This window comes from Brachybacterium sp. P6-10-X1 (assembly GCF_001969445.1).
Taxonomy (GTDB): Bacteria; Actinomycetota; Actinomycetes; order Actinomycetales; family Dermabacteraceae; genus Brachybacterium.
In genome coordinates this window covers 571,566-800,993 of record NZ_CP017297.1, presented here as the reverse complement: position 1 = coordinate 800,993, position 229,428 = coordinate 571,566, and the positions used below count along the sequence as shown (strand labels likewise).

Annotated in this window: 209 protein-coding genes, 1 tRNA gene and 1 pseudogene (2 of these 211 running past the window's edge); 130 read left to right on the top strand and 81 right to left on the bottom strand. The window is 68.9% G+C overall.

What is annotated here, in order from left to right; genetic code table 11:
• The 17 genes from BH708_RS03590 to BH708_RS03510 form a co-directional block, all read left to right on the top strand.
• Positions 1 to 456: the 3' end of a site-2 protease family protein gene (locus BH708_RS03590; RefSeq protein WP_076806694.1), read on the top strand. The gene continues 660 nt to the left of window position 1, outside the view; 456 of the gene's 1,116 nt are visible here — the last part of the coding sequence; the start codon falls outside the window, past its left edge; it ends in the stop codon at positions 454 to 456.
• 52 nt (positions 457 to 508) lie between these two features.
• Positions 509 to 1,543, top strand: a complete 1,035-nt coding sequence (locus tag BH708_RS03585) for a tRNA (adenine-N1)-methyltransferase (RefSeq protein WP_076806692.1) — start codon at positions 509 to 511, stop codon at positions 1,541 to 1,543.
• Between the two features lie 43 nt (positions 1,544 to 1,586).
• Positions 1,587 to 3,146: a proteasome ATPase gene (gene arc, locus BH708_RS03580; RefSeq protein ID WP_076810739.1), complete on the top strand. Its 1,560-nt coding sequence runs from the start codon at positions 1,587 to 1,589 to the stop codon at positions 3,144 to 3,146.
• The gene (gene dop, locus BH708_RS03575) at positions 3,143 to 4,831 is read left to right on the top strand and encodes a depupylase/deamidase Dop (RefSeq protein ID WP_076806690.1); all 1,689 of its coding nucleotides are present in this window, start codon (positions 3,143 to 3,145) and stop codon (positions 4,829 to 4,831) included. Before arc ends, dop begins: the two co-directional genes overlap by 4 nt.
• Before the next feature lie 10 nt (positions 4,832 to 4,841).
• On the top strand, positions 4,842 to 5,030 hold the full coding sequence (locus BH708_RS03570; protein ID WP_076806688.1) for a ubiquitin-like protein Pup: 189 nt from the start codon (positions 4,842 to 4,844) through the stop codon (positions 5,028 to 5,030).
• Between the two features lie 4 nt (positions 5,031 to 5,034).
• Positions 5,035 to 6,432, top strand: a complete 1,398-nt coding sequence (gene pafA / locus BH708_RS03565; RefSeq protein WP_076806686.1) for a Pup--protein ligase — start codon at positions 5,035 to 5,037, stop codon at positions 6,430 to 6,432.
• Positions 6,433 to 6,543: 111 nt separating this feature from the next.
• Positions 6,544 to 7,512 (top strand): FKBP-type peptidyl-prolyl cis-trans isomerase, encoded by a 969-nt coding sequence (locus BH708_RS03560; protein WP_076806685.1) that lies wholly within the window; start codon positions 6,544 to 6,546, stop codon positions 7,510 to 7,512.
• Positions 7,513 to 7,557: 45 nt separating this feature from the next.
• The gene (locus BH708_RS03555; RefSeq protein ID WP_076806683.1) at positions 7,558 to 7,938 is read left to right on the top strand and encodes an FKBP-type peptidyl-prolyl cis-trans isomerase; all 381 of its coding nucleotides are present in this window, start codon (positions 7,558 to 7,560) and stop codon (positions 7,936 to 7,938) included.
• Positions 7,908 to 10,130 carry a primosomal protein N' gene (locus tag BH708_RS03550; RefSeq protein ID WP_253705463.1) on the top strand — a complete coding sequence of 741 codons (2,223 nt, stop codon included), beginning with the start codon at positions 7,908 to 7,910 and terminating at the stop codon, positions 10,128 to 10,130. The genes BH708_RS03555 and BH708_RS03550 overlap by 31 nt, the downstream gene beginning before the upstream one ends.
• A 132-nt stretch (positions 10,131 to 10,262) precedes the next feature.
• Complete coding sequence (locus BH708_RS03545) at positions 10,263 to 11,873, top strand: DASS family sodium-coupled anion symporter (RefSeq protein ID WP_076806682.1); 1,611 nt, start codon at positions 10,263 to 10,265, stop codon at positions 11,871 to 11,873.
• 48 nt (positions 11,874 to 11,921) lie between these two features.
• Positions 11,922 to 12,866, top strand: coding sequence for a methionyl-tRNA formyltransferase (fmt, locus tag BH708_RS03540; protein ID WP_076806680.1), 945 nt, complete (start codon positions 11,922 to 11,924; stop codon positions 12,864 to 12,866).
• Complete coding sequence (locus BH708_RS03535) at positions 12,863 to 14,437, top strand: RsmB/NOP family class I SAM-dependent RNA methyltransferase (RefSeq protein WP_076806678.1); 1,575 nt, start codon at positions 12,863 to 12,865, stop codon at positions 14,435 to 14,437. Before fmt ends, BH708_RS03535 begins: the two co-directional genes overlap by 4 nt.
• Positions 14,434 to 15,120 carry a ribulose-phosphate 3-epimerase gene (gene rpe / locus BH708_RS03530; RefSeq protein ID WP_076806677.1) on the top strand — a complete coding sequence of 229 codons (687 nt, stop codon included), beginning with the start codon at positions 14,434 to 14,436 and terminating at the stop codon, positions 15,118 to 15,120. Before BH708_RS03535 ends, rpe begins: the two co-directional genes overlap by 4 nt.
• An 18-nt stretch (positions 15,121 to 15,138) precedes the next feature.
• The gene (gene pnuC, locus BH708_RS03525; protein WP_076806675.1) at positions 15,139 to 15,849 is read left to right on the top strand and encodes a nicotinamide riboside transporter PnuC; all 711 of its coding nucleotides are present in this window, start codon (positions 15,139 to 15,141) and stop codon (positions 15,847 to 15,849) included.
• A gap of 75 nt (positions 15,850 to 15,924) precedes the next feature.
• Positions 15,925 to 16,188 (top strand): phosphoribosyl-ATP diphosphatase, encoded by a 264-nt coding sequence (locus tag BH708_RS03520; RefSeq protein WP_076806673.1) that lies wholly within the window; start codon positions 15,925 to 15,927, stop codon positions 16,186 to 16,188.
• 101 nt (positions 16,189 to 16,289) lie between these two features.
• Entirely contained in the window at positions 16,290 to 17,147 is an 858-nt protein-coding gene (gene hisG / locus BH708_RS03515) for an ATP phosphoribosyltransferase (protein ID WP_076806672.1), read from the top strand.
• 6 nt (positions 17,148 to 17,153) lie between these two features.
• On the top strand, positions 17,154 to 17,633 hold the full coding sequence (locus BH708_RS03510) for a PH domain-containing protein (protein ID WP_076806670.1): 480 nt from the start codon (positions 17,154 to 17,156) through the stop codon (positions 17,631 to 17,633).
• Between the two features lie 30 nt (positions 17,634 to 17,663).
• Here BH708_RS03510 and BH708_RS03505 read toward each other — a convergent pair whose 3' ends face one another.
• Positions 17,664 to 18,779, bottom strand: coding sequence for a DUF3866 family protein (locus tag BH708_RS03505; protein ID WP_076806668.1), 1,116 nt, complete (start codon positions 18,777 to 18,779; stop codon positions 17,664 to 17,666).
• A gap of 49 nt (positions 18,780 to 18,828) precedes the next feature.
• Here BH708_RS03505 and BH708_RS03500 point away from each other — a divergent pair, with 49 nt between their 5' ends.
• From BH708_RS03500 to BH708_RS03460, 9 genes are all read left to right on the top strand, one after another.
• Complete coding sequence (locus BH708_RS03500) at positions 18,829 to 20,841, top strand: WYL domain-containing protein (protein ID WP_253705462.1); 2,013 nt, start codon at positions 18,829 to 18,831, stop codon at positions 20,839 to 20,841.
• Positions 20,842 to 20,970: 129 nt separating this feature from the next.
• A complete protein-coding gene (gene tatA / locus BH708_RS03495) occupies positions 20,971 to 21,351 on the top strand; it encodes a Sec-independent protein translocase subunit TatA (protein ID WP_076806665.1) in 381 nt (126 codons plus the stop codon).
• Between the two features lie 146 nt (positions 21,352 to 21,497).
• Positions 21,498 to 22,304 (top strand): twin-arginine translocase subunit TatC, encoded by an 807-nt coding sequence (gene tatC, locus BH708_RS03490; RefSeq protein ID WP_076806663.1) that lies wholly within the window; start codon positions 21,498 to 21,500, stop codon positions 22,302 to 22,304.
• Positions 22,301 to 23,242: a diacylglycerol kinase family protein gene (locus BH708_RS03485; RefSeq protein WP_076806661.1), complete on the top strand. Its 942-nt coding sequence runs from the start codon at positions 22,301 to 22,303 to the stop codon at positions 23,240 to 23,242. The genes tatC and BH708_RS03485 overlap by 4 nt, the downstream gene beginning before the upstream one ends.
• Positions 23,239 to 26,109, top strand: a complete 2,871-nt coding sequence (locus tag BH708_RS03480; protein ID WP_076806659.1) for an RNA helicase — start codon at positions 23,239 to 23,241, stop codon at positions 26,107 to 26,109. The genes BH708_RS03485 and BH708_RS03480 overlap by 4 nt, the downstream gene beginning before the upstream one ends.
• 35 nt (positions 26,110 to 26,144) lie before the next feature.
• A complete protein-coding gene (locus BH708_RS03475; protein ID WP_253705461.1) occupies positions 26,145 to 26,915 on the top strand; it encodes an amidohydrolase family protein in 771 nt (256 codons plus the stop codon).
• Positions 26,912 to 28,558 (top strand): apolipoprotein N-acyltransferase, encoded by a 1,647-nt coding sequence (gene lnt / locus BH708_RS03470; RefSeq protein WP_076806657.1) that lies wholly within the window; start codon positions 26,912 to 26,914, stop codon positions 28,556 to 28,558. Before BH708_RS03475 ends, lnt begins: the two co-directional genes overlap by 4 nt.
• A complete protein-coding gene (locus tag BH708_RS03465) occupies positions 28,555 to 29,310 on the top strand; it encodes a polyprenol monophosphomannose synthase (protein WP_076806655.1) in 756 nt (251 codons plus the stop codon). Before lnt ends, BH708_RS03465 begins: the two co-directional genes overlap by 4 nt.
• A gap of 9 nt (positions 29,311 to 29,319) precedes the next feature.
• Entirely contained in the window at positions 29,320 to 29,883 is a 564-nt protein-coding gene (locus BH708_RS03460) for an FxsA family protein (RefSeq protein WP_076806653.1), read from the top strand.
• Between the two features lie 108 nt (positions 29,884 to 29,991).
• Here the strand turns inward: BH708_RS03460 and BH708_RS03455 are convergent, their stop codons facing one another.
• From BH708_RS03455 to BH708_RS20085, 5 genes are all read right to left on the bottom strand, one after another.
• Complete coding sequence (locus BH708_RS03455) at positions 29,992 to 30,342, bottom strand: RNA polymerase-binding protein RbpA (RefSeq protein WP_076806651.1); 351 nt, start codon at positions 30,340 to 30,342, stop codon at positions 29,992 to 29,994.
• A gap of 105 nt (positions 30,343 to 30,447) precedes the next feature.
• Positions 30,448 to 31,260, bottom strand: coding sequence for a glycerophosphodiester phosphodiesterase family protein (locus BH708_RS03450; protein WP_076806650.1), 813 nt, complete (start codon positions 31,258 to 31,260; stop codon positions 30,448 to 30,450).
• Complete coding sequence (locus tag BH708_RS03445) at positions 31,232 to 32,137, bottom strand: SURF1 family protein (RefSeq protein ID WP_076806647.1); 906 nt, start codon at positions 32,135 to 32,137, stop codon at positions 31,232 to 31,234. Before BH708_RS03445 ends, BH708_RS03450 begins: the two co-directional genes overlap by 29 nt.
• Positions 32,134 to 32,400 carry a hypothetical protein gene (locus BH708_RS20240; RefSeq protein WP_253705460.1) on the bottom strand — a complete coding sequence of 89 codons (267 nt, stop codon included), beginning with the start codon at positions 32,398 to 32,400 and terminating at the stop codon, positions 32,134 to 32,136. Before BH708_RS20240 ends, BH708_RS03445 begins: the two co-directional genes overlap by 4 nt.
• A 242-nt stretch (positions 32,401 to 32,642) precedes the next feature.
• Positions 32,643 to 34,265 carry a hypothetical protein gene (locus BH708_RS20085; RefSeq protein ID WP_076806644.1) on the bottom strand — a complete coding sequence of 541 codons (1,623 nt, stop codon included), beginning with the start codon at positions 34,263 to 34,265 and terminating at the stop codon, positions 32,643 to 32,645.
• Between the two features lie 152 nt (positions 34,266 to 34,417).
• Here BH708_RS20085 and BH708_RS03430 point away from each other — a divergent pair, with 152 nt between their 5' ends.
• Both BH708_RS03430 and BH708_RS03425 read left to right on the top strand, forming a co-directional pair.
• The gene (locus BH708_RS03430; protein ID WP_076806642.1) at positions 34,418 to 35,143 is read left to right on the top strand and encodes a beta-ketoacyl-ACP reductase; all 726 of its coding nucleotides are present in this window, start codon (positions 34,418 to 34,420) and stop codon (positions 35,141 to 35,143) included.
• Positions 35,144 to 35,196: 53 nt separating this feature from the next.
• The gene (locus BH708_RS03425; RefSeq protein WP_076806640.1) at positions 35,197 to 35,724 is read left to right on the top strand and encodes a histidine phosphatase family protein; all 528 of its coding nucleotides are present in this window, start codon (positions 35,197 to 35,199) and stop codon (positions 35,722 to 35,724) included.
• Positions 35,725 to 35,740: 16 nt separating this feature from the next.
• On the opposite strand, the gene serB is transcribed toward BH708_RS03425, so the two are convergent.
• Together serB and glgC are read right to left on the bottom strand one after the other, a co-directional pair.
• Positions 35,741 to 36,412 (bottom strand): phosphoserine phosphatase SerB, encoded by a 672-nt coding sequence (serB, locus tag BH708_RS03420; RefSeq protein WP_076806638.1) that lies wholly within the window; start codon positions 36,410 to 36,412, stop codon positions 35,741 to 35,743.
• Positions 36,409 to 37,653, bottom strand: coding sequence for a glucose-1-phosphate adenylyltransferase (glgC, locus tag BH708_RS03415; protein WP_076806637.1), 1,245 nt, complete (start codon positions 37,651 to 37,653; stop codon positions 36,409 to 36,411). Before glgC ends, serB begins: the two co-directional genes overlap by 4 nt.
• A 79-nt stretch (positions 37,654 to 37,732) precedes the next feature.
• Between glgC and glgA the strand changes: the two genes are divergently transcribed.
• Positions 37,733 to 38,926: a glycogen synthase gene (gene glgA, locus BH708_RS03410; RefSeq protein ID WP_076806635.1), complete on the top strand. Its 1,194-nt coding sequence runs from the start codon at positions 37,733 to 37,735 to the stop codon at positions 38,924 to 38,926.
• A gap of 27 nt (positions 38,927 to 38,953) precedes the next feature.
• On the opposite strand, the gene BH708_RS03405 is transcribed toward glgA, so the two are convergent.
• A complete protein-coding gene (locus BH708_RS03405; protein WP_076806633.1) occupies positions 38,954 to 39,736 on the bottom strand; it encodes a hypothetical protein in 783 nt (260 codons plus the stop codon).
• The gene (locus BH708_RS03400; RefSeq protein ID WP_076806631.1) at positions 39,733 to 41,229 is read right to left on the bottom strand and encodes an RNB domain-containing ribonuclease; all 1,497 of its coding nucleotides are present in this window, start codon (positions 41,227 to 41,229) and stop codon (positions 39,733 to 39,735) included. The genes BH708_RS03405 and BH708_RS03400 overlap by 4 nt, the downstream gene beginning before the upstream one ends.
• Before the next feature lie 89 nt (positions 41,230 to 41,318).
• Between BH708_RS03400 and BH708_RS03395 the strand changes: the two genes are divergently transcribed.
• A complete protein-coding gene (locus BH708_RS03395) occupies positions 41,319 to 42,113 on the top strand; it encodes an ABC transporter ATP-binding protein (protein ID WP_076806629.1) in 795 nt (264 codons plus the stop codon).
• Between the two features lie 94 nt (positions 42,114 to 42,207).
• A complete protein-coding gene (locus tag BH708_RS03390) occupies positions 42,208 to 42,987 on the top strand; it encodes an RNA methyltransferase (RefSeq protein ID WP_083713850.1) in 780 nt (259 codons plus the stop codon).
• Here the strand turns inward: BH708_RS03390 and BH708_RS03385 are convergent.
• From BH708_RS03385 to BH708_RS03375, 3 genes are all read right to left on the bottom strand, one after another.
• Positions 42,959 to 43,705 carry a bifunctional 2-polyprenyl-6-hydroxyphenol methylase/3-demethylubiquinol 3-O-methyltransferase UbiG gene (locus BH708_RS03385; protein ID WP_076806627.1) on the bottom strand — a complete coding sequence of 249 codons (747 nt, stop codon included), beginning with the start codon at positions 43,703 to 43,705 and terminating at the stop codon, positions 42,959 to 42,961. The two genes, BH708_RS03390 and BH708_RS03385, sit on opposite strands and share 29 nt — an antisense overlap.
• 23 nt (positions 43,706 to 43,728) lie before the next feature.
• Positions 43,729 to 44,760 (bottom strand): NAD(P)-dependent alcohol dehydrogenase, encoded by a 1,032-nt coding sequence (locus BH708_RS03380; protein ID WP_076806626.1) that lies wholly within the window; start codon positions 44,758 to 44,760, stop codon positions 43,729 to 43,731.
• Between the two features lie 130 nt (positions 44,761 to 44,890).
• Entirely contained in the window at positions 44,891 to 46,789 is a 1,899-nt protein-coding gene (locus tag BH708_RS03375; RefSeq protein ID WP_157235719.1) for an HNH endonuclease, read from the bottom strand.
• A 932-nt stretch (positions 46,790 to 47,721) separates the two neighbouring features.
• Here BH708_RS03375 and BH708_RS03370 point away from each other — a divergent pair.
• The 3 genes from BH708_RS03370 to BH708_RS03360 are packed head-to-tail and all read left to right on the top strand — an operon-like array spanning position 47,722 to position 53,852.
• Positions 47,722 to 48,672 (top strand): hypothetical protein, encoded by a 951-nt coding sequence (locus tag BH708_RS03370; RefSeq protein WP_253705459.1) that lies wholly within the window; start codon positions 47,722 to 47,724, stop codon positions 48,670 to 48,672.
• A complete protein-coding gene (locus BH708_RS03365; RefSeq protein ID WP_076806622.1) occupies positions 48,669 to 50,411 on the top strand; it encodes a DNA polymerase Y family protein in 1,743 nt (580 codons plus the stop codon). The genes BH708_RS03370 and BH708_RS03365 overlap by 4 nt, the downstream gene beginning before the upstream one ends.
• Positions 50,412 to 50,423: 12 nt before the next feature.
• Positions 50,424 to 53,852, top strand: coding sequence for an error-prone DNA polymerase (locus BH708_RS03360; RefSeq protein WP_076806621.1), 3,429 nt, complete (start codon positions 50,424 to 50,426; stop codon positions 53,850 to 53,852).
• 35 nt (positions 53,853 to 53,887) lie between these two features.
• On the opposite strand, the gene BH708_RS03355 is transcribed toward BH708_RS03360, so the two are convergent.
• A complete protein-coding gene (locus tag BH708_RS03355; protein WP_076806619.1) occupies positions 53,888 to 56,689 on the bottom strand; it encodes a YhgE/Pip domain-containing protein in 2,802 nt (933 codons plus the stop codon).
• On the bottom strand, positions 56,686 to 59,451 hold the full coding sequence (locus tag BH708_RS03350; protein WP_076806617.1) for an MMPL family transporter: 2,766 nt from the start codon (positions 59,449 to 59,451) through the stop codon (positions 56,686 to 56,688). Before BH708_RS03350 ends, BH708_RS03355 begins: the two co-directional genes overlap by 4 nt.
• A gap of 154 nt (positions 59,452 to 59,605) precedes the next feature.
• Here BH708_RS03350 and BH708_RS03345 point away from each other — a divergent pair, with 154 nt between their 5' ends.
• The 6 genes from BH708_RS03345 (at position 59,606) to BH708_RS03320 (ending at position 65,197) form a co-directional block, all read left to right on the top strand.
• Complete coding sequence (locus BH708_RS03345) at positions 59,606 to 60,277, top strand: TetR/AcrR family transcriptional regulator (RefSeq protein ID WP_076806615.1); 672 nt, start codon at positions 59,606 to 59,608, stop codon at positions 60,275 to 60,277.
• Positions 60,278 to 60,526: 249 nt separating this feature from the next.
• A complete protein-coding gene (locus BH708_RS03340) occupies positions 60,527 to 61,327 on the top strand; it encodes a GH25 family lysozyme (protein WP_083713246.1) in 801 nt (266 codons plus the stop codon).
• Positions 61,328 to 61,414: 87 nt separating this feature from the next.
• The gene (locus BH708_RS03335; protein WP_076810726.1) at positions 61,415 to 62,191 is read left to right on the top strand and encodes a queuosine precursor transporter; all 777 of its coding nucleotides are present in this window, start codon (positions 61,415 to 61,417) and stop codon (positions 62,189 to 62,191) included.
• Between the two features lie 166 nt (positions 62,192 to 62,357).
• A complete protein-coding gene (locus tag BH708_RS03330; protein ID WP_076806613.1) occupies positions 62,358 to 63,731 on the top strand; it encodes a multidrug effflux MFS transporter in 1,374 nt (457 codons plus the stop codon).
• A 27-nt stretch (positions 63,732 to 63,758) separates the two neighbouring features.
• The gene (locus BH708_RS03325; RefSeq protein ID WP_076806611.1) at positions 63,759 to 64,289 is read left to right on the top strand and encodes a putative immunity protein; all 531 of its coding nucleotides are present in this window, start codon (positions 63,759 to 63,761) and stop codon (positions 64,287 to 64,289) included.
• A gap of 518 nt (positions 64,290 to 64,807) precedes the next feature.
• On the top strand, positions 64,808 to 65,197 hold the full coding sequence (locus BH708_RS03320; protein WP_076806609.1) for a VOC family protein: 390 nt from the start codon (positions 64,808 to 64,810) through the stop codon (positions 65,195 to 65,197).
• A 48-nt stretch (positions 65,198 to 65,245) separates the two neighbouring features.
• Here BH708_RS03320 and BH708_RS03315 read toward each other — a convergent pair whose 3' ends face one another.
• Positions 65,246 to 65,815, bottom strand: a complete 570-nt coding sequence (locus BH708_RS03315) for a hypothetical protein (RefSeq protein WP_076806607.1) — start codon at positions 65,813 to 65,815, stop codon at positions 65,246 to 65,248.
• 53 nt (positions 65,816 to 65,868) lie between these two features.
• Positions 65,869 to 66,489, bottom strand: coding sequence for an HAD family hydrolase (locus BH708_RS03310; RefSeq protein WP_076806605.1), 621 nt, complete (start codon positions 66,487 to 66,489; stop codon positions 65,869 to 65,871).
• A gap of 77 nt (positions 66,490 to 66,566) precedes the next feature.
• On the opposite strand from BH708_RS03310, the gene BH708_RS03305 reads away from it, so the two are divergent.
• Both BH708_RS03305 and BH708_RS03300 read left to right on the top strand, forming a co-directional pair.
• A complete protein-coding gene (locus BH708_RS03305) occupies positions 66,567 to 67,370 on the top strand; it encodes a TSUP family transporter (RefSeq protein WP_172805733.1) in 804 nt (267 codons plus the stop codon).
• 99 nt (positions 67,371 to 67,469) lie between these two features.
• On the top strand, positions 67,470 to 68,432 hold the full coding sequence (locus tag BH708_RS03300) for a PAC2 family protein (protein WP_076806602.1): 963 nt from the start codon (positions 67,470 to 67,472) through the stop codon (positions 68,430 to 68,432).
• A 31-nt stretch (positions 68,433 to 68,463) separates the two neighbouring features.
• On the opposite strand, the gene BH708_RS03295 is transcribed toward BH708_RS03300, so the two are convergent.
• Positions 68,464 to 69,261, bottom strand: a complete 798-nt coding sequence (locus BH708_RS03295; protein ID WP_076806600.1) for a transglutaminase family protein — start codon at positions 69,259 to 69,261, stop codon at positions 68,464 to 68,466.
• 154 nt (positions 69,262 to 69,415) lie between these two features.
• Between BH708_RS03295 and BH708_RS03290 the strand changes: the two genes are divergently transcribed.
• The 5 genes from BH708_RS03290 (at position 69,416) to BH708_RS03270 (ending at position 74,169) form a co-directional block, all read left to right on the top strand.
• Positions 69,416 to 70,165: a sugar phosphate isomerase/epimerase gene (locus BH708_RS03290; RefSeq protein WP_076806599.1), complete on the top strand. Its 750-nt coding sequence runs from the start codon at positions 69,416 to 69,418 to the stop codon at positions 70,163 to 70,165.
• Positions 70,162 to 71,271 (top strand): Gfo/Idh/MocA family protein, encoded by a 1,110-nt coding sequence (locus BH708_RS03285; RefSeq protein WP_076806598.1) that lies wholly within the window; start codon positions 70,162 to 70,164, stop codon positions 71,269 to 71,271. The genes BH708_RS03290 and BH708_RS03285 overlap by 4 nt, the downstream gene beginning before the upstream one ends.
• A gap of 71 nt (positions 71,272 to 71,342) precedes the next feature.
• A complete protein-coding gene (locus tag BH708_RS03280) occupies positions 71,343 to 72,500 on the top strand; it encodes a Gfo/Idh/MocA family protein (RefSeq protein WP_076806596.1) in 1,158 nt (385 codons plus the stop codon).
• Positions 72,501 to 72,536: 36 nt separating this feature from the next.
• Positions 72,537 to 73,538 carry a sugar phosphate isomerase/epimerase gene (locus BH708_RS03275; protein ID WP_076806594.1) on the top strand — a complete coding sequence of 334 codons (1,002 nt, stop codon included), beginning with the start codon at positions 72,537 to 72,539 and terminating at the stop codon, positions 73,536 to 73,538.
• 7 nt (positions 73,539 to 73,545) lie between these two features.
• Positions 73,546 to 74,169, top strand: a complete 624-nt coding sequence (locus tag BH708_RS03270) for a TIGR03085 family metal-binding protein (RefSeq protein WP_076806592.1) — start codon at positions 73,546 to 73,548, stop codon at positions 74,167 to 74,169.
• A 29-nt stretch (positions 74,170 to 74,198) separates the two neighbouring features.
• Here the strand turns inward: BH708_RS03270 and BH708_RS03265 are convergent, their stop codons facing one another.
• A complete protein-coding gene (locus tag BH708_RS03265; protein ID WP_076806590.1) occupies positions 74,199 to 75,215 on the bottom strand; it encodes a methyltransferase domain-containing protein in 1,017 nt (338 codons plus the stop codon).
• 95 nt (positions 75,216 to 75,310) lie between these two features.
• Between BH708_RS03265 and BH708_RS03260 the strand changes: the two genes are divergently transcribed.
• A complete protein-coding gene (locus BH708_RS03260; protein ID WP_076806589.1) occupies positions 75,311 to 76,102 on the top strand; it encodes a ParA family protein in 792 nt (263 codons plus the stop codon).
• A 106-nt stretch (positions 76,103 to 76,208) separates the two neighbouring features.
• Here BH708_RS03260 and BH708_RS03255 read toward each other — a convergent pair whose 3' ends face one another.
• The 6 genes from BH708_RS03255 to BH708_RS03230 all read right to left on the bottom strand — a co-directional run bounded on the left by BH708_RS03255 (position 76,209) and on the right by BH708_RS03230 (position 80,251).
• Complete coding sequence (locus tag BH708_RS03255; RefSeq protein WP_076806588.1) at positions 76,209 to 76,793, bottom strand: MerR family transcriptional regulator; 585 nt, start codon at positions 76,791 to 76,793, stop codon at positions 76,209 to 76,211.
• Positions 76,794 to 76,989: 196 nt separating this feature from the next.
• Positions 76,990 to 77,619 (bottom strand): MerR family transcriptional regulator, encoded by a 630-nt coding sequence (locus tag BH708_RS03250; protein ID WP_253705458.1) that lies wholly within the window; start codon positions 77,617 to 77,619, stop codon positions 76,990 to 76,992.
• Positions 77,620 to 77,686: 67 nt separating this feature from the next.
• On the bottom strand, positions 77,687 to 78,130 hold the full coding sequence (locus tag BH708_RS03245; protein ID WP_076806584.1) for an FHA domain-containing protein: 444 nt from the start codon (positions 78,128 to 78,130) through the stop codon (positions 77,687 to 77,689).
• Between the two features lie 125 nt (positions 78,131 to 78,255).
• Positions 78,256 to 79,008, bottom strand: coding sequence for a DUF881 domain-containing protein (locus tag BH708_RS03240; protein WP_076806582.1), 753 nt, complete (start codon positions 79,006 to 79,008; stop codon positions 78,256 to 78,258).
• Positions 79,005 to 79,337 carry a small basic family protein gene (locus BH708_RS03235; protein WP_076806580.1) on the bottom strand — a complete coding sequence of 111 codons (333 nt, stop codon included), beginning with the start codon at positions 79,335 to 79,337 and terminating at the stop codon, positions 79,005 to 79,007. The genes BH708_RS03240 and BH708_RS03235 overlap by 4 nt, the downstream gene beginning before the upstream one ends.
• Positions 79,334 to 80,251, bottom strand: a complete 918-nt coding sequence (locus tag BH708_RS03230) for a DUF881 domain-containing protein (protein WP_076806578.1) — start codon at positions 80,249 to 80,251, stop codon at positions 79,334 to 79,336. The genes BH708_RS03235 and BH708_RS03230 overlap by 4 nt, the downstream gene beginning before the upstream one ends.
• 210 nt (positions 80,252 to 80,461) lie before the next feature.
• Between BH708_RS03230 and BH708_RS03225 the strand changes: the two genes are divergently transcribed.
• The 12 genes from BH708_RS03225 to BH708_RS03165 all read left to right on the top strand — a co-directional run bounded on the left by BH708_RS03225 (position 80,462) and on the right by BH708_RS03165 (position 92,329).
• Positions 80,462 to 80,535, top strand: a tRNA-Pro gene (locus BH708_RS03225).
• 1,202 nt (positions 80,536 to 81,737) lie between these two features.
• On the top strand, positions 81,738 to 82,772 hold the full coding sequence (locus BH708_RS03220) for a LacI family DNA-binding transcriptional regulator (RefSeq protein WP_076806576.1): 1,035 nt from the start codon (positions 81,738 to 81,740) through the stop codon (positions 82,770 to 82,772).
• 32 nt (positions 82,773 to 82,804) lie between these two features.
• Positions 82,805 to 84,109 carry an extracellular solute-binding protein gene (locus tag BH708_RS03215; protein ID WP_076806574.1) on the top strand — a complete coding sequence of 435 codons (1,305 nt, stop codon included), beginning with the start codon at positions 82,805 to 82,807 and terminating at the stop codon, positions 84,107 to 84,109.
• Positions 84,106 to 85,098 (top strand): carbohydrate ABC transporter permease, encoded by a 993-nt coding sequence (locus BH708_RS03210; protein WP_083713244.1) that lies wholly within the window; start codon positions 84,106 to 84,108, stop codon positions 85,096 to 85,098. The genes BH708_RS03215 and BH708_RS03210 overlap by 4 nt, the downstream gene beginning before the upstream one ends.
• Position 85,099: 1 nt before the next feature.
• The gene (locus BH708_RS03205; protein WP_076806571.1) at positions 85,100 to 85,936 is read left to right on the top strand and encodes a carbohydrate ABC transporter permease; all 837 of its coding nucleotides are present in this window, start codon (positions 85,100 to 85,102) and stop codon (positions 85,934 to 85,936) included.
• Positions 85,937 to 86,026: 90 nt separating this feature from the next.
• A complete protein-coding gene (locus BH708_RS03200; RefSeq protein WP_083713242.1) occupies positions 86,027 to 87,019 on the top strand; it encodes a glycoside hydrolase family 130 protein in 993 nt (330 codons plus the stop codon).
• 151 nt (positions 87,020 to 87,170) lie between these two features.
• Complete coding sequence (locus BH708_RS03195) at positions 87,171 to 87,566, top strand: hypothetical protein (RefSeq protein ID WP_076806568.1); 396 nt, start codon at positions 87,171 to 87,173, stop codon at positions 87,564 to 87,566.
• A gap of 71 nt (positions 87,567 to 87,637) precedes the next feature.
• On the top strand, positions 87,638 to 88,363 hold the full coding sequence (locus tag BH708_RS03190) for an SOS response-associated peptidase (RefSeq protein WP_253705457.1): 726 nt from the start codon (positions 87,638 to 87,640) through the stop codon (positions 88,361 to 88,363).
• Entirely contained in the window at positions 88,360 to 89,577 is a 1,218-nt protein-coding gene (locus BH708_RS03185; RefSeq protein WP_157235716.1) for an AAA family ATPase, read from the top strand. Before BH708_RS03190 ends, BH708_RS03185 begins: the two co-directional genes overlap by 4 nt.
• 215 nt (positions 89,578 to 89,792) lie before the next feature.
• The gene (locus BH708_RS03180; RefSeq protein ID WP_076806565.1) at positions 89,793 to 90,227 is read left to right on the top strand and encodes a hypothetical protein; all 435 of its coding nucleotides are present in this window, start codon (positions 89,793 to 89,795) and stop codon (positions 90,225 to 90,227) included.
• Between the two features lie 19 nt (positions 90,228 to 90,246).
• Positions 90,247 to 90,477 (top strand): hypothetical protein, encoded by a 231-nt coding sequence (locus BH708_RS03175; RefSeq protein ID WP_076806563.1) that lies wholly within the window; start codon positions 90,247 to 90,249, stop codon positions 90,475 to 90,477.
• A 532-nt stretch (positions 90,478 to 91,009) separates the two neighbouring features.
• Positions 91,010 to 92,329, top strand: a complete 1,320-nt coding sequence (locus BH708_RS03165; RefSeq protein WP_076806559.1) for a J domain-containing protein — start codon at positions 91,010 to 91,012, stop codon at positions 92,327 to 92,329.
• 441 nt (positions 92,330 to 92,770) lie between these two features.
• On the opposite strand, the gene BH708_RS03155 is transcribed toward BH708_RS03165, so the two are convergent.
• The 3 genes from BH708_RS03155 to BH708_RS03145 form a co-directional block, all read right to left on the bottom strand.
• Positions 92,771 to 93,025: a hypothetical protein gene (locus BH708_RS03155; RefSeq protein ID WP_076806556.1), complete on the bottom strand. Its 255-nt coding sequence runs from the start codon at positions 93,023 to 93,025 to the stop codon at positions 92,771 to 92,773.
• A 126-nt stretch (positions 93,026 to 93,151) separates the two neighbouring features.
• Complete coding sequence (locus BH708_RS03150) at positions 93,152 to 94,063, bottom strand: hypothetical protein (RefSeq protein WP_157235713.1); 912 nt, start codon at positions 94,061 to 94,063, stop codon at positions 93,152 to 93,154.
• Positions 94,064 to 94,172: 109 nt separating this feature from the next.
• Positions 94,173 to 95,398, bottom strand: a protein-coding gene (locus BH708_RS03145) for an IS3 family transposase (protein WP_245353966.1) whose coding sequence is annotated in 2 segments (ribosomal slippage) — positions 94,173 to 95,113 and positions 95,113 to 95,398 — 1,227 coding nt in all. Because the reading frame shifts where the segments join, the coding sequence is not laid out codon by codon here.
• A gap of 482 nt (positions 95,399 to 95,880) precedes the next feature.
• On the opposite strand from BH708_RS03145, the gene BH708_RS03135 reads away from it, so the two are divergent.
• The 3 genes from BH708_RS03135 to BH708_RS03125 all read left to right on the top strand — a co-directional run bounded on the left by BH708_RS03135 (position 95,881) and on the right by BH708_RS03125 (position 98,806).
• On the top strand, positions 95,881 to 96,351 hold the full coding sequence (locus BH708_RS03135) for a helix-turn-helix domain-containing protein (RefSeq protein WP_076806551.1): 471 nt from the start codon (positions 95,881 to 95,883) through the stop codon (positions 96,349 to 96,351).
• Between the two features lie 199 nt (positions 96,352 to 96,550).
• Positions 96,551 to 97,255, top strand: a complete 705-nt coding sequence (locus tag BH708_RS03130) for an alpha/beta hydrolase fold domain-containing protein (protein ID WP_172805732.1) — start codon at positions 96,551 to 96,553, stop codon at positions 97,253 to 97,255.
• A gap of 501 nt (positions 97,256 to 97,756) precedes the next feature.
• Complete coding sequence (locus BH708_RS03125) at positions 97,757 to 98,806, top strand: DUF6545 domain-containing protein (protein WP_076806547.1); 1,050 nt, start codon at positions 97,757 to 97,759, stop codon at positions 98,804 to 98,806.
• Positions 98,807 to 99,109: 303 nt separating this feature from the next.
• Here BH708_RS03125 and BH708_RS03120 read toward each other — a convergent pair whose 3' ends face one another.
• From BH708_RS03120 to BH708_RS03095, 6 genes are all read right to left on the bottom strand, one after another.
• A complete protein-coding gene (locus BH708_RS03120) occupies positions 99,110 to 99,397 on the bottom strand; it encodes a hypothetical protein (protein ID WP_076806545.1) in 288 nt (95 codons plus the stop codon).
• Positions 99,394 to 100,827: a DapH/DapD/GlmU-related protein gene (locus BH708_RS03115; RefSeq protein WP_076806543.1), complete on the bottom strand. Its 1,434-nt coding sequence runs from the start codon at positions 100,825 to 100,827 to the stop codon at positions 99,394 to 99,396. The genes BH708_RS03120 and BH708_RS03115 overlap by 4 nt, the downstream gene beginning before the upstream one ends.
• A 74-nt stretch (positions 100,828 to 100,901) precedes the next feature.
• Positions 100,902 to 101,411 (bottom strand): hypothetical protein, encoded by a 510-nt coding sequence (locus BH708_RS03110; protein WP_076806541.1) that lies wholly within the window; start codon positions 101,409 to 101,411, stop codon positions 100,902 to 100,904.
• Positions 101,412 to 101,480: 69 nt separating this feature from the next.
• A complete protein-coding gene (locus BH708_RS03105) occupies positions 101,481 to 102,059 on the bottom strand; it encodes a hypothetical protein (RefSeq protein ID WP_076806540.1) in 579 nt (192 codons plus the stop codon).
• Positions 102,060 to 102,108: 49 nt separating this feature from the next.
• Positions 102,109 to 102,876 (bottom strand): HNH endonuclease family protein, encoded by a 768-nt coding sequence (locus BH708_RS03100; RefSeq protein WP_076806538.1) that lies wholly within the window; start codon positions 102,874 to 102,876, stop codon positions 102,109 to 102,111.
• A gap of 47 nt (positions 102,877 to 102,923) precedes the next feature.
• Positions 102,924 to 104,081, bottom strand: coding sequence for a hypothetical protein (locus BH708_RS03095; RefSeq protein ID WP_076806536.1), 1,158 nt, complete (start codon positions 104,079 to 104,081; stop codon positions 102,924 to 102,926).
• A gap of 890 nt (positions 104,082 to 104,971) precedes the next feature.
• On the opposite strand from BH708_RS03095, the gene BH708_RS03090 reads away from it, so the two are divergent.
• The 7 genes from BH708_RS03090 (at position 104,972) to BH708_RS03060 (ending at position 111,247) form a co-directional block, all read left to right on the top strand.
• Complete coding sequence (locus tag BH708_RS03090) at positions 104,972 to 105,331, top strand: helix-turn-helix transcriptional regulator (protein ID WP_076806534.1); 360 nt, start codon at positions 104,972 to 104,974, stop codon at positions 105,329 to 105,331.
• 5 nt (positions 105,332 to 105,336) lie between these two features.
• Positions 105,337 to 107,295, top strand: coding sequence for a cation-translocating P-type ATPase (locus tag BH708_RS03085; RefSeq protein WP_253705549.1), 1,959 nt, complete (start codon positions 105,337 to 105,339; stop codon positions 107,293 to 107,295).
• On the top strand, positions 107,292 to 107,939 hold the full coding sequence (locus tag BH708_RS03080) for a thioredoxin domain-containing protein (protein ID WP_076806532.1): 648 nt from the start codon (positions 107,292 to 107,294) through the stop codon (positions 107,937 to 107,939). The genes BH708_RS03085 and BH708_RS03080 overlap by 4 nt, the downstream gene beginning before the upstream one ends.
• Positions 107,920 to 108,555 carry a vitamin K epoxide reductase family protein gene (locus tag BH708_RS03075; RefSeq protein WP_076806530.1) on the top strand — a complete coding sequence of 212 codons (636 nt, stop codon included), beginning with the start codon at positions 107,920 to 107,922 and terminating at the stop codon, positions 108,553 to 108,555. The genes BH708_RS03080 and BH708_RS03075 overlap by 20 nt, the downstream gene beginning before the upstream one ends.
• A 63-nt stretch (positions 108,556 to 108,618) precedes the next feature.
• Positions 108,619 to 109,218, top strand: coding sequence for a TlpA disulfide reductase family protein (locus BH708_RS03070; protein WP_076806528.1), 600 nt, complete (start codon positions 108,619 to 108,621; stop codon positions 109,216 to 109,218).
• Positions 109,215 to 110,057 (top strand): cytochrome c biogenesis CcdA family protein, encoded by an 843-nt coding sequence (locus BH708_RS03065; protein ID WP_076806526.1) that lies wholly within the window; start codon positions 109,215 to 109,217, stop codon positions 110,055 to 110,057. The genes BH708_RS03070 and BH708_RS03065 overlap by 4 nt, the downstream gene beginning before the upstream one ends.
• 362 nt (positions 110,058 to 110,419) lie before the next feature.
• A complete protein-coding gene (locus BH708_RS03060; RefSeq protein ID WP_076806525.1) occupies positions 110,420 to 111,247 on the top strand; it encodes a C40 family peptidase in 828 nt (275 codons plus the stop codon).
• Positions 111,248 to 111,346: 99 nt separating this feature from the next.
• On the opposite strand, the gene BH708_RS03055 is transcribed toward BH708_RS03060, so the two are convergent.
• Together BH708_RS03055 and BH708_RS03050 are read right to left on the bottom strand one after the other, a co-directional pair.
• On the bottom strand, positions 111,347 to 112,279 hold the full coding sequence (locus BH708_RS03055) for a cation diffusion facilitator family transporter (RefSeq protein WP_076806522.1): 933 nt from the start codon (positions 112,277 to 112,279) through the stop codon (positions 111,347 to 111,349).
• Positions 112,279 to 112,653, bottom strand: a complete 375-nt coding sequence (locus BH708_RS03050) for a helix-turn-helix transcriptional regulator (RefSeq protein ID WP_076806520.1) — start codon at positions 112,651 to 112,653, stop codon at positions 112,279 to 112,281. Before BH708_RS03050 ends, BH708_RS03055 begins: the two co-directional genes overlap by 1 nt.
• Before the next feature lie 166 nt (positions 112,654 to 112,819).
• Here BH708_RS03050 and BH708_RS03045 point away from each other — a divergent pair, with 166 nt between their 5' ends.
• Entirely contained in the window at positions 112,820 to 113,473 is a 654-nt protein-coding gene (locus BH708_RS03045; RefSeq protein ID WP_083713238.1) for a copper resistance CopC family protein, read from the top strand.
• Between the two features lie 45 nt (positions 113,474 to 113,518).
• Here BH708_RS03045 and BH708_RS03040 read toward each other — a convergent pair whose 3' ends face one another.
• From BH708_RS03040 to arsB, 6 genes are all read right to left on the bottom strand, one after another.
• Complete coding sequence (locus tag BH708_RS03040; protein ID WP_253705548.1) at positions 113,519 to 115,501, bottom strand: cytochrome c oxidase assembly protein; 1,983 nt, start codon at positions 115,499 to 115,501, stop codon at positions 113,519 to 113,521.
• A gap of 380 nt (positions 115,502 to 115,881) precedes the next feature.
• Positions 115,882 to 116,484 carry a cadmium resistance transporter gene (locus BH708_RS03035; RefSeq protein WP_076806516.1) on the bottom strand — a complete coding sequence of 201 codons (603 nt, stop codon included), beginning with the start codon at positions 116,482 to 116,484 and terminating at the stop codon, positions 115,882 to 115,884.
• Positions 116,481 to 116,840, bottom strand: a complete 360-nt coding sequence (locus tag BH708_RS03030; RefSeq protein ID WP_076806514.1) for a helix-turn-helix transcriptional regulator — start codon at positions 116,838 to 116,840, stop codon at positions 116,481 to 116,483. The genes BH708_RS03035 and BH708_RS03030 overlap by 4 nt, the downstream gene beginning before the upstream one ends.
• Before the next feature lie 362 nt (positions 116,841 to 117,202).
• Positions 117,203 to 118,543, bottom strand: coding sequence for an NAD(P)-binding domain-containing protein (locus BH708_RS03025; protein WP_076806512.1), 1,341 nt, complete (start codon positions 118,541 to 118,543; stop codon positions 117,203 to 117,205).
• A 22-nt stretch (positions 118,544 to 118,565) separates the two neighbouring features.
• Complete coding sequence (locus tag BH708_RS03020) at positions 118,566 to 118,994, bottom strand: low molecular weight phosphatase family protein (RefSeq protein WP_076806510.1); 429 nt, start codon at positions 118,992 to 118,994, stop codon at positions 118,566 to 118,568.
• Positions 118,995 to 119,017: 23 nt separating this feature from the next.
• A complete protein-coding gene (gene arsB, locus BH708_RS03015) occupies positions 119,018 to 120,109 on the bottom strand; it encodes an ACR3 family arsenite efflux transporter (protein ID WP_076806508.1) in 1,092 nt (363 codons plus the stop codon).
• 99 nt (positions 120,110 to 120,208) lie between these two features.
• Between arsB and BH708_RS03010 the strand changes: the two genes are divergently transcribed.
• The 3 genes from BH708_RS03010 to BH708_RS03000 are packed head-to-tail and all read left to right on the top strand — an operon-like array spanning position 120,209 to position 121,701.
• Complete coding sequence (locus BH708_RS03010) at positions 120,209 to 120,574, top strand: helix-turn-helix transcriptional regulator (protein ID WP_076806506.1); 366 nt, start codon at positions 120,209 to 120,211, stop codon at positions 120,572 to 120,574.
• A 27-nt stretch (positions 120,575 to 120,601) separates the two neighbouring features.
• A complete protein-coding gene (locus tag BH708_RS03005; protein WP_076806504.1) occupies positions 120,602 to 121,033 on the top strand; it encodes an arsenate reductase ArsC in 432 nt (143 codons plus the stop codon).
• An 8-nt stretch (positions 121,034 to 121,041) separates the two neighbouring features.
• Positions 121,042 to 121,701, top strand: a complete 660-nt coding sequence (locus tag BH708_RS03000) for an arsenate reductase ArsC (protein ID WP_076806502.1) — start codon at positions 121,042 to 121,044, stop codon at positions 121,699 to 121,701.
• Positions 121,702 to 121,813: 112 nt separating this feature from the next.
• On the opposite strand, the gene merA is transcribed toward BH708_RS03000, so the two are convergent.
• A complete protein-coding gene (gene merA, locus BH708_RS02995) occupies positions 121,814 to 123,259 on the bottom strand; it encodes a mercury(II) reductase (RefSeq protein ID WP_076806500.1) in 1,446 nt (481 codons plus the stop codon).
• A gap of 95 nt (positions 123,260 to 123,354) precedes the next feature.
• Here merA and BH708_RS02990 point away from each other — a divergent pair, with 95 nt between their 5' ends.
• The gene (locus BH708_RS02990) at positions 123,355 to 123,744 is read left to right on the top strand and encodes a heavy metal-responsive transcriptional regulator (protein WP_076806498.1); all 390 of its coding nucleotides are present in this window, start codon (positions 123,355 to 123,357) and stop codon (positions 123,742 to 123,744) included.
• Here BH708_RS02990 and BH708_RS02985 read toward each other — a convergent pair.
• From BH708_RS02985 to BH708_RS02970, 4 genes are all read right to left on the bottom strand, one after another.
• The gene (locus BH708_RS02985) at positions 123,735 to 124,196 is read right to left on the bottom strand and encodes an IS5/IS1182 family transposase (RefSeq protein ID WP_076806496.1); all 462 of its coding nucleotides are present in this window, start codon (positions 124,194 to 124,196) and stop codon (positions 123,735 to 123,737) included. The two genes, BH708_RS02990 and BH708_RS02985, sit on opposite strands and share 10 nt — an antisense overlap.
• A gap of 143 nt (positions 124,197 to 124,339) precedes the next feature.
• Entirely contained in the window at positions 124,340 to 124,504 is a 165-nt protein-coding gene (locus tag BH708_RS19725; protein WP_157235707.1) for a hypothetical protein, read from the bottom strand.
• A gap of 161 nt (positions 124,505 to 124,665) precedes the next feature.
• Positions 124,666 to 124,908: a hypothetical protein gene (locus tag BH708_RS02975; protein ID WP_076806494.1), complete on the bottom strand. Its 243-nt coding sequence runs from the start codon at positions 124,906 to 124,908 to the stop codon at positions 124,666 to 124,668.
• Positions 124,909 to 126,433: 1,525 nt separating this feature from the next.
• Positions 126,434 to 126,679, bottom strand: a complete 246-nt coding sequence (locus BH708_RS02970) for a hypothetical protein (RefSeq protein ID WP_076806493.1) — start codon at positions 126,677 to 126,679, stop codon at positions 126,434 to 126,436.
• Positions 126,680 to 126,911: 232 nt separating this feature from the next.
• On the opposite strand from BH708_RS02970, the gene BH708_RS02965 reads away from it, so the two are divergent.
• Positions 126,912 to 129,428: a hypothetical protein gene (locus BH708_RS02965; RefSeq protein WP_157235704.1), complete on the top strand. Its 2,517-nt coding sequence runs from the start codon at positions 126,912 to 126,914 to the stop codon at positions 129,426 to 129,428.
• 5 nt (positions 129,429 to 129,433) lie between these two features.
• Positions 129,434 to 130,837 (top strand): hypothetical protein, encoded by a 1,404-nt coding sequence (locus BH708_RS02960; RefSeq protein WP_076806491.1) that lies wholly within the window; start codon positions 129,434 to 129,436, stop codon positions 130,835 to 130,837.
• 282 nt (positions 130,838 to 131,119) lie between these two features.
• Here the strand turns inward: BH708_RS02960 and BH708_RS02955 are convergent, their stop codons facing one another.
• From BH708_RS02955 to BH708_RS02915, 9 genes are all read right to left on the bottom strand, one after another.
• Positions 131,120 to 132,541 carry an NADH-quinone oxidoreductase subunit N gene (locus tag BH708_RS02955; RefSeq protein ID WP_172805731.1) on the bottom strand — a complete coding sequence of 474 codons (1,422 nt, stop codon included), beginning with the start codon at positions 132,539 to 132,541 and terminating at the stop codon, positions 131,120 to 131,122.
• A 15-nt stretch (positions 132,542 to 132,556) separates the two neighbouring features.
• Positions 132,557 to 134,053, bottom strand: coding sequence for a NuoM family protein (locus BH708_RS02950; protein ID WP_253705456.1), 1,497 nt, complete (start codon positions 134,051 to 134,053; stop codon positions 132,557 to 132,559).
• A complete protein-coding gene (locus tag BH708_RS02945; RefSeq protein WP_076806487.1) occupies positions 134,050 to 135,882 on the bottom strand; it encodes an NADH-quinone oxidoreductase subunit L in 1,833 nt (610 codons plus the stop codon). The genes BH708_RS02950 and BH708_RS02945 overlap by 4 nt, the downstream gene beginning before the upstream one ends.
• Positions 135,879 to 136,181: an NADH-quinone oxidoreductase subunit K gene (locus BH708_RS02940; protein WP_076806484.1), complete on the bottom strand. Its 303-nt coding sequence runs from the start codon at positions 136,179 to 136,181 to the stop codon at positions 135,879 to 135,881. Before BH708_RS02940 ends, BH708_RS02945 begins: the two co-directional genes overlap by 4 nt.
• Positions 136,178 to 136,741: an NADH-quinone oxidoreductase subunit J gene (locus tag BH708_RS02935; protein ID WP_076806482.1), complete on the bottom strand. Its 564-nt coding sequence runs from the start codon at positions 136,739 to 136,741 to the stop codon at positions 136,178 to 136,180. Before BH708_RS02935 ends, BH708_RS02940 begins: the two co-directional genes overlap by 4 nt.
• Before the next feature lie 3 nt (positions 136,742 to 136,744).
• On the bottom strand, positions 136,745 to 137,677 hold the full coding sequence (locus BH708_RS02930; protein ID WP_076806480.1) for a complex I subunit 1 family protein: 933 nt from the start codon (positions 137,675 to 137,677) through the stop codon (positions 136,745 to 136,747).
• Positions 137,670 to 138,932, bottom strand: a complete 1,263-nt coding sequence (locus BH708_RS20235; RefSeq protein ID WP_157235701.1) for a hypothetical protein — start codon at positions 138,930 to 138,932, stop codon at positions 137,670 to 137,672. The genes BH708_RS02930 and BH708_RS20235 overlap by 8 nt, the downstream gene beginning before the upstream one ends.
• On the bottom strand, positions 138,929 to 139,273 hold the full coding sequence (locus BH708_RS02920; protein ID WP_076806476.1) for an NADH-quinone oxidoreductase subunit A: 345 nt from the start codon (positions 139,271 to 139,273) through the stop codon (positions 138,929 to 138,931). The genes BH708_RS20235 and BH708_RS02920 overlap by 4 nt, the downstream gene beginning before the upstream one ends.
• Before the next feature lie 184 nt (positions 139,274 to 139,457).
• Positions 139,458 to 139,703, bottom strand: coding sequence for a YHS domain-containing protein (locus tag BH708_RS02915; protein WP_076806474.1), 246 nt, complete (start codon positions 139,701 to 139,703; stop codon positions 139,458 to 139,460).
• A 151-nt stretch (positions 139,704 to 139,854) separates the two neighbouring features.
• On the opposite strand from BH708_RS02915, the gene BH708_RS02910 reads away from it, so the two are divergent.
• From BH708_RS02910 to BH708_RS02895, 4 genes are all read left to right on the top strand, one after another.
• Entirely contained in the window at positions 139,855 to 141,129 is a 1,275-nt protein-coding gene (locus tag BH708_RS02910) for an NAD(P)/FAD-dependent oxidoreductase (RefSeq protein ID WP_076806472.1), read from the top strand.
• A gap of 76 nt (positions 141,130 to 141,205) precedes the next feature.
• A complete protein-coding gene (locus BH708_RS02905) occupies positions 141,206 to 141,421 on the top strand; it encodes a heavy-metal-associated domain-containing protein (protein WP_256386308.1) in 216 nt (71 codons plus the stop codon).
• A 226-nt stretch (positions 141,422 to 141,647) separates the two neighbouring features.
• Positions 141,648 to 143,969, top strand: coding sequence for a cation-translocating P-type ATPase (locus BH708_RS02900; protein ID WP_076806470.1), 2,322 nt, complete (start codon positions 141,648 to 141,650; stop codon positions 143,967 to 143,969).
• 89 nt (positions 143,970 to 144,058) lie between these two features.
• A complete protein-coding gene (locus tag BH708_RS02895) occupies positions 144,059 to 144,397 on the top strand; it encodes a metal-sensitive transcriptional regulator (protein WP_076806468.1) in 339 nt (112 codons plus the stop codon).
• A gap of 494 nt (positions 144,398 to 144,891) precedes the next feature.
• Here BH708_RS02895 and BH708_RS19720 read toward each other — a convergent pair whose 3' ends face one another.
• The gene (locus tag BH708_RS19720; protein ID WP_157235698.1) at positions 144,892 to 145,164 is read right to left on the bottom strand and encodes a hypothetical protein; all 273 of its coding nucleotides are present in this window, start codon (positions 145,162 to 145,164) and stop codon (positions 144,892 to 144,894) included.
• Between the two features lie 207 nt (positions 145,165 to 145,371).
• Between BH708_RS19720 and BH708_RS02890 the strand changes: the two genes are divergently transcribed.
• The 4 genes from BH708_RS02890 (at position 145,372) to BH708_RS02870 (ending at position 150,437) form a co-directional block, all read left to right on the top strand.
• Positions 145,372 to 145,767, top strand: a complete 396-nt coding sequence (locus tag BH708_RS02890; RefSeq protein ID WP_076806467.1) for a metalloregulator ArsR/SmtB family transcription factor — start codon at positions 145,372 to 145,374, stop codon at positions 145,765 to 145,767.
• On the top strand, positions 145,764 to 147,677 hold the full coding sequence (locus BH708_RS02885) for a cation-translocating P-type ATPase (protein WP_076806465.1): 1,914 nt from the start codon (positions 145,764 to 145,766) through the stop codon (positions 147,675 to 147,677). The genes BH708_RS02890 and BH708_RS02885 overlap by 4 nt, the downstream gene beginning before the upstream one ends.
• A 356-nt stretch (positions 147,678 to 148,033) precedes the next feature.
• A complete protein-coding gene (locus BH708_RS02875; protein ID WP_076806461.1) occupies positions 148,034 to 149,302 on the top strand; it encodes an MFS transporter in 1,269 nt (422 codons plus the stop codon).
• 301 nt (positions 149,303 to 149,603) lie between these two features.
• Complete coding sequence (locus tag BH708_RS02870) at positions 149,604 to 150,437, top strand: C40 family peptidase (protein ID WP_076806460.1); 834 nt, start codon at positions 149,604 to 149,606, stop codon at positions 150,435 to 150,437.
• A gap of 76 nt (positions 150,438 to 150,513) precedes the next feature.
• Here the strand turns inward: BH708_RS02870 and BH708_RS02865 are convergent, their stop codons facing one another.
• The gene (locus tag BH708_RS02865) at positions 150,514 to 150,924 is read right to left on the bottom strand and encodes a four-helix bundle copper-binding protein (protein WP_076806457.1); all 411 of its coding nucleotides are present in this window, start codon (positions 150,922 to 150,924) and stop codon (positions 150,514 to 150,516) included.
• A gap of 222 nt (positions 150,925 to 151,146) precedes the next feature.
• Here BH708_RS02865 and BH708_RS02860 point away from each other — a divergent pair, with 222 nt between their 5' ends.
• From BH708_RS02860 to BH708_RS02845, 4 genes are read left to right on the top strand one after another with little or no spacing between them, the layout of a single operon-like run.
• On the top strand, positions 151,147 to 151,731 hold the full coding sequence (locus BH708_RS02860; protein WP_076806455.1) for a YdhK family protein: 585 nt from the start codon (positions 151,147 to 151,149) through the stop codon (positions 151,729 to 151,731).
• Positions 151,731 to 152,384, top strand: coding sequence for a CueP family metal-binding protein (locus tag BH708_RS20495; RefSeq protein WP_256386307.1), 654 nt, complete (start codon positions 151,731 to 151,733; stop codon positions 152,382 to 152,384). Before BH708_RS02860 ends, BH708_RS20495 begins: the two co-directional genes overlap by 1 nt.
• 35 nt (positions 152,385 to 152,419) lie before the next feature.
• Positions 152,420 to 153,043, top strand: coding sequence for a TlpA disulfide reductase family protein (locus tag BH708_RS02850; RefSeq protein ID WP_076806452.1), 624 nt, complete (start codon positions 152,420 to 152,422; stop codon positions 153,041 to 153,043).
• Positions 153,043 to 153,810, top strand: coding sequence for a cytochrome c biogenesis CcdA family protein (locus BH708_RS02845; protein ID WP_076806450.1), 768 nt, complete (start codon positions 153,043 to 153,045; stop codon positions 153,808 to 153,810). The genes BH708_RS02850 and BH708_RS02845 overlap by 1 nt, the downstream gene beginning before the upstream one ends.
• 28 nt (positions 153,811 to 153,838) lie before the next feature.
• Here BH708_RS02845 and BH708_RS02840 read toward each other — a convergent pair whose 3' ends face one another.
• Both BH708_RS02840 and BH708_RS02835 read right to left on the bottom strand, forming a co-directional pair.
• A complete protein-coding gene (locus tag BH708_RS02840; protein ID WP_076810711.1) occupies positions 153,839 to 154,915 on the bottom strand; it encodes a cell wall metabolism sensor histidine kinase WalK in 1,077 nt (358 codons plus the stop codon).
• Positions 154,916 to 154,982: 67 nt separating this feature from the next.
• Complete coding sequence (locus tag BH708_RS02835; RefSeq protein WP_076806448.1) at positions 154,983 to 155,696, bottom strand: response regulator transcription factor; 714 nt, start codon at positions 155,694 to 155,696, stop codon at positions 154,983 to 154,985.
• Between the two features lie 165 nt (positions 155,697 to 155,861).
• Here BH708_RS02835 and BH708_RS02830 point away from each other — a divergent pair, with 165 nt between their 5' ends.
• The 9 genes from BH708_RS02830 to BH708_RS02795 all read left to right on the top strand — a co-directional run bounded on the left by BH708_RS02830 (position 155,862) and on the right by BH708_RS02795 (position 168,741).
• Positions 155,862 to 156,098, top strand: coding sequence for an SHOCT domain-containing protein (locus BH708_RS02830; RefSeq protein ID WP_076806447.1), 237 nt, complete (start codon positions 155,862 to 155,864; stop codon positions 156,096 to 156,098).
• 31 nt (positions 156,099 to 156,129) lie between these two features.
• A complete protein-coding gene (locus tag BH708_RS02825) occupies positions 156,130 to 157,644 on the top strand; it encodes a multicopper oxidase family protein (protein ID WP_076806444.1) in 1,515 nt (504 codons plus the stop codon).
• Positions 157,645 to 157,891: 247 nt separating this feature from the next.
• The gene (locus BH708_RS19715; RefSeq protein ID WP_157235695.1) at positions 157,892 to 158,041 is read left to right on the top strand and encodes a hypothetical protein; all 150 of its coding nucleotides are present in this window, start codon (positions 157,892 to 157,894) and stop codon (positions 158,039 to 158,041) included.
• The gene (locus tag BH708_RS02820; RefSeq protein ID WP_076806442.1) at positions 158,038 to 158,589 is read left to right on the top strand and encodes a nuclease-related domain-containing protein; all 552 of its coding nucleotides are present in this window, start codon (positions 158,038 to 158,040) and stop codon (positions 158,587 to 158,589) included. The genes BH708_RS19715 and BH708_RS02820 overlap by 4 nt, the downstream gene beginning before the upstream one ends.
• A 16-nt stretch (positions 158,590 to 158,605) precedes the next feature.
• On the top strand, positions 158,606 to 162,817 hold the full coding sequence (locus BH708_RS02815; protein WP_076806441.1) for an FtsK/SpoIIIE domain-containing protein: 4,212 nt from the start codon (positions 158,606 to 158,608) through the stop codon (positions 162,815 to 162,817).
• Between the two features lie 51 nt (positions 162,818 to 162,868).
• Complete coding sequence (locus tag BH708_RS02810; RefSeq protein ID WP_076806439.1) at positions 162,869 to 164,689, top strand: phage tail tip lysozyme; 1,821 nt, start codon at positions 162,869 to 162,871, stop codon at positions 164,687 to 164,689.
• A 9-nt stretch (positions 164,690 to 164,698) separates the two neighbouring features.
• Positions 164,699 to 165,685 (top strand): hypothetical protein, encoded by a 987-nt coding sequence (locus tag BH708_RS02805; protein WP_076806437.1) that lies wholly within the window; start codon positions 164,699 to 164,701, stop codon positions 165,683 to 165,685.
• A 279-nt stretch (positions 165,686 to 165,964) separates the two neighbouring features.
• Entirely contained in the window at positions 165,965 to 167,236 is a 1,272-nt protein-coding gene (locus BH708_RS02800) for an MFS transporter (RefSeq protein ID WP_172805730.1), read from the top strand.
• Positions 167,233 to 168,741 (top strand): sulfatase-like hydrolase/transferase, encoded by a 1,509-nt coding sequence (locus tag BH708_RS02795; RefSeq protein WP_076806435.1) that lies wholly within the window; start codon positions 167,233 to 167,235, stop codon positions 168,739 to 168,741. The genes BH708_RS02800 and BH708_RS02795 overlap by 4 nt, the downstream gene beginning before the upstream one ends.
• Positions 168,742 to 168,791: 50 nt before the next feature.
• Here the strand turns inward: BH708_RS02795 and BH708_RS02790 are convergent, their stop codons facing one another.
• The 4 genes from BH708_RS02790 to BH708_RS02780 all read right to left on the bottom strand — a co-directional run bounded on the left by BH708_RS02790 (position 168,792) and on the right by BH708_RS02780 (position 175,414).
• Complete coding sequence (locus tag BH708_RS02790; RefSeq protein WP_076806433.1) at positions 168,792 to 169,250, bottom strand: HNH endonuclease; 459 nt, start codon at positions 169,248 to 169,250, stop codon at positions 168,792 to 168,794.
• A gap of 54 nt (positions 169,251 to 169,304) precedes the next feature.
• Complete coding sequence (locus BH708_RS19710) at positions 169,305 to 169,541, bottom strand: hypothetical protein (protein ID WP_157235688.1); 237 nt, start codon at positions 169,539 to 169,541, stop codon at positions 169,305 to 169,307.
• A 101-nt stretch (positions 169,542 to 169,642) separates the two neighbouring features.
• Positions 169,643 to 170,113: a single-stranded DNA-binding protein gene (gene ssb / locus BH708_RS02785; RefSeq protein ID WP_076806432.1), complete on the bottom strand. Its 471-nt coding sequence runs from the start codon at positions 170,111 to 170,113 to the stop codon at positions 169,643 to 169,645.
• Between the two features lie 129 nt (positions 170,114 to 170,242).
• Positions 170,243 to 175,414 carry a PHP domain-containing protein gene (locus BH708_RS02780; RefSeq protein ID WP_076806430.1) on the bottom strand — a complete coding sequence of 1,724 codons (5,172 nt, stop codon included), beginning with the start codon at positions 175,412 to 175,414 and terminating at the stop codon, positions 170,243 to 170,245.
• Between the two features lie 951 nt (positions 175,415 to 176,365).
• Here BH708_RS02780 and BH708_RS02775 point away from each other — a divergent pair.
• Positions 176,366 to 177,280, top strand: coding sequence for a hypothetical protein (locus tag BH708_RS02775; RefSeq protein ID WP_076806428.1), 915 nt, complete (start codon positions 176,366 to 176,368; stop codon positions 177,278 to 177,280).
• Entirely contained in the window at positions 177,277 to 179,007 is a 1,731-nt protein-coding gene (locus BH708_RS02770) for a hypothetical protein (protein ID WP_076806426.1), read from the top strand. Before BH708_RS02775 ends, BH708_RS02770 begins: the two co-directional genes overlap by 4 nt.
• Before the next feature lie 56 nt (positions 179,008 to 179,063).
• Here the strand turns inward: BH708_RS02770 and BH708_RS02765 are convergent, their stop codons facing one another.
• Positions 179,064 to 179,804 (bottom strand): MerR family transcriptional regulator, encoded by a 741-nt coding sequence (locus tag BH708_RS02765; protein ID WP_076806424.1) that lies wholly within the window; start codon positions 179,802 to 179,804, stop codon positions 179,064 to 179,066.
• Between the two features lie 138 nt (positions 179,805 to 179,942).
• On the opposite strand from BH708_RS02765, the gene BH708_RS02760 reads away from it, so the two are divergent.
• From BH708_RS02760 to BH708_RS02750, 3 genes are all read left to right on the top strand, one after another.
• Complete coding sequence (locus BH708_RS02760) at positions 179,943 to 181,838, top strand: S9 family peptidase (protein ID WP_216639496.1); 1,896 nt, start codon at positions 179,943 to 179,945, stop codon at positions 181,836 to 181,838.
• A gap of 41 nt (positions 181,839 to 181,879) precedes the next feature.
• Positions 181,880 to 183,838, top strand: coding sequence for a penicillin acylase family protein (locus BH708_RS02755; protein WP_076806422.1), 1,959 nt, complete (start codon positions 181,880 to 181,882; stop codon positions 183,836 to 183,838).
• 208 nt (positions 183,839 to 184,046) lie between these two features.
• The gene (locus tag BH708_RS02750) at positions 184,047 to 184,964 is read left to right on the top strand and encodes a CPBP family intramembrane glutamic endopeptidase (RefSeq protein ID WP_083713230.1); all 918 of its coding nucleotides are present in this window, start codon (positions 184,047 to 184,049) and stop codon (positions 184,962 to 184,964) included.
• 83 nt (positions 184,965 to 185,047) lie between these two features.
• Here BH708_RS02750 and BH708_RS02745 read toward each other — a convergent pair whose 3' ends face one another.
• Positions 185,048 to 185,695 carry a TetR family transcriptional regulator gene (locus tag BH708_RS02745; RefSeq protein WP_253705454.1) on the bottom strand — a complete coding sequence of 216 codons (648 nt, stop codon included), beginning with the start codon at positions 185,693 to 185,695 and terminating at the stop codon, positions 185,048 to 185,050.
• A 214-nt stretch (positions 185,696 to 185,909) separates the two neighbouring features.
• Between BH708_RS02745 and BH708_RS02740 the strand changes: the two genes are divergently transcribed.
• The 7 genes from BH708_RS02740 to BH708_RS02710 all read left to right on the top strand — a co-directional run bounded on the left by BH708_RS02740 (position 185,910) and on the right by BH708_RS02710 (position 190,729).
• Entirely contained in the window at positions 185,910 to 186,455 is a 546-nt protein-coding gene (locus BH708_RS02740; RefSeq protein ID WP_253705453.1) for a hypothetical protein, read from the top strand.
• A gap of 41 nt (positions 186,456 to 186,496) precedes the next feature.
• On the top strand, positions 186,497 to 187,405 hold the full coding sequence (locus BH708_RS02735; RefSeq protein WP_253705452.1) for a CPBP family intramembrane glutamic endopeptidase: 909 nt from the start codon (positions 186,497 to 186,499) through the stop codon (positions 187,403 to 187,405).
• Between the two features lie 198 nt (positions 187,406 to 187,603).
• Complete coding sequence (locus BH708_RS02730; protein ID WP_076806417.1) at positions 187,604 to 188,203, top strand: hypothetical protein; 600 nt, start codon at positions 187,604 to 187,606, stop codon at positions 188,201 to 188,203.
• A 173-nt stretch (positions 188,204 to 188,376) separates the two neighbouring features.
• On the top strand, positions 188,377 to 188,874 hold the full coding sequence (locus BH708_RS02725) for a hypothetical protein (RefSeq protein WP_076806415.1): 498 nt from the start codon (positions 188,377 to 188,379) through the stop codon (positions 188,872 to 188,874).
• Entirely contained in the window at positions 188,874 to 189,260 is a 387-nt protein-coding gene (locus BH708_RS02720) for an RNA polymerase-binding protein RbpA (RefSeq protein ID WP_157235683.1), read from the top strand. Before BH708_RS02725 ends, BH708_RS02720 begins: the two co-directional genes overlap by 1 nt.
• An 81-nt stretch (positions 189,261 to 189,341) precedes the next feature.
• Entirely contained in the window at positions 189,342 to 190,094 is a 753-nt protein-coding gene (locus tag BH708_RS02715; protein ID WP_083713229.1) for a metal-dependent hydrolase, read from the top strand.
• 89 nt (positions 190,095 to 190,183) lie between these two features.
• Complete coding sequence (locus BH708_RS02710; protein ID WP_076806409.1) at positions 190,184 to 190,729, top strand: hypothetical protein; 546 nt, start codon at positions 190,184 to 190,186, stop codon at positions 190,727 to 190,729.
• A 624-nt stretch (positions 190,730 to 191,353) separates the two neighbouring features.
• Here BH708_RS02710 and BH708_RS02705 read toward each other — a convergent pair.
• A complete protein-coding gene (locus BH708_RS02705; RefSeq protein WP_253705451.1) occupies positions 191,354 to 191,722 on the bottom strand; it encodes a hypothetical protein in 369 nt (122 codons plus the stop codon).
• A 72-nt stretch (positions 191,723 to 191,794) separates the two neighbouring features.
• On the opposite strand from BH708_RS02705, the gene BH708_RS02700 reads away from it, so the two are divergent.
• Positions 191,795 to 192,277: a MarR family winged helix-turn-helix transcriptional regulator gene (locus BH708_RS02700; protein WP_172805729.1), complete on the top strand. Its 483-nt coding sequence runs from the start codon at positions 191,795 to 191,797 to the stop codon at positions 192,275 to 192,277.
• Between the two features lie 133 nt (positions 192,278 to 192,410).
• The gene (locus BH708_RS02695; RefSeq protein ID WP_076806405.1) at positions 192,411 to 192,767 is read left to right on the top strand and encodes a hypothetical protein; all 357 of its coding nucleotides are present in this window, start codon (positions 192,411 to 192,413) and stop codon (positions 192,765 to 192,767) included.
• A gap of 12 nt (positions 192,768 to 192,779) precedes the next feature.
• Here the strand turns inward: BH708_RS02695 and BH708_RS02690 are convergent, their stop codons facing one another.
• The 4 genes from BH708_RS02690 to BH708_RS02670 all read right to left on the bottom strand — a co-directional run bounded on the left by BH708_RS02690 (position 192,780) and on the right by BH708_RS02670 (position 196,762).
• Positions 192,780 to 193,490, bottom strand: coding sequence for an SOS response-associated peptidase (locus tag BH708_RS02690; protein ID WP_076806403.1), 711 nt, complete (start codon positions 193,488 to 193,490; stop codon positions 192,780 to 192,782).
• A gap of 275 nt (positions 193,491 to 193,765) precedes the next feature.
• Positions 193,766 to 194,350, bottom strand: a complete 585-nt coding sequence (locus BH708_RS02685; RefSeq protein ID WP_076806402.1) for a PfkB family carbohydrate kinase — start codon at positions 194,348 to 194,350, stop codon at positions 193,766 to 193,768.
• A gap of 105 nt (positions 194,351 to 194,455) precedes the next feature.
• Positions 194,456 to 195,371 (bottom strand): IS5 family transposase gene (locus BH708_RS19705; RefSeq protein WP_157235681.1). Its coding sequence is split into 2 segments (ribosomal slippage): positions 194,456 to 194,995 and positions 194,997 to 195,371, totalling 915 coding nucleotides; the frame shifts between segments, so codons are not numbered across the junction.
• A 165-nt stretch (positions 195,372 to 195,536) separates the two neighbouring features.
• Positions 195,537 to 196,762 (bottom strand): IS3 family transposase gene (locus BH708_RS02670; protein ID WP_245353966.1). Its coding sequence is split into 2 segments (ribosomal slippage): positions 195,537 to 196,477 and positions 196,477 to 196,762, totalling 1,227 coding nucleotides; the frame shifts between segments, so codons are not numbered across the junction.
• Positions 196,763 to 196,851: 89 nt separating this feature from the next.
• Here BH708_RS02670 and BH708_RS02660 point away from each other — a divergent pair.
• The 3 genes from BH708_RS02660 (at position 196,852) to BH708_RS20230 (ending at position 198,914) form a co-directional block, all read left to right on the top strand.
• Positions 196,852 to 197,892, top strand: coding sequence for an ABC transporter permease (locus BH708_RS02660; protein ID WP_216639495.1), 1,041 nt, complete (start codon positions 196,852 to 196,854; stop codon positions 197,890 to 197,892).
• Positions 197,893 to 197,979: 87 nt separating this feature from the next.
• Entirely contained in the window at positions 197,980 to 198,684 is a 705-nt protein-coding gene (locus BH708_RS02655) for an NADP-dependent oxidoreductase (RefSeq protein ID WP_253705450.1), read from the top strand.
• Positions 198,567 to 198,914 carry a zinc-binding dehydrogenase gene (locus tag BH708_RS20230; protein WP_371329956.1) on the top strand — a complete coding sequence of 116 codons (348 nt, stop codon included), beginning with the start codon at positions 198,567 to 198,569 and terminating at the stop codon, positions 198,912 to 198,914. The genes BH708_RS02655 and BH708_RS20230 overlap by 118 nt, the downstream gene beginning before the upstream one ends.
• A 12-nt stretch (positions 198,915 to 198,926) precedes the next feature.
• Here the strand turns inward: BH708_RS20230 and BH708_RS19700 are convergent, their stop codons facing one another.
• The 7 genes from BH708_RS19700 to BH708_RS02625 all read right to left on the bottom strand — a co-directional run bounded on the left by BH708_RS19700 (position 198,927) and on the right by BH708_RS02625 (position 208,182).
• The gene (locus BH708_RS19700; RefSeq protein ID WP_157235679.1) at positions 198,927 to 199,094 is read right to left on the bottom strand and encodes a hypothetical protein; all 168 of its coding nucleotides are present in this window, start codon (positions 199,092 to 199,094) and stop codon (positions 198,927 to 198,929) included.
• Between the two features lie 28 nt (positions 199,095 to 199,122).
• A complete protein-coding gene (locus BH708_RS02650; protein WP_076806394.1) occupies positions 199,123 to 199,323 on the bottom strand; it encodes a hypothetical protein in 201 nt (66 codons plus the stop codon).
• A 355-nt stretch (positions 199,324 to 199,678) separates the two neighbouring features.
• Entirely contained in the window at positions 199,679 to 202,900 is a 3,222-nt protein-coding gene (locus tag BH708_RS02645; protein WP_253705448.1) for a type I restriction endonuclease subunit R, read from the bottom strand.
• Entirely contained in the window at positions 202,897 to 204,138 is a 1,242-nt protein-coding gene (locus BH708_RS02640) for a restriction endonuclease subunit S (RefSeq protein WP_076806392.1), read from the bottom strand. Before BH708_RS02640 ends, BH708_RS02645 begins: the two co-directional genes overlap by 4 nt.
• The gene (locus BH708_RS02635; RefSeq protein WP_371330004.1) at positions 204,135 to 206,117 is read right to left on the bottom strand and encodes an N-6 DNA methylase; all 1,983 of its coding nucleotides are present in this window, start codon (positions 206,115 to 206,117) and stop codon (positions 204,135 to 204,137) included. The genes BH708_RS02640 and BH708_RS02635 overlap by 4 nt, the downstream gene beginning before the upstream one ends.
• Positions 206,118 to 206,671: 554 nt before the next feature.
• A complete protein-coding gene (locus BH708_RS02630) occupies positions 206,672 to 207,457 on the bottom strand; it encodes an SDR family oxidoreductase (RefSeq protein WP_076806387.1) in 786 nt (261 codons plus the stop codon).
• On the bottom strand, positions 207,454 to 208,182 hold the full coding sequence (locus BH708_RS02625; protein WP_083713224.1) for a TetR/AcrR family transcriptional regulator: 729 nt from the start codon (positions 208,180 to 208,182) through the stop codon (positions 207,454 to 207,456). The genes BH708_RS02630 and BH708_RS02625 overlap by 4 nt, the downstream gene beginning before the upstream one ends.
• Before the next feature lie 184 nt (positions 208,183 to 208,366).
• Between BH708_RS02625 and nrdI the strand changes: the two genes are divergently transcribed.
• Both nrdI and nrdE read left to right on the top strand, forming a co-directional pair.
• Positions 208,367 to 208,837, top strand: coding sequence for a class Ib ribonucleoside-diphosphate reductase assembly flavoprotein NrdI (nrdI, locus tag BH708_RS02620; RefSeq protein WP_076810696.1), 471 nt, complete (start codon positions 208,367 to 208,369; stop codon positions 208,835 to 208,837).
• Positions 208,834 to 210,988: pseudogene (gene nrdE / locus BH708_RS02615) on the top strand (class 1b ribonucleoside-diphosphate reductase subunit alpha). The gene nrdI and the pseudogene nrdE overlap by 4 nt, the downstream one beginning before the upstream one ends.
• An 829-nt stretch (positions 210,989 to 211,817) precedes the next feature.
• On the opposite strand, the gene BH708_RS02610 reads toward nrdE, so the two are convergent.
• A complete protein-coding gene (locus BH708_RS02610; RefSeq protein ID WP_076806383.1) occupies positions 211,818 to 212,141 on the bottom strand; it encodes a four-carbon acid sugar kinase family protein in 324 nt (107 codons plus the stop codon).
• 290 nt (positions 212,142 to 212,431) lie between these two features.
• Between BH708_RS02610 and BH708_RS02605 the strand changes: the two genes are divergently transcribed.
• The 7 genes from BH708_RS02605 to BH708_RS02585 all read left to right on the top strand — a co-directional run bounded on the left by BH708_RS02605 (position 212,432) and on the right by BH708_RS02585 (position 220,832).
• Entirely contained in the window at positions 212,432 to 213,442 is a 1,011-nt protein-coding gene (locus BH708_RS02605; protein WP_083713223.1) for a sugar ABC transporter permease, read from the top strand.
• Between the two features lie 96 nt (positions 213,443 to 213,538).
• Complete coding sequence (locus BH708_RS20225; RefSeq protein ID WP_253705447.1) at positions 213,539 to 213,886, top strand: hypothetical protein; 348 nt, start codon at positions 213,539 to 213,541, stop codon at positions 213,884 to 213,886.
• Between the two features lie 17 nt (positions 213,887 to 213,903).
• Positions 213,904 to 214,389, top strand: a complete 486-nt coding sequence (locus BH708_RS20220) for a carbohydrate ABC transporter permease (protein ID WP_253705446.1) — start codon at positions 213,904 to 213,906, stop codon at positions 214,387 to 214,389.
• A 52-nt stretch (positions 214,390 to 214,441) separates the two neighbouring features.
• Positions 214,442 to 216,073 carry an extracellular solute-binding protein gene (locus BH708_RS02595; protein ID WP_076806381.1) on the top strand — a complete coding sequence of 544 codons (1,632 nt, stop codon included), beginning with the start codon at positions 214,442 to 214,444 and terminating at the stop codon, positions 216,071 to 216,073.
• 284 nt (positions 216,074 to 216,357) lie between these two features.
• Positions 216,358 to 219,204 carry a hypothetical protein gene (locus BH708_RS19695; protein WP_157235677.1) on the top strand — a complete coding sequence of 949 codons (2,847 nt, stop codon included), beginning with the start codon at positions 216,358 to 216,360 and terminating at the stop codon, positions 219,202 to 219,204.
• Positions 219,205 to 219,216: 12 nt separating this feature from the next.
• On the top strand, positions 219,217 to 219,468 hold the full coding sequence (locus BH708_RS19690) for a hypothetical protein (RefSeq protein ID WP_157235675.1): 252 nt from the start codon (positions 219,217 to 219,219) through the stop codon (positions 219,466 to 219,468).
• 101 nt (positions 219,469 to 219,569) lie between these two features.
• Positions 219,570 to 220,832 carry a sulfatase gene (locus BH708_RS02585; protein ID WP_076806376.1) on the top strand — a complete coding sequence of 421 codons (1,263 nt, stop codon included), beginning with the start codon at positions 219,570 to 219,572 and terminating at the stop codon, positions 220,830 to 220,832.
• Between the two features lie 153 nt (positions 220,833 to 220,985).
• Here the strand turns inward: BH708_RS02585 and BH708_RS02580 are convergent, their stop codons facing one another.
• Positions 220,986 to 221,150 (bottom strand): hypothetical protein, encoded by a 165-nt coding sequence (locus BH708_RS02580; protein WP_216639494.1) that lies wholly within the window; start codon positions 221,148 to 221,150, stop codon positions 220,986 to 220,988.
• 641 nt (positions 221,151 to 221,791) lie between these two features.
• Between BH708_RS02580 and BH708_RS02575 the strand changes: the two genes are divergently transcribed.
• The 3 genes from BH708_RS02575 (at position 221,792) to BH708_RS02565 (ending at position 224,887) form a co-directional block, all read left to right on the top strand.
• Entirely contained in the window at positions 221,792 to 222,955 is a 1,164-nt protein-coding gene (locus tag BH708_RS02575) for a hypothetical protein (RefSeq protein ID WP_076806374.1), read from the top strand.
• Positions 222,956 to 223,052: 97 nt separating this feature from the next.
• Positions 223,053 to 224,012 carry a hypothetical protein gene (locus BH708_RS02570; RefSeq protein WP_076806372.1) on the top strand — a complete coding sequence of 320 codons (960 nt, stop codon included), beginning with the start codon at positions 223,053 to 223,055 and terminating at the stop codon, positions 224,010 to 224,012.
• Positions 224,013 to 224,014: 2 nt separating this feature from the next.
• Entirely contained in the window at positions 224,015 to 224,887 is an 873-nt protein-coding gene (locus tag BH708_RS02565; protein WP_076806370.1) for a hypothetical protein, read from the top strand.
• A gap of 110 nt (positions 224,888 to 224,997) precedes the next feature.
• Here the strand turns inward: BH708_RS02565 and BH708_RS02560 are convergent, their stop codons facing one another.
• Complete coding sequence (locus BH708_RS02560; protein ID WP_076806368.1) at positions 224,998 to 225,801, bottom strand: IclR family transcriptional regulator; 804 nt, start codon at positions 225,799 to 225,801, stop codon at positions 224,998 to 225,000.
• 298 nt (positions 225,802 to 226,099) lie between these two features.
• Between BH708_RS02560 and BH708_RS02555 the strand changes: the two genes are divergently transcribed.
• The 3 genes in view from BH708_RS02555 to BH708_RS02545 are tightly spaced (at most 2 nt apart) and all read left to right on the top strand, a layout consistent with a single transcriptional unit that may run on beyond the window.
• Entirely contained in the window at positions 226,100 to 227,098 is a 999-nt protein-coding gene (locus BH708_RS02555; RefSeq protein WP_076806366.1) for a DUF1177 domain-containing protein, read from the top strand.
• A 2-nt stretch (positions 227,099 to 227,100) separates the two neighbouring features.
• Positions 227,101 to 228,483 carry a cytosine permease gene (locus tag BH708_RS02550; RefSeq protein ID WP_076806365.1) on the top strand — a complete coding sequence of 461 codons (1,383 nt, stop codon included), beginning with the start codon at positions 227,101 to 227,103 and terminating at the stop codon, positions 228,481 to 228,483.
• Positions 228,476 to 229,428, top strand: partial view of a M20/M25/M40 family metallo-hydrolase gene (locus tag BH708_RS02545; RefSeq protein WP_076806363.1) — the 5' portion only. 394 nt of this gene lie beyond the right edge of the window; only the first 953 of its 1,347 coding nucleotides appear in the window; its start codon is at positions 228,476 to 228,478; its stop codon lies beyond the right edge, outside the window. The genes BH708_RS02550 and BH708_RS02545 overlap by 8 nt, the downstream gene beginning before the upstream one ends.

Below are 229,428 nucleotides of genomic sequence, written 5' to 3'. Positions count from 1 at the left end.
ATCGCCGGGATGCTCTGGCAGGGCGCTTCCCGGGCGCTGCAGGCCGCCACGCTGCAGCACCGCGTCGAGAGCCTCGACGCCGCGACGCTGGCCCGCCCGATGCACCTGGTCGGCCCGCAGCAGGTCCTCGCGGAGCTCGGCAGCGGGACGGACCTCGACGCCGTGCTGGTGCTCGACCGCACCGCCGCGCGGCCCGGAACGCTCGGCCGTGCCTACCGCATCCACCCTGCCGCGGCGGCCGCCGTCCCGGCCGCGCACCGCGACCGCACCCCCGTCAGCGCCGTCGCCGGCTCCGTGGGGGAGATCGGGATGCTGGAGAGCTCCCTGCGCGGCAATGCGCTGATCTCCGTGATGCTCTCCCATCCCCTGCCCGTCTACCTGGTCCGTGAGAGCGACGGGCGGGCGCGCGGGGTCATCATGAGCGCCGATGTCAACGGACTTCTGCGCGGACGGTGAACACGATGACACCTGATCGCCGACGTCTCACCTCCCGTCATATGCTGGACGCATGACGCAGCAGCCCACGCCTCGAGCTCCCCGCCGCGGCCTGGACCGCACCGGTTCCTTCGATCTCGGCGACAAGGTCCAGCTCGCCGACACCAAGAACCGCCGGCACACCATCACGCTGCGGCCCGGCGGGCAGTTCCACACCCATCGCGGCGTGCTCGAGCACGACCAGCTGATCGGCGCCGAGGACGGCGTGGTCGTCGAGGACTCCCGGGGCACCCGCTATCAGGCGCTGCGGCCGCTGTACGCCGACTACATGCTCTCGATGCCGCGCGGCGCCGCGATCATCTACCCCAAGGACACCGCGCAGATCCTCATGTGGGGAGACATCTTCCCGGGCGCGCGGGTGCTCGAGGCGGGTGTCGGCTCCGGCGGTCTGACCACTGCGCTGCTGCGCGCCGTGGGCGAGGAGGGCAGCGTCCACTCGATCGAGCGCCGCGAGGACTTCGCCGAGGTCGCCCGGGAGAACGTCGAGACCTATTTCGGCGCCCCCCACCCCTCCTGGGATCTCACCGTCGGGGACTTCCAGGACGTCGCCCCGGCTCTGTGCCCGGACGGCCCCGCGGTGGACCGCGTGGTGCTGGACATGCTCGCCCCCTGGGAGTGCATCGACGCCGCCGCCGAGGTGCTCGTCTCCGGCGGGGTCTTCCTCACCTACGTCGCGACCGTCACCCAGCTCTCCCGGACCGCGGAGGCCCTGCGGGACCATGGCGAGTTCACCGAGCCGACCGCCTGGGAATCCTTCGTGCGACCCTGGCACCTCGAGGGCCTGGCTGTGCGTCCCGAGCACCGTATGAACGCCCACACCGGCTTCCTGCTGACCTCCCGGCGGACGGCCCACGGAACGCCTGCCCTGACCCGCGTGACCCGGCCCGCTCCGGGCTCCCGGGTCGAGGAGGAGCTGGCCGATCCCGCCAACGAGGGTTTCGGCGGTGCCTCGACCGAGTGGGGACCGCAGGACGTGGGGGAGCGCGGTGTGGCGCCGCGCAAGCTCAAGCGTGCGCTGCGCGACATCCGACAGGGCCGCGACCGCTGATGCGTCCTGAGGCGAGGGAAGGAGAGCGGGGACACTGATGACGATGAAGACCTATGCGGAGATGACCGCCGAACTGGACAAGATCGCCGCCCACAACGAGCGGCTGACCGGATCGCTGCGTGCCGCGCGCGCCCAGATCGTCGAGCTCAAGAGCGATCTCGAGCGGGTCGGAGACCCTCCGAACTCCTACGCGACCTTCCTGCGCCGCACCGAGGGCACCACGATCGACGTGCTGCACAACGGGCGCAAGCTGCGGGTGGCGACCGCCGCGAGCCTGGACCTGGACGCCCTCGCCCCCGGTGCCGAGCTGCGGTTGAACGAGGCCCTGGCAGCGGTCGAGGCCGTCGCCCCCAGCGACGCCGGCAATGTCGTGCCCGTGGTCGAGTCCCTCGCCGATACGCGTCTGCTGGTGGCCGTCGCCCCGGACGACATCCGGGCGCTGCGCCGCGCCGGAGGACTGGCCGATCAGACGCTGCACCCCGGCGACCACGTCCTGGTCGATCTCAAGGCGCAGCTGGTGCTGGAGCGCATCGACCGCGCCGAGATCACCGACCTGGTCCTCGAGCAGGTCCCCGACGTGTCCTTCGACGAGATCGGCGGCCTCGGCGACCAGATCGAGGCGATCCGCGACGCCGTCGAGCTGCCGTTCCTGCAGCAGGACCTCTACCGCACCTACGGCCTGCGCCCGCCGCAGGGCGTGCTGCTGTACGGCCCGCCCGGCTGCGGCAAGACGATGATCGCCAAGGCCGTCGCCCACGAGCTGGTGCTGCGCAGCGCCGAGGTGCGCGGGGTCAGCGTCGCCGAGGCGCTGGAGAACTCGGCGTTCCTGAACGTCAAGGGCCCCGAGCTGCTGAACAAGTACGTCGGCGAGACCGAGCGCTCGATCCGCCTGGTGTTCGAGCGGGCCCGGGAGAAGGCCGCCGCCGATCATCCCGTGGTGATCTTCTTCGACGAGATGGAGGCCCTGTTCCGCACCCGCGGCACCGGGCTGTCCAGCGACGTGGAGACCACGATCGTGCCCCAGCTGCTGGCCGAGATCGACGGGGTGGAGGGCCTGGACAACGTGATCGTCATCGGCGCCTCCAATCGCGAGGACATGATCGATCCGGCCATCCTGCGCCCGGGCCGGCTCGACGTGAAGATCCGCGTGCGGCGCCCCCACGCCCGCGCGGGACGCGAGATCCTCGGTCTCTACCTCGACGAGACGGTGCCCATGCGCGAGGACCGCACGGGGCTGCTGGACCTCGCCGTCTCGGAGATCTACGACGACGGCCCCTCCTCGGCCTTCGTCCGCCTGGAGTACGCCGACGGCAGCGACGAGACGCTCCACTTCCGCGATTTCGTCTCCGGGGCGACGCTGCGCAACATCACCGACCGCGCCAAGAAGCTCGCCGTCAAGGACCAGCTGCTCAGCGGTCAGGAGGGTCTGACCGCCCAGCACCTGCGCGATGCGATCACCGCCGAGTTCGTGGAGAACGAGGACCTGCCCTCGGCGGCCCATCCCGAGGACTGGGCCCGGGTCTCGGGGGCGCGGGGGCGGCGCATCGACGCCGTCGTCCCGCTGCAGGGCCGCTCCCGCGCCGCCGAGGAGGCCTCCCGATGACCGGACCTCTCGGGCATGTCCCGCACGACCCCCTGACCACCGAGCGCGTGATGGGCATCGAGACCGAGTTCGGGGTGATCCACGCCGATCTCGAGGACCGCTCCCGCGCCGGGGCCGGCAGCGCGATCCTGCTGTCCCATCTCGTGGTCGGCGCCTACGCCCTGCTGGACCCGCGTGAAGGGGCCCGGGGCCGCCGCGTGCGCTGGGACTACGGGGACGAGACGCCGCTGCGCGACGCCCGCGGCTTCGAGCTGCAGCGCGCCGCGGCCCACCCCACCCAGCTGACCGACGAGGTGCGCGACGCGCATGTGCCCAGCGTCGAGCTGGACCAGCCGGTGGCCGGGCCGGAGGTCGCCCCGGAGGGCGATGACACCGAGGTGCTCACCTGGGCGGCGCAGCGCTCCATCGGCAACGCCGTGCTCCGCAACGGGGCCCGCTGGTACGTCGACCACGCTCACCCCGAGTACTCCGCCCCCGAGGTCACCCGGGCTCGCGAGGCCGTGGTCGTCGACCGCGCGGGCGAGGAGATCGCCCGCTCCGCGATGGAGATCCTGCAGGCCGCCGAGGGCATCCCGGACGTGGCCCTGTACAAGAACAACACCGACGGCAAGGGCGCCTCCTACGGCACCCACGAGAACTACCTCGTCGACCGGGCAGTGCCCTTCGAGCGGGTGGCCGCCGCGATGCTCCCCTTCCTGGCCACTCGCCAGGTGCTCGTCGGCGCCGGCCGCGTGGGGCGGGGCACCCGCGGCGAGCACCCCGGCTTCCAGCTCTCCTCCCGCGCGGACTTCATGGAGGCCGAGGTCGGGCTCGAGACGACCCTGAACCGTCCGATCGTCAACACCCGCGACGAACCGCACTCGGACCCCTCCCGCTTCCGCCGCCTGCACCTGATCATCGGCGACGCCAACCTGCTCGAGGAATCCACCTTCCTCAAGCTCGGCACCACGTCGCTGGTGCTCGCTGCCCTGGAGGCCGAGCACCGCAGCGGGGAGCCGATCCTGCCGGACCTGCGCCTGGCCGACCCGGTCGCGGCGGTCCGCACGATCAGCCACGACCCGTCCCTGCAGGCCACGGTGACGCTCGCCGACGGCCGCGAGCTGACGGCCCTGGCGATCCAGCGACTCCTGCTCGCGGCGGTCTCCGCGGCCGCCGACACCGGCGACGACGAGACCGCGCAGGTGCTCGCCACCTGGGGCGAGCTGCTCGACCTGCTGGAGCAGGACCCGATGCTCGCCGCGGATCGCGTCGAATGGGTCGCCAAGCTCCAGCTGCTGGATCGCTACCGCGCCCGCCACGGCCTGGACTGGTCGGATCCGCGCCTGGTCATGGTCGACCTGCAGTACTCGGATCTGCGCCCGGACCGAGGCCTGTTCACGAAGCTGCGCGCCGCCGGTGCCGTGCGCACCCTGATCGACCAGGACGAGGTGGACGCGGCCGTCACCACCGCTCCCACCTCGACGCGGGCCCACCTGCGCGGCGGCCTGATCTCCGCCCATGGCGAGCACGTGCCCTCGGCCGGCTGGGACGCGATCACACTCGCCGGCCGCGAGGACGGGCACCGCCTGCGCCTGGCCGATCCGCGCCTCGGCTCCGCCGCCTGGTGCGCCCTGGCCGGCATCGACCTGTCCGATGATCCCGAGGCGATCCTCGACGCGCTGCGTCGAGCCGTCTCCGAGTCCTGAGGAGGACCTCATGTCCCAGCAGTCCCTGCACGGCCCCGGCCATGACGACGACGACGCGGCCGGCGCCCCCGACGCCACCGGCGGGCAGACCTTCGCCTCCGCCCAGGGCTCCGACGATCTGCTCGACGAGATCGACTCGGTACTCGAGTCCAACGCCGAGACCTTCGTGCGCTCCTTCGTCCAGAAGGGCGGCCAGTGACCCGATGATCCGTCGCGTCGGAGGACTGGAGACCGAGTTCGGCCTGGTGTGCGTCCGGGCCGACGGCACCCGCGCCCTGGAGCCGGAAGCGGCAGCCCGCGAGCTGTTCCGCCCGGTGGTGGCGATGGGCCGCTCCTCGAACGTGTTCCTGCGCAACGCGGCCCGGCTCTACCTCGACGTGGGCTCCCATCCGGAGTACGCCACCGCGGAGTGCGACGACTGGTGGGAGCTGGTCGCCCAGGACCGGGCCGGGGAACGGATCTTCGCGGATCTCGTCGCGCAGGCCGATCAGCGCCTGGCCGCCGACGGGCAGGACGCCCGCATCCACCTGCTCAAGAACAACGTCGACTCCGCGGGCAACGCCTTCGGTTCTCATGAGAACTACCTCGTGGATCGCCGCGGCGAGTTCACCCGCCTGCCCCGGTACCTGCTGCCGTTCCTGGTCACCCGCCAGATCATCACCGGCGCCGGGGGAGTGGTCCGCGACGACGCGGCGCCCGAGGGCCGGTTCGTCTTCTCCCGCCGCAGCGACCACATGTGGGAGGCGGTCTCCTCGGCGACCACCCGCACCCGCCCCATCATCAACACGCGCGACGAGCCGCACGGCGACCCGACCCGCTTCCGCCGCCTGCACGTCATCGTGGGCGACTCCACCATGAGCGAGGTGTCCACCCACCTGCGCTTCGCCACCACGGACCTGGTGCTGCGGGTGATCGAGGCCGGACGGGCCCTGCCCGAGCTCGCCCTGCACGACGACATCGCCGCGATCCGCGCCGTCGCCCGCGACCTCACCGGACGAGCGCCGATCCCCACCGCGAACGGGTCCAGCACCACCGCCGTCGAGGTGCAGCAGCGCTGGCTGGACCTCGCCGCCGAGGTCGCCGAGGACGGCGCCGAGCAGGAGGTGCTGCAGACCTGGCAGCTGGGGATCGACGCGGTCCGCACGGGGGACCGCTCCTGGGCCGGGACCCACCTCGACTGGGCGATCAAGGAGAGGCTGTTCGACCAGGTCGCCACGCGACGCGGCGTGGACCTGGCCGATCCGGGGATCGAACGGCTCGAGCTGGCCTATCACGACATCGATCCCGCCGGGAGCATCTTCCAGGCGCTCCAGCGCCGGGGCCTGGCCCCGTCGGTGCTTCCCCACCAGCGGATCGAGGACGCGCGCGAGCATGCCCCGCGCAGCACCCGCGCCCATCTGCGCGGCCAGGTCGTCACCGCCGCGCAGCAGCACGGCGTCGACCACGTGGTGGACTGGACCACCCTGCGCCTGACCCGCCCCGGGGCCATGCCGGTGCAGGTGCTGGACCCCTTCGCGACCTCGCTGCCGGAGGTCGACGCCCTGCTCGCCGAGATCCGCCGGCACGGCGAGTCCGCAGCGCCCCCGGCCCCGCCCGCCTGAGGCGAGGACGGCCCGTCCGGTGACCGTCCCCACCCTGGGAACGACGCCGCCCCGCCCCCGTACCCTGGTGCCCGCGCCCCGCTCGGGGTCCCTGATCCGAAAGGCCCGCTCTTGATCCGCCGCCGCACGCTGCTGACCACCGCCCTCGCCGCCTCCGCCGTCATCGGTCTGGCCGCCTGCTCCGAGGACGGCTCCGACCCCGAGGCCACCGGTGCCTCCGACGCGGGCGGGGGCTCCGAGAGCGGCGGGCCGCCCGCGCTCTCGGGCGTCACGATCAGCGAGGACCTCGGCGCGGAGCCGACGGTCGAGTTCTCCGCCCCGCTGAGCATCTCCGCGGCCGACGCCGAGGTCGTCGTGCCGGGCGACGGCGCGACCATCGCCGAGGGCGACACCCTGATCTGGCGCAGCCTCTACGTCGACGCGAGCAGCGGCGAGACCCTCCAGTCCTGGTGGCAGGGCGCCCCGGCCGGTGGCCTGCAGGTCACCGCCGACGGCGTCGGCCAGGCGGCCTTCGACGTCTTCACCACCATGACGGTCGGCTCGCGCTTCGCGATGGCCGGCTGGCAGCAGGACCAGTCCGGGCAGGCCCGTTCCCTGATCCAGGTCGCCGACATCGACCGCGTCGTCGAACCCCTGCGCGCCGAGGGCGAGCCCGGCGACCCCTCCGGGGACTTCCCGGCCGTCACCCTGGGTGAGAACGGGGCCCCCGCCCTCGAGGGCGCCCCCGAGGGGGATCCGCCCACCGAGACCACCCGCGAGGAGCTCACCGTCGGCACGGGGGACACCACCCGCGAGGGCGACTACCTGGTCATGCACTACACCGGGTGGAACTGGACCGACGGGAAGCAGTTCGACTCCTCGTGGGAGCGCGGCGCCCCGTTCTCGTTCGTGCAGGGCGGCGGCTCGGTCATCGCCGGGTGGGACCAGAACCTCCTCGACCTCCCCGTGGGCAGCCAGGTGATGCTGGTGGTGCCGCCGGCCGAGGCCTACGGCACCAAGGAGGAGTCCCAGCACGAGCTCGCCGGCCAGACGCTGATCTTCGTCATCGACGTCCTCGACGCCGCCCATCGCACAGACTGACCAGACCGGAACCACCCCCGGACCCCACCGACCGAAGGAGCCCCCATGGACCGCAGCAAGCCCGAGATCGACCACCCCGAGGGCCCCGCGCCCACCGAGCTGACCAGCCGCGACGAGATCGTCGGCGACGGCGAGCAGGCCGGCAGCGGCGACGTGGTCGACGTCCACTACGTCGGCGTCTCCCATTCCACCGGCGAGCAGTTCGACGCCTCCTGGGACCGTGGCGAGCCGCTGCGCTTCCAGCTCGGCGTCGGCCAGGTCATCTCCGGCTGGGACCAGGGCGTCCAGGGCATGAAGGTGGGTGGCCGGCGGCGGTTGGAGATCCCCGCCTCCCTCGCCTACGGCGACATGGGCGCACCGCCCGTCATCGCACCGGGCGAGTCGCTGATCTTCGTGTGCGACCTGGTGGCGGTGCACCAGCGCTGAGCACGTCCGCCACGGCAGCGGCGGGGGAGCCCCAGGAGGAGGAGCAGGCGAGCCTCTTCGCGGCCCCCGCCGCCGCCGTTCCCGAGACCGCCCCGCACGACCCGGGCCGCGATGCGGCGGCCCGGGGCCGAGGCCTGCGCACCACCGCGGGCTTCGACGTGGCCGAGGAGCTGCCGGTGGCGAGCGTGCGCCTGGTCGGGGTGCTCCCGCATCTGGACCGCCCGTTCGAGTACGCCGTGACACCGGAGACCGCCGAGGCCGGCCCCGGGATGCGGGTGCGGGTGCGGTTCTCCGGCCGGGACACCGAAGGCCTCGTCCTCGACCGGCTCGCGGAGCCGACCACCGACCGCGCGCTGGCGCCGCTGCGCCGCCTGGTCTCGACCGACGTGGTGGTGCCCCCGGCGATGATGCGAGTCTGCGAGGACGTCGCCGCCCGCAGCGGCGGCACCGTCGGCGACGTGCTGCGCCTGGCCCTGCCCCCGCGCCACGCCCGGGCCGAGAAGGCCGATCGGGCCGCCGCGGAGAAGGAGCAGGAGAAGGAGCAGGAGCAGGAGACCACCGCCGAGGTGCCGGATGCCGCCGCGGTGGAGGCCGCGCCGGAGCCCCCGGAGTCCCCGGAGCCCTCCGAGCCGGCCCCGCGCCCGGGGGACCGCTACGTCGGCCTGGCCGCCCTGCTCTCCCGCGCCGGCGATCGCTCCGGCCCCGTGCCCCGCGCCGCCCTCACCCTGGATGCCGCCGATCCCTGGACGGTGGTGACCGCCGACGCCCTCGCCGACCTCGCCGACGGCCAGGGCGCCCTGGTCATCGCCCCCGACCAGCGGGACGTGGCCCGGCTGAGCCGGGTGCTGACCGCGCGCGGCCTGGCCCACGAGGTGCTCGCCGGCACCGAAGGCCCCGAGAAGCGGTACCGCACCTTCCGCCGGATCCTGCGCGGAGCGACCCGGATCGTGCTCGGCAACCGCTCGGCCGCCTTCGCCCCGGTCCGCGACCTCGCCCTGGTGATCTGCGTGGACGAGTCCGACGATCTCCTCGAGGAGCCCCGCGCGCCCTACCCCCACGTGCGCACGGTGCTGCAGTGCCGCTCGCGGGAGGAGCGCTGCGCGCTGCTGTTCCTCTCCGCCAGCGACTCGGTGCCGCTGCGGGCCCTGATCGACGCCGGCTACCTCGCCCGGCTGGACCCGCTGCCGGCCCCGGTCACGAGAGTGCGCCCGCACATCGTGGCCATGGACCAGTACCTGCGCGACCGCGAGGGCGCCTCCGGCCGCTCCCGCCTCCCGCAGGAGGCGATGCGGGTGATCCGTCGGGGGCTGGCCCGCGGCCCCGTCCTGGTCCAGGTGCCGCGCTCCGGGTACGTCCCGGCGATCGCGTGCACCTTCTGCGGGACCCGCGCCCAGTGCCCCCGCTGCGCCGCGCAGCTGTCGATCACCGGACGCGGCGGGCACCTGCACTGCCGGGTGTGCGGCCGGCGCGAGGACGGCTACCGCTGCCCCGAGTGCGACCGCACCCGGGTCCGCGCCATGGTCATCGGCTCCACCCGCACCGCCGAGGAGCTCTCCCGCGCCTTCCCCGCCGTGACGCTGCTGGTCTCCGGGGGAGCGCACGGCGCGCTCGAGGACTCCGAGGTGCCCGGCGACGCGATCGTCGTGGCCACCCCCGGGGCCGAGCCCTCGCCCCCGGACCGCTTCGCCGCGGCGCTGCTGCTGGACGCCGACGCGATGCTGGGCCGCGCCGCCTTCGACGCCGATGTCGAAGCGGTCCGGCGCTGGCGCAACGCGATCGCCCTCGTCCGCAGCGCCGAGCAGGGCGGGGAGGTCCTCGTGGTCGGCACCGCGACGCTGCCGGCGATCCGTGACCTCGTCGCGCACCGCTCGAGCGCGTTCCTGGACCGGGTGCTCGAGGACCGCCGCGAGCTCGACCTGCCCCCCTTCGGCCGGATCGCCGAGATCATCGGGGACAAGGAGGCCTGCCGCAGCTTCCTGGAGACCACTGATCTTCCCGACGGGAGCGAGGTCTTCGGCCCCGTGGACCTCGAGGGCGCCGACGCGGCCGGACGCGCCCGGGCCGTGGTGCGGCTGGACCCCCACCGCTCCCGGGAGCTGGCCGACGCGCTGCGCGCCGGGGTCGCCGCCCGCTCCGCCCGCAAGGCCCGCGGATCGCTCCGGGTGCGGCTGGATCCGCCCGACGTGTTCTGACCCGCCCGGCGTGTCCTGATCCGCCCGCCGGGTCGGACACGCCGCCGGTCGTGCCCGATTCCGGCGCCCCGCCCGCGTAGTGTGACCGGGAACACCAGCACTCCACCGCGACGACGCGATGAAGGGACCGCGATGTCTTCGAACTCCTCCTCGGCATCGAGCACCTCCGAGGAACGCCCGGACCTCGCCGAGGGAGAACGAGCCCCCGCCGAGACCGGACGCACCCTCCTGGTCCGTCGGCTGGGTCTGGCGCTCGGCGTCGTCGCCGCCATCGTGATCTACGCGATCATGCCCGCCGACGTGCCCCATGCGGCGCGGCTCACCGCGGCGACGGCCGTGCTGATGGCGGTGTGGTGGATGACCGAGGCGCTGCCGATCCCGGCGACCGCCCTGGTCCCGGTGGTCGTCTTCCCCGTGCTCAATGCGGACGTCGGCTTCGACGAGGTCGGCGCGTCCTACGGCAACCACATCATCTTCCTGTTCATGGGCGGCTTCATGCTGGCCCTGGCCATGCAGCGCTGGAACCTGCACAAGCGCATCGCCCTGGCCATCGTCGGCATGATCGGCACCAGCCCCTCGCTGCTGGTGCTCGGTTTCATGGTGGCCACCGGCTTCGTCTCCATGTGGGTCTCGAACACCGCGACCGCCGTGATGATGCTGCCGATCGGCGTCTCCGTGCTGCTGCTGGTCAACCGGCTCCGCCTCGACGATGCCGCCGCGAAGGGCGAGGAGCCGGGGGAGAGCGTCGACCCCGACCCCGACGGCGGCGACACCTCCACGGCGGTCCGCTCGAACTTCGGCGTCGCCCTCATGCTGGGCATCGCGTACGCCGCCTCCATCGGCTCGCTCGCGACCATCATCGGCACCCCGCCCAATGCCCTGCTCGCCGCTCACATGAGCCAGGACTTCGGGATCACGATCGGTTTCGGGCGGTGGATGATCGTCGGCGCCCCGATCGCCGTGGTCTTCATGGTGATCGCCTGGCTGCTGCTGACCAAGGTTCTGTTCAAGCCCGAGATCTCCGAGATCCCGGGCGGCGCCGAGCTGATCCGCGCCGAGCGGCGCAAGCTCGGCAGGATCTCCTCGGGCGAGGTGCGCGTGCTGGTCGTCTTCGTGCTCGCCGCCCTCAGCTGGGTCTTCGTCCCGCTGATCTGGCGGATCCTGGGGGCCGGGGAGCCGCCCATCGGCGATGCCGGCATCGCCATGGTGGTCGCTCTGGCGCTGTTCCTGCTCCCCGCCGGTGCGGCGCGCGGGGTGCGTCTGCTGGACTGGGATGCGGCGGTCAAGCTGCCCTGGGGCGTGCTGCTGCTCTTCGGCGGCGGTCTCGCCCTCAGCGGTCAGTTCGGCAGCTCGGGGCTGACGGAGTGGATCGGCGAGGTCACCGTGCAGATCGGCGGCCTGCCGGTGGTGCTGGTGGTGGCGGTCTGCGCGGCCGGGGTCCTGTTCCTCACCGAGCTCACCTCGAACACCGCGACCGCGGCGACCTTCCTGCCGGTGGCCACCGCCGTCGCCGCAGGCATCGGGATCGACCCGATGATGCTGGCGGTTCCCGTGGCCATCGCCGCCACCTGCGCCTTCATGCTCCCCGTCGCGACCCCGCCGAACGCCATCGCCTTCGGCTCCGGGTACGTGAGGATCCCGCAGATGGCGCGGGCGGGCATCTGGCTGAATCTCATCGGCATCGTGCTGATCACGGCCACCACGATGACCCTGGCGGTGTGGGTGTTCGGACTCGTGTACTGACGACGCAGGGTCCTGGACCCCCTGGTCGCCCCGTAGACTCGGACCATCATGCGTCTGCTCTTCGCCGGCACCCCCGAGGTCGCCCTCCCCTCCCTGCGCACCCTGCTCGACTCGCACCACGAGGTCGTCGGGGTGCTCACCCGGGCCGACGCCCGGGCGGGCCGCGGCCGCACCCTCACCCCCAGCCCCGTCAAGGCGCTGGCCCGGGAGGCCGGCGTCCCGGTGCTGACCCCTGCCACGCTGCGCGATGAGTCGGTCCAGCAGCAGCTGCGCGACCTGGCCCCCGACGCGGCGCCGGTGGTCGCCTACGGCGGCATGGTCCCGCCCGCCGCCCTGGACATCCCCGTCCACGGCTGGGTCAACCTCCACTTCTCCCTGCTGCCGGCATGGCGCGGCGCCGCCCCCGCCCAGCGCGCCGTGCTGGCCGGCCGGCACGAGACCGGACTGAGCGTGTTCCGCCTCGAGCAGGGCCTGGACACCGGGGACGTCCTCGCCACCGCCCGGACCGACATCGGCGCGTTCGAGACCTCCGGCGAGCTGCTCGAGCGCATGGCCGTCGAGGGCGCCCCGGTGCTGGCCGCGGTGATGGACGCCCTCGAGGACGGGTCGGCGACGGCCACCCCGCAGGACCACGCCGCCGCCACTCACGCCGCGAAGCTCTCGACCGCCGAGGCCGCGATCGACTGGACCCTGCCGGCGGAGCAGGTCAGCGCCCACATCCGCGGGATGAGCCCGGCCCCGGGAGCCTGGACGCTGCTGGACGGGTCCCGCACCAAGATCCTCGGTCTCGAGGCCGCCCCGGAGCACGCCCCGCTGCCGCCGGGCCGGATCGAGGCCACCAAGCGCCAGGTGCTCGTGGGCACCGGCACCGACGTGCTGGCCCTGGCACAGCTCGCCCCGGCCGGGAAGCGGCCCATGCGGGCCGCCGACTGGGCCCGCGGCGCCGGTCTGGAGGCCGACGCCACCTTCACGCAGGACGGAGCACAGGCATGAGCGAACAGCATCGAGGACGCGACGGCCGCCGCGCAGGGGGTCGGCGCGACGGCCGCGACGCGAAGGGGCGCGAGCGCTCCGGCTCCCGGGGCGCGGGCGGCCCCCGCCGCGGCTATTCCGCCTCCCGTCCCTCCGAGCGGGGTCGCCGCGCGACCCCGTCGCGGCAGGTCGCCTTCGAGGGACTGCGCCTGGTGCGCGAGGAGGACTCCTACGCGAACCTGGTCCTGCCGCGCCTGCTGCGCAGCCGCCGGGTCTCCGGCCGCGACGCCGCCTTCACGACCGAGCTGTTCTACGGCTCGCTGCGCGCCCAGGGACGACTGGATGCGATCCTCGCCGCCTGCGTGGACCGTCCGCTGGCAGAGGTCGAGCCCGCACTGGTCGACGTGCTGCGCCTCGGTGCCTACCAGCTGCTGGACATGACGGTCGCCCCGCACGCCGCGACCTCCGAGACGGTGGCCCTGGCCCGTTCCGAGGTCGGTGCGGGCGCCGCCAGCTTCGTCAACGCCGTGCTGCGCCGGGTGGGGGAGAGGACCTTGGGGGAGTGGATCGAGGAGGTCGCCCCCGACCGGGAGGACGACCTCGCGGGGCACCTGGCCGTCGTCCATTCCCATCCCCGCTGGGTGGTGCGCGCCCTGAGCGACGCCCTGGCCGGGCACGGTCGCTCCCGCGAGGAGCTCGACGAGCTGCTGGCCGCCCAGAACGCCGCGCCGCCGGTCTCCCTGGTCATGCGGCCCGGGCTCACCGACCTCGACGAGCTCATCGACCACGGCGCGAGCCAGGGGAACCTGAGCGTCTTCGCCGCCGCCTGGCCCTCCGGCGATCCCGGCGGCCTGGAGCTGGTCCAGCAGGGCCGCGTCGCGGTGCAGGACGAGGGCAGCCAGCTCGCCGCCCTCGCCCTCGCGCTCGGCGCCGACGATCTGGTCCACGCCGAGGACGCGCACTGGCTGGACCTCTGCGCCGGCCCCGGCGGCAAGACCGCCCTGCTGGGCGGGCTGACCGTCGGCCATGACGCCGACCTCCTCGCCGTCGAGCTGCAGGAGCATCGCACCGCGCTGGTCGACGGCGCGGTCGCCGCCCTCCAGGACGCGGGCTGCGAGATCACCACCCGCACCGCCGACGGCACCACGATCGGCGCCGAGCTGCCCGGGCGATTCTCCCGCGTCCTCGCCGACGTCCCCTGCTCCGGGCTCGGCGCGCTGCGCCGGCGGCCCGAAGCCCGCTGGCGCCGCACCCCGGCCGACATCGGCCACCTCGGAGGCCTGCAGCGCGACCTGCTGCGCTCGGCGCTGGCAGCCGCCGCACCGGGCGGCGTGGTCGCCTACGTGACCTGCTCCCCGCACCTCGCCGAGACCCGTCTGGTGGTCGCCGACGTCCTCTCCGAGCGCGACGACGTCACCCAGCTCGACGCCCGCGACGCCGTCCGGGCCGGGATCCTGCCCGCCGCCCGGCCCGGGGTCGACCTCGGTGAGGGCCCGGCCGTGCAGCTGTGGCCGCACATCCACGGCACCGACGCCATGTACATCTCCCTGCTGCGCCTTGCAGACGCCCCGACCGTGGAAGGACCCGCATGAACGCCGCGTACTCGACCGATGGCCACTACATCCACCCCAGCATCCTCAACGCCGATCTCATGGACATCGGCGGCGAGCTGGACAAGATCGCGACGGCGGACAGCGTCCACGTCGACGTGATGGACAACCACTTCGTCCCCAACCTCACGTTCGGACCCAGCATGGTCGAGCAGATCGTCGAACGCAGCGCGATCCCCGTGGACGCGCACCTGATGATCGCGGACGCCGACCGCGAGGCCCCCGCCTACGCCGAGGCCGGGGCCGCCTCGGTCACCTTCCACCTCGAGGCCGCCGCCGCCCCCATCAAGCTCGCCCGGGACCTGCGGCGCAAGAACACCGAGGCGGGCGTCGCCCTGCGGCCGGCCACCCCCGTCGAGCCGCTGCTGGACGTCATCGGGGAGTTCGATCTGCTGCTGCTGATGACGGTGGAGCCGGGCTTCGGCGGGCAGAGCTTCCTGGAGTCCATGCTCCCCAAGATCCGTCGGGCGCGCCGCGCCGTCAGCGACGCGAACCTCGAGGTGTCGATCCAGGTCGACGGCGGTGTCAGCCGCGAGACCGTGGAACGCTGCGCGGAGGCCGGTGCCAACGTGTTCGTGGCCGGCTCGGCGATCTACCGCGCCCAGGACGCCGCCGAGGAGATCTCCGCCCTGCGCGACCTCGCGCGGGGCCACTCCGCGCACTGACGGCGCCGCGACCGCTCCATGGACCTGCTGCACTGGCTCTTCACCGCGAGGATCGACATCGCGGGAGGGCAGTTCATCCTGCTGCGCGAGGTGCTGGGCAACCTCTTCGGGCTGCTCAGCGCCCTCGGCGGCATGCGCCGCAAGGTCTGGGCCTGGCCGATCGGCATCGCCGGCAACCTTCTGCTGCTGACCGTGTTCCTGGGCAGCGTCTTCGGCAACCCCGACTCCGTGGACCTGCTCGGACAGGCCGGCCGCCAGGTCATGTTCGTGCTCACCAGCATCTACGGCTGGGTCCGCTGGCGTCAGGCACAGCACGACGGCGGCACCGCGGTGCAGCCGCGCTGGGCCTCCTGGGGTACCCGCGCCCTGCTCGTCGTCGCTCTCGTCGGCGGCACCGCGGCGCTGACCCCGCTGTTCCGGGCGCTGGGCTCCTACGAGCCGGTCTGGGCCGACGCCTGGATCTTCGTCGGCAGCCTGCTGGCGACCTTCGGCATGGCCAAGGGCTGGGTCGAGTTCTGGCTGATCTGGGTCGCCGTCGACCTCGTGGGCGTGCCGCTCCTGGTCAGCGCCGGCTACTACGCGAGCGCCTTCATGTACGTGTTCTACGGCGCCTTCACCCTGGCGGGCTTCGTCGTCTGGTGGCGGGTGCGGAACCGTCAGGAGCCCGCGGAGGAGGGGGCGGTCTCCGTGGAGACCGCGCACCTGGATCCGACGGTCCGCCGGGAATGATCCGTCGGGCGTGATCCCGCTCCCGGAGGGCGGTCGCCCGCACGGGCGGAGCAGCGGGGCGCGTACCCTGGAGGAGTGAAGGATTTCGAGGCACTGTTCGCCGAGCTCACCGAGAAGGCCCGCGCCCGACCCGAGGGGTCGGGCACCGTCCGCGAACTCGACGCCGGGGTGCATCAGATCGGCAAGAAGATCGTGGAGGAGGCCGCGGAGGTCTGGATGGCCTGCGAGCACGAGTCCCAGGAGGACGCCGCCATGGAGATCAGCCAGCTCCTCTACCACCTGCAGGTGATGATGGTCGCCAAGGGCATCTCCCTCGAGGACGTCTACCGGCAGCTCTGAGCCACCGCCACCTGCTGCCCCCACTCCACCGTCTCCCCATCGAATCGGCCGGCTCCCGTCGGCCCCGTCCCATGCGCCGCCGCGGCGGCCGAGGAGGATCCGTGCTGCGCATCGCCGTCCCCAACAAGGGCGCCCTGTCCGACCCCGCCGCCGACCTGCTGGCCGAGGCCGGCTACCGGCGCCGCGGCATGGCCAAGGAGCTCGTGGTCATCGACCAGGAGAACGACGTGGAGTTCTTCTACCTCCGCCCTCGCGACATCGCGGTGTACGTCGGCTCCGGCACGGTGGACGTCGGCATCACCGGGCAGGACATGCTGATCGACTCGCGCACCCCCGCGCAGGAGATCCTGTCGCTCGGCTTCGCCGGGTCCACCTTCCGCTTCGCCGCCCCGCTCGGGACCCGGTCGGACGTCTCCGACCTGGTCGGCGCCCGCATCGCCACGAGCTACGAGAACCTGGTCGAGGACTACCTCGCAGAGCGCGGCGTGAGCGCCTCCGTGGTCCACCTCGACGGCGCCGTCGAGTCGTCGATCCGCCTGGGCGTGGCCGATGTGATCGCCGACGTGGTCGAGACCGGCACCACCCTGCGCCAGGCCGGCCTCGAGCCCTTCGGCGAGCCGATCATGCAGAGCCAGGCCGTACTCTTCTCGCGCCCCGGGATGGAGCTCGATCACGATGCGGACCACTCCCTGGAGGTCCTCGAGCGCCGCGTCCGCGGCGTGCTGGTGGCCCGCGAGTACGTCATGCTCGACTACGACATCCCCACCGAGCTGCTCGAGAAGGCGGTGGAGATCACCCCGGGCCTGCAGTCGCCGACCGTCTCGCCGCTGCACGGCGGTCGGTGGTCCGCGGTGCGGGCCATGGTCGACCGACGGGCCGCCCACCGGATGATGGACGACCTGTACGACGCGGGAGCGCGCGCCATCCTCGTCACGGCCATCCAGGCCTGCCGCATCTGAGCTGCCATGTCCACGTCGGATCCGCACCCGCCCGGGGGACCGGAGCGCCCCACCATCGTGCTGCGGCCGCGGGTGGTGCGGATCTCCGCCTACGCGACGGGCGTGGTCGTGCTGGCGGGCATGATCGGCGGCGCGGTGATGCTGGAGAGCTTCCACCTCGGGGGCCGGCTGACCCTGGTGGGCGTGGGCGCCCTGATGTTCCTGTTCTGCCACCTCGAGGCCTCGGTGCGCCTGATCGCCCGGTCGCGCGTGCTCGACGTGCGCAACGTGTTCCGCGCGCGCACGGTGGAATGGGCGGAGATCGTGGGGGTCAGCTTCCCGATGGGGGACCCCTGGGCCCATCTGGATCTCGCCGACGGCTCGACCCTCGCGATCAACGCCATCCAGCGCTATGACGGCGAGCGCGCCGTGGCCGCCGCCCATCGTCTCCAGCATCTCGTCCAGGAGCGCGGCGAGGCGCCCGAGTCGGCGTCGCCCACGGACTGACTCGGACCGGCCGGCCCCGTGTCCGCCTGCTCAACGGCGGGCAGCGAGCGTCGCCGCACACCGCCCGGCCAGAGCGGCGTACCGGAAGGCCTCGGGGTCCTCGCCGAGGCTGCGTCCCATGGTCGACAACCGCACGGGGATGTCCTCGAGCGCGTCCCGCAGCCCCTTCGCATCGACCTCGGTGAGCAGATGCTCGGTGCCGCGTGCACGAGCCGGCTCAACAATCGATGTTTTCACCTGTTCCCTCACGGACGCATGAAAAGGGCTGTATCGGGAGTCGTTCCGGGACAGTACGGGCAGGCGCACCGGGGCGAGAGCGGCCTGGCCGTAGGTGGTGGCGGAATGGTGGGAGAGACCGCGGTGACGGTCTCGGGGATCGGCGTTGGAGACCCGCAGCGTCGCCACGGGGGCGCCGCCCAGAGCGGCCGCCGCGTGGACCGATTCGGCGGCCTCGATCCCGGAGAACCCCCAGCCGGTGCCGGTGCCGAGGTTTCCCGGCCCCTGGATCACCACGGCCACGTCGGCATCGACCACGTGCTTGGCCCCGAGCAGCGCCGAGTGGACCGTGACCGCCTCGAGGTCGCCCCCGAAGGACTGTCCTGCGCTGATCACGGAGGTCAGCAGGCCGGTCTCCCGCAGCCGGGCGGTGGTGCGGGAGTACACGGCCGGCAGGGCGGCGCCGTCGGTGTGCACGTAGGCGATGCGGGCGCCGTGGCGCTCGGCGCGGATCCCGGCGACGATCGCGGGCAGCGAGGAGTGCAGGTCCGCGACCACCACGGGCATGCCGTCGACGTCGTGGGCCTCACGGATCACTTCGTAGTGCTCCCCGTCGGGGTCGTCGATCGCGTCGACCATGGTCTGCATCGGCGTGTAGCGGGCCTTGACCATGTGTCCGCTCGGGGCCTCGGTCCCCGGCAGCACGTCCAGGCGCGCCACCAGCAGGGCGTCCCCCCCGGTGCCGAGACCGCGCCGCAGCGCGTTGGTGTTGACCAGCACGCGCTCCCCACGTCCCGGTGCGCCGGTCAGCTCGGTGTAGGCGAGGGCGGAGACCACGTCGCCGTCGGCCTCGAGCTCGACCTCCAGGCGGGCCACGCCTCGCCAGGAGGGCCTCTCGCCGGTGACCGTTCCCCGTTCCCACTGCAGCATGGGACCAGCCTAGGGCCGCAGAGGCCCCGAGGGCCGTTACCCTGGCCGGGTGGCTGCCAAAGGTGTGGAAAGACTGCTCAACGTCATCATGACGATCGGTTCGCGCCGTCGGATCGACCGCGCGAAGCTCTTCGCCGTGATCCCCGATTACGCGAGCGCGGCCTCCGACCAGGCCGCCGAGCGCATGTTCGAGCGGGACAAGGCCGCGATCCTGGAGCTCGGACTGCCGCTGGCCACCGAGCGCGACGTCCTCGACGAGAACACGGTCTACTACCGGATCGACGCGGGCACCTCCGGCGCCGTGCTGGACCTCACCACCGAGGAGTACACGGTGCTGCTGGCCGCGAGCCGGGCCTGGGACGACGCCGCAGCCGGGGGAGCGGCCCGCCGGGTGCGCTCCAAGCTGCTCAGCCTCGGGCACGACGCCGATCCGGACCTGTTGCGTCGCACCCCGCGCGGGGCCGTGGAGTCGCTGCCGGTGCTCTCCCCGCTGCTCGAGGCGGTCACGGCCGCCCGGTCCGTGCGCTTCACCTATCGCGGCACCCACGGCGCCCCGGCCGAGCGCCACGTCGAGCCGTGGGTGGTGGGTGTGCACGACGGGCACTGGTACGTCCACGGCTGGGATCTCGGTCGCTCGGCGGCGCGCCTGTTCCGTGCCTCGCGCATCGAGTCGTTCCCGACCGCGGGGCCGCCGGCCGTGCAGGAGCGGCCGGAGCAGACCGATCTCGCCTCGGTGCTCGGGGCGATGCACGAGAGCGACGACCACGACCGCGCCGTCGTCGCGGCGGCCCCGTTCAAGGCGCTCGCCCTCCGCGACCGCGCCGGCGCCCCCTTGGACGCCGAGCGCCTCGAGCTGCCGCCGCTGCCCCGACCGGCCGCGCGCCGTCTGGTCCTCGCCGACGTCCGTTGGGGAGAGCTGCTCGAGCCGGCCGCCTGGCGCTCCGAGCTGGCCGAGGTCCTCACCGCCATCGCCGACGCCCACGAGCGGGAGGCCGACCTCGCCGGCGTCGAGGCAGCCGCCGTGCGCCCGGAACCCCGGATCCGCACCACCCCGACCGGCACGGACACCCTCTCGCGGCTGATCTCCGAGGCCTCCTACGTGATGGATCGTGGCGAGGCCGACCTCGCCGAGCTCTCCGCCGCCCTCGGCGTGAGCACCACGCAGCTGATCACCGATCTGCAGGTGCTGTTCGTCTGCGGCGACATGGGGACCGGCTGGGAAGACCTGATCGAGGCCGAGTGGGAGCACGGCACCGTCCGGGTGCGCAACGCGGAGCCGCTGCGCCGGGCGCTGCGGCTCAGCGCCGTGGAGATCACCGCCCTGCTCGCCGGACTGGCCGCCCTCGAGCCCTCGGCCGGGGAGGCCGAGGCGATCGTGGCCAGCGCCCGGCAGAAGCTGCTGGCCGGTGCGGACGGCGGATCCGAGGAGCCGCCGGCAGCGCCCACCCGGGCCGAGCTGGCCGAGGCCGCCTCCGTGGACGAGATGGCCTCGCGCACCGCCGACCGCGCCGAGTCGGTCCTGACCGCCGTCCACCGGGCGCTGCGCGCCGATGTCGACGCGGACGAGGGAGGCGGCGGGGACGCCGCGCGCCTGACGATCCGCTACTCCTCGACGGACCGACCGGGCACCAGCGTCCGCCGGATCCGTCCCCGGCGGATCGACACCGACGGCACCCGGTCCTACCTGCTGGCCGACTGCGAACTCGCCGAGGCCCCGCGCCGCTTCCGCCTGGACCGGATCGTGGAGATCCTGCCCCCGGGCACGCCGCAGGAGCGGGCCGGAGCAGGCGAAGGGCCGCTGCTGGACGGCCTGGTCGACGGCGAGGTGTGGCTGCGCCTGGACCCCCCGGGTCGCTGGGTCGCGGAGTCCTTCGGGGCGGCGGAGCTGCGGGACGGCACCGACGGTTCGACCTTCGCGCGCGTGGACTCCCCGGTGCGCGCGGCGCTCGTGGACGCGGTGCTCGAATCCGCCGGGGCCGTCGAGGTGCTCGCCCCGCGTGAGCTGAGAAACACGATCGTGACCGTGGCCCGCGTCGCAGGCACACGTCACACCCAGGCCTAGCCGTTATTCTGGTGACACCCGCCGCGCGGTGGGTCGAGCCGTCCCCTGTGCGGTCCGTCAAGCGCCCCGTCCGCTGTGGGATGATGTGCGCGCCCGTGCAAGATCGCGGCGCTTCTGAAAGGTAATTCCATGAGTTTCTTCCGTAGCCCCTGGCCGATCGTCATCCTGGTCGTGCTGGTGATCCTGCTGTTCGGGGCGAACAAGCTTCCCGGCCTCGCCCGCAACATGGGCAAGTCCATGCGGGTGTTCAAGAGCGAGGTCGACGAGCTTCGCGGCGACGAGACCGAGGAGGGGGAGGACGAGGAGCCCCGCTCCCGCACCTCCCGTGACCGCGATGACCGTCGCTCGCGCGACGATCGCGAGGACCAGGACGACCGGGGCGACCGCCGCTCCCGCGATGACCGCGACGACCGCCGTGCGAGGGACGACCGCGAGTACGATCCCCGCGACGAGGACGAGCCCGAGAGCGTCCGTCACCGCGAGGACGGCGACTCCTACCGTCGCGACTGAGCAGGCGGGCGGACAGCGAGGGAAGGGGCACGTGCGGGTGACCGCCCGGGCCCGGAGCGCGGGGAGGAAGCACATCCGTGGCGAGTGATACGCAGGGGCGCGGACGGACCAGGAAACCCCGGTCGTCCAAGGACCCCGAAGGCCGCATGTCCCTCGGGGAGCACCTTGTCGAGCTGCGCAACAGGCTGGTCATCAGCGCCGCAGCGGTGCTGGTGCTGGCGATCGTCGGCTGGTTCGTCTACCCCTGGGTCTTCGAGCTGCTCAAGCGCCCCTTCGAGATCGCGGCCAACGACGGCCTCCCCGCCTCGCTGAACTTCCGCGGGGTCGGCACCGGCCTGAACGTCCGGCTCCAGATGTCCGCGTACGTCGGTCTGCTGCTCGCCTCCCCGGTGATCATGCTGCAGATCTGGCTGTTCGTGATGCCCGGGCTGCACCGCAACGAGCGCAAGTACGCGATCGGCTTCTTCGGTTCCGCGATCCCGCTGTTCTTCATCGGTTGCGCCGCCGGGTACTGGGCGATCAATCAGCTGGTCCCCGTGCTGCTGAGCTTCACCCCGCAGACCGACCAGGTCGATCAGCTGATCGGCTACGACGAGTACCTGGCCATGCTGGTCAAGACGATGCTGGCCTTCGGCATCGCCTTCGTGATGCCCGTGGTCATGGTGCTGCTGAACTTCCTGGGGATCATCCGCGGTCGCACGATGCTCAAGGCATGGCGCTGGATCATCTTCGTCAGCGTGCTGTTCACGGCGGTCATGGTGCCCACGCCCGAGCCGTTCACGCTGCTGGCGATGTCGGCCGTGATCGCGAGCCTCTTCTTCGCCGCGATCGTCATCGCCCTGATCCACGACAAGCGCCACGGCGTCGGGAAGGACGACGAGCTCGACGACGACGAGGTCGAGGACATCGGCACACCCTCCGACCTCGACGAGGACGACGAGGACGGACGGTGAGCAGGCTCCGGGTCGGACTGCTGGCGAATCCGACGGCAGCCCTCGGCACCGCGCACCGGGTCGGTCGGCAGGTCCGGCACCTGCTGCGCCTGGCCGGCATCTCGGTGGTGGACCTCTCCGGCCCCTCGGCGCCGGTGGCCCGGGCCCGGGCGCTCGAGGTCCGCGAGACCCTGACCGCGCTGGTGGTCGTCGGCGGCGACGGGACCGTCGCCCTCGGCGCCGAGATCGTGGCCGATACACCGGTGCGGCTCGGCATCGTGCCCGCCGGCAGCGGCAACGACTTCGCCCGCACCCTCGGACTGCCCCTGAACGACACCGAGGAGTGCGTGCGGATCCTTCTGCACGCCCTGTCCCGCCCGGTGGTCACCATCGACGCGATCGAGATCATCGCCGCCGGGGAGCACCCGCTCCCGCGCCGCTCGGTGGCCCTGGGAAACATCAATCTCGGCTTCGACGCGCTGGTCAACGCCCGGGCGAACAGCGCCGGCCGCGTCCACACCCTGCGGTACACCACAGCCCTGCTGCGCGAGCTGCCGGCCTTCACCCCCTTCCCCTATTGGCTCGAGATCGACGGCGGGGAGCGGATCGAGCTGGATGCGACCCTGGTGACTCTGGCCAACTCCGGGATCTTCGGCGGCGGGATGCGCATCGCCCCCGGGGCCCGGCTCGACGACGGCCTTCTCGAGCTGGTCACGCTCGAGAAGATCGGGCGCACCGACCTGCTGCGCTTCTTCCCGAGGGTCTTCCGCGGCACCCACACCTCCGTGGACGGGTTCGGCGTCCGGCCCGTCCGGGAGGTGTCGATCGGGCTGCGCCACGGGCGCGCCCTGCGCAGCTACGCCGACGGCGAGCCCCGCGCGCTGCTGCCGATCACCGCCCGGCTGCTGCCGGGAGCGGTGCGCCTGCTGGCCGACCTCTCGGAAGGAGACCACCCGTGAGCTCGCCCTCGGAGCGCTACGCCGCCTGGCAGGCGGAGAAGACCTTGACCGCCTCCGAGCTCGGGGCCTTCACCACCCGCTACGACTTCGCGCTGGACGATTTCCAGCTGTCCGGCTGCCGGGTCCTCGAGGACGGAAGCTCCGTGCTGGTCGCCGCGCCGACGGGTGCCGGCAAGACCGTCGTCGGCGAGTTCGCCGTCCATCTCGCCCGCGCCCGTGGCCGGAAGGTGTTCTACACCGCTCCGATCAAGGCGCTGTCGAACCAGAAGTTCACCGAGCTGGTGGACTGGCTCGGCCATGAGGCGGTGGGGCTGCTGACCGGCGACACCTCCATCCGGCCCGACGCCGACGTGGTGGTGATGACCACCGAGGTGCTGCGCAACATGCTCTATGCCGACTCCCCGCTGCTGGAGGGGCTCGGCTTCGTGGTGATGGACGAGGTCCACTATCTGGCCGATCGCCTGCGCGGCCCGGTGTGGGAGGAGGTCATCATCCACCTCGACCCCTCCGTGCAGCTGGTCGCGCTCTCGGCGACGGTCTCGAACGCGGAGGAGTTCGGCGCCTGGCTGCAGGAGGTGCGCGGGGCCACCGAGATCGTGGTCTCCGAGACCCGCCCGGTGCCGCTGTGGCAGCACGTCGTGGTCGGCGAGGAGCTCATGGACCTCTTCGTCGACGACCACGGCGAGGCGGTCGTCTCCCACGGACCGGGGGTCCGCGGCACGCGGCACGTGAACCCGGAGATCGAGCGGGTCACCTCGTTCTCCCTGCCCGTGGACGAACGCTCGGGGCGCAGCCGCGGACGAGCGCCCGCCGGCCGCAAGGGGACCAGCGGTCGGCACCGCCCGCGCGGATCCGGCCGGCATCGGCCGCTGCACAAGCGACCCGGGGGCGACCGCGGGGCTCCGCGCGGAGGGCCGGCCGAGGGCCCCCGCCCCCCGCGTCGACCTGAGCTCGTGCGGATTCTCGACGACGCCGCGCTGCTGCCGGCGATCATGTTCATCTTCTCCCGGGCCGGCTGCGAGGGCGCGGTCCAGCAGTGCGCACGGGTCCGCCTGCGCCTGACCGACGAGGGCGAGCGCAGCGCGATCCGCGCCGTCCTGGACGACCGTCTGGCCCCGATCGGGATCGAGGACGAGGAGATCCTCGGCATCGCGGCGTTCCGCCGCGCGGTGCTCGACGGCTACGCCGCCCATCACGCCGGGATGCTCCCGCTGCTGAAGACCGTCGTCGAGGAGCTCTTCGCGAGCGGCCTGCTCAAGGTCGTCTTCGCCACCGAGACCCTGGCGCTCGGCATCAACATGCCGGCGCGCTCGGTGGTGCTGGAGAAGCTGGTCAAGTTCAACGGGGTCGACCACGCCGACCTCACGCCCGGGGAGTACACGCAGCTCACCGGCCGGGCGGGGCGTCGCGGCATCGACACCGAGGGGCACGCCGTCGTCGTGGCCGGGCCCCGGTTCGACGCCGATGCGGTCGGTTCGCTCGCCTCCCGACGTACCTACCCGCTGCGCTCCGCCTTCCGGCCCACCCCGAACATGACCGTGAACCTGCTGGACCGCTTCGACCTCTCCCGGGCGCGGGAGACGCTGGAGACCAGCTTCGCCCAGTTCCAGGCGGACCGCTCCGTGGTGGGTCTCGCGAGCCGCGCCCGAGAGCTCGAGGACACCGCCGACTCCTACCGCGAAGCCGTCACCTGCGATCGGGGCGATCTGCTCGAGTACGCCGAGATCCAGGAGCGGATCAGCGAGCGGGAGAAGTCCCTGTCCCGGGCCCGGGCCGCCGCCGATCGTGACCGCACCCGCACGGTGCTCGGCGGGCTGCGACGCGGCGAGGTGATCGCCGTGCCGGGGGGCAAGCGCCGCGGCTACGCGGTGGTGCTGGACGTGGACCCCGTCGTGCTCGGGGGCCCGCAGGTCGATCTGCTGGACACCGAGGGCCGCCGACGCACCCTCCGGCCCGGGGACGTGCCGTCCTCCCCGGCCGTCATCGACACCTTGCGCCTGCCCCGCCGGGACGCGCTCGGCAGCTCCAAGGTGCGCAAGGACACCGCGGCCGCGCTGCGCCAGAGCCTCTCCGGCCGTGACGAACCCCGGCGGGAGGTGCGCGCCCGCACCGAGCGCACCCCGTCGACCGCCGCGAGCGACGAGCAGCTCCAGCAGCTGCGCGAGGAGCTGCGCGCCCACCCCTGCGCCGACTGCCCGGAGCTGGAGTCCCATCTGCGCTGGGTGGGCCGCTGGAGGAAGGCGCGCACGGACCTCGAAGGAGTCCAGCGCCGTATCCAGGGACGGACCAGCTCGCTGGCACGGCGGTTCGACCGCCTCGCCGATCTGCTCGTCGAGCTCGGCTATCTCGCCCGCGAGGACGAGGAGCTGGTCCCCACCCCCGGCGGCCTGCGGCTGCGGCGCCTGTTCAGCGACCGCGACCTGCTGATCGCGCAGTGCCTCGAGCACGGCGCCTGGACGGGCCTGGACGCGCCGGGGCTTGCCGCCGTGGTCTCCGCCGCCGTCCACGAGTCCCGGCGCGACGATCGTGCCCCCGAGATCATCGCGGACCCGGCGGTCCGTGCGGCGCTGGAGGCCACGGGTCACCTGGCTGCTGAGCTGCAGGCGGCGGAGTCCCGCCACGGCATCGATCCCACGACGCCGCCCGACCCGGCGATCTCCGCGATCGTGCACCGCTGGGCCCGCGGCGCCCATCTCGCCGCCGCGCTGGACGGCAACGATCTGCCGCCCGGGGACTTCGTGCGCCACTGCCGCCAGGTCATCGACCTGCTCGACCAGCTCACGGCCGATGAGGAGCTGGGGGCCATCGCCCACCGGGCGGTGGGGGCGGTGCGCCGCGGTCTCGTCGCCCAGGAGATCGACCGATGAGCGTTCTCCCAGGCGCACGCGAGACCCTGGGGCGTGTGAGAGAGACCGAACCCGCCACTGCGCCCGCACAGCCTGCCCGGCCCGTGCTGTACACCGGCATCGTGCTGTACAGCACCGAGGACCCCGAGGCCTCCGCGATGCTGGTCGCCGACGGGCTGATCGCCTGGACCGGCCCGGAGGACACCGCGCGGGTGATCCACGACGGCGCGGAGGTGGTCGACGCCACCGGGTGTCTGATCACCCCCGGCTTCGTGGACGCCGCCGCCACGCCCGACGGCGCCGATCCCGATTCCGCCGAGGACACGGCCGCTGCCGCGGCCGGCATCGTGCTGCGCCTTCCCGGGCCGACGGGGGAGCGCGAGGGCGTGCGCGTGATCGACCCCGTCACCGAGAGCGACGACTATCTCGATCTGCTCGCCGACGGCACCCCGCTGGCCTTCGGCTCCGGCGGTCGGGCGAGCGGCACCGATCCCTGGGACTGGGTCCGCGGGGCGACCCGTCGGCCCGCACCCGACCAGCGGATCAGCGATCGGGCGGCGTTCCTCGCCGCCACCCGCGGCGGTCAGCGCGTCGCGGGACGCCGCCACCCCGGCTCCCTGCGCACCGGGATCGAGGCGACCTTCGTGGTGTGGGAGCCCTGGGACCTCACCGTGCAGTCCCGGGCCGAGCGCGTCGAGTCCTGGTCGACCGACCCGCGCTCGCGCACCCCGCTGCTGCCCGATCTCGACCGGGGCACCCCGCGGGCGCTGCGCACCGTCATCGATGGCGCGATCGTCCATGACCGGCTCGGGAGGACCCCCGCATGACGACGACGACCCGGGCCGCCTCCGCCCGGGCGGGCGTGCGGCGCGCACGCGACGAGTTCGATCCCACGCCGTGGCCCGCGGCACTCGTGTGCGGCCTCGCCGGCGGAGGCGCCGCCCTGCTCGCCTTCCCGCCCTACGGGATGTGGATGCTGCTGCCCGTCTCCCTGGCCCTGCTCAGCGCCGGTCTGCTGGTGCGCAGCGTGTGGGTCGCCATCCTGGTGTCGCTGGCCTGGGGTGCGGCGTTCTTCATCCCGCTGACCGCCTGGGCGAACACCTACGCGGGCACCGCTCCATGGGTGGCGCTGGGCGTGTTCGAGGCCCTGTACATCGTGCTGTTCGGGCTGCTGGCCCGCACCGTCATGCTCCGGCGCGGACTGTGCCTGTCCTCGGCGGTGGTGGTCTCGGCCCTCTGGGTCGGCGTCGAGACGCTGCGCAGCCACGTCCCCTGGGGCGGCCTGCCGTGGGGCGCCAGCGCCTTCGCCCTGGCCGATTCCCCGCTGCTGAACCTCGGCCCCTGGATCGGGGTGGCCGGTCTCGCCTTCGTCGTCGCCCTGCTCGGCCAGATGCTGCTGCACGGGGCGCTGTCCCTGCTGGGCCGACGCCACCGCGGGCTCGTCGGCTTCGCCGGCGTGTGGCCGCTCGCCCTCGCGGTCGGCGCGATCCTGGCCACCATGGTCACGCCCTTTCCGCCCAATCCCGCTCCCCAGGATCGCGGCACGATGACCGTCGCCGGCATCCAGGGATCGATGGAGAAGATCGACCCCGCCACGATGACGATGCCGGACGACGTGTTCGAGAACCATCTCGCGGTCACCCGCGACACCATCGAACAGACCCGCGCCGAGGGCCGGCAGCTGGACCTGATCGTCTGGCCCGAGGACTCCACCGGCTACGACCCGCGCCAGGATCCCTGGATGTCCGACCAGATCAGCTCCGCGGCCGCCGACGCCGGCGCCCCCGTCCTGATCGGCACCCAGGCCGCCGTCGGCGAGACCCAGCGACTGAACCAGTCGGTGCTGTACGCCCCGGGCGGCTCGACCCCCTACGTCTACTCCAAGCGGCACCCGGTGCCCTTCGGCGAATACATCCCGTACCGGGACTTCTTCGGCACGCTCTCAGACAAGGTCGACCTGGTCCCGCGCGACATGATCGCCGGCGACGAGGTCGGGGTGATGGACCTCGAGGAGCTGGACCAGGGCGAGCACCGCGTCGGCGTGCTGATCTGCTTCGAGATCGCCTACGACAACCTGGTCGGCGACGTGGTCCGCGACGGCGCCGAGATGGTCGTGGTGCAGTCCAACAACGCGCTGTTCGGGGACTCCCACGAGGCCGTCCAGCAGCTCGCGGAGGCGAAGGTGATGGCCGTCGTCTCCGGGCGCAGCGTCGTGCACGTCTCCACCGTGGGCCATTCGGCGATCTTCACCCCGTCCGGGCGACAGCTCGACTTCGTCGACCACTGGGAGCAGGGCGCGGTGCTCGCCGACGTCCCGCTGCGCACCGGGATCACCCCTGCGGTGGCCGCCGGTCCCTGGATCGCCGTGGGCCTGTCCGCCCTGGGCCTGGTCGGGTTCCTCGCCGCGCTCGCCGGACGCCGTCGGGCGCTCTCCCCGCTGCCGCGCCGTCGGGGGCGGAGCCGAGCATGAGGCCGTCCACCGCTGCCCTTCCGCCCACGCTGATCGTCATCCCCACCTATGACGAGCGGGATTCGCTGCCCGGCACCCTCGCACGCCTGCGCGCCGCGGTCCCCGACGTGCATGTGCTCGTCGTGGACGATTCCTCCCCGGACGGCACGGGGGAGTGGGCCGAGCAGACCGCCGCCCACGACGAGAACGTCCACGTCCTGCACCGCGCCGGCAAGGAGGGACTGGGCCCGGCCTACCTGGCCGGCTTCGCCTGGGGTCTCGAGCACGGGTACGAGCAGCTGGGGGAGATGGACGCCGACGCCTCCCACCGCCCCGAGCAGCTTCCCCGACTGCTGGAAGCCGTCCGCCGGGGCGCAGACCTCGCGATCGGCTCGCGCTGGGTGCGCGGCGGAAGGGTGCACGACTGGCCATTCTCGCGCCTGCTCCTGTCCGGGGGGGCGAACGCCTACGTGCGTGCGCTGCTGGGGCTCGGGGTCCGGGACGCGACGGCGGGATTCCGGCTCTTCCGCGCCGAGCTGCTGGAGCAGCTGCTCGAGGCGGACATCGCCTCCCAGGGGTACTGCTTCCAGGTGGACATGACCCGTCGGGCCCGCGCCCACGGCGCCGTGATCGCGGAGGTCCCGATCGATTTCGACGAGCGCACCGAGGGGGCCAGCAAGATGTCCCCCCGCATCGTGCGCGAAGCCCTGGTGCTGGTCACGCTCTGGGGACTCACACGATGTGCCCAGCGGATCCTGCAGCACCTGCGTTAGTCTGCCGACATGAGCAGAGCACCCGCCGCCGGTGACCGCCCCCACCGTTCCCGCTGGGGCGGGCTGCTGCCGATCGCGATCATCGTGGTCGGTCTGGTGGAGCTGGCGATCCTGGTGCTGATCGGTGTGAACACGAGTCTGTGGTGGTCGGTGCTGATCATCGCGGTGGGCTGGGTGATCGGCATCGCCCTGCTGGTGACCGCGGGACAGCAGTCCTTCGTGCGCCTGCGGTCCCTGCTGCGCGCCGTCCGCGGCAGCGGCGACGTCCAGGACCACCTCTCACGACCGGCGTTCACCGTGCTGTCGGCACTGTTCTTCTTCTTCCCGGGTGTGCTGACCGATCTGGTCGGTCTCATCCTGCTGCTGACCCCCGTCCAGCGCCGCTCGGTCAAGGCCATGGGCCTGGGCAGCGGCTCCGAAGGAGCCCGCCGGGTGCTGTACCGCCGCTCCGGCACCGGAGTCATCGACGGGGAGATCATCCTCGACGCCCGGAAGCCGGAGGACCGCAGCGACCGCGACGACCGCTCGCGGGGAACCGGCCCCACCACCCCGCCCACGATCGCACAGGACTGAGCGATCACCCAGGACTGAGCACCCCGAGCGCCGGACCAGGACGCAGCAGCGCCCCCGCCCCACCGTACGGTGGAACGGGGGCGCCGACGTATCGCGCGGTCGCGCGGCTCAGAGGTTGCGGCGCTGGTGCAGCCGACCGGAGCGCAGCAGGGCCAGACGCTGGTCGAGGAGGACCTGCAGGTCCTCCTCGCTGCGGCGCTCGAGGAGCATGTCCCAATGGGTGCGCACCGGCTTGCCGGCCTTCGCCTCGGGCCGCTCGTGATCGCGCAGCAGCGCTGAGGCACCGCAACGGCACTCCCAGACGGCGGGCACGTCGGCCTCGACCGAGAAGGGGAGGACGATGGTGTGGCCGTTGGGGCAGTCGTAGACGGCCTCCTGGCGCGGTGCGGCGAGGACGCCTTCGTCGGTCTCCATGGAGAGGGAGCCCAGTCGGGTGCCTCGCAGGCTGCGGCTGTTCATGCGGTTCTCGCTTCCTGCCGGATGGTGGGCGGACGGGATCCCGCCCGATGAGGTCTCAGTGGCGGCAACGCCCGCGGGATCCGATCTGTTCCCGGCGCGGGGTGCTCACGCGGCGTCGAGCAGCTCGCAGAGCAGATCGACCCGATTGGTGATGATACCATCCACGCCGGTGACCAGGAGTTCCCGCATGGTCGCGGGGTCGTCGACCGTCCACACGTGCATCTCGCAGCCCGCCCGATGCGCGGCGGCGATGTTCACCGGGGTCACGATCGGGTAGTCCTGGTAGGTCATGGGGACCTGGAGGGCGGCGTAGGGGGCGAGGAGCCGCCCGATCACGGCGTCGGGCGCCTCGACGGCGCGGGCGGCGAGGAACGCGGCCATCACGCCGCGGCCGGCGCTGCGCACCGGGAGGGTGCCCGTGGCCGCCTGCACCGTGCGGACCGTCCGACGGACCACGGCGCCGTCGAACCCGGCGATGCAGACCCGGTCCGCGCTGCGGGTGCGGGCGATCGCCGCGACGGCCGGGCCGATGGCGGAGGGGGCCTTGACGTCGATGTTGACCGGGACGTCGCGGAAGGCGTCCAGCACGTCCTCCAGCATCGCCAGCGGTTCGTCGTCCGCCAGGCGGACGGCCCCGGCTTCGGCGGCGGTCAGCTCGTCGATGCGGCGGGGATCGCCCGCGATCCGCCGGAGGTCCTCGTCGTGGACGGCGAGGGCGAGCCCGTCGGCGGTGGCGCGGGTGTCGGTCTCCAGCATGCCCGCGCCGGCGGCCACAGCGGCCTGGAAGGCACCCAGGGTGTTCTCGGCGGCGTCCAGGGCGAGACCGCGGTGGGCGATCCGGCGAGGCCGGGGACCCGGCAGGAATCGGCTCGCGGGTGGGCGGCGCCGGTCAGCGGCCCGGGTGGTCGATGAGTGCATCTTCTTCCTCCTCGTCAGGCCCCCGGCGCCGGCTGTGGGCCTGCCGCTGGGGACGGTGGTCTGCGGTGCGGCGCGGGCGGGTTCCCGGATCGTCGGCGGCATCGGCGTCCTCGGCCTCGGCCTCGAGATCCTGGATCGCGCGCCGGGTGCGGTAGATCAGGGCGCCCGGGAAGAACAGGGCGAAGATCCACCACTGCACCGAATAGGACAGGTGGGGGCCGAGGGACGTGGAGGGTGCGGGCAGGGCGGCCGGCCGCGGGGAGGACGGCTCCTCCGTGACGAGGTCTCCATAGGCCTGGCGGATCATCTCGCCGTCCATGGCCGGCAGCAGTCCCTCGATCTGGGGCGGGTTCACCGAGTGCACCTGGCCCTCGGGGATCTCCCGGTCGAGCACGGGCTCGGCGGGACGCAGCCGCACGGTCAGGGTCACGTCGCCCTCGGGCACGGCAGGGGGGTCGGCCGGGGCGGAGCGCTGGCCCTGAGAATTCACCCAGCCGCGGTTGACCAGCAAGGTGGAGCCGTCGTCGGTTCTGAACGGGACCAGCTGCCAGAAGCCGACGTGGCCGCCGAGCTGCCGGTTGCGCACGTACAGCACGCAATCGGGGTCGGTGCAGTAGCTGCCGCTGAGCTCGACCGGGGTCCAGTCATCCGTGGGGGACAGCGGCGCATCAGGCGTCCGGAGCACCTCGGTCATCGGCACGGGTGCGGCGGCGTAGTTGGCCTCGATCACCGCGGCCGCGTCACGCTTGCCCTCGAAGCGGCCGAACTGCCAGAAGCCCAGGGCGACGCAGATCGCCGAGGCGAGCAGGACGAGCAGGAGCCCCAGCAGCGTCTCGCGGCTGAGCAGGACGCGAGAACGGGCGGAACGTCGAGTCATCCGGCATCCGGCGCCGCGGGCACGGTCCCAGGATCGACGGTGGCGGAGACCAGGGAGCCAGGGGCCCCGGAGAGCATGCCGGGCAGGTCCTCGATCGCGAAGTCGACCAGGAGCACGAACATCACGGCGGTCAGCGCGGCGAGCAGGAATCCCGCCGCGGTCACCGAGATGGTGACCCCGAGGCGCAGCCGGGGTCGGTTCTTCACGGGCTTCACGGGAGGGAAGCCGTAATCCTCGTCCTCGAGGTGGTTGTGCGTCCACATCCCGGGATTGAGCACCTCGACCGGGTAGGTCTGAACGCGCCGGCGCGGACGCGCGCCGCTGGCGGGAACGTCCTCCGAATCCTGCAGCGGGGCTCGCCCGTGGCCGAGGGGAGTCCGCGGGGTCCACAGACGCCACCCTGCCGGGACCCGCCCCCACGAGGCGTGGGGGCGGAAGTCCTCCGGCGGGGTCCAGCCCTCACGAGGCGGCTCCGGCCAGTTCGGCGGGGGGTTGAACTGCCCACTCACGCAGGGATTTCCCACTTGTACACGTCGGTGTAGTTGTCGTAGACCAGCGTGTTGCCGCCGGACTTCTCCATGTCGAACAGCTGGGTGATCGTGTAGGTCTCCCCCTTCTGGAACTGGTAGGAGGTGTCGTAGTCCATCCCCGAGTTCGCCAGGCCGAAGGTCTCGGACGACGAATCGACGGTGCCGCCGTACGGCGTGACGACGCTGAAGTAGAACGAGGGGAAGTCCATCGTCCCCTCGGTCACGGTCACCTGCGAGGTCACCACGAGGTACTGGCCGTGCTGGGCCTCCTCGACCGTGCCGCCGTAGCTGCTCGGCAGGTCCTCGGCGGACGCCCACGTCATGTCCACCGCGACGGTTCCCGCACCGTTCTCGCTGACGACGTCCTTCGAGACGGCGGATTCGCTGATCGTGGGCAGCTCGGTGGTCGGGTCCGGCGACTGGGCCTCCTCCGCGGTGGCGGTCTCCTCCTCGGTGGCGCTCTCCTCCTCGGTGGCCGATTCCTCCTGGCTGGTGGGGGTCGAGCCATCGCCCTCGGCGGTGTCGCCGCCGCCGCGGGTGAAGAGGAAGATCCCGACGACCGCGACGATGAGGGCGGCCACGAGGAACAGGACGATGCATCCGACCCACCAGAACCGTGCGATCGCGCCCTTCTTCGGCGGCTCGCCCTGGCCGGTGCTCGCGGTCCATCCGGAGTCTGTGCCGGGGCTCTGTCCGTAACCGGGGCCCACGGGGTAGTCCGAGGCGGACCCCTGGCCATACCCCGGAGCCGGGGATGCCTGCGCGTATCCCGGAGCCGGGGATGCCTGCGCGTACCCCTGATCGCCTGCGGCCTGGCCGTAGGCCGGGGCCGGAGGGGCCTGTCCGTAGCCGGGGGCCGGAGACCCCTGGCCCTCGTCCGGAGCCGACCCGCCCTGCCCGTAGCCCGCATCCTGCTGAGCAGCGGGCTCCACGGGCCGGGCCGACTCGTACGGCGCCTGTTGGGCCAACCCGGCCTCGAGGTCCGGCCCCTGGTACTCGGAGGTCTCGGCCGAGCCGCCCGCAGGCGCCTGGGGCGCCTCGGGCGCCGGGGCGGCCTGTTCGGGCTGCTCCTGCTCGCCCGGGCCGGCGACGTGGGTGGCGTCGTGGTCTTCCGCGTCGTCCCTCGCCGCCGCGCCGAGGCCGACGCCCGCCGCAGCGACGCCCGGCGTGTGCTGGGAGGAGTCGGACTCCTCGGGTTCCTGTTCGATGCTCGAGGGCGGCTGCTCGCCGGTCGCGGGCTCGTCCGCGGGGCCGGTCGCGCGGTGGTCGGGAACCTCGGAGCTGTCGCTCGGCGGCTGCTCAGTCGAGGACTCCTCCACGGGCTCGAGCGGCTGCTGCGGCTGTGCAGCGCCCTCGGCCGCTGCCTGGCTCGCCTGATCGGTCGAGACCAGTCGCGTCGCGTCGTCCTGGGCGGGCTCCGCGGGCTCTGCGGGCTGCGCCGGCTGCTCTGGCTCCGCAGCCGGCTCCTCGGCCTCGACCCAGAAGTTCCAGCCCTCGGGGGCGGGGCCCCACGAGGGGTCCGGCTGCCAGCCGGGGTACGGCGTCCAGTTCGGGTCCTCGATGGGCCAGTTCGGCGGAGGATTGAAGCGGTATGCCATCTGCGTAGTACCTTCCCAGGGCTGACGTTCGAGGGCGGGATTCCCCCACGGTTCCCCACACTGTCTCGCCCCGTATCGTAGAGCACACGGGTCCACGGGGCCGCACCCGACGCCCCGCGGTCCTCCCGCCGTCCCCACCTCAAGGAGCCTTCATGTCCGACGCCACCCCCGAGCCGCGCAGTGTCCTGATCACCGGAGGCAATCGCGGGATCGGCCGCTCCATCGCCGAGGAGTTCCTCCGTCGCGGCGACAAGGTGGCCGTGACCAGCCGCTCCGGACAGGGCGGCCCCGAGGGCGCGCTGACCGTCGCGGCCGACGTCACCGACGGGGAGAGCCTCGACGGCGCGATCAGGGCCGCCGAGGCGGAGCACGGCCCGATCGAGGTGCTGATCGCCAATGCCGGCATCACCGACGATCAGCTGCTGATGCGGATGAGCGACGACGCCTTCGAGTCCGTGCTGGACACCAACCTCACCGGGACGTTCCGCACCGTCAAGCGGGTCATCAAGTCCATGATCCGCAAGAAGAAGGGACGCATCGTCCTGATCAGCTCGGTGGTCGGCCTGTACGGCTCCCCGGGACAGGTCAACTACGCGGCCTCGAAGTCGGGTCTGATCGGCGTCGCCCGCGCCCTGACGCGCGAGCTCGGATCGCGCGGCATCACGGCGAACGTCGTGGCCCCCGGCTACATCGACACCGAGATGACCCAGTCCCTGTCCGAGGACCTGCAGGCAACCTATCTGAAGGCCATCCCTGCGGGACGCTTCGCCGATCCCGAGGAGGTCGCCCGGGTGGTGGCCTTCCTCGCCGGGGACGACGCCGCCTACATCTCCGGCGCCGTGATCCCCGTCGACGGCGGCCTGGGCATGGGACACTGAGCCCGATCGCGGATCGACCCGAGACCTCCGAACGAAGGCGTGAACGCACCGAGATGTCATCCCCCGAACCCGACAGTCGTCTGCTCCTGCTGATGCGCCACGGCAAGGCGGACAGCGGCTCCGGACAGCCGGACCACGAGCGTCCGCTCGCCGATCGCGGTGCATCCCAGGCGCAGCTGGTGGGGGAGTACCTCGCCTCCCAGAACGTCCGCCCGGCGCGGGTCCTGGTCTCGGATGCGCTGCGCACCACCCAGACCTGGGAGGCGATGGCCGCGGCGATGCCCGCCCTGGACGGCACCGTCACCGTCCACGAGGACATCTACAGCGGCGGAGCCGGGGAGGTCCTGGCGCTGCTGCGCGAGGTGGACGACGGCGACGCCGTGGTGATGGTCGTCGGCCATGAGCCCACGATGTCCTCGCTGGCCTCCCTGCTCGCCGACGAGGAGTCCGACGCGGGCTCCGTCGCCCAGGCCCGTCTGGGCATGCCCACCGGCGGGATGGGCATCCTGTCGGGCCCTCTCGCGCACTGGTCGGAGCTGGACGAGGACGCGCTGCGGCTGCACACCATCGTGCGCCCCTGACGCCTCCGCCCCGGCCTCAGCGGGCCGCGGCCGCCTCCAGGTGGGGCCACGCGGCCAGCAGCGAGCTGCCGTCGAGGATCACGTCGGCGACCTCGCGCAGGGCGGGCTTGGCCCGGAAGGCGATGCCGGTGCCCGCGGCCCGCAGCATCTCACGGTCGTTGGCGCCATCGCCCACCGCGACGATCCGGGCGGCCGGGAGCCCGTAGGTCGCGGCGTACTCCTCGAGCGCGAGCCGCTTGGCCGCGCCGTCGATGATCGGTCCCGAGACCCGGCCGGTCAGCCGCCCGTCCGAGATCTCGAAGCGGTTGGCGAGAACGTGATCGACCCCTGATTCCGCGGCCAGCTCGTCGATCACCTCGTGGAAGCCGCCCGAGACCAGCGCGACCACCCAGCCGTGGGCCGTCGCCCGACGCACCAGCTCCAGCACCCCGGGCGTCGGCACCAGCGCGGCGCGCACCGCGGCGAGGACCGATTCGTCCAGCCCTGCCAGCAGCGCCACCCGAGCGCGCAGCGACTGGGCGAAGTCGAGCTCCCCGCGCATCGCCGCGGTGGTGATCTCCTCGACCCGGTCGCGGACGCCGGCGTGCTCCGCGACCAGCTCGATGACCTCCTGGGTCAGGAAGGTGGAATCGACGTCGGAGACGAGCAGCCCGGTGACCGCCGGGCCGTGCGCGGGTGCCGCGCTCACGGCTCGAGGACCGTGCCCTTGCCGATCACCGTGATCCCGGACTCCGTGACCACCCAACCGCGAGCTCGATCCTCCTCCGGGTCCAGACCGATCTGGGTGCGCGGCGGCACGACGACGTTCTTGTCGATGATCGCGCGGTGGATCTGGCTGTGGCGGCCGACGGAGACGCTGTCCATGATCACCGATTCCGAGATCGTCGACCACGAGTTCAGCCGGGCTCCCGGGGAGACGACGGAGGTGGCGACCTGGGCCCCGGAGACCACGACCCCGGGCGAGATGATCGAGTCGACCGCCGAGCCGACACGGCCTCCGGGACCGGCATGGACGAACTTCGCCGGCGGGACGTTTCGGTTCCCGGTGTAGGTGGGCCATTCCTCGTTGTACAGGTTGAACACGGGATGGATCGCGATCAGATCCATGTGCGCGTCGAAGAAGGCGTCCAGGGTCCCGACGTCGCGCCAGTAGTCCCGGTCGCGATCGGTGGAACCGGGCACGTCGTTGTGGATGAAGTCGTAGACGGCGGCGTCCTGCCGGGCCACGAAGGACGGCACGATGTCGCCGCCCATGTCGTGCTTCGAGGAGTCGTCCTCGGCATCGCGGGTGACCGCGTCGACCAGGGCGTCCGCGGTGAAGATGTAGTTGCCCATCGAGGCGAGGATCGAGGTGGGGTCGTCCGCCAGAGCCTCGGTCACCATCGGCTTCTCGACGAAGGCCTTGATGGTGGTGGGGTCCGACGCGTGGGTCTCGATGACCCCGAACTGGTCGGAGAGCTCGATCGGCTGCCGGATCCCGGCGACCGTGCACGACTTCCCCGATTCGATGTGGGCGTCCAGCATCTGCGAGAAGTCCATGCGGTAGATGTTGTCGGCGCCGACCACCACCACGTACTCGGGCTTCTCGTCGTGGATCAGGTTCAGGGACTGGGCGATCGCGTCGGCGGAGCCGCGGAACCAGTGCTTGCCCATGCGCTGCTGCGCCGGGACGGGGGCGACGTAGTTGCCCAGCAGGGAGCTCATCCGCCACGTCTGGGCGACGTGCTTGTCCAGCGAATGGGACTTGTACTGCGTCAGGACGACCACCCGCAGGTAGCCGGAGTTGACGATGTTCGACAGCGCGAAATCGATGAGTCGGTAGATGCCGCCGAACGGCACCGCGGGCTTTGCCCGGTCGAGGGTGAGCGGCATCAGCCGCTTCCCCTCACCGCCGGCGAGGACGATGGCGAGGACCTTTTTGGACGACATGGTGCGAGGATAGTCCAGAAGTGGCCCCCATCACGCCACGACAGGTCTTGTGGACGGACAACAGAAGGAGGAGGGCACCATGCGCGTGGATCTGCTCACCAAGGAGTACCCGCCGGAGGTCTACGGAGGGGCCGGTGTGCACGTCGCCGAGCTGACGCGCGTGCTGCGCGGTCAGATCGAGGTGCAGGTGCGCGCCTTCGGCGCCGAGCGGGACGAGGCCGGGACCTCCTCGTACTCGGCCCCGGCGGAGCTCGAGGGCACCAACGCCGCCCTGAGCACGTTGGGCACCGACCTGCTGATGGCCGCGGACTGCGCCGGGGCGGACCTGGTCCACTCCCACACCTGGTACGCGAACTTCGCCGGTCACATGGCCTCGCTGCTGCACGGGATCCCGCACGTGCTCTCGGCGCACTCCCTCGAGCCGCTGCGGCCGTGGAAGGCGGAGCAGCTCGGCGGCGGGTACCGCGTCAGCTCCTTCGCCGAAGCCGCCGCCTACGACGGGGCGGCCGGGGTGATCGCCGTCTCCGGCGGCATGCGGGAGGACATCCTGCGCGCCTATCCCACGGTCGACCCCGCGAAGGTGCACGTGGTCCACAACGGCATCGACATCGACCAGTGGTCGCCGAACCCGGAGACCTCGGCGCTGACCTCCCGCGGCATCGACCCCGACGCGCCCACGATCGTGTTCGTCGGCCGCATCACGCGCCAGAAGGGCCTGCCGTACTTCCTGCGCGCCGTCCGCGACCTCCCCGCCGACCACCAGGTGGTGCTGTGCGCCGGGGCCCCGGACACCGCCGAGATCGCCCAGGAGGTGAACACGCTCGTGGGCGAGCTGGCCGCCGAGCGCGGGAACGTCCACCTGATCACCGAGATGCTTCCCCGCCACGAGCTCACCCAGATCCTCACCCACGCGACCGCCTTCGCCTGCCCGAGCGTGTACGAGCCGCTGGGGATCGTGAACCTCGAAGCGATGGCCTGCGGAACCCCGGTGGTCGCCTCCGCCACCGGCGGCATCCCGGAGGTCGTGGCCGACGGGGAGACCGGCTACCTGGTGCCGATCGAGCAGGTCACCGACGGCACCGGCACCCCGGTCGATCCGGAGAGGTTCATCGCGGACACGCGCGATGCGCTGGTGCGGATGGTCTCGGATCCCGAGCGGGCGAAGCAGATGGGCGAGGCCTCCCGCCGTCGCGCGGCCGAGCACTTCTCCTGGACCTCGATCGCCGAGCGCACCCTGGACGTCTACCGCACGGTGATCGCCCAGCGTGCCTGACCGACCAGCCTGATCAGGCCGTCGCCCTCAGCTCGGCTCCGCCGCGATCCGCTCGACCGCCTCGACCAGGGCGGCGCGGGCGGCGTCGTGGAGCTCGTCCAGCAGCCCTCGTCGAGCGAGGGCCTCGGCGAGATGGATCGTCTGGGCGTGCCCCTCGTCGATCTCGGAGCGGGTCAGCGCCACGGTGCGCGCGGCGAGCACCAGCAGGTGCGCAGCAGCGGCGTCGACGTGCCGGGGCAGCGCCGTGGAGACCCAGGTGGGCGGGATCCGGGCCGGCTCGACGGGTTCGTCGGGCACCAGGTCGAGGTCGATGCTGCCGTCGGCGACCCGGCGCAGGACGCGCAGCAGCTCCTCGCGGGCGCTGCCGGAGGTCGCCGCCGGCGGCACGTGCGTGCCCAGCGGTGCGTCGAACCGGTCCCAGCCGACGGCGGTGACCCCGCCGCCGGGGTGATCGATCCTGGAGACGACCGGGATGAGGGTGTGGTCGGCGATCCCGGCGGCGGTCACCACGATCGCCTGCTCCGCCTCCAGGGCCGCGGGCAGCGCTGCGGGCGGGCCGACCAGGCCGGCGATCCGGCCCGGCACCGGCAGCACCAGGCGCAACTGCGCCAGCGGCAGGCGCCGCAGCGCGGTCATCCACGTGAACAGGTCCTCGCCTTCGCCGCTGGGGCCGCTGCGGCCGACGCCGTGGCTCATCTCGGCGGCGTCGTCGGGCCCGAGATCGCCGCGGAGGTAGGCGGAAGCCCACAGCATCAGCACGGCAGCCCGGGGGAGCGCGACGAGGTCCCGTCCCGCGGCGGCCTCGCTCATGCGGCCTCCTCGCGGGCCGCGACGAACACGGCACGACGCCGTGCGGGGTCGACGGATTCGAGCCTCACCCGGACCACGTCGCCCGGCCAGGCGTCCATCGGGACCCATGCCGTCACCGGCGGATCGGTCAACTGGACCTCGACCCGGGTCGGCGCACCGCCGCCCGTCTCGGGCTCGCCCGGCTCACGGCGCTCGATCACCGTCGCCGTGAAGGTCTCCCCCTCCCAGGTCACCAGGGCCGCGGTCTCCACCAGGTCGAGCGCACGACGTTCGAGGGTCCCGGCCCGTGCGCCGGTGGCCCGCATCGCCTCGGGGATCTCGCCGAGCGCCGCCAGCAGCTGCGGTGTGGGGCTCTGCCCCTGGGCGTGGGCATGGCAGACCAGCAGCACGAAGCGGTCCACGAGGCGGCGCAAGGGCGCCGTAGTGTGCGCGTAGGGGGCGGCGATCGCGGCCTGGGCCGAGTCCTCGGGCACCTCCTGCGGGCTCGTGAACGCCGCATAGGCGGCGCCGCGGAAGAGGGCGGTGGCGTGGTTGAGCAAGGCGAGGTGGGCGGGTTCGTGCCAGTCCAGCTCGCGCAGGAAGGCGCCGTAGGTCCGGTCCCTCGGCCACGGGATGCCCAGCACGTCGGCCTGCCGGCGGAAACGGTCGATCGCCTGCTGATCGGCCGGGGGCAGCGTGCGCAGGATCCCGGCGCCGGACGCGAGCATGAGGTCGGCGGCGGCCATCCCCGTCATCAGGGAGATCTGGGCGTTGGCGTCCTCGATCGGGGCCGGACGGCGCCAGCTCAGTCGCACCAGGTCCCCGTCGGCCACCACCTCCTGCTCGGGCACGTTCAGGCTCGCCCCGCCCCGGGCGATCTCGCGCTCGGCGCGCAGGGCACCGATCTCCTGCAGCAGGACCATCATCGGATGCCCCTGACCTCCGTCGAGATCGGCCTGAACCTGGTCGTAGGCGAGCTTGCGGACCGAGCGGACGCGGGAGCGCTCGAGGTCGATCGCACGGACCGCACCGGCTGAGTCCAGGTCGAGCGTCCAGACGAAGGCGGGCGTGATCTGCTCCGGCAGCAGCGAGGCGACGCCCTCGGAGAGCGTCTCCGGGTGCAGCGGGATCCGCCGGTCGGGCAGGTAGAGGGTCTCCCCGCGTCGCCGCGCCTCTCTGTCCAGCGCGCTGTCCAGCCCCACGAACCAGGGGACGTCGGCGATCGCGTACAGCACGCGGTAGCCGTCCTCGGTCCGCTCGAGATGCATCGCCTGGTCGAGGTCGGTGGAGGTCGCCGGGTCCAGGGTCACGAAGGGGACGTCGGTGCGGTCCGTGCGGTCGGCGGTGGCCAGCTCACGGGCGGCGGCCCGTTCGGCCTCCACCAGCGCCTCGGCGGGGAACTCGAGAGGCACGTCCTGCGCCTCCTCGGCCAGCAGGGCGTCGATGCCCTCCCGGATCACGTCGGCCGCGACGGAACCGCGCGGAGCATGCAGGGAGACGGGACGGCGGGGCACGGCGACCTCCTCAGCAGCGGCTTCGAGCCCGTCCAGTCTAGGGCGGGCCGCGGTCCCGGGAGGGTGGCCGGTGACGATAGGCTCGGCCCATGTCCGTCGCAGCAGCCACACTGACCGATGTCGTCGTCCGCCGCAGCGGGCAGAGCATTCTCGATGCCGTCTCCCTGGAGATCTCCGAGGGTGAGCGGTGGGCGGTGCTCGGGCCGAACGGGGCCGGGAAATCCACGCTGGTGCGGCTGCTGGCCGCCCGCATGCATCCCACCTCCGGCACCGTCGACATCATCGGCGAGCGGCTCGGCAAGGTCGACATCTTCGAGCTGCGCCCCATGATCGGCCTGGCCAGCCAGGAGCTCGCCGAGACCATCCCCGCCGAGGAGACTGCCGAGAACGTCGTGGTCACCGCCGGGTACGGCGTCGTCGGCCGCTGGCGCGAGGAGTACGACGAGCTCGACCTCGACCGGGCGCGCACCCTGCTGGCCGCCTTCGGCGTCGGCGACCTCGCCTCCCGCATGTTCGCCACCCTGTCCACCGGGGAGCGCAAGCGCGTTCTCGCCGCCCGTGCGCTGATGACCGACCCCGAGCTGCTGCTGCTGGACGAGCCGGCCGCCGGGCTCGACCTGGGCGGGCGCGAGTCGCTGGTGCGGACGCTGGGGCGGCTGGCGAAGGATCCCGCGACGCCCGTGACCGTGCTGGTCACCCACCATGTCGAGGAGATCCCGCCGGGCTACACCCACGTGGCCCTGCTGCGCGAGGGCGGGGTCGTCGCCGCCGGCCCGATCGAGGAGACCCTCACCTCCCAGAACCTCACCACCACCTTCGGGCTGCCGCTCGTCGTCGAGCAGCGCGGCGACCGCTACACCGCCCGCTCGTTGTCTCTGAGCTGATCCGGCGGTGGAGCACGACCCCGCACCGGGACCGCCACGCCAGATCATCGAGATCACCGACCTCGCGGATCCCGCCCTCGACGACTTCCTGCGCATGACCGACGTGCGGCTGCGCTCGCGCGTCGAAGTCGAGCGCGGCCTGTTCATGGCCGAGAGCTACGAGGTGATCTCCCGGGCGATCGACGCCGGGATGGCCCCGCGCTCCTTCCTCATGAGTGAGAAGTGGCTCGAGAAGTTCGCGCCGCTGTACTCGCGCTTCCCCGACGTGCCGGTGTACGTGGGGGAGGAACCGCTCATCGAGCAGTTGACAGGCTTCCGGCTGCACCGCGGGGCGCTCGCGGCGATGCAGCGGCCGGTGCTGCCCGAGGTGGCGGAGGTGCTGCGCACCGCCCGCACCGTGGCAGTCATCGAGGACATCGTCGACCACACGAACGTCGGCGCCATGTTCCGCTCCGCAGCGGCGCTCGGTGTCGACGCCGTGCTGGTGACCCCGCAGTGCGCGGATCCGCTCTACCGCCGCTCGATCCGGGTCTCGATGGGCACGGTGTTCCAGGTGTCGTGGACGCGCCTGGAAGCCTGGCCGTCCGGCGGCGTGGACCTGCTGCACGAGGCGGGTTTCGACGTGCTCGCCCTCGCTCTCACCGACGGCGCCGTCCCGCTGGATCGGATCGACCTGGGGCCGGATCGCAAGGTCGCCGTCGTCCTCGGCGCGGAGGGCCACGGCCTGAAGCCGGCCACGCTGCGCGCGGTCGATGAGCACGTCGTGATCCCCATGGCCGGGGGCGTGGACTCCTTGAACGTGGCCGCGGCCAGCGCTGTCGTGTTCTGGCAGCGCCGGGCGGCGCTCAACGCGTCCGCCTCGCCAGCAGGCTGATCGCATTCGGCAGACGGCCGTCCCAGGCCACGGCCGGGGGCGCATCGTCGGGCCGCCAGAACGGATCGGGATGCTCGGCCAGGTGCAGCAGCTCGAAGCCGGCCCTCGTCACCGTCATCACCATCTCGGCGAGGGTGCGCTGATGCTCGGTCGCTCCGCGGGTGGGGAACGTGTCGTTGACGTGGGTGTCGGCGAAGTAGCTGCGATCCGACCGCACCCGCGCCTCGTCGGCGTCCCACGCCCACAGCGGGACCAGCGGGTGCCCCTCGTAGACGAACAGATGACCGCCCGGTCGCAGCAGGCGATGCATCTCGTCCGCCCAGGCATCGAGATCCACCATCCAGCTCAGCGCGCCCTTGCCGGTGTAGACGAGGTCGGCGACGGCCTCGTCGAGTCCGGTCGCCGGCAGCTCGGTGATCCGGTACCGGCACGGCGCCTCGAGGTCATCCGCGCGGCGCTGCGCGGCGGACACCGCCGTCGGGCTGTAGTCGAGGCCGAGCACGCTCCGGGCGCCGAGCCGGACCAGGGCATGGTCATCCAGGCCGTGCCCGCTCTGGGGATGCAGCACCTGGGTGCCCTCGATCAGCGGTGCGAGGAGTTCCTCCTCGATCGGCAGCAGCCGCGCGGTGCGGGCCTGCTCGAGGTGCTCCGCGTACTCCCGCACGTGCTTGGAGGACGCCTCGTCCCATGCTCGTCGGGTGTCGTCGTAGGTGCTCATCGCTCGAGGTCCGCACGGTCGAGTCAGAGCGTGATCTGCAACTTCACGTCCGTCGGGCGACCTTCGAGGAAGCGCTCGAAGGCCTGCACGGAATTGTCGAATGTGAAGGTCTCCGAGACGAAGCGGCTGAGGTCGATGGCGTCGGTGGCGGCGAGGTCGATGGCCTTCTGGTAGACGTTCGCGTACCGGAAGACCGTCTCCAGGGAGACGCCGCGGCTCTGCGCGGTGGCGATATCGAAGGGCACCGGCTCCACGGGCATGCCGACCAGGACGATCCGGCCGCCGGGGGCGGGCATGGACCAGAGGCTCTTGTACGCGGGGGCGGCACCGGTGGCCTCGAAGACCACCTGCGGGCCCCAGCCGCCGGTCTCGGTGCGGACGCGCTCGCCCAGGTCCTCCTTCGTGGCGTCGACGGGCACGATGCCCTCGAGCCCGTCGAGCAGGGCGAGCTTCTCCGGGAGCACGTCGCTGATGTAGACGGTGCTGGCGCCTCCGGCGCGGGCCGCGAGAGCGGTCATGATGCCGATGGTGCCGGAGCCCACGACGGCGGCGACGTCACCAGGCTTGATCCCGGCCTTGGTGGCGGCGAACATGCCCACGGAGAAGGGCTCGATGAGCGCGCCTTCGGCGAAGCTGAGGCTCTCGGGGAGCTTGTAGGTGTACGCGGCGGGGTGGATGACCTCGTCGGTCAGGCAGCCGTCGACGGGCGGGGTGGCCCAGAACCGCACACCGGGGTCGACGTTGTAGTTGCCCTCCTTCACGGCCCGGGAGGTGGGGTCCGGGACGCCGGGCTCCATGGCGACGCGGTCACCGGGGGAGAGGTCGGAGACGCCCTCACCGACCTCGACGACCGTCCCGGCACCCTCGTGCCCAAGGATCATCGGCTCCTCGACGACGAACGGGCCGATCTTCCCGTCGGTCCAGTAGTGGACGTCGGAGGCGCAGATCCCCACGGTGTGCATGGCGACGCGAACCTGACCGGGGCCGGGGGAGCCGACGGGCTCGACCTCCTCGATGGCCATTCGGTTCTTCTCCTGCAGCACCAGTGCGCGCATGGGTCATTCCTTCCGAGGCGATGTGTCCGAGACCTCATCATCGCAGGTGTGCATGGTCAGGGGGCAGGCCGTTCCGAGGTGTGGGTCGATTCAGGAGTGCGGGCGGCCGGTGGGCCCGCGGCGTCGTTCTCTAGAACGGTGGGGGGTCGTCGTGGCGGTGGTCGGGCGGGGTGTTGGGGTCGGGGAGTGAGCTGCCGTGGTGGCGTTGGGTGAAGCGCGTGGCTTCTGCTGTTCGTTGTTCGGTGACGCGGTCGCGGTGGGGGCGGCGGGCTTCGATCTCGCGGTGGTGGAGGGCGATCTCACGGGCGCGGTGGTGGGCGGCCCAGGCGGTATCGAGTGCTCGGGCGAGGGTGGGGGTGAGGAGGTCGACGTCGTCTCGGGTGGTGGTGTGGACGGTGTCGTCGATGTCCCACCAGGTCACGGTCGGCTCCACCACCGCGTGGGCATGCTCGCGCGGGGCAGTCGGGCCCGGCAGAGGATCCAACGGCAGAGGATCCAGGTGCAGGGACCCGGGCGGGAAGTCGAGCAGTTCCGGTGGCGGGCCCGGAGGCCTGGTCGTTGCCGGGGGACTGTTCGCCCCGTTCCCGGCACTGTCGCGGTGGGGGTCGATGTGGCCGGCGGTTTTGATCGTGTGGTGCAGCCAGCACAGGCGGTGGAGGTTCGCCAGGTCCGTCGCCCCACCCTGGGTGGCGTCATGGTGGTTGAACTCCTCAATGTGGTCATCCTCGGCCGCCAGCGCGGTGGGGCGGGTGCAGCCGGGAGCGGCGCAGACGGGGTGACGCAGCCGGAGTTGCAGTCGCATCGCCGCAGTGGGGGTGTAGGTATCGGCGGTGGCCGGGAGGTAGGCCCCGGTGGTGGGGTCGGTGAGGATCCGCTGCCAGGTGTTCATCCCCGCGGCCAGGGCGCGGGCCTGTTCGGCCGGGATCGGGGTGAGGCCCTCGATCAACCCCGGCGCGTCCTCGATACCGAGCAGCGTCATGGCCGGGACGGTCACCAGGAGCTTGTAGGCACTGGCGGGTTCGGGCACCGGGCCGGTATCAAGCATCGTGCGGGTCAAGATCGCGTACCGCAGCGCCGCTAACGACAGGGGTCTGCCGCGGTCGCGGAGGGTCTCGTCGATGTCGAAGGGGATCTCACCGGTGTCTGTGTCGTGCAGGGCGGCGCGTTGGGCTTTCTGCACCACCAGGGCGGTCACGTCCAGGCGGTGGGCGAGGTCTGTGATCTCCGGGATCGGCCCCGTCACCATCAACGTGGCCAGCCCGCACGTGGGGTCAGTGATCTCGAGATCGACGCGTCGTTGTGTCTGCGGCGGCACGGGCAGGGTGCCGGCGGTGATGCGGACGATCAGGGTTTTGAGGTGGGTCTCGAACGTGTGCCGGGAGATGTTTCTCAGATCCCACCCGGCGACGTGCCCATCGACCATCACCACTTGCTCGTCGGTGAGGGAGCGGACGTGGCGCAGCAGGTATTGGTGGAACCCTTCGGGCATGTCCCCGGCGGCGAGATGGGTGAACGTGGCGGGCATGAGGTCGACGGATCGGTGGGCGTCGCGGATGAGTCGTTCGGCCTGGCGGGTGGTGAGGCGCATGCCGGTGGCGATCTTCATCGCGGAGATGTCGGCCTCATCGATCAGCCCGTCGGTATCGGGGTCGTCGGTGAAGAACTCCACCAGCAGTTCCTGCTGGCGGGCGTAGAGGATGGTGCGTTCGCGCACCGTCGCATGTAGGTGGAGGACGCGGTAGGCCTGGTCACTGGCGGGCTCGACGCCCGCGAGTTTCACCATCCGCTCACCGGTCAGCGGCACCCGCGCGTCCACCGCCCACGCCCGCACCGGAAGCACAGCCCCGGCATCACCAGCGGCCGCAGGGCCATCAGCGGCAGCACCAGACGCCGTGGCCGCAGAGACCGTGTCCCCGGCGGTGGTCGAGGGATCGGAGGCCGGGGGATCGGAGGCAGCAGCACTGGACGCCACAGCGTCGGTGGCATCGGCGGTCTGGTCCTCGGCCCGCTGCTTGTGTCGATCAACCACCGGACCGAATGCACTCCCGGGGGACGCGGCGGGCTGGTCACCGGCATCAGAGCCGGACGGGCCGCGGGAGACGGGACGGGACGGCACCGGGGGACCGTCGCCGGGCCCGTGATCGGACTCGAACTCCTCACCCACGACCCTCACCTCCCATCCCGAACAATCATCGCCCGCACCACTGCGGACAACACCATCGACCTCGATGTCGACGTGTTCCCACACTACGACCCGACCCCGACAATCGAAACCCACGACCCCGACCCCACAGAAAATGTGGATAACCACCCCATGTGGAGGAAAGGCAACCCCGGAGAACACCAGAACCAACCCCCACCCCACGACCCCGAGACCGAACCCCGAGGCCGTGACAGACCGATCCGAACCAGCTCGGTCCGGCCCGACTCGATCCCGTTCGAGCCGGCCTGGACCGCCTCGGATCATGGCGGGGCGCACCGCTCGACCGGGCTCCGGGGTGTGGCCCCCACGCCGAGGACCCGCGCGTCACGCCAAGACCTGCGCGTTGTGGAAAACCATCCATTGTGGAGGAAAGATCGCGGCACTACACCACACATGGATGACTGCGAAGAATTCTCTGTCAGGGAGCACCGAAGCATCACCGAGAACGATGTTCGAAACCTGCTCGAGCCCGCGACCGTTCCGAGTGCCACTCTCGACGCACCGCGACCCGACACTCGACCCCCAGTGCCCGACCGGCCCCGCCACGCAACACCCGAGGCGCCCGGCATCCACCCCTGAACCATCACTCCGCCGTCTGTCCCACCCCTGCCGCAGACTCCGTACGTACGTTCGAACCTGCGACCTGCACAGCTTGACTCCCGATCCGCGAGGCGTAGAGTTCGAACAGTTGTTCGAACACATCGAACTGGCATCGAGTCGTACGTGTTGCTCCCGCGGATCGGGGACGGAGGTGGATCATGAGCATGCCTCTGCAGGTGGCGGCCGCTGAAGCGGACCACGACGACCACAACGACCACAACGACCACAACGACCACAACGACCACAACGACCACGATGACCTCGACCACGATGGTCGCGAGGACCGCCTGGCCCGGGCCCGCGCCGCCCTGGGCGCCGCCGAACGCAGCGCGGCCCGCTGGGGCGGACGGATCGACCGCACCGCCCTGCGGGGGCGCTCCCTGCACCCGGGAGCGTCCGGCCCCGACCCCACGGGCGCTCCCGACCCCGGCCGAGAGACCACCGCCGAGCTCGAGGACGGCCTGGGCACCCGCCTCCCGGTGCCGGGCCCGCTGTCGGCACTGTTCCCCCGAGGCAGTCTGCGCGCGGGCAGCTCCGTCGCGATCGAGGGCGCCGCGAGCACCTCCGTGCTACTGTCCCTCGCCGTCGCCGCGGCGGGGGAGGACTCCTGGTGCGCCGTCGCCGGCATGCCCGATCTCGGTCTGCGCTCCGCCCTCGACGCCGGGCTGGACCCCTGCCGACTCGCCCTCGCCCCGACGCACGGGGAGCAGCGTCCCCAGGTGCTCTCCGCCCTGGCCGACGGGGTCGGGGTGCTCGTGCTCGGCCCCGATCTCGACCTGACCCCCGCGCTGTGGCGCAGCCTGCTGAGCCGGGCCCGCACCGCCGACACCCTGGTCCTCGCGGCCGCTCCGCCCGGGCGCGCCGACATCGCCCTGCGCTCGGCCACCCACGCCTGGACCGGGCTCGGCGCGGGCTCGGGGCGGCTGCGCCGGCGCCGTCTCGCGGTCACCTCCACCGGTCGTGGGATCGCCGGGCACCGGGAGGTCGAGGTGCTGCTGCCGCAGGCGAGCGGGCTGATCGCGCAGGCGCCGCAGGGGCGTTCGGTTCCCGCAGAGATCGCCGCCCCAGCCGGTATCCGCCTCCTGGATCCGGTGCCGAGGGCCGGATGATGAGCGCCACCACCCGCACGGTCGCCGTCACCGTCCCGGACTGGCCGCTGGTGGCCGCGCTGGATCGCCACCAGCGCCGCACGGCCGACGAGACCCCCGACGACGAGACCCCCGACGGCGCCCCGTCGGCCGACCCGCCCACTGACCCGGCCGTCGACCCGGCCCACGACCCCGTGCTCCTGCTCGACCAGCACCGCGTCACCCACGCGAGCGCCGCGGCCCAGGGGACCGGGGCGCTGCCGGGCATGACCCGCCGCGCCGCCCGCGCCGCCTGCCCCGAGGCGCTGGTGCTGGAGGCCGACCGGGAGCACGAGTCGGCCCTGTTCGAACTGGTCGCCGCCGCGGTGGACACGATCGCGGCGGGCGTGGACGTGCTGCGCCCCGGGGTGCTGCTGATGTCGGCCCGCGGGCCGGCTCGCCACCAGGGCGGGGAGGAGGTGCTGGCCGAGCGGATCCTCGATGCCGTCGCCGAGCTCACCGGCTGGGACTGCGCCGTGGGAATCGCCGACGGCCCCTTCGCCGCGCTGCTGGCCTCCCCGCCCGGGCGGATCGTGCGTGAGGGCCGCAGCGCCGACTACCTCGCCCCGCACCCGATCGCCGCCCTGGCCGGCGCACCCGTCGGCCCCGGCTGGGGGCATCGCGGCCAGCCCTCGGCGACCCGTCCCGAGCGCCGGCTGGACCTCGCCGAGACGGTCGACCTGCTGCAGCGGCTCGGCATCACCACCCTGGGGGAGCTCGCCGCCCTGCCGTCGGCCGCGGTCGCCGACCGCTTCGGCCCCGACGTCGCGACCCTGCACCTGCTGGCCCGCGGCGAGGAGCCCGCCCCGCCCGCGACGCACCATCCCACCCAGCCGATCCTCGCCGAGACCACGCTGGAGACCCCGCTGGTGCGCACCGACCAGGCGGCCTTCATCGCCCGCCCGCTGGCCGAGGAGCTGCACGCGATGCTCGTCGACCGTGGGCTGGTGTGCACCCGGCTGCGGATCGTGGCCCGCACCGAGGGCGGCGAGGAGATGGAGCGCACCTGGCGGCACGACGGAGCGCTCAGCGTCGCCGACGTCGTGGACCGCATCCGCTGGCAGTGCGACGGCTGGATCACCCGTTCGCGACTCGGCGGCCCCGCGACCGGCGCGATCACCCGGATCGGTCTGCACCCGCTGCAGCTCGCCCCGGCGGGGGAGGGCGCCCCGGCCCTGTGGGGCAGCGCCGGGGAGGCCGCCGTGCGGGCCTCGCGCGCCTTCGCCCGGGCGCAGGGCCTGGCGGGGGAGGACGCCGTCCAGGTCCCCGCCCTCGTCGGCGGGCGTCTGCTGGCCGACGAGGTGCAGCTCGTGCCCTGGCGCGGCGAGAAGCCCGCCCGACGGGACGGGCCCTGGCCGGGCTCCCTGCCGCGCCCCGTGCCCGCCACGGTGTTCCGCGAGCTGCCGCCGGTGGTGCTCGAGGATGCCGCCGGCCGCCCCGTCGTGGTCACCGCCCGCGGGCTGCTCAGCGCCTCGCCCGCCCGTCTGCTGGTCACCGCCCCCGGCGCCCCGGTCCTGCAGCGCCTCGGACTGCGGGCCGGCTCCGCGCATCCGGTGCTCGCCCACGGCGCCCCCGCCGTGATCGACGAGCGCTGGTGGACGCCGCACGGCGCCCGCTCCGCGAGGCTGCAGCTGGTGGTGCGCTCGGCGCACGAGGAGGAGACCGCCGTGCTGGCGCTGTCGCGCATCGGGAGCTGGATGCTGGAGGGGCTCTATGACTAGGAGGAGCGCCTGATGGCCGGTTGGTTCCTGGGCCCGCCCGCGTGGAAGGACATCGAGGCGATCCTCTCGGATCGTCCCGCCGAGCTGGTCTCCCCGCCGATCGTCGTCGAGCACGCCGGGAAGGCCACCGACGACGCGTACCGTCCCGCGCGCACCGTCGACTACGCCGAGCTGCACGCCCACTCGCACTTCAGCTTCCTCGACGGTGCCTCGAGCCCCGAGGACATGGCCGAGCAGGCCGCCCGGCTGGGGCTGGGGGCGATCACCCTGGTCGACCACGACGGCCTGCCCGGGGCGGTGCGCTTCGCCCGGGCGGCGGGGGAGCAGGGCGTGGCCACCGTGTTCGGCGCCGAGCTCACCCTGGGGCTGGAGCCCGGGGCCGGCAGCGCGAGCGGAACCCCCGTGACCTCCGCACCGCGGACCGGCGTCCCCGACCCCGCCGGGGAGCACCTGCTGGTACTGGTGCGCGACGAGACCGGGTACCGGCAGCTGTCGGCCGCGATCGCCCGTGCCCACCTCGACAGCGGGGAGAAGGCCGCGCCCCGCTACCGGCTGGCGGAGCTGACCCGTCTGGCCCGCACCGGGCACTGGCAGATCCTCACCGGCTGCCGCAAGGGATCCGTGACCCGCGCCGTCGTCCCGCACCTGGCCGAGGGGGACCTGGACGCCGCCGCCCACGCCGCGGCGAGCGCCATCACCCGTGTGCTGGACCTGTTCGGGGCGGGGAACGTGGCCGTCGAGCTGGTCGCCGGCGGCGGGGGAGAGGCCGACGAGCTCCACGACGCCCTCGCCCAGGGCGCGCGCCTGGTCCGCGAGGACCACGGGCTCGACGCGGTCTCCCTGCCGCTGGTGGCGACGACGAACGCGCACTACGCACGCCCGGCCGACAAACGCCTCGCGGACACCCATGCCGCCCTGCGCGCCGGGGTGCCGCTCGCGGACGCCGACCCGTACCTGTCCTCCCGGCCGGCCCACCTGCGCAGCGGCGAGGAGATGGCCCAGCTGCTGCCGCGCTATCCCGGCGCGATCGCCCAGGCCGCGCGACTGGGCCGGGACTGCGCGGTGGATCTGCGGCTGCTGGCCCCGGACCTGCCGCCGTTCCCGGTGCCCGCGGGGCACGACGAGACGAGCTGGCTGATCGAGCTGGTGGAGATCGAGGGCCGGGAGCGCTACGGGCCCCGTCCCACCGCGGGCCGCCCCGAGCGCGTCCCCGGGGCGTGGGCGCAGATCGACCACGAACTGCAGGTCATCACCGATCTGCACTTCCCCGGCTACTTCCTCATCGTCCACGAGATCGTCGACTTCTGCGCCGGGGAGGGGATCCTCGCCCAGGGCCGGGGCTCCGCGGCGAACAGCGCCGTCTGCTACGCGCTGGGCATCACGGCGGTCGAGCCCGTCGGCCATCAGCTGCTGTTCGAGCGCTTCCTGGCCCCGGAGCGGGACGGGCCGCCGGACATCGACATCGACATCGCCTCGGACCGCCGCGAAGAGGTGATCCAGCACGTCTACGATCGCTACGGTCGGGAGTACGCCGCGCAGGTCGCCAATGTCATCACCTACCGGGCGAAGCTCGCGGTGCGCGACGCCGCGCGGGCGCTGGGCTATGACACCGGCGCGCAGGACGCGTTCTCGAAGCGGATCGAGCGCTCCTTCAGCTCCCTGGCCGACGCCGACGTCCCCGACGACGTCGTCGACCTCGCGAAGCAGCTGCGCGACGCCCCGCGCCACCTGGGCATCCACTCCGGCGGCATGGTGCTGTGCGACCGGCCGGTGATCGAGGTGTGCCCCGTGCAGTGGGCGGCGATGGCGGACCGGTCCGTGCTGCAGTGGGACAAGGACGACTGCGCCGACGCGGGCCTGGTGAAGTTCGACCTGCTGGGGCTGGGGATGCTCACCGCCCTGGACCACGCGCTGCGGATCATCGCCGAGCACCACGGCCAGCACTTCGAGCTGCGCACCCTGCCGCAGGAGGATCCGGCGGTCTACGACATGCTGTGCGCGGGCGACAGCATCGGCGTGTTCCAGGTGGAGTCGCGTGCGCAGATCTCCACCCTGCCGCGCCTGCGGCCCCGGGAGTTCTATGACCTGGTGGTGGAGGTGGCGCTGATCCGGCCCGGGCCCATCCAGGGCGGGTCCGTGCACCCCTACATCCGGCGCCGCGCCGGCGAGGAGGAGGTCACCTACCTTCACCCGCTGCTGGAGAAGTCCCTGGGCCGCACGCTGGGGATCCCGCTGTTCCAGGAGCAGCTGATGCAGATGGTGGTCGACGTCGCCGACTTCAGCCCCGCCCAGGCCGACCAGCTGCGCCGGGCGATGGGATCCAAGCGCTCCACCCAGAAGATGCTCGAGCTCTCCGACGCGCTGTTCGCCGGGATGGCGAACCACGGCATCACCGGCGAGGACGCCGAAGCGGTCCACCGCAAGCTGCTCGCCTTCGCCAACTACGGCTTCCCCGAGTCCCACGCCTACTCCTTCGCGTACCTGGTGTACGCGAGCTCGTACCTGAAGTGCCACTACCCGGCGGCGTTCACCGCGGCGCTGCTGCGCTCCCAGCCCATGGGCTTCTACTCTCCGCAGTCGCTGGTCGCGGATGCTCGCCGGCACGGCGTGCTCACCCGCGGGCCCGACGTGCTGGCCAGTCGTGCCCGCAGCGATCTGGAGACCGACGCGGAGCATGCCGGCTACCGGATCGGGGAGGAGCCCCGCGAGCAGATCCGGGGGAAGGAGGCCGCCCGCGGCCCCGCGATCCGGCTGGGCCTGGACCAGGTGCGCACGATCAGCACCGAGACCGCCGAGCGGGTCGTCGCCGAGCGCGAGCGCGGCGGTCCCTTCGCCTCGGTCCCGGACCTGGCCCGCCGGGTGCAGTTGACAGCCCGGCAGCTCGAGGCGCTGGCCACCGCGGGGGCGCTGGATGCGCTGGCGTCCTCCCGTCGGCAGGCGCTGTGGGCCGCGGGAGCGGCCGCCCAGGAGTCGCCGGGGACCCTGCCGCACCTCGCGGTCGGGGCCCAGGCGCCGATGCTGCCGGGGATGAGCGAGGCGGAGCTGGCCACCGCGGACTCCTGGGCCACCGGCATCACCCTGGACGATCACCCGATGGTCCTGGTGCGCGAGGAGCTCTCGGCCGACGGGGTGCTCTCGATCGGCGGCACCCGCGAGGTCGAGGACTCCACCCGGATCCGGGTGGGCGGCGTGATCACCCATCGCCAGCGACCCGCGACCGCCGGGAACGTCACCTTCCTCAGCCTCGAGGACGAGACCGGGATCCTCAACGTGGTGTGCTCGCAGGGCTTCTGGGTGCGCCACCGGGCGCTGCTGCGCACCGCCCGGGCGATCGTGCTGCGTGGGATCGTGGAGAACCGCAGCGGGGCGGTGAACCTCGTGGCCGATGACGTGGCGCCCCTGGACCTGGCAGCCGCCGGCCGATCCAGGGACTTCCAGTGAGCCAGGCCCTCCCGTGAGCCAGGCCTTCCCGTGGGTCAGGCCGTCGCCGCCGCCCCCACCGGCACCCGGTCGGAACGGTCCGCGCGGCGGGCGGTGCGGGAGGCCGCGAAGGTCACCACCAGGGAGACCGCGGCCCAGGCCAGGATCGACAGCAGCGTGCCCGAGGTCGAGACCAGGGAGCCGCCGAGGGCCGCGTGCACGAGCCCCTGGGTGACGATCGGCAGCGGCAGCAGCGCACTGATCGACTGCAGCAGCGGGGGAGCGGTCGCCAGCGGCACGATGCCCACCAGCGTCACCACCTGCAGCACCATCACCAGGATCGAGACGATCCGGCCGATCCTGTCGCCCAGCAGCGTCATCAGCGCCTGGTGCAGGGCCGCGAACATGCCGGCCCCGGCCAGGGCCACCACCCCCACCGTCACCGGGGAGACGGGGGAGATGCCGACGGCGGTGAGCACCGCCAGCACCGCGATGGTCTGCACCACCGCGATCAGCAGAGCGGGCGCCAGTGAGCGCAGCACCACTCGGCCCATCGGCACCGCCCGGTCCAGCAGACGCCGGGACAGGGCCGGCAGCAGCAGGAAGCTGGCGAACGCCCCCAGCCACAGCGCGAGGGCGGTGACGAAGGGGAAGGTCGCGGTGGTCGCACCGTCCGCCTCGTTCTGGCGGTCCACGTCGGTGGTCACCGGGTTCGCGGCCATCTCGCTCATGCGATCGCGCTCGGAGGAGGTGTAGCTGGGCACGCCCTCAGCGCCCTCGCGCAGCCCGGAGGCGAGATCCTCGCTGCCGCCGGCCAGCTCCTCGGTGCCGTCAGCGAGCTCCTCGGTGCCGTCGGCGAGCTCGCCGCTGCCGGAGGCCAGCTCCTCGCTGCCGGAGGCCAGCTGGTCCGAGCCGTGGCCCAGCTCGGTGGCGCCGTCGGCCAGCTGGGTGCTGCCGTCGGCGAGGGCACCGGCCCCGTCGGCGGAGGCGCGGGTGCCCGCGGCGAGGTCGTCGAGGCCGGTGGCGAGGTCCCCGGCGCCGTCGGCGCTGGCCCGGGTGCCCTCGGCGAGCTGGTCAGCGCCCTCGGCGAGATCGTCGACACCGTCGGAGTACGCCTGGAGGCCGTCGCGCAGACCGGTGACGCCGGTGACCAGGTCCTCGGCGCCCTCGGCGCTCGCGCGAGCCCCGGTGGCGAGCTGATCGGCAGACGCGGTCAGGCCGGGGTTCTGCTCGGTGCCGTCCCCGGCGAAGGCGGTCTCGAGCCCCTCGGAGTAGGTGAGCATGCCCTGGGTGCCCTGGACCAGGCCGGGTTCCTGGTCGGTGCCGTTGAGCCCGTCGGCGATCTGCTGGAGCTGGGGACCGAGGGGGAGCAGCTGCGAGGAGCCGTCCGCGATGCCCTGTGTGCCGGCGACCAGACCGGGGTTCTCGGCGGTGCCGTCACCGTTCAGGCCGGTGTCGACGGCGTTCGCGTACTCGAGCATGCCCTCGGCCTGCGCCTGCAGCGCCAGAGCGTTCGGGTCCTCGGGATCCTCCTCGAGCAGCGCGTCGGCGCTGGCCTTCATCTGCTCGGCCAGAGCGATCATCCCCGGGTCCTGCTCGGTGCCCTCGCCCTCCAGACCGGCCGACAGGGCGGCCGCCCCGTCCGCGACGTCCTGAGCGCCTTCCGGCAGGCCGGGCTCGGTCTCGGTGCCCTGGATGCCGTCGGCCAGCTGCTGCGCGCTCTCGCCGAGCTCGGCGGTGCCGTCGGCCACGCCCTGGGCGGTGGTCACCAGGCCCGGGTTCTCGGCGGTGCCGTCGCCGGTCACGGCGCTGCCGGCCGCGGAGACGCCCTCGGCGTACTGCTCGATGCCGGTGGCGAGCTGGTCCGCTCCTGCGACCAGTCCCGGGTTCTCGGCGGTGCCGTCGCCCTCGACGCCGGCGGCCAGCTGGTTCGCCCCGTCGAGCAGCCCGGGCTCGGATTCGGTGCCGGACATGCCGGTCTGCAGCTGCCCGACCCCGGCGGCGAGGTCCTCGGCGCCGGTGGCGAGGTCATCGAGGCCGGTGGCCAGGTCGTCGCCGCCGCCGGCCGCGGTGCTCGTGCCCGTGGCGAGGTCGTCGAGGCCGTCGGCGAGCTCCTGGGTGCCGTCAGCGGTCTGCCCGGCGCCGTCGGCGAGGCTCCACACCCCGCCGGAGAACTCCTTCGTCCCCTCTGCGGCCCGGGTGGTGCCGTCTGCCAGCTCGGCGGTGCCGTCGGCGAGCTCGTGCGCACCGTCCTCGAGATCGGAGGCGCCGTCGGCGAGCTGCTCGGCGCCGTCGGCCGACTGGGAGAACCCGTCCTTGAGGTCGTTGAAGCCCAGGTAGAGCCCGTCGAGGTACTGCTGGGCCATCTGACCGCCCATGGTGGAGGCGGAGGCCTCGGCCACAGCGGAGCCCACCAGCGCGTTGATCTGGCCGCTGGCGTCGTTGGTGGTGACCTCGAGGATCGCGGGGACGGCATCGGTGGTGCCGATCGTGGTCAGCTTCGCGGAGAAGTCCTCCGGGACCACGATCACCGCGGAATAGGTACCGTCCTGCAGACCCTGCTCGGCGTCGTCCTGGGAGGTCAGCTGCCAGTCGAAGCCGGTGGTCTCCGGGGCGTCCTGCCCCTCGACGGTGCCGGGCTGGGTCAGCGATCCGGACAGGAGCCGGCCGAAGGGGACCGTCTGCGTCTCGCCGTCGGCGTCGGTGACCTCGGCCCCCTCGTCCAGGTTGACGACGGCGGCGGGCACCGTGTCGAGCCGGTCCACACGGCCGCTGAGGGCCCACAGTCCCAGCCCTGCCACCAGCAGCGGCAGCAGCAGGACCACGAGCACGGTGCGCGGATGCTTGAGGCGGGTCATACGTGGGCTCCTTCGGGGGCGGAGGCGGTGGAGCGCTGGACGGCGAGCGCGAGCAGTCGGCGAGGATCGCGCAGTGCGGCCTGGAGATGGCGCTCGGCCTCGGTGGCGCCGGCTGCTCGCGAGCCCACCACGAGGGTGGCCCCTGCAGCCAGCAGGGCGTCGAGGCGCTGGATCAGGGTGTCGTCGGTGGTGGTGGCACCGTGGACGAGGTCCTCGAGCCGTTCGATCACGACCACGGCGCGGCCCAGGTGCCGATCGGGGATCTCCCGCAGCCGGGCGGGGACGTCCGCGCCGGCCGGCAGCCAGTGCGCGCGGCCCTGGATGGCTCCGAGGTCGTCGGGGGCGAGGCGGTCGTGGACGGCGAGGAGCCCGCTGTCGGGTTCGAGCCGCCCTCCGGCCAGGGCCAGGAAGGCGGCGCGGGCGGCGTCGTCGGCCGAGCGCACCACCAGCAGGGTGCCCGATCCGACGGCGCCGGTCAGCGGGCCGATCCGGCCCGTGTCCCCGACCAGCGGGGCGGTCAGATCCTGCATCCGCAAGGCATGGGCGCCGTGCTCCTGAGTCCAGCGGCGGTGCTCGAGGACGGCATGCAGGCCTTCGCCCTCCACGTCGACCTTGGGCAGGATCCGATCCATCCAGCCCGGCAGCCACCAGGCGTGCCTGCCGAGCAGGGCGAGCACGGCGGGGACCAGGGTCATGCGCACCACGAAGGCGTCGACCAGCACGCCGACGGCCAGCCCCACGGCGATGGGCTGCAGCATGAACCAGCCGGAGGTGACGAAGCCGGCGAACACCGAGACCATGATCAGCGCGGCGGCGACCACCACGGGGGCGCTCGCGGTGAAGCCCTTCTCGATGGAGGCGCGGGCATCACCGGTGTGGGTGAACTCCTCGCGCATCCGCGAGACCAGGAAGACCTCGTAGTCCATGGCCAGGCCGAACAGCACGCCCATCACCATGATCGGCATGAACGCCACGACCGGGCCGTTGACGGTGACGAACAGCGGTTCGTTGAACCAGCCGTACTCGAATACCATCGCGGTGACGCCGAAGGCGGCGGCCACGGACAGCAGGTAGCCCAGCGAGGCCTTGATCGGCACCCAGATGGAGCGGAACACCATGGCCAGCAGGATGAGGGAGAGGCCGACGACGAAGATCGCGAACGGGACCAGCGCGTCGGAGAGCTTGTCGGTGACGTCGATCCCGACGGCGGTCGCCCCGGTGACGGTGACGTCGGAGATCGAGTACTCCTGTTCCCAGTCCCCGGCGTTCGCGCGCAGGGAGTGGACGAGCTCCTTGGTGGAGGCGTCCGTCGGCCCGCCCTCGGGGATCACCGCCACCACGGCCAGGTCGGCACCGCGGTTGGGGGTCGCGAGCTGGATCTCCTTGACGTTCTCCAGCGAGGAGATGTCGGATTCGAGGTCCTCGACCACGCCGAGCGGGTCGGTGGTGTTGATGATGTCGGCGGTGACCAGCAGGGGACCGTTGTAGCCGGGGCCGAACTCCTGGGCCACCAGGTCGTAGGTGTCGCGGGCCGGGGTGCCGGGCTGCTCGGTGCCGAGGTCCGGCAGCGCCAGCTCGAGGTCCTTGATCGGGATCGCGAGGGCGCCGACGCCGACGACCACCAGCAGGATGGTCACGGCCGGGACCTTCGTGACCAGGCGGACCCAGCCGGTGCCGAAGGGTCGCCGGCGCCTGCGCTCCGGATCCTCCGCGGGCAGCACCCCGTCGTTCGCGGCCATCAGCCGACGGACCCTCCGCGGGCGCAGCCGCTCCCCGAGCAGGCCCATGATCGCGGGCAGCATCGTCAGCGCGACCACCACGGACAGGGCGACGGTCGCCGCAGCGGCGACGCCCATGATGGTCAGGAACGGGATGCCGGTGACGAACAGGCCGACGAGGGCGATGATCACGGTGAGGCCGGCGAAGATGACGGCGCTGCCGGAGGTCGCCAGGGCGCGGCCGATGGACTCGCGGACGTCCTCGCCGGCGGTCAGCTGGTCGCGGTGCCTCGAGAGGATGAACAGGGCGTAGTCGATCCCGACGGCGAGGCCGAGCATGGCTCCCAGCGCGGTGGTCACCGAGGGGATCTCGACCCCGGCGGCCAGCGCCATCACGGCCAGCATCGACACGCCCACGCCGACGATCGCGGTGACGATCGGGATGACGGCCGGGACGAAGGAGCGGAACACGATCGCGAGGATCAGCAGGGCGATGACGATGCCGACGATCTCGCCGGCGCCGAAGGGCACCTCGGAGCTCTGCAGGACCTGTCCGCCGATGTTCGCGTCCAGGGTCGGGGTGTCGGCGGCCCGGACCAGGTCCTTCAGCTCGGTGACGGACTCCTCGGGGTAGGTGCCCTGCTGCCCGTCCATCTGGAACTGGGCGATGATCGCGGTGTCGTCATCGGTGCGGGTGCCGGGGGAGGCGTCATCGAAGGGCGAAGGGGCGGCCGCGACCCCGTCGACCTCCGCGATGCGGTCCATGAGGTCGTCGATCTCGTCCTGGTGCTCATCGACGGTGGTGCCGTCCTCGGCCACCAGCACGACCTGGCCCGAGGTGCCGCCCATCTCGGGGAAGCGGTCGGCGAGCTGGTCGATGCCGCGCTGGGCCTCGGTGCCGGGAATCTCGATGGCGGAGGAGAACGTGCCGCCGAGGCCGACGGCGAGGCCGCCCATCCCCACCAGCAGGATCATCCACACCGCGACGATCTTCCAGCGCAGGGAGGCCATGAGAAGGCCGAGTCGGTACAGGGACGAGGACACAGGACCTCCCGGGCGATGCACTCCTGCATCCACGACATGTTCGTATTCGATACAGCAGTGTATCGATGAGATACTGTTCAGTCACGCGGGGTCGTCGCCTCGGGAACGAGCAGTTCTGAGACCTTGCGCACCCCTGAGCCACCCTCGAGGAGCCATGACCGATCTGTTCGAGCCGCTGCCCGACTCCGCGGACACTCGCCGTAAGCAGAACACCCGCACCAAGCTGGTGCGGGCCTCACTCGACGTCTTCGTCGAGAAGGGCATCGACGGGGCGACCGTGGACGACCTGGCCCGGGCCGCCGGATTCACCCGCGGCGCCTTCTACTCGAACTTCTCCACCAAGGAGGAGGTCTTCGCCGCGCTGTTCGCCTCGGTCACGGAGGAGATGATCGAGATCGCGAACACGTCGGTCGCGACGGCCATCGAAGCCGCGCAGGACCAGTGCGGGGAGCCGGCCAGCCTCTCCGCCGTCGACGACGCGGGCCTGATGGTCGCCGTGTTCGAGGGGATCCGCCCCTTCGGGCGGCAGTGGTACCTGCTCTACTCCGACGCGATCGCGCGCTCCCTGCGCGATGAGAGGATGCGCGCCGAGCTCGCGGTCCAGCGCGAGCGCCTGCGCGACGAGATCGGTAAGATGCTGTCCGCACGGATGGCCGAGAAGGGCGACCACCCGCTGCTGCCGCCCGAGGATCTCGCCCAGCTGTTGATCGGCGTGTTCGTCGATCTGATGGTGCGCGAGCAGATGGACGGGCGCGACATCACCGAGCTCGCCGCCACCACGATCCTGGGCACTCTGCGCGCCTTCGTGGAGCCGCGCAAGGCCTGACGGGGGCCGACGGGGGCTAACGGGGACTGACCGGGGCTGACGGGGGCCGACCGGGACCGACGGGGGCTGTGTGGGGCTGAACTCGGTCTGAACTCGGTCTGAATTCGGTCCGGATCAGATGACGACGCCGTCCGTTTCGCCCCGACACGCCGCAGTTGCAGGGGTTGCCAGGGGAGTGCACGGCATGCTTACCGTGTACCCGGTGTGGCGTCCGTCGCACCGTGCTTCCCCCTTCCCCAGGAGACGCTCATGCCTCCCTATCGTCCCCGACACCTGACTCCTCCTCCCTCCCCGGAGCCGCCCTCCGGCACCTCGCGGCGCTCCCTGCTGCGCGGCGGTGTGCTCGGTGCCGCAGCGGTCGGCACCGGTGCCGCCGCCCTCGCCGCCCCGGCCGCGTACGCCGCCGGCTTCTACGGCCAGGACGTCTCGGGCTGGCAGGGCGAGGTCGACTGGGCCGGCCAGGCCTCGCTCGGCTCCCGCTTCGCCTACGTCAAGGCCACCGAGGGCCGCACCTACCGCAGCCCCACCTTCAACCACCAGTACGTCGGTGCCGGCGATGCGGGCCTCGCCCGCGGCGGCTACCACTTCGCCCGCCCCGACTCCGGGGGACCTGAGGAGCAGGTCGAGTTCTTCCTCAACAACGGGGGTGGCTGGACCTCCGATGGCATCACCCTGCCCGGCATGGTCGACTTCGAGGGCTACCCCAGTCTGCCCCAGAACTACGGCCTCGGCCAGCAGGAGATGCGCGAGTGGATCTACGGCTTCTCCAGCGCCTACCTCGCCGAGGTCGGCCGGCGACCCGTCATCTACACGGGCGTGAACTGGTGGAACGACGTGGTGGGGGACTGGACCCCGGTGAATTCGCCGCTGTTCGTGGCCTCCTACCGGGATGATCCGCCCTCGACGCTGCCGGGCCGCTGGTGGGCCTGGGAGCTGTGGCAGTACTCCGATTCCGGCCCCTTCGCCGGCGACTCCGTGCGCTGGCACGGCAGCGAGAGCGAGTTCGAGGATTTCATCACCGACCCCGATTACCGCGCGCGAGGCATCTGAGCCGCCTGACGCCACCGCGCACCGCGCACGCAGCGGGCCGGGCCCTTCCGCCGACGAGGGGCCCGGCCCGCTGTGTACCCTGCCCCGGTGAACACACACCAGCACACCGCCCCCACAGCCCCTCCCACCCCGTCTGGACGCCCGGCCGGCGCCGTCTACGCCGACCGGGGCTCCTCGCACTTCGACATCCTCCTGGCCGCCATGGTCACCGTGGTCGTCCTCTCCGGCATCGGCGCCGCGAAGGGCGTGAGCTTCGGCACGATCCCCGGCACCGGATTCGAGATCCTCACCGACGGCGGCTTCTTCCTCTTCCCTCTCGCCTACGTCCTCGGCGACATCGTCACCGAGCTCTACGGCCCCCGCACCGCCCGCCGCGCGATCCTCACCTCCTTCGCCGTGAGCATCCTGGCCTCGATCTGCTACCAGGTGATCATCGCCCTGCCGCCCTTCCCGGACGAGTACGGCCAGGCCAAGCAGGCCGCCCTCGAGCTGGCCCTGGGCCCCGTGTGGATCGTGGTGCTCGCCGGGCTCGCCGGGTTCCTGGCCGGGCAGAGCCTGAACTCCCTGGTGGTCAGCCGGATGAAGCGGCGCATGGGGGAGAGGGGCCTGATCGGCCGCCTGTTCACCTCCAGCGGCCTCGGCGAGCTGGTGGACACGATCATCTTCTGCTCCATCGCCGCCACCGCGATCGGCATCACGACGCTCGAGCAGTGGGCGGAGTACACGATCCTCGGCTTCGTCTACAAGGTCGCGGTGCAGTACGCGATGATCCCGGTGACCTCCGCCGTCATCCGGTGGCTGAAGCGCACCGACCCGAGCTACCAGCAGAGGCTCGCGCGGCGCGTCACGGCGTCGGACGGCTGAGGTCGTCCCCCTGCGGTCGATCCTCGACCATTCGTTCCGGATCGATCCGTCCCGGATGCGGAAACCCCCTTCCGTGAACGCTCACGGTCTCCTTAGGATGTCCTGACCGGACCCGGCGCGATCTCTGATCGGCCCGGCTCGATCCGCATCACCCGAAAGGACCCCCGTGGCTCACGCCGCTCCCGACCCGCGCCGCGAGAGTCATCGCGACGAGCCCCCGACGACCACGACCGGCGCGATCCCCACCATCACGGGCGCGATCCCGGTCATGGAAGACCTCGCCGACCACGACCTCGCGCATCTGCCCGACGAGGAGGAGCTCAGCCGTACCCGCGGCAAGGTCACCATCCTCGTGATCGTCGTGCTGACCACGCTCAGCGCCATCGGTCCGCTCGCCACCGACATGTACATCCCGGCCTTCCCCGACGTGGCCGGCGAGCTCGGCTCGACGGCCTCGCGGATGCAGCTGACGATCACCGCGTTCTTCCTGGGCACCGCGAGCGGCCAGGTCGTCGCCGGGCCGCTGTCGGACCGGATGGGCCGACGGACCCCGCTGCTGATCGGGATCGTGCTGTGCCTGCTGGCCTCGATCGGCTGCGCGCTCGCCCCGTCGGTCGAGATCCTGCTGGTGCTGCGCGTGCTGCAGGGGATCGGCGGCGGTTTCGGCATGGTGCTGGGCCGCGCGGTGCTGATCGACATGACCGACGGCCCGGAACTGTTCCGGATCATGAACATCATGCAGGGCGTCGGCGGCGTCGCCCCGATCGTCGCCCCGCTGCTGGGCGGGATCATCCTGGTCTTCGGCCAATGGCGCGAGATCTTCCTGGTCATCGCGGCGATGTCGCTGATCTCGCTGATCGGGGTGCTGGTGCGGATCCCCGAGTCCCTGCCACCGTCGAGGCGCCACGCCGGGGGATTCCGCACCTTCCTGCGCAATGTCCGGACCCTCCTGCACAGACGCACCTTCGTCGCGTACATGCTGGTCAATGCGTTCTCCGCCTTCGCCCTGATGGCCTACGTCTCGGCCTCGTCCTTCGTGGTCCAGGAGATGCTCGGGTTCACCTCGAGCGAGTACTCGGTGAGCTTCGCGGTCAACTCGATGGGGATGATGGCGATGTCCCTGCTCTCGGCCCGGCTGACCCGCTCGATCCATCCGCGAAAACTGATCCGGGTGGGGCTGATCGTGGTGACCCTCGCGAGCTTCTCGCTGCTGATCGGCAGCCTGTTCCTGGACACCCCGGCATGGATCGTGCTGCCGGCGTTCTTCTTCACGGTCGCCCCGCAGGGGCTGATCTTCGGCAACGGCGGAGCGCTGGCCTCGGATCAGGCCCGCGAGATCGCCGGGACCGGCTCGGCGATGCTGGGTCTGGGCTTCTCCTTCGCCGCCTCGATCGCGGCGCCGCTGGTGGGGATCGCCGGAACGCATTCCTCGCTGCCGATGGCGATCGCGATGGTCTGCGGCGTGCTCATCTCCGGCACGTTCTTCGTCCTGGCTGGCCGGGGGAGCGGCACGCCGAATCCGCACACCCGGATGGCCTGAGCCGAGCGCGGGCGAGATGATGACGCGATGATCCTGCCCGAGGTGCGCGACCCGCGCCTGGTGACGATCCGCCGCGGCGGCACCCTGCGCGACGAGGACCACCAGCTGCTGGCGCTCTGGGCGGCGGACTGCGCCGAGCACGTGCTGGAGCTGTTCGAGGTGGAGCGCCCGGAGGATCCGCGCCCGCGAGAGGCGATCGCGGCCGGCCGTGCATGGGCCGGGGGAGAGCTGCCGATGATGCGTGCCCGTGCTGCGGGTGGGCACGCGATGGGCGCCGCCCGTCCACTGCGCGGAGCACCCCGGTTCGCCGCCTATGCCGCCGGGCAGGCCGCCTGCGTCGGACACGTCGCCGAGCACGATCTGGGTGCCGCCGCCTATGCGCTCAAGGCGGTGCGCGCTGCGGGCGAGGGCGCGGGCGAGGCCCGCGGCGAGGACGACGCGGCGCTGCGGTTCGAGCGGGACTGGCAGCGCGCCCAGCTGCCCGGGGCCATCCGCGAGCTGGTGCTCGAGGACCAGATACGGCGCGATCCCATCTGCTGGGGTGTCTTCACGGACTGAGCCGTCCGCAGCCTGCTCCGTCCGCGGCCTGGGCTCTTCGCAGTCCGCAGCCTGCTCCGTCCGCGGTCCACCGGCTCGCTCGGATCGTCCGTCCGGGACGATGACGTATCGCGACACGCGGGCGATCAGCCGCCGGTTCCACCGAAACAGCCCGTCGATGAACCGAATGAGTGGAACGGGCGAGCGTGTCGGACACAGCGGTCGTGTCGGACACAGCGGTCCGGACACCATGCCTCCCATGAAGCGCGGCGGCCCCACGCGACGAACGCAACGAGCCGAACGCAACGAGCCGAACGCAACGAGCCGAACGCAGCGAGCGGAGCGCAGCGAACGGAGCGGCAGGGGCCCGAGCATGGCGAACGGCAGTCCGCGCCCCTCTCGCGCCACATCATCCATACTGCCGATAATGTACGTTATGTAAAGTCGACCTTCGAGAGCACGGAAGGGCCGCCCGTTGCAGCGACTGCGCGCTCTCCGCACCCTTTCCCCTGCCGCGGCCCGTGCTTACCCTTCACGACATGTCCTCCCCGCACAGCTCCACCCCGTCCGTCCGCTTCAGTGCCGTGACGATCGCCGCTCCGGATCCCAGAGCACTCGTCGCGTTCTACGCCGAGATCACCGGCGGCGAGGTGATCCACATCCCCGGCAACGACTGGGCCGGTATGCAGTGCGACGGCGGTCGGATCGACGCCATGGCCGTCGCGGACTACGAGCCGCCGAGGTGGCCCGAGGACTCCTCGTTGATCCACCTCGACTTCCTGGTCGAGGATCTCGAGCTCGCGGCCGCCCGGGTCGAACAGGCCGGCGGGACCCGTTCCGCCTTCCAGCCCAACGCCGAGCACTGCCTGGTGTTCGCCGATCCGGTGGGACATCCGTTCTGCCTCACCCTGGTCGACGTTCCCGGCTGAGACACCGACAACGTTCAGAAACCGATAACGTTCAGGACGCGACGAGGCTCAATACGCCGCGAGCACTCCCCGCCCGTCGGCCCAGGCGCCGACCAGCCGCACCGTGCCGTCGAGATCGCCGACGGTGCGGGCGATGGTGAACGGCTCACCGTCCAGAAGCTGGTCGTCCGTTGGCAGGCTCTCGCCCTCGTCGACCTCGAGGTGCAGCGTCACCGACTGCGGGCGGGTCTCCACCCATCGACCATCGGTCCCGTAGACCTCCAGCGGCGCCTGCTCCTGCTCGCCGCACAGCGCGCGGCGGAAGCAGTCCAGCGCCGCCTCGTCCCCGGGGCCGTCGTAGACATAGCGCTCCCCCAGCACCGAATGCTGCAGAAGGCCGACCAGCGACTCGTCGGCGCCGTCGACCGGCTGCGCGCGATAGGCCAGCGGCAGGTGATAGATCGTCTCGCCGACGCGCACCAGGTGGCACTCGATGCCGACCTCGCCATCCGGGTCGTCGAAGCGGTAGGCGCCCAGCACGTCGAGCTCCCCCGCGTCACCCCAGGGGCGGGACTCGAGGAAGGTGCGCAGGATCTCGGGCTTGGAGGGGCTGAGCTCGGCCTCGTAGATGATCGCCATGGCTTCACGCTACCGGGGCATCCCGCTCCCCCGTGACCCCCGCCGAGCAGATCTCACCCGCGGACGCGGTCCAGCAGCTCGCTCAGCGCGGTGATGCGCACGGCCTCCCCGGCCTCCAGGGGAACGCCCGGGGTCTCCAGCAGCACGCCGCGCACGCCACCGGCGCATGCCGCCTCGACGTCGCCGGGGCGGTCGCCGATCGCGAGGCACTCCCCCGGATCCAGCTGGTGACGGGACAGCAGGGCACGGATCATCGCTGGATCGGGCTTGCGCGGATAGCCGTCCGGGGCGCAGATGATGTCGTCCACCTCGAGGCCGAGGGAATCGAGCAGCGCGGTGGCGCTGGCGCGCTCGCGGTGCGTGGAGACCAGGTTGAGCCCGCCCTCGTCCCGGACCGCCGCCAGCAGGTCGCGGGCACCTGCCATCACCGGCGGCGGGTGCTCCAGCCACCGCTGCTTCGTCCCCTCGTACGCCGCCCGCAGCGTCGCCTCCGCGAGGCCGTGGCGCCGTGCGAGCGTCGAGATCGCCTCGCCGCTCGAGCGACGCGTGAGCAGGGCGACCTCGTGCAGCAGCGCGTCATCGGGCTCCGGCCGGATCGCCGTCGCCAGGGCGCGGTCGACGTCGGGATAGGTGTCCACGAGGGTGCCGCCGAGGTCCCAGATCACTGCACGCATGGGGGCAGTCTGCCAGGTGGATCTCGGCCGTCGGGCACCGCTTCGCCGTCACCTCGGACCTCGTGTTCACTGGGGCGGTGCCCCTGCTCGATCAGCTCCTCCAGCTCTCCGCGCTGACCCTGGCCCTCCTGATCGGCGCCGCTTTCCTGGCCGGCTGGGTCGACGCCGTCGTCGGCGGCGGCGGGCTGGTCCAGCTGCCGGCGCTGCTGACCGCGCTCCCGGCCGACGCCCCGACCGGCGCGGTCCTCGGCACCAACAAGGTCGCCTCCGCCGCCGGGACCGCGATCTCCTCGTGGACCTACGTCCGCCGGATCACGCCGATCGCCGCGACCGCGGTGCCGCTGGTCGTGTGCGCCCTGCTGGGCAGCGGCGCCGGAGCCGGGCTGGCGACCTTCATCCCCCGCGACTGGCTCTCCCCCATCGTCCTGCTGGCGCTGCTCGCCGTCGGGTCCTACACGCTGCTGCGCCCGACGATGGGGCTCGTGCACGCCCCACGGCACAGCGGGCGCGCTCAGGTGGTGCGCTCCGGGGGCATCGGCGGGGTGATCGGGATCTACGACGGGGTGCTGGGACCGGGCACCGGCAGCTTCTTCATCATCGCGATGGTGGCCCTGCTCGGATACGGCTTCCTCGAGGCCAGCGTCCACGCGAAGCTCGCCAACCTCACCACCAATCTGGGCGCCCTGCTGGTCTTCGGGCTGCAGGGCGAGGTGTGGTGGCTGCTGGGCGGCCTGATGGCCATCGCCAACGTGCTGGGCGGCTTCCTCGGGGCGCGCTTGGCGATCCGGCTCGGCTCCGGCTTCGTCCGCTGGGTCTTCCTCGCGGTCACCGGGGCCCTGGCCGTCCGACTCGGACTCGACACCGTGACCCTGTTCACATGAGCTCCGCACCCCCGGCGGAATAGTGCCCCGCACGAGGTCGTTGAACCGTGAGTCACCAGTTCCCGCCCCGGCCCGGCGGCATGTTGCCAGGAGGACCTCATGGACCCGACGACCCTGTTCACCTACGAGCGGCACGTCGATTCGCGCTCCCTGCGCGGGCGCACGCTCCTGGTCACCCTCGGTGCCTTCAGCGACGCCGGCAACGCGCAGGACCTCGTCGACGACCATCTGCTCAACACCCTGCCCAGCCGCGTCGTCGGTCGCCTGGACATGGACCAGGTCTACGACTACGCGGGCCGACGCCCCGAGGTGACCCTCGAGCTGGACCATTTCGACGACTACCACAAGCCCGAGATCCTCCTGCACGAGGTCACGGACCCCGACGGCCAGCCGTTCTTCCTGCTCTCCGGCCCCGAGCCGTCCTTCCAGTGGGAACGGGTCGCCAACGCGCTGCGGATCGTGGTCGACCAGCTCGGCATCGAGCGCACCCTCCTGGTGCAGGGCTTCCCGGCGCCGGTCCCCCACACCCGGGAGCTGCCGGTGACCCGCTTCGCCGGCGACCCGAACTCCATCGAGGTGCGCCGGACCATGCCCGGCACGTTCCGGCTGCGCGCCCCCTTCACGGCGCTGCTCACCTTGCGCCTGGCCGACGCCGGCCACGACGTGGTGGGCCTGGTGGTGCACGTGCCGCAGTACCTCCACGAGATGTCCTACCCCGACGCCGCGATCGCTCTGCTGCAGGCGATCGGCCAGGAGAAGGGGCCGCACGTGCCGATGGACGCCCTGGAGACGCAGGCCGGTCCCGTGCGCGAGGCGGTCACCGCCCAGATCGACGCGCAGGAGCAGCTGCAGGAGATGGTCTCCGGGCTCGAACAGCGCTACGACCGGATGATCACCGCGGGCGCCGGCGCGGAGGTACCCACCGCCGACGACATCGCCGCCGAGGTCGAGCAGTACCTGGCCGGATTCTCCGAAGCGGGCGGCGGCTCCGACAACGACACCCCCGGCACCGACACGCCCGACACCCCCGACACCCCCGAGGACGGCTCCACGCAGAGCTGAGCGGCGGGGCCGACCGGAGTCGGTGGGCCGTTCAGCGCAGGACGACCCGCGCCGCGGGATCCTCCTGCGGCAGCTCGGGATCCACGATCGCGGTGACCTGGATGCCCGTGAGCAGCACGTTGCCCGCGAGGGTGGTCATGAAGGCGGTGTCCGCCGCGTCCTGCCCCGTGGCGATCCGCACCATCGAGGCCCGCGGTGCCAGGTGCGTGGGGTCCACGACCATCCAGCCGTCCTCGACCAGCGCTTCGACCACCAGGTGGAAGTCCATCGGGGTGAGGCCCGGGGCGAAGGCCGAGGAACAGCGGGCGGGCACGCCGCCGGCCCGCAGCAGCGTCGCGGTCAGGTGCGCGTAGTCCCGGCACACCCCCTGCCGGGAGACGTAGGTGCTGCGCGCGGAATCGGTGATCGTGCTGGCGCCCGGGACGTAGTCCAGATGCCCGTGCACCCACCGGGCGACGGCCTCGACGGCGTCGGCCCCGGTGCGACCGCCGACGATCTCCTCGGCGATCTTGTTGAACTCGTCGACCTCGCAATAGCGGGAGGGGCGAAGGTGCTCCGCCGCATCCGCCTCGACCGCCTCCGGCACCGGCGCCCGGGAGATGCCGCGCGCGGCGTAGACGATCTCCACCTGGCCCGCGGGCAGTCCGCTGATCAGGTGCATCCGATTGCCGAAGCGGTCCCTGGTCTCGGTGACCGCGTGCTCCCTGCCTCCGACGAGCACGGTCAGGGACTCCTGCGCCACGGGGGCCTCGGAGACCGCGACCAGCAGGGCGATGTCGGTGCCGTCGGCGACCTCGGCCGTCATCCACGCGCGCACATGTCTCTCCACTCCCCCAGTGTCACACCGTCCCGTCCATCGTCCCGACGGAGCCATCACGTCCGAGCCCCTGCTCCCGACCGGGCACGCCGGACGGCTTTGCCGCCACGTGATCTCCGACATAGGGTTGTGATCTCCGTCCCCGACGCCGTTCCAGGGAGCATTCGTGCAGATCTCCGTCCAGCTCTACAGCGTGCGGGAGGCGTTCTCCGCCGATCCCGCGGGCGTTCTGCGTCGACTGGCCGAGATCGGGTTCACCGCCGTCGAGCCCTTCGCGCTGATGGACCATGCCACGACGCTGGCGCCGCTGCTGGCCGCGCACGGCCTCGGCGCCCCCTCGGCCCATGCCTCCCTGCTGACCGCCGAGGATCCTGCTCGGGTGCTCGCCACCGCCGCCGGGCTGGGCGTGCACACCGTCGTCGAGCCGTACCACGACCGCGAGCGGTGGGCGCGGGAGGACGACATCCGGGTCACCGCCGACCGGCTCAACGCCCTGGCTCCGCTGGCCGCCGAGAACGGGGTGCGCCTGGGGTATCACAACCATGACGCCGAGGCCCGGCCGATCCACGAGGGCCGCTGCGGCCTGGAGGTCCTCGTCGACCACCTCGACCCCCGCATCGAGCTCGAGCTGGACACCTTCTGGTGCGCCGTCGGCGGGACGGATCCCGCCGCGCTGCTGAGGGCGCTGGGTCAGCGGGTCCAGCTCGTCCATCTCAAGGACGGTCCGCTGTCCGGTGACGTCCGGGATCAGGTGGCCCTCGGGGAGGGCGAGATGGACGTGCCCGCGATCCTCGCCGCCGTGGACTGGCTAGAGACCGGGGTGATCGAGTTCGACGACCACGACGGCGACCTCTTCGCAGCTCTGGCCCGCTCCCTGACCCAGCTCACCCAGTACCTCCAGGAGGAGACCGCATGAGCGCACCGTCCGGTCCCGTCGGCGTCGGCATCATCGGTGCCGGCGTCATCGCCGCCCAGTACCTCGATCAGCTCACCGCCTATCCGGATGTCGAGGTGCGCGCCCTCGGTGATCTGCGCCCCGAGGCGGCCGCCACCCGTGCCGAGCAGTACGGGATCGGTGCCCACGGCCCGGTGGCCACCGTGCTCGAGGATCCCGGGATCGAGATCGTCATCAACCTGACGATCCCGGCCGCGCACCATGACGTCTCGCGCAGCATCCTCGCCTCCGGCAAGCACGTGTGGACCGAGAAGCCGCTGGTGACCACGCGCGAGCAGGCCGACGCCCTGCTCGCCGACGCCCGGCAGCGCGGGTTGCGCCTCGGCGGCGCTCCGGACACCGTGCTCGGCGCCGGGATCCAGACCGGGCTGCGGGCCCTGCGCGACGGGGAGATCGGCGAGCCGCGCTCCGCCGTCGCCCGCTTCCGCTCCCCCGGACCGGAGTCCTGGCACCCGGGCCCCGACTTCCTGTTCCAGCGCGGGGCGGGGCCGCTGTACGACATGGGCCCCTACTACCTCACCAGCCTGGTGCTCGCCCACGGCCCCGTGGCCTCGGTCTCCGCCGTCGGCTCCCAGTCGGTCACGACCCGCACCATCGGCTCCGGCCCTCGCGCCGGGGAGCACGTCGCGGTCGAGGTCCCCACCCGGGTCCAGGGGCTGCTGCGCTTCGCCGGCGGAACCAGCGCCGCCGTGGAGTTCTCCTTCGACGAGGCCCTCGACCGCCCGCACGTGCTCGAGCTGTCCGGCTCCACCGGCTCCCTCGCGCTGCCGGATCCCAACCAGTTCACCGGCGTGACCTCCCGGGCGCTCCGCGGTGCGGAGGACTGGACCGAGCGCGAGCCCGTCGGGGCGATCGGCGGGCGCGGGCTCGGCACCCTGGAGATGGCCCGGGCGCTGCGTGCGGGCCGCCCCCACCGCCTCACCGGCGAGCTGGCAGCCCATGTCCTGGACATCATGATCGGCCTCGAGGAGGCCACGAGGATCGACGGCTCGGTGCCGGTGGCCACCACGGCGACCGTCCCCGAGCTGCTTCCCGAGGACTTCGACCCGCTCGCCGCGACCCTCTGACCACGCCGCCCGGCACCGCATCGACCACAGCACGAACCACAGCACGAACCACAGCACGAAGGAGACCCGCGTTGTCCCCCACCCCTGCAGACCGTCCGCTCGGCGTGGCCCTGATCGGCTACTCGTTCATGGGCCGCGCCCACTCCCAGGCCTGGCGGACCGTCGGCGCCGCCTTCGACGTGCCCGAGACCACCCGAACGGTGATCGTCGGCCGCGACGAGGACGCGGTGGCCGAGGCGTCCCACCGGCTCGGCTGGAACGAGCACGCCACCGACTGGCGTGAGGTGATCACCCGCGAGGACATCGACATCGTCGACATCTGCGTCCCCGGGTTCCTGCACGCGGAGATCGCGATCGCCGCGCTCGAGGCCGGCAAGCACGTGCTGTGCGAGAAGCCGCTGGCCAACGACACCGCGGAGGCGGAGGCGATGGTCGCCGCCGCCGAATCGGCCCGCGCCCGCGGCCAGGTCGCCGCGCTCGGCTTCACCTATCGCCGCGTTCCCGCGCTCGCCCTGGCCCAGCAGATGGTCGAGGCGGGGCGGCTCGGCGACATCCGCCAGGCCAAGGCGTCCTACCTCCAGGACTGGCTGGTGGATGAGGAGGCCGGGATGTCCTGGCGGCTGCGGAAGGAGACCGCGGGCTCCGGGGCACTCGGGGACATCGGCTCGCATGCGATCGACCAGATCCAGCACCTCACCGGTCGCCGCGCCACCGCGGTCCGCGGCCGCCTCTCCACCCTCGTGCCGCGACGCCCCGGCCCCGAGGGGATGGAAGACGTCACGGTCGACGACGCCGCCTGGGCCACCCTCGAGCTCGAGGGCGGGGCCCTGGCCTCCGTCGAGGTCTCCCGCATGGCCGCCGGCGCCAAGAACCGCCTCGGCATCGAGCTGTTCGGCAGCCGGGGTGCGCTGCGCTTCGACCTCGAGAGCCCCAACGAGCTCTGGTTCCTCGACGCCACCCGCCCTGTGGCCGAGCAGGGCTTCACCCGGATCCTGGTCACCGAGCCCGAGCACCCCTATCTCGAGGCGTGGTGGCCGCAGGGGCACGTGCTGGGCTGGGAGAACGCCTTCTCGAACCAGGCCCGGGACCTGCTGCTCGCCATCCGCGACGGGGCGGACGCCGGGGCTGCCGGCTTCTCCCCGGACTTCGCGGACGGACTCGCGCTGCAGCGCGTGCTGGACGCGATCATCACCTCCGACGCCGCCGACGGCGCGACCGTCACCCTCTGAGACCCACCCCCGACCACCAGAAGGAGCACCACCACCATGGCTCATCCGCACACCCTGTTCACCGGACAGTGGGGCGATCTCACGCTCGAGGAGGTCGCCGCGCACGCCTCCTCCTGGGGCTACGACGGCCTGGAGATCGCGATCTCCGCCGAGCACCTGGACGCCGCCCGCTGGGACGACGACGACTACATCGCCGACCGCCTGGGCATCCTCGAAAGGCACGGGCTGAAGGTCTGGACGATCTCCCACCACCTCGTGGGCCAGGCCGTCTGCGACGATCCGATCGATCTGCGCCACCAGGGCATCCTGCCCTCCCGCATCTGGGGCGACGGCGATCCGGAGGGCGTGCGACAGCGCGCTGCGGAGGACGTCAAGAACGCCGCCCGCCTCGCCCAGCGCCTCGGGGCGGACACCGTCACCGGCTTCACCGGCTCCAGCATCTGGAAGTACGTGGCGATGTTCCCTCCGGTGCCCGAGGAGGTCATCGACCAGGGCTATCAGGACTTCGCCGACCGCTGGAACCCGATCCTGGACGTGTTCGAGGAATGCGGGGTCCGCTTCGCGCTCGAGGTCCACCCCTCCGAGATCGCCTACGACTACTGGACGACGCAGCGGACCCTGGAGGCCATCGGCCACCGGGAATCCTTCGGCCTGAACTGGGACCCTTCGCACATGATGTGGCAGGACATCGACCCGGTCTCCTTCATCACCGACTTCGCCGACCGCATCTACCACGCCCACTGCAAGGACGTGCGGGTACGCGTCACCGGGCGCAACACGCGCCTGTCCTCGCATCTGCCCTGGGGCGATCCCCGCCGCGGCTGGGACTTCGTCTCCTTCGGTCGCGGGGACGTCCCGTTCGACGCCTGTCTGCGGGCGCTGCGCTCGATCGGCTACGACGGCCCGCTCTCGGTGGAATGGGAGGACGCCGGGATGGACCGCCTCCACGGGGCGGCCGAGGCGATCGAGCACCTGAGGTCACTGGACTATCCCGTCTCCGACGCGGCCTTCGACGCGGCCTTCAGCAACCAGGAGTGAGTCCCCGATGGCCCCGGACACCGAACGAGAACCGCTCGCCGAGACCTTTCTGGCCCTCGGCCCCCAGGCGCCGACGATCCTGCCGGGATGGGACGGGGCGGACCTGCTCGAGCACCTGCTGGAACGCGAGCGCTATCCGTACCTGTTGGTCGGGGCGCGGCTCCCGGGCGTGCTCGGGCGGCGAGCGATCACCGCGCGGGAGGATCTGCGCGCCCGCCCGTGGCCCGAGCGGGTGGAGCTGGTCCGGGAGGGCCCGCGCCTCCGCTCCCCCGTCGGAGCCATCGACCGCCTCAGCGGCCAGGGCGAGCTGCTCATCCATCACGAGGACCTGCGCCGTGCCCAGGAGGGCTGGGAGCCGCGTGCCCTGAGCGCCGATCAGCAGGCGCAGGCCTGGCGGGCCCTGTCGCTGCTGTCCCGGATCAGCGTGCGCGTGGCGGCGGACATCACGCTGGTCTCCCCGCTCGGAGGACTCCGACTGGGCTCGCGGCGCTCGGCCGGGAGCCTGCGGGTCCATGGCGAGGCGCTCGAGCTGCTGCTGTGGGCCTCCGGCCGCGACGAGGTGTCGCGGGTGCGCGTGCACGGGGACGAGGGCGCGATGCGGGCGCTGCAGGAGGGCCGACGGGGGATGTGACCACCGCGAGCACCTCTGCGCTCCCCCGGTCAGCCCCGCTCGAGCAGGAAGAGCCGGGGGTGGTGTCCCTTCTGGAAGAAGCGGTGCTCCCCCACCGGCCGCCAGGCCGTCTCGCGCTCCAGCACCCGCTGCATGCGCGCGATCTCATGGGTGAGCACCCCGAGCCGGGCTCGCGGCGCGCCCAGCTGCGCGGCCCGCGCCAGCAGGTCCGCCAGCAGCTGCTCGTTGGATTCATGATCCCCCAGCAGCGTGCCCCACGGGGGATTCGTCAGCATCCGGGTGAAGCCGGGCTCGAGGTCGCAGGTCAGCACGTCGCCGAGCACCCAGTCGATGCGCCCGCGGCGCCGCGCGGCGCGCTGGTGGGCCCGCGCGGCGTCGATCGCCTCCGGGTCCCGATCCACTCCGATCGCGCGGGCAGGGACCGAGGCATGCAGCTGCTCGACCAGGAACGTCCCGGATCCGCAGGTCATGTCCAGCACGCTGTCCTCCTCGCCCACCTGGAGCAGGTCCAGCACGGTGGCGGCGATGGTGGCCCCCACGGCACCCGGATAGTTCACGGTGCGCCAGGCACGGGTGGACAGCGGGCGCCGCGTCGTGCGCAGGAGCACCTGCCAGGTGCCCGCAGGAGCCCCGCGCCGCACGCGCACCACCAGGTCCCCGTCCTCGGCGACGGGGATCCCGGCACTCTCGGCGAGCGTGTCGGCGAGCCGCCGCATCTCCGGTGTCCCGGAGCCGGCCGCCTCCAGCCGCAGCCCCCCGAACCGCTGTCGCGGGCGCTGACGACCGAGGTCCTCCAGCAGCACCCCGAGGCGCTGCTGGACCGAGGTCTCCAGCAGCTCCCGGGGACGGCGCGCCGGGACCGTGAGCGACGTCGAGGCCGCCACCACGCGGCGCAGGCCGCGTACCGCGTCGAGGTCGTCGGTGCTCACCGTCAGCTCCGTCGCGGACACCAGTCGTGCGGGACCGAGCTCGCGGGCCTCCCGCAGCGCGCTCTCGCCGCAGCCCTCGAGCACCTCCAGCACCAGCTCATGCGTGATCTGCGACAACGTCGGCCCCCTCGGTACCGTCTGTGGACATGATTCGGGCAGGTTACCGCCCGTCGCGGACCCGGCGATCAGGCTCGGGTCGGTAGACTTCCCCCGTGTTCATCGTGAGTGTGTGTTCCCTGAAGGGCGGCGTCGGCAAGACGTCGGTGACCCTGGGCCTGGCTTCCGCCGCCCTCCACCAGGAGGTGAACACCCTCGTCATCGATCTGGACCCGCAGGGTGACTCCACACTGGGGCTGCTGGGAGAGCCCTCGACCACGATGGACATCGCCGAAGTGCTCTCCTCCCCGCGCACCGAGACGGTCGACCGCTCGATCATGTCGACCCCGTGGTCGACCGAGGCCTCCTCCCACCTGGATGTGATCCCCGGGTCCAGCCGCTCCTCGCTCATGGACTCCCCCACGCCGAACCCGCGGGACGTGCGGCGCCTCCGCGAGGCGCTGGAGAAGCGCACCCACCAGTACGACCTGGTGCTCATCGACTGCCCGCCGTCCCTGAACGGCCTGACCCAGATGGCGCTCGCCGCCTCGGACCGCTCCCTGGTCGTCGCCGAGCCCGGCTTCTTCGCGGTGACGGCGGCGGATCGCGCCCTGAAGCTCTCCACCGAGATGCGCGAAGACGGCATCGCGCCCCGTCTGCAGCCGCTGGGGCTGGTCGTCAATCGCTATCGCCCGCGCTCCGTCGAGCACCAGTACCGCCTGGCCGAGCTGCGCGACCTGTTCGGCGAGGCGGTCCTCGAGCCGGTCATCGAGGAGCGCGTCGGGCTGCAGCAGGCCCAGGGCGGCGCCGTCCCCCTGCACCGGTACGAAGGGGCCTCCGGCAAGCGTCTCACCGCGGACTTCGACGCCCTGCTGGGCACCGTGCTGGATTCTCGCCGACACTCCTGAGCCCCGGGCCGGTGCACGCCCGCCGCCCCCTGATACACACATCGACACACAGACAGCGGCGAGCCCCTCCCCGGGACTCGCCGCTGTTCGTGATTCGCGGTGGTGGTCAGCCGGCCTGTCGCGAACGGCGACGGGCTGCCAGCTCGTCCTGCAGGGCCAGGGCGGCGTCGTCGGCCGGGTCGACCCCGGGCAGCACGGCCAGGTCGTTCTCGACCTCGCGCCACACGCGGCCGACGGCGATGCCGAAGACGCCCTGGCCACCCTGGACCAGGTCGAAGACGTCCTCGGCCGAGGTGCACTCGTAGACGGAGGCGCCATCGCTCATCAGGGTGATGCCGGCGAGGTCCTCGATGCCGCGCTCCCGCAGGGCACCGACGGCGACCCGGATCTGCTGCAGGGAGACGCCGGTGTCCAAGAGTCGCTTGACGACCTTGAGCACGAGGATGTCGCGGAACCCGTACAGGCGCTGGCTGCCGGAGCCGCTGGCCCCGCGGACGCTCGGCAGGACCAGACCGGTGCGGGCCCAGTAATCGAGCTGACGGTAGGTGATGCCGGCGGCCTTGCAGGCGGCCGGTCCGCGATAGCCCAGCTCACCGGGGGCGTCCACGACGTCGTCGAACAGGACGCCCTGCGCGGGCTCGGCGGGCACGGTCGACTGCTCCGTGCGATCGTCGCCAGGAGTGGCGTTCACGGCTACCTCCGGATTCCGGCTCTCCTGAGGGGGAAGGATGAGAGCACGCTCCCAGAGTAGCCCGAACCACCGCCGACGACACAGCAACGCGCCGCCCGAAGGTCACGGATCGATTCCGTCGAACGGTCCCCGGCGATGGCCGCCCGACGGCGGGTCGGTCGCTTTCCCACGACTTTCCGAGGCCGCGCGGGCTCGCTCAGGTCTCCCGGAGCTTCGCGCGCAGCACTGCGGAGTGCAGGGAGACCATGGATTCCCCCAGGTCGCGAGCGAAGTCCTCGGCCTCGCCCCGGGAGACGGCGTCCCCACCCCGCGAGCGCGGCCGGGCGACCGAGCGGATCATGTGCGCCTCGCGCTCGGCGGAGGTGCGCAACATCACCAGATGCCGCGGATGCAGCCCCTCGTCGGCCAGGTCGCGCGCGGAGGTGACGATCTCCAGCTCGGCGGTCCCGTAGAAGAGAAGCCCCTCGGCCAGCAGCCCGTACTGCTCCAGCTCGGCGAGGAAGTCCTCGTCGACCGCGGCGCGTCGGGCCAGTCCCCGGCGGTCCAGCCGCACCGGCTGCGGGGCGGAGGTGGGGCCGGGTCGGGAGGCGATCGACGTGACCTCGGAGTCCACCCCGTGCTCGAGCAGGTGCTCCTTGATGACCTTGAGCGGCCAGAAGCGGTCCCGCTGCGCCCGCAGCACGAACAGCAGACGGTCGACATCCCCGCGGGAGTACTTGCGGTAACCGCTGGCGGTGCGCTCGGGCGAGATCAGTCCCTCGGCCTCGAGGTAGTGGAGCTTGGAGTGCGCCAGGTCTGGGAACTCGTCGCGCAGGCTCCCGAGCACCTGCCCGATGCTGAGCCGAGCGGCCCCGGACGAGCTCGGCCTGCGCGCTGCGGAGGCCGCCATCCGCTCAGGCCGTCCCGTGGAAGGGGTGGTACGTCAACCGGTACTTGCCGATCTGCACGTCCTGACCGGGCTGGAGGCGAACTTCGTCGACACGGTCCTTGCCGACATAGGTGCCGTTGAGGGATCCGAGGTCGCGCACCAGGAAACCGTCGCCGTCGCGGACGAAGGCGGCGTGCTTGCGCGAGACCGTCACGTCGTCGAGGAAGATCTCGCTGCCCGGGTGCCGACCGGCGATGGTGGTCTCGGAGTCCAGCAGGAAGCGCGCACCGAGGTTGGGACCCTTGCGCACGATCAGCAGAGCGCTGCGCGGGGGCAGGTTCTCGATCGCCCGGCGGTCCTGCGACGAGAGGCCGGACTCGGCGTCCTCGACCGGGTCGCTGGGCGAGATGGCGCTCAGCTTCGACGTGTGGTCGAGATTCTCGTCGTTCCACTCGGTGTTCCCGGACACTCCGCACCCCTTCCTGGCCGTCGCAGGTCGTGCTCCGTGGGTGAGCAGGATCCCGCCTGTCCATCTTCGCACGAGGACGACAGGGAACGCGCCCCTTCGACGTCCAGCAGAGCAGGATTTGACGATCACTTGACCACGCGGGAGTACTCCGGCTCGGACAGCTGGACCGTCGCGTCGATCTGCACGTCCGGCTCGATCGCCACCGCGAGCGTCCCGCCGTCGGCCGACACCGAGTCCGCAGCTCCGCCGGGAATCCGCAGGGCGGGCTCCATGACCTCCGGATCGCCCACCGCCCGGATCGTGTAGGGGGCGGCGAGGACGGAGCCGTCCACGACCAGCCGTCCGTCCGCGGCGGTGGTGATGGAGCTCGTGGCCACCACCCGGACGTCGTCGATCTGGATCACCTCGGCCCCGGCGTTGCGCAGCTCCTGGAGGACACCGAGCAGGGTCGAGGAGCGCACACCGCCGGCGGGGTCCGCGATCGACACCACGACGCCGCGACCGTGCGCCGGGATGGTCCCGGCGACGATCTCGAGGGTCTCCAGCCGCTCCTCGGCGGCCTCGCGCGCGGCGACGTCGTCCTCCTGGCCGGAGCGCAACGTCTCGAGCGTGCGGTCCAGCTCGGCATTGGTGACCTCGAGATCGGCCGCATGCCGGCCCGACTCGTCCAGCAGCCGCACCAGCTCCTGCTGGGAGGCGCCCTCGAGAGAATCGTCCGTCTGCCGCACCTGCGCGGCGATCGACAGTCCCAGCAGCAGGCACAGCACGCCCACGATCGCCTGGGTCCCGGTGGGCCGGGGACGCAGGGTCTTGCGCAGCCGACGCCACACGAGCTTCTGCTCCGCGCTGCTGCCCGGGATGCGGGTGCCCTCGCTCATGACCGGAACAGCAGACGTCGGATGGCGGCGGCATTGGAGAAGATGCGGATCCCGAGCACCACGATCACGGCCGTGGACAGCTGCGCCCCGACCCCCAGCTGATCGCCGAGGAAGACCAGGAAGGCGGCGATCAGGACGTTGAACAGGAACGAGGTGATGAACACGTGGGCGTCGAAGGCGCCGTCGAGGCTCGCGCGCAGTCCCCCGGCCAGCGTGTCCAGGGCCGCGACCACGGCGATCGGGAGATAGGGCTGGAGCACGGCGGGCACATCGGGCTGGACCAGGATGCCCAGGGCGATGCCGAGGGCCAGGCCGATCAGGGCGATCATTCGGACTCCTTCCGCGACCCGTCCTCGGAGGCGGTGTCGCTGGCGGGTGCGGTGGACGACGGCGCCTCGGCCGCGGAAGCCTCACGGAGAGTGCCGACGGTGCGCGCCGGGACCGTGAGCTCCTCGGCGCTGTCCCAGGACAGCCGGATGCCGAAGCGGGTGGAGATCTCGGAGAGGTACTGGCCCGTCTCGCCCGCGTCGACGCCCTCACGCAGCTCCTCGGGGTCCCCGAGGGCGGTGATCTCGTACGGCGGTGACAGGGGCCGGAAGTCCACCAGGACCGCGGAGCCGGCCGTGCGGATCGCGCTGGTCGCGCTGAGCCGCTGACCGTTGACAGCGATCGCCTCGGCACCGGCGGCCCACAGTCCGTTCACGGCGATCTGCAGATCGCCGTCGGTGACGCGGTTCACGCTCCCCTCGGTGACCCCGGGGCCGGCCGGCAGCGGGGCGGAGTCCTTCACGGTGAGCACGACGCCGGGCCCGGTCCGGGCCGCACCGGTGCCGGCCGCCTCGTAGGCGTGCAGACGTGCGGAGGCCCCGGCATCGGTGCCGTCCAGGACCGCGGCCTGAGCGTCGGCGATCTCACCCTCGAGGGTCTCCTGGCGGGTCTCGAGGGTGTCGATCTCGCCGCGGGCCTCCAGCACCTCCTGCTCGAGCAGGGCACGGGGGTCGTCGTCCCCGGCGACGCCCTGGCGGAGGTCCGAGACCGCGACGGCGACGACGAAGCCCAGCGCGAGGGCGAGCAGCAGGGTCAGCGTGCGCATGGCGGGGTTGTCCGGCGGGGCCGGCTCGGGAGCGGGATCCTGCTCCCGCAGGGCGTCGACGTCGTACGGGTTCGCGGTCAGGGCGCGCAGCAGGGCGGACGGCGAGTACGGGGTCTCGCCATGGGGCGTCGACCGCGTCGGACCAGGCATGTGGGCACCCTAGCGTCGAGGCGGCGCCGAGCCGCTCAGACCCGCGGGGCCTCGAGGCACTCGCGCACCATCGCGGCGACGTCGGTGCGGCTCCTCGCTCACCGTGCCACGCCACCGAGGCGGGGTGCCGCAGGTCACGCCGGTCCCGATTCGCTCCGGAGGCGGCTCGCGGGGTACTGTGTTCCTCGGTCCTCCCCGGACCGACGATCTCGGGCTGTGGCGCAGCTTGGTAGCGCACGTGACTGGGGGTCACGGGGTCGCAGGTTCAAATCCTGTCAGCCCGACGAACGCCCTGGTGAGAACAAGTTTCTTGCCAGGGCGTTGTTGTATTCGGACGCCGTGTGACCGCTAGGGTGACCGCTAGTCGCGTGAACGCATCTGTACGCCCGAACCTCAGCGGCACCACCGAGGCGACGATCCCCCTTGGTTGCTGCACCGACCCGGAAGTACACCTGGTGTACAGAAAACGGAACATGCTGGAGAGCGATCGGGGTCGGAACACTCCGGCTGCCCTTCGTGCAGCCCCGCGTCCAACACGGGCAGGCCGCCTCGCGTGCCGCGCGGATGACCATCTCATTGGGGTCCCGAGGAGCGGAGGCCAGCGGCAGCATCGACGCCACCGCTCTCAGCTTTCGAGGCATCGACACCGCGGCGTCTTCTCTGGGTCCTCTAGTTGGCCGCCTTCCACGTGCACGTCGAAGCGGCGATGCTCCTCGACTGGACGAACGGGGCTCATTGCACAGTCATGGGTCAGCCTTTACACCGCTCGCCATCCTTAGGGGTGCGGACCAAGTCAGCGCAGTGCTCCAGATCTAGCGGCCTGCCTCCTGGAGCCGATTGCCCGAGAGGTGTCCACTCCCCTCTTTCGCCATTCCCGTCTGCTCGTGACTTCAACGTCCGATAATGGCTGTTATCGGACAATGAACAACATAGGCCCAGTTAAGCCCGTGCTGCACCCTGTGGTTGGCGACCGCTCCCGGAGCGTCTTCGACAGGCTCTACCGCCGCCTCACGACCTGACCAGCAGCCATCTGTCCCTACGAGAAGGAACCCAAATGGAAATGCCGGGCAGACCGGCAGTCCTCCCACGCCCTCACGCCGAAACCACGTTCACCGCTCGACCGATACGCCTGAGAATCAACCCGGATACCCGATCGGCGCATCGAGGCTCATCGGCTTCCTACGGACGACGACCTCGTCATCGACAGCTCGACGATAACCGATGCCGCCGAGCCCGACCCGCTGGCGGAGGACGGGCTGCAACCCAGCGCCACTGCACACACGGCCCTGGCGGCCCGAGCCCTGGAATCGCTGGCCGCGAACGGAAGCCGAGAATCCTTCTCACCGCGACGGGTCCGGGCCGCGGAAGCCCTCTCGCGCGAGCGCGACACGTACCCCTCCTCCGGCCCGACGGGTTGACACCTCGGCACGAACCGGTTTGACTACATCCAGTTCAAACCGGTTTGCTCACCGTAAGGAGGCGCCCCTTGCCCGGCACCCGCCCCACGATCGGAGACGTCGCCCGCGCCGCCGGGGTCTCCAAGGGGACCGTCTCCCTGGCCTACTCCGGCAAGCGCCCGGTGGCGGAGGAGACCCGCCGTCGGATCTTCACCGCAGCCGAGTCGCTGCGCTGGACGGCGAGCTCGAGCGCTCAGGCACTCGCGACCTCTCGCACGAGCACGATCGGTCTGGTGATCGCGAGACGGCCGGAGATCATCGCGACCGACACCTTCTTCCCGCGCTTCATCGCCGGCTGCGAGGCCGTCCTCGCCGAGGCGGGGATCGGGCTCATGCTCAACGTCGTCACCGACCAGGAGGCCGAGACGGCGGCCTACGAGCGGTATGCGGCCGGACGCGTCGACGGCGTCATCCTGCTCGACGTGGAGCGGGACGATCGCCGCCCCGACCTGGTCCGTGAGCTCGGCCTGACCGCCGTGCTGCTCGGCGCCGAGGCGCCCCCGGCGGGCGCTCCCGAGGACGTCCCGGTGGTCTACACCGAGGACGCCGCGGCCGTCGAGGGGCTCATCGAGGAGCTCGTCGACGCCGGGCACACGTCCATCGCACACGTCTCGGGCCCCCTGCAGTACCTCCACGCCGCGGCGCGCCGGGATGCCTTCGTGACCGCAATCGCACGCCACGGCCTCGTGCCCGACCACGTCGTCGAGGGAGACTTCACCGCCGCGTCCGGACGTGACGCCACCGCCGCCCTGCTCGAGCATTCCCCGCGTCCCACCGCGATTGTCTTCGCGAACGACGTGATGGCGATCGCTGGCCTCTCCTTCGCGCGCAGCGCCGGCCTGCGCATCCCCGAGGACCTCTCCCTCACCGGTTTCGACGACAGCGAGCTCTCGGCGCACCTCTCCCCCGGCCTGACGAGCGTGTCCACCGGGGCCGACGTCCGAGGCGCCGTCGCGGCACGCACCCTGCTTGCCGCCCTCGCCGGGGAGGCTGACGCCTCCGTGAAGGTCGACGGCACGACGGTCGTGCGCCGCGGGAGCGTTGCGCCCCCCGCCTCGACCTGACCATCCATCATCCATCCGCGAGGAGCTCGACGATGAACCTCACCCGGCGCGCACTCGGCGCCTCCGCCCTCACCCTCCCGCTCGCTCTCGCCACCGGCTGCTCCCGCAGCCCGGTGGATGCCGACCGGGCCGCCACCTCCCGCGGGCCCATCCGCATCTGGGTCTCCAACAACGAACAGGAGCTCGCCTGGGGCCGGGCGGTCACCGAGGCCTGGAACGCCGAGCGGCCGGACGAGCACGTGACCCTGCAGGAGGTCCCCGCCGGCGCAAGTTCCGAGGAGGCGATCTCCGCCGCGATCGTCGCCGGCACCACGGCCGACCTCGTCTTCAACGCCTCCCCGGCAGCACTGCCCGACTGGGTCCGCGCCGGCGGCCTCGTGGACCTGACCACCTTCGAGGGCGGGCGCGAGCACATCGAGCGGCGCAGCGGCCCGTTGGCGAGCGGCTATGCCGAGGATGACGGCGCAGGCGGCTACTACCAGCTGCCCTGGAAGTCGAACCCCGTGATGGTCATGTTCAACAGGGAGATCTTCGCTGCGGCTGGCATCGACCCGGACTCACCGGGAATGGACACCTTCGAGACCTTCCTGGAGGGCTCGCGGCAGATCGTCGGCACGGGCGCCTCGGCCTCCGCCCTCTGGCCCGCGCCCACCAGCGACTTCTACCAGTCGTGGTTCGATTTCTACCCGATGTACCTCGCGCAGACCCGCGGTCGACTGCTGGTGGAGGACGGCGCCTCGACCTTCGACTCGCCGGACGGCCTCGCGGTTGCCCAGCTCTGGCGGGCTCTGTACGCCGAGGGCCTCGCCCCGCAGGAGGAGTCCACGGATGACGCGATGACGATGGGCACCACCGCGATGCAGCTCGCGGGACCGTGGGCGATCGCGACCTACGAGGATCAGATCGACTACGGCTTCATGCCGGTGCCCAGCGCGGACGACATCAGCCCCGAGGAGACCATCACCTTCGCCGACTCCAAGAACGTCGCGATGTCTTCTTCGAGCGAGAACCGGCTGACGGCCTGGGAGTTCCTGTCCTTCGCCACGAGTGAGGACCGGGACGGGGAGCTGCTAGAGCTCTCCGGCCAAATGCCGCTGCGCACCGATCTGCTCGACACCTACCCGGACTACTTCGCCGAGCATCCCGACTACGTGGACTTCGCCGATCAGGCCGATCGGGTGGCCGACGTCCCCTACCTCTCCGGGTCGATCGAGATCTGGCAGCGGTTCCGCGACGAGTTCTCCGCCTCCGCGATCTTCGGGAAGAAGAACGTGAGCGAGGGCCTGCACGACGCCGCCGAGCAGATCGACCCGCTGGTCCAGAAGGGAGCGAGATGACAACCCCCAACACCACCCGCACTGCGGGCGTCACCAACCCTACGGGCGCCGCACGTCCCGAAGGTGCAGAGCCCGGTCCCCGAACCGGCGGCTCGGGCGCCTCGCACGGCCCGCTGCGCCGGCTGCTCGGCGCACAGCCCCTCGGGCTCGGCCTCTCCCTGCCCTACATCCTCTTCCTCGCCACGGTGATGGCCTACCCGCTGGGCTACGCGGTGTACATCTCCTTCTTCGACTACGTCTTCACCGCGCCCGGAATGGACATGGACCACCCCTTCGTGGGCCTGGAGAACTACCGCATCGCGCTGACGGATCCCCGCGTGCTGCAGTCGTTCGGGAACATCGCGGTGTTCCTCGTGATCAACGTGCCGCTCACCGTGATCCTGTCGATGGTGTTCGCCTCGGCCCTGAACTCGGTGACCCGCTGGGCGGCGGCCTTCCGCGTCGCCTTCTACGTGCCGTACGTGACCGCGAGCGTGTCCCTGATCGGAGTGTGGATGCTGCTGTTCTCGCAGGACGGCCTGGTCAACACGATCCTCGGGCCGCTCGCGCCGGAACCGTCCTGGCTCGTCAACGACGCCCTCGCGATGCCCTCAATCGCGCTGTTCGTGACATGGAAGCAGCTCGGCTTCTACATCCTGCTCTTCCTCGCGGCGCTGCAGAACGTGCCCGGGGAGTTGTACGAATCCGCCTCGACCGACGGTGCCGGCATCCTCCAGAGGTTCCGACACATCACGGTGCCAGGCCTGCGCGCCACGACGATGCTGGTGCTGATCCTGTCGATCATCACCGGTGCGAACCTGTTCACCGAGCCGTACCTGCTCACCAGCGGCGGCGGACCCGACGGCGCCTCCACCTCCCCGGTGCTGATGATCTACCAGAAGGGCATCCAGCAGGGGAATCCGGACGTCGCCTCCGCGATCGGCGTGATGCTGGTGATCCTCGTCGGCGTGCTCTCCCTGGCCTCGACCCGACTCACGAAGGAGCGCTGAGATGAGGACCCGCACCCCTGCCCGGATCATGCTGTACGTCCTGCTCGCTCTCGCGGCGGTCGCGTTCGTCTTCCCCTTCTACTTCATGATCGTCGGCGCGCTGCAGGAGGACCCGACCACCACCCCGGCCGGAATGTTCCCCATCGGCGGATGGACGCTGGAGAACTTCGCGCTGATCGACGAGCGGGTGCCGCTGCTGCGCGCACTGCTGAACTCGGTCGTCTTCACGCTCGGCGTACTGCTCGGCACCCTGACCTTCGGGCTCTGCGCCGGCTACGCCCTCTCGCGCCTGCACTGGCGCGGCCGCGGCGTGCTGTTCGTGGTGATGCTTGGAGTGCAGATGGTCCCGTTCCAGCTGCTGATGATCCCGCTGTACGTCCAGGTCGCGGGATCCTACGGGCTCGGTGACACCTTCGCCGGGATGATCCTGCCCTTCCTCATCAACACCACCGCCGTGTTCATCTTCCGCCAGTTCTTCCTCGCCCTGCCCGAGGAGATGTTCGAGGCTGCGCGCATCGACGGCGCAGGCGAGCTGCGGGTGCTGTGGTCCATCGCAATACCGCTGGTGCGCCCGGCCGTCGCCACGGTCACTCTGATCACCTTCATCGGGCCGTGGAACGAGTTCCTGTGGCCGTTCCTGATCACGAAGGACGCCACGATGCAGCCGCTCGCAGTGGCGCTGGCGAACTACATCTCCAACATCGCCCAGACGGTCGCGAACCCCAACGGCGCGATCCTCGCCGGGGCGTGTGCCCTCGCCCTACCCGTGGTGCTCCTGTTCTGCCTGTTCCAGAAGTACTTCACCGCATCCGACATCGGTGCCGGAGTGAAGGGGTGACCGACTCGGCCGCGCGTCCGCCGGCCACCGCACCCCGACCAGCTCACCGGTGACCCCGTCCGGTCCCGACCCACATCGCAAAGGATCCCCATGACCACCATCTCCCTGTTCGGCGACGCCCGTTTCCCACTCGGCCCCTTCACCCCCTACGAGAACAACCCGATCCTGCGCCCCGCGGGCAACTCCTGGGAGTCCTCCAACCTCTACAACCCGGCCGCCCTGGTCGTTGAGGACCACGTGGTGCTGCTGTACCGAGCCCACGCGGAGGACATCGTCTCCCACATCGGCATCGCGTTCAGCGAGGACGGCTACCGCTTCGATAGGGAGGACGCGCCGATCCTCTCCCCCGAGCACGACTACGAGCGCTTCGGCTGCGAGGACCCGCGGATCGCATACATCGAGGGCACCTACTACCTCACCTACACCGGATGGGACCGCCGCAGCGCGCAGTTGTGCCTGGCCACCTCCCCGGATCTTCGGGACTGGACCAAGCACGGCCCGCTCTTCGAGGGATTCGACACCTTCAAGACCATGGATCCGCGGGGACACGACTGGTCCAAGGCCGGCGTGATCGTCCCTCAGAAGATCGACGGCAAGTGGTGGATGTACTTCGGGGAGGGCGGCATCTACTGGGCGACCAGCGATGACCTGATCCACTGGAGCCCGGGCACCACCGACGACGAGCCGATGTACGCGCCGACCCCGGAGACCTGGGACGAGGCGCTCGTGGAGATCGGTGCCTCCCCGGTGCTGACCGACGACGGGCTACTGCTCCTGCTGACCAACGGTGCGACCAGGCGCACGCTGGACGACGGCACCCGGGAGGTCGACTACCGGTGCGGGCAGATCCTCATCGATCCTGCCGACCCCACGACGGTGCTGGCCCGGCTGCAGGAGCCGTGGCTGCGCCCCCAGACCTTCGAGGACACCCATGGCCTGGTCTCCAACGTGACCTTCGTGGAGGGGCTGGTGAAGTTCCGCGGGACGTGGTTCGCCTACTACGGCCAGTCCGACACCACGCTCGCCGTCGCGGTCGCCGATCCCGCCAGGGGCTACGGCACCGGCCTGCGCGCCGACGGCTGAGCCCCGGGAGCGGGTCGGCGCCGCTGGTAGGGGCGGGTGCTCGGGGTCAAAGCCAAGCGGGTGGCGACCGCAGTCGGGTAGGCATCATCCAGCCCGCCCGTCCCGAGCCCTCGACCTCGATACCGTGCGCTCTCTGTCGACGAGCGGCGAGGTGGCCCCCAGAAGCTCGGACGACCCCGGCCATCTCGTGATCCGCCTGGACATAGACCTCTCCGAACAGCGCATCGTGGACATGAGCGACACGCAGCCCTCCCTGGCCGTGCAGGTCCCGCACCGGATCCCTGCCAGCTACCGCGGCCGTGACGTGCTGCTGGCCGTGCGCGGTTTCGTGATCGCCACGGGGCGGATCGACTCGGTGGGCGACCCGATCGCGCTGCGCACCGACCGCCGGGGCCGCGAGATCGCCGCCCGTTCCCTCTCCGTCAACATCGAGCGCCGCCTGACCGACCTCACCGCCAGACCGGTGAAGGCCGTCGGCGAGTCTCGCTGGCTCGGCCGCCGGGTGAAGGTCGGAACCGGTGGCGCGGTCCTTCCGCTGTCCCCGTGAGGCCCATGGCGGTGCTCGACCCGCCATGCTGCCGCGGACCCGGCATACTGGAAGGCGATCCCACTTAGGGGGTGACCATCATCTGCGGACGCTTCACGCTCTCCTTCGACGGCTCCGGCCTGGTGCACGCCTACGTCGCAACGAGCGATGACCGGTCGGCCGAATGGGAGCCGACCTACAGCATCGCGCCGCGCACGAGGGCTCCCGTCGTGCGCGAGTTCGTCGACGAGGACGGAGCGATGCACCGCACTCTCGAGCTCGCCCGCTGGGGCCTGCACCCGTCCTGGGCGAAGGACAAGGGCCCTCGGCCAATCAACGCACGCCTGGAGACCGTCAGCAGCAACGGGATGTTCCGCGGCGCGTTCTCGAGCGCCAGAGCGGTGATCCCGATGACCGGGTACTACGAATGGGTCGAGGCTGCCGACGGCGGGAAGGATCCATACTTCATCCACCACCCCGATGGGGAGCTGTTGCACGCTGCCGGGCTCACGACCGCGCGAAAGGGCGAGGACGACGCGTGGGACGTGTCCTTCTCGGTGATCACGCGCGATGCGCGGGATGCCGGCGGCGAGGTCCACGACCGGATGCCGGCCTTCCTGGCCGAGGATGCGATCGAGGAATGGCTCTCCCCTGGGAAGCTCGAAGCCGACCAGAAGGCGCCGCTGCTTGCGCAGCTCGAGGACGTCTCGACCGAGGTCGCCGGCCAGCTCGTCACTCGCCCCGTGGACCGGCAGGTCAACAACGTCCGCACACTCGACCGCAACGATCCCGGCCTGATCGAGCCCCTCGCTCGGTGACGCGCGCGTGGCACCGGAAGCTTTTGATTCGTTCTTATTTGGTCTGGTTCCTTTGTACTTCGTGCATGTCGTTGAACCTGTTCCGCCCCTCCTTCGGGTCCTTCCCGCACCACCTGGTGGGCCGCGACGAGCTGATCGACGAGTTCGAGGACGCCTTCGTAGACCCGATGGACCCCTCGGGTCTGACCGTACTCCTGTCCGGCCAGCGCGGCATGGGCAAGACGGTGCTGCTGGACGCCTACCGGCACGCCGCCGAGACGGACGGATGGCTGGTCATCACCGAAAGCTCAAGCTCTGGTTTGCTGGAGCGGCTGACGAGCGACCACCTCCCCCGCCTCCTCCAGCAGCACTCCGGCCGACCATCGATGCAGCTCAACTCGGCCGACTTGGAGATCGGGCCGGTCGGAGCCGGCGGCTCCTGGACCGACCGCTACCCGGCAGAGTCCACCCTCCGTTCCCAGGTCACCGAGCTCACCAGCGTCCTCTCGCCGCAAGGTCGCGGATTGGTCCTCACCATCGATGAGATCCAGGCAGCCGACATCGAAGAGCTGCGCAAGCTCGGGGAGATCGTCCAGTACGCCCGGCGAGAAGCACGACCGTTCGCCTTTGCGGCCGCCGGATTGTCCACCCCGATCGAGGAGCTCCTCGATCACGAGGGAACCACCTTCCTCCGGCGCGCCGACCACCACTACATCGGCCGCGTCGACCGCTCCGACGTTCGAACCGCAATCGCTCAGACGATCGCCGACGGTGGCCGCGAGATCGATGCCCAGGCGCTTGACCGCGCTGCTGACGCCATCGAGGGCTACCCCTTCATGATCCAACTCGTCGGCTACCACTCCGTACGCAACCAGTCCGACGGCGGCCCCGTCACCATGGAAGCCGTTGCAGCCGGCATCGACGCAGCGCGCCGACGGCTTGGACGACACGTCCACACGCCCGCCCTGCGCCCGCTGTCACCCGTGGATCGCACCTACCTGCTCGCCATGGCGCAGGATGACGGCCCGTCCCGCACTGGGGAGATCGCGGAGCGCATGGGGGTCACCCTGCAGTACGCCGGCGAGTACCGACGACGCCTCATCCGTGACGGAATCATCGAACCGGCAGGCCACGGCCTCGTGCGCTTCACGATTCCGTACACCGGCGATCACTTGCGTGAACATGCCGCACACGACGCCCTCGAAGGCATGAACGGGACTGATCCGGCAGGCTGATCCTGACCACGGGTTCGTGCATGCACGCCCCGCGAGCCCGACACAGCACTCGCCATCGAGCGACCCGGGGGACGGCCCACGAGTGCGATCTACGGCGCCTTCTACCAGGTCTTCCACGGGCACACATTCCCACGTTCCTGGGTGTCCTACGAGGCGACCCCTCCGCCCACTTCCTCGGTGTCTACAACCCCTGGACCTGACGGAGGAAACCCACCATGACCGACCTCGCCGAGCACGCAGGCCTTTGGCCGCTCGAACACCCCCGAACGATCCGCCTGGCGCTGCGGACCGCCGAGTTCAGCGACGACGCCGAGGTTCTCGACAGCCTCGCCCGCTCTGGTGTGACCTCCGAGGTGATGCGCAAGATCGCCCACAACCCCGCCACCGCCGAGCGCACTCTGGAATACCTCGTCGAGCTCGACGAGCGGTGGATGACCTACCCGGTCACCCGGCGCAGGGACGTCTCGGCGGGGTTCGTCGACCGGATCGCGCAGCGGCTGACGGACCGCAACGCGATCTACCACGCCTCCTCTGCCCCGTGCGCTGACGAGACGACGCTGCGGTACCTCGCCGGGCACCCTTCCGCGCCCGCGGCAGCTGCGGAGACCGTGGACGCGCGGCTGGGCGACACCATCCACCCCGCGGCCTGAGCACGAGAAGGAGAGCGTCATGTCGACCCGCACCTACACCCGAACCTACGAGTCCGAGGTCCGCCACACTTTCACCCTCACCGACGCCGACCTCACCGTCGACGACCAGAATGCCCTGGCACGATGGGATGCGGGCGATGTCTCTGCCGGCAAAGCCATCGACGCGATCTTCGAGCGGTTCGACCCGGACCACGAGGATGTGGTCCTCTGCGACGACTCGAACGGGCCTCTCATCGCCCGGGAGCGTTGACGGCTCGATTGTGTGCGTCGGAAGAAATAGCAAGCCCCCGGGAAGCCGATTCTTCCCGGGGGCTTACGCACACCCTGTCTTGGCCCCATCCGCCAACGACGCGATAATGCTATCCGACTTCTCATCTGATACACCATCGGCGCAGGTCAGGTTGGTGGCGAATGTCCTGCGGGGGTCGCTTACCGCCCACTGCATTGGCGAAACGCACCCGCCGTGGAAAGGCCCCAATGCCTACTGTCGCCGAAGCCGCCACCGCCGGGGATCTGTTGTCGATCCGCGACCTCTTGGCCGAGGAAGTCCAGGACCGTCTGGGGTACGCATCCCCGGGGGTGAGGTCCAGCTGCACGATGGTGTGCCTAATGTGGCAGGTGGTGGTCTCGACCGCCCCGAGGGTCGAGGAGGCGGCCAGTATTGCGCGGTGCATGCTCATCGACGCGCTGGCGCTGCTGGGGCCTTCCTGACCGGCCCGTGGGAGCATCGGTGCGCCCACTGGCATCGAGAATAGGACCACCCGATCAGGAGAGCAGCAGGCATGGCGATCACGCATTACGAGACCCTGGGGGTGGGCCAGGACGCCACGCGGGCGGAGATCACCGCTGCCTTCCGCGCCCAGATGCGGGCGCTGCACGCCGACGCCGGCGGGGACGACGAGCTCGCCAAGAACGTCAGCTCCGCCTACAACGTGCTGTCCAACGCGACCAAACGCGCCGCCTACGACCGCACGCTGGACCAGCAGCCGACCTCGAGCCCCGACCCCGGGCCCGCGTCGCCGGCCAGCGAGTCCCGACCGACTGCACGCACGGAGCGGGACCGCGTGTTCACCCCGGACCAGGGCCGCCGTAGTCCTGCGTTCTCGATGCTGAGCGTGCACCCTGCCGTATGGGCATGGCATGTCGCCGCCGAGAGCGAGGACGATGCCGCAGAGACCGCCGGTACGGGGTCCCGCTCCGTCGTGCGCACAGTGATGACAGTGCTGTCCTTCCTCGCGTGGGCCGGTGCGGGCGCCGCAGCCGCTTCGACGCTGGGGCTGCCGCTGGCGCGACTCGGCGTCCTGTCCGTCCCGTTGGCGCTGCTGAGCGGATTCGTCGTCCACCTGAACTGGTCGGCACTCATGGTCACCCTGGCCGTGGTGCACCGATGGGGGTTGGTGTTCTCGCTGCTGGTGGCCCTCGCGGCGGCCGTGGTGATCTACCTCGATGCCGGCACTCCCCTGCCGACGGTCGGGGCGGCGCTGTGCTACCTCGCCTCGATGGGCACGACCTACGCATCCTTCGGGATGGTCCTGACCCGGGCCGGGAGTCGGGAGGGCAGCGGCATCATTGATTCCTCGTTCATCACGCAGGTCGGCGCCACGACCCTCGGTGATCGCCACGCCGACATCGACCAGCTGCTCGGGGCTCTGAAGCTCGCATTCGACCACCGAAGGGGAGTCCGGGTGATCCTGCTACCGGACCGCGTCACCACGCGCCCGGGCAGCTCCCCGGTCCGGACGCAGGTCGCGGTAGTGGTTGGGAAGGCCGTCCACCTGGTCGTGATCCCGCCGCTGGGTCGTGACGGGCTGGAGATCTCCGGCTCGGACATCATCAGCGACGGTCAGGTCCATCGCAACGTCGTCCGCGATGAGATGGCCGCTCTCGCGGGACGCTACGGCCGCGGAGGCCAGGTCCACGGGTACGTCGTGCCCACGCGTCTTACCACCGAGCCACCGGTCGGAACCCAGGCTCACGGCGTGGTGTTCGGGTCGCTGGGCCAGGTGATCGACGCGATCGGGTCCGCCGCCGGGGCCGACCTCGACAAGGACAACGCCTCGTTCCGACATCGGGCGCTGGAGTCCATGTCGCTACTGGTGTGAGCGGCTCCGCCCGACTGGTCAGCTCCCGACCAGATCGCGCTCGATGACCTGGGCGATCTCGCCGGAGGTGACGGGCCGGTGCCACGCGTCCCAGCCGACGTGGATCTGCCGCGGCCGAGAATGCGCGGTCGCCGTGTTGGCGTGCAGGTGACCGTGCAGCAGGACGTTACCCTCGTCCCGCAGTCGCCACTGTCCGGCCGTTCAGGCGCGGCACGATCCCGACCAGGCACCGTGGTGCAACGAGGGCGAGATCGCCGAGATGCCAGACGATGTCGCCAGGCCGCACATGTCGGTTCCAGGCGGCGATGATCGCTTCGTCATGAGCAGCGACCTGACCCTCGCCGACGTCGTCGGTCGGTGCGGCGCCGGGCGCGAACCCGCGTTCTCGCGCCATCAGACGGTGACCGAAGTGGGTGTCGGAGGTGCAATGCACGGCGGGCATCAGCGCCAGCCTTCGTCGAACCAGAACACCTGCCGACATCCGGAATCATCGGGGACGGTGGAGCGGATCATCGACGGGGTGCCGTCTGCGAACCACACGTTGTCGCAGCCGTCTGCTGCGCACTCGAAGCTATCCACAACCTGCTCGGACATGTACGGCCGCCCCACGTACTCGTAGTGGATGAAGTACGACGCTCCGCAGCACGGAGTCCGCATCGTCATACGGGACGCCTGCTCACGGTTCTCGATGGTCATCGTCTTTCTCCGCTCCAGGGCGTCTGACCGCACGAAGCGGGATCGCCTCTTTAGTGGGCAGAGGGGAGCAGCGGCGGGACGTGCGACTTCGCCGTATCGACGGGTTCGAGGCCGAGTGGCCCTTCTTCAGGATTCGTAGAGGAAGTCGGCGAAGACCTCACGGGAGACCCCGAGTACCCTCTCGAGCTGCGTGGTGAGCTCGCGTCGCGCAGCAGGCTCGATGATCCCGAGCGTTTCGACGAGCTCTCTGCGCGTCGGGAAAATGCCTTCATGGTGTCGGGCGAAGTAGGCGCGGGCCACGTTGGCCGCGCACACGGGGCTCCGCCGCAGCCGTCGATGGCGCGTGAGCTTCTGTTCGATGTCGATCTGCTCGCAGCGCTCGATCACGTCGGCGAGCTTCCTGGCGCGCTCCGGGGCGCCAACGTCGGGCTCGTCGATCGTCGACAACCGCGCATCAACAGCCACGTCGGGATCGTTCAGGGACACTGCCGTGACGGGGCGGAGTGCGTCTTTGGTGATGAGCACGCCTTGTCGGGCGGCGTCCTTGCGGGTGGCGAGCATCCGGTCGTTATGGAAGCCCACGAGCTCGAAGTCCGAGGGGACGTACTGGTGCTCGATCTCGAACAGCTGCCGGGACTTCTCGACCAGGCTTCCGCGCCGGTCCCTGGTGCCGTCGCCGGGCACGCCAACGGTGCCATCGAGCAGCCCGCGGCTACGATCCTCGCGGATCCAGTACCGGGTCTCCTTCTCGAGGATGGCGGGGAGGTTGTGGGAGTAGTTGAAGACCTGACTGGTGCCATTGGCGGCGTTCTTGGCCCGCCAGCGGTTCTGGATCATCTGCATGAGAGCCTGGCCGAAGTAGGAGAACACGGTCTCCCGGTCGCGGCAAACGAGGCGGGCGATGCTCTGGGCGCGCCGGAGGACCCGCGCGATCTCGGTCTCGTGCTCGAGCAGGAACTCATCGAGCAGGTCCCGGGTCTCTTCGTGGCCGGGGGTGTGCAGGATCCGGCACATCTCCGCCTTCCACGGCGAATCCACCGTGTCATCGTCACACTGGCACCGATCGTGGTGACCTGGCCTTATGGACGCTGCCGCAGGTTCGCGAGTCACGACAATCACTTGAAGCGCCCTGGGTTCCGTTCCGTGGTTAGACGGTCGCGGGCGCGGTCGTCGTGGGGTGAGTGTAGGACGCTTCGACTTCGGCCGGGGTGCGATAGTCGAGTGCTTCGTGCAGGCGCTTCGTGTTCCACCAGGTGACCCAGTCCAGAGTGGCGATCTCGACGGCGGTCGCTGAGGGCCAGGTGCGGCGTCGGTGGATGAGCTCGGCTTTGTAGAGGCCATTGACGGTCTCAGCCAGGGCGTTGTCGTAGCTGTCTCCGACGGATCCGACCGAGGCCTGGACTCCGGCGGTGATCAGCGCATCGGAGTAGGCCAGCGAGACGTAGTTGCTGCCCCTATCGCTGTGATGGATCAGCCCAGTCCGAGACGCTTCTGCCGGGGAGGTCTGGAGGGCCTGCTCGAGAGCCTGCAGTGGCAGTGCCTCAGTGCGGAGGCTGGTGGCCACTGCCCAGCCGACGATCCTTCGCGTGAAAACGTCCGTGATGAACGCGGTGTAGCAGAACCCGGACGGGATCCGGACGTAGGTGATGTCAGCGACCCAGAGCTGATTCGGTCCGGCAGCCGTGAAGTTCCGCTCGACCAGATCAGGACGACGGTCCAGGCCACCAGCAGGGCTCGTCGTGAACACCTTTCGACCACGGCGTATCCCGCACAGACCAGCAGCTTTCATCAGCCGAGCGGTCTGGTCGCGGCCGACTTCCCATCCGGCACGGCGCATCGCGTGATGCATCTTCCGATACCCGTAGACGCCGTAGTTCTCGGCATGAATCCGACGGATCTCTTCGACGAGCACCTCGTCACGGACCGCTCTGGCCGATGCCGGGCGCTGCTTCGCGGCACGGTATCCGCGAGAGGTGAGGAACCCACGTTCCGTCGCGCCCAGGACGCGGCAGATGGCCTCGACCCCGAAGTGATCGCGATGCCTATCGATGAAGGCGATCATTTCGTCGTGGGGTGGTCGAGTTCCCTGGCGAAAAACACGGAGGCGGCCTTGAGGATCTCGTTGGCCCGCCGGGACTCGGCGAGCTCTCGACGCAGTCTGCGGTTCTCCTCCTCGAGAGACTCCGCGGGGCCGGCCGAGGGCTCGGCTGGCCCGTAGCGGTTGCACCAGATCCTCAGCGTCTCCATGCCAACGCCGAGTTGGGGCGCGACAGCACGGATCGACTCCGATCGTGGGCCACCTTCGAGTGCCTGGCGGTCGTAGACCATGCGCACGGCACGGTCACGCAGCTCCGGACTGAACTTCTTGGGCATACTCCGATTCTCCTTGCTGAGACTCGGAACGGAACCCAGGGCGCTTCACACTTGACCCTTTCTCCGGTGAGAGCTCCGCCATCGAAGACCAGATGTGTGCCGGCATGGATCCGTAGCGGATTGCGGCTCTCGTCGCGAAGCCGCTGGACGCCGACGGATCGTCGTCCGCGGCTGCAGTCTTGAGCGTGTGCTGAACCCCGGTCGTGGTGCGTCATCGGATCTCCTCCCGGGCGGGCCTACCCCTCGGTGGTCGAAGCGGCAATTGGGTGGCCATTGACCTCCCCACCCGACAAAGCGTGTCTGTAGGTGCGAGCCCACCCTTGCACCCGCATCCGTGGACCACAACCCTAGGGATGCGACCGACATCCATCGGTGCATCTATGGATTGAACCGTGACTCCGCCTGCGGTACGGTCGACACGATGGAGCTCGCATCCAGAGATGCTTGCCGTTGCCGCACGGATCGGGGAGTAGAGGCCACCCATGTCGAACGAGTCGCCCTCCGAAGGGTCACGCCCGGACAGCGTCCCGCATCTGGCAGAGCGCCTTGACCTGCTATTTCGCACCGTGCCACGCAGCGGCGGGAGCTCCGAACTCCATTCTTCCGCCTCTGTCGCCGAGGAGCTCCAGCGAGAGAACATCCGAGTCACCCCAAATCACATCCGAGCACTCAGAACTGGCCGGCGCGCCAACCCCTCGTTCCGGCTCCTCACCGGACTCGCCGAGATATTCCAAGTGCCCCTGGACTACTTCGTCGACGACTCCGTCTCCCAGGAGATCCAGGATTCATTGGAGGCACTCGTAGCGATGCGAGACACCGGAGTCCAACAGATCATGATGCGGGCACACGGAGTGTCTACCGAGAGCCTCGGCCCCGTGCTGTCGTTGCTTGATCAGATCCGACGCATGGAAGGCCTTGACCAAAATGGAAACCAGAAGGACGCGGATGCTTGACGAGTCCCCTCGGTTGAGCCTGATTGGACGCCTCATGCCAAGCATCATGCGGTTGCGAGGCTCGAACAAGAACCATCGCACGCGAGAACGAGTGCAGAGGCACCTGGATTTCAGGGTCCGCAACCCGGAAAGCTCCGACCCCCCGAAGCGACTCAGCGGTCGAGTCACGGTCTCCGAGAGCTCGGAGGAGGGATGGCGAGTGTTCACCATCTCCCCAACGACCGGGAGTACTCGCGGCACCGTGATCTACCTGCACGGCGGCGGATGGATGAATGAGGCCGTGTCGCAGCATTGGAAGCTCATCCAGCAGATCGTGGTGGAGGCATCGGTGACCGTGATCCTTCCCGTGTATCCATTGGTCCAAGCCGGGGGAACCGCGGAGTCGGTTGTTCCCTCCGTTGCCCGCATCGGAGAGCGAGCGGAACGACCATTGACCCTGATGGGCGACTCCGCCGGAGGCACCATCGCCATGTCCACGAGTCTGCTGATGAAGGAACAGGGGCTCCCCGTGGACCTCACCGTTCTGATCGCTCCGGCCCTCGACATGAGGATGGAGAACCCGGAGATCGACGAGCGCCAACCCTTGGATCCGTGGCTCGTCAAGAAGGGTCAACTTCTGCTGACCGAGATGTGGATCGGCGAGAACGGCGACGATCCGATTCTCAATCCCATCCTGGGTGATACCCGGGGCGTCGGCCGTCTCGTGGTCTTCAGCGGGACCAGAGACCTCCTGAACCCAGACACACGACTCTTCGTCCAACGCGCCGACGCCGCAGGAAAGCAGGTCGAGTACCACGAGCAGCCTGGACACCTCCACGTGTACCCGCTATTGCCCACCCCGGAGGGCAAACAGGCGCGGAGCACCATCGTCGATGCCGTACGAAGGACCACCGAGACGCGTTAGGAACGACCGATGCTTCGTCGGACGAGAAGCTCACGCCATGTACGCGATGCGCTCCGCACTGCAGAGACCATCATGCCGTCCAGCGGTAATGTCGAAGATTTGCTGGCTGGCCTCTCGAAGGTACGAAGAAGGGCGACGCATCTACTCGTCACTCCCCTGACTTCCTCGGTCTCCGGGCTGTTGATCTCGACAGCCAAGGCGGACTACGTAGTCGTCTCCGAGGGGGCCTCCCCCGAGCGACTCTGTGCAATCGTCTGCCACGAGGTCGCTCACGCACTGCTCGGGCACGACCATGGAGGTTCGCTCGGCTCGGAGCTCCTCGAGTCGGGGTTGCTGACGGGCTTGCATCCAGAGTTGGTCAGCTCCGTTGTCGCGGCCAGAAACGCATACGAACACACGTCAGAAGTGGACGCCGAGACCGTGGCAACATATATCTCGACGGAGCTGCGGCGACGAGTAATGCGAGGTGGGCACACCTATTTCGATGACCGCTGGTGGTGAATGATGCCGGTAAGCTGGCCATACATTGCTGCCGCGCTCGTCTCGACGGTTCTTGGCATCGAGCGCCTACGGCGACTTCACGGCGAACAGATTACTTTGACACAGAAGGCGCTGATCGTGTCAATGTTTGCGGTTGGGATAGGTGGAGTCGCCTACGGGACAACGTCGATCACTGCCGAATTTTACAATGTTGGGTTTGTCGTGTGGCATATCGCCGCGAGCATCTTGATCGGCGCCCTGGAGATCATCTTCCTGACCTTGCGAGCCGAGCGCGTAGATGGCGTGCTCGTGCGTCGAGCCGTGGCACGTTCGGCGATCGTGACCCTGCTGCTCGTGGTTGCGTGGGTGGAAGGGTTGCTCGACGCGGGAGTCGCCAGCTCGAACGTCATTCCAGGAGACCGGGATTTCGCCGCCATCGTGAACTTGATCATTTTCCCGCTCCATGCTATTTGGGGCCTTGCCCAGGGAGTTCGTTCCAGTGCCTCTCGAATACCAAAGGAGTTCCATCGGAGGCCCGTCAGCACAATCGCGCTTTTTATGGTGTCAATCGGTCTGGCCGGATTCATTGCGATCAACGTCATTCTCGTCGTCTTCCTTAACCTGGGGCAGACGGTCGGCATGGACAAGGTCCTTGCTTTTTCCCCTTTCGCTTTGGGTGTCTGCGTTGCGGGCGCCGTGCTCTTAGTTTTCGGAGAGAGAGTGCTGGAAGAGATATCGGCGCGGGTCGAGCTTTTCCGACTGAAGCCGCTGTGGGTTCGCGTCGTCGAGCTTACGCCACAGAAATTTCATCTCAACGTGCGCCACCTGCCCGCATCTGCACGTCTGCAGCGCGCGTACGTGGAGATCTCCGACGCAATATGCACTCTTCGCGTTGACCTGGACGGTCATCCCGACGTCGAGGCGATCGTCTCGGCATTACGCCTCGGCGAGTTCTCCGCGGATCCCTCGGCGCCGACGCTGTCGCAGGCACTTCCAGTCCGCGCGAATCGCAGAGAAGACCTGGAGCTCATCGGGGCTCTCGCGAAGGTATACCGCGAGCGAGCGCACTGAGACACCCGATTACCGGGGCCCCTCCAGGGTGCCGCTGAGCGCGCCAGCGACCGAGTCGTCGCCGCAGGCGAGGTACACGTCGATCATCACTTCGATCTGCTTGTCCGAGCTTGTCCGAGAGCTCGTGGGCAATGCGTTCGCGCGGCCAGCCGGCGGCGTCGAGCAGGTCGATGTCTTCGTGCAGCTGTTCGCAGGGGGTCAGGGTCGCGGTGAACATGGATCCTCCTCCTGTTCGATCTCGTGGTGCCCCTGGCAGTGGGCACGGAAGCTTCCTGGCAGGACGGACTGGGTTGCTGGACGGAATCAGCGCGGCGCCATCGGCAGGTAGAACGAGCCGGTGGGCACGTCTGCGCGGATGCGCAGCGCGGTGCGCTCGAGCACGCCCCAGCCTCCCCGGGCGTGATGGCCGCACCGGTACACGGGCCCGGTCGCGAAGTCGGCTCTGATCTTCGCGGCCGCCGACGGACAGCGATCGCATGGCTGTAGTTCGGAGGCGACGGTCGGGGACGGGCCGAACAGCGTGTCGGCACGCCGGGGCGGAACCGACAGCGGCGTCGCAGCGGGGACACGGGACTGGATCGTGGTGCTCATGTCCAGCCAGTGGGCGACACCGGTCCCCGGCGGGACGCTCGGGCCTCGCTCTCGCGGACCACAGCGCCACGCGGCACGTAGCCGTCATCGACGACGCGGGCGTAGGGCTCGATCACGGCGTTGTCCTCGACAACGGTCCCCTCCCCCACGTACGCAGCGTGCTCGGTCTCGACCCCGTGCCCGATGTGGGCGCCGTCGCTGATCATCGACCCGTTCAGGCGGGAGAAGTCCCCGACAGTGGCACGGTTCCCGATCTCGGTGCCCACCCCAGTAACCACCTGCGTGCCGACCTCGGCAGAGGAGCCGACGAGGGTGCGCTCCCCCAGCCGCGCGCCCGGCTGGATCCGCGCGCGGTCCATCACCTCGCAGTCAGCGTCGAGCTCGGTGGCGACGTCCTCCGGGAAACCTCCCTTCGGTCCGTCGATCTGCGCGGACTCGCCGACCTCCACGCCGTGGCGGACCCGGAACGCACCGTTCAGGGTCGCGCTGGCCCCGATGGCGACATCACCGTCCAACGTGCCGGGGCTCTCCTTCCCTCCCGCGACCGTCGCGTCCTCGCCCATCGACAGCTCGCCCCGCACGCAGGAGTTGCTGAGCGAGGCCTTGTCCGCCAGGTTGGTGCCGTCGGCGAAGCGGGACCGCTCATCGACCTGGACCTTCACCCCGTCGCCGACCTCGACATCATGGCCCCATGTGGCTCCGCCGAGCAGCCGGCTGCGGGTCCCGACCTTCAACCCGTCACCGAAGGTGCCCGCCAGTCGGCTGCGGGACCCGATGCTGGTGCCGTCGCCGAGGACCGTGCTCGCCTGGAGCTCTGCGGACTTCCCGATGGTGGACTGCTCGCCGATGCGGGCGGAGTGGCGGACCTTTGCACTTTTCTCGATCTCGCTGGCCTCCCCGACGGTGGCATTCTCGTCGATGGTCACGTTCGCACCGATGCGAGTGTCCGGCTCGATCTGCACGTCGCGGCCGATCCGTGACTCGGTGCCGACGCAGACCTCCTCGCCGAGGATCACGCCGTCTCCGAGCGTGGCGCGTGCCTGGATGGTCGAGTCCTCGCCGATCGTGACCCCCTCGCCCACCGTGATGGCTTCGACCAGCCGGGCCCCGTCTGCGATGTTCGTGCCGGCGCTGATCGTGGACCCGTCACCGACCACGACGCCCTCGCCGATTGTGACATCCGGTCCGATGGTCACGTCCGCGCCGATGACGGCATCGTCACCGACGGTGACGCCCTCGTCGATCCGGGCGCTGGGGTCGATCTCGACTTCCTCGCCGACCCGGGGGCCGGAACCGGTTCCCGACGCCGGGACCGCCACCTCGGCCTCCCCGCGCGTGACGGTCCCGAACTCGCCTCGGTTGCCAGCCTCCCCGGTGTCGCGCTTGCGCACCTTCGCACCGGTGCCTGCTCGGGTCTTCGTCGTCGCCATGATCGGCTCCCTCCTCGTGGTGGTCTCACCTGGTGGAAGTGGGCGGGACCTGCCACCAGGCCGCGGAAACCCGGTCAACCCCGGTTCTGCTGGAGCTCCTCGATCTTGTTCCGCGTCCAGGTGTTTCGACGCTTCAGGACTCGCCGAAGCGGAATGCCACCAGCAACGAGGTAACCGACGATGGCGGCAAGGCGCACCGCGGTACCCGCGTACCCCGAGTCGACGAAGTCCGGAAGGGGCCAGCTGACCAGTACCACGATGCCGAGGGTCAGGACGACTCCGAAGCCGGCGATCCAGGCGTGGAATCGGCCAGTCGCCTCGAAGTCTGCGGGAGCCCAGGCCTGGACGACAGACGCGAAGGCACGACTCATCGCGAGGTACACGGCGGCGCTGACGAGCGTGGTGACCACGGGCGCTTCCGATGTTGAGTCGCCGATCTGCCTGACCGTGTCAGGCACGCCGATGGGCACTGAAAGTGCAGCGGTGGCGATGATCGCCCCGAAGAGCGTGAAGAACCCATCGGGGTCCAGCCAGAACCCGTAGCCCTCCGGGTGGACGAGCCGCTTGATCCGGTCGTTGAACATGATCGTCTCTTCCTGTTGCAGATCGGGGGCTCTCGCAGTGGGCGGATCTGCTCAGCCATGGGACGGGGCTCATCGCCAGGACGTCGGTTCGTCCATGCCGTGCTCGCGGCCGCGGATGGGGATCACGTACTCGACGTCCTCCCGGGTCAGCTCGTCTGCGGGCAGTCCACTGTCTCCGCGCTCGACCAGGCCCGCGTGCTGGTGCCACGGGATCATGCTGCGATCCACGTCGGACCAGGTATCCCCCATCCGTACTTCGGTCTCGTCGTCGAGTTCGCCGATGCTGCCGTCGTCGCGGACCCAGCGGATGCCGCGCAGGGTGTCTTCGGGGCGTTCGAGCTCGTCGTACTCGGCAGCGATCCCGACGGCGACCGCATCAGTCGGTGCCTGTTCGGCGGCGGTGCGGCTCATCGAGTCGACGGCCATCTCGTTGACCTCAGCGCTGAGCGTCTCGTACCGCTGGAATGCGTTGTTGGCCTCGCGCTTCTTGGCCGTATACCGCTGCTCGGAGTCAGGCCCGGGTGGCGGGGTGTAGCCATCAGTGGCCGTACCAACATCGACGGCGGCCTCCCCGCGAGTCACGGTCCCGAACTCGCCCCGGTTGCCCATCTCGCCGGTCTCGCGCTTGCGGACGATGCTGCTCATCATGGCCCCTCCTGGTGATCGACGCTTCACGCCGGGGAAGTGGGCGGGGCACTCAGGCGAGGTCCTTGCAGTCGCTCTCGAGCTTCTTCAGCAGCTTGTAGTCGTCACTGGTCACCGACAGGTCATAGCTGGCCAGGACATCCACGTACTGGGCCGCATACCGGCACTGCGCGGTCTCGCTGGGCGGGTCCCAGTCGGTGTACCACTCGGCGATGGAGTCGTCGCTCTTGGACATGTTCGCCGAGGCGTCGACGGCGACAAGGTTGTCCAGGTCGTTGGCAAAGGATTCGCGCTTCTCGGCGCTCCAGTCCTCGGCGCCGGAGTACCAGGCATCGGAGAGGGAGACGATGTGGTCGATCTGGATGCTCTCGCTCAGGTCCCCCTGGATCTTCGTCCCGGTGTACGGATCGTGCAGCGTCCCGTCGGTGACCTCGCAGTCGGACCCGGCCTCGTAGGCCACCTCCACCAGGTCACGATCCAGGATCGTGTCGCGCACGTCGCAGCCGTCCCCGGTGCTCTCCCAGCCGTCGCCGAACTCAGCCCGCTCGTAGTCGTCGTCGGAGCGATCCTGCTGGGCGACATCGAGGCTCGCCAGCTGCTGCGGGTCGATGCTCGTCGCCCCGGACTGCAGCCACTGGCCCTCCGATGCGGCCTGTGCCGGGGACGAGCCCAGCAGGCTGTCGCGCACGTGGTCGAAGACCTCCGAGATGTCCGAAGTACGTGCCCCGATGGACAGCGCGGCCAGCGCCACAGCACCCAGCAGGAGGAGGAGTCGGACAAGGCCTGCCAGGCGCGATGGTCTCTTCTTCGCGGTGCTCATGTTCTCCTCAGTGGGCGAGACGTCATCCTCGCAGGACGCCGGGCCGGTCAGGCGCTAGGGCGGAACAGGTCATCGATCTGCCCGGCCACCCGGGCCCGAAGCGCCTCATCGGAGTACTCCCGCTTCGCCTTCGCATGGGCCTTCTGGCGCAGCTCGTCACGGATGGCGTCCGCATCGGTGCCGTGCTTGTCCGCCAGGGACTCCACGATCACATCGCGGCTGGACCGGTTCACCGTCGAGCCGGGGAAGTCCGTGCTGGCGTCGTCGAACTGTTCCCGGTAGGCGACGAACGAGGCCTCCTCCAGCACACCGTCTATCGCCCAGCTCCTTGCCGTCCGCTCGGTCTTCAGCGTCTCCGGGTGGCGACTCATGCCGTCCGCAACCATGAGCGGCTCGCCCGTGGAGGTCGGAGCATTGGCGGCGGCCTTCGCCTTCTTCTCCGACCGGGCAGCACGCTCCTTCTCGCGGCTGGCCTCGTCCTGCTTCTCCTCGTCGGTGAGCATCTTCGTCGGCAGGGAACGCTGATCCCCCACCGGCGCCGTCGGGTAGCAGGCCGTGCAGGCCCGGTACCCGGCATCCGCGACGATGGCCTTCTCGTCGGCCCCGGAGTAGTCGGTCATCCACGCGTACTGGGTCGTGGGTCGGCAACTCGAGCAGTTGGTGCTCGAATGCACGTGCCCGTTCGCATTCGCGACGAGGAAGGCGCGGTTCCAACCGCCTCGAATCCGGAACGCCTCCTCCAGGTCGTCGACCTGCTCACGGGCGTGTTCCGCCTTCTCCTGGTCCACCTGCGCCTCACGCAGCGGTACACGGAGTCGCCGCGCTGTCGACTCGGATGCCGCTCCGCCATCCGCCAGGGTCACCCATTCACGGGCCGCGGCCAGCACCTCCTCGTCACTCTTGCCCCAGGAGCCGCCGGCCTGCTTTCGGTCCCCAATCGCCCGGTGCAGCGCACCGAGATGCACACGCTGACGCGCGAGGGCCGACGACAGCTGCGCCGCCGCCGACTTCGCATGAACGTCGAACTCGACCGGATCCGCTGTGCGCACATCGAACCCGAACCGATTGATCAGCGCCGCACCCGCGGCGTCATCACCGCCAGCGTCAGAGGTGACCTGCACGTCGGCCTCGCCGCGCCTCGTGGTCCCGAACTCGCCCCCGTTGCCCTTCTCCCCAGTGTCCCGCTTGCGCACGATGCCCGTCATGATCGACCCCTCCCGATAGTGGATGCTCGCCCAGGAAGTGGGCGGCGCGCACCATCGGCGGGACGGAGCCGGGTCCGGCGTGTCCGTCCGGGACCGGCGGTGGCCTGTCGAGCTCGGAGAGAGGACGTGAGCGGACAGATGACGGAAGCGCCGGTCACAGTAATGATGCTGGGGACGGCCACGCCCCTCGTAGCAGCCACCGTCGCCTTACTGGCCAGCCGTGACCGCAGTCCCCGTTCCTCACTGCAGGCGAATGGGACGACTGCACGTTGATACTCCTACTGAGAAGATCGCGTTCGTTCTCGACCCTGCGCCAATCCAAGGATAAGGGCCGTCTGGAGGGTGTAATACCGGTTCCTCCCTTCCGCATGCCGGCGGTCTCGTCGCTGATGTCGAGCTCTCCGCATGCGCGCAGCCGGTCGACGATCTCGCCCATGAACGGCGCCATCCGCTTGCCCGCCGGAGTGCCCATCACCGCCCACACCTTCCGCAGCACGGCCATCACCTCTGGCCCGCACGTCGGGTTCCCGAGGCGTGGCCGGCTTTCGCCGTGTGTGCCTCGTTGGACGCGGCCTCAGCATCTGCCGCAGCGCCTTACGGGCGTGGTCCCGGTGCCATCCTATGGTCGCGCACAGCTCGTCTAGGATCACCGCGTTAGCGCCCTTGGACGCCGACCGATACCTGATCGCCACCTGCCGGGTCACCGCTTGCCGCTGCCTCATCGTTAGTCCCATGCCTCACGCTCGGCCCGCCGGACGCTGCCACGGCCCAGGACACGCCGAACTACGCGGGCATCCATCTCATGAGGCAACGAAACCATTTCGCGGGCATTCCTGATGAGTCAACGCGGGTCCTCCCGCATGGGTCAGTGAACACTGTATGGTCACCCTATGCTGACTATTGCTTCTCGCTTGGACGTCATGAACCGGTTGGGTCGCGCGATGGCCGATCCGACGCGGTCACGAATCTTGCTGACACTGCTGGCAGCTCCGAGCTATCCAGCGGTGCTCTCACGCGAGCTTGAGCTGACGCGGCCGAACGTGTCGAACCATCTGAGCTGTCTCCGGGACTGCGGGATCGTGGTCGCTGAGCCGGAGGGTCGGCAGACCCGGTATGAGATCGCCGATCCGCATCTCACCGCCGCGTTGAACGCGCTGGTCGAGGTGACTCTCGCGGTCGATGAGAGTGCAGTGTGCCTGAATCCTACTTGCTCGGTTCCGGGCTGCTGCGATGCGGAGGCACTCGCGTGAGCGCGGTGACGGATCCGCAGGTGGACAGCGTCGACGTCAGGAATGGCGACGATGACGACGGGCCCTGGTGGAAGGACCGCGAGGTGCTCCTTCCCGTGCTCTCCGGCATCGCGTTCCTCTCGGGTCTCCTTTGTGAGTGGTCCGGAGCGGAGATTCCTGCTCTGGCGCTCTTCTGGAGTGGCCTGCTCCTGGGCGCCTCAACGTTCACGCCCGGCGCGATCCGGGCGCTGTTCAAGGGCAAGCTCGGCATCAGTCTGCTGATGACAATCAGCGCAGTCGGTGCGGTGATCCTCGGCTACATCGAGGAAGCTGCGGCGCTGGCGTTCCTGTACTCGATCGCAGAAGCGCTGGAGGACAAGGCGATGGATCGGGCTCGTGGCGGACTGCGGGCGCTGTTGAAGCTGGTCCCCGACATCGCGACCGTCTCCATCGACGGTACGTGGACTCCGCTCGCCGCAAGAGATCTGACAGCGGGCCAGGTGATGCTGGTGCGCGCCGGTGAGCGGATCGCGACGGACGGGATCGTGCGCTCGGGACATAGCAGCGTGGACACTTCCGCGATCTCCGGTGAGTCGATTCCCGTCGAGGTCGAACCGGGCAATGAGGTCTCCGCAGGGGTGATCAACAACGCCGGCGCACTCGAGGTCGAGGCGACAGCAGCAGGGACGGACAACTCGCTGACGACCATCGTGGAGCTGGTCGAGCAGGCCCAAGCCGAGAAGGGCGACCGCGCCCGTCTCGCCGACCGTATCGCCCGCCCGCTGGTCCCTGGAGTGTTGATCCTTGCGACTTTGGTCGCGCTGCTCGGATCGTTGTTCGGCGATCCGGAGTTGTGGATCACCCGCGCGCTGGTCGTCCTGGTCGCCGCATCGCCGTGCGCGTTGGCGATCTCCGTGCCGATCACCGTGGTCGCGGCGATCGGCTCGGCCAGCAAGTTCGGGGTGGTCATCAAGTCCGGAGCGATCTTCGAACGCTTCGGCGGCATCCGCCACGTCGCTCTCGACAAGACGGGCACCCTGACCCGTAATGAGCCGACCGTCACCGCCGTCCTTACTATCGATGCCGTCGAGAGCGAGGTAGTGGGCTGGGCGGCCGCGCTCGAGCAGCACAGCACCCACCCGCTGGCCGCCGCGATCACCGCCGCTGCGCCCGGAGCGCCGACGGCGACGGAAGTGATGGAGCAGGCCGGCCAGGGCATCCAGGGAGTCGTCGGTGAAGCGGTGATCACGGTCGGAAGCCCGCGCTGGCTGGCATCGGGCGCCCTCGCGGAGCAAGTGGAGGAGCTCGAGGCTCAGGGGATGACTGTGGTGATCGTGCACCACAAGCATGAGCCGGTCGGCGCGATCGGAGTGCGCGATGAGCTGCGGCCAGAAGTTCCCGAGGTGATCCGCACCCTGAGCGGACGAGGCACCGGGATCACCATGCTCACTGGAGACAACCTGCGCACCGCGCAAGCCCTCGCGAACCAGGCCGGGATCAGCGATGTGCGGGCCGCGCTGCGCCCCGAGGACAAGGCCGCCGCGGTCAGTGAGCTCTCCCGTACCGCTCCGGTGGCGATGATCGGAGACGGCATCAACGACGCCCCGGCACTGGCCGCCGCGGATATCGGGATCGCGATGGGTGCCACCGGTTCGGATGCAGCCATCGAGTCGGCCGACGTTGCGTTTACCGGGCACGACCTGCGTCTCCTCCCGGCCGCGTTCGACCATGCCCGTCGTGGACGACGCATCATGAACCAGAATATCGTCCTGTCGCTGCTGATCATCGTCGTGCTCCTACCTCTTGCACTGAGTGGCGTCCTCGGTCTCGCCGCGGTCGTCCTGGTCCACGAGGTCGCCGAGGTCGTCGTCATCGCCAACGGAATGCGCGCTGCTCGGACGCGCAGACGCGCCGCTTCGCAGGGGTCATACAGCCTCGTCAGAGAGGATCTGCGAAAGTCGACGACCACAGGAGGACAGGCATGAGCAGGAGCGTCAAGCTCACCCTGGGACTGATTGCCGTGGCCGCCGTGGTTTTCGCAGGGTTCGTGATCTTCCTGGACCCGAAGGAAGACCAGGCCGATTCCTCGGAGGCCACCGGAGCCGCGACGGGGCAGCTCGTGCGAGAGGACAGCCCGCGGCTGTCGGAGGGTGGCGAGGCCGTCTTCGTGGAGTACCTCGACTTCGAGTGTGAGGCCTGTCTCTCCCTGTATCCCGCGGTCGAAGAGATTCGTGCCGAGTACGGCGACCGGGTGACTTTCGTGGTGCGGTACCTGCCATTGCACGGAAATTCTGTCGAAGCCGCCAAGGCGGCTGAGGCCGCCGGGGAGCAGGGCGAATTCGAGGCCATGTACAAGGCGCTGTTCGAGAACGCCGACGAGTGGAGTCATCAGGAGACGTCGCAGCGGGAAGCGTTCTTCGGGTATGCCGAGGAGCTCGGGCTCGACATGGAGCGCTTCGAGCAGGTCTATGACGATCCGGCCACCCTCGCGCGCATCGAGCAGAGTGCTGCCGACGCCGAGGCGCTCGGTGTCACCAGCACCCCCACCTTCTTCGTCGACGGGGAGCGCCTGGAGCCTACCCGGGTCGAGGACCTCACGGATCCTCTCGATGCCGCGCTCGAAGGCTGACGGCCCGGCCGCCGGGTCGCCTCGGGATTCGAGGGCGCCACGCGGTCTGGGGATGCTCTTCACGGTCACCGGCGCAATCGGGCTGGTCATGGCCGTCGTGCTGCTGATCGAGAAGATTGCACTGATTGAGGACCCCAGCTACGTCCCCTCGTGCAGCCTCAATCCGGTGCTCTCTTGCGGCTCGGTGATGGACACCCCGCAGGCCTCGGCCTTCGGTATCCCCAATCCGATCCTCGGCATCGCCGGTTTCGCGGCCGTTCTCGCCCTCGGATTGGCGTTTCTCGCCGGTGCCCGCGTGGCGCGCTGGATGAGTGTGCTCATCCAGGCGGGCGTGACCTTCGCGGCGCTCTTCGTGCAGTGGCTGATCGGGCAGAGCCTCTACGAGATCGAGGCACTGTGCCCATACTGCATGGTCGTGTGGGCAGTGACGATCCCGTTGTTCTGGTTCACCACGATCCACCATCTCCGTGCCCTGGCAGACAGATTCACCCCGGCCATACGGCGGGCCGCCCTTCTCGTGATCGAGTTCCGTGTCCCGGTGCTCGTGGCCTGGTACCTCGTGATCCTGGCACTCATCGCCGTGAAGTTCTGGGACTACTGGTCCACGCTGTTCTAGGCGCGGGAGCGTTCGTCCTGCCCACCACCGGTCCCCTCACGATCTTCATGAAGGAGCGAGTACATGCGCGCCCACTCCCGGCGACGGATTCTTTACGCCACCAGCTGCTTGGTCGTCACTGGCCTGGTCACTGCCTGCGGCAGCACTGATACCGGGGATCGATACGCCTCCGGGGACGACGGATACGTCTCCGGCAACGGCGTGACCACCGAGATCGCTCCCGCCGATCGCACAGAACCCGTCGAGTTCACCGGGAACACCTATGACGGCGAACGATTCGACTCCACGGAACACTGGGGATCGGTGCTCGTGGTCAACGTCTGGTACGCCTCCTGTCCGCCATGCCGGGTGGAGGCCCCGGATCTGCAGGCGATCCACGAGGAGTACGCCGACCAGGGCGTCTCGTTCATCGGGATCAACGTCCGCGACTCGGCAGGGCCCGCCGCGGCCTTCGAGGAGACCTACGGCATCACCTACCCCTCGCTGCCGGACTCGGACGCAGAGATCATGTACCAGCTGCGCGGCCAAGTCGCGCCCAACGCTGTTCCGACGACTCTCGTCCTTGACCACGAGGGCCGCGTCGCGGGCCGGATCTCGGGGGCGATCAGCCCCTCCATCCTGAGATCGATGCTCGACGCCGTCCTCGACGAAGGAGCCACGTGACCAGCAACGGACTCGCAGAGACCTTCCAGTCGATCGCCCTGTCCGGGTCTCTTCTGCTGGCCATCACGGTCGCCATGATCGCGGGCCTGATCGCGTTCCTCTCACCGTGCGTGCTGCCCATCGTGCCGGGCTACCTCAGCTACGTCTCCGGACTCGCCGGACAAGGACCGCAGGCCACCAAGCCACCCCGGGAAACGCCTGAGAACATCGGGAATGCGAGGCGATCGCCCAGACTTTCCCGCGTAGGGACTGGGAGGATGCTGAGCGGCAGCATGTTGTTCGTCGCTGGCTTCACGGTGGTATTCATGGCGCTGGGCGGGTTCGCTGGCGCAATGGGGTATCTGCTTCAGGCGCACGCGGTATGGATCAATCGGGTCGCGGGCATCATCGTCATGTTCATGGGACTCATTTTCATGGGAGCATTCCCCCGCTTGACAGGAAATCTCCAGGTTTCCAGGAGACGCCCTGATGCGGGCCTTCTGGGAGCCCCGTTGATGGGCTTCGTCTTCGGGTTGAGCTGGACACCATGCATCGGCCCCACCTACGCCGCGATCATCGCCCTCTCCCTCGACGCCGGCGCCGATGGAGGCTCTGCGACGCGGGGCGCGACGCTGGCGCTCGCGTACTCGCTCGGGCTGGGCATCCCCTTCGTCCTCAGCGCGCTCCTGCTCGACAAGGCAATGGGCGTGAGCAGGGCACTTGCACGACATCGCCGCCTCATCGGAATTGCGTCCGGGGCGCTGCTCATCGCGATCGGCCTGCTGCTGCTCACGGGAACGTGGGCCTCGTGGATGGACCAGCTGCAAGGCTCCATCGCCACGTTCCAGCCCATCGTGTGAGCCCAGCAAGGCTTCTTCTCCTGCCGATGTGCTGCCTGATGACCGACGGGGTTCGCCCACCTCGACTGCGACTCGTGACGTCGACCCCATCGCGGCATCGGGGTTCAGTAAGCGGCATCGGGGTTCAGTAAAGAGAAGGTATGCCCCCGGGGCCTATGCCGCGATGGGCTTCAAGAGCAGGCGAAATCGTTGGTCGGGGTCGCTCATAACGCTATTCAGCGGTCGTCTCGATCGGTACGTTGGTTCCACCGGTGACGAGGGACGAGATGTTCTTCCCGACGCATGCTCTGCTGTCGACGTTACCGCGACCCCATGCCAGACGACCCCGTGCATAAACTCGGGGATATACACGGAGAAAATTCATGGCCACGAGCAATTCCCATCGCGCGGACGGCCGCGCAGTCACCCCTCTTCGCCCCAGCGGACGCGCCCTGCGCGGCACCGGAGGCGCCGCCGTCCTCGGCACCGTCCTCCTCGGCTCCGCCTTCGCCAGCGGGGCGGCACAGGCGGCACCCACGGCTCCGGCCACCGCGCCGTCCGCGGTCTCTCAGGCCGTCGCCCCCGTTGCTCCGGCCCCGGCGCAGGCGCTGGACTCCTCCGAGAAGCTTCGCTGGGGATCCCAGGGCGCCTCGGTCGAGCAGCTCCAGTCCGCACTGAACGATGAGGGTGCCTCACTCGCCGTCGACGGAAAGTTCGGCCCGCTCACCCATAGCGCGGTGAAGGACTACCAGCAGAGCAACGACCTGCAGGTCGACGGCGTGGTGGGCCCCGAGACGCGCGGCTCGCTCAACGGTTCCACCCCGGCCGTCAGCGGTGGCGGCGCGTCAGTTCCTGCGCCCGCATCCTCCGCCAGCAGCACCGGGCAGGCGATCGTCGACGCCGCACGGACCCAGATGGGCGCCGCCTACTCCTGGGGCTCGAGCAACCCGGGCGTGAGCTTCGACTGCTCCGGCCTGACCCAGTACGCCTACAAGCAGGTCGGCATCGACCTTCCGCGCACATCCGGCCAGCAGGTCGACGCCGGCACCCAGATCTCCAAGTCCGAGGCCCAGCCCGGCGACCTCGTCGTGTGGCCCGGACACATGGGGATCTACGCCGGCGGCGACAAGGTCGTTGATGCAGGCCGCTCCCCCGGCGCCGTCACCGAGCGCACCATCTGGGGCAATCCCACCTTCGTCTCCTTCCGCTGAGTCCAGCGACTCACCGCGGCGCGCAACCCACCCCCGGGTGGGCTGCGCGCCGCTTTGTCGCATTCCCCCGCGGCCAAGAGATGTGCGGATCGGTGGACGCTACGCGTGCAGGGTGCGCTCGGATTCACGACGATGCACGGACGGGCTCTCCAACTGGATCGTGGCGTGCTCGAACGCGATCGGGAAGTGCGTCCTGACGCAGAGATGGACCTCTTCGAGGATCCCCAGCGCGTGAGCCGACTCGAAGCACTCCTCCCCCACGACGACGTGCGCCGAGAAGATCGGCAGATTGCTCCCGATCGCCGAGGCATGCAGGTCGTGGACGTCCTGGACGTGTTCGAGCGCGAGGATGTGCTCGCGCACCTGATCGAGATCAATCCCCTTCGGGGTGTACTCCATGAGGATCCGCAGCGTCTCGGCCATGATGCGGAACGCTCGGGGCACGATCAGCGCAGCGATGAACAATCCGGCCAGTGCGTCGGCCTGTTGGAACCCAGTCACCTGGATCACGATCGCGGCGGTGATCACACCGAGCGACCCGAGAGCGTCATTGAGGACCTCAAGGAACGCGGCACGCATGTTCAGGCTCGAGTCCTTGCCTCCGGTCAGGACGAGAATCCCGACAATGTTCGCGACCAGCCCGATCACACCGAAGATGAGCAGCTCTCCCGAGGGGACCTCCGGGGGGTCCGTCAGTCGCGAGATGCCCTCGACGGCGGTGTAGGTGCCGACCACGATCAAAAGCGTGGCTTGAGCCAAGGCCGCCAGTACCTCGATACGAGCGAACCCCCAGGTTTTGCCGCTGCTCGCCGGACGCAGCATCATCGTCGCCGCGATCAGCGCGACGAGCAGACCGGAGGCGTCGACGAGGGCGTGCGCCGTGTCCGTGAGCAGGGCAAGACTTCCGGTGACGACGCTCCCGATCGCTTGTGCGAGCACGATGACGGTCGTGATGGCGAAAGCGATGGCGAGTCGCGTCCGGGCGGTGCTCGGCCCGCCGGCGCCGTGTGAGTGGTCGTGTCCCGAGCTCATCAGAGGTCCCCGTCCTCGAGGTCCTCGTGGTCGCGGTGGTTCTTCAGGGACAAGGTGGTCCCGGATGTCTCGAGCAGGTCGTCCGCCACCTCGAGCAGGTCGGTCAGCCGGCGCAGATCGGTGAGGGCGAACCACGAGGAACGGCCTTCGGTGCGTGCGGTGACCAGACCGCAGTCGCGCAGGCACGAGAGGTGCTTGCTGACGGTCGACTGGGCAAGGTGCATGTGCTCGACAAGGTCGCGAACCCGGTGCTCACCGGTCGAGAGGTGCTGGAGGAGGGCCAGGCGCGTCGGTTCGGCAAGGGCATGGAAGAGCGCGGCGTGGCTGTCTGCGACCTCGAACTGGGGCTCGGCCAGGAAAGCATCAATCGTCATACGGCGATGATATCGCTGTTTGGGCTAATGTGAAGTGGTGTAGTCAGACGAGCCGATCCTGGGAAACGCTTCCGTGGGTGTCTCGTGGCACGCCGCTACACTCGATGCGCCCCGGTCACGGGGACAAACCCGCCCGCAAGAGGGGTCATCCGAAGAGGGGAATGTTATGACAGCGGACACGACAGTTGCGCGCAGGGCCACCAAGGCGTCGGTGCGGGTCACGCTGGCCAGCCTTGTCGGGATGCTCGCCGCCGTGCTGATGCCGCTGGCGGTGCCCACACTGTTGCCCGCAGCATCGGCGCACGACTCCTTGATCTCGTCGAGTCCGGCTTCCGGCGAGAGCTTCGAGCAGGCCCCCGAGACGCTCGAGCTCACCTACAGCGACGAGGTGCTCAACCTCTCCCCGGTCGTGCGATTGACCAACTCCGCCGGCGAGGAGATCTTCACCGAGACGCCCACCGTGTCCGGCAACACGGCCTCGATCGATCTACCGGCGCTGCCGGCCGACGACTATCAGGTCCAGTGGCGTGTCGTCTCCTCGGACGGTCACCCGATCGAGGGCACAGTCGACTTCACCGTAACGGTCGGCGCCGAGGCCACGGACACAGCAGACTCCGGGTCAGATGAGGAGGCCCCGACCACCGGCACGGGCGAGCCGAGCGCCGAAGCCACCCCTGTCGAGCAGGCAGATGCATCGCAGAGCGAGAGCGGGCTCCCCCTCGGCATGATCCTCGGCGGCCTCGCCCTGCTGCTGGTGCTCGCCGTCATCGGCGCGATCGTCGTCCGCCTGCGCCGCAACTCCGGTCACCGCACCGACTGACCCGCCTCACCCCCTGACCATCGGGAACCCGCTGAGGGCCCCGCATCACGACGAGCCGGGCCGAGGCGCTGAGCGAGTTCGCTGCCGCGCCGCAGCGTCACGATCGGCCGAGAGTTCTTCGCTGGGTCGGCGCGAACGCGGGATCAGTGCGCCGTGCAGGACCGCCAGCACCAGCACCATCGCCAGCAGCAGCCAGCCACCGAGTCGTTGATCCCCGAGCGCATCGGCGCCCCAGGTCCGCCCCATGGCCGCGAACCAGTCGGGCTCCACGACCGGGAGCGCCAGCGCCAACACAATCGCCAGGCCAGCAAGGACGCCGGTCCCCACAGCAAGGGCCACCCAGCGCTCCACCCTAGCGACCCTGCCACCGCCCAGCGCCCTGCCCTGGAATGGCAGTGCCACCGCAGCGCCGACCACCACGGCGGCCGTGAGGATGACCAGTCGGCCCGGCGCGGTATGCAATCCCGCGCCGAGTGCCGGTGTCAGGTAGATCGCCGCGAATCCCGCCGCGCCGAGCAGCGCCAGCGCCGCCGGATGAGTGAGCCACTGACCCACGCGAGAGCCCGGCTTCCAGTCGACGAGCTCGCGCAACCCTGCAGACCCATCCGACCGAGGAGCGATCCGCTCCCGCACGAGGTCACCGAAACGACCGGCGACCAGCAGCGGGGCCGCCACCAGAGCAAGCAGGGCGTGCTGGCCCAAGTGCGCAGAGAACTGCACCGGCGCGTACACCCCCGGCGCCCCGCTGGTTGCCCAGAGGATGACCGCGCATCCCGCGATCCACGCCGCCGTCCTCGCCACGGGCCAGGTCCGCCCGCCTGTCTCCGGCACGAGGCGGCGCATCCGCACCCAGAGGTAGATGACAGCGAGACCGAGGGCGAGCGCCATCCCGGCGACGTCAACACGCCAGGTCGTGAGCAGTGCCGTCAGCTCGGGCGGAGCGGGCAAGGGGTAGTCGGTCAGCGCCTCAGCCGTCGAGGTGACCGGTTCGGGCTCGTCCGGCACCGGAGGCGCCGAGTTCGATAATGCGGCAGCGAGTCCGGTCGCCGCGGCGATCAGGAAGACTTCTCCCGCGGCGAGCCACAGGAAGTCTCTCCGGCGGTCCGAGTCCCGCAGCCGGACCAGCACCCGACGGCGTTGCCACCAGCCTGCTCCGCCCAGCAGCACCAGCAGCGCCGTCTTCAGCACGAGCATCCACCCGTACGCCGTGGTCACGAGATCCAGGGGGGCGGAGAGTCGGACCAGGGCAGAGGCGACGCCGCTAGCGGCCAACGCTCCGTAGCAAGCAAGTGCCAGGACGCTGAATCGTTCGGCGGCATCCCCCAGTCGTGCTCCGAGCCGCCCCGCGAGCAGCACGAGCAGCACCAGGCCGCCCAGCCACACTCCGGCAGCCACGAGGTGCACGATCATCGCGCTCGTGGCCGCCTCGTGAGAGGACTGCCCCGAGGCATGCCCCGTCATCGACTTCGTCACCAGCGTCGCGAACACCAAGCCCAGCGCGACCAGCAGCCCCGTTCGGGACCTCACGATGATCAGCATCGTCGAGGCGGCAGCGACGAACACCGCGCCGGCGAGCTGGTACTGACCGAGTTCGAGCCGGGTGATGTACATCAGGAGATCGGACCCGAAGCGCGGTGAGAAAGGGGCCTGGCCCGCCGCCAGGGCGTAGCCGAGGACCATCCGGACGACCAGCAGCACTGACCACACCATTGCCAGGACCATGCCGATGTCGAGCGCCCGCTCGTACGACGGATGGAACCGAGATACCTCAGCGTGATCCTGATCAGCCTCCGACGCGGACGGTTCCGCACGACGGGGCAGCACGACGAGCGCCAGCACGAGGCACGCCACGGTCGCCGCACCGACCACATCACCAAGGACATCGACGACCGGCAACCCCCACCGCACCATCGGGCCAGCATCGATGAGCTCCACTGAGGCAGGCGCCCCTGCCATGGCGGCCGCGATCACCGTCCACAGAACAGCCCACGGCGCCGCAGCACAAACGACGAGGACCCTGGTGCGCATCGAGCTCACGAGCTCGTCCCGCAAAGCGTCTTGGCGCCCGCTGCGCGAGCCGGCGAGACGACCGTCTCGGCGTCATTGTCTGCCATTCCGTTCGCCGCACGGGAAGCCCCTCGGCGCGCACCGATCATCAACATGCTGTCCAGTCTTCCGTTCACCGTTGCGCCAGCTACTCCACTAGCCCCGGTCAGGCTAGCCATCGACCGGCGCGCCCTGGAACTCAGACGCGCTCACCATGAGCAAGCCCTCCCCGTTGAACGGCGGGAGCTCGGCGGGACTCAGGTCCGGTCCACGCTCAGTCGATGCCGACGTGACCAAGCGTCCCGAGTCCAAGATCCGACACTGATCTGTCGAGCCCGGGACCTGTGTTCGCTTTGGCTGAGTCAGAGGCCGAAGGCTCCGCCGCTGACGAGGATGACGATGCCGAGACCGATGAGAACGATGGGGAAGAGGATGTGCTCCCAGCGTTCGAGGACTTCGGCGATCGGTGGACGGGTGGCGACGAGTTTGGCCAGTACCACCAAGACTGCAACGAGTGCGAGGAAGACGATGCAGTAGGCGGCCACTGCGAGAGGCTCCACGCTCAGGAAGACCGGGGTGTAGACACCGATGTTGTCGCCGCCGTTGGCGAAGGTGACGCCTGCGACCGTCCACGCGCCGACCTTCTTGCCGGCAATCTTGGCGTCGTCGTCATCGTCGTCATCGCCTCCGCGCCATGCCTGCCACGCGGCCCAGAGACCGAGGCCCAGAGGGATGAGTCCGAAGTACGGGATGGCGGCCGACGGCAGGAATGCTCCGGCGCCGATGGTCACTAGAACAGCGGCACCGAGGATGCCGACGAACCCGAGGTACTGCCCGGCCAGAATGCGGGCGGTGGTGCCGCGCTGGCCCGCACCTCGGGCGAAGAAGAGGGAAAGCACGATGATGTCGTCGACGTTGGTCGCTACGAACAGACCCATCGCCTGCAGCACCGAGGCGAGGATCATGCGCGCTCCCCTGCTGCATCGCATCCGGGAACGGAGCAGGCAGAATCGATGCACGGGGCATGTTCGTCCACCGCGAGGGTCGCATCGACCAGTGCCGTCAGGGCCTGCGCCAGGTGGGAGTCGGCAATCTCATAACGCGTCCGACGACCCTCGGGCTCGGCGACCACGATCCCGCAATCCCGAAGGCACGCAAGGTGATTGGACACGTTGGGGCGGGTCAGATCCAGATCTCGGGCCAGTTCCGCCGGGTATGCGGGCCCCACGAGCAGAGTCAGGATGATCCGGGACCGGGTCGGGTCGGCCAGCGCGCGACCCAGCCGGTTCATCACGTCGAGACGGGAAGCAATAGTCAGCATGCACTGAACTATATACCAACTACTGAACAGTGTGACGCTGGCGGCCAGGTGAGCCCGAACTCGCTTCCCCGACGATCGAGGCCTCGTTCCGCCACGCCGAACGTCATGGGCTCCGGCGAGCACTCGAGCGTCTTGTGCTGGCTGCGACTTCGTGGTCACCAATCATGATCGGTTGATCCAGGAAGGAACCCGTCCGAAGTGCTCTGGTATTCGGCGTCACCGATATCTGCGACGCACAGCCCGAAGGGCCCCGCTGCCTACCTGGCGAAGCCACGGCGGGTTCAGGCCTGGTCGACGCGGCCGGGGGCGGAACAGGACCGGCGGTCAGCGGGACGATCGGCAATCGCCGTTCGGCTGGTGAGTCATCGCCCGACAGAAAGCTCGATCAGTTGCGGGCTGCTACAGCAGGCGTCGACAGCTGGCGCGGGGGCGTCGCAGCTGCCGCCGAGGTCGGTGGTGCACACGCCGGTCTCGGGCAGTTCGAGGTGGACGGCGTCTGCTGCTTCACGATCGCCGGCAAGGGCTGCCGCAATGGAGCGGACCTGTTCGTAGCCGGTGGCCATGAGGAAGGTGGGGGCGCGGCCGTAGCTCTTCATGCCGACGATGTAGAAGTTCTTCTCCGGGTGGGAGAGGACGCGCTCACCGTGGGGCTCGACGGATCCGCAGGAGTGGAACTCGGGGTCGATGAGCGGTCCCAGCTGAGCGGGTGCCTCGACGGCCGGGTCCAGGTTCAAGCGGAGCTCGGAGAGCATGCCGAGCTCGGGACGGAACCCGGTGGCCGGCACCAGCACACCGACACTCACCTCTCGCTCCCCGTCCGGGGTCACAGCGTGAACGGTCAACGAGTCCTCGAGGCTGAAGCGGGTGATGGTGAACGAGGTGAGGACTTCGATGCGTCCGGAGTCGACCAGCTTGCGCAGCCGGGAGCCGAGTGCCCCGCGCGCTGCGAGCTCGTCCTGCTCACCGCCGCCGTAGACGCGGGTGAGGTCAGCGGTGCGGACGGCCCAGATGATCGTGGTGGCAGCGTCCAGTTCTGCGAGGTCCAGCAGGGTGTTGGCGGCCGAGTGGCCCGCACCCGTCACCATGACGCGCTTGCCGACGACGCGCTCGCGATCACGGCCCTGCACGTCTGGCAGCGGCGGCGTGATGCGACCCGCGGCGAGGGCCTGTCGTTCACCGGGCGCGAGGAGCCCGGCCTGGCCCAGCGGGTTGGGAGTGGACCAGGTGCCGGACGCATCGATGACAGCAGAGGCGAGGACGTCTTCGCTGTGCCCGTCGCTGGTCTCGATCCGGACGAGGAAGGGGGTCTCCTCTCGGCGTGCGGTGCGGGTCTTGTCGACGCCGGCACGGGAGACAGCGGTGACACGTGCGTCATAGCGGATCGACTCAGCGAGCTGAGGAAGCTGAGCGAGGGGCTCGAGGTACTGCTCACGCAGTTCGTGCCCGGTCGGCAGAGCATCGGCGTCGGGGGCGGTCCAGCCGCTGGCTTCGAGGAGGCGCTGAGCGGCAGAATCGAGGTTGTACTGCCACGGCGAGAACAGCCGGGTGTGCCCCCAGCCGGTGATCGCCGCTCCGGCTGCGGGCCCGGACTCAAGAACGATGAAGGGCAGGTCGGGCTCGTAGAGGTGGGCGGCGGCGGCCAGACCGATGGGTCCGGCACCGATGATGACCACGGGATGCGAGGTGGTGGAGGTGGTGAGCATGGGATCTCCTAGGTGTAGTTGGTCAGTTCGGGGACTGGGTGAGGTCGGTCAGGAGCGCGCGGACGTGGCCGTCGATGTCATCGCGCACCAGGCGCATGCGTTCCATCCCGTCGATGCCGCGCTTCGAGGGTTCATCGGTGTGCCAGGTGGTTACCAGAGCGGTCACGCCCTCGACGGGCTCGATGACAGCTTCACCGCCGATGACGACCACCTGATCGACGCCGCGCAGCAGCTCCGGAGTCACCAGCTGCGGAACAGCGGAGGACATGTCCGCACCGACCTCGGCGATCGACTCCGCCGACTGGGCATTGATCGCGCTGCCGGGGCGGGTGCCGGCGGAGTGAACTTCGACGGCATCTCCGGCGTGATGGCGCATGAGGGCCGCGGCCATCTGGGACTTGCCGCCGTTCTTCACGCACACGAACAGGACTGCGGGGCGCTTCGTGGACATCGCGAGGTCATCCTTCTGCTGGGTCATCGGGTGGGGACGGTGGAGTCGCCCGGGAACAGTCGCCGCCCCATCGCGAGGGCGACGTATACGAGGGCCACGAGGACGGGGACCTCGATCAGCGGACCGACGACACCCGCAAGGGCTTGACCGGAGGTCACGCCGAAGGTGCCGATCGCGACGGCGATCGCGAGCTCGAAGTTGTTGCCCGAGGCGGTGAAGGCGACGGTCGTGGACTTCGCGTAGTTCAACCCAATCGCCCGTCCGAGCAGGAATGCGCCGAGGAACATGACCACGAAGTAGACCAGCAGCGGCAGGGCGATGCGGGCCACGTCCCCCGGGGCGGAGAGGATCGCGTCGCCCTGGAGGGAGAACAGCAGCACGATGGTGAACAGCAGCCCGTACAGCGCCCACGGGCCGATCTTCGGGAGGAACCGCTCCTCGTACCAGGTGCGGCCCTTGACGCGCTCCCCGATCACGCGGGTGAGGAACCCTGCGACCAGGGGGATGCCGAGGAAGATCAGCACGCTGAGGACGATCGCGCCGATCGAGAACTCGGCCGAGGTGGTCGGCAGCCCCAGCCACGAGGGGAGCGCCTGGAGGTAGAACCAGCCCAGGGCACCGAAGGCGATCACCTGGAAGACAGAGTTGATCGCGACCAGGACCGCCGCAGCCTCCCGATCCCCGCAGGCGAGATCGTTCCAGATCAGCACCATGGCGATGCAACGCGCGAGCCCGACGATGATCAACCCGGTACGGTACTCCGGCAGATCGGCCAGGAAGATCCATGCCAAGGCGAACATCAGGGCCGGGCCGATGATCCAGTTCAGCACCAGCGATGAGATCAGCAGACGCTTGTCCGCGCCGATGCGGCGAGTCTCGTCGTAGCGGACCTTCGCGAGGACCGGATACATCATCACCAGCAGCCCGATCGCGATGGGCAGGGAGACGGACCCGATTTTCACTGCCTCCAGAGCCGTGCTGAGGCCAGGGATGAACCGTCCCAGCAGGAGCCCTACGACCATCGCGGCCAGGATCCACACCGGTAGCCAGCGGTCCAGGAAGGACATCTCCTTCATCACGCGTGGCTGGTCCACGTCCTTGGTGGTCGTACTCATCAGTGTTCGGGACCTTCCATCGACGGATATCGATGCGAACGCTATGCTGTACATCGATGACTGTCAATGTATCGATGACTGTCAATGTAAGGTGAGGGCATGTCCACGACAACTGAGATCGCTTCTGCCGGACTCGACGCGGGCCGCGAGACCGAGGGGTGCTGCACGCTGTCGTCCGGACCGGTCAACAGCATTGACGCGGAGAGACTCGCCACCCTGCTGAAGGCCCTATCCGACCCCACCCGCCTCCGGCTCCTCTCCCATGTCGCGGCCCAGGGCTGCGATTCGGTCTGTGCGTGCGACCTCACCGAACCGCTCGGGATCGGTCAGCCGACCGTCAGCCACCACATGAAGAAGCTCGTCGACGCCGGCCTGCTCACGCGCGAGCAGAAGGGTCGCTGGGCTCACTACTCCGTCGTCCCGTCGGCCTTCGCCGAGCTCCGCGCTTTCCTCGATATCGCCTGATTCCCTGCTGCCTGTTTGGAGATCCTCATGACCGCATGTCCCAGTGTCCTGTTCGTCTGTGTCCACAACGCCGGCCGCTCGCAGATGGCGGCAGGATGGCTGCGTGACATCGCCGGCGACCGCATCGAGGTGCGTTCCGCCGGTTCCGCGCCCGCCGACTCGATCAACCCCGCTGCAGTGGCGGCGATGGCGGAGGTCGGCATCGACATCTCCCACCAGTCCCCGAAGATCCTCACCCCCGAATCCGTCCATGCCTCCGACGTGGTCATCACCATGGGCTGCGGGGACGCCTGCCCGATCTACCCCGGCAAGCGGTACGAGGACTGGAAGCTCGCAGACCCGGCCGGGAAGGGCGTCGCGGAGGTCCGCCCCGTCCGCGATGAGATCCGCGCCCGCGTCGAGGAGCTCATCGCCAGCCTCCTGCCGCAGGGCACCTCGACCACCTCGGCTAAGAACTGAGGATCGAGATGGCATCGCAGCGTGAAACCCCTTCGCTCCTGAGCGCCGAGCACGTCCTCCACAGCATCGCCGAGGACCTCTCCCGCCGCTTCACCGGAGTGTTCGCTGCCGAGACGGTCGCCCGGTACGTCTTCGAGTCCTACACCGCTCTGGCTCGCACCCCGAAGATCACTTCGCACCTGCCCTCGCTCACCGAGCGCTTCGCCCGAGACCGATTGACCGCCCTCGCACAAGCCAAGGGCGCCGCCCCCCACGACGTCCCCGAAGTGCTGCTGGTGTGCGTCCAGAACGCAGGCCGCTCACAGATGGCCGCCGCACTCCTGGATCACCACGCGGCCGGTCGAGTGCACGTCCGCTCCGCCGGCTCCACACCCAGCGACGCATTACACCCGCGGGCCGTGGACGTCATGCGAGAAATCGGGATCGACCTTGCCTCCGCATTCCCCAAGCCTCTCACCGATGATGTCGTCCGCGCAGCCGACGTCGTCATCACCATGGGCTGCGGAGACGCCTGCCCCATCTACCCCGGCAAACGCTATGAGGACTGGGACCTCCGCGACCCAGCAGACAGCACACTCGAGCAAGCACGCGAAGTCCGCGACGAGATCGACGCCCGCGTCCGCCACCTACTGACCGAAACTCTTCCTGCATCCACAACGCCCCACTGACTGACGCGCGGAGAAACTCAGCGCCACAATTCCCTGGCTGCCGGGGGCGGCATCGTTCGCCTGTGCACTAGGCCGTGTAGCTAAAGGCAGCGGTGACTATCGCGTGGCCGGATCAGGCGCAGCAGGACAGCTGGGAGGGGTCGGTGGTGAAGGACTGGCAGGCAAGTTTGATGCCTTCGGTCATGGTCAGGTAGGGCGCCCACATGGCGGCGACGTCCTGATAGGTCTGGTGTCCCTCGAGGAGGAAGACGCCGGCGGCGGCGAGTTCGCCGGCGTCCTTGGCGAGGGCAGTGATGCCGAGGATGCGGCCGGTTTCGTCGTCGATGACGACCTTGATGAATCCGCGGGTGTCCCGGTTGACCAGGGCGCGGGGCACGTAGTCCAGCGGCAGCACGCGGCAGTTGCAGCGGTAGCCGGCCGCCAGGGCCTCTGTCTCGGTCATCCCGACCGCGCCAATGGCGGGACTGGTGAACGTTACCCGGGGCAGGTGGGCGTAGTTGACCGTCCGTCCCGCCCCGGTGAAGGCGTTGTCGATAGCTATCGCCCCGTGGTGGGCGGCGACGTAGACGAACTCCGGGTGCCCGGTGACGTCCCCGGCGGCCCAGATCCGCGGATTGCCGGTGGCCAGTGAATCGTCGACGATGATCTCGCCGCTGGGACCGGTCTGGACCTGGACCGTCTCCAGGTTCAGGGAGTCGGTGACCGGACGTCGGCCCAGTGCCACCAGCACCCGCTGGGCGCGGAACTGGCCGGTCCGGCCTTCGACGGTCGCAGTGACGGTCACCTCACCGGTCGCCTCGTCCTGGCTGATCGTGGCGAGCTGGGCATGGCGGAGCACCGTGATGCCCTCGTCGGCGAAGACCGATGCCAGCACCGGGTCGACCTCGGGCTCCTCGGCGGAGGCCAGTCGGGAGCGGACCAGCATGGTCACTGTCGAGCCGAGCCGGGCGAAGAGCTGGGCCAGCTCCAAGGCGACGTACCCGCCACCGAGGACCAACAGGGACTCGGGGACCTCGGTGAGCTCCATCGCGGTGGTCGAGGTCAGGTAGTCGACCTGCTCCAGCCCTGGGAGGTTCGGGATCCAGGGGTGGGCTCCGGTGGCGACCAGGTAATGCTTCGCCTCGATCACCTCGGCGTTCCCGTCCGGGCCGGTGACCCGCAGCACCGGGGCCTCCGGGGAGCCGGTGAAGGAGGCCACACCCTTCCGGATCGGCCAGTCGTAGGAGGCGGCGAGATCGACGTACTTGTCCGACCGCAGGCCCTCCACCAGCGATTGCTTGGCCTGGATCAGGGCCGGCATGTCCACCGGGCCGGCCCCGGCGGCAATACCGGGGAACCGGCCGGTCGCGTCGGCGGCGACGTGCCGAGCCTCGGCGGCGGCGAGCAGCGCTTTGGACGGCACGCAGCCGATATTCACGCAGGTCCCGCCGACCGTGCTGCGCTCGATCATCACCACCGACTTGCCCAGGTTCCGGGCCCGGATCGCGGCGGAGAACGCCGCACCCCCGGAGCCGATCACTGCCAGGTCTACCTTCTGGCCCACGAGCGCTCCCCCCATAACTTGTCGAACTACTCCACTGAGGCCAGAATGGACCTTCCAGTGCAGGGGAAGGTCAAGTCCACCCCTTCGGGGACCCCGGGAAGAGGGCTGTCATGAGGATCGGTGAACTCGCCTCCGCCGCGGGCACCAGCACCAAGACACTGCGGTTCTATGAAGCGCAGGGCTTGCTGCCCGCCCCGAACCGGACGGCCGCCGGGTACCGGGACTACGAACCGACCGTGCTCGACCGGCTGGACTTCGTCCGCCGCGGCCAGGCCGCCGGACTCACCCTGGCCCAGATCCAGCAGGTGCTGGAGATCCGCGACGGCGGACAGGCCCCCTGCGGCCACGTCCGCGATCTGCTCGACAAACGCCTGGTGGACATCGAGCACCAGCTGCGCAGCCTGACCGCACTGCGCGACACCCTCACCTCCCTCCGTGACGAGGCCACCACCCTCCACCCCGACACCTGCGGCCCCGACCAGGTCTGCCGTTACGTCTGAACCGCGCTGCGCTCACCGGTGGCGAGCCAGTGGAGGGTGGCGGCCAGGCACAGTCCGGCGTGGTAACAGCCGGCGCTCTTGTCGGAGCGCAGCGCGATCCCGCGCCACTGCCTGAGACGGTTTAAGCACCGCTCCACGAGGTCGCGGCCGCGATACCGGGCCCGTTGCTGCCCCCCGAAATCGATCGGTCGGCCCGGCCTGGTCCGGCGGTGGGCGATCTGATCGTTGCGTTCGGGGATCGTCGCGGCGATGCCGTGCGCGCGTAACCAGGCCCGATTCGCTTTCGAGGGGTAGCCCTTGTCCGCGAGCACCCGGTCTGGACGGGTCCGCGGCCGGCCGACCGGCCCGGGCACGCGGATCTGCTCCAGGGTGGGGACAAGCATGCTCGCATCAGCCGCCTGCCCCGGGGTGAGGACGAACGCCAGCCCCCGGCCGCGCCCGTCACAGACCAGATGCGTCTTCGTCAGCTCGCGCGGGCATCTGATCGCGTGGTCAGACGGCTCCGGCCCGAACTTCTTGTAGTTCGAGCCAGCCAGAGGTGCTTAGCAACACGGCCTAGTTGTTGCGGCCCATCTTCGAGGTCGCCCGTACGACGTCAGCTCGCAGAGCTCGCGCGCGGCACCACGCTCAACGATCCGGCCATGCCGCGCCGCTGCATCAGCGTACGAACTCGGTCGGCCCAGAACGGGGTCGGTCCGATCAACTGGATCCACCGGGCGCCACGCACATCGACCAGCTGAACGATCAGCTCCTGCGCCATCGACAGAGACGACCCTTGCATCGACGAGCAGTCGATCAGCGCCGCATCGATCGGACCGCCCGTGGCGAGTCGCCGTGCCGTAGACCGTGCACCAGACAGGCGCGGCATCGTGACCACCCCGGTGGCGAGGACCGGCGCCTCCTGCTCGAGGCTGAGGGCGGTCACGACTCAGCCCCCGCGACGGTACGGTCGAGCTCGGTCCACTCGTGGGTGACACGGACGATGCCGGCCTCTCGATGCCTTGCACTCAGTGGGAGGTCGTAGACGATCCCGCCACCGTCCACGTGATGCTGTGCGCGCATCACCGACGCTGCCGCGTCCAGCTCCCAACCCAGCCACTCGTGAGAGAGCTTCTCGGTCTTCCCGGTGGTGAACTCCGTCGTGATCGTCAAGCGCGTGGTCATCTCGTGCGCCTCCCTCGCATCAGCCGTGCACTCTTGAAGTAGTCGACAAGGAAGTGGGCGCACTCCACGTCCCGCGGGACGACCCCGCCACCCGACCGGCCGCACCGCACCAGTCGCCGACAGGCGTCCCGATCCCGCCGAGCACCAGCGAGGCGTCCGGGCATGGGCGACAGCCACGGGAGCCGCTATCCGCAGACCGGCCGCGCTGACCCCAGCGGCGAGATGAGGCAAGGCAGCGGATAAAACGAGCAGGACTGCTGCATGCCATCGAGTTCGCGATAGGAGGGGGGTCGCTCACGCTTCCCTCCCCGGCCGATTCGCCCCGTAGTCGTCCTCGCCTGGGGGCTCGTCCTTCCTTGGTGCTCTCTGTCCGGTCCGGTCGGTTCGCTCCCGGCGGCGCTTCGCGCCGTGGGGCTGCGCCCCTGCTGATCGGTTCGTTGTCGTGTCGGTGTCGGTGCGGTGTGCTCGTGACGCACCCATTGCGCCAACTGGGCGGTGCTCTTCGTGACGCAACCACGTCGCTACCTGGACGCGTTCTCGCGACGCGTCCCCTCCCCCGGTGCCATCACGTCTCGGCGGTGCGTTTACGTCACCGGTGTGGATTTCCTCGTTCTCACGGCGTCCTCGTCACGGCGTCTGCTCGTGCTCCGCACTTCGCATCGGGCTACGCCGACTACTCGCACTATGTGTTTCGCAGCGCTTCGCGTCTCGCTGTCTTGGCCTGTCTTGGCGCGCGCAGCGCTGATCGTGCACGCTCCCCGTATCGCATCGGTGCGGATTCCCGGGTCCCCACATCCTCGTAGCACTGGCTCCTCGGATCGACGATTCTGACTTACATCCCCACGTCCACATGTTCCCGGGGCGATGTCGATGCAGGCAGTGATGGGGCGTCTCGTGTTCGTCGCACGAGGTGTTCGGTCCCGCCCACTTCACGGGGTACGAGGCGTTCGCGCCCCTCGGCGTCCTCGTCTCGTCTGCGTCCCGGAGGGTCATGGATGGTCTCGTTTGTCGGAATCTGTTGCACCGCTGCGCGGTGCGTGGCGCGCAGCGCCTGCGTGCCGCCTGCGGTACGCATCGCGGAGCGGCGGGTCGTTCACGCGGAGCGTCCAGAGGTACGCCCACCGGTTCGAGCGCGGAGCGCGAGAAACGGACCGTGGCGCAGCGCAACGGTCACGCGAAGCGTGAACGGGACGCCCTCGACGCGGGATCCGGGCGCAGCCCGGTGCGAAGGCTCTGCCTGAGCATTCCCCGCCGGATCGGATGACCTCACACAAGACGCAGAATCGACCACCACAGCGGCGGAGCCAATAAGCGCAGGGGTCGATACGAAGACGAGGTCATACGACTGGACGCACCACGATTCCCGCGGCGAAGCCGCATCGTGGACACAGCGCGTACAGGGCGGGGATGCCGAGGCGCTTGGTGTCGGTGTTCATTGAGGTGAGCTGCGGTCCAGAATTTGAGACACGCAGTTCGTTCCGTGAGACACCCCGTTAAGCGTGTCGTGGGCAGGCTCCGAAGAAACTCAGTGAAGGTGTATGTGGTTCGCGATGTAGGTCGCCGTTGAGAGAGTCAGATCAGGCCGCGCTCGACGTAGGGTCTTGATGTTCTCCATTCTAGTGGCGGACGCTCCGGCGTCGCCGACCACGCTACGACCCCACGTTGCAGCCTCCGACTCGTCAGCGAATCCCGCCTCGCGGATGGCCACGCGCTGGTCGCGCCGATCCCCGCCGATCTTCGACCCGAGGTTCTGGAAATACTTGTGTGCCATGCACACATGTAAGCATGGCTCACGTCCGAAGATCCTGCTGCTTCGTCTTGAGTTGCGCCCTTCATGCGGCTTCCGTAACGGAGCATCACACCTGCAGCCCACCGGGTCGGCGAGTTCGAGCGTCGACCGCCGCGAACCGTGAGCGCTATCGCCAGGGATTCCACCGAGCGTAGGAAGAAATCCGCTCCTTCGCATATGGGTGGGCATGAGTACTCGTACAGTGCTCCGCCGGGTGACGCGAGCATCCGGCGGGCAGAACAGTCCCGAGCTCGTCGCGACTCGGATGCGGTCGTTCGCGTCGTCGCTGGGCCCCCGCACCGCCGCCACTTTCCTGGCCGTGATGACCGACGAGGGACTGGAGAACTACCTCGTCACTCCGGACACGGACAACATGAACAAGGCAGCGTTGTCGGCGGCTCATGCGGTCACCGGCAAACTCGCTTACGCCGACGAACTTCCCGACCTGGGCGCGGCGCCGTCGATGAGGCATCTGTTCTTCCGACCCCGCGGTACCCGCACTTCGACGACGCAGACGGGCAAGGATCCGTTCTCGATGGCGGCGTCGCTGGCGGACATGCCGGTCGGCTCTTGGGTGGCGATCACGATGCGCGCCCCGCACCGGAGCCTGACCCGCCACGAGGACCGGGCCTGGGACCGGTGGATCAAGGGCCGGATCGTCGGCGGCACCCACCACTCGCTGGAACCGAACGGCGTGATCGCGCACGTCGCCGCGGCGTCCACGTCGGGCGCCAGTGTGGATTCGCTGCTGCGTCAGGTGGCCGGGGACATGCACGGCTTCGACCTCGAGACCCGCACCGTGTCCTTCCCTCGGCCCTGGGTGATCGCCCAGCATCTCGTCGCTGCTGTGGCGCTGCTCGTCGCGGGCGTCGGTGCGCGCCTGGCCGCGCCTGCGATCGGCGACGTCGTCCCGCCGGAGATCACCACCACGATCGGCACGGCTGTGATGGCCACATTGGTGCTCCCGCTGTTGACAATGCTGGCCTACATCGCGTGCGGCAGGCGGTACCAGCGGCGCTTCCGTGACGGCCGGTTCCCACTCCCCCGCCGGCGCTGGGCGCTGCGCACGCGGCAACCGACGCAGGGCAATGATCTCGGCCGCGCCGAGTCCGCCGGCGACTTTACCCCGTCCGGGGCGAAAAAGACCGCTGCGAGCCCAGGGGACTACCCGCTGGATCGCGGATCGTTCAAGCTCGGTGCGCTCCTGCCGGTCGGGGTGCTCGCCCCCGCGTCGGGGTCCGCCTCCGGCACTTCGGAGACCGGTGACCGGCACGCGCCCGCCACGCTGCTGCGACGCATCGGACCGGTGATCGGGGTCGATGCGCTCGGTCAGATGGTGCGGCTGTCGGCGCGGGACCTGTGGGCGGGAATCGCCGTGTTCGGCAAACCCCGCTCGGGCAAGTCGTACCTGCTTCGGTCGCTGTTCGCGTTCTTGATGATGGACCAACAGCCCCTGCCCCGTGAGGAGGCCGAGACGGTCGAGCAGTCCCAGTCGATGCTCGGCACCCAGGGGGCGGTCATCGCGTTCGAGTCGAAGTCCGGAACCGACGCCGCCGAGTACCAGGCCTGGGCGAGAACGCTCGGGACCCGGAAGGTGCACGTGTTCGACCTCGCCGACCCCGACGGGGCGCGCATCGACATGTTCTCCGCCGGCACCACGGTCACCGACCGGGCCGCGAAGTTCGTCGACACGATGATCTACCACTGGGGCGATGACTCCATCGGCGCCGCCTCTGCCAAGACACTGCGCGGCGTGTTCACTACCGCGCTCGGCGTCCCCACGTCGGTGCTGACCGATGCGATCGCCACGCACCCGGATGCGCCGACGCCGGCACCGCTGTCGACCCCGATGTCGATCGCGCACGTACTGCTGGGCGGCTACGGCGACGAGTTCGGCATCCACCTGGCCGAGACCATCCGCCGCCACCTCGCCGACGTGAAGGCGAACCGCATCGACGGCGATCGAGAGGCGATCGAGATCGCCGTCGGCGGACTGTCGGAACTGTACGGCCCGGCCGTGAAGCCCGCCGCCCGCGCCGGATTGCAAAAGGCCCCCTCGTCGAAGGTGGAGGTGCTGATGCTCGCCCCGCACTGGTGGCGCACCGACGGCCGCGTCGCCTCCTTCGAACAGATCCTGGCCCGCCATCTGCGGATCGTCATCAACTCCGGTGCCACCTCGAGACGCACCGGTGCCAGCGCCGACAACGTCCGCCTGCCCGCCGCGGTCGGTGACGCGCTGTCCGGCATGCTGTTGTACTCGCTGCGGGAGGCGATCCAAGACGTCTGCGCCGGATGGGAAAACCAGGGGCGCTACGTCGCGATCATCTCCGACGAGCTCTCCCGCGTCGCCAAGAACTCCCCCGATGTCATCGAGTGGACCCGCATGCAAGGCCGCGCGTTCGGAGTGATCCCGATCTTTGCCACTCAGGAGCCCGAGCAGTTGCCCGAGGCGGTCCGGCGCACCACGTTCTCGCTGTCGACGGTGATCTCCTACGCGCAGGAGAACTCCGATGTCGCTTCGCAGATCGCCAAGGACTTCACCGGCGGAGCGACCGAGGGGTTCGAGGTCGTCCACCCCAAGGAAGTGATGGACCTCCCCCGCTACATGACGCTCGTGCGCACCGTCCTCGATCAGCAGCGGATGAACGTCTTCACCGCCACGATCCACCCCTTCGAGGACGACCGCGACGCGTTCCGCGACACCGTCTACCCGCCCAGCCAGGAGGACTGACCACCATGACCAGCAGAGCCCTCGACGAGCTTCCCTCCCGCAACCCGACCGGTGCGTTCCGCGCCACCGATAGGGCCGACCCGTACTGGGGCGGCATGTTCGCCACCGGCATCTCCGACGGTTGGGTCAGCGCCTCCCAGCACCGCCGCGCCACCCCGGAGCAGAAGCGGTGGTCGGGCGTCCCGGCCAGCTTCGTCACCGACCCCGCCGATGCGCTGGCGCAGATGCGCACCAACCGTCACCGCCCCTCCATCCTCGGCGCCCTCGGCGCGGTGGCCTCGTGGCGGACCATCACTCGTGAACAGCTGGCGGCCATCACCGGCTCCGCCGTCATGGCGCGCACCTACCCCAAGTCGCTGTCGGCACCCTTCTCCGCCGGCCTGCTCGCTCACGGGCACGTGTCGGCGGGCATGAATCGTCTCGCCCCCGCCCGGGACCGGATGAGCATGTGGGCCGTCGGCGACCAGATCGACGCCTACGCCCGATACCGCAAGTCCCTCACGTTCGCCGAACATGTCGCGGTCACCGGCGGGCAGGGTTGGGACGCCGAGCACCGCTTCGACCGCCACAACGTGCTCACCACCGAACTCGCGCTGCGAGTCGCGGAGTACTGCGACGTCGCCACCGTGCTCGGAGAGAAGCAGATGGCCCTGCCGGCGCTGCTGGCCGCGGCCGGGATCGAAGCTGCCCAGGCGGACCTGGGCCGCAAGCCGGATGCCGGTATCGTCCGGCGCGACGGGTTGGTGATCGCGGTCGAGACCACCGCCTCGGTCGGGAGAGGATTCCGCGGCAAGGTCGCCAAGTGGGCCCAGATCCTGCAGCGCCACCCCACCTACGAGCTGCCCTTGGTCGTGCTCGTCGTGGACGCGTCGACCCCGTCGCAGGCCACCAGCGCGGCGGCGAAGAACACCACAACCGCCGAAATCCAGGCTGCGATCCGCGAAGCCGTCCGCGACTACCCCGGCACGGCACTGAACCGCACTGCCGACCGCATCGGCATGGTTCCCTGGCCCACCTGGTTCCCGGCACCCCACGAAGCCACCGCAGGTTTCCTCGACCTGACCGCGTCATTCCTCGCCCGAGGGCACGGGCGCGACGAAGGGTGGCGACAGATGCGGCTGCTCGATCCCGGCGAGATGCCCTACCGCGAAGGCACCACAGCCGCCGGCGAGACGATCGCGACGAACGCCCGCCTGCTCGCCGCGACCCCGCACTGGCTCCGCACCGGGACCGTGCCGCGCACCGACCAATACCTGGTGGATCAAGCCAGCGCCAGCGACATCGAAGTCCTGTCGAGCCCGCGCGTGCCGGATCGAATGACAGGTCCGGGGTTCACCCAGTCGGTCGCCGGACGCAAGTGGAGACACATGATCCGCCTGGACCGCACGCACCGGGAGTCAGCGGCGTGAGACTGAACGCCCCTGTCGCGACGATCACGACGACCTCGTCCAATTACCGCAGCAGCGCGGATCTGCCCGATCTGCGGACCCAGCAGGCGTTTCCGACGACCTTCCGTCAGTGCACGCCGTCCTGACCCCGGGGGACTCCGAGTGCCTCCATTCCTTTGCGCGCTTGAGATGACGAAGGAGCCGGGCCGCTCCCACGGCAACGCCTGTTTCGTGAGGGGCCGAATCCACGGCGCGACCCAGGTCCTGACCGATCACAGCGGCAATCCGCAATATGAATCGTCCCTAGAGCAACAAGGGCCCTTCCAGGACTGCCCAGAGAACACCGGCGAGGATTCCGAGTGCCAGGCTCGCGGTCGCGGCGATACCGGCGGTCGTCGCCGCCCAGGCAGCCGTCCCACCTGGGCGGGGAAAGCTTGGAGAGTCCTCGGTCGGGCGGGCGAAGACGGGGCCGAACCAGCGCAGGTAGTAGAAGAGGCTCAGCACGCTGTTGAGCATCACCAGCAGGGCGAGCCAGCCGTGCCCGCCGTCCCAGGCGGCGGTGGCAGTGGTGAGTTTGCCGACGAACACGGCCAGCGGCGGAGTGCCCACGAGTCCTAACAGCGCAATCAGCAACGCCAGTGCGAGCCCGGGGCGGGCGCGAGCTAGGCCCCGGTAGGCGGTCAGGTCCCGGTACTCGGGTAGCGCAGCGGTGACTGCGAATGCAGCTACGTTGGTGAGGGCGTAGGCCGCCAGGTAGAACAGCATCGAGGGCAGGGCGAGGTCGCTGCGCCCGGCGGCGGCCACGGGCACGAGCAGGTACCCGACCTGGGCCACTGTCGACCACCCCAGCAGTCGGCGGGGATCACGTTGCCAGTAGGCGGCGAGATTGCCGAGGAACATGGATGCCGTGGCGAGCAGCGCTGCCACGAGCAGCCAGGAACCGTCTCCGGCAGCGGCCGTAGTCACGATCCGGTACACGGCCACCAGTGCTCCGATCTTGGGCACCGTGGTGAGGAATGTGGCGGCGGTGACTCCCGTGCCTTGCGCGGCGTCGGGCACCCAGAAGTGCAGTGGCACTCCCCCGGCTTTGAAAAGCAGCCCGGCGAGCACGCACAGCACGCCAACGCCCGCGGCCCCGGCCGGGGCGTTGGGGAGCTCGTCTGCGAGCCGTGCATAGTCGGTGCCACCGGCCAAGGCGTAGAGGACGGTGACCCCGAGCATGAGCAGGATCCCAGACAGGGCCCCCATGAAGTAGGTCTTCATGGCGGCTTCGGCCCCGGAGCGGCCGCCGGTGAGCCCCACGATCCCGTACAAGGGAATGCTGGCGAGCAGGATTCCAACGATGAGCACGAGCAAGTCGGTGGCCCCGGCCAGTACCATTACGCCGGTGGTGGCGAAGAGCAGCAGCGCATAGGTGTCGGACTCCCGGCGGGAACCGGCGATCTCCCCGGACGCCACACCCAGGACCAACAAGGTCGTCACGGCGGCGATCACCCGGGCGGCGCCGGTGGCGGTGTCCACGGCGAAAGTGCCGGAGAACGCGGCCTGCGCCGGCCCGGCCATGGCGAGGGCGGCCACGGTCGCGGCCCCCAGCAGGGTCACGGCGGCCACGGCGCGGGCGATCCACTGCCGGTTCCGGGGCAGGAAGGATCCGCCCATCAGGACGACGAGCCCGCCGGCGAACATGATGATCTCCGGCAGCAGCAAGATGGGTCGCATCTGCATCGAGTCCTCCACCGGTTACCTCCCGATCAGGCCGACGAGGGCGGCCGAGGCCGGCTCGATCACCTCGAGCAATGTCTGGGGCAGCACCCCGATCAGCAGCGACAGGGCCAGCAGCGAAGCGATCGACCACAGCTCCCGGGCGTGCAGGTCCGCAAACCCGGGCGACCGGCCCGCCGTGGAGCCGGTGAACACCCGCTGCAGCGCCCGCAGGAATAAGGCGGCGGTGACCAGGATGCCCAGCAGAGCGATGGCGGTGACGGGGGCGACCGCGATGCTGCCGGCGAAGATCTGGAACTCGGCGATGAACCCGGACAGTCCGGGCAGGCCCAGGGAGGCGAACGCCCCGACTGCGAACAGTGCCGCGTAGCGCGGCGCGGGGGCAGCCAGGCCGCCGTAGGAGCCCATGTCGTAGGTGCCGGCCCTGGCTTGCATCACCCCGGCCAGGAGGAAGAGCGCGGCAGTGATCAGCCCATGACTAACCATCTGGACGACGGCGCCCGTGACTGCCACGGAACGGGCCTGGGCAGTGTCGTCAACGACGAGGCCGACGACGCCCAGGGCCAAGATGATGTAGCCCATGTGATTTACGGAGGTGTAGGCGATCATGCGTTTGAGGTTGGTCTGTGCCAGTGCCACGAATGCTCCGTACAGCACCGAGACGATTCCGATCACGATGATCACCCAGGCCCAGGCCTTCCATGCCTCTGGCAGGATCGGCATGGCGATGCGCACGAACCCGTAGGTGCCCATCTTCAGCAGCACGGCTGCCAGGACCGCCGAGCCGGTGGCCGGGGCGTCGGTGTGAGCCGGGGGCAGCCAGGTGTGGAAGGGAACAGTGGGTGTCTTCACAGCCAGGCCCACCACGATCGCCGCCAGTACCAGCCCGCCGGCCAGTGGACTGTCCTTCAGTGGGGTGGCCGCGACGAGCTCGGGGATGTCGAAGGTATGCGGTTCCGAGGCCACGAAGAGCCCGATGAAGCCCAACAGCAGCGCGAGGGAGCCCAGGAACGTGTAAAGGAAGAACTTCAGAGCCGAACGAGCCGCGTTGCCGTGGCCCCACACTGCGATCACGAAGTACATGCCCACGATGGAGAGATCGAAGAACACGAAGAACAAGATGAGGTCGGCGGCGAGGAACACTCCGAAACTCACACCCTGCAGGAACAGGAAAAGTGCCGCCTGCTCGCGGGGACGTTCGGAGTTCCGCAGGGCGTAGACGGCGCACGCCAGGAAGATGACTGCGGTCATGGCCAGCAGAGGTAATGACAGTCCGTCCACGCCGACGTGATAGCTGCTGTTGACGCCGGGGATCCACGGCACCTGCACCTCGTACGCCAACCTGTTCGGGCCCGGCTCCTCGAAACCGGCCCAGAGCACTCCGACGAGCACCAGCTCCACGGCGCTCACGGCGAGCCACGTCCAGCGGGCGGCCGCGGGAGGTATCGCTGGCACCACCGCGAGGACGGCGGCGATCGCCAAGGGCAGGAAGATGATCAGACTCAGCATGCTCATCCCATCACGGCGTAGACGGCCCAGATCACGGCACCGGTGGCGAGCACCGCGACGGTCTGGAGGAAGTACTGGTGGATGGCCCCGGTCTGTGGGGCCCGGGCCAGCTGCCCGAGTCGGCGCACCTGGCCAGCAATGGCTTCGACGCCCCGGTCCACCCCGGCGTCGTCGACACGGGCGACGGCCCGCGCCAGCACGGGGACCGCCCCTGCCAGGGTCGTCACCGCTCGATCCAGGACGTGGTCGTCGAACCGCGCCAGGGCGTGTGCCAGGGCCAGGGAGGGGCGGAGGACGACGGCGTGTGCGGCGGCCTCCAGTCCCAGCCAGCCGAGAGCCCATCTCGGCTCGGGGGCGCGCAGCCGCAGCATCAGCAACAGCACGGCCACCGCACTCCCTGCCGAGACGATCAGTGCAGGTGCCGAGACCTTGCCGTGCCCGCCCAGGGCGTCGGCGAGTATGCCACTGAGCGGGGGCAGGGCGAGCACTCCGAGCACGGCCGCGCCGACGGCGAGCACAGCCAGCGGGATCTGTTCCAGAGCTCCTACTTCGCCAGTACCGCCGGCTCGGATGCCCTTGCGGTCGCCGCGGCGCCAGATCGCCCACAGGGCCTTGCCGGCATAGGCCGCCGACAAGGCAGCAGCTATCAGCCCCGCAGCGTAGAGCCATGGGGTGGACTCGAGCGCGGCAGTGAGCACGGCGTCCTTGGTCGCCCACAGGGACAGCGGAGCGATCCCGGCCAAGGCCAGCGCCGCCACGGTGGTGGCCACACCTACCATTCGCCACCGACGGGCCGCCCCCCGCAGCTCCGTGAGGTCCTCAGTGCCCAGTGCCGTCAGCCACGCCCCGACGGCCAGGAAGAGCAGGGCTTTGACCGAGGCGTGCGCCACCAGATGGGCGGCGCCGCTGCTGACGGCGCCCACGCCGGCGGCGAGCACCACGAAACCCAGTTGAGCGACCGTGGAGGCGGCCAGTAGCTGCTTGAACTCGCGCTGCGCCAGCGCCACGACTCCCATCAGCACCGCTGTCAGCACACCGATCCAGGCGGTCACCGGCCCGGCCCACCCGGTCGAGGCCAGCAGCGGCTCCACTCGCAACAGCAGGTACCCGCCCATAGCGACCATCGCGGCGGAGTGCAGCAACGCGCTCACCGGGCTGGGGCCCTTCATCGCTCCAGAAAGCCAGAAGGAAAAGGGCAGTTGCGCGGCCTTGCCCAGCGCCGCCACCAGGATCCCGGCTGCCGCGACGTGCCGCCACGATTCTTCCGCAGCCGGCAGGTCGGCTAGGGCCATGCCCGTCCCGCCGGCCAGTGCGGCGCCAGCGGCGACATAGAGTCCCAGGTCAGCGGTACGAGTCGTGATGAAGGCGGTCAGTCCCGCCGAGACGCGGTCGGAGTCCCGCCACCAGAACCCGATCAGGGCGTAGGAGGTCGCCCCCATGAGCTCCCACGCGAACAGCAGCGCCGGGATGCTGGCGGCCGTCGCGGTCACCAGGGCAGCCGCCGAGAAGATTAGCATCAACCCGTGGAAGCGAGCCTGTGACTCCCGGATGCTGCCTGCCGCGGAGACCAGCACCAGGAAGGTCACCGCGGCGATCATCGGCACGGTCAGCGCCGCGAGAGCGTCGACGTCGAGGGCGAAGTCGGCGCCGGCGATGAACGGGTAGGACAGCGACGGCCGCGCCAGCGCAGCAGTGAACGCCAGGACGGTGGTGAGTCCGGCGGCCCCGACCGCGATCGGGGCCGCAGCGCGGTGGGCCCGGCTGAAGGCAAGCACGGTGCCCACGGTGGCCGGAAGCATGACCATGGCCAAGAGTGCGGCCTGGGCCCCGGTCATTGAGACAGCTCCTCGGCCATGTCGGTCATATCGGTCTGGCGCCGGCGGTGCAGCAGCGTGGCGATGGCGAAGCCCATGGCCATCTCCACTGTCATGGCCGCCAGCACCACCAGCAGCAGGACCTGTCCGGAGGGGTCAGGGGCGAGGAACCACCAGAATCCAGCGGCAGCCAGCAGTACCCCGTTGATCATCAGTTCCAGGCCCATCATCACCATCACGACGACTTGCTGGGACAGTGCGCCGTAAAGGCCCACCGCAAATAGTGCGGCGGCCACCACCAGTACGGCTTCGAGAATCATTGGCCCACACCGTCCGATCGGGGGTCGTCGGCCGGACGATGGCGCAGATCATCACCGAACCGGTCGTAGCGCGTGCGATGGGCCGCCAGCACCACCCCGGCCACGATGGTTGCGACCATGACAGGAGCGACCACCGCCATGACCAGCATCTTCTCGCCCATGATCTCGAGACCGAGAGCATGCGTCAGGTTCTCGGGCGGCTCGCCGCGGCGTTGCGGCCACGGAATGAGCAGGGCGCCGCCTGCCAACAGCACGAAAACGCCGACTGAGGTGCCGATCGCCGTCTTCTTCCCGTGGGTCATGTCCATGGGCATCAGCGCGGGGTTCATGCCCATGAACATCACCATGTAGACGGCCATCACGGCCATCTCCATCACCATCATCAGGATCGTGATGAGCCCGAGATAGCTCTGCTGCAGCAGGAGGATCACCACGCCCACGGCGATGAACGACAGTGCCAGCGCGTAGGTGGCCCGGGCCATGGAGTCCACCACGAACACGGCCACGCCCGCAGTCACAGCGACTATGGCCAGTACCCAGAACACGATTGCGATCAGCACGGTTCAGCCTTTCCCTACCACGACGAGTGACACGACCAGGTCCTGGACCAAGGCCGCCGGAAGCAGGATCATCCACCCGACCTCCATGAACCGGTCCGGGCGCAACAGGGGGACCTTCCGGCGCAGCCACACCAGCACGGCCAGTACCGCGACAGCCTTGACCAGCACCCATGCCCAGCCCGGCAACAACGGCCCGGCGCCACCACCCAGGAACAGCGGCACCGAGAAAGCAGCCCCGGCGGCCAGGAACATGTAGCGGCCGGCTTGGAAGAGGAGACGGTCCACCGCCGAGACCTCGGCCAGCACCCCACCGGCGATGTCTGCGGCCAGCGCCGGTGCGAACGGGCCCCACACGGAAAAACCCATCACGCCGATGAGGAAGACGACAAACGCCACCGGCATCCACACCACGAACCACAGGTCCTGCTGCGCGGCGACCACGTCCCCGACCCGGAGGCTGCTGGCCGCGATCGCCGGGGCGACCAGAGCAAACATCAGCGGCAGCTCGTAGGCCAGGCCGTGAGCGAGGAACCGGTAGCCCCCTACCAGGCCGTAGCGCGAGTTCGCACCCCACCCCACCAGCCACACCGCGGCCCAGACCATGACATCGACGACGTTGAACCACACGACGCCCACATCGAGATCAGCCACCGTCCACCGCCCCAACGGGATCACGGCGACCATCAAGAACGCTCCCACGAACATCCCGGTGCCACCGACCCGCCATAGCAGGGAGTCCGCGGCCACCGTCGTGCGTCGGCGCTGCCGCAGCAGCCGGGCAGTCTCGCTCAGAGGAGCGATCCACCCGCTGCCGGCGCCCAGCGCCCGGGCCGACAGCACCGCCTCCAGCGCCACCGCGAAGACGGCCAGACCGCAAAGTATGATCCCAGCCAGCACGGCCCACCCAGCAGGAACGGTCACCACGCCTTCAGGCATGCTTCACCTCCTGGCCCGTCGCAAACGGCTCCAGACCAAGACTGGCCACGGCCAGGCGTACAGTGGCCAGCTCCGATCCCGTCACCAGGTGCGGAACGATCTCCAATGGCACTACGGCCTCCACCGCCACAGTGCTCCCGCCACCGATCTCGACTCGGATTCGTTCCACCGTCGACAGCAGTCGGTCGTAGGCATCCCCCTGATACCCCTCCGGCAGACCGTGGCGCGCCAGATCGGACTGACCAAGCGACAACACCCCTCGCAGAGACCAGCGCAGCAACCAGGATCTCCGGACTGTGCGGTGGACCCGCTCGAGGGCATCGCGGGCGGCAGGCCGATCACCACGCAACAGAGCGTCGCGAGCCTGGCGAGCACTGGCCGCCGCACCTCTGGCCCCGACCAGCGCCAGCAGTGCCATCACGCTGTCACACCGCATTTCTGGGGCTGTCGTCGCGCCACCGCCGGGCTGGGAGCCATGCGCTCCGGTCTCGTGGTCCTGACCGTCGATGACGGACGCCGCGGCCTCGACCACGACATCGCCCTGCAGCGAGCAGCGCAGCACCAGACCGGCCGGCCAGAACGGAAGCGCCGGGCCGAGCGGTAGATGCAGGACATCCATCTCCAGACCGTCACGATCCTCGCCGCCCTGTGCCAAGGCAATTCCCTCCGGAGCCATGTCCATCCCACCATGGCCACCGTGGCCCATCGCCTCGTGGTCCATCTGGCCGTGGCCACCGTGGCCCATCGCCTCGTGGTCCATCTGGCCGTGGCCACCGTGGCCCATCGCCTCGTGGTCAATCTGGCCGTGGCCACCGTGGCCCATCGCCTCGTGGTCAATCTGGCCGTGACCTCCGTGGTCCATTACCTCGTGGTCACCGTTGTCCATCTGGCGGTGAGGTTCGAGACTCGGAGGCTTCTGCGCCCGCTCCCGGGCGTCCGTCCTGTGGTGCGGGGTGTCGAGAAGTCGAGTTGCGGCATCTTCGAGAGCAGAGCCTGCGCTTCCCGATGAATCAATGTCGGCGCGGACCCGGGGGCCCGGCATCTGGTCCCAGAGACGGTCCACCAGCTCGGCGAGCTCGGGGCCGGGCACGCCACACACCGCGAGCACGTCCGCGTCTGCCGGTGTCCACGCTTGACGCCAACCTCGGCGCAGTATCTGCTGTTCGAGCTCTACGCGCGCGAGCCATTGGCCCGGGACCTCGACGACGAGGACCCGGGCGGCACGGACGGCCAGACGGGCGAAGATCCTGGTCACACCCATCGGAATGCTCCCTCCCGCCAGGCCCACGCCACGGCGACGAACAGCGCCCCGAGGAACAAGAACATCTCCACGACGGCAGAGATCCCTACCTCTGCCACCACCACTGCCCACGGGTACATGAACAGCATCTCGACGTCGAACGCGAGGAAGACGATCGAGGCGAGATACCAGCGCACGTGAAATCGCGACAGAGCATGCTCTTCGGGTATCCAGCCCGACTGGGCAGGAAGGCCTCGCAGCGGATCGGCGCGCACACTGGTGGCGCGATGGAGCGCGTAGAGGAACAGCACAGCGGCCATCGCCACCAGCGCCATCGCTACGATCCCGGAATACACGGCGATCCCTCCCTACGCAGTCGTCGAGGCAATGAAGTCTGTCACTTACCGGCGGGATGGCTGACCCTCCCGCAAGTCCCCTTTCCATCAGTCGACGGCGTCGTCAACCCTCGTTGCCGGCTGGAGCGGTGCCCGACCCGGACGCGGGCGCGAACCCGACCCGGACGCGGGCGCGAAGTAGTGGTCAGGCGCCGACGTACTGCGCCGGATCCGCGTCGAACATCGGAGCGCAGGCGTCGCAGCAGAGGTAGTAGGTCGTGCCCTCGTACTCGCGCACCAGCCCAGCGGCCTCGGCCTCCGCCTTGACCGCCATGCTGCCCGGCATCACCGGGCACTGCGCCAGCTCCTCACCCGGCGCGGCCGCCGGAGTGTGGCTGTGCCCGCCGTGCGCGTGCTCGTGTCCGTGATCGTGGTTGTGCTCGTGAGCCATGTCTTGCTCCTCGTGTCTCGGTTGTCGCGGTCGGCCTCGGCCGCCGTGTCCGGCCTTGTTGTGGCCGGTAGGTCGCCGCTGCTGCGGTGCTACCGTGCAATCTATACCCCGCCGGGGTATCCATTGCAAGCGCTGAAGGGATTTGGGACGGATGACCGAGATCGTTGTGGTCGGCGGCGGAGCCGCGGGAGCGGCAGCTGTGGGGGAGCTACGGGCGCAGGGCTGGGACGGGGCGATCACGGTCGTCACCGGCGAGCCGGGCCCGCCCTACAACCGCACGACCGTCAGCAAGGGGCTGCTGAAAGGCCAGTACGAGGTCGACGCGGTGGCCCTGCCGGAGGCGCGTGCCGACGGCGTCACCTGGCGCCTCGCCGACCCCGCGATGTCGCTGTCCCCCTCGGCTCGCCGCCTGGACCTGGCCAGCGGGGAGAGTTTGTCTTGGGCTGCGCTGGTCATCGCCACCGGAGCTGCCCCGCGGCGGTGGACCGGGGTGGCGGAGCCGGCCACACGGGATCGCTTCCTGACACTACACACCGCCGCCGACGCGCAGCGTCTACGTCGCCTCGCCATCCTGACCGGAACCGCAGATCGACCCCGGCGGGTCGCGGTGCTGGGCGGCGGCGTCATCGCGCTCGAGGCGGCCGGCGCCCTCCAGGCCGCCGACGTCGACGTCACCGTGATCAGCCGCTCGAAGACTCCGCTGCAGCGTCACGTGGGGCCGACTGTGGGCGCTTGGATCGCCGAGCAGCACCGTCGCCATGTCCACTTCGTTCCCGATGCCACCCTGGCCAACGCTTCTCTCACTGGCGGGAGCCTGCGGCTCCAACTCACGGACGGGCAAGAGCTTTTCGTCGACCTCGCCGTGGTCGCGCATGGCACAGCGCCCGCCACGGAGTGGCTTGCCGGCAGCGGCCTGCCCATCACCGAGGGAAGTCTCATCGTCGATGACCGGCTCCGTGTACCCAGCGCAGCCGACATCTACGCCGCCGGCGACGCTGCCCGCATCCAGACCCCGGGCGGTCGCCCGACACCCCGGGGGCATTGGGCACTCGCCACCGAACAGGGCCGACATGCCGCCCGCACTGCTTTGTTCGACCTGGACGCGAGCGTCACCGACCCCGGCGCGTTCAAAACCCTGCCCACCTTCACCAGTGACGCCTATGGCACCCGCCTGACCGTCCTCGGCGAGCCGGGCACTGCGATCAGCGAGACCCTGCTCGGCGGGGACCCGACCACGGACGCCTTCACGATCGGCGCTCTGGACGACCGTGGGGGGCTCGTCGGCGTCGTCGGCATCGGCCCCGCCCTCGCCGCTCTCCGCCACAAGGACGAGATAGGTCGACACGAGCGCTTGGAGCAATCCGCCACGGCTCCCCGGGGCCCCGGGCCCGACCAAATTTTTGCGCCGCGCCCGGAGACCGCTTGACACGAGTACCCCTAAGGGGTAAAACGGTGGGCGAGCCACATACCCCCTCGGGGTATTTATCGAATGGAGGCGCACCTTGGATCAGAACCAGTACGAATACCAGGTGACCGGCATGACCTGCGGGCACTGCGAGATGTCAGTCCGTGAGGAAGTCGGCGAGATCGCTGGCGTGGACCAGATCGACGTCAGCGCGCAGACGGGCAAGCTCGTCATCACAGCCGCTCAACCGATCGACGACTCCGCCGTGCTGGCCGCGGTCGACGAAGCCGGCTACACGGCGCAGCGCGCCTGATCAAAGCGGGCCCCCGGTTCGCTCTGTGCGGCTGCGAGCTCGTGACTAAGTTCGCAGGCTCGGGCTTCGAGGTCGACGCGAAGGTCTGCGCCCCTGGGCGGCGGAGTAGCACGTCTTCACCGCAGCGGCAGAACCACAGCCGCGGAGAAGGACGACGAGGGCCACTGACCCGGCGCAGGCTTCCCGCGTCCCGCCCCGTAGTTCCTGGAAGAAGGAAGTCAACGACATGTCTGCATCCCCGACCCAGCAGCCGCTGGACAGTGATTACGAGCTCGAGATCGGCGGCATGACCTGCGCCTCGTGCGCGAACCGGATCGAGCGGAAACTCAACAAGCTCGATGGCGTCACCGCCACCGTAAACTACGCCACCGAAAAGGCACGCGTCACCGCACCGGCCGGCTACGACCCGTTCCACCTGGTCACCGAGGTCGAAAAGACTGGCTACACCGCGGCCTTGCCGCAACCAGAGAAGCCCGACGGCGGCCAGGGTGACGGGGCCGAGCAGGAGGACCCGGAACTGACCTCGCTACGCCATCGTTTGATCGGCTCGGTGGTGCTCTCGATCCCGGTCATCGCGATGGCGATGATCCCGGCGCTGCAGTTCACCTACTGGCAGTGGGCCTCGCTCGCTCTGGCCGCGCCGGTCATCGTCTGGGCAGCCTGGCCGTTCCACAAGGCAGCGTGGACCAACCTGCGCCATGGCGCGGCCACGATGGACACCCTGATCTCCATGGGCACCTCGGCAGCGTTCCTGTGGTCCCTGTACGCGCTGTTCTTCGGCACGGCGGGCGTGCCGGGCATGACCCATCCGTTCGAGCTGACTGTCTCGCCATCCGACGGGGCCGCGAACATCTATCTCGAGGTCGCCGCCGGGGTGACGATGTTCATCCTCTTGGGCCGCTACTTCGAGAAGCGGTCCAAGCGGCAGGCCGGCGCGGCGCTGCGCGCTCTGCTGGACCTGGGTGCGAAGGACGTCGCCGTCCTCCGCGGCGGGGTCGAGAGCCGGATCCCGACTTCCGAGTTGGGCGAAGGCGACGAGTTCATCGTTCGGCCGGGCGAGAAGATCGCCACCGACGGAGTCATCGTCAACGGCAGCTCGGCGGTCGACGCCTCGATGCTCACCGGTGAGTCCATGCCGGTCGAAGTCGGCGCGGGCGACAACGTCACCGGTGCCACCGTCAACGCCGGGGGCCGGCTCGTGGTCCGCGCCACGCGCATCGGCTCCGACACCCAACTGGCGCAGATGGCCAAGATGGTCGAGGACGCCCAGTCCGGCAAGGCCGAGGTCCAGCGCCTGGCCGACCGGGTCTCCGGGATCTTCGTGCCGATCGTGATCGCGATCGCCGCGGTCACCCTCGGCGTCTGGATCGCTGCCGGATTCCCCCTGACAGCCGCCTTCACCGCCGCCGTCGCGGTCCTGATCATCGCCTGCCCCTGTGCCCTCGGTCTGGCCACCCCGACCGCGCTGCTGGTCGGCACCGGCCGCGGGGCTCAGTTGGGCATCCTGATCAAGGGCCCGGAGGTCCTGGAGTCGACCCGCAAGGTCGACACCGTGGTGCTGGACAAGACCGGCACCGTCACCACCGGGAAGATGACCCTCACTGATGTCGTCACCGATGAAGGCACCGATCGCGCCGAGTTGCTGCGACTGGCCGGCGCCGTCGAGGACTCCTCCGAGCATCCGATCGCCCAGGCGATCGCCAAGGGCGCGACGCAGGACGTCGGCGAACTTCCGACGCTGTCGGACTTCACCAACGTCGAGGGCAAGGGCGTGCGCGGCACCGTCGAGGGACGTACCGTCGTCGTCGGCCGCGAGAGCCTCCTCGCCGAGACGCAGATGGCCCTGAGCCCCGAGGTCGCTGCCGCTAAGGCGGAGGCCGAGGAACAGGGCAAGACGGTCGTCGCCATCGGCTGGGACGGCATCGCCCGGGGCATCCTGGTGGTCGCCGACACCGTCAAGCCCACCAGCGCCGAGGCGGTCACCCAACTCACGGGCCTCGGCCTGACCCCGGTGCTTCTCACCGGCGACAACCGCGCGGTCGCAGAGTCCATCGCGGGAGAGGTCGGCATTGACCAGGTCATCGCCGAGGTCCTCCCGAAAGACAAGATCGACGTGATCTCGCGCCTGCAGGCCGAGGGCAAGGTCGTCGCGATGGTCGGTGACGGTGTCAACGACGCCGCGGCCCTCGCGCAGGCCGATCTCGGACTGGCCATGGGCACCGGTACCGACGTCGCGATCGAGGCCGCCGACATCACCCTGGTGCGTGGCGACCTGCGCAGCGCGGCCGACGCGATCCGCCTTTCCCGCCGGACCCTCGGCACGATCAAGGGGAACCTGTTCTGGGCCTTCGCCTACAACACGGCCGCGATCCCGCTGGCCGCCCTCGGCCTGCTCAACCCGATGCTGGCCGGCGCCGCAATGGCATTCTCCAGCGTCTTCGTGGTCGGCAACAGCCTGCGACTCCGCGGCTTCAAGAGCCGCGCCCACGACTCTGCCCCAGCCCCAGTCGCCCGGCGTGCCCGCACCACGCGACCAGCCGGGGTCTGACCTCAAGGAACTGCCTGGGTGACGCCGCGAGCCTCCCCCGGACGCGGCATCATCGGAGCCCGTCCCACCCCCATTACACGGAGAACAACATGACCAACGCACTCGACCCTCGCTCCGACGTGGCCCCCGAGGCCGACCAGCACGCTGGCCACGGCTACATCACCGACAAGGCCCGCTACCTCGCCCGCCTCAAACGCATCGAGGGCCAGGCCCGCGGCCTGCACCGGATGGTCGACGAGGAGCAATACTGCATCGACATCTTGACCCAGGTCAGCGCTCTGACCAGCGCGCTCCGAGGCGTAGCGCTCGGCCTACTCGACGACCACCTCACCCACTGCGTCGCAGACGCCGCCCAGAACGGCGGAGACGCGGCCGACGAGAAGATCAAGGAAGCGTCGGACGCCATCGCCCGACTCGTCCGCTCCTGAATATTCCTCGACCCCGCGGAGCGGCTCTCAACGAGCCGGTTCTGTACGCGGTAGTTGCAGGTCTCCAGCCGCCACGTCCCTTTGCAGCATGCACACGTGCCGGTCTTGCTGTTGGACCACCGGGGCCGCAATCACGTTCATCGAGGTGAAGCCGGCTGCGGGCTCGAGTGGTCCGATTGCGGCCATCGTCCTCTCACCATCGAGCTGCTGACGGACGTCGGCGAGGAGATCGTCGCCGTGCCCTCCCTGAGAAGCTCACTCACGACCACATCGCCGCCGTCCTCCAGGCGCTGTGGGGCCTCGAGGCCGGCTGTGGCGCCTCGAGGCCGTCTGCCACTACCTCTGGACGGCCCTCGCGACAGTCGCCCGACGAGTGAATGGCTCGGTGTCTGAGAGCTACGACCGCTGGGCCGCCGTGGCCATCGCGAAGGACTTCAGCGACCGTTGGGACGGCTGCCCGGACGAGGCGCTCGGGCAATCCCTGATGAGATGACCTATTGCGGAGCGCGGAAAATGCCGACCACACTCAGCGCCGCGTTGGCTGCTGCTCCGGCCTCCAATCGACTCGGGTTGACGTCGTGCTTTGCGGCCTTGGCAAGATTCACGGCATCCTTCACGAGCTCCTTCCGATGCTCATCCGCCTCCTCCTGCGGTGAGGCCACATGGGGCACAGCCATGTGCCGGTTGACACTCTGGATCCGAGAAATGTCGGGGTCACCAAGACGGTCGCTGACGGCGTCGATTACGCGTAATGCTTGGTTCTGCACGCCGCTGCTTGAAGCACTTCCTCGCCCGCCAGATCTACCGGAACCTCAACACCACTGAGCCAGCCATGAGCCCGGTTTGACGAACATAGAAGGATCCCTGGCGCGCGGTAGCGCGGGCTCCGACGCTGTAGCGATCCAGCCTGGGAGGGTGCTGGCGCAACGTCCTCACCTGTTCCCTCCACGCCCGACAACCGTTACTATCTTCGTATGAGTGAAGATACGCACGCATGCACGTTCGGTGTGGAGAGTCAGTTCGTCGATTTGGCAGCGGAGGTGTTCACGCTGCTGTCCGATGCGACGCGGGTGCGCATCATCTTGGCCCTGCGCGCCGGGGAGCTCTCCGTCAACGATCTTGCCCAGCAGGTCGACAAGTCCCCGACGGCGGTGTCGCAGCATCTGGCGAAGCTGCGCTGGGCGAAGGTGGTCCAGACGCGTCAGGACGGGACTCGCGTCTACTACAGCCTTCTCGACGAACACGCCGTCGCGCTGGTCACGCATGCGGTGTTCCAGGCAGAGCACGTGGTTGACGGCGTGCCCCGGCATCATCTGAACTCGTCCGGAAACCCCTCCGCCACGTCGACCGATACGGGTGGCGGGGCGTGACCGCCGATCTCGCCACCCCCACCACCCAGTCCTCCGGTCGAAAGAGATTGTGGAGCCGGATCGACAAACAGGATCTCCTGCGGACCGCCGTGGTCGCTCTGTGCGCACTCGCCACCATCGCGGGCTTGACGCGGCCATGGCCTGACATCCCGCTAGTCGCCGTCCTCGGTCTCGTGATCGGCTGCTGGCCCATCGCGTCCGAGGCCTGGGCAGACATGCGTCGTCGTCGGATGAGCATGGAGCTATCCATGCTCATTGCAATCATCGCCGCCGCAGCAATCGGCGAATGGGTCACCGCTCTGGTAATCACGGCGTTCGTGCTGGCTGCGGAGATCCTTGAGGACCTCTCCTTGGACCGCGGCAAGGACGCACTAACCGACCTCATGGCCTTCCTCCCGCAAACGGTCCACATCCGCAGCGGCGACGACATCATCGAGGCTCCCCTGTCCGAGGCACTCCCGGGGGACGTGCTCCTCGTCGCTCCCGGCGGCCGTGTCCCGGTCGACGGGGCCGTCGTGGCGGGACAGACCACCGTTGATCAATCCCGCATCACCGGAGAATCCCTCCCCGTCGACGTCACCACGGGCGACCCGGTCTATTCCGGTTCGGTCAACCAGGTCGGAACCGTCGAGATTCGCGCCGAGAAGGTCGGGACCGAGTCGACCTACGGGCAGATCATCGACGCCGTACGGGAGGCCCAAGAATCCGAGCCCCCTGTGCAACGTCTCGCGGACCGTCTTGCCGCGTGGCTCGTCTACCTCGCACTGGCTGGCGCAGCCGTGACCTACCTGATCACCAGAGATCTCACGGCGACAATCTCCGTAGTCGTCGTCGCCGGGGCGTGCGGCATCGCGGCCGGAACACCTCTGGCGGCTCTCGCTGCGATCGCCCGGATCGCCCGCTCCGGGGCATTCGTCAAGGATGGAGCCCACCTCGAGACCCTCTCCACCGTCGACACCATTGCCTTCGACAAGACCGGCACTCTGACCGAGGGCGCCCCACGCGTCACGACGATCCACCCCCGCGCCGGGATCGACCCCGATGAACTCCTTCGGCTCACCGCGACCGTGGAGTCCTACTCCGAGCACCCGCTCGGGCGCGCCGTGGTAACTGCCGCGCGGGAACGCGGGCTTCCGTTGGAGATGCCCTACGAGTTCGAGTACCTACCCGGCCAGGGGGTGCGTGCCGTCGTCGACAGCCATCGGATCCTGGCCGGCACTCGCACGCTCGTGACGGACGCTCCCCCAGATCTCGACGAGGGCATCACCACCTCGGTCCATGTCTCGATCGACGAACGCTGGGCAGGCAGGATCCTGCTCGCGGACACAGTGCGCACCGAGGCCCGAGTCGCGATCTCTGAGCTGCACCGCCAGGGAATCCGCAGCATGATGATCACGGGCGATCAGGAGAACGTTGCCCGGGCCATCGCCGCCGATCTCGGCATCGACGACGTCCGTGCCGGACTCCTGCCCGATCAGAAGCTCGCCGCCATCGACGCCGAGCAGGCAGCCGGAAGCACACTCGCGATGATCGGCGACCGCGTAAACGACGCACCCTCCCTCGCCCGCGCCAACGTCGGCATCGCCATGGGCAGCGGCACACAGATCGCCCAGGACAGCGCGGACGTCGTCCTCATCAGCTCCGACCTCGACGACCTCGTACACACGATCCGCGTCGCCCGTCGAGCCCGCCGCATCGTGATGGTCAACTTCATCGGCACGATCGCCGTGGACCTCATCGGCATCGCCCTGGCAGCGGCCGGGCTCCTCAGCCCGATCACAGCGGCCTTCATCCACGTCGGCAGCGAGACCGCATTCATCCTCAACTCCGCCCGCCTCATCCCCGGGCGCACCAAGCACTGGCCACCACCCACCGGGGGCACCGACGACTCCCGGCGGCCCGGAAACTGAGCAGAGGTCGACCTCATGCACACGAACCTGTCACGTCCCCCCGTCGCTCTGGACGATCTCGCGCGAGCCGGCCTCACGGAACCGAACCGGGAGCGGGCACAGATCTATCTCTGTCTCGCTGAGGCGCCAGCATTCCCCCGCGACCTCGCCGAACCGCTCGGCCTCGCACACCAGTGCCTGCGAGTGCACCTGGACGCGTTGACCGCCGTCGGACTCATCGAGCCGCACCGACGCGACGGGGAGACCTGGTACCGGGACGCTGCCGCGGCGGAAACGCTTGATGAAAGGTTGCTCGCCGACCGGATTCACGCCTCCACCAATCGGGCTCCGACAGCGACACCCCGAGAGCGTTTGTCATGATCGAGGTGCTTCGCCACCCCAGCTACGCAAAGCTGTTCAGCGCCCAGGTCATCGCGCTAGTGGGCACCGGGCTTCTCACCGTGGCGCTGGGGCTGCTCGCCTTCGACATCGCGGGCGGGAACGCCAGCGTCGTCCTCGGCACCGCGCTGACGATCAAGATGGTCGCCTACGTGGGCGTCTCGCCCGTCATTGCTGCCCTCACCGCGCGCGTACCGCGCAAGCCGTTGCTGATTTCGGCCGATCTCACCCGCGCCGGCACCGCCGTGATGCTGCCCTTCGTCACCGAGGCCTGGCAGATCTACGTGCTGATCTTCCTCCTGCAGTCCGCCTCAGCGACTTTCACCCCGGCTTTTCAGGCCGTGATCCCCGAGATCCTTCCCCAGGAGCGGGACTACACCCGGGCACTGTCTCTCTCCCGCCTGGCCTATGACCTGGAGTCGGTGTTCAGTCCAGTCCTGGCGGCTGCTCTGCTGACGCTCACCAGCTACCACAACCTGTTCCTCGGCACCGTCGTCGGTTTCCTCGGCTCCGCGCTCTTGGTCACCACCACCCGCCTCCCGGCCATCGCCCCTCAGCCACATGCGCCGTTCCTCGCCCGCCTCACCCTCGGCACCCGGATCTTCCTGCGCCACCGGGAGCTGCGCAGCCTCCTGGCGATGAATCTCGTGGTCGCAACCTCGACCGCCATGGTCATCGTGAACACCGTGGTTCTCGTGCGCGGACACCTCGGCAGAGACCAATCCGACATGGCCCTGTTGCTCGCCGCCTACGGGGCAGGATCCATGGTCACCGCGCTGCTCGCCCCCCGAGTCCTCGAACGAATCACCGACCAGCGACTCATGCTCACCGGCACGATCGTGGTCCCCCTCGGCCTGGCAGCTGGAACGGCAGTCATCCTCGCCCCCCACACGGGCTGGGCCTGGATCGCGCTGGGCAGCGTCTGGCTCCTGCTCGGCGCAGCGAACTCGACGATCCTCACCTCCTCCTCACGCCTCATCCGACGCAACTCCCCCACCCCGCAGAGACCCGCGGTGTTCGCCGCTCAGTTCTCCCTCTCCCACGCCTGTTTCATGATCACCTATCCTCTCGCCGGTGTTCTCGGCACCACTCCGGGGCTGGCGGGAGCCTCTGCGGTCCTGGCTATGGTCGCACTATGCGGTGCCGTTGCCGCGTATTTTCTGTGGGGTTCTCCACCCCAAGCGCCCGCGAGGCACTCATCATCGGTTCCCGCTGCTGCCAACCAGGACGGCAACCGAAAGCGATGACCACCCTTCCCTCGCCGCCCGAAAACCTGAGCACCAGCTGGGTCAGCACCCAAGCCCATACCCCTACAGGGTAAAGAGAACCTTTACCCTCGGGGGGTATTTGAGGAGAAGGCGTCAAGTCTCTGTTAAATCCTCGGGCGAAGCCGCCCATCACTGTTCTGCTGGGCCGCTCAGGACCGTAGGTTGATCTCGCTGCCCCGACATGAGCCGTCACCTTGTTCCTCGTTCCGCTGTCGACGTGGCATCAACGCAGTCATCGACTCCCTCCCACATTGAGGGGGGAAGCTTACGGAGAAGAACCATGGCCCAGAACAACACCCACCGCGCCATCGGCCGACCAGTCACTCCTGCCGGGACCGCAGGACGTGCGCTGCGGGGCACCGGCGGAGCCGCTGTCCTCGGCACGGTCCTCATCGGATCCGCACTTGCCGCGGGCCCCGCGCAGGCCGCCCCGGCTGCGTCGCCCGCCGCCCCTGCCACTACTGCACAGTCTGCCGCGCCCGCGGCGCCGGCCCCTGCACACGCGACCTCCGCGCTGGCGGCCGAGAAGCTGCGGTGGGGTTCGCAGGGCTCCTCGGTCGAGCAGCTCCAGTCCGCATTGAACGACGAGGGCTCCTCACTTGCGGTCGACGGGAAGTTCGGCCCGCGCACCCATAGCGCGGTGAAGGACTACCAGCAGGCCAACGGCCTGCAGGTCGATGGTGTGGTGGGCCCCGAGACGCGTGGCTCCCTCAACGGGTCTGCCCCCGGCATCGGCGGTGGCGGCACGTCAGTTCCTGCGCACGCATCCTCCTCGAGCAGCTCCGGGCAGGCGATCGTCGACGCCGCGCGCAGCCAGATCGGTGCCTCGTACTCGTGGGGGACCTCCAAGCCAGGTGTCAGCTTCGACTGCTCGGGTCTGAGCTCCTACGCGTACGCGCAGGCCGGCAAGGACCTGCCCCGCACCTCGTCACAGCAGGTCGCGGCCGGCACCACGATCCCGAAGTCCCAGGCCCAGCCCGGCGACCTCGTGGTCTGGCCCGGCCACCTCGGGATCTACGCCGGTGGCGACACGGTCATCGACGCGGGTCGCACCCCGGGTGCCGTCACCGAGCGGACCATTTGGGGCAATCCCACCTTCGTCACCTTCCGCTGACCGCACGCCACAGCGCCAACGCAAAGGGAGCCTCGACCACCGGTCGGGGCTCCCTCTGCGTGCAGAGGTAGCGGTGTCAGCCGATCGAGGCCAGCAGCTCGGCGCAGGCCTGTTCGCAGCGACGGCGTGCGTCGGCGCAGATCGTGCAGTGCTCGTGCATGTCGGCGTGCTTCGCGCACTCCTCGGCGCAGGAACGGCACGCGGCCTGACACGCCTCGAGCAGGGCACGGTTGAGGGCGACGTTGTTGCCCGTCTGACGGGATAGGACCCGGCCGGTTACTGCGCAGACGTCGGCGCAGTCCTGGTTCAGGCGGATGCACTGGGTCAGTTCCTCCACCATGTCCTCGGCCAAGCAGGCGTCTGCGCAGGCGGTGGAGGTCTGGGCGCACTCGAAGCAGGCCTCGATGCCTTCGGCGAGCTTCTGCTGGTCGATGGTGCCGAGGTCTTTCGGGTGGGTCTGAAGCATTGAGGCGACGTGAGGGGTCATGATCCTGCTCCTTCTCGTTCCGAAAGGACCGGCGGATACCGCCCCGTACCTACGAGGGTTAGCCAGGGCGCCCCGAACGACGGAATTGGGTAGACCGTGCGTTCGGAGGCAGTGCGGGCTGACTGGTCAACGCTGCGGTCAAGAAACCAAGATCTGACCTTGAGGAGACCTTGACCTGCGGGTCGTAGGCTGGCGCAAAGTGTCCTCTGACTAGGAGAAATTATGCGTTCTCGTCGTTCTTTCGGCCGTCTTGCGGCTGTCGTCATCACCGGTGCGATTGTGTTTGCCGGATGCACCGACAACGGGTCTGACGACGGTCAGACATCGGGCGGGTCAGAAGCGTCGGAGGCGTCCGATGGCGGCGGCCACGGCGGCATGGAGCACCCGATGGATGGCGGCCCAGCGCCCGAAGGGATCGCCCCTGCCGAGGACCCCGAGTTCCCCGTCGGCACGGAGGTGACGCTCACGGCGGATCACATGGAGGGCATGGAGGGCGCGACTGCGACGATCTCCGGCGCCTTCGACACCACGACGTATTCGGTCAGCTTCACGCCGACCGATGGCGGCGAGCCGGTCACCGACCACAAGTGGGTCGTCCACGAGGAGCTCGAGAACCCGGGCGAGGCGCCGCTGGCGGAGGGCACCGAGGTGGTCATCACCGCCGATCACATGGCGGGCATGGAGGGTGCTGACGCCACCATCGACAGCGCCACCGACGAGACCGTGTACATGGTCGACTACGAGGCGGACGGGATGATGATGACGAACCACAAGTGGGTCGTCGAGAGCGAGATCGAGCCTGCCTGATGACGAACCCGTCGAGCCCTCCACGTGCGCGCGCCTCCTCCAGGGGTGGTCCCCGTCGTCGCACTGTGCGACTGCCCCGGCGATCGCTCTTGATCGGTACCGGCCTGCTCCCGCTCGTGATCGCCGGTTGCGGCAGCAACGGATCTGAGACCGCTTCGGTCACGGGTGGCGAGAAGCTGCTCCAGGAGCATGGTCTCGCAGACGCCGACCCGCACGAGATCATCGACCAGCTCGAAGCACTCCCGGTGGCTGAGCGACCGCAGAACCTGATCGCCAGCGTCACCGCGACGTCTGTCCAACTCCGAGACGATGCAGGGCGCGAGGCCGAGCTGCCCCTCCCCGAGGACCAGTTCTACCTGTCGGTGGCCCCGTTCGTGGAGTCCACGCACGAGTGCGCCTTCCACAGCCTGACCACGTGCCGTGGGGAGCTGCGCAGCCGCGAGATCACAGTGAGCATGGTCGACAGCGGCTCGGGCGAGACCGTCGAGGAGGGCACTCGCACCACGCACGACAACGGGTTCGTCGGTCTCTGGCTGCCGCGCGGGATTACCGCGGAGCTCACGTGCACCCTCGAGGACTACACCGGGACCGCGTCCATCTCGACCCAGGCGGAGGATGATCTGACGTGTCTGACCAGTCTCCAGCTGACGTGAGAGGACGAAGCACCCGTCCCGCCTTCTGGCACTCGATGGCCCACCCCGCTGCGCGGAGCGGGACCCGGCCCGGCCCGAGCCGACGGGCCACGCTGCGGCTGGGCGGGAGCCTGCTCGTCCTTGCGCCCCTTCTTGCGGCATGCAGCGGTTCCTCGGAGGCGGCGAGTGAGGCGAACGCCGGGTACGTATCCGGCGATGGCGTCATCGTCGAGATCCCCCCGGAGGGTCGCGCCGATCCTCTGGCGATCCAGGGAACCACCTACGACGGCGACGACTTCGACTCCACGGCCCTGCGCGGTGCGCCCTTGCTGATCAACGTCTGGTACGCGTCGTGTCCGCCATGCCGGGTCGAAGCACCGGCGCTGAAGGCCGCGCACTCCGAGTACAGCGCCCTGGGAGTGGGGTTCGTGGGCGTGAACACCCGCGACGAGGCCGGGCCGGCCGCCGCGTTCGAGGAGACCTTCGGCATCACCTATCCCTCGATCCCTGACCCCGACGGCGCGGTGATCGCGTCCATGGACGGCAGCGTCTCGCCCAACGCCGTCCCCACGACATTGATCCTGGATGCTGAGGGACGAGTCGCCGCGCGGATCGCGGGCGCGGCCGATCAGAGCACTCTCGAGAGTCTCCTGGACACCGTGTTGGCGGAGGTCGCCTGATGCGCGAACTGTTCGCCACCACCGTACTGAGCGGACCCGTGGCCGCAGCCCTGCTCCTGTCGATGGTGGCCGGTCTGGTCGCGTTCCTCTCGCCGTGCGTGCTCCCGGTGGTCCCCGGCTACCTCGGATACATCACCGGGCTCACCGGACAGAACGCCGGGCCGCGTCGCACCGGCGACCCCGAGGAGCGCCCGTGGCGTCTGGTCGTCGGTGCTGTGTTGTTCGTCGCGGGCTTCACTGCGGTGTTCCTGGTCATCGGTGGGTTCGTCGGTGCACTCGGGTCTTTGGTGATCCAGTACACGAGCGCGATCAATCGGATCTCCGGGGTGCTGGTCATCCTCATGGGTCTGGTGTTCGTGGGAATCTTCCCCCGCCTCTCCGGTGAGAAGAGGATCCGGAAGCGCCCCGATGCCGGGCTCGCCGGTGCCCCGCTGCTCGGGATCACGTTCGGTTTCTCCTGGACCCCGTGCATCGGTCCGACGTTCGCCGCGGTCGCGGCGCTCAGCCTCGGGGAGGCGTCCGCCAGTCGCGGCGCTCTCCTCGCGTTCGGCTATGCGATCGGGCTCGGGATCCCGTTCATCCTCTTCGCCCTCGTGTTCCGGCGCGCCCTGGGCATCTCCAGGGTGCTGTCCCGGCATCGCCGCACGCTCCAGATCGTCGGTGGCTCCGTGCTCATCGCCATCGGACTCCTGCTGGTCTCCGGGGTGTGGGAGCAGTGGATGGCTATGCTGCAGGTGCGGATCGGCAACTTCACCACGATCGTCTGAGGGATTGAGCCCGCCGCGCGGGGCAGTGTCAGCGGTCAGCGATCGCGCGGGGCAACCGGATGGTGAAGGTGGCTCCCCGTCCCGGCCCCTCACTGGCGGCGGTCATGGTCCCACCGTGCGCATCGAGGAGGGCGCGACTGATCGTCAGGCCGATGCCTGAGCCGGAGTTCTCACGGGTGCGTGAGCTGTCGGCGCGGAAGAAGCGTTCGAACAGGCGAGACCGGTCCTCAGCGGTGAACCCTTCGCCGTCATCCGCGACCGCGATCTCCACTGTGCTGCCGTGTGTGGTTGCCGAGAGCGTGACGGCGCCTCCGGGGGAAGTGTGCCGCAGAGCATTGCTCAGCAGGTTCCCGAGGACTTGGGCGAGGCGGTCCGGGTCCGCGTGGATCGCCACGGAGTCGGGCAGGGCCGTTTCTCGTCGTAATGCCACACCCGCCGTCTCGAACCGTTCCTCCCATTCCTTCAGTGCTGATGCCAGCAGGTCATCGACGGCGAGGGGGTGCAGCTGTAGCGGAAGCTGGCCCTCCTCGGCCCGGGACACCTCACTGATGTCGTCGGCCAACCGTGACAGTCGCACGGTCTGGCCGGCGAGGATGGGCATGGTCGCCTCCGGCTCGATGACACCATCGGCCATCGCCTCGTGATGTGCCGAGAGGGTGGCGATGGGAGTGCGCAGCTCATGGGCGAGATCGGAGAGCAGTTGGCGTCGCGTCTCCTCGACGGCATCCAGGCGTGCAGCCATGTCGTTGAGCGTGGCGGCCAGAGAGTCCAGCTCGGTCCCGGCCCCGACGGAGGGCACGCGCGTGGAGTAATGGCCACGGGACAGTTCATCGACAGCCGTGGTGAGGCCGTGAAGCGTCTGACGGAGTCGTCGCGCCAGGTTCCAGGTGACAAGTCCCGCGGCCAGGAGGGCGACCACCAGTCCGACCCCGAGGGCGAGGGCGAGCGCATCACGGTAGGCGCGCTCGATATGGACGAGCTCGGCACTGCCCACGGGGAGATCGGTCTGGAGCAGGTGGTAGTGGAAGACTGCGGGCCCGATGATCACTGTCAGGACCGTGATGGTGAGCGCCCCGGCCAGCAGCACGATGAGCTGTCCGATCATCAGCCGGGAGGCCAAGCTGGTGCCGGGCCGAGCCGTTCGAGGAGAAGTACTGCGGGCGGTCACGAGCTCATCCCTTTCCCATCCGGTATCCGATACCGCGCACCGTGGCCACGAACCGTGCGGACTCCGCCGACTCGTCGAGCTTTCGTCGGAGGTTGGCGATGTGCACATCGACGAGATGGTCATCTCCGATCCAGCTGTCGCCCCAGACGGCCTCCATCAGCTGTCTGCGACTGAAGGCCTGGCCGGGACGGTGCGCCAACGTCATCAGGAGCCCCCTCTCGGTGGGGGTTAGCGGGATCGCCCGGCCGGAGAGGCGCACCTCCTGCGCGGTCGTGTCGATCTCGAGCTCTCCGAACGTGCGCACCGTCATCGAAGACACAGTCCCGGATTCGACGCGAGGCCGGCGCAGTACGGCCTGGACCCGGGCGACGAGCTCACGCACGCTGAACGGCTTGGTGAGGTAGTCATCCGCGCCCACCGACAGTCCGACAAGTCGATCTACCTCCTCGGTCCGCGCCGTCGTGATCAGCACGTAGCAGTCGGAGAACGCGCGGATCCTCCGCATCACCTCCAGACCGTCGAGTCCCGGCAACCCGAGATCGAGGATGATCACGTCCGGCGCCATGGTGCGGGCCAGCTCCACCGCCTCCGGACCGCTCCGCGCGCTCAAAGTGGCGTAGCCGGCCTTCGCCAGGTACGCCTGGACCACGTCCGACAGTGCGGTTTCGTCCTCGACGACGAGAACCATCGCTGCGGCTCGATCCGCTTCACTGCTCATGGGCTCCAGTCTGGTCTCCGATCCTGGACACCGAGGGGATGTGGAAGGTTTCACGGAGGATCTGGACCAGATCTTGAGGAACTCTCGACGAGAACTTCGTCCGTCCCGGGGGAGCCTAGTGGGGACCGTGTCGCGTAGGACCTCGACTCACCAAGGAGACCCTCGATGATCCCGACCGATGCAATGTCGTGGCTGATGTGGACGATGGTCGCAGGTCTCCTCGTTCTCCTTTGGGCCTCGGCACTGCTGCTGTCACGCCTTGTGCTGCCCGGGCGTCCTCGACGCCCTCGGGACGAGAACGAGGCGATCGGAGAACTCTCCCTGCGTCTGGCTCGAGGAGAGATCTCGGTCGACGAGTTCGAACAACGGCGACAACTGGTCCTGGACGCCTTTCGACACTGACACCACCCCTCCCTCCTGAAGGACTGCACCTGTGAAGAGCATCTCCCGCCGCACCATGTTCACCGGAGGCCTCGGCGCGGCAGCGCTCACGCTCGCGGCATGCGGCGACCGCACCGCTCCGACCCAAGTTGGAGGCTTCGCCCCGCCTCCTGCACTGACTCCGAACGCCGGTCAGAACGTCGTCACCCAGACCCTCACCGCGGCTGGGACGACTGTGGATCTGGGAGGGAAGACCCTACCGACCTGGGCGTACGGGGAGAGCCTCCCCGGGCCGCTGATCCGCGCCACCGCAGGCGACCTGCTGCGCATCACGCTCGAGAACCGCCTGCCCGAGACCTCCACGATCCACTGGCACGGCATCCGACTGCATAACGCCGCCGACGGGGTGCCCGGGATGACCCAGGACCCGGTCGAACCGGATACCTCCTTCACCTACGAATTCGTCGCCCCCGACCCCGGCACCTACTTCCTCCACTCCCACGTCGGCCTGCAGCTCGACCGCGGGCTCTACGCCCCGCTGATCATCGACGACCCCGACGAACCCGGAGACTACGACGCGGAATGGATCGTGACCCTCGATGACTGGATCGATGGAACCGGGCAGACCCCCGATGAGATCCTGGCCGCGCTGACCAGCGCCGGGCCCTCGGATGGCGGCGGTATGGACCACGGCGGCATGCCCATGAGCGACGAACCCGCCGACGGTGAGGCCGGGAGCATGGACCACGGCGGTATGCCGATGGGCGAGAAGCCTTGGGGTGACGCCGGTGACGTGGCCTACCCCCACTTCCTCCTCAACGGACGGGTTCCCGAAGCACCGGAGATCTTCGAGGCGAAGCCCGGCCAGCGCGTGCGCATCCGCCTGATCAACGCCTCCGCCGACACCATCTTCGCCCTCGCGCTCGGAGACCACGATCTTTCCGTCACCCACTCGGACGGGTTCCCCGTCGAGCCAGTCACCGCCAAGGCGCTCTACCTCGGCATGGGCGAACGATACGACGTGGTGGTCACCGTGAAGGACGGCACGTTCCCCCTGGTGGCCCGGCCCGTCGGGAAGACCAGCGGCGGCCAGGGACTCGCGGTGCTGAAAACTGGTGCCGGGGATGTGCCCGCTCCGGACGTCCAGGTACCGGAACTCGACGGGGAGGTCCTCATCGGATCCACCCTGGAACCGGCCGAGACCGCACGACTCGAGGACCGCGCCGTCGACACCGAGCTCGAGCTCGCATTCCAAGGCTCGATGCGGCCGTACCAGTGGGCCATCAACGGAGCGCCCTACGGGCAGAACACTCCGCTCAGCATCCGCGAGGGACAGCGGGTACGAATCATCGCGACCAACCAGACGATGATGAGCCACCCCCTGCACATCCACGGCCACACCTTCGCCCTGCCGTCGGGACTTCGGAAGGACACCCTGATGTTGGCGCCCATGGAATCGTTCGCCCTCGACTTCGATGCAGACAATCCAGGCCGCTGGGCAGCGCACTGCCACAACACGTACCACCAGGAGGTCGGCATGATGACCGGCATCGACTACGCCTCCTGAAGACCATCGTTCCCGATGTCGAAGTAGGCGAACGCCGCGCCACCACTGGTGGATCGGGGACGCGATCGCGACCCAGCTCGAAATCGGCCGGCGGGAAGGCTCGATGCTGCGTCGACGTCGGGGTACTGCTGGACGGTGTGCGGGTTCGGTCTTGACGAACATAGAAGGATCTCTAGGTTTTTCTCTCCTTGTCCTACGACGGCAACTCCCCGCCCACTCATCGACGTGACGACGTACCCGATGAGAGGTGGACACGATGGGGCTGGGGCGCGGACCACGGTTCGAGAAAGACTCCGAAGACCTCGCTGAGGCGCTGAGCGGCACGGGGGTGAAGATCGCCCTGTTCGTGCTGCTGGTGTTGGTCGGCGGGTCGATCCTGGTCGGGATCATCTGGTGAGCGGCACCGTCTACGGCATCGCCGGCGGGTCCGTCGAGGACCTCGGTACCGATGCCGCGAAGACCGGTCGCGCCGGCGAGGAGTCCACGGGCCGGGTGCTGGATCGGATCACGGTCGAGTCGCAGCGGGACGTGTGGCACGACCTGGATGTCCCCGCCCGCGGGGTCAAGGCGAACATCGACCACATCGTCACCGGCGGCACGGTCGCCCTGATCATCGACGCGAAACGGTGGCGGCCGGGCTTCTACTGGACGCTGGATGGGACCTCGTTCCGCTGGCTGTCGAAGGTCGAGCACGCTGACCGGGCCACGATGGCGATGATCCAGCAGCGCATCGCCGCGCATATCCCGCGCGCCCTGGTCAGACGGCCCGTGGTGTCGGTCGAAGCCTCCCGTGACGGGTGGCTGTCTGTCACCTTCTTGCACATTCCCGGAGCTGACGCGATCCGCGCGCAGGCACTGCTCCGGCGGATCCGATCCCGGGTGCCGGATGAGCCCACCGACCCGGACCTCACCGCCGCCCTGTACCCGCTGCTGCGCTCGAGCTGACAAGGACTGACCCTGGATGGTTCAGAAGTACGACAAGCCCTCCGCGAACTTCACCGGCGCCCTGCTGGTGGCGACGGCGGTGGCCACGGTTGCTGCGATGGTCTTCGGCCTGCCCGCGGGGTGGGTGGCCGTCGCCGGTGTGCTGGCAACGGCGTCGTGTCATCCGGCACCGGTGCTGACCGGGCCGAAGGGCACTCCGGACAACTCCCGTGAAGAGCTGCTGGTGTTCCAGCACCGGATCTGGCTGGACATCCGTAATGCCCTGTTGCTGGCGAACCTGTGGGGATGGAGGTTCGTGTGGCCGGGGTTCCCGCCGCGCAAGGCGTTCTTCGTCTCCCTGGCGGTGGGGGCGTTGGTGGCGTCGCTGCCGCTGTCCGGGCAGGTGCCGACCATGGTGCTCGGTGCGGCCGGGTCCGTGGTGGGGTGGGATGCGCCGGTGATCGAGATGCCGGGGTGGGTCGCAGTCAGCTCCGGAGTGCTGGTCCACCACGTGCTGACGGCCGCGTCCACCCTGCTGCAGCGGTTCGCGTCCCGCCCGGACGTCACCGTCTCCGTCGCCTCGCTGCGGAAGCTGTGGTCCTCCCCCGCACGTCCGGCTCTGCTCATCGCCCCGCTGGTGGCGGTCGCCGGGGCCTGGGCTGCCGGGTGGGGACTGGAGCAGCTGGGCCAGGACGAGGGCTCCTGGCGCCGGGTCGGCATGGCCGCCGGGACCGTGCTTGGCCTGAACCTTGCGCTCGGCGCTTCCCTGTCGCGGATCGGGCTGGCCCGGTGGCGGCGGGTGAAGCAGGCCGAGGCCGACTGGGAGCCGCGGTTCGCCGAGGTGTTCGCCGCCAAGGAGGGCACGCCGCGCATCGTGGAGCGGACCGTGGCGCCGTGCGGGGCGATCATCGATGTCGTCGATGCGCCGCCGAAGCTGATGGCCGCCGGGCTCCAGGACCGGGCCGAACTGCTCTCGGCTGCCTACGGGGATCCCTCGACCCGTATCGACGTGCTGGCCAGCCCGAACCTCGACGCTGCCGGGGAGCCGGTGGCCGGGACCGCGCATCAGTTGCGGGCGCGGATCGTGCAGTGGCCCGAGGGGTCGTTTCCGAACCTGCTGGACCCCGACCTCGATACGGTCTCCCGCGATCTCGCGCTCGAGGCGGCGATGGCCCGCGCCCTGGACGCGGTCGGCGTCAACCGGATGGTGCTTCTCGAGGCGACCCAGGTGGCCGACTTGCCGGCGAAGGTCGACCCGCGACTGCCCGGTCTGACCGCGAAACGGGAGCAGCGTGTCCGGGCCCGGATCGAGGGGCTCTCCGAGGACGCGGACGCGGAGCAGATCCAGGAGCTGGAGGCCAGCCTCGAGGAGCCCGTGGACGTGCCGCGCCCCTCGCCGCTGGTGGCGGTGTGGCGGTGGTTGCGCGGCGTCCCGGCACCCGGATTCGTGACGCCGGAGGACTCGCCGCTGGCGATCTGGCACACGACCTGGGCGATGCCCGGGATCCCCACACCCCCGTGGGGGTCGGTCCAGGCCGAGCACGCGTCGATCGCGGCTGAGGCCTCCGCCGTCATCGACACCGAGAGCGTCGAGGTCGATGCCGTCGTCGAACGCCGCGACGGCTACATCCTGTTCGGAGACCCCCTGTCCGAGGACGCCCGGTACACCGATGAGTCCGGGCTCGATCTGGTCAAGGTCCGTAACGTGCAGGGCGAGATCGAGTGGGAGCAGCGGTGGGAGCAGGCCCTGCCCCAGGGTGCGCAGGCGCCGACGACCCGGTTCGAGATCACCCGCGACGCCGAACTGCCGCAGCGCTTCTCCCGCGAACCGTTGGTGCTGCATGAGCAGTTGTTCGCCACCAAGACGGGGCTCGATGCCGGGGAGACCTACATCGATCCCAAGGGCAAGGATTTCGAGAAGGGGATGCGCACCTCGATCACGGCCGCGCAGATGGTCTCGCTCGTCGGCTGGCCCGCTGAGAAGGAAGGGCAGGGTTCCCGGCATCCGCACCTGTTCGTCGTGCGCTGGTCGACCCAGCCGGTCCCCACCACTCCGCAGGACGTTACCCCCGAGGACAGCCCGGCTCCGGTGGCGACCAGCGGACCGGCGTGGGTGCTCGCCCATCTGGTCAACTCCGCGTTCCGGGCCGCCGCGGTCAAGCTGCCGAAGCCGGAGATTGTCGAGGCCGAGCCGCTGACCGTCCCGGCCTCCTCGAAGCATGCCTGGAAGGTCACGATCCGCCTGCACGGCGGCACCACGCTGGTGGATGTGCGCAAGAAGGCCGACGCGATCCGCTCCCAACTGGCCTGCCCCTGGATGCGGATCCAGTCCGCCGCCGACGGCCAGGTGAGGCTGTTCATCGGCGACCCCGGTGACGGGGCGCGGCTGCGGCGCGGCGCGGACGTGGAGGTCCGCCGTGTCGACTTCGACCAGGCGTTCGTCGATTCGACCATCACCAACACCTCCGGCGCCGTCCCGACCCTGACGAAACTCGAGCGGCTCAAGTCCAACGACCAGGTGGAGGTCCTCGACTTCGACCTGCCGCCGGGTGTGGATGCGGCGAAGGTCCGCGGCAACCGCGAGAAGCTCCGCTCCAACCTGGGTGTGGAGCTCCTGGACGTGCGCAAGCACGGCGCATCCTCGGTGCGGCTGTTCACCTCCGAGCACGACCCCCTGCCCGAGAATATCGGCATCCCCTTCGACGACATCACCGACAGCACGGTCCCGTTCGGCGTGAACGCCCTCGGTGAGCAGATGATCTTCGACCTCGAAGAGAACCCGCACCTGCTGATCGTCGGCAGCACGGGCAGCGGCAAGTCCGCCGCGATCTCCACGCAGCTGCATGGTCTGATCCGGGCCGGCTGCGATGTGGCGATCATCGATCCCACCAAGGGCGGGTACGACTTCCTGTTCGCGAAGGAGTGGGCGATCGCGCCATTCGCCGCCGACGTGTACCAGGCCGCCTCCACCCTCAAAGCTCTCTACGGGGAGCTAGAACGCCGCAAGACCCTGCTCGGACGGCACGGCGAGGTCAAGATCGGGAAGCTGCCCGAGCAGGAGCGGCCGCCGCGGATCGTGGTGGTGATCGACGAGTTCACCTCCCTGATCGGCAAATCCTCGGTGCCGCCGAAGTCGGAGGACCCGGCCGCTGACCACGCCCGGCTGGAGGTCGAGGCGGAGAACAATGCCCGCGCGATCGTCGGCAGCATGGTCGGCAAGCTCGCCCGGGAGGCCCGGTTCGTCGGCATCCACCTGATCCTGGGCACCCAGAAGCTCACCTCATCGACACTGGACAAGGTGCCCGGGGGGTCCGACCTCAAGGTGAACCTGGCGCGGATGGCGTTGGGCAACATGACCCAGGGCGATCGGATGAGCGCGTTCCGCAACCCCATGGAGGCCGACCCGATCGCCGAGCCCCGCATCGGCCGGGGCCTGTTCGAGCCGCTGAATGCTCCCCACCCGATGCTGATGCAGGCCTGGTACGAGGACAACGAAACGCTGCGCGAGGCGCTCACCGAGTCCGGCGCCGAGACGGTGCCACCCCAGCGGGTACTCGACCCGACCGATCCGCGCTACGAGGTCGCGCCGCTGGAGGACTTCGTCGACGTCGTCGAAGAGACCGTCGAGGCGGCCCCGGTCGTCGAGGACCTCGACCTGGACCTGGGCGAGGTCGACCTCGGAACACTGCTCGCCGATGACGAACCGACCCCGCAACCCGAGCTGGACGAGGGGATCAGCCGCGACACCGAACCCGACGGTGCGCCGGCCACTTCCTCGGCTGCGCAGGAACTCGAGGCCGCCTCGGCGGCGGACGCTACGCCGACGGGCCGTCTCGTCCTGTCCGACCTGGGCGAGACCTCGTGGGAGCTGATCGAGGCGCTGGGCGAGGTCCTGGCTGGGGGGGAGGTTGCCGAGGTGGTGGCTGACGTCCATGGGCTGGATGCCGAATCGGAGGTCGGCGCCTCCTACCGCGAGCTGATCACAGACATCACCGATGAGTCCGGGGCGCAGCTGTACGTCCCCGAGCCGCCCGCCGAGCCGGGTGAGGCAGGCACGGACACTGACGACGGCACGGGTGACGGTGAGCCGGAGACCTCGACCGACGAGCAGGATGTCACGGTCACGGACGACCACCCGGACCAGGCAGACGACGGGGACCCGGCTGCGCTCGAGGCCGACCCGGATGGGGACGAGGACGGGTTCGACTTCGGGTTCCAGGCTCCGCCGATGGTGCGCGGCGGCCTCTGACCGCAGCCCCGCGACTGTCCCGCCCACTGGGGCGCAGCGAGGAGGTGCCCCATGGCCGATGAGCACACCCACCCCGGTGGCGACACCGGGGATGTTCCCATGCCTGATGAGGAGGGGCTGGATGGGCCCGGCTCCGGCGACCTCGGATCCGGCCAGAACGAAGCTCCCGGGACCGACGGCCCCAGCACCGGCAGGGCCCTCGCCCAGAAAGGCGCCGAGGCCGGTATCAAGAAGGCCAGCGGATCCGACATGGCCGTCAGCGCCGTGCGGGGAGCGCAGAAAGCCCGCAAAGGGGACATCGTCGGCGGCACCCAGGACGTCGCAGCCTCCGGTGCCGGAGCACTGACCACCGCGGCCGTCGCCGGAACCGGGGTCGGCGCCCCCATCGCCGGTGCGGCAGGGTCCGCCGTCACCACCCTGGCCCAGACCAAAGCCTTCCGGTACGTGCTGGTCGCCGTCGCCGCCCTCACCGCCTGCGCACTGGTGACGCAGGTGATCATCGTCGCCAGCGTCTCCGCGATCATTGCCGGGGCGATCGTCCCGGCCACCGGCCAGACCGCGGTCTTCTCCCAGACCTGCACCGAGACCTCGACGCCCGCGGCCGGGCCCGATCAGGTGGTCGGCTCGGGCATCGAGGAGAAGGCCTGGAACTACCTGCGCGGCGCCGGGTACACCGAGGAGCAGACCGCCGGGGTGATGGGCAACATCCAGCGCGAGTCCGGTTTCAATCCGTTCATCGCCGAAGGTAGCGCCGGCACCCCCAACGTCAGCTCCGGGTGGGGGCTGGTGCAGTGGACCGCCGACCGGCACGCGAAGGTCCGCGACGCCGTCATCGCTGAACTCGGTGACCGGTTCTACGTTGCCGCACCGAGCATGGACCAGCTGCCCGAATCGATGACTCAAGAAGACATCGACACCATGGTGCTGTTCCAGCTGCGCTACATCATCTCCGAACTGGAAGGAACCGAGAAGGCAGCCGGAGACCATCTGGCCGCCACGACCACCGTGGCCGAGGCTACCGAATCGTTCGAGTCCAAGTACGAGCGCGCCGGGGTGGTCGCCCTGTCCGAGCGGATCGCGAACGCAGAAGCGTTCTACGAGAAGTTCGCCGGATCGCCCGTGCCCGATGCCGGCGGCACCCAGGCACAGACCGGGACGGATACGCCCTCGGCCACAATGACCCCCGAGGACGTCGCCTCAGCCACTGGAGCATCGAGCGGCGCTGACTGCGGAGGATCCTCCATCGCCCCCAGCGGGCAGGCCGGGCAGGTCGCCGAATGCCCCAGCGGCACGGAGGGCTGCGTGAACATCGCTGCGCTGACGAAGCCGTCGGCGTCCCTGTCCTGCCCCGACGGCACCAGCGACCACGGCACCACCAACGCCTATTACAGGGGCACCGGCGTCCAAGTGCGCCTGTGCTCCCTCGACGGGACCAGCGACACCGGCGGCGACCCGATCATCATGAACGCCACCATCGCCCCCGCGTTCATGGCGTTCTGGAACGAGGCGAAACAGGCTGGCATCGACCTGTCCTTCACCTCCACCTATCGTTCCCACGCCAAGCAGGAGTCGCTGTATGCGAGCTCGCCCGGCGGTGCGGCGCGGCCCGGCTGGTCCAACCACGAGTTCGGCATGGCCTTCGACATCGGCGGATTCCCGGCCTCCTATTCGCGGCACAACTGCGGCACCACGCAGACCCCGGAGAACGCTTGCTCCTACCCGGGTACCGGGGCGCAGCTCGAGCGGTGGAAGCAGATCCGTGAGCTGGGGCTGAAGCACGGCATGTACATCCACGATGAGGAGTTTTGGCACATCGAGTTCATCCCCTCCGGCCTGAACCGCGACCGCAACATCGACACCTACCAAGGATGAGGAGGGCCCATGTCTGCCGCCGTGCGGCGCACCACCATCATCGTCATCGCCGTGATCGGCCTCGCCCTGCTGGCGGCGGTGGTCTGGGCCGTTGTCGGCCATGAACCCGGCGACGAGGACGCAGACAGCCCCGGGACCGCGGTGATGCCCTCCGACGGCGGCGAGAAGGAACCCGCCGACGCCGGAGGTGACCCCAACGAGGGCGAGGGGTCCTCCGCCACCGACGATGCCGACCAGATCGAGGCAACCGGCGACTACACCGACCCCGAACAGGTCGCCCTCGCCTTCGCGACCACCTACCCGGGCGACATCGAGGACATTTCGGACCCCACCTTCCACGCCTCCCTGGACGGGGTGGACACCTCCCTGGTCGAGGAGATCACCGACCCGCGCATCGAGCACGTCGACCAGAGCACCGACGACAGCTACGAGACCCACGCGTTCACCATCCACGGCACCTACCGCGGCGGCGACGTCCAGGCCTACTCGATCGTCGTCGCCCGACCCAACCTGCCCGAGAAGGATCTCGACTACAACGTCCACTCCTTCGTGTGGTCCCCGACCATGCTCGGCGACGAGGAAGACCCCGGACCCGCCGCAGAACTGGTCGCCCCGATCACCCCGGCCCAGCGTGGCGATCTGCTGCGCACCACCCGCGAGAACGTCATCACCCAGGTCCTCACCGTCAACCCCGAAGAGAGTGACCAGGAGCGCCAGGAGCGCCTGGACGCGTTGATGGTCGAGCCGACCGACGTGAAGGCGCCGATGTCACGCAGCGGACGCTACGGGATGAAAAGCGAGATCACCTCGCAGTTCTACACCACCGAACCAGGAAGCGGCGGGCCGATCCAGATCGGGTATCACGGCACCTGGGTCGACCCCTACGACCCCACCAACACCGGGTCCTGGGCCCTGAACGTCACCATCACCCGCGACGAGGACGGGCAGTTCGTCGTCCAGTCCGTGAGGGAGACTTCAAAGATGAAGGCCACGTGAGCGAGCAGATCGAGGCCGCTACCGTCGTTGCCCTCAACTGCGTCACTACCCCTGCCTTTGACTCCGCGATGAGCCACTCCTAGCATGATTGGAACGATTCAGACCTTGCGTTGGTCCGAGCCCCTCACGGCGAGAGCGGACCGCGTTGGACTCGCATTACTGGGGCCACGACAGGAAGCCCGGGAACGAGGTCCAGGTCGTTGTACGCGGCCATGGATGTTTTGCAAGGCAGAGCTTGCATGGACGCTGGATCCGACGCTCGATGAGGAGGTATTCGTCGTGACCACCAGTAATACCGAACACTCCAGAAGTATGTGGTGGATCGCCCTGGTCAACGGAATGGCCTCCTATATCGACGCTGCAGCGATCGTTTCGTCAGCGACCGCACTGGTCATCTACCAGGAAGCCCTCGGTCTCACCCCCGGGCAGATCGGCACCTTGTCGGCGATGCTCACGCTCTGCATCGCCCTCGGGTCGTTCACCGGAGGACGACTGGGCGACCGGTTCGGGCGCAAACGGGTGTTCATCGTGACGATGGTCGTGGTTGTCATCGGCTCCGCAGCTCTCGTGCTTGCACCCACGTTCGAAGCGCTCGCGTTCGGAATCATCCTGGTGGGTATCGGAACCGGAGCAGACCTGCCGGTGTCGCTTGCCACCATCGCGGAAGCCGCAGGCAACGAGAACCGTGGTCGGCTCATCAGCTTCTCCCAGATCCTGTGGACCGCGGGTATTCTGGCAAGCAACGGGTTTGGGGTCATCGTCGGAGACCTCGGACGCCTCGGCGGTCAGATCATGTTCGGCCACGTCGGCGTGGTTGCACTGATCGTGTTCGTGTTCCGTCTGGGCATCCCGGAGTCTGAGCAGTGGAAGCAGGCCCATCAGAGCGCGGAGACTCAACAGGACCACACCAGCCAGGCCAAGGCGCGCCTGCGGGTCCTATTCAGCAAGCCCTACCTCGTGCCCTTCCTCGCACTGTTGATTTTCAACGTGCTGACGAGCTTCGCCGGCAACAGCAACGGCCAGTTCGGGGCCTACATGTTCGTCAACGTCGGCGGAGCCTCCGTATCGGCCTACTCTGCACTCAGCATCGGAACGGGACTGCTCGGCGCCGCGCTGATCCTAGTGTTCATGAAGGTGGTCGACGGGAAGCACAGGATGAACTGGTTCGCGGCGGGCGCCATCGGCGGGACGGTCGGCTTCGCCGTCCCGGCCATCTTCGGCGTGGGGCTGACCACATTGGTCTTCCAACTCCTGATGATGCAGCTCATGGCAGCATTCGCGTTCGAACCCATCCAGAAAGTTTGGGCGCAGGAATCATTCCCGACGCTACTCCGCACCACGGCGCAGGGCATCATCGTCGGCATCTCCAAACTGTGCGTGGCCGCACTCGGCTTCGTGACCCCGCTGATCCTCGAGACCGGCCCCCGCGCCCTGTTCATTTTCCTCACCGCCGCAGTTCTGATCGGAACCGTTATCCCCTACGTGGTGTTCCGCAAGCACAGCCGGAACGAATTCCGTACGGAGGACGTCGAAGCCGATCCCGTCACATGAAAGAGGATTTCTTGCCTATCAACAGTTCCAACCGACCGAACGTGATCGTCATCTTCACCGATCAGCAACGCTGGGACAGTACCGGGGTGCACGGTAACCCGCTGGACCTGACCCCGAACTTCGACCAGCTTGCCCGGACAGGGACGCATGCCGTCCACGCGGTCACGCCACATCCCGTGTGCGGACCTGCTCGCGCGGCCATTCAGACAGGGCAGTACGGCACGCGTACCGGATGCTTCCGCAACGCTGTTCCGTTACCTAAGACTTCGCGAACCCTCGCCGATTATTTCGGTGCTGCGGGGTACAAGACCGGCTACATCGGAAAATGGCATCTGGCAGGCCAAGAGCCGGTGCCGACCGGCCAACGTGGGGGTTACCAGTCATGGCTCGGATCCGACGCGCTTGAGTTCACCTCGGACGCGTACCGAACAATCATGTTCGATGACGACGACGAACCCGTCAGCCTGCCCGGCTACCGGTCCGACGCACTGTTCGATGCAGCGATACGGTTCGTCGCCGACCACACGGACCCCTCACAGAGCGTCGACATCACGACAACTGGCCCAGGCGGGCCAGACGAGCCCGACAAACAACGGGCACCATTCTTCCTATTCTGCTCGGTCATCGAGCCACATCACCAGAACGAGATCGACGCCTTTCCAGCACCGACTGGATACGCCGAGCACTATCAGGGCCGGTGGCTACCCCCGGACCTGGCTGCCTTGGCCTCCGGCGAGGGCGCCACGGTCCACCGTCATATCGGAGGCTACTTCGGGCAGATCCGGCGGGTCGACGAGGGCCTCGGGCGTCTACTCGATGCCCTGCGCAGCACCGGACTCTTGGAGAACACCATCATCGCGTTCACCTCGGACCACGGATGCCATTTCAAGACCCGCAACGCCGAGTACAAGCGCTCCTGCCACGACGCCTCGATCAGGGTCCCTCTCGCCATGACCGGCCCCGGTCTCAGCGGAGGTCGTCGCATTGATCGACCTGTGAGCACGATAGACCTGCCACCGACCCTGCTCGACGCCGCAGGACTCGAGGTGCCGACCGCGATGCAGGGGCGCTCCCTGATGCCACTAGTGATCGATCCCGACGGGGAAGCGGCCGCCGATTGGCCTGCGGAGGCCTTCATCCAGGTCAGCGAGACCGAGGTAGGACGTGCCCTCCGGACCCATCGCTGGAAGTATTACGTCACTGCTCCCGACGCCGACCCCTGGGAGCAAGCTTCGAGCGACCACTACGTGGAGACCGCCCTGTACGACCTACACCACGACCCCTACGAACTGCATAATCTCGTCGGGCAGGCCTCGCACAGGGACGTGACCGGGCACCTCCGACAAAGACTCATCGACCGAATGGCCGATGCCGGGGAGAACCGACCACATGTGGAGCCTCACGGCGAGGTCCCGGACCCCCTCGGCCAACGCCAGGTCGATCCCAACGTGCATCGAGAGGCCTGGCGACCCACGAGGTTCGCACACCAGCCACGATTGCGCTGAGCAGCGGAGACGACCGTCTCTGTATCCATGCCGTGGTACTTCCTCCTTGCTCATCCCGCAGCGCTGAAGCGCCATTCGACCCGCGGGGAGACGTCGCCTGGGAAGTAGCGGCGACGGCGCAGTTGCAGCCGCAAGATGTACATCCGGGTCGGCACCGAGCCCGATTTGCGGGAGTTGTGGAAAGGGCACAGGGCCTGCTGGTTGCTCATGGCCGTGCGCCCGCCTCTGGACCAGGGGTAGATGTGGTCGCCCTGGGTGGGGGTGTTCGTGCAGCGATGCCAGAGCAGGGGCTTGTGCTCGCAGCGCAGGCCCGCCCGTTCAAACGCCTCTCGCCGCTCCGCGGCCGTGAATGTGCGTCGCGGGTCGCGGATCTCGGTTGCTCCGCCGACGGGTGAGGCGAGTCCGAGGGCTACCAGCGTGACTACGGCGATCGACAGCAGGATCCAGGGGTGATCCAGGAGCAGGCCGATAACGGCTTGGATCGATGACAGAAGCTGTTCGGGGTTCATTGTTTCTCCGAGACCTGGTCAGGTGCCTGAGTGGGCCGGGGCGCCCCTCCCCAGTCATCGCTGGGGGCCATGCTGTCCTGGCCGGCGTCGACGGTGACCACGACAGGTACGGGGACGTACCACGCGCTCCTCGATCAGCGCCTGCCAGGGCTTGGTCCAGACCAGCCCGGCCACGAGAACAACCAGAACGGCCGCCACGGCCAGGTTGATGGCGGCCCGAGAGGTCAACAGCCACCAGGCGGTCACCCAGCCGGTGCGATCCAGTCGCAGTGCGCGTCGTCGACCCTCCACGCCGGGGTCTCCTTTCGGTGGTGTCGAACAGGTGCGGCCGCCGGTGCTCCCCAATGGTGTGTAGGGCGGGGCACCGACGGCCGGACGCGGGACCGGGTGGGTCAGAAGTCGAAGTCGTCGTCACCCGAGTCGTCGTCGCCGGAGTCCGCCTTGGCGGAGGCGCTGGCCTTGGCCTTCGGCTTGGAGGCACCGGACTTGTTGCCGTTGCCCTTGCGGCGGGTCACCTCGGCGGTGGCGAACCGCAGCGCCGGTCCGGCCTCCTCGACGTTCAGCTCGAGGGTGATGCGCTCGTTGCCCTCCTTGTCGGTGAACTCGTTCTGCTGGAGCTTGCCAGTGACGAACACGCGGTCGCCCTTGCCGACCGACTCGGCGAAGTTCTCGCCATACTCCCGCCACAGCGAGCAGCGCAGGAACGTCGGATCGCCGTCCACCCACTCCTCGGACTCCTTGTCGAAGAACCGATCGTTGCGGGCGATGGTGAACGACGCGACCGCGATCTTCTTCTTGGTGTGCCGCAGCTCAGGGTCGGCAGTGAGCTGCCCGACGAACGTGATGCTGTTGTCCGAAGCCATGTGAACTCCTCTTTCGTATCCGTGACATCGCATCTGCTCTGCCACATGGCAGCGGCCCGGTGGCCGCGGCGGGCATCTCCCGCGTACCCGACAAGTGGGCGGGGCTGCCCTGTCGTGGGACAGGAGCGGTCAGCTCGCGCGGGCAGGCGACGCCGCTGGGGCATCGATGCTGGTCGTGGCCGGGTCGATGGCGCCGGAATGGATCGCATCTGTCATCGCCTGCAGTTGGTCGCGCCAGGTGCGGGGGTCGATGACGACACAGCGCAGTCTCGGGGTGGAGATCAGCACCGGCAGGCGTCCGGCGGCGGCTAGATCGGCCAGGCGCCCCCGCAGCGTCGGGGGTGACTTCACGCCGCCGTGTGCGGTCTCCAGCCGCATGACGGAGCCGACCCCTCCAGAGGCAAGCTTCGCGGGGCGCGGGGCCGCCAGTTCGAACTCCTCGCCGGTGGCGTCGGCCAGCATCGTGGCCAGGCGTGCCCACGGCGTGCTGGAGGCCACCTCGGCCAGGTCGGCGACCTCGACACCGTCGCCCCCTGCCGAGGGCGCGTGAGCGGTCGCTGTGGCACGCCCGCGCTCGGGGGAGGTGACGGCATGTGGGCGGCCGGGAGGCTGCGGTGCCTTTCCGCCGGTGCCGCCGGACGGGGAGGTGAGTGGTTCGAGCTCCTCCTCCCCCAGCCCGCCAGTGCGGTCGGGGCTGCTGTCGGTCTCCGCTCCCCCGGGACGGCTTGGAGGCGACGCAGGAGCCGCGATGCCGTCGGCGAGCATCCGCCCCACGGCCAGCTCCGGGTCCCCATCGGCGTCCCGGTCCGGGTCATCGACATCCATGTACTCCAGGCCGGACAGGAAGATCGAATGCTCGACAGACGTCTCGGTACTGGTCTCACCCGTGGTCTCGTCGACCACCTCGCGCTCCACCTCGCGCAGCCGCACCCGCCCGTGGATCTCGACCAGATCACCGGGCCCCGGCATCCCGATCTCCTTGAGGTCGGCGTGGACATCGGCGAACCCGACGCAGCCGATCGAGGAGTGGGAGTTCTCCAGCTCCAGCGTGACCATCCACGTGCCCTTGCGGGTCAGCCGTTCCGTGAACGCAGAGACGACCCCGCCGGTATGGACCCGCGCCCCGTCCTCGCCGGGCAGATTGTGCAGGCCCCGCGGCGGCTTCGCGGCGGCGTCATCGTCCGGGCCCCGCTGGTACAAGGCGGCGATCTGCCGCGACAGCGCCTTGGTGGGGTGGGTACCGGTCACGGCCAGGATCGCCCCGCGTTGCCGTGCCGCCTTCTCCAGGACCGAGTACTCCATGTCCGGGACCCGCACGTCCGGATCCTTGGCCACGGCGCGGGAGGCGATCACATGCCCGAGCCGGAACCCGCCGAAGGAATCGAACGCCCCGGCCTGCGCCAGCGCCGACAGCTGGGCACTGGTGACCGACTTGCGCTTGCCGCCCTCACCGGTGGCGGGCACGTGAACGCGGGTGGCGACATCGGCCATCGACGAATAGGCACCGGACCGGGTGCGCTCGGCGACGATCTCGGAGGCGATCGACCCGACGCCCTTGATCTCGCCCAGCCCGAGCCACACCTTCCCTGACCGGGCGACGGTGTGCTCGTCGGAGGTGTTGATGTCCGGGGCCATCACCTCGATGCCCTCACCGCGCAGCGATCGGATGGTCGCCACCCGCAGGTGCGCCTTGTCGGTGCCGGAGTCGGTGAACCGCAGCACGGCGGCCCCGAACTCGGCCGGCCAGTTCGCCTTCAGGTAGGCGGTCTGGTAGGCGATCACCCCGTACGCCGTGGTGTGGGAGTTGTGGGAGACGAACCCGTCGGCGATGAAGTTGTGCCCGGCATCGTCCATCTCGAGGTCGTAGACCGGCTCCGGCGGTAGGACGCGGATCGCGGTGATCGTCTCGACGACCGCCGCGTGCCCGACGCCCCACTGTCGCTTGCGCCCGTTGTGACGGTAGTCGTGCATCTTGTGGTGTCGCACGCACATCCACTCGAGGTTCGACGGATCATTGTGCGTCCGGTTCCCGTCCAGGTGCGCCCGTTCGAGGCGTCCCTGGTGCTCACCTGGACGCTCGCAGGTCGCCGTCGCGGCGGTGGCCGTGGTCCAGGCCTTCAGGCGGGCGAAGCCGCCATCGACGTAACCGGCGTTGTCGGCTCCCGGTGCGTAGACCTGCCCGCCAGCACGCCGTGACCCTGTCGTTGTCCGGAACTCGGAGAAGTGCTGCTGTTCGAAGCCACCGTGCATGGTCAGCTCATCGCCGACCTTGAGCATCCCCGCCTCGATCCAGGCGCGGTCGGCGCCCATGAGCCGGTGGTTTGCAGTCACCCCGATCTTGCGCCCCGAGTCCGTGGAGATCTCGAGGATTTCGCGGGCCCCGTTGAAGTGGACGTCCCTGACGCGCTTGGGGCGAATGCGGCCGTCGGTGAAGTCGTACGCAAGCACTCTGAACCCGCCCCGATTCGCCTTATCGGAAGGTGCGTCGCGATGGAACTTCTTTACCCACGACTCGCAGGTGGTGCAGACTCGCCGACCAGGGGCTTTATCCTTGCCGCAGGCGCACACCCACCTGTCGTAGTGGCCGGTGCCGTGGATCTTCTCGTACAGCTCCCCCACCGTCCACGTCCGGTTCGCGGTACGCAGCTCGGTACAGGCCCGAATGCACTTATTGAAAGCGTAACTACCCGACCCCTCGAACGCGGTCCACAGTCGCTCCGCAGTGGCCTTCGAGAATGCGGGGATGGGCGTGACGCCGTCCTCGCCGACGCCCTCTCTCTGGGCTCCGGTGATGAAGTCGGCCCGCAGCGAGTCGATCAGCTCCTGCTTCTTCTTCGAGATCGCCCGGCGGAGGTTGTTGGCGCGTGCGGCGTCGAACTTCCCGACGATCTTGCCCAGGCGCATCATCTGCTCCTGGAACAGGATCACGCCCTGGGAGGGGTCCAGCACCGAGGCGATGACCTCCTGCTCGGCGGGATCGTTCGTGAGCGCGTCGTAGGAGACGGGTGCGTGGCCGCCGGCGCGCTGGGCCCAATCGGTGTGCATCCCGGCGCTCATCGGCCCGGGCCGGTAGGCGGCGATCAGCGCGGCCAGGTCATCGAGCGTGCGCGGCCGGGCGGTGGTCAGCAGTTCCCGCATCCCCTCGGATTCCAGCTGGAACACGCCGGTGGAATCGCCGCGGCCCAGCAGCTCCCAGGTCGCCTCGGCGCGCGGCCCGTCCAGGCGCAGGGTCGTCAGGTCGAAGTCGACCTCGTCGCCGTGCTCGGCGAGGGCGTTGTCGTGGGCGGCTTGGGCGATGTCGAGGTTGCGCAGTCCCAGCACGTCCATCTTCAACAGCCCGAAGTCGGCGATCGCCCCTCCGTCCCATTCGGTGACCCATTCGCCCTTGTCCAGCCGCATCGGCACCAGCGGCATCAGGTTCTGGTCGGCGACGACGACGCCGCAGGGATGCTTGCCGGGAGAGACGACCACGCCTTCGAGCACGGCCGCGTACCGGACCATCTGCTGGATCTGCTCGTCGGCCGAGTCGACGTGGTCGCGCAGGGCCTGGCCGGAGGCGTGCCGTTCGAGCGCCGCGGCGGCATCCTTGGCGCTCATCGACGCCGTGTCGGGCGGGTCGGGATCCAGCAGCAGCGAGAGGTTCTCGCTGTCGGCGGGCAGGGACTTTTTCACCTCGGCCACGGCGGTCACGGGGATCTCGAGGTAGCGTCCGGCGGAGTCGAGGGCGCGCTTGGTCTTGTTGGTGCCGTGCATGCCCAGCTGGCACACGTTGTCGTGGCCGTAGCGGACCGAGAGGTACTCGATCACCTCCTCGCGCCGTTCCCGCTCGAAGTCGACGTCGATGTCGGGCATCTCGGTGCGCTCGAGGTCCAGGAACCGCTCGAACAGCAGCCCGCCCTCGATCGGGTCCACGCCGACGATCTGAAAGGCGTAGGAAATGGCGGATCCGGGGGCGGAGCCGCGCCCCGGGCCGACGCTGATCGGCTGCTTGCGCTCGCGCTGCTCGGGCACCTCGCCGGTGTCGTGGCGGGCGATCCAGTCCCCGGCGGTCCAGTCGGAGCGGGCCCAGGCAATCAGGTCCGCGACCAGCAGGAAGTAGTCCATCACCCCGAGGCGGCAGATGACCGACAGCTCGAACTTGATCCGCGCGGCGTGCTCATCCGGCAGAGCCTCGCCCCACCGCGTCGTGGCGCCGGCATGGACGCGGTGCATGAAATAGGAGAACGTGAGCGCCCTCGTGCCCTCGGCGGCGACAGACGGCACCGGGTAGTGCTTCACGTCCCCGGCCTCGTAGCGGCGCCGGTACTCGGCGGGGATCGGGAAGGACGGCACCCGCAGCCTCGGTTCGGGGAACAGATCGTCCTCGATCCGCTCGGCGATGGCCACCGTTTCGTCGCAGCCGGCCTGCCACCGCGGGTCGTCGGGGCGGAGGGCGCGCATCTGGGCGCCGGTGCGGAAGAACTGGCCCTCTCCGGCGAACCGGTAACGGTTCTCGCTGGTCACGGTGCGCTTCTGCCCCAGCGCCATATGGGCCTCATGCACGGTCTGCTCGTCTTCGGCGACGTAGTGGGAATCGTTGGCGACCACTGCCGGCAGATCGTTGCGCTCGGCGATCTCGTACAGGCCCGCCAGCGCGCATTCCTGGGCGGCCTGTCCGTGGTCGGCGAGCTCGACGTACACGTTCTCGCGGCCGACCGCGTTGATCAGCGCCTCGAGGTTGGACTGGGCGCGGGCCCGCTCGGCGGCGTCGGCCTCGGGGTCCTCGCCGGTGATGCGTGACAGGGGCCCGGCCACCGGTCCCCCGATGCAGCCGGTCAGCACGATCAGCCCTTCGCCGTAGCGGGCCAGCAGCTCGTAGTCGATCAGCGGGTGCGTGCCGGACTTGGTCTCCTGGGAGACGTTGGACATCTCGATCAGGTTCACCAGGCCCTGGCGGGTGCGGGCCAGGATCGTCAGGTGCTCGTACTTCTTCGTCTTGGTCCGCGCCTGGGTCCCGTGGGAGGCGGAGCCCTCGGCGTCGAGATCGTCGGAGTCGGCGGCGACCTCGATGGTGCCCGGCTCGTGCCGGGTCCCGGCCACCACGATGTACGCCTCGATGCCGGGGATCGGCTTGACGTCCCCGACCTTCTCGCAGGCGGTCCGCAGCGCGGCCAGGGAGGCCAGCCGCCCGTGATCGGTGATCGCAACCGCCCCTTGATCGTCCGCCGACGCCGCGTCGACCAGACGCCGCACCGAGGACAGGCCGTCGAAGTCGGAGTACTCCGAGTGGGTGTGGAGGTGGACGAACCTAGCGCTGCTCACCAAGACCCCTTTCCGCCAGAGGTGACCGTGCACGGCGAGACAGTGGGCGGAGGATCGCTCTCGCGGGACACGGGCTGGCTGTGGCCGTCGCCATGCTGTCAACGCTCTTCCTCACGCTTGCGGTCCCAACATCATCGGTGCAGGTCACGACGGGTTCCCACCCTGCTCCCACCCCATCCCGACGCGGATGAGGCTTCATCGTCGCTGGTCAGACCCCATATACCCTCATTCCGTGCATCCCGTACGGTGCGTGTGCATACGTGTGGGGCGTTGATATTGATTTCTCCGGCGGGCCGTGGCGACGACTGCTTGCGGTCCCAACAACATCGGTGCAGGTCAGAGCGCGTTCCCACCCTGCTCCCACCACATCCCGACGCGGATGAGGCTTCATCGTCGCTGGTCAGACCCCATATACCGCCATTCCGTACATCCCGTACGGTGCGTGTGCATACGTGTGGGGCGTTGATATTGATTTCTCCGGCGGGCCGTGGCGACGACTGCTTGCGGTCCCAACATCATCGGTGCAGGTCAGAGCGCGTTCCCACCCTGCTCCCACCCCACCCCGACGCGGATGAGGGTTCATCGTCGCCGGTCAGAGCCCGCATACCCTCATTCCGTACATCCCGACGGTGCACAGTACACATATAGGGGAAGTGGAGATACATACATGTGGGGGTACCCCCATATATATATATCTATTAATCTAGAGAGTCATAGGTATGTATGTATGTAGTGGGGGTATCTGGGCTCTGACCAGCAGGTTCGATGGGTGGAGCAGGGGGCGGAGCATGTTGGGACTGTGGGGACTAAGAACCGGAAATCCGCCGTGACCTGCACGGACGATGCTCCCACCCAGGGTGGGACCACGGAACGGACGCCCCGAGCCGCGACCGGGTCGGCCTCCTTCGCATATGTCCCCGGTGAAGAGACCGCTCAACACCGGAGGACCCGATGCACACCCGACGAGCCCGCTACCTGCTCCAGCCCGGAGAGAGCCCGACCCTTCCCGAACGCACCGTGGCCCAGGTGCTGCGGATCGGCCTGGCCCGCGACATGCTCGGACTGGACGACGAACGGATCCTCACCTCCCCCGCCGTGGCGTTCCCGCTGCCGCGCTACCTCGACGGCGCACCGCTGCGCGGAGCCCCCGGGGTCAGACCCGACGCCCTGCGGTACCCGTTCATGTGGCTGCCCGAACCGCTGCGTCAGCGACTCGACGTCGACACCGGCGACGGGGCCACCACGTGTGAGAGCGATGACGCCTGGGCGCTGCGGATCGCCTTCGAGATGTGGGGCTCGGGGCTGTACGACGTCGAATCCGGAGGATGGCTGGACGTGCTCGCCCTGTACGACCTCGACGCCGACGATCCCGCGACCCAGGACCGCATCGCCGCGTGGTGGGCCGGCGCCGACGACGCAGACCTCGACGCCATCGACCTGTCGGGCGTGTCCGTGCCCGAGGCCGACGAGGACTCCGACTGGGCCTCCATCGCCGCCCTGGCACTCGTGGAAAGCTTCGACAAGGCCTCCATGGCGCTGTCCGCGATCGACACCGTCGCCCTGTGCGAACTCGTCACCGAGGGCGACCTGTCCGCGCTGGGGACCTCCGACCCGGCCCGTGCGGTCTCCTCGCTGCTGGCCGTGGCCCGCACCCGCTTCACCTCCCAGGACGAGGTCTCCGCACTGCTGGCCCACCTCCATCGCCAGGCCGATCGTCCCGGAGCCGACGGCGCCCGCCTGGTCGCCGAGATCATCCCGCAGGTCTCGGAGATCGCCCAGGGGCTGTGGCTGGCCTACGAGCCGGTCCTGTCCGAAGTGATCGCCAGCTTCGAGCCCGACGAGAATGCGACGGAGGAACACGCGTGAGCGAGACCTCGACGCATGTCCAGCGCACCCGGCACAAGGTCCCCGGGTTCGACCCGCACAACGACGCGCACGTCGCCGCGGTCGAGAAGAAGATCTCCGAAGCCGCCGGCACCGGGTTCCGCGTGGTCGGGTTCGACCCCGACACCGAGACGGTCACCCTCGAGCGCAGCCGGGCCGTGACCGAAGTCGCCGCCGAGCGGGGCACCACCCGGCTGATCGCCAGCTTGCGCACCGGGGCGAAGCCCTCCGACGGGGACCGGGAGGCGGTGCGGCTGGAGAACCAGCACCCCGGCTACACCATGACCCGCTTCGAACCACACCTGAACAACGCCGTGCTCGAACAGATCTCCGAGGACGTGATCCGCTGCCGCGGGGCTGTGGCCAACGCCCTGTCCGTCAAGCCCTGGCTCGTCCAGACATCGGCCCGCCCCGACGGCGGATACTCGCTGGAGCTGCCCAAGACGTACATGCCCTCCAAGCACGACGACAAGCTCACCGAGGTCGCCGAGAGCGTCGTCGGGGCACCCGGCTGGTACGTCGACATCGACCCCAAGACGCTGGCCGCCGAGATCATCCCGGCCGAGCCGCCGACATTCCAGGCGCTGATCCCGTTCCCGTTCGAGCGGGCCATCCCCGAGTTCACCTCCCCCGCCGACACCGCCTGGGCCAAGATCCCGCTGGGACGGTCCCTCGCCAGCCCCGGACAGGACACGGGGCCGGAGTACTGCCTGGACCTCACCAGCGCCTCTCACACGCTGCTGCAGGGCCTGCCGATGTCCGGCAAGTCCGTGAACATCAACGCCTTCGCCTACTGGATGATCCACGCCGGCGCCGAGCTCGCGATCGTGGACACCCCGGACAAGGGCGTCGACTTCGAATGGATCAAGCCGTACGTCCGCGACGGCGGCTGGGGCTGTGAGTCCTACCAGGCGATGGTCGCGACCTGCTCGATGGTCTACGCCGAGGGCAAGCGCCGCGCCGCCGCCTTGAAGAAGCGCGGGATCAACAACTGGTTCAACGTCACCGACGACCCCACCTTCCGGCCGCTGGTGCTGATCGCCGATGAGTACACCGGGCTGATGACCGAAGAGCGGGTCCCCAAGGCACTGCCGAAGGACCACCCGATGCGCATCGAGGCCGAGGCCACCAACGGCTACAAGGACATGATCGCCACCTTCATCCAGAAGATCGCGTTGGAGATGCGGTTCGTCGGCGTGCACGTATTCGTCTCCACCCAGCTGGGCAACACCAAGACCGGGGTGTCGACGGCGCTGAAGGCCGCCTGCGGCAACCGGTTCCTGATGGGCCCCAACGCCTCCGACAACCAGCGCGCCAACGCGTTCGCCGCCCCAGACGCCGTCGCCGACGTGCCCGCCAACGTGGCGACCACTGCGGGGGTGTCCAAGGGCGTCGGGGTGTCCGAGACCGAGGGCCAACCATCGCGGGTGTTCAAGGGCTACTTCGCCACCCCCGACCAGTTCGCCGCCGGCCTCGAGGCGTCCCCGCGGCTGCGCCGCACCACCCGCCCGGAGCCGACCCGGGCCGAGGTCGCCGAACACACCGGCATGGACGACCTCGACCACAGCCCCGGCCAACTCGCAGGCGACGACCCGTGGAACGGACGACGCGTGCCGAAGGCGGAATCCGATCGGGTCTACTCCGAGGACGGCACCGAACTCACCGGTGCTGCCGCGGCCGCCCGTGCCGCGAAGAACTCCGGGGCGTGATGTGGGCCGGCGCAGGAAGCGGGGATCAACAGCCCCGGCCTGCGTCACGACCGCCTTCAGCCAGGTGTCGGGCCCGCCCGCTCGGCATCCTGGAGTGCAAGGCGGTATGCCTGGCGAAGGACCTCGACCTGAGCAGGGTTGTAGAGGTCGGTCACGGCCTGACGAAGGGCCCGCCTCGATTCGCCCTCACGGTTCCCCGCTGCGACGGGTGCATTCACCGTGCTGGGGTAGCGGTCATGAATGGTGCGCAGCACCGGTGCAAGCTTCGCGGCGACGGCACGTACGGTGTCTCCGTCCGCATCGGCTGCCAAGGAGTTGAACACCTCGTCCGCTTCCTGGTGATCGGCCGTGATGAGGCGCAGGTCCCGAATGCCCTGCTCGTCGTACAGCGCAGTGCTAATCATCATCATCGCCCGGTCCGCCGGCGTGAGACTCCCCGCCACCGATTCGAAGCCGGCAGGAACGTCGACCCCAGTCCGGAGGGCCAGCAGAATGCCCAGCTCGGCGCGGACGGCCTGCTGTCGTGAGATGGAGTCGGCCAACTGAGTATCGAGCCCGCGCAGGACTTCGGCGTAGCTGTCGTCGGACTCCCCAGCTTTCGCGATGTCGGCGAGAGACATCCCCAGCTCCCGCAGCCGCTTGATCTGCAGTAGCCGCACCAGGTGGGGCGTGCCGTACTGCTTGTATCCGTTCGTCGCTCGTCCGGGCTCCTCGAGCAGCCCTACTGCGTGATAGTGCCGCAACGTCTTCACGGTCGTCCCTGCCAGGTCGGCAAGCTGGCTCGTGCTCCAGGCCATCAGCGGTCTCTCGGGGGGATCAGCATGTACCCATCATCGACGACCGGGACGAGAAGCGACAGCGCGTTCTTGACTGTGCCCCAAGGGCACGGTTTCGGATAGTGGCGTACTCACCACTGATCCTCAGGAGCACTGTTCGTGAACAGCACCATAAAGACCAAGCGACGTCTCGAGGCCGAGGAGCTCTTTGCCGATCCCGCCTTCACCTCCCCCACGATCTCCCCGGACGGCACCTTGATCGCCTACCTCGCCCCCGCCCACGGGAGGCGCAACATCTGGGTGCGCGGAATCGACGAGGAGCACGAGGACGCGCGCTGCATCACCCATGACGCCAGGCGCGGGATCTCGACCTACTTCTTCACTGAGGACCCGCCCTGGCTGCTGTACCTCCAGGACACCGACGGTAACGAGGACTGGCACCTGTACCGCGTCGATCTGCACTCCCCGGACGCCCCGGCCGTCGACCTCACACCGATGCCGCCGGGATCGCGGGTGTTCGCAGCGGAGATGCTGCGCTCCCGGCCAGGGTGCGTGCTCGCGACCATGAATCGTCGGCCCGCCTTCCTGGACACCTACTTGATCGATGTCTCCACCGGTGAGAGCACCCTCCATCACGAGCAGTCAGAGCCGGCGCAGAACCTGCTTCTGGACGGTAACGGAGAGGCTGCATTCCTCGCCCGAGTCACGGAGGACGGAGACACCGAGTTCTCGGCGATCGACCCCGTCACCGGGGAGCTCCGTGAGCTGATCCTGATCTCGGGCGCGGACCATCCGATGGGGGTGGAGATCCAGCAATCAACACCGGACGGCACCGGGCTCGTACTCGGCAGCTATCTAGACGGCGATGACCTGCAGCTGGTGCGGATTGAACGCGAGAGTGCAGAGGTGAGCGTGCTCGCTGGGGTGGAGGGCTGGAACCTCGACATCCTCAGCGTGCTGGCCCCGGGTGTGCTGCCGCCGACGCTGTTCACCGACCGCCGCACCGGAGCGATCCTCGCCGCCCGCTTCACCGGTCCCCGTCCGCGCATCGAGATCGTCGACCCGGAATTCGCCGAGGTCCACGCCGTGCTCGCCGAGCTGTCCGACGGAGTCCTCGGCTCCTTGTCCTCGGACGTATCGGGGCAGCGCTGGGTCGCAACCTTCCTCAGCGACCGCGACCCGCACGTCGCCTGGTTCCACGACCGCACCACCGGCGAGAGCCGCCGCCTGTTCCGCCCCTACCCGCATCTGGATCCCGCAGACCTCGCCCCGATGGAGCCGGTCGAACTGACCGCCCGGGACGGTCTGGCCCTGCACGCGTTCCTCACGCTCCCGCCCGGGATCCCGCCCCAGGGGCTGCCGCTCGTGCTCGAGGTCCACGGCGGGCCCTGGGTGCATGACAGCTGGGGGTACAGCCCGCAGGCTCAGTTCCTCGCCAGTCGCGGGTATGCAGTACTGCAGGTGAACTTCCGCGGCTCCTCCGGGTACGGGCGCAGGCACACCCGCGCGGGGATCGGAGAGTTCGCCGGGGCAATGCACGAGGACCTGCTGGACGCGGTGGACTGGGCGATCGCGCAGGGAATCGCCGAACCGGAGCGCGTGGGAATATTGGGTTCCTCCTACGGCGGCTACGCCGCCCTGGTCGGTGCGGCATTCACCCCCGAGCGCTTCGCCGCGGCCGTGGACATCGTCGGCATCGCCGACCTGGCGAGCTTCATCCGGAGCCTGCCCCCAGTCAGCCGCCCCTATCTGCGCAGCAACTGGCTCACCTACGTCGGCGATCCCGAGGACCCGGTGCAGGAGGAGGACATGCGTGCCCGCTCTCCGCTCACCCACGTCGACCGGATCACCACTCCCCTGCTGATCGCCCACGGCGCGAACGACGCCAGGGTCCCGCGCGAGGAGTCCGACACCATCGTCGCCTCGCTGCGCGAGCGCGGCGTCACGGCCCAGTACCTGTTGGCCGACGACGAGGGGCACGGCTTCGCCAACCCGGAGAACCAGATCCGCCTTCAGCAGGCGATCGCAGAGCACTTCGCGACCCACCTGGGGTGATCTCCCGCGCGGAACGGCACGACTGACGAGAAGGAGCGAACATGGACATCAGCTGGGACGAGCACGGGACGGCGACAATCACCGCCGAGGACGAATGGGAGGCGTGCCGGGGCTTCGGCTACGCGCAGGCCCTCACCCATGCCACCGCGATACTGGAGCTCTACGGGATCGCCCGAGGACGTGCTGCCGCCCTGTGGGGCGAGGAGTTCCTCGAGGGCGACCTCCAGCACGCGCAGCTCGGTCTCGACGCCGCCGTGGACACCTGGTGGCAGGAGCAGCAGACGGGGACGCGCACACGCCTGCAGTCATTCTGCGACGGCGTCAACGACGCGTGCAACGAGGATCCTTCACTGGGCGGTGACCGTCGCGAGGCGCTACCGGTGGGCCCGCGTGATGTCATCGCCCACACCTTTGCGCTGTTCTTCGGGTTCGCGCGCTTTTGGGACCAGGGGCTGGCCTTCCCGGCGGCTGGCGGTCCTGGTCTCCTGGGCGGTGGATCGAGCGCGTGGGCTGTCAGCGCGGAGAAGTCCTCGAAGGGTGAGGCGCTGCTGCTGATCAACCCGCATATCCCGTGGATCGCCCCGTACCGGATGTTCGAGGCGCGGACCCTCTCCCCGGACCGCAACTGCCACGGTGCGACACCGATCGGGTTTCCCTGGCAGTCCTTCGCGTACACGGAGCACGTGGGGTGGACCCATACCGTGAATCCGCTCCCGCAGCTGTGGGTGTACGAGCTCGAGGTTTCCGACGATCACTATCTGCACGACGGCGTTCCCGTCCCGTTCGAGATGCGGGAGCACCTTGTGGCGGTCCGCGCCGACGACCCGGTGGCCGTGACGGAGCGACGGAGCGTGCACGGCCCGGTCATCGACGCTCCCGACGGCACGCCGGTCGCCATCCGGGTCGCCGGCGTGCTGCACCAGCCGGTGACGACCGCGCTCGAGTGCTGGTGGCGGATGTCCCTCGCCGAGACCGTCGAGGAGCTCTTCGACGTGCAGGAGCAGTGGCCGCTGCCGATGTTCAACATCCTCGCGGCGGATTCGAGCGGGTCGATCGGTGCCGCCTTCTGCGGTGCCACCCCGGCTCGCCCCGGTGGGGCCTTCGACGACTCCCGGCGACGGCTGCCCGGCGACGACCCCGGACAGCTCTGGACCCACCTGAACTCTCCACAGAGCCTGCCCCGGGTCGTGAATCCGGACTGCGGCTGGGTCCAGAACGTCAACGAGACGCCATGGTGGTTCTGCGACCCGCCGCTGGACCCGGCGCAGCATCCCGACGGCATCGCGCCCGCTCCCGACCAACTCCGCGACATCCGGTCCCCGCTCTCCCGGGCCGCCCTGGATCGCCCCGGACCGATCTCGCCCCACGATCTGCTGGACCTGAAATGGGGCACCTGGACCCACCTGGCCGACATCGTCCTCGACGACCTCCTCGACGCCTGCACCGGCATCGCAGACCTTACTGAGGCCGCGGACGTCCTGCGCGCCTGGGACCGTCGCGCCGATGCGGGCAGCCGCGGATACCTGCTGTTTCACTTGTGGGCACACGATCACTTCCCGGTCGGCGACGTCGTCATGGACGACAGCCGGTTGACGCCTTCCCTCGAGGCTGGCGGGCTCCCGAGGGGACTGCGCGACCCGGCCGCGGCCGCCGAGGCCCTCCGCCGCGCGGCACATCGGATGACCGAGCTGGGCAGGCCGTTCGACGCTCCCTACGGCCGGGTCGCCCGAATCGGGACCGACCCCGACGACGCTCCGGCCAGCGGAGGACCCACCTACTTCGGCCTGTTCAAGTGCCTCGAGATCCTCCCCGCCGAGGGGGCCTGGCCAGCCATCGGCGGGGACACCTGGATCTGTCTGGTCCAGTTCGGCCCCCGCACGCCGATCGCCGAGGGGCTCTTGCTGCCCGGGCCGGCCTCGGAGGAGGGCGCCCCCGCACACCGTTCGCCAGCGGCCCGCTACACCCGCGACGAGCTCGTCCCCCACCCGCCGCTGACCTGAACAGGGTCGATGACCGACCACGCCGCAAGACTCGACAACCTGAGGGCGCCCCGTGCGGTCCTGTCATCCGCAGCGTGTCCTTCGCCGTGCTTCGCGGGACCGTGCTCGGCCTCGTCGGACTCTTGGTCGCCACCGGAGCGGTCGGTGCACAGATATCTGTCCTCACCTCGGCTCAGCTCTATCGCACCCGCGAACCATAAGGAGACACATGACCACACATCCGCATCCGAGCACCGACGACTGGGCGACCTCCACGCCTCGTGCACCACGCCAGCCCTTCGGTGCGCATCTGGAGATGGACTGGTGGGTCCCAGTGCTCCTGACGGTGGTCGTCGTCGCGGCCACCTATCTCCTGCAGGTGCTGCTCCTCGGTGCCGCCGCCGTGGTGGAGATCCGTCTGCTCGGCAAAGACCCCGCCGACTCCTCGCTCACGCCGCTGACGTACCTGGCAAAGGACCTGTCGATCATCCTCCTGGCTCCCCTGACCCTGTTCGCGCTGTCAAAGGCGGCACGGGTGCCCTGGCGGTCCGCTCTCCGGACCACGGGTGACGTTCGATGGAGCCGCCTGGGTGCCTACCTCGGGGTGTTCGCGGTTCTCATGGTGACCACGAACCTCGCCCTCCAGCTGATCCACCCCTCGCCGCTATCGCTGTTCGCCGTCACCGGTACCACGGTGGCGCTGCTCGCCATGGTGTTGCTGACGACTCCTTTACAGGCCGCTGCCGAGGAGGTCGTCTTCCGCGGCGTGGTCACTGCCTCCTATGCCTCATGGATCCGAGCGGTCCGTCCCGCCGTGATCGTCGGCATCATCGGCTCGAGCACGCTGTTCACCGTCCTGCACACGAGCGCTGACCCGTGGATGATCCTGAACTATCTCGGCCTCGGGGTGAGCTGCGCGCTCATGGCCCTGCTCGGACGGGGCCTCGAGGCTCCCATCGCCTTCCACGTCATGAACAACGTCTTCGCGATGGGGATCGGCGCGCTCTTCGCGGGCGGTGGCGGGATCGGCCAGGAGCGTGGCGCCGGATCCGCCGGACCCTACCTGCTCCTATTCCTCCTCGCTGAGGCCATCGCAGTGCTGATCGTCTGGCAGACCGAGAATCGATGTCCTCACGCCAAGCGCTGATCACTGAGCGCCTCGATGCCCGGGGATGTCGGCGCGAACTCATCACGGTCGGGCGCGGCTGGTCCACGGCCGCGCGGTGCCGTTCACTCCGTGGCCGAGTAGGGCACGGCACCTGCGCCTGGCATCCACCGAGGAGCGAGGGCCATGTCCGCCGCGGCGTACAGTGCCTCCGACTCTCTCTGTGCCAGGGAATCCGCGGCGGGCAAGGCGCGTTCCAGTGCCAGGCCGTTGAGGACGGTGCCCAAGTAGCGCGCTCGTCGCGGTATCTCTGCGACCGGCAGAGAGTCGACCTCGTCGGCGAGCCTCTCCAGCCATCTCTCCATCCGGCGTTGGCCGTCGCGCTGGATCGCGAGATAGGCCTCACGGATCGGCTCCGTCTGCTCCACCGTCACGAACGCCTCCATGAGCAGGGTCATCGACCGGCGAGCCTCAGCGCTGGTCCCGGACATGTCGAGCACCTTGCGCAGGGAGTGGACGAGCCGATCCCGGGCGGGGATGGAGGTGTCGCCGATGCTGCTGTCGGGGAGCATCCAGTCATAGACACGCTGCATGACCGCGTCCCGCAGCACCTGCTGGGTGGGGAAATGATGGCGCAGCGAACCGGTGCTCACCTCGGCGCGCGTCGCGACCGCGCGCACGCTGAGCCGTGCGGCCACCCCGTCCTCTCGGATGATGGCGGCCGCCGCAGCAAGGATCCGCTCGCGCGTGCTCATCTCTGGTCGCTCGACCACACACCCACCTTTCGTCTAATACAGCGTACTAGAACAGCGTGCTAGCGTGCCGACAACCCGACTAGCACAGCGTGTTGGTTTCGTGTCGAGTACAGAGGAGACATCTCTGATGTTCCAGCGATGGAGACGCCGTAGGGCGGTCAAGCGCATTACTCCCGGCGACGGCAGTCCGCTGCGTCGGTTCCGGGTATGGCAGCTTCTGAGCCGGTCTCTGATGCACCTGGACCTCTTCGCCAGCGACGGTCCGGCGCGGTACACGGTCGATGTGCGGCAGTGGAAGACTGATGAAAACGGATACGTCATAGTGCACCTCTACTGGAACGACCGGCAGCACGCGACATCGAGGGCGCCCGCGCTGTTCCCTGTCGAGGGCGGGACGATCGAGGTCGCCACCAGCGCCTTCGGCCTCAAGCGCTGCCACTACGTCACCGCCGAAGGCACGACGCATCAGCTCACGCCCGATCCCCGCTCCGCGGAGGGCCGGCGTGCCCGCTTCGAGCACCGTAGACCAGGGCTCAGCCGCGTGGTCGGGGCCGTCTCTATCGTCGCGCTCCTCGTGGGCGTGGCGTTGCTGCTGCAGCAGATCGCCGTACCGGTCCTGCAGATTCCCCCGGTCGCCGAGCGAATCGGGCCGGTCGAGCCGCTCGTCCGCCTGCCGTTGTGGCTGACCATCACGCTCGCGATCACGACAGCAGCCGCGAGCACGGAGCGCGCACTGCGTCTGCGCTACCACTGGCTGCTCGACGCAGCTGGCAACTGACCAGCACAGTGCCCCCGACTCCCGACCCCAGGAAGAAGCCCGTGAGCTTTCACCCCGTCCGCACCACGCCCCGGCGCTTCGGCGCGCATCTTTCCCTGACCTGGTGGAAACCGCTGGTCATCATCGTGGTTCCCCCGTTGGTGATGATCATTCTCCAGATCGCTCTGTTCGCCATCGTGGGTCTCATCGATCACGGGAGCGGCCAGACAGAGGCCGTCGGCCCGCTGCAGTTGCTTGCAGTGAACCTCAGCATGGGAATCACCGGCGTGCTCACCGTCCCACTGATCTGCTGGTGGGCGAAGGTGCCCTGGCGATCAATCCTCAGCGCCCCTCGGGCGTTCGACCAGCGCCGGCTCGCTGTTTATCTGCTGTGGGCGCTCGGGGTCACAATCCTCGCCAACGCAGCACTGGCACTTCTTGCTCCCGAACAAACCCCATGGGTCGGCGTCGGGTTCACCGGGACGACGATGGCGCTCCTCGTGGTCATCGTGCTAACCACCCCCCTGGCTGCGGTGTCGGAGGAGCTCATGTTTCGGGGCGCGGTGATGCCAGCCGTCGCCTCCTGGGTGCGTCCAGAACGGATCGCCCTGGCTCTCGGCGTGATCGTCTCGAGCCTAGCTTTCGCGACCACGCACCTCGCAACGGACCCCTGGTTGTTCGCCCATCACGTCTTCCTCGGTCTGGCCACCGCGGTGATGGCGATCCGCAGCAGGGGGCTTGAGGCCCCGATCGCCTTCCACGTCGCGAACAACACCTTCACCGCCGTTCTCAATACCCTTCTCGCAGGAGGGGGAGACTTCAGCGTCGCCCGGACCGCCGGAGCGGGTGGGCCTCACCTACTCATTCCGGCTCTCTTCGTCCTCGCCCTCGTCATCGTCGTCTGGAGACGGGAGGGGAATGCTGCGGAGCCTGAGGCGATGAGTACCCGGCATGCGAAGGGTGTGCGCTGATGGAAGACCTCATTCCAACAGAACATCAACTCACCCGCCCTTTGTACGATGCCTGCCCGCAACCACCCTTAGTAGACCGTGTCGAGGTCTCCCTCGCTTCAGTCCGCGACGTCTGTCCCGCTGTAGCGCACCTGTCCACCGACCGGGGCGAAGCGCTGTCCTCGCTTGCCTAGCGCACGTTGGCCAAAGGACCACCCGATGCGCATCGAGGCCGAGACAACCAACGGCTACAAGGACATGATCGCCACCTTCATCCAGAAGATCGCGCTCGAGATGCGGTTCGTCGGCGTGCACGTGTTCGTCTCCACCCAGGTGGACAGCACCAAGACCGGGGTGTCGACGGCGCTGAAGGCCGCCTGCGGCAACCAGTTTCTGATGGGCCCCAACGCCTCCGACAACCAGCGCGCCAACGCGTTCGCCGCCCCCGATGCGGTCGCCGAGGTGCCCGCTAACGTCGCCACTACCGCCGGGGTGTCCAAGGGCGTCGGTGTGTCCGAGACCGAGGGGCAGCCCTCGCAGGTGTTCAAGGGCTACTTCGCCACCCCCGAGCAGTTCGCCGCCCGGCTCGATGACGCCACGCATCTGCGCCGTACTACGCGCCCGGAGCCGACTCGTGCTGAGATCGCCGAGCACACCGGCATGGACGACCTCGACCACGGCCCCGGACAACTCGGCGATGACGATCCGTGGAACGGGCGCCGCGTGCCGAAGGCAGAATCCGATCGGGTCTACTCCGACGACGGCACCGAGCTGACCGGTGCTGCGGCCGCTGCCCGAGCGGCCCGAAAGAGCGGCTGACGACCGGGGACGGGGTGCGCCGCCCACTTCCCCATTGGGCAGGGGTGTAGGGCAGTCCTGCCCAGCGGGGAGCGGCTCTCGGCGGCCGCTCCCCGCCCCTCATCGACCACGTTGAAATCTCCCGCCCACTTGATCCGGTGCACGCCCTACACCCACCGATCAAGGGAGCACCCATGAGCATCCCCCTCACGGACCTCGCCACCGACTCGGCCGCGGGAGCCTTCGCTCTCCGCATCGGGGACCGGGAAGTGCGCGCGGACCGCAACGATGAGCTGCTGGCCGTCATCATCGGCGACGACTACCTCGACGAGTCCGATCCGGAGCTGTTGTTCCTGATGCGGCTGGAGCACGCGATCATCATCGCCACCGCCGTGCAGGAATCGCTCGTGGCCGCCGCCGTCCAGAACCACGACCTCGACGAGACCACCGACGAGAACACCTGGACCGCACTGCTGGCAGGACGGGAGACCGCCGACCCCGGCGTGAGGTGGGAGCACAAGGTGCCGCTGGTACTGGTGACGGCCCTGTTCGCCCCCTACACCGACCGGGACCGACCCGTCGGCAACATCGCCTGGATCGACCCCATCGACGACGTCGCGATGCTCGACTCGCTGCAGGGCCTGGGCATCATCGAGGTGCTCGAGCACGACGACCTGGTGGTGTGGTCCTGATGCCGACCGCGACGCTGACCGGGACGATGCCGCACCGATCGGTGACCACCGAGGACCCCGACCGGGTCGTCCCGCTGGCACCCCGCATCGTCGAGTACCTGTGCGGCCAGTGCGAGATCACCACCACCGCGAAGCTGCACGCGCAAGCACCGATCCCGCAGCTGTGGCCCTGCCGCCGCTGCCGCACCGGCGCCGAATGCACCATCGAACCCGACGAGGGCGTCGAGCTGCTCGGCCTGCCCGTGGCCTCGAAGCTCCCGCCGCGGAAGACCCACTGGGAGCACGTGCGAGACCGTCGCAGCGACGCCGAGCTCGACCAGCTCCTGGCCGCCCGCCTGGACCTTCTGCGGGCCGGGAAGCTGCACTCCGCCCCGTCGCACCGGTGACTCGTCCCGCCGCAGCCGCCGTGCGCCCACTTGCGCGGGTGAGGCCGGAGATCCCGGCCAGGCTGGAGGGCGATCACCGTGATGGGCGGACACCATGCGATCAGCGGGGCGGCGGCCTGGCTGGCCTTGACCGGCTCCGCTACGATCGGCGACCGAGCTCTCGGCGCCGGGGTCCTGGACCTAACCGGACCGGAGGTACTGGCCGGGACCGTGGTCGCCACCGGGGCGGCACTGCTGCCGGACATCGACCACCCCAGCGCCACGATCGCCCGCTCGGCCGGGGCCGTCTCCAGGCTGGCCAGCTCCGCGATCTCCTCGGCGACCGGGCACCGCGGCGCCACCCACACCCTGCTGGCTGTCGCCGTCTTCACCGCGCTGGGGGCCGTGGTCGCCGGCCTGGGGTGGAGTTTCCGCGTCCCTGTCGTCGGCCCGGTGCAGATCGGGGCGGTGGTCGTCGTGGCGGTGCTGTGCGCTTTCGCGGTGCGGGCGTTGAAGCTCGTCTCCGGCGCGCTGCGGCCCTGGCTGATCGGGATCGGGGCGGGGCTGTTGGTCGGTGTCGCGGCCCCGGCCACGTCGGTGTGGCTGCCGGCGGCGATCGGGCTGGGGGCGCTGGTGCATCTACTCGGCGACCTGGTCACCACCGACGGGATCCCCTTCCCCACCTGGCCGCTGGTGCTGAAACCTTCCGAGCGCTCCTCCTCGCCGCTGTGGCAGGCGGACGGGGATGTGGCCGTGCCGATCCTCGGCAACGCCGGAAGCGCCCGGGAATGGGCCCTGTGCGCCGTGCTGAGCCTGTACGTCGCCGTCGCGGCCGTCGCCACGATCCTGCCCTGACCTGATGCGCCCCCGACGCCGTCCCGCCACACGCAGGCCTCGCCCACTATCCCCGTCCAGGCCCTTACCCGCAGGAGGAGAACGACCCCATGGCTTCGCTGATCGAGTCCGTCCGCAAGCTGCACGGCCCGCACCTGGTCGCCCACGAGAACGGCTACGACGTCGACGTCACCTGTGACGAGTGCACGCGGCTGCGACTGGAGGCTCTGGACCAGGCCGCCGGGCAGGGCGAGGACCTGGCCTACTGCGCCGAGAGCGTCCGCGTGCCCTACCCCTGCCCGACCCGGATCGTCGCGGGCACGACCGAGACCGAGGGGCGGGAGGAAGCGGCGCGGATGCGGCTGGACCGCCTGGCTATCCAGCGCGAGGAGATCGAGGAGCAGATCGAACGACTGGATGCGGTGATCGCCCTGATCCGCCGAGACCTCGGGGAGGCTGACGACGAGGTCGACGACATCGAGGACGCCCGAGAGCACGACGACGAGCAGCCGGAGTCGATCGAGGTCGAGGAACCCGCCTCGCCCAAGCCCGCGAGGAAGGCCAAGACCAAGGCCGAGGAGCCCAAGACCGGCGACACGAACAGCGAGGAGTCCCCCGCCGAGCCGGAGGAGTCCGGCGACGAGTTCGACTTCTGACCCCGGACAAGTCGCGTCCCGTCACGACGGTGCTTCGCCCACTTCCTCCGGTGAGCATCCATCTACGGGAGGAACCGACATGGCGCCCATCGTGCGGAAACGAGACACCGGTGAGTCCGGCTACAAGGGCGAGTTCGGCACTGTCCCTCGCTCCAAGGCCGACGTGTCCGTCGACGACCCCACCGCGATCGTTCACGTCGGGGAGGGGACGAACGGTCCGGGCCGTCGATGCGGATGTCCACCTGGGCGGTGGAGCGGGCCGAGCAAAACGCGGAGCTGGCGAACCGCCGTCTGGAGCGCGCGGCCGCCAAGGCGCAAGCCGCTCGGGACCGCGCCACGATCGCTGCGCGCAGGTTCGCCGCTGACGTGAAGACCCGGGATACGCGCGGTCCCCGTGACGATCACGAACGTGCACGAGTCCACACGGCCCCGATACGGCTACCCGTACGGTGACGAGCCGTATACGGTCATCACGAGGCGCGACGCCGACGGCCATGAGAACGTGTGGAAGACCGGGTCGTTCCAGCCCTTCGGGTCCGGCGACCAAGTTACGGCACAGAGAACCGTCTGGAGAGCTCCGTGCTCAAGAGACTCCGCGCATCGCGCCAACTGCCCAACATGGACTCAGCCGCGCCGAGAGTTACGCATCGCAAGGGTTGAAGCCACTGCGGCAATAGCCCAGACAAGGGGGCCCGAGAGGCCGCCCGCAGGATCGACGTGACCGGGAATGACCATAACGAACACGAAGACGATGTCGATCAAGCCGAGAGCGATCAGGTTGAGCCAGTAGCCGAATCGATCATTGAACCTGTTCAGGAACCAACCAACAGCAATGGCCTGAGCACCGAAGGTGGCGGCGCAGACGAAGAACATCAGGCTCTCAGCTTCCAGCGCATCGATCGGCCGTCCCTGCGTTGCTGCATCGACCACCATCGAGATCCCAAGGCCAAGGTGCAGCAATCCCCAAACCACGTAGGCCAGAGCGCCGACCACCGACCAGGCAGACTGGCGCCGGGCCGGGGCAGTGCGACTTCGGGATCCAAACTGAGGAGTATGATTCACGGCGTGAATAGTATCCGTAGTGAAGCACATGGGTCAACCGCTCGCGCTGACGCCGTAGCCGATGCACAGGCGGCCACTCGGCAGTTGCATTCGGCGACCGAGGCGCTCCTTGACGCCGCGGCCGAACGCTACGGCATCACACGCAACGATCTGCGCTGCCTCGAAATCCTCGAGCGCAAGGGGACGATGCAACCCGGACAGCTTGCCCAGGCAAGTGGACTTAGTCGGGCAGCGATCACCAAGGTTCTTGACCGCCTCGAATGCGCTGGATACATCACACGTTCCAGTGAACGTGAGGATCGACGCAGCTATCACGTCCAGACCTCCGATCACCTTGCCGACCAGAGACGCGCAACTTGGCAGCCTGTTCTGCGAGCCACCGACGGGGCCCTTTCCGGCTTGAGCGTGACGCAACTCCAAGATCTCACCGCGGTCCTGCTGCGGCTCGCCGACGCCAATCGTCAAAGCGTCCAGCAACTCCGGTAGCGCTGGCTACGTGTACGACGGGCGACGCGTCGTGTCGACACCGTGGGTCAACGCCTCCGAAACCAGTCGAGAGGGACCCAGAGGCCAGGCCGGAACTCGACTACACGTTGAATCTGAGCTCGACGACATCACCATGACCTGCACCGTGAAGGCGCACAGCCAGTATCGCGGCGTGGACCAAACCGAGATCAACCGCGCGCAGCTGGAGAACGGCGTCGACGAATTCCCCGCCGCCGAGGAGCCCTACTCCCCCAACGCGCTCGGCCGCGCTGGCAAGAAGCTCACCGGAGAGAAGATCCGCATTGAGGAGACCGTCGAACTGCCGTACGCGAAGGGCACGTGGGCTGTCACCGGCCGCACGGTCAGCAACCACCGGGTGACCTGGCAGACCAGCATTCCTGCGGCGTTAGGTGAGGTCGCGGAGCTCTCCGGGAAGATCGCCGACGTCGAAGACATCGGGGTGAAGACCGCCGTCATCGACCTGGCGTGAACACAGGGCCCATCAGGACGCGGCCAGGGGCTCGATCAGCGACGGGTCGGTGCGGTCGAGAGTGCGGACGTTGTTGACCTTCCGATCCACCGCGTACGTCTCGAGCTCACCCGCCACCGTCGTCGACACGTCGTCGATCATGGCGAGTAGCGGATCCTTCTGCTCCGCCTCGAGTTTCCCGGGTGTGAGCCACTCCCCCACCGCATCGTTGGTCAGGAACACGGGCATGCGGTCGTGGACCTCGCCGCCAGCGTCGCGCGCCTCGCGGGTGACGATCGTGAACGTGATGTCCCAGCTCTCCCCGTCCTCGGCCTTGCGGGCGGCGGTGAGCCCTGCGGCGTGCAGAAGCTTGCCGTCCGGGTGGTGGATGACGTAGGGATCCTTCCCGCCGTCATCGGCCTCGACCCACTCGTAGTAACTGGTCATCGGTACGACGGCACGGCCACTGGAGAACGGGCCGCGGAACATCCCGTTCGTCGCGACGGTCTCCATGCGGGCGTTGATCGGCCGGGGCCCCTTGTCCTTCGCCCAGGAGGGGTGCAGCCCCCACCGCGCGAGCTCGAGACGCCGCTGCACCTCGCCCTCGTCGTCGATGAACTCTCGCACGACCGGGGCTTTGGTACGGGGCGCGATGGAGTAGATCGGCTCCCACTCACCTGCACGGTCCTCGCTGGTCGCAAGGTAGGCGTGGAGGAGTCCAAAGCCGTTACCGGGGACCGGCATAGTTCGGTCAAGAATTATCTTCCGGCCGATCCGCCCAGCGGGGGCTGCATCCCGTGCCGCGGGTACGTCTTGAACAGGGAAAGGATGTGCAACAGCCACCCATTGCATCTAATGCATCTTTGATGCACCTGTACTGGCTGCTCGTGACGCCTTTGGGTGGTCCACTGCCAGCGGTCGGGGCCCTCGACCGAGAGCCCGCCCCCGGAAAGTGGTGGCAGCCAGCTCAGCCACCACCGAGGAGACTGATAGCGCAGCGGAGCGGGCGCATTCAATACTCACGACGGTTGTGCGAGCTCGAGGCGGCTGGGGGGATTTGCCCCCGCCCGAGACACGGTGACCGCTGCGCTTCGCAGGGCGGTCCGGGCGCAGTCGTCGAGCAGTTCGTGCTCAACCTCGCCAGCGGCCAATTGAGTCGCGGCCTCAGAGCGGAGAAGTTCGTAGACCAATCCCGACATGAACGCGTCTCCCGCACCGATGGTGTCCACGACGGCGGTCCTCTCAGCCGGGAGATGGCGCAGGCGACCCCTGGACGCGACGGTGCACCCCCTTTCGGCGCGCGTCATGACGAACAGGTCGACTCCGAGCCTCGTATAACGCTCGGCGACATCGAGGATGCTCACGTGGGGGTAAAGCCATGACGCGTCTTCTTCGCTCATCTTCACGACATGGGCCAAGGCCCCGATCCGCTCTACCTTGCTTCGCACCATCGCGCGAGATGGCGTCAGCGACGGCCTGACGTTGGGGTCGAAGGTGATGAGCGTGCCTGCTGCGAGGCCACCCAATATCCGCTCGACGTTGGTTGCTCCCGGGTCGAGCACCGTGGCCAGCGATCCAGTATGGACGACGAGCGGACTACCCACGCGGATCTCCTCAAGATCCCAAGTGATGTCGAAATCGTAGGTCGCCGAGCTGTCGGCGGAGATTGTCGCGCTGGCAGTTGCCGTGCGACCCGCTAGGGCACGTCTCTAAAGCAGGTGGTTGAGCCACTGGATCGCGGCTCTCAGAAGGGTTCCAGCGCGGTAGGTCAGGGCGAGTTTGTCGTAGCGGGTGGCGATCCCGCGCCACTGTTTGGCCAGGCCGAACTGCCGCTCGACGACGTTGCGACCGGCGTAGGTGGTCTGGTCGAGACTTGGTGGTCGTCCCCCGCGGGAGCCCTTCCTCTTGCGGGCAGCGATCTCGTCGGACTTCTGCGGGATCACGGTCTTGATGCCCCGAGCTGTGAGCATCCGGCGGGTCTTGCCCGAGGAGTAGGCCTTATCGGCGACCACCGCGGCAGGCCGGGACCGGGGCCTGCCGGGCCCCAGGCGAGGGACTCGAATGTCGTCGAGCACCTCGATGAGCATCGCGCCGTCGTTGCGTTGACCGCCGGTCAGAACGATCGCCAGCGGCATGCCACTGCCGTCGACCGCGGCATGGACCTTGCTGCCCAGCCCGCCGCGTGACCTGCCGACCGCGTGGCCTTCGGGTTCCTCAGTGGCCAGATTCTTGTGGTTCGCTCCCGCCCCCTGTGGGCTGGTCGGGACGGGTGGTGTTGGTCCCGTGCTGGTGCGCACGGTTGATCGTCGAGTCCACCGAGACCGTCCAGTCGATGTCTCCTGCCGCGTCGGCCTGCGCCATCAGTACTGCATGGATTCGGTCCCAGACCCCGAGCCGGGCGTAGAGGTAGTGGCGCTTCCACACCGTCTGCCAAGGGCCGAACCGATCACGAGGCAGATCGCGCCACGGGATCCCGGTGCGGGACCGGTAGATGATGCCCTCGACGATCTTCCGATTGTCCTGGAACGGATGCCCTTTGCGTCCCTTATTCGACGGCAACAGCGGCTCGACCCGCTCCCACTGCTCGTCGGACAGGACCTGATGTCGAGTCGTCGCGGTAGCCATACGTCCACGCTCTCAAGCGAAACCGCCTCACATATAGGAGACACGCCCTAGGCGGGCGCCGGCACCTGTGAGGCGGGGCGGCGGGCGACGGTGGCCAGCGAAGACGGCCGGCGCCGCGCAGGCGCGACTGTGGAGGCGTGAAGCGCCCTGGGTTCCGTTCCGTGGTTAGACGGTCGCGGGCGCGGTCGTCGTGGGGTGAGTGTAGGACGCTTCGACTTCGGCCGGGGTGCGATAGTCGAGTGCTTCGTGCAGGCGCTTCGTGTTCCACCAGGTGACCCAGTCCAGAGTGGCGATCTCGACGGCGGTCGCTGAGGGCCAGGTGCGGCGTCGGTGGATGAGCTCGGCTTTGTAGAGGCCATTGACGGTCTCAGCCAGGGCGTTGTCGTAGCTGTCTCCGACGGATCCGACCGAGGCCTGGACTCCGGCGGTGATCAGCGCATCGGAGTAGGCCAGCGAGACGTAGTTGCTGCCCCTATCGCTGTGATGGATCAGCCCAGTCCGAGACGCTTCTGCCGGGGAGGTCTGGAGGGCCTGCTCGAGAGCCTGCAGTGGCAGTGCCTCAGTGCGGAGGCTGGTGGCCACTGCCCAGCCGACGATCCTTCGCGTGAAAACGTCCGTGATGAACGCGGTGTAGCAGAACCCGGACGGGATCCGGACGTAGGTGATGTCAGCGACCCAGAGCTGATTCGGTCCGGCAGCCGTGAAGTTCCGCTCGACCAGATCAGGACGACGGTCCAGGCCACCAGCAGGGCTCGTCGTGAACACCTTTCGACCACGGCGTATCCCGCACAGACCAGCAGCTTTCATCAGCCGAGCGGTCTGGTCGCGGCCGACTTCCCATCCGGCACGGCGCATCGCGTGATGCATCTTCCGATACCCGTAGACGCCGTAGTTCTCGGCATGAATCCGACGGATCTCTTCGACGAGCACCTCGTCACGGACCGCTCTGGCCGATGCCGGGCGCTGCTTCGCGGCACGGTATCCGCGAGAGGTGAGGAACCCACGTTCCGTCGCGCCCAGGACGCGGCAGATGGCCTCGACCCCGAAGTGATCGCGATGCCTATCGATGAAGGCGATCATTTCGTCGTGGGGTGGTCGAGTTCCCTGGCGAAAAACACGGAGGCGGCCTTGAGGATCTCGTTGGCCCGCCGGGACTCGGCGAGCTCTCGACGCAGTCTGCGGTTCTCCTCCTCGAGAGACTCCGCGGGGCCGGCCGAGGGCTCGGCTGGCCCGTAGCGGTTGCACCAGATCCTCAGCGTCTCCATGCCAACGCCGAGTTGGGGCGCGACAGCACGGATCGACTCCGATCGTGGGCCACCTTCGAGTGCCTGGCGGTCGTAGACCATGCGCACGGCACGGTCACGCAGCTCCGGACTGAACTTCTTGGGCATACTCCGATTCTCCTTGCTGAGACTCGGAACGGAACCCAGGGCGCTTCAGGCGATAGGGGGATTCCGCTAGTGTGTATCGAATGGATCACGTGTTTCATGTCGATGTGTTCGCCGACCCCGGGTTGCCCTCGCGAGCGGTGACACAGGTGCTCGATACGAGACAGGAGGATGACTCCGAAGCGGAGTTCGTCCTGCACCACAACAGGCGGTGGATCCCACTCCGCGACGACGGAACCCTGGACATGGAGGCGGTGAAGGAGTGGGCGCACCGCGACGAGGCCGATCTTATGGTCATCGTGACCGAGATCCCGCGCCGTGCCGGCCGTCGGGTGAAGATGGTCGGCCTGCACTTCGAGGAGGGAGCTGCGATCATCTCCCTCCCCGCGCTCGGATGGTCGAACGTCGGTAAGAACCTTCGCGCCGCGATGTTCGACTCGCTCGATGCGCTCGCCACGGACAAGGTGCCGGGCAGCGGCGATACACGCATCGAGTACGGGGTGGTGCACGAACAGGATTCGGAGACGGGCCGTTCGGTCTACATCGCGTCGCCCTGGTGGTGGCCCGGCACTGTGCGCCTGATCCTGGGGATGGTGCGGACCAACGAGCCGTTCGCAACGGTGACGAAGCTGTCGGGAGTCCTGGCGGCTGCCGCGGGGACCGGCGCCTTCGGCATCTTCTACTCGTCGATCTGGGAGATGGCCGATGCGCTGCCCCCGTGGCGATTGGGCCTCATCACGGTGATGGTGATCGCGACCATGGTGCTGTGGCTGCTCGTCAGTAACGGACTGTGGGAGCGGTCCCGGCAGCTGGGCAGCCTCCGGGAGGCCGCGATGTACAACGCCTCGACGGTGGCGACTCTGTTCGTCGCGGTCGCTTCGCTCTATGCCGTGCTCTTCGTGGGGATCCTCCTCGGCGGGCTCATCGTCATCGAGGCGGGCTTCATGTCCAAGACGATCGGCGTCGAAGTGTCGCCGTGGAACTATGTCGACATCGCGTGGTTGAGCGCCTCGATGGGCACTGTCGCCGGCGCACTCGGTTCCAACTTCGACAGCCGGGACGACATCAGTGAGCTCACGCATGGACGGCGTCAGGCCCAGCGGTTCCGGCAGCGGCAGGAGGAGGCGGAGTAGTCCTCCGCATCACTGGGAGGGAACGAGGCTTCGGTTCCGGATGTCGGACGGCGGGAGTAGAGTCCCGGATGGCGTGTTGTGCGACACATGAGAGCGATCGCATATTCAGAGCCCGGCGGCCCCGATGTCCTCGAAGTCATGGAGCTTCCCGATCCGGAACCCGGTCCCGGTGAGGTCCTCATCCGCGTGCGCGCCGCGGCGGTGAGCCCCACAGACACGATGCGCAGGGTCGGGATGCGGGATCCCGCCGGGGCGGAGCCACCGTACGTCGTCGGCATGGACGCCGCGGGCATGATCGAGGCGATCGGGCCGGACACGGACACGGATCTGGCGATCGGTGATGCGGTCATGGCGATCGTCGTGCCGCACGGCACCCACGGCGCCTATGCGGAGAAGGTCGCGGTGCCGGTGGAGTCGGTCGCCCGCATCCCGGACGGCGCCTCCCTCATCGAGGCCTCGACCCTGCCGATGAACGGACTCACCGCGCGGCTGGCGCTCGACAAGCTGGATCTGCCCACAGGGTCGACGATCGCGGTGACGGGCGCGGCCGGCGCGTTCGGCGGCTACTCGGTGCAGCTGGCGAAAGCGACGGGCACACGGTTGCCGCGGACGCCAAGGCAGAGGACCAGGAGCTGGTCGCCTCACTGGGCGCCGACGTGGTGCTGCCGCGCGGAGTGGGGTTCGCCGCCGCAGTGCGCGAGCGATACCCCGACGGGGTCGACGGCATCATCGACGGATCCGTGCAGCTGGACGAGATCGTCCCCGCTGCGAAGGACGGCGCGACGGTCGTGACGATCCTCCGCGGCGACAAGGGCGAGCGCGACCGCGGCGTGACGTTCTGGTCGATCGTGGTGAGCAAGTACGCGAAGAACCCGGAAGCACTGGACACCCTGCGGCAGCAGGCCGAGGACGGCGTCGTCACCCTGCGTGTGGCGGACGCTCTGCCGATCGATCAGGGCCCGGAGGCCCACCGCCGGTTGGAAGCGGGGGGAGTGCGCGGGCGCCTCGTCCTGGAGTTCTGAGTCGGCGCGCTCTCACCGTACGATCGCCCTGCGCAGCAGCGACCAGGAGCCTGCCGAGGAGAGCACGATGGCGCCGCCGGCGGCAGCGGCGAGCCACCAGAGTGCAAGCTCGGCGAAGCGCGGGATGGCCACGAGCGCCGCGACCAGGAGCGCGAGGGCCAGGCCCGTAGCGATGAGCAACGGGCCGCGTGCGCCTAAGTGTTGCGGGTCAAGCTGCTTGGCAGCGCGCAAAAGGGACCTTTTGACCAGCGTGGATCTTCTCCCGGCCAGCCTTCATCAACGCCACGAGCTCGGCCTCGGTATGAGCAGAACCGAGGTGCTCGAGGACCACGTCGCGACGGTTCTTCCGCTCAGCGATCTGCACCGCCGTCGCACCCGATCCAGTCCTCACCTTCCGCAGGAACACCATCCCATTAGTGTGTCATCCCGCAACCATCCGAGACGCTCACCAGCAGGAATACCTACGAACCGGCTCTCAACGCCGTGGAGAGGTCCAGGTCAGGTCCGATCACGGCGACGTCAGAGCGGTCACCGCGACGGGTTGCCGCTGACAATTTGCCCGACCCCCGATACGCGAAGATCTCTCCACCAGAACCAGGCGCTGTTGCATCAGATTAATAATGCTCAGATCGAACTGCAACGTGAATCTACCGCACATCGTGGCCTCCCTTGGCTTCGTGATCCCCAGCCTACGCACACGACCGTCAGACGGCTCTTGCTCGTTCCGGACAGGCCGATGACGCGCCAGGCGCACGGTTCATGCCTTACGAGGCCGACTTCTCACCCTCCTCGGGATCCTGGTCCTCGATCGTCCGGAGTCTGCGCGATTGGTACAGGTACTGCCCGATCAGTCTGATGAACTCGTCAGCGCGGTCACTCTCACCCGTGAGGGCACCGGTGAGCTTGCCGAACGCGCCCTCGTTCAGGACTGCGGCGTCGGTGAGGGTCTCGCGCAGGTCGGGCGAGGCCATGAACTGGTCGAGAGCGTTGTGGTCGATCTGGTCGGCGATGCGGGGGTCTTCTTCGGCCATGCCGGCTGCAGCGCGGACGAAGCCTTCGATCTGCGGGTCGGCGAACTCAGCCCCGAACAGCTCGTTGATCCTGGACACCACCTCCGACAGCAGCGCCTGCTGCGGATCCTGGCGCGACACGTGCGATCCGACGCCGGTGATCCCCTTCAGTCCCGGGGTCTCCTGATCGCCCGACAAGCCTATGTCGGCCTTGCCCTGGTCGATCTGTCGGACGCGGCGCAGCTCCAGACCCGACACGTCGACGTCCGGGTCGGCGCCGTCGGTCGGCAGCAGACGCACCAGCTGGCGCAGGAACTCGGCGAGCTTCTCCAGGTCGCTCGTGCCGTAGTCAACGACCTGCGACATGAAGTCGTACAGCCTGACGTACGAGCCGCAGTCCTTCCGGAACGTGCGCAGCTCGTCGAGTGCTTCGCTGTCGTCGTTGGCCTGCGCGTCGTTCCAGCGGGCGACAAACTCGTCGCGCGCCGGCGTGACGGCCGCAGCCAGCGCCGCATGAGACTGCTTCCGTGCCCACCAGGCTTCTGCATATCGTTCGACGTCGTTCGGGGTGTAGATCCGAGCTTGTGCAAGCTTCGTGGCCAGCTGGTGGACGAGGTTCGGGTCGGTCTCCTTCTCCACGTGGGCCTCGAGGTAGTACGCCAAGAACGCTTCGCGGATGTCGTCGGGATCGTTGACGAAGTCGAGTACGAACGTGCGGTCCTTCTTCTCTCCCGATGGGGCACGGTAGGTGCGGTTCAGCCGCGAAAGGGTCTGCACCGCGTGGACGTCCGGGAGCTTCTTGTCGACGTACATCGCGCACAGCAGCGGCTGGTCGAAGCCGGTCTGGAACTTGTCAGCGACGATCATGAGCCGGTACTCGGGACGGCGGAACTCGCGTGCGAGGTCGGACCCGACACCGGGGTTCATCGACGACTCGGTCGCGTCCTCGATACCGTAGTCCTCGTCGCTCAGGCTGCCACTGAATGCGACGATCGACTGGTACGCGTACCCGCGCTGCGCGAGGTACCTGTCGGTCTCGATCTTGTACCGCAGAGCGGCCTGGCGGGAGTCGGTGACGACCATCGCCTTGGCGTGGCCGTCCAGCAGGTGCGCGACGTTAGCGCGGAAGTGCTCGACGATGATCTCGACCTTCTGGCCGATGTTCGTCGGGTGCAGGTTCGCGAACCGCATGATCTTGCGAGTCGCGGTCTTCGGATCCACCAGCCTGTCGTCATCGTCCGGGCCGATGCCCGTCGAGATGCCGACCTCGCCCTGCTGTTCGATCTCGAACGCCGTCCGGTACGTCTGGTAGCCGCGCAGCACGTCGAGGATGAAGCCCTCCTCGATCGCCTGCCGCATCGGGTACGCATCGAAGGAAACAGGCAGACCGTCATCGCCCGGGCGCCCGAACAACTTCTTCGTCTTGTCCTTCGGCGTCGCCGTGAATGCCAGCAGCGACACGTTCCGTGCCCCTGCGCGCGCTGCCGTCTCTGACCTGATCTGGCGTTCACGGTCGACGTCGGCTTCGACGAGCTGGTTGATTACGTCCTGACCATCGAACTCGCCGTCATCGGCGACCTCGCCGCCCTCGGTGAGCACGTTCTTCAGCTCTGCCGCTGTCTTGCCCGACTGGGAGGTGTGAGCCTCGTCGATGATCACTGCGAAGTTCTTCGTGCCGAGTTTGGTCTCCAGCAGGTCCTTCACGAACGGGAACGTCTGCAGCGTGACGACGATGATCAGCGACGATCCGGTCAGTGCATCCAGTAGTGCCCGGGACTTCGAGCCCCCGGAGCGGCGCACTGCCGTCGAGTCGATGACCGCGACGCTTCCGCCTGTGTCGTCGACTTGTTCGACAGCCTGCTGCAGCTGGGCATCGAGGACGCGGCGGTCGGAGACGATGATGACCTTGTCGAACACCTTTTCGTTCGACCGGTCGTGAAGGCGTGCGAGGCGGTGCGCCGTCCATGCGATGGTGTTCGTCTTCCCCGACCCGGCCGAGTGCTCGATGAGGTACCTGCGCCCAGGGCCCTCATCGGCGATCGAGTCGACGAGCTTCTTCACCGCTCGCCACTGGTGATACCGCGGGAACATCAGCGCCGTCGAGCGCGTGATCTTCCCCGTCGCCGGGTCCTCGTCGACGTCGGTCTTCAGGAACATCTGTGAGCCCAGGATGGACAGGAAGTTGTCGCGCTGCAGCACCTTCTCCCACAGGTACGAGGTGGCGGGCCCAGAAGGGTTGGCGGGGTTGCCCGCTGCACCGGTGTCGTCGTGGCCGCGGTTGAACGGCAGGAAGTAGGTCTTCTCCCCTGCCAACTTCGTCGTCATGTGCACCTGGTCGTCGTCGACTGCGAAGTGGACGAGTGCACGGGTGCCGAAGCCAAGCAACGGCTGACCGGCCGGGTCTCGGTCCTTCCGGTACTGCGTTACGGCCGAGCGCCACTGCTGCTTGAAGAACGACTTCAGCTCGCAGGTCGCCACGGGCAGGCCGTTGACGAAGAAGACGAGGTCGATCGACCGCTTGTCGCCTCGCTTCGGCGAGAAATGCACCTGTCTCGCGACGCGCAGCCGCACCTTCTCGTACTGCTCGGTCACGGTCCTGTTCAGCGTCGTGGCCGGCTTGAACTGGCACATCCGGAAATGCGCCGTCGCTCCACGCGTGTGCGAGAACTTCCGGCGCAGCACGTTGAGCGTCCCGCCGCCCGAACTCATCGGGGTGTCCAGCCGAGTGACTAGCATCGACATCAGCGCCTCACGGTCTGCCTGCTCGGCACCAGTGCCGACGCGCACGACCTTCGCGTACTCATCCGGTTGCGTTTCGTTCAGCCACCACAGCACGTCCTCGGACCAGATCGCCCGCTCCGCGTCGTAGCCGTCGTCATTCGGGCTGTATAGCCAGCCATGCTCACCGAGGTACTCGGCGATCTCGACCTCAAGTGTTTCCTCCCGGGTACCATCTGGTGACGCCATCGTCTTCATTCAGCCTTTCGTGCTGTACGTACGTCGAACTGCCCCGTCACCGCCGCCGTGATCAGCGCCGCGCGGCGCTCCTTGGCAAGGGCGATGTGTTCCCCTGCCTTGGTGATGAGAGTGTCGATGCGGTAGAGAACACCCTCTGTAGCCTTTAGAATCGATTCTTGACGTTCGAGTGATGGGACAGGGATCTCGATTGCTCGGGCAACACTGGTGTTGATTCGCTTTCTTGTAGACCCACGGGCCAACAGTGCGACCTGAGACCGAGTCTGCGGTGCTGACAGAGCCCACGCCAGATATTCGCCTGACACTCCCGACGCTGGCCGCACTCTGAAGCAGTCAGCCTTGACGATTGCTGGGCCAAGGTCAGGGACGACCGCCGCACGGCCGAGGGGCCACGTCTCGTCACCAAGCCCGGCAATCACGACGTCACCAGGTCGCGCATCGTGTCCAGCCAACTGCTCGGCGTACGAGTCTGGAATATATGCCTCGTCCTGGGTTCGGAAACTGTTGGTTCCGATGTTCCCGAGTCTGATCACCCGCGTTCCTGAATCGGAATAGTGAGCCGAGGTAAGGGATGACCCGAACGGCCCATCGACAATCGAAGTGATGACCCTACGAAGGGGAATCGGCCGCAGTTCCTCAACGGCACGGCTGAGTCCCAATGCCCATGCCGCATCTCGACGTTCCTTCAGTAGCCCGATGAGCTCCTCCTGCTTCGCCACGAGCGCGTCGATCTGGGCTGTCTCCTGGTCCAGATAGTCGGCGATGGCGCGCTGCTCGTCGAGGGCCGGGGACGGCACCTCGAACTTCGAAACCTTGTCTGCGGTGAAGTGGGGCAGCGTCGCTGTGCTCGTCACAAGGTCGATGCGACCGTCAGTGAGCGCGTCCTGAAGTGCGTAGTCGAGGTATCGTCCATCAGCGACTCCGACAGCAGGTCGCAGCCGAACGATCGAGTTCTGGAAGCCCCAACCCGGCAGGTCATCGCGGAGCACAGCCGACCTCCCATAGCCAGCGCCTCCCTCGACCACGACGACGTCGCCTTGCCTGAGGTCCAATGCACGCAGCTCAAATCTGCTGAACCACATCCGCTGGTCAGGGAGCTCGATCACTTTCCCTTGCGGCTGCACGTGTGCCGCTCGGAGGTAGGGCGCATATATGTCGGACGCAGCCTTCGAGCCTGGCTGGACCATCTTGCCTAGCGTGACACTCGCCAGCCGCTTGATCGGAATGGCAGAAGTCACGCTTCCACCTTCCGCAGCAGCCCCATGATCTCGTCGACGACGCGTTCGAGATCCGCATCGATCTCCTCGAGGGGACGGGGCGGCTCGTACGTGTAGAAGTGACGGGTAAAGGGGATCTCATAGCCGGTCTTCGTCTTGTCCCAGTCGATCCACGCATCGGCGACGTGCGGCTTCACTTCCAGATCGAAGTAGGCCTGCACCGTCTCCTGGAACGCGCCGTGCGTCTTCGGGTGGCCTCCCCAGCCGAAGGGCACGTTCTCGGTGTCACGCAGCGCGGGGTCGGGCTCGAGGTCGCCCTTGTTCTTGCCAGTCTGCACCCGACAGAAGTCAGCAGTCTCGTCGTGGACTCCGATCGTCTGCCACAGTTTCTTCCGCTGCGCCGACGTGAGCCGCACTCCGTGGTCGCCGAGGTGGCGGTCGAGCTCCTTGTCGAACTTCTCCCGGTTCAAATACACCTCGTCGCCGAACGCCTCGAGCGCCTCATTGAGGCCGTCGACCTTGGCCAGGGTCTTCTGCTCCGCCACGGCGCTGATCGCCTCGGGGGTGCACTGGAATCGCAGCTGCAGTGGACGTTCGACCGTGACTGTCCAGTAGGCGAAGTCGCGCTTGTGGAACATCTTCGTCGGAACCTCGACGTCGTCGTCGCTGAGCGTGCCGGTGAAGGCGCGGACGATGGCATCGCGGTGCGCGTCGGGGACCTCGATTTTCTTCGACCCGATCGACTTGCGCAGCTTGGTGCCGAGCTTGGTCGCATCGATGAGCTGAACCGTGTCCTTGCGGTCCGCGGGCTTCGCGTTCGACAGGATCCACAGGTAGGTGGCGATGCCGGTGTTGTAGAACATGTCGTTGGGCAGCGCCACGATCGTCTCGACGAGGTCGTTCTCGAGCATGTGGCCTCGGATCTCCGATGGACCCGAGCCCGCCCCGCCGTTGAACAGCGGTGAGCCGTTCAGGACGATGCCGGCCTTGCCGCCGCGACCTGTCTCGTCGACATCGCGCATCTTCGAGGCCACGTGTAGGAGGAACAGCATCGCCGCATCGCCCACGGCAGGAAGTCCAGGCGCAAATCGCCCTTGACCACCACGGGCGTGCTCTGCCTTTACGTCCGACTCGACGGCTTTCCAGTCGGTGCCGAACGGCGGGTTCGAAAGGACGTAGTCGAACTGGCGGTCCTCGAACCGGTCCACGACGAGCGTGTCGCCCTGACGCACGTTGGACGGGTCCTGACCGGTGATCAGCAGGTCGGCCTTGCAGATCGCATAGGTGCGCTTGTTGATCTCCTGCCCGAACAGCGCCGTCGATGCGTCCGGGCTGAAGCTGCGCAGGTGCTCGTCGGCGACGCTGAGCATGCCGCCGGTGCCGACGGTCGGGTCGTAGATCGATCGAACCGTGCCGCGTCCGCGAAGAGCATCGGCGTCGTCTGCATATACGAGGTCGACCAGGAGCCTGACGACGTCGCGAGGGGTGTAGAACTGGCCTGCGCCCTCGTTGGCCGACTCGGCGAAGCGGTAGATGAGGTTCTCAAACAGGTCACCCATGTCGGCGTTGGACACCGCCGCGGGCGAGAGGTCGATGCCCTCGAAGTGCCGCGTCACCTGCGACAGTCGGTCGCGGTTGTCGAGCGTGCGGATGACGTTCTCGAAGTCGAACGACTTGAAGACATCCAAGTTCGAGGAGAAGCCGCCGACGTAGTCGATCAGGTTCTCGGCGAGGTTATCCGGGTCCTGCAGTGCCTTCTTGAGCGTGTAGTCGCTCGTCGTCCAGAACGACAGCCCCGCATTGTCTGCGCTGCGCGTGCGGATCTTCAGGTGCGTCCGACGCTGCTGCTCACCCTCGTAGCTGCTGACGACCTCGCTCATCACCTCTCGATGCGGATTCATGACGCACTCGAGCCGGCGCAGCACGGTGAACGGGAGGATGACGGAGCCGTATTCAGCTTCTGAGTAGGGACCGCGCAAGGTGTCAGCGACACTCCACACGAAGTTGGATAGGACCGACACGATGGATGAATCTCCTGGTCTGACGAGCGGCTCGGTAGCTCGATCATCCTATCGATGCGACAGACAGTCCGGGCCTTGTCAGCGATTCGAGCATATCGAGGTGCGAAGCGTTGCAGCCGCTCCGTGCGGGGCACGTGAGGCGACGGTTAGCGGGCCGTAGCTGGCCTCGAGCTCTCACTGGCTGTGGCCTCAATCGGCGGAGCGCATAAGGAAGGACGCTTCTGACCTGGGGTATGCGTGGCGTCGGAGATCGTACCCCTGGCCGGACGGCGCACCTTTGAGGTGTCGCACCCTCCCTTGTTCATCTACCGCCTCCCGCGAGTTGACATCGCTGAAGTACCGGCGGTCTCACAGGCCGTTGGGGTGCTGATGACCGACACGCTCCACGTCACCTATCGGTGCGGCAGTCCCAAAGCAACGGCTCACGTGCCTCTGTTGCAGACATCTGGTTGTGGAGGTACGTCCAGCCATCGACACGGAACCTGTGCTCAGCCAGTTGCGGGCCCCGCCCTGCCGACTTGACGCTCCGCGTATCAGACCTGGTCTGGCCTTCGGATCGACTCGGCCCCGCCGTCGATGAAGACGATCTGTCCCGTGACGTGTGTGTTCTCAGCTCTCGTCAGCCACGCCAGCAGGGCAGCGGGCGCGGCAGGTGGTGCAGCCGGACCGTTCAGCGGGCTCGGCGCACCGGCATCGAGTGCGTCCCTGCCTTCGGCGGAGTCGAGTGCGGGGCGGGTCATCGGAGTTTCGATGACGCCTGGTGCGATTGCGTTCAGCGCGATCCCGGCTCCGGCCCATTCCGGGGTCGGGGCGACGCGTCGCACCCATCGGGCGATGGCGAGCTTGGTGGTCGTGTAGATCGGGCTGCTCCCGGTGGGCGTGGTGTCGGTGCCGATCCGCTCAGCTTCGGCCAGAGCGGCGGATTCGTCTCCCCGCTCCAGTGCCTCGAGCAACCCGGGATCCGTCTCCTCGAGTGCAGCGAGGGAAGCGACCACTGCTGCCCGCGGCGCGTCCGAACCGGCCAGTAGGGGGCGCAGGCCCTCGAGGGTGGCGATGGCGCCGAAGTGATTGACGCCCACCGTGACGGGGGAGGCGGCGACAAGACCTGCCACTGCGATGATCGCGTCGATGCGGCCACCGGAGCGTTCACGCACTTGATCCACGAGGTTCTTGCGGCCGTCGGTGGTGGAGAGGTCCGCCTCGATGTCGGCGTCGTGCAGGTCGACGGTGATGACTGTGCTCCCTGCGGCCCGGAGCAGCTCTGTGGTTGCGGCGCCGATGCCTGAGGCAGCTCCGGTGACGACGTAGGTCCTGTTCATGATGTTCCTCCTGGGGATTGCAGTGTGGTCGGCGCCGTCGCGCGACTGGGGCGCTGCGACGGATGGTCGGCTGGATTGGACGGCGCAGTAGGGCCGACGAACCATTCGGGCATGGTGGAGAGCAGGCGCTGGGCCATTGCCTCGGGTGTGGTCGGGTCGTTCTCGCGCAGCCAGGCGGTGAGAAGGGCGACCGTTCCTCCGGCGATCATGAGGCAGAACGCCTCGTGGTCGAGATGCGGCGGGACCCTGGGCCCCATCAGACGAAGGGACTCGCGGACTTGAGTGGCGTGTGCGGAGATGACGCCCTCTCGTACCCGAGAAGTCAGCCTCCAGTCGAGTGACGCCCGGAGGAATGCGCGGTGGATGTCGACGAACCGAGCCAGGGCAAGCTGGGAGGCCTCGGCCGGGCGGCGGAGGTCCGCCTGCGGATCCGAGGCGGCCGAGGCGAGGGCGGCTCTGCGATCTGCGCGATCGGTCTCGCCGATCAGGGCGAACCGCTGCTCGAGCATCTGCTCGGCGAGATCCTCGAGAGTTGGGAAGTGCGTGTAGAACGTGCCGCGGCTGATCCCGGATTCGCGCAGGATCGCAGTCACCGTGAAGGAGGATTCCTCGGTGCGTCGGGCGCTCAGGGCCTCGACGGCGCGGAACACGGCGGCGCGGGAGCGCGCTGGGCGCGGGTCAGGCGCGCGCTTACTTCGAGGTGCGGGCCGATCATCGGTGATCATGGCTCGAGCCTAACAGTTTCTATAAGCCTGTATAGAAACAGGGAGCGCTGACACGCGTCGGTGAGGATTCGGCGCCCGTCACCGCGTGGTCTTCGGTTTCGTGCCGACTGCCGCCTGCCGTGTGGCGATGAAGGCCAGCCTCCGAGCGTCCCGTGAGGGCTCGTCCCCGCCCACTTCCTCGGTCATGAGTGCTGTAAGCGAGACGCATACGTGGTCGGACCTGGTGTTCTTCTCGTCCGTCTCGGAGACGACGCGGCGGTTCGTCGACAAGCTCGGCCTGTCGGCCGCCCGCATCCCCCTGCGGCGAGGCGACCATGCCCTGGTGGCGAGGCGTCCGTTCGTGCTGATCACCCCGACCTACGGCGGCGGCAATGGCCGCGGCGCTGTCCCGAAGCAGGTCATTGCGTTCCTGAACGAACCACGCAGCCGGGGCCTGATCCGCGGCGTGATCGGCGCGGGGAACACGAACTTCGGGGAGGCGTACTGCCTGGCCGGGGACGTGATCGCCGACAAGTGCCAGGTGCCCCTCTTGTATCGCGTCGAGCTGCTGGGCACGCCGCGGGACGTCGAGGCAGTCCGGGACGGCCTGGCCCGGTTCCTCACCGAGCACCACCAGCACCCCGTCACTGACGAGAGCGAAGGAGACGCATCATGAACGTCATCGACACGACCGAGGACCGTGTGACCGGCGACCGCACTCCCCCGGACTTCCACGCGCTGAATGCGATGCTCAACCTCTACGGAGCGGACGGCAAGATCCAGTTCGACAAGGATCGCCTCGCCGCCCGGGAGTACTTCCTGCAGCACGTGAACCCCAACACGGTGTTCTTCCACTCGCTGCGCGAGAAGATGGACTACCTGGTGGAGAACAAGTACTACGAGCCCGAGGTGCTCGCCCAGTACGACTTCTCCTTCATCGAGTCCCTGTCGGAGCAGGCCTTCGCGAAGAAGTTCCGCTTCCCGACCTTCCTCGGCGCGTTCAAGTACTACACCTCGTACACGCTGAAGACCTTCGACGGCAAGCGGTACCTGGAGCGCTTCGAGGACCGCGTGGTGATGGTGGCCCTCACCCTCGCCGAGGGGGACGAGCAGCTCGCCCGGAACCTGGTCGACGAGATCCTCGACGGCCGCTTCCAGCCGGCCACCCCACCTTCCTTAACGCGGGCAAGGCCCAGCGCGGCGAGCTCGTGAGCTGCTTCCTGCTGCGCATCGAGGACAACATGGAGTCCATCGGGCGCTCCATCAACTCCGCGCTGCAGCTGTCCAAGCGCGGCGGCGGCGTCGCGCTGCTGCTCTCGAACCTGCGGGAGTACGGTGCGCCGATCAAGCACATCGAGAACCAGTCCAGCGGCGTCATCCCGGTCATGAAGCTGCTCGAGGACTCCTTCTCCTACGCGAACCAGCTGGGGGCCCGCCAGGGTGCAGGGGCCGTGTACCTCAACGCGCACCACCCGGACATCCTGCGGTTCCTGGACACCAAGCGCGAGAACGCCGACGAGAAGATCCGCATCAAGACCCTCTCCCTCGGCGTGGTCATCCCCGACATCACCTTCGAGCTCGCGAAGCGCAACGAGCCGATGTACCTGTTCTCCCCGTACGACGTGGAGCGCGAGTACGGCAAGCCGTTCGCCGAGGTCAACGTCTCGGACGTCTACCACGATATGGTCGACAACCCGAACATCTCCAAGAAGAAGATCAAGGCGCGCGACTTCTTCCAGAATCTCGCGGAGATCCAGTTCGAGTCCGGCTACCCGTACATCATGTTCGAGGACACCGTGAATCGGGCCAACCCGATCCCCGGCAAGGTCACCCACTCGAACCTGTGCTCGGAGATCCTGCAGGTCTCGACCCCGTCGTCGATGAACGTCGACCTGACCTACGACGAGCTCGGCCGGGACATCTCCTGCAACCTCGGCTCGATGAACATCGCCAAGGCGATGGACTCGCAGGACTTCTCGCGGACGATCGAGACGGCGATCCGCGGTCTGACCTCGGTCTCGGACCACTCGGACATCGAGTCGGTGCCGACGATCGCCGAGGGCAACCGCAGGTCGCACGCGATCGGCCTGGGGCAGATGAACCTCCACGGCTACCTGGCGCGGGAGTCCATCTTCTACGGCTCCGAGGAGGGTCTGGACTTCACGAACATGTACTTCTACGCGGTCACGTTCAACGCCATCAAGGCGTCGAACAAGATCGCCAAGGAGCGCGGCGAGATCTTCTACGATTTCGCCAGCTCCGCCTACGGCACCGGCGAGTACTTCGACAAGTACATCGACAAGGCCTGGGAGCCCCGCACGGAGAAGGTCCGCGGCCTGTTCGAGGACTCCGGCGTGCACCTGCCCACTCAGGAGGACTGGAAGCAGCTGCGCGAGGAGGTCGCGGCCCACGGCATGTACAACGCCTACCTGCAGGCGGTCCCGCCGACCGGGTCGATCTCCTACATCAACCACTCCACGAGCTCGATCCACCCGATCGTCTCCAAGATCGAGATCCGCAAGGAAGGCAAGATCGGCCGGGTCTACTACCCGCGCCCTACATGACCAACGACAACCTCGAGTACTACGAGGACGCGTACGAGATCGGCTACGAGAAGATCGTCGACACCTACGCCGAGGCCACCCAGCACGTGGACCAGGGTCTGTCGCTGACGCTGTTCTTCCCGGACACCGCCACCACGCGCGACATCAACAAGGCGCAGATCTACGCCTGGCGCAAGGGCATCAAGACCCTGTACTACATCCGCCTGCGTCAGATGGCGATCGAGGGCACCGAGGTCGAAGGCTGCGTCGGCTGCGCCCTGTGACCGGGCGCGCTCAAGACGCAAAGCTCTGGGAGAACTGCGCTTGAGACGGCTCGACCTCGCAGACGAGGTCCGTGTGGTAAGCGAATGCGGCTACGTCGGGTCAGCGACAAGACGCGAGATCGAGTACGCAAGGGAGAAGCGGAAAGTCAGTAGCTCGGTGGAGACGACTCTCAACCTGTGATGCCAAAGGGCTTGGTCCGTAGCAGCGCGTCCTCCGATCTGCAGTAGGCGGTGGTGGTTGGCCACCGGGCCGCGTCGCCGCCGGCGGCTACATCTCAGTCCGTCAGGCTCGGTGTTCTCGCCATGGTCGGGAACCGCAAAACGGTGCTGATGCACCCTCTTCAGGCCGAGGCTGAGGGTGGGTCATCGAGTTCCTCGAGGTGCTCGGCGGGAAACAGTCGTAGTACCGGTTCTCGAAAGGTAGGTCCGGAAGCGTCCGGCGGTCGGGGACCGGGTTCGTGGTGGTGAGGTCGTTGTAGAGGGTGGCGGTGGGGCCGGCCCACGCGTCGGCGGCGTTCGGGTCGAGGGTGCCTGTTTGGCCGACGCCGCAAGTGAGAGCGGCGCGCGTGTCGGCCGCGCGTCGGCCTTCGCGAGGCTGCTGATCGAGGAAAGTGAGGGTGCTGTTGATGAAGATGAAAGGGACTGGGTCGATGCACCGCGGTGGCGATAACTCGCATGTCGTCCTCGACCAGCACGTCTGCTGTCACGTAGCGGCGATCACTCACTGTTGCGAGGACCTCGGCGACGTCTGCCGCGCCCTGCCTGATCGTCGTGTGTGGGGCATGGACGACCTCCTTGGGAATCACCGTCCCCCGGTCTTCTCCGCGATTCACTCGCGCAGTTCCGGGGCGCGGAACCCGAAGGTGGCGTCGTCGGCGAACGGGGTGTCGGCGACGGGGACCGCAGTCCCGTCGAGTGAGCAGACGCAGTGCAAGGCGTCGACGGTCACCCGGCCGGCGTCCGGGAATGCAGGCACGAGAAGCACCGCGTCCGGGACTCTTGCGGCAGCGCTGCCGTCGGTCAGCGCCTGGGTGATGATGTCGGTGTCGAGCGGGAAGTGCCCGTGCAGGGTCGAATCTGTGCGAGAGACGATCTCGAGCGCGACCACTGATTCCGCCGCGACGGCCACCGCCGTCGTAACGACCTCGTCCATGACGACAACCTTTCCGGGCCCTGTACCCAGGAGCGCACCGGCACGGGAGCGGCCGCGAAGCGGCACCGGCGCTTACAACGTGAGAAGCAACAGGTGGCAACCGCTGGTACAGCGCTGTACCAGCCATGAGTATTTCGAGGGCCGGGCCACGAGACGGACGGGCCGTACCGCTGATCGACATAGTCGTGCGATCAGGTGCCGCGCGATCACGTGTCGGCGACCGGGCAGGAAAGCTTCCGTCTACCGATGCCCCGCCCGATGTCGAGCGGTGCACAGGAGGAGCCGTACTCATGACCGTCGACCTCGACAGTCGCATCCCCCCTGACCCCGACCAGTCCCCAGACGCCCCACCGGAGGACCCGTCGTCGCGACCCCTGGAGCGCCGGGCACCGCAATCGCTGTGGCGGCGCATCCTCCGCGATCGGACCGTCCTGCTGCTTGCCGTCCCCGGCATGGTGATCCTCTTCGCCTTCCAGTACTACCCGCTGCTCGGCAACGTCATCGCGTTCCAGGACTTCCGCCCCTTCCTGGGCATCGGCGAGAGCCTCTGGGTCGGCTTCCAGAACTTCGGCATCCTGGTCAGCAACGATCCTGCGTTCCTGAACGCCCTGTGGAACACGCTGATCCTGACGCTCATCCAGTCCGTGTTCGTCTTCCCCATCCCGATCGTCCTCGCCCTGATCCTCAACAGCCTCCTGTCCAACAAACTGCGCCAGACCATCCAGTCGATCCTCTACCTGCCCCACTTCCTGTCGTGGGTGATCGTCGTCGCGGTGTTCCAGCAGGTGCTCGGCGGATCAGGCATGATCAACAACTTCCTGCGCGCGAACGGCCTGGAGACCCTCCACATCATCGGCAACGCCGAGATCTTCAAGGTGCTCCTGACCTCCCAGGTGATCTGGAAGGACACGGGATGGGCGACGATCCTGTTCCTCGCGGTCCTGGCCGGGATCGATCGCAGCCTCTACGAGGCCGCAGCGGTCGACGGCGCCTCGCGATTCCGGCAGATGTGGCACGTGACGCTCCCGGGGATGCGGCCGATCATCGTCCTGCTGTTCATCCTGCAGCTCGGCAATTCGCTGAGCGTCGGATTCGAGCAGATCATCCTGCAGCAGCAGGCGGTCGGCATCGACGCGAGCGAAGTGCTCGACACCTACGTCTACAACGAGGGCATCGCCGGCGGCCAATGGGGCACGGCGGCCGCCGTCGGCCTCGTCAAGAGCGCCGTGGGGCTCGTCCTCGTCCTCTCCGCGAACAAGCTCGCCCATGCCTTCGGCGAGCAGGGGGTGTACAAGGCATGACCATCCGCATCGACGACGACCCCGCACAGCCCACCGGAAACCCCGACCCCGCCGACAGGCGTCCCGCTCCCCGGGATCCGGGACGGCGCCGGTCCCGTGGAGAAGACGCTCAAAGCAATCATCCTCCTCATCGCCTGCGCCATGGTGGTCGTCCCCTTCATCGGGATCATCTCCACGAGCATCGCACCGGCCGATCAGGTCACCGAGGCCGGAGGGTTCGTGCTCTTCCCCCGGGACATCGACCTCACCGCCTACCAGTCGATCCTCTCCGGCGGCGTCGTCACCCGAGCACTCCTGGTCAGCATCTTCGTCACCGGGGTCGGAACGCTGATCAGTCTCATCCTGACCTCGACCCTGGCCTGGGCACTGTCCCGCCGCGGCACCGTTGCCAACAAGCAGATGCTGCTGCTCGTGCTGGTCAGCCTCCTGTTCGCCCCGGACTGATCCCCACCTATCTGGTGGTGCGACAGTTCAACCTCATCGACAGCCTCTGGGCCCTGATCCTCCCCACCGCGGTCAGCGCCTTCAACGTGATCGTGGTGCGCGCGTTCTTCGTGAACCTGCCCGAGGAGCTGATCGATGCCGCCCGCATCGACGGCGCCTCCGAGTGGCAGATCTTCCGCCGCATCGCCCTGCCCCTGTCGAAGGCCGTGCTCGCGGTGGTCGGCCTCTTCTACGGGGTCGGCTACTGGAACGCCTTCTTCAACGCCCTGCTCTACCTCAACGACGCCTCGAAATGGCCCCTGCAGATGGTGCTGCGCACCTACGTCATCAACGGGACCGAGATGGGCACGGCGGAGATGGGCCAGGCGGTCGAAGCCGCGCCGCCCCAGACCACGATCCAGATGGCGATCCTCGTCATCTCCATCGTCCCCATCGTCATCGTCTACCCCTTCCTCCAGCGTCACTTCACCAAGGGCGTCCTCACCGGCGCCGTGAAGGGATGACGCATCCGGCGCCTTCACGCACATTCGCCCCATCCCGAAGGAGGTCTCACCCATGACCAGCCATTCCATCTCCCGCCGCGTCGTCCTATCAGCCGCCACCGCTGCCGGGGCCGCGCTGACCGCCTCGTGCAGTAATGAGGGCCGCGGCGGGATCCCCGCCGAGTTCGCCAACGCTCCCGTGCGCCTGCCCTCCCACATTCCGTATCAGGGCGTCGAGCCCGACCTCCCTGGGGACCCGGAGTCCGGGCTGATGAACGGATACTTCTCGTATCCCGCCGATCCCGTCGCCACGTTTACCGAGCCGCCGGGGGACGGGGAGCTGATCTCCGCCCTGGTGCGCACAGATGACCCTGTTCCGCCCGACGTCTCCCGCAATGCCTTCTGGCAGGAGTTGAACACCCGCCTCGGCTCCGAGCTGGAACTCAACATCGTCCCGGCTCCCGATTGGGGACAGAAGTTCGCGACCACCGTCGCCGGGGATGTACTACCTGAATTATTCGCTGTAGCTGGCGGCACCCCGCTGCTGCCACAGTTCCTCGAGGCCTCGGCCGCGGACCTCACACCGCACCTCTCCGGAGAGGCGGTGCAGGACTACCCGTTCCTCGCCAACATTCCCACCGACACGTGGCAGGAAACCGCGTACAACGGCAAGATCATGGGTGTCCCCGTCCCTCGCGGCGTCATGAGTACGAACATCCTCTACCAGCGCGCCGACCTGCTCGCGGAGAAGGGCATCGACGGGGACCCACAGTCCTTCGAGGAGTTCCTCGAGTTGTGCGAAGAACTCACCGTGCCCGAGGAGAACATTTTTGCCCTGGGGTCCGTGCCGCTGGACCTGATCCGTCAGATGTTCGGCATCCCCAACGTCTGGGCTGAGAACGACGGCGCACTGACCAGCACCTTCGAAGCCGAGGAACAGAAGGAGGCACTCTCTGCCGCGCGCAGGTTGGTCGAAGCAGGGGTCCTCAATCCCGGCACCTTCTCCTCCCAGCCCAGCGACCGCAAGACCTGGTTCGGGTCAGGACGCAACTACTTCTTCTTCGGCACTTTCTCCGCTTGGCCGCAGTTCCATCAGGCCCAGACCTCCGGCGACCAGTTCGCGATGCAGGCGATGCGAACGCCCGGCTTCGCGGGAGACCCGGGTACGGCGTGCGCCTGGCTAGGGAATCCCACCTATGGGATCTCGGCAATCAGGAAGGATGCCACAGACCGCGTGCGGACCTTTTTGCGCGTGCTGGACTGGCTCGCTGCCCCCTTCGGGACCGAGGAGTACCTGTTCCGTGTCTACGGCACCGAGGGGGTGCACTACCAGCTAGAAGGAGCCAATCCTGTACCCACTGATCAGGGCACCAGTGAAACCCCGCTCGGGTTCCAATATCTGACCGATGCGCCCCTGCCGATTTATGTGCCCGGCAATCCCGAGTCGACACAGAATTGGTACGACGGGCAGAAAGTCGCCGTGGAGTACGGCCTCAGCGACCCAACCCTCGGGCTCTACTCAGAGACGAGCACCCGGCTCGGAGGGAGCATCGACGGTCGTATGAACGACCTCTCCAACGACATCCTGCAGGGACGCAAACCCGTCTCCGCGTGGGATGCCGGCGTCAGGACGTGGCGAAGGGACGGCGGAGATCAGATCCGCGCAGAGCTCGAACAGGCCCGCGCAGATCGACAGTCCGCGTGAACGCACAGAGGTCACTGACCCTTACGAACCTGTCCAAGTCGTTGGAACCCCAGGCGTGGTCCGCACCGTTGTCTACCTTCCCGATCTGCCAGTGAGAATGGTCGGCAAAGACTGCCGCGGGAATCAAGTGCCGCCCGCCAAGAAGGGTCATCACAGTCTTTTGTGATCTGTAAATAGGTACTTTGTTGTAGAACTATTGATCAAACTACCAATGAGCATGAACACCTCGCGACCGGTAGAACGGTGCGACGTCTGACCGTCATCTCTGCGCTTAAGGAGCTCGAATGTCACACGCGGATTACTCGGCCGGTGATACCAATCGAGATTTACGACTTCCTGCCTGGGGGCCGTACAGCAAGCGCTACGCCGGGGTCTCCCACGTGGCCAACCCCGTCCGAGGGGCCCGATTCGATCTCACCATCGTGCCGGGCTACTTTCGTGGCGACCTTGTGATTCCAGACGGTCTGAGCCCCAGCCGTTTTCACCCGTGGGAGGCGGCGCCAGGTTTGCCTTATTACGCCTACCGCTACGAGCTAGAATGGAAGGATCAGGTCTACTGCGACGTGTCCTTCACTGCCATGGGAGATCATTCGCGCCTCGTCTCTTGCGAGTGGGTGAACAATACGGATTACGCACAGCGCGTGGTCTCTCATGCGGTGACCAGCCTGGACTTCGCCCGGATTGGCTCTCACCGCGAATGGATTCGCACGGTGAGCATCCAAAAGTCTGACGCGGTGACCTGGGTGGATGCTCTGGACTATGCGGAGCTCCGCCTGGCCGGAGGACGCTGCGACGCAGGCCTCGCAGCCGATGGACTGCTCGTCGGTGAAGCGCGTGCGCACGGCGCCGTCGGAGGGTCCGTTCTCACCGATGTTGGAGAGGACACGGGCGATGCGGTGATCTACTCCCTGCAATTGGACGCGCCACTCGGCGACGCCGTGCTGCGCCTCCGGCACCGCTTGCCCCCAGGTGTCAGCGGGAATCTCATGGTTGATGGCCCCCGCACCGGGCAGTTGCAATGTGTCGGCACGGGTGAGATGCAAACCGTCGACCTCGACTTCGGACCCCTCGCACGAGGAACACACCGCATCACCCTTAGCGCATCGCGAGGATCGCTGACCGGGCTCGAGATCGACGGGTTCCTGATCGGGGAGCGCGAGGAAGTCGAACGCACCGTCGTGATCCCCGACACCCTGGATACTGATGTGGCACTAACGCCGGACCCGAGCGGTGGTTTCGTAATCAAACCTCGGGCGTTGGAGCAAGCCTACGGGGTAACCTGGGCCGCTGGAGGACTGCACGCTCGAGAGTTTGTCGGGAACAATCTCGACATACTTCTGCGCAGCGCGAAGTACGATTGGCACGGGATCCCCGGACCCTCGCACGTAGCAGTAGACGCCGACGGGCACGCGAATCGTTTCACCGACATTCTCGCCCCAGCGGTCACAGTGCCCGCCCACTCTCGGAGAACCATCTATGGCCTCGTCTGCGACGGGAGTCCCGACGAAGTATCCGACAGGCTCGCGGCGTTCGCCCGCGCTTCAAACTCGGAGCTCCAGGTGCTTCTCAATCAAGGCCGCCGCAGCGCGTTCGATCCACGGAGGTCGGGCCGGACGACGACCGGACGAGGGAGGCTCCTAAACTCCCAGCGTCTTATGGCTGCCACCGTACTGACAAATGTCGTATATCCCATCTATACGCGGCGACAGAACGTCCGGCATTTCGCCCCCGGCCGCTGGTGGGACTCTTTGTACACGTGGGACTCCGGGATAATCGGGCTCGGGCTGGCCGAGGTCGATCCCCAGAGTGCTGAGGATTGCCTGGAGGCGTACCTGACGGGCCCCGACGACCCCCATTCCGCGTACATCCACCACGGAACAACCGTGCCCACACAGCAGTATCTCGCGGCAGAGCTGCTCTCTCGCGGAATTGATCGAAAACGATTTGCAAAATGGTATCCGGGCTTGCGTGAGCAATACCGATTCCTGTCCGGCGGTCACCCGAAGTCGCGCACCCGGATGCCGTCCGGGCTACTCAATCCCTTCGCCTACTTTTACAACTCCGGTGGCTGGGACGATTATCCCGCCCAAGCCGCCACCCACCGCCACCGTCTCGCAGAGTCCGTCGCACCAATGGTGACGACCTCGCACGCCATCCGTACGGCAAAACTTCTATTGCTGGCCATAGGGGATACCACCGGCGATCCAGGCACCGCGGGGACCGACGAAGATATTCGCTCCGAAGCTCCAGGGGCGGACTATCCGAACTGGCCAAAGGTCAATCACGGTGATGTCGCAGGATACGTCGAGGACATCAATCGCATGTCCGCCGCCCTGCAGCAATGCTGGGACCCAGATGCGGGGTATTTCGGGTACGCGACGCACGACACAGACGGCGCTTTCACTGGTCTCCTGCGGGACGACAAAGGCTTCAATCTCAACATGGGAATTGATGGCGTCTATCCCCTCGTCGCCGGTTCTTGTACTTCCGCACAATCCGACGTGCTACTGGATCGATTGTTCTCACCTGATCGCCTGTGGACGCGTATCGGCATTTCGACGGTGGACCAGTCCGCACCGTATTTTGACCTGAATGGATATTGGAACGGTCAGGTGTGGATAGTGCACCAGTGGTTCCTCTTCAAAGCGATGCTCGATCTGGGCCGCCCCGAACTCGCCCGGCGTATCGCCGAAGCCGTACTCGAGGTCTGGAGCGCCGAATCGGAGCGCACGTACAACACTTGGGAGCACTTCTCCATCGCCACTGGCCGCGGCAATGGCTGGCACCAATTCGGAGGCCTGTCCGCTCCAGTGCTGAATTTCTTTGCCGTCTATCACCGACTCGGCAACCTCACCACCGGGTTCGACACCCGAGTCCTCAAGAGCGGAATTCACGCTGATGGCAGCACGCTCACAGCGGACCTGCTCAGCCTCCCGACAGCTACGGGTACAGCCTCGGTGGTCGCGACCCTCGCACCCGGATACCGGTATGAAGTGCTTATCGACGGGCATCCCACCCGCGTCGACCAGACCGAAAACGGCATCGTACATATCACGTGGACTGACCGTCGCGTATCACAACATCGGCTCGGCCTGAGCGAGCGATCCCTTCATGTGCGTCCGATTCCCTGAGATTTTATCACCGTGTTAGTCGATACAGTTGAAACAGTTGAATATTGCGTCGCTTGGACCCGCCCGCAGTGCTTCTACAGCGGGACCCAGAGCCGGGAAGGCAAACAGATCGACACCACCTTTCGAGACCTCGAAACAGACATGATCAAAGGTCGCAAACCGGTGAGTTCCGGGGCGGATGCCGTCGCCACCTGGAAGATAAGAGGAGGTGACGCGATCCGCGATGAGTATCAGCAGGCTCTCGCCGCGAGGGCCGACGACTGACCCCGGAAGCGGCGGCGGGGGACTATCCCATTGATCCGGTGGAGCCGGGCCGATGGTGCCCTTGAACCCACCGCACCACGAACTTGGACGAGGAGGACCGTTTGCGCCCGAACATCATCTACCTGAACTCCCACGACACGGGGCGCTACGTGAGGCCCTACGGATATCCGGTGGCGACGCCGCGCCTGCAGCAGCTCGCGGAGGAGGGCGTGGTCTTCCGGCGCGCATTCTCCGCATCACCGACCTGCTCCCCGAGCCGAGCGGCTCTCTTGACGGGGCGGTACCCGCATGAGGTTGGGATGCTCGGACTCAGTCATCGCGGATTCTCTCTGATCGATCACCATCAGCATCTGAGTCATGTCCTGCGAACGGCCGGATACCGCACAGTACTCGCAGGATTGCAGCACGTGGCCGACGACCCGACGAAGCTCGGATACGACGAGATTCTCCCCGTACCGAGCCACTCGGCAGGGGACGTCGCACCCGCCGCTGCAGATTTCCTGGCCTCGGCGCACGAACAGCCTTTCTATCTCGAGGTCGGCTTCTTCGAGACCCATCGCCCCTATCCGACTCCTGAACCGGTGGACGATCCTCGGTACCTCCAGCCGCCAGCGCCGGTTCCGGATTCGATAGAGACTCGTGAAGACATGGCGAGATACTCGTCGAGCGTCCGACGGCTCGATGACGGGGTCGGTCAGGTGCTCGACGCGTTGGAGCGAGCGGGCATTGCGGACAACACGCTCGTCATCTGCACCACCGATCACGGCCTGGCCTTCCCGAACATGAAGTGCACGCTCTCGGACGACGGGATCGGTGTGATGCTGATGATGCGCGGTCCAGGTGGCTTCACCGGTGGCTCCGTGAGTGATGCGCTGGTCAGTCAGCTCGACCTGTTCCCCACAGTTTGCGAGCTCGCGGGTATAAGCCCCTCGGAAGGCCTGCGCGGGCGATCGCTGCTGACTCTGATGGATGGCAGTGAGGGCCATCTGCACGACGCCGTCTATGCCGAGCTCAATTACCACGTGGACTATCAGCCGCAGCGCTGCGTCCGCACCGACCGGTACAAGTACATTCGCTCGTTCCGGCAGCTGGACCACCGGATCCTCGAGCACACCGACGAGGGTGCCAGCAAGCAGTACCTCGCCGCCCGCGGTTGGGGCGGCCAGGGCCAAGCACCCGAGATGATGTTCGACCTCCTGCTCGACCCGCACGAGGCCAACAATCTCGTCTCCGACTGCGAGCATTCGGACACGGTGAAAGGCATGCGGGCACGATTGGAATCGTGGATGCGCGTGACTGACGACCCCGTGTTGCGTGGGCCGGTCCCGGCGCCACCAGGGGCGAACGTTAAAGGAGCGCCATGAAGAGCCCGCCGAGCGAACCGACTTGAGGACGCCGCCCTACGCGCTGGTGTGCGCTGAGCTTCCCGACGTGGAAGCCCAGCGCACACCAGCGGTGACAGCCGCCGGGTGCTGGCTGAATGAGTGGAGCGACCGTGAGAGTGGGTGGCGCCCCGCTCAGCTGCGGATCGCGTCGATGACCTTGATGCAGGTCGCGATGAGCGCGTGCAAGGCGCCGGCGATCTCGCCCACCGCGGTAACGGCCAGCAGGACCACCACGACGGGGTCCATCGGGAACGGCGGAATGTCCACAAGCCCCTGCTCCCGGAAGAAGTCGGTCACGAACGGGGCCTTCACCAGGGCGACCGGCCCCGCCCACCGCACCGCCTGCCTACCCTCGGACTCCGGTGCGGGCCGGTGCCACCGCTGTCATGGCCCTCGCGATGCCCGCAACAGCTAGGCGAGCAACCTGTCCTCGCGGCGGGTCGTCCCGACTGGGTCAGTCTCAGCCCCGACGGCAGCTTGACGCTGGCGCCGCAGGCGGATACCCGCGAGAGCGCCTGGCGTTCACCGTCCAGGCCCGCACATAGAGCGGTGCTTCCCGGTGCGCGGTCGGCGAAGTCGACGTCGAGGGAGCGGCCGCTCCGGAGGCCGAGCGGCACGAGATCGACTCCTGGTGCGAAGTGGCGCTTCGTCCTGGTCTGCCGGGTGGGGTGGCGGCCATCACGGTCGACGACGGCAGGTCGTTGCCGGACGGGGCGCATGTCGAGACGGCGCGCAGCGGGTCGCGGCTGCGGTGCACCCCGGTCGCCCCGAACGCCCTGTGGGTGTCCTCCCCGCGGCTGCGGCCATCGGTGCGAGTGCGGGTGATCTACCGCGATGGCAGCACGGATGGTGCCGACGCCGCTCTGTGCTTATCGGACGGGTCGTGAGGCCCCGCCCACTTCCCCGGGGTGAAGCATTCTTCGACCTGGGAGGACCCCATGGGCAAGATCATCCCGATGCACCGCAGCAACTCCCGGGTGCGAAAGCGCGACACCGGCGAGAAGGGCAACCAGGGCGAGTTCGGAACCGTCACACGCGCCGAGGCCGACGTGGCAGTCCTCGACCCTGCCACGGATCGCGGCGGGGAGACGGACATGGAGCGTCGCGCCCGCCTGATCCAGCAGGTTGAGCAGCGCAGCGGGATCGACCCGACCCTGGTGATGGACCTCGACCAAGCGACCACCGCTCTGCAGATCAGCGAGGACGAGGGCATCGGCCCCGCCCGCACGTACATCGAATCGCTCGATGCTGCCGGCCCGGTCGATCCGATCGGCGCTCCGAGGTCCCCGCAGCGGGTGGCGACCTCGGACCTGTTCGCCGACATGGCCACCGGCCGCTGCAGCCTCTCCCCAAGCCAGCGTCGCGAACTGATCACCGAGGCGACCAACCTCGCCGAGGACAACGACCTCATCCAGCAGCGCCGGGCCGACTGGGAGCCCGGCACCACGCACCCGGGCCAGATGGCGCGGCTGCGGCTGATGCAGGTGATGGTCGGGATCCAGCACGACCGCGGCCCGGAAGGGTCCCGTGCACTGGCCGATGAGTTCATGGACGAGGACGATCCGGTCCGGCGCGGCCAGTTAGGCGAGGCGATCCTGCACGAAGCCGAGATGGCCGAGACCCTGCGCGAGAGCGAGGGAGTCCGGGACTTCTCGGGCGGTGGGGCCACCGATGACGGCGGAGACATGTATGCCGGGTCCTACGGGTCGAACTACGAGCGCACCGAAGGGCTGTACGGCGCCGACCTGACCCGCGAGATCCGCTCCGACCTGCAAGCCGCCCGCGCCGAGGGCTACATCCCGCTCGGGTACCGGCTGCGGGTGAACAAGGCGGGCTCCAGCAGCTCGCACCAGTCGCTGAACGTGCTGATCACGCCGCCGGAGGGGCACAATCCGCACTTCCGGTCCCGTGACTGGGTGTTCGGGGAGCTCGAAGAGGTGCCGATGGAGAAGCCGGCCGATTCGATCGTCCGCTCCCGGATCGAGCAGATCTTGGGCTCCTGCAACCGTGACACGTCGAACTCGCAGGTCGACTACTTCAACCGGCGCTTCTACGAGCGCGTGAGCTGGGCTGACGGGGTGCGGCTGGAGGACGCCGAGTGACCGACCGGCCCGACGGCAGGGCGCTGGGTGTTCGTCCCGGCAGGTGGCGGCTCCGCCCACTTCTCCAGTACGAGACGACGAGGACGAGGAGCGTGGCATGCAGACCGGGAGCACGGCGGTGAAGGTGCGTAAGCGGGATACGGGTGAGCAGGGCAACCGGGGCGAGTTCGCTGCCGTACGGCGCAGCGAGGCCCATGTCGAGGTGTCCGACGAGGCTCCGCCGGAGACGGTCGACCTGCCCGAGAGCGTCGTCAAGGTGTGCCACTTCTACGACTTGTCCGGCCTGCAGGCCACTCGTCAGGGGGACGGGACGGTCCGCATCGACGCACAGGGCAGGGTTATCACGGACGACTTCGAGGAGGCCGGGATCGACCCCGACGTGCTCTGCCAGCAGATCAACCGGCACTACCCGGACGCCGACGCCCATGTCGAAGACATTGGGCACGATCTCCAGCCGTGGGACGACGTGGTCTACAGCCTCTCGGTCACGTCCGAGAGCGAGGATGCCGCCTCCATCGACCAGGCCATCTTCGATCACCCGCTCGTGAACCCGTGCGACGACACGGCGGAGCAGGGGATCTGGGAGGGTGCCAAGACCGAGACGGCGATCCGGCAGGCCAAGACCGCCGTGGATGCCTACGCCGAGCGGACCCGCGCCCCGCGTCAGACTGCGGCGCAGGCCCGCGCCCGGGCGGCGTACGTGATCTACCGCGACGCGGCGCAGGAGGAGACGCAGGAGGCCATCGACGGACTGCGCGCCCTGGGCGCCCGGCGCGGCGCCGCCTACGTATCCTTCCCGCCCGATGACGACATCGACGACTCCGCGCTGCTGTCGGGACACCCGGTGTTCTGGGACGCCGACGGGGAGGCGATGGACTGGAGCGAGGACCCGTCCGTCCAAAACGGGGACGAGTACGCGGCGTGGATGTTCTCCGACCGCGACGACGCCATCGTCTCCGATCTCGCGCCGAACGTCCGTGAGGACCGGGACCTGGATGCGATGTCGGATCGCACCGACCACGCCTTCACCTACCGCTGCACCGAGAAGGGATCCTGACCATGCCGAGCAAGCGCAGGAACGAGGTCGGCATGTCCGGCAACGGCGGCCAGTTCGCACCCACCGGCCGCACCGACGCGGAGATCCACGTCGCCACCGACCAGCAGGTCCTCGACTCCCTGCCCCACTCCCCCGGGTTCCAGACCCCCGTGCTCGAGGGCCGCGACGACGCCGAGACAGTGGACCTCGGACTCGAGGGCTTCCCGTCGGATTTCACCACCTGGTACGACGCCGAGTCCGGGGAGACGGTCGTCGAGGCCGGCGTGTACGTCCCGGATGGGGAGATCACGGGGACCGAGGACATCGACCCGTTCTCCGCAGCGACCTCCGACGAGGACGAGCGCAAGGCTCAGCGGGCGTCCGTGGTGCTTGACCAAGTGTTGCGTGAGCGTTACCCGGACGCGGAGGTCAGCTACGACACCGATGAGCCGCGCCTGTCCTGGCAGTACCGCACCGACGGGATGAGCTCGCACGAGGCGATGCATGAGCAAGCGTGGAACGACCCGCGGGGCCCGGTCGCCTTCGCCAACGCGGCCGTCCCCGGGACGTTCGGGAGCGAGAGTCTGGGCCGGGTCTTCCGGGGTCGGATGGGCGACACCTCGATGGTCGCCGCCCCGACCCTGTACGCCGACAGGAGCCTGGAGAGTTCCCGGACCCGGGCCGACGACTTCAACCACATCGCTGCCCGGCAGGCGTTCGTCGACGGGGTCGAGGCCGAGATGCCCACCGACACCAACGTCCGCACGTATGCAAGGCGGCTCGCCGACCGCAGCGACCATATGCAGTCGCTGGCCGAGCGGGGGCACTGCTCGACCAGCGCAGCGCTCGACGAACTCGACCGGGTGACCCCGGCCTCGGCCAACCATGGGTCATAGGCCGAGCGGTTCGCAACCTACCAGCTGTCCCGCTGGATCAATCGCAACCACGAGTAGTGGAACCGGAACACCGAGACCCCACTCAGAAACGTGGACTCGTTCGAGCAGCCTCATCGGGAGCGGCCACCCAGCTTCAGCTCGATCTCGCGACGAGCATCGTCGAGAACATGGACCAGAGACGGAACATCCCCGAAGTGGTCCTCGTGGCCCCCGAGGCTCAGGCTCGCGAACGGCATGTCGCTCACCCTGATGGCCATCGCGACCGTCGAGACACCTACGTCGTACTCGCCGGAGCTCACGGCGTACCCCCGTCGTCGGACCTGCTCGAACTGATGCTCCAGAACCGCGGGGTCGACCGTTGTCGCGCGCGTGAAGCGTGCCATCGGGCGCTCGGCGAAGATCCGACGACGCTCCACGTCGGGAAGGTTGGCGTAGTACGCCTTGCTCGTGGCGCCCGCATGCGCAGGAAAGAGTTCGCCGACGAGAGGGTACTTCCGCAATGGGCCCTGCGCTCCGGTCTCAGCGGCGATCGCCCGCATGTGGAAGGCATCCGGTACCGCGAAGATCGCGGCCAGGCTGGTGGTGTCAGCGAGGATTCTCAGCACCGGCTGCACGAGCAGACGCAGCGACTGCGAGCCTGACCAGATGCGGCCCACGGTCATCGCCGACGGCCCGATCCGGTATCTGCGCGTCGCCGTATCGGCGGTCAGGAAGCCGCGATGGGCCAATGTCGCGAGGAGGCGGTGAGCGATGGATGTCGAGAATCCGAACTCACGCGACACCTCCGAGACGCTCCAACCCTCATGGTCCCGGTCTGTTGCCAGCAGGACCTGCAACGCGCGGTCGACCGTTTGCAGAAGCCCCGGCGGAGTCGTCGCGTCCGCGCAGCCAGGGCGCTCCGGAACGTCCGGCATGGGTCCTCCTCGGGAAAGGCCGACAGTATCGGCACTGTCACCGCAGAACCCTCAGCCTTCGAGGGCCCAATGCATATAACGGGAAACGTTTGCGGCTGATCCTACGCGGTCGAACACTGGTGAAAAGTCAACGGAGTCGGACCGTGCGATCCACTGGAGGCTCCCCTGTAGACCTCTGCTGCGCCACGACGCCGCGGCAGAGTTCACGGGTTCCCGTCCGCCCGCCCGTCGGGCGATGCAGAGTCGCAGCGCCTTGTACGCCATGCGGCGATCCAACCATCAGTACTGGAGTCCCAGCATGCTTCGCCATGTCCTCGAGGTCCTTGACGTCCTCGATTCCCCAATCGCCGACGGTCCGCACGTGGTCACCCTGCTCGAAAGCATTCTCGGTGCAGACGCATTGTCGGAGAGCGCCGAGCGTCCCGCAGTGGAGACGCGCCGGGTGGCGGGAGATCGCGGCCGAACCGACTTCGTCACCGTGACCGTTCCTGGGCGCAATGGCCGCATCGCCGGCGGCGTCGCCCCGACACTTGGGATCATCGGCCGGTTGGGAGGAATCGGCGCACGCCCGGACGTGGTCGGGTTCGTCTCCGACGGTGACGGTGCGGCCGCCGCGCTGTCCGCCGCCGCCTACCTGCTCCGCATGTGGCGACATGGCGACAGGCTCGACGGAGATGTCATCATCTCCACCCACGTCTGCCCCGATGCGCCCACGCTCCCGCACCACCCCGTCCCCTTCATGGACTCCCCTGTGGATATCGCAACCATGAACCGACACGAGGTACGGCCCGAGATGGATGCCGTCATCTCGATCGACACCACCAAAGGGAATCGACTGATCAACCATCGCGGGATCGCGCTATCCCCTCCCGTTCGCCAGGGCTACATCCTCCCGATCCCCGATGATCTTCTGCGCATCCAGGAAGTCGTCACCGGGGCGGCAGCGGTCACCTTCCCTCTCACCACGCAGGACATCACTCCTTACGGCAATGGGCTGCGCCACATCAACTCGATCCTGCAACCAGCGACCGCAACCGACGCCCCGGTCGTGGGGCTAGCGATCACCTCGGCAGCATTGGTGCCCGGCAGTGCCTCCGGGGCGAGCCACGAGAGCGATATCGCCCTGGCAGCGCGGTTCGCCGTGGAGGTCGCCAAGGAGTTCGGAAACGGTTCCGCCTCCCTGCACGACGCCGAAGAGTTCGAACGCGTCGTCGCCCTCTACGGTTCGCACGCCCATCTGCAGACCCCGGGCCTCACTCATCAGACCACCGTGCGCGACACCCTGGAGGTGCACTGACCATGGCAACAGTCGGACACGACGACTTCGCTCTCTCCCGCGTGCCACGTTCGGAACGGTACGGTTTCGTCTCCGTGCTTCTGCAGTGGGTCGGGAACTCCGGATCGCTCAGCCAGTTCATGCTCGGGGCCGCGATCGGGCTCAGCTTGGGATTCTGGCAAGCAGCGGCCGCCTTCACCCTTGGCGCCGTGCTGCTCGAGATCGTGATCTTCTTCGTAGGCTTCGCCGGCCAGCGCGAAGGTCTCTCCATGGTCATGCTCACCCGTTTCACCGGCTTCGGCCGCAATGGCAGCGCACTGGTGTCCCTCGTCATCGCGATCAGCTTGATCGGTTGGTTCGGAGTGCAGAACGGCATCTTCGGAACCTCGATGAACGAACTGGTCGGTGGCCCCGTCTGGATGTGGTGCGTGATCTCGGGCGTCGTCCTGACAGCCCTGGTCATCTACGGGTTCAAGGGAATGCTGTGGATCTCCCGGATCGCCGTCCCCCTATTCTTCGGCCTGATCGCATACACGGTCATCACCACCCTGTCCCAGCACTCGCTGGCCGAGCTGATCGCAATTCCCCCGCCTGAGAATGAACTGACCATCGCCTCTGCTGCGACGATCATCGCCGGCGGCTTCATGACCGGCGCCATCATCGCTCCCGACATGACCCGATTCAACAGCAAGGGATGGCACGTGGCCGTGCAGTCCGGAACGTCGCTGGTGATCTCGGAGTACCTCGTCGGTCTCACCGGCGTGCTCCTCGGTCACCTCGTCGGAACCTCGGACGTCACCAGCATCGTTCTGGGCACCAGCGGCGCCGTCGGACTGATCATCATCGTACTGGCGACCATGAAGATCAACGACAACAATCTGTACTCGGGGTCTCTCGGAATCGTCAACTTCGCCGAGACCGTCTTCGGCGTCCGGATCCATCGCGGAGCCGTCACCATCGCCTTCGGGATCCTCGGCACACTCCTCTCCGCAATCGGGTTCCTCGACTACTTCACAAGCTTCCTCAGCCTTCTCGGCGTCGCGATCCCTCCGATCGGAGGGATCATCGTCGCCGAGTACTACATCGTCCGGAGACAGACCAAGGCACTCGATGAGACACGAGCGAGCGAAACTCTGCCAAGAACCATCGCTGGATGGGTGCCCGGAACCCTCGTAGTGTGGCTGCTTGCTTTCGGCGTCGGCTGGGTCACCCAGTATTTCGCCTTGGGTATCCCGGTGATCAACTCGCTCGTGACCGCGATGCTCCTTTACCTCATCGCATCCCGAGCCGGCCTCATCACAAGCACGGGAGCGGTGAACATGAGGCCTGAACATCAGTCCGCAACCACCGAGGACGCTAACGATGACGCTCCGACCACGACGAGCAAGGAGTCGCGCAATGGTTGATGGAACCGTGAATCAGAACGCTGAGCTCGCCGCACTCCCTGCGGCGCTGGAGATCGCTCAGGACGAGGTGGTGGACCTCTGCAGAACGCTGGTCCGCTTCGACACCTCCAACCCGACGAGCAACGAGCTCGAGGCAGCCCGGTGGGTCAAGGACCAGCTCGAAGACGCCGGGCTCGATGCCGAGCTGATGGAGTCCCTCCCCGGCCGAGCGAGCGTGGTCTCCAGGGTCGCAGGAGCGGACCCATCGCGGGGCGCCCTGCTGCTGCACGCGCATCTGGATGTCGTTCCCGCCGATGCTTCGGAATGGACCCACCCTCCTTTCGGCGGCGTCATCGACGACGGCTTCCTCTGGGGTCGCGGCGCGATCGACATGAAGGACACCGTCGCCGTGTACTTGGCCGTGGCTCGCCACCTGGGCCGCACAGGGGTGAAACCCCCGCGTGATCTCGTTTTCCTCTTCATCGCCGACGAAGAGGGCGGCGGGAGCCATGGCTCCAAATACCTCGTGCAACACAGGCCGGACATCTTCGACGGCGTCACCGAGGCGATCGGCGAGGGCGGCGGATTCTCGTTCCCCATCGACACCGACCGACGCCTCTACCCCATAGAGAATGCGCAGCGCGGTCAGGCATGGCTCCGGCTGACCGCGACAGGCCGGGCCGGACACGGGTCATCGCCGAACGCGGAAAATGCCGTGACGCGCATCGCGGACGCAATCAGCACAATCGGGCACCACCGCTTCTCGTACCATCTCGTCGACTCCGTCTGGGGCTTGGCGGACGAGTACTCGAGGCTCAGAGGAATGGAGTTCGATCCCGAGGACGTCGGAGGATCGTTGCATAGGCTCGGACCGAAGGGCCATGAGCTCCTGGACGTCATTGTCCGGAACTCCGCGAATCCCACGATGACCGAGGCCGGATATCAGATCAACGTGATCCCCGGCCG

Excerpts from the sequence above, each read along its gene's own strand:
- BH708_RS03585 (WP_076806692.1), top strand. The coding sequence starts at position 509 with ATGACGCAGCAGCCCACGCCTCGAGCTCCCCGCCGCGGCCTGGACCGC.
- arc (WP_076810739.1), top strand. The coding sequence starts at position 1,587 with ATGAAGACCTATGCGGAGATGACCGCCGAACTGGACAAGATCGCCGCC.
- dop (WP_076806690.1), top strand. The coding sequence starts at position 3,143 with ATGACCGGACCTCTCGGGCATGTCCCGCACGACCCCCTGACCACCGAG.
- BH708_RS03570 (WP_076806688.1), top strand. The coding sequence starts at position 4,842 with ATGTCCCAGCAGTCCCTGCACGGCCCCGGCCATGACGACGACGACGCG.
- pafA (WP_076806686.1), top strand. The coding sequence starts at position 5,035 with ATGATCCGTCGCGTCGGAGGACTGGAGACCGAGTTCGGCCTGGTGTGC.
- BH708_RS03555 (WP_076806683.1), top strand. The coding sequence starts at position 7,558 with ATGGACCGCAGCAAGCCCGAGATCGACCACCCCGAGGGCCCCGCGCCC.
- BH708_RS03545 (WP_076806682.1), top strand. The coding sequence starts at position 10,263 with ATGTCTTCGAACTCCTCCTCGGCATCGAGCACCTCCGAGGAACGCCCG.
- fmt (WP_076806680.1), top strand. The coding sequence starts at position 11,922 with ATGCGTCTGCTCTTCGCCGGCACCCCCGAGGTCGCCCTCCCCTCCCTG.
- BH708_RS03535 (WP_076806678.1), top strand. The coding sequence starts at position 12,863 with ATGAGCGAACAGCATCGAGGACGCGACGGCCGCCGCGCAGGGGGTCGG.
- rpe (WP_076806677.1), top strand. The coding sequence starts at position 14,434 with ATGAACGCCGCGTACTCGACCGATGGCCACTACATCCACCCCAGCATC.
- pnuC (WP_076806675.1), top strand. The coding sequence starts at position 15,139 with ATGGACCTGCTGCACTGGCTCTTCACCGCGAGGATCGACATCGCGGGA.
- BH708_RS03510 (WP_076806670.1), top strand. The coding sequence starts at position 17,154 with ATGTCCACGTCGGATCCGCACCCGCCCGGGGGACCGGAGCGCCCCACC.
- BH708_RS03505 (WP_076806668.1), bottom strand. The coding sequence starts at position 18,779 with ATGCTGCAGTGGGAACGGGGAACGGTCACCGGCGAGAGGCCCTCCTGG.
- tatA (WP_076806665.1), top strand. The coding sequence starts at position 20,971 with ATGAGTTTCTTCCGTAGCCCCTGGCCGATCGTCATCCTGGTCGTGCTG.
- tatC (WP_076806663.1), top strand. The coding sequence starts at position 21,498 with ATGTCCCTCGGGGAGCACCTTGTCGAGCTGCGCAACAGGCTGGTCATC.
- lnt (WP_076806657.1), top strand. The coding sequence starts at position 26,912 with ATGACGACGACGACCCGGGCCGCCTCCGCCCGGGCGGGCGTGCGGCGC.
- BH708_RS03465 (WP_076806655.1), top strand. The coding sequence starts at position 28,555 with ATGAGGCCGTCCACCGCTGCCCTTCCGCCCACGCTGATCGTCATCCCC.
- BH708_RS03460 (WP_076806653.1), top strand. The coding sequence starts at position 29,320 with ATGAGCAGAGCACCCGCCGCCGGTGACCGCCCCCACCGTTCCCGCTGG.
- BH708_RS03455 (WP_076806651.1), bottom strand. The coding sequence starts at position 30,342 with ATGAACAGCCGCAGCCTGCGAGGCACCCGACTGGGCTCCCTCTCCATG.
- BH708_RS03450 (WP_076806650.1), bottom strand. The coding sequence starts at position 31,260 with ATGCACTCATCGACCACCCGGGCCGCTGACCGGCGCCGCCCACCCGCG.
- BH708_RS03445 (WP_076806647.1), bottom strand. The coding sequence starts at position 32,137 with ATGACTCGACGTTCCGCCCGTTCTCGCGTCCTGCTCAGCCGCGAGACG.
- BH708_RS20240 (WP_253705460.1), bottom strand. The coding sequence starts at position 32,400 with ATGTGGACGCACAACCACCTCGAGGACGAGGATTACGGCTTCCCTCCC.
- BH708_RS20085 (WP_076806644.1), bottom strand. The coding sequence starts at position 34,265 with ATGGCATACCGCTTCAATCCTCCGCCGAACTGGCCCATCGAGGACCCG.
- BH708_RS03430 (WP_076806642.1), top strand. The coding sequence starts at position 34,418 with ATGTCCGACGCCACCCCCGAGCCGCGCAGTGTCCTGATCACCGGAGGC.
- BH708_RS03425 (WP_076806640.1), top strand. The coding sequence starts at position 35,197 with ATGTCATCCCCCGAACCCGACAGTCGTCTGCTCCTGCTGATGCGCCAC.
- glgC (WP_076806637.1), bottom strand. The coding sequence starts at position 37,653 with ATGTCGTCCAAAAAGGTCCTCGCCATCGTCCTCGCCGGCGGTGAGGGG.
- glgA (WP_076806635.1), top strand. The coding sequence starts at position 37,733 with ATGCGCGTGGATCTGCTCACCAAGGAGTACCCGCCGGAGGTCTACGGA.
- BH708_RS03405 (WP_076806633.1), bottom strand. The coding sequence starts at position 39,736 with ATGAGCGAGGCCGCCGCGGGACGGGACCTCGTCGCGCTCCCCCGGGCT.
- BH708_RS03395 (WP_076806629.1), top strand. The coding sequence starts at position 41,319 with ATGTCCGTCGCAGCAGCCACACTGACCGATGTCGTCGTCCGCCGCAGC.
- BH708_RS03390 (WP_083713850.1), top strand. The coding sequence starts at position 42,208 with ATGACCGACGTGCGGCTGCGCTCGCGCGTCGAAGTCGAGCGCGGCCTG.
- BH708_RS03385 (WP_076806627.1), bottom strand. The coding sequence starts at position 43,705 with ATGAGCACCTACGACGACACCCGACGAGCATGGGACGAGGCGTCCTCC.
- BH708_RS03380 (WP_076806626.1), bottom strand. The coding sequence starts at position 44,760 with ATGCGCGCACTGGTGCTGCAGGAGAAGAACCGAATGGCCATCGAGGAG.
- BH708_RS03370 (WP_253705459.1), top strand. The coding sequence starts at position 47,722 with ATGAGCATGCCTCTGCAGGTGGCGGCCGCTGAAGCGGACCACGACGAC.
- BH708_RS03365 (WP_076806622.1), top strand. The coding sequence starts at position 48,669 with ATGATGAGCGCCACCACCCGCACGGTCGCCGTCACCGTCCCGGACTGG.
- BH708_RS03360 (WP_076806621.1), top strand. The coding sequence starts at position 50,424 with ATGGCCGGTTGGTTCCTGGGCCCGCCCGCGTGGAAGGACATCGAGGCG.
- BH708_RS03355 (WP_076806619.1), bottom strand. The coding sequence starts at position 56,689 with ATGACCCGCCTCAAGCATCCGCGCACCGTGCTCGTGGTCCTGCTGCTG.
- BH708_RS03345 (WP_076806615.1), top strand. The coding sequence starts at position 59,606 with ATGACCGATCTGTTCGAGCCGCTGCCCGACTCCGCGGACACTCGCCGT.
- BH708_RS03340 (WP_083713246.1), top strand. The coding sequence starts at position 60,527 with ATGCCTCCCTATCGTCCCCGACACCTGACTCCTCCTCCCTCCCCGGAG.
- BH708_RS03325 (WP_076806611.1), top strand. The coding sequence starts at position 63,759 with ATGATCCTGCCCGAGGTGCGCGACCCGCGCCTGGTGACGATCCGCCGC.
- BH708_RS03320 (WP_076806609.1), top strand. The coding sequence starts at position 64,808 with ATGTCCTCCCCGCACAGCTCCACCCCGTCCGTCCGCTTCAGTGCCGTG.
- BH708_RS03315 (WP_076806607.1), bottom strand. The coding sequence starts at position 65,815 with ATGGCGATCATCTACGAGGCCGAGCTCAGCCCCTCCAAGCCCGAGATC.
- BH708_RS03310 (WP_076806605.1), bottom strand. The coding sequence starts at position 66,489 with ATGCGTGCAGTGATCTGGGACCTCGGCGGCACCCTCGTGGACACCTAT.
- BH708_RS03300 (WP_076806602.1), top strand. The coding sequence starts at position 67,470 with ATGGACCCGACGACCCTGTTCACCTACGAGCGGCACGTCGATTCGCGC.
- BH708_RS03285 (WP_076806598.1), top strand. The coding sequence starts at position 70,162 with ATGAGCGCACCGTCCGGTCCCGTCGGCGTCGGCATCATCGGTGCCGGC.
- BH708_RS03275 (WP_076806594.1), top strand. The coding sequence starts at position 72,537 with ATGGCTCATCCGCACACCCTGTTCACCGGACAGTGGGGCGATCTCACG.
- BH708_RS03270 (WP_076806592.1), top strand. The coding sequence starts at position 73,546 with ATGGCCCCGGACACCGAACGAGAACCGCTCGCCGAGACCTTTCTGGCC.
- BH708_RS03240 (WP_076806582.1), bottom strand. The coding sequence starts at position 79,008 with ATGAGCGAGGGCACCCGCATCCCGGGCAGCAGCGCGGAGCAGAAGCTC.
- BH708_RS03235 (WP_076806580.1), bottom strand. The coding sequence starts at position 79,337 with ATGATCGCCCTGATCGGCCTGGCCCTCGGCATCGCCCTGGGCATCCTG.
- BH708_RS03230 (WP_076806578.1), bottom strand. The coding sequence starts at position 80,251 with ATGCCTGGTCCGACGCGGTCGACGCCCCATGGCGAGACCCCGTACTCG.
- BH708_RS03215 (WP_076806574.1), top strand. The coding sequence starts at position 82,805 with ATGAACCTCACCCGGCGCGCACTCGGCGCCTCCGCCCTCACCCTCCCG.
- BH708_RS03210 (WP_083713244.1), top strand. The coding sequence starts at position 84,106 with ATGACAACCCCCAACACCACCCGCACTGCGGGCGTCACCAACCCTACG.
- BH708_RS03205 (WP_076806571.1), top strand. The coding sequence starts at position 85,100 with ATGAGGACCCGCACCCCTGCCCGGATCATGCTGTACGTCCTGCTCGCT.
- BH708_RS03200 (WP_083713242.1), top strand. The coding sequence starts at position 86,027 with ATGACCACCATCTCCCTGTTCGGCGACGCCCGTTTCCCACTCGGCCCC.
- BH708_RS03180 (WP_076806565.1), top strand. The coding sequence starts at position 89,793 with ATGACCGACCTCGCCGAGCACGCAGGCCTTTGGCCGCTCGAACACCCC.
- BH708_RS03175 (WP_076806563.1), top strand. The coding sequence starts at position 90,247 with ATGTCGACCCGCACCTACACCCGAACCTACGAGTCCGAGGTCCGCCAC.
- BH708_RS03165 (WP_076806559.1), top strand. The coding sequence starts at position 91,010 with ATGGCGATCACGCATTACGAGACCCTGGGGGTGGGCCAGGACGCCACG.
- BH708_RS03155 (WP_076806556.1), bottom strand. The coding sequence starts at position 93,025 with ATGACCATCGAGAACCGTGAGCAGGCGTCCCGTATGACGATGCGGACT.
- BH708_RS03135 (WP_076806551.1), top strand. The coding sequence starts at position 95,881 with ATGTCGAACGAGTCGCCCTCCGAAGGGTCACGCCCGGACAGCGTCCCG.
- BH708_RS03125 (WP_076806547.1), top strand. The coding sequence starts at position 97,757 with ATGATGCCGGTAAGCTGGCCATACATTGCTGCCGCGCTCGTCTCGACG.
- BH708_RS03120 (WP_076806545.1), bottom strand. The coding sequence starts at position 99,397 with ATGAGCACCACGATCCAGTCCCGTGTCCCCGCTGCGACGCCGCTGTCG.
- BH708_RS03115 (WP_076806543.1), bottom strand. The coding sequence starts at position 100,827 with ATGGCGACGACGAAGACCCGAGCAGGCACCGGTGCGAAGGTGCGCAAG.
- BH708_RS03110 (WP_076806541.1), bottom strand. The coding sequence starts at position 101,411 with ATGTTCAACGACCGGATCAAGCGGCTCGTCCACCCGGAGGGCTACGGG.
- BH708_RS03105 (WP_076806540.1), bottom strand. The coding sequence starts at position 102,059 with ATGATGAGCAGCATCGTCCGCAAGCGCGAGACCGGCGAGATGGGCAAC.
- BH708_RS03100 (WP_076806538.1), bottom strand. The coding sequence starts at position 102,876 with ATGAGCACCGCGAAGAAGAGACCATCGCGCCTGGCAGGCCTTGTCCGA.
- BH708_RS03095 (WP_076806536.1), bottom strand. The coding sequence starts at position 104,081 with ATGACGGGCATCGTGCGCAAGCGGGACACTGGGGAGAAGGGCAACGGG.
- BH708_RS03090 (WP_076806534.1), top strand. The coding sequence starts at position 104,972 with ATGCTGACTATTGCTTCTCGCTTGGACGTCATGAACCGGTTGGGTCGC.
- BH708_RS03080 (WP_076806532.1), top strand. The coding sequence starts at position 107,292 with ATGAGCAGGAGCGTCAAGCTCACCCTGGGACTGATTGCCGTGGCCGCC.
- BH708_RS03075 (WP_076806530.1), top strand. The coding sequence starts at position 107,920 with ATGCCGCGCTCGAAGGCTGACGGCCCGGCCGCCGGGTCGCCTCGGGAT.
- BH708_RS03070 (WP_076806528.1), top strand. The coding sequence starts at position 108,619 with ATGCGCGCCCACTCCCGGCGACGGATTCTTTACGCCACCAGCTGCTTG.
- BH708_RS03060 (WP_076806525.1), top strand. The coding sequence starts at position 110,420 with ATGGCCACGAGCAATTCCCATCGCGCGGACGGCCGCGCAGTCACCCCT.
- BH708_RS03055 (WP_076806522.1), bottom strand. The coding sequence starts at position 112,279 with ATGAGCTCGGGACACGACCACTCACACGGCGCCGGCGGGCCGAGCACC.
- BH708_RS03050 (WP_076806520.1), bottom strand. The coding sequence starts at position 112,653 with ATGACGATTGATGCTTTCCTGGCCGAGCCCCAGTTCGAGGTCGCAGAC.
- BH708_RS03045 (WP_083713238.1), top strand. The coding sequence starts at position 112,820 with ATGACAGCGGACACGACAGTTGCGCGCAGGGCCACCAAGGCGTCGGTG.
- BH708_RS03040 (WP_253705548.1), bottom strand. The coding sequence starts at position 115,501 with ATGCGCACCAGGGTCCTCGTCGTTTGTGCTGCGGCGCCGTGGGCTGTT.
- BH708_RS03035 (WP_076806516.1), bottom strand. The coding sequence starts at position 116,484 with ATGATCCTCGCCTCGGTGCTGCAGGCGATGGGTCTGTTCGTAGCGACC.
- BH708_RS03030 (WP_076806514.1), bottom strand. The coding sequence starts at position 116,840 with ATGCTGACTATTGCTTCCCGTCTCGACGTGATGAACCGGCTGGGTCGC.
- BH708_RS03025 (WP_076806512.1), bottom strand. The coding sequence starts at position 118,543 with ATGCTCACCACCTCCACCACCTCGCATCCCGTGGTCATCATCGGTGCC.
- BH708_RS03020 (WP_076806510.1), bottom strand. The coding sequence starts at position 118,994 with ATGTCCACGAAGCGCCCCGCAGTCCTGTTCGTGTGCGTGAAGAACGGC.
- arsB (WP_076806508.1), bottom strand. The coding sequence starts at position 120,109 with ATGAGTACGACCACCAAGGACGTGGACCAGCCACGCGTGATGAAGGAG.
- BH708_RS03010 (WP_076806506.1), top strand. The coding sequence starts at position 120,209 with ATGTCCACGACAACTGAGATCGCTTCTGCCGGACTCGACGCGGGCCGC.
- BH708_RS03005 (WP_076806504.1), top strand. The coding sequence starts at position 120,602 with ATGACCGCATGTCCCAGTGTCCTGTTCGTCTGTGTCCACAACGCCGGC.
- BH708_RS03000 (WP_076806502.1), top strand. The coding sequence starts at position 121,042 with ATGGCATCGCAGCGTGAAACCCCTTCGCTCCTGAGCGCCGAGCACGTC.
- merA (WP_076806500.1), bottom strand. The coding sequence starts at position 123,259 with ATGGGGGGAGCGCTCGTGGGCCAGAAGGTAGACCTGGCAGTGATCGGC.
- BH708_RS02990 (WP_076806498.1), top strand. The coding sequence starts at position 123,355 with ATGAGGATCGGTGAACTCGCCTCCGCCGCGGGCACCAGCACCAAGACA.
- BH708_RS19725 (WP_157235707.1), bottom strand. The coding sequence starts at position 124,504 with ATGGCGCAGGAGCTGATCGTTCAGCTGGTCGATGTGCGTGGCGCCCGG.
- BH708_RS02975 (WP_076806494.1), bottom strand. The coding sequence starts at position 124,908 with ATGACCACGCGCTTGACGATCACGACGGAGTTCACCACCGGGAAGACC.
- BH708_RS02970 (WP_076806493.1), bottom strand. The coding sequence starts at position 126,679 with ATGGCACACAAGTATTTCCAGAACCTCGGGTCGAAGATCGGCGGGGAT.
- BH708_RS02960 (WP_076806491.1), top strand. The coding sequence starts at position 129,434 with ATGACCAGCAGAGCCCTCGACGAGCTTCCCTCCCGCAACCCGACCGGT.
- BH708_RS02955 (WP_172805731.1), bottom strand. The coding sequence starts at position 132,541 with ATGCAGATGCGACCCATCTTGCTGCTGCCGGAGATCATCATGTTCGCC.
- BH708_RS02950 (WP_253705456.1), bottom strand. The coding sequence starts at position 134,053 with ATGAGCATGCTGAGTCTGATCATCTTCCTGCCCTTGGCGATCGCCGCC.
- BH708_RS02945 (WP_076806487.1), bottom strand. The coding sequence starts at position 135,882 with ATGACCGGGGCCCAGGCCGCACTCTTGGCCATGGTCATGCTTCCGGCC.
- BH708_RS02940 (WP_076806484.1), bottom strand. The coding sequence starts at position 136,181 with ATGATTCTCGAAGCCGTACTGGTGGTGGCCGCCGCACTATTTGCGGTG.
- BH708_RS02930 (WP_076806480.1), bottom strand. The coding sequence starts at position 137,677 with ATGCCTGAAGGCGTGGTGACCGTTCCTGCTGGGTGGGCCGTGCTGGCT.
- BH708_RS02915 (WP_076806474.1), bottom strand. The coding sequence starts at position 139,703 with ATGGCTCACGAGCACAACCACGATCACGGACACGAGCACGCGCACGGC.
- BH708_RS02910 (WP_076806472.1), top strand. The coding sequence starts at position 139,855 with ATGACCGAGATCGTTGTGGTCGGCGGCGGAGCCGCGGGAGCGGCAGCT.
- BH708_RS02900 (WP_076806470.1), top strand. The coding sequence starts at position 141,648 with ATGTCTGCATCCCCGACCCAGCAGCCGCTGGACAGTGATTACGAGCTC.
- BH708_RS02895 (WP_076806468.1), top strand. The coding sequence starts at position 144,059 with ATGACCAACGCACTCGACCCTCGCTCCGACGTGGCCCCCGAGGCCGAC.
- BH708_RS02890 (WP_076806467.1), top strand. The coding sequence starts at position 145,372 with ATGAGTGAAGATACGCACGCATGCACGTTCGGTGTGGAGAGTCAGTTC.
- BH708_RS02875 (WP_076806461.1), top strand. The coding sequence starts at position 148,034 with ATGATCGAGGTGCTTCGCCACCCCAGCTACGCAAAGCTGTTCAGCGCC.
- BH708_RS02870 (WP_076806460.1), top strand. The coding sequence starts at position 149,604 with ATGGCCCAGAACAACACCCACCGCGCCATCGGCCGACCAGTCACTCCT.
- BH708_RS02865 (WP_076806457.1), bottom strand. The coding sequence starts at position 150,924 with ATGACCCCTCACGTCGCCTCAATGCTTCAGACCCACCCGAAAGACCTC.
- BH708_RS02860 (WP_076806455.1), top strand. The coding sequence starts at position 151,147 with ATGCGTTCTCGTCGTTCTTTCGGCCGTCTTGCGGCTGTCGTCATCACC.
- BH708_RS20495 (WP_256386307.1), top strand. The coding sequence starts at position 151,731 with ATGACGAACCCGTCGAGCCCTCCACGTGCGCGCGCCTCCTCCAGGGGT.
- BH708_RS02850 (WP_076806452.1), top strand. The coding sequence starts at position 152,420 with ATGGCCCACCCCGCTGCGCGGAGCGGGACCCGGCCCGGCCCGAGCCGA.
- BH708_RS02845 (WP_076806450.1), top strand. The coding sequence starts at position 153,043 with ATGCGCGAACTGTTCGCCACCACCGTACTGAGCGGACCCGTGGCCGCA.
- BH708_RS02840 (WP_076810711.1), bottom strand. The coding sequence starts at position 154,915 with ATGATCGGACAGCTCATCGTGCTGCTGGCCGGGGCGCTCACCATCACG.
- BH708_RS02835 (WP_076806448.1), bottom strand. The coding sequence starts at position 155,696 with ATGAGCAGTGAAGCGGATCGAGCCGCAGCGATGGTTCTCGTCGTCGAG.
- BH708_RS02830 (WP_076806447.1), top strand. The coding sequence starts at position 155,862 with ATGATCCCGACCGATGCAATGTCGTGGCTGATGTGGACGATGGTCGCA.
- BH708_RS02815 (WP_076806441.1), top strand. The coding sequence starts at position 158,606 with ATGGTTCAGAAGTACGACAAGCCCTCCGCGAACTTCACCGGCGCCCTG.
- BH708_RS02810 (WP_076806439.1), top strand. The coding sequence starts at position 162,869 with ATGGCCGATGAGCACACCCACCCCGGTGGCGACACCGGGGATGTTCCC.
- BH708_RS02805 (WP_076806437.1), top strand. The coding sequence starts at position 164,699 with ATGTCTGCCGCCGTGCGGCGCACCACCATCATCGTCATCGCCGTGATC.
- BH708_RS02795 (WP_076806435.1), top strand. The coding sequence starts at position 167,233 with ATGAAAGAGGATTTCTTGCCTATCAACAGTTCCAACCGACCGAACGTG.
- BH708_RS02790 (WP_076806433.1), bottom strand. The coding sequence starts at position 169,250 with ATGAACCCCGAACAGCTTCTGTCATCGATCCAAGCCGTTATCGGCCTG.
- ssb (WP_076806432.1), bottom strand. The coding sequence starts at position 170,113 with ATGGCTTCGGACAACAGCATCACGTTCGTCGGGCAGCTCACTGCCGAC.
- BH708_RS02775 (WP_076806428.1), top strand. The coding sequence starts at position 176,366 with ATGCACACCCGACGAGCCCGCTACCTGCTCCAGCCCGGAGAGAGCCCG.
- BH708_RS02765 (WP_076806424.1), bottom strand. The coding sequence starts at position 179,804 with ATGGCCTGGAGCACGAGCCAGCTTGCCGACCTGGCAGGGACGACCGTG.
- BH708_RS02755 (WP_076806422.1), top strand. The coding sequence starts at position 181,880 with ATGGACATCAGCTGGGACGAGCACGGGACGGCGACAATCACCGCCGAG.
- BH708_RS02750 (WP_083713230.1), top strand. The coding sequence starts at position 184,047 with ATGACCACACATCCGCATCCGAGCACCGACGACTGGGCGACCTCCACG.
- BH708_RS02740 (WP_253705453.1), top strand. The coding sequence starts at position 185,910 with ATGCACCTGGACCTCTTCGCCAGCGACGGTCCGGCGCGGTACACGGTC.
- BH708_RS02730 (WP_076806417.1), top strand. The coding sequence starts at position 187,604 with ATGCGCATCGAGGCCGAGACAACCAACGGCTACAAGGACATGATCGCC.
- BH708_RS02725 (WP_076806415.1), top strand. The coding sequence starts at position 188,377 with ATGAGCATCCCCCTCACGGACCTCGCCACCGACTCGGCCGCGGGAGCC.
- BH708_RS02720 (WP_157235683.1), top strand. The coding sequence starts at position 188,874 with ATGCCGACCGCGACGCTGACCGGGACGATGCCGCACCGATCGGTGACC.
- BH708_RS02715 (WP_083713229.1), top strand. The coding sequence starts at position 189,342 with ATGGGCGGACACCATGCGATCAGCGGGGCGGCGGCCTGGCTGGCCTTG.
- BH708_RS02710 (WP_076806409.1), top strand. The coding sequence starts at position 190,184 with ATGGCTTCGCTGATCGAGTCCGTCCGCAAGCTGCACGGCCCGCACCTG.
- BH708_RS02695 (WP_076806405.1), top strand. The coding sequence starts at position 192,411 with ATGACCTGCACCGTGAAGGCGCACAGCCAGTATCGCGGCGTGGACCAA.
- BH708_RS02690 (WP_076806403.1), bottom strand. The coding sequence starts at position 193,490 with ATGCCGGTCCCCGGTAACGGCTTTGGACTCCTCCACGCCTACCTTGCG.
- BH708_RS02655 (WP_253705450.1), top strand. The coding sequence starts at position 197,980 with ATGAGAGCGATCGCATATTCAGAGCCCGGCGGCCCCGATGTCCTCGAA.
- BH708_RS02650 (WP_076806394.1), bottom strand. The coding sequence starts at position 199,323 with ATGGTGTTCCTGCGGAAGGTGAGGACTGGATCGGGTGCGACGGCGGTG.
- BH708_RS02645 (WP_253705448.1), bottom strand. The coding sequence starts at position 202,900 with ATGAAGACGATGGCGTCACCAGATGGTACCCGGGAGGAAACACTTGAG.
- BH708_RS02630 (WP_076806387.1), bottom strand. The coding sequence starts at position 207,457 with ATGAACAGGACCTACGTCGTCACCGGAGCTGCCTCAGGCATCGGCGCC.
- BH708_RS02625 (WP_083713224.1), bottom strand. The coding sequence starts at position 208,182 with ATGATCACCGATGATCGGCCCGCACCTCGAAGTAAGCGCGCGCCTGAC.
- nrdI (WP_076810696.1), top strand. The coding sequence starts at position 208,367 with ATGAGTGCTGTAAGCGAGACGCATACGTGGTCGGACCTGGTGTTCTTC.
- BH708_RS02610 (WP_076806383.1), bottom strand. The coding sequence starts at position 212,141 with ATGGACGAGGTCGTTACGACGGCGGTGGCCGTCGCGGCGGAATCAGTG.
- BH708_RS02605 (WP_083713223.1), top strand. The coding sequence starts at position 212,432 with ATGACCGTCGACCTCGACAGTCGCATCCCCCCTGACCCCGACCAGTCC.
- BH708_RS02595 (WP_076806381.1), top strand. The coding sequence starts at position 214,442 with ATGACCAGCCATTCCATCTCCCGCCGCGTCGTCCTATCAGCCGCCACC.
- BH708_RS19695 (WP_157235677.1), top strand. The coding sequence starts at position 216,358 with ATGTCACACGCGGATTACTCGGCCGGTGATACCAATCGAGATTTACGA.
- BH708_RS02575 (WP_076806374.1), top strand. The coding sequence starts at position 221,792 with ATGGGCAAGATCATCCCGATGCACCGCAGCAACTCCCGGGTGCGAAAG.
- BH708_RS02570 (WP_076806372.1), top strand. The coding sequence starts at position 223,053 with ATGCAGACCGGGAGCACGGCGGTGAAGGTGCGTAAGCGGGATACGGGT.
- BH708_RS02565 (WP_076806370.1), top strand. The coding sequence starts at position 224,015 with ATGCCGAGCAAGCGCAGGAACGAGGTCGGCATGTCCGGCAACGGCGGC.
- BH708_RS02560 (WP_076806368.1), bottom strand. The coding sequence starts at position 225,801 with ATGCCGGACGTTCCGGAGCGCCCTGGCTGCGCGGACGCGACGACTCCG.
- BH708_RS02555 (WP_076806366.1), top strand. The coding sequence starts at position 226,100 with ATGCTTCGCCATGTCCTCGAGGTCCTTGACGTCCTCGATTCCCCAATC.
- BH708_RS02550 (WP_076806365.1), top strand. The coding sequence starts at position 227,101 with ATGGCAACAGTCGGACACGACGACTTCGCTCTCTCCCGCGTGCCACGT.